This is a genomic window from Rhodanobacter hydrolyticus, assembly GCF_044904645.1.
In genome coordinates, this window is record NZ_JADIKK010000008.1 from 859045 (window position 1) to 1089730 (window position 230686).

202 protein-coding genes, 3 tRNA genes and 3 pseudogenes (1 of these 208 cut by a window edge) are annotated in these 230686 nt (G+C 65.5%); 108 read left to right on the forward strand and 100 right to left on the reverse strand.

The window, feature by feature from the left end:
• The 4 genes from ISP25_RS06315 to ISP25_RS06330 form a co-directional block, all read right to left on the reverse strand.
• A protein-coding gene (locus ISP25_RS06315; protein WP_404612517.1) for a hypothetical protein crosses the window boundary here: on the reverse strand, window positions 1-409 show its start. It extends 746 nt beyond the left edge of the window; the window shows 409 of its 1155 coding nt (coding positions 1-409); the start codon lies at window positions 407-409; the stop codon falls past the left edge of the window.
• A complete protein-coding gene (locus ISP25_RS06320) occupies window positions 406-1680 on the reverse strand; it encodes a hypothetical protein (protein WP_404612519.1) in 1275 nt (424 codons plus the stop codon). Before ISP25_RS06320 ends, ISP25_RS06315 begins: the two co-directional genes overlap by 4 nt.
• A 116-nt stretch (window positions 1681-1796) precedes the next feature.
• Entirely contained in the window at window positions 1797-3467 is a 1671-nt protein-coding gene (hutU, locus tag ISP25_RS06325; RefSeq protein ID WP_404612521.1) for a urocanate hydratase, read from the reverse strand.
• 124 nt (window positions 3468-3591) lie between these two features.
• A complete protein-coding gene (locus tag ISP25_RS06330; protein ID WP_404612523.1) occupies window positions 3592-5244 on the reverse strand; it encodes a tetratricopeptide repeat protein in 1653 nt (550 codons plus the stop codon).
• Window positions 5245-5462: 218 nt separating this feature from the next.
• Between ISP25_RS06330 and ISP25_RS06335 the strand changes: the two genes are divergently transcribed.
• Together ISP25_RS06335 and ISP25_RS06340 are read left to right on the forward strand one after the other, a co-directional pair.
• On the forward strand, window positions 5463-6557 hold the full coding sequence (locus ISP25_RS06335) for a catalase family peroxidase (protein WP_404612525.1): 1095 nt from the start codon (window positions 5463-5465) through the stop codon (window positions 6555-6557).
• Complete coding sequence (locus tag ISP25_RS06340; protein WP_404612527.1) at window positions 6554-7099, forward strand: cytochrome b; 546 nt, start codon at window positions 6554-6556, stop codon at window positions 7097-7099. Before ISP25_RS06335 ends, ISP25_RS06340 begins: the two co-directional genes overlap by 4 nt.
• A gap of 37 nt (window positions 7100-7136) precedes the next feature.
• On the opposite strand, the gene ISP25_RS06345 is transcribed toward ISP25_RS06340, so the two are convergent.
• The 3 genes from ISP25_RS06345 to ISP25_RS06355 all read right to left on the reverse strand — a co-directional run bounded on the left by ISP25_RS06345 (window position 7137) and on the right by ISP25_RS06355 (window position 11321).
• Complete coding sequence (locus ISP25_RS06345) at window positions 7137-8540, reverse strand: S41 family peptidase (protein ID WP_404612529.1); 1404 nt, start codon at window positions 8538-8540, stop codon at window positions 7137-7139.
• 292 nt (window positions 8541-8832) lie between these two features.
• Window positions 8833-9690, reverse strand: coding sequence for a PA4780 family RIO1-like protein kinase (locus tag ISP25_RS06350; protein ID WP_404612531.1), 858 nt, complete (start codon window positions 9688-9690; stop codon window positions 8833-8835).
• Window positions 9691-9914: 224 nt separating this feature from the next.
• The gene (locus tag ISP25_RS06355; RefSeq protein WP_404612533.1) at window positions 9915-11321 is read right to left on the reverse strand and encodes a GDSL-type esterase/lipase family protein; all 1407 of its coding nucleotides are present in this window, start codon (window positions 11319-11321) and stop codon (window positions 9915-9917) included.
• A 234-nt stretch (window positions 11322-11555) separates the two neighbouring features.
• On the opposite strand from ISP25_RS06355, the gene ISP25_RS06360 reads away from it, so the two are divergent.
• The 5 genes from ISP25_RS06360 to ISP25_RS06380 all read left to right on the forward strand — a co-directional run bounded on the left by ISP25_RS06360 (window position 11556) and on the right by ISP25_RS06380 (window position 16684).
• A complete protein-coding gene (locus tag ISP25_RS06360; RefSeq protein WP_404612535.1) occupies window positions 11556-12119 on the forward strand; it encodes a hypothetical protein in 564 nt (187 codons plus the stop codon).
• Between the two features lie 82 nt (window positions 12120-12201).
• Window positions 12202-13713, forward strand: a complete 1512-nt coding sequence (locus tag ISP25_RS06365; protein ID WP_404612537.1) for a DNA-3-methyladenine glycosylase 2 family protein — start codon at window positions 12202-12204, stop codon at window positions 13711-13713.
• Window positions 13710-14225 (forward strand): methylated-DNA--[protein]-cysteine S-methyltransferase, encoded by a 516-nt coding sequence (locus ISP25_RS06370; protein WP_404612539.1) that lies wholly within the window; start codon window positions 13710-13712, stop codon window positions 14223-14225. The genes ISP25_RS06365 and ISP25_RS06370 overlap by 4 nt, the downstream gene beginning before the upstream one ends.
• A 472-nt stretch (window positions 14226-14697) precedes the next feature.
• Window positions 14698-15279 (forward strand): TetR/AcrR family transcriptional regulator, encoded by a 582-nt coding sequence (locus ISP25_RS06375; protein ID WP_404612541.1) that lies wholly within the window; start codon window positions 14698-14700, stop codon window positions 15277-15279.
• On the forward strand, window positions 15263-16684 hold the full coding sequence (locus ISP25_RS06380; RefSeq protein WP_404612543.1) for a nitrilase-related carbon-nitrogen hydrolase: 1422 nt from the start codon (window positions 15263-15265) through the stop codon (window positions 16682-16684). Before ISP25_RS06375 ends, ISP25_RS06380 begins: the two co-directional genes overlap by 17 nt.
• Window positions 16685-16742: 58 nt before the next feature.
• On the opposite strand, the gene ISP25_RS06385 is transcribed toward ISP25_RS06380, so the two are convergent.
• Window positions 16743-17081, reverse strand: coding sequence for a hypothetical protein (locus tag ISP25_RS06385; RefSeq protein ID WP_404612545.1), 339 nt, complete (start codon window positions 17079-17081; stop codon window positions 16743-16745).
• 49 nt (window positions 17082-17130) lie between these two features.
• Here ISP25_RS06385 and ISP25_RS06390 point away from each other — a divergent pair, with 49 nt between their 5' ends.
• Complete coding sequence (locus tag ISP25_RS06390) at window positions 17131-18402, forward strand: alkaline phosphatase family protein (RefSeq protein WP_404612546.1); 1272 nt, start codon at window positions 17131-17133, stop codon at window positions 18400-18402.
• 150 nt (window positions 18403-18552) lie between these two features.
• Here the strand turns inward: ISP25_RS06390 and ISP25_RS06395 are convergent, their stop codons facing one another.
• The 3 genes from ISP25_RS06395 to ISP25_RS06405 all read right to left on the reverse strand — a co-directional run bounded on the left by ISP25_RS06395 (window position 18553) and on the right by ISP25_RS06405 (window position 24161).
• The gene (locus ISP25_RS06395) at window positions 18553-19827 is read right to left on the reverse strand and encodes an MFS transporter (protein ID WP_404612548.1); all 1275 of its coding nucleotides are present in this window, start codon (window positions 19825-19827) and stop codon (window positions 18553-18555) included.
• 93 nt (window positions 19828-19920) lie between these two features.
• Window positions 19921-20913: a TolB-like translocation protein gene (locus tag ISP25_RS06400; RefSeq protein WP_404612550.1), complete on the reverse strand. Its 993-nt coding sequence runs from the start codon at window positions 20911-20913 to the stop codon at window positions 19921-19923.
• 137 nt (window positions 20914-21050) lie between these two features.
• Entirely contained in the window at window positions 21051-24161 is a 3111-nt protein-coding gene (locus ISP25_RS06405; protein WP_404612552.1) for a glycoside hydrolase domain-containing protein, read from the reverse strand.
• A 204-nt stretch (window positions 24162-24365) separates the two neighbouring features.
• On the opposite strand from ISP25_RS06405, the gene ISP25_RS06410 reads away from it, so the two are divergent.
• Window positions 24366-25556 carry an alginate export family protein gene (locus ISP25_RS06410; protein WP_404612554.1) on the forward strand — a complete coding sequence of 397 codons (1191 nt, stop codon included), beginning with the start codon at window positions 24366-24368 and terminating at the stop codon, window positions 25554-25556.
• 115 nt (window positions 25557-25671) lie between these two features.
• Here ISP25_RS06410 and ISP25_RS06415 read toward each other — a convergent pair whose 3' ends face one another.
• Genes ISP25_RS06415 through ISP25_RS06430 form a run of 4 tightly spaced genes read right to left on the reverse strand, consistent with a single transcriptional unit; the run spans window position 25672 to window position 29637 of the window.
• Complete coding sequence (locus ISP25_RS06415; protein WP_404612556.1) at window positions 25672-26679, reverse strand: multidrug resistance efflux transporter family protein; 1008 nt, start codon at window positions 26677-26679, stop codon at window positions 25672-25674.
• Window positions 26680-26684: 5 nt separating this feature from the next.
• Window positions 26685-27572, reverse strand: coding sequence for an alpha/beta hydrolase family protein (locus tag ISP25_RS06420; protein WP_404612558.1), 888 nt, complete (start codon window positions 27570-27572; stop codon window positions 26685-26687).
• Between the two features lie 8 nt (window positions 27573-27580).
• Window positions 27581-28948, reverse strand: coding sequence for a HAMP domain-containing sensor histidine kinase (locus ISP25_RS06425; RefSeq protein WP_404612560.1), 1368 nt, complete (start codon window positions 28946-28948; stop codon window positions 27581-27583).
• Window positions 28945-29637 (reverse strand): response regulator transcription factor, encoded by a 693-nt coding sequence (locus tag ISP25_RS06430; RefSeq protein ID WP_192154865.1) that lies wholly within the window; start codon window positions 29635-29637, stop codon window positions 28945-28947. Before ISP25_RS06430 ends, ISP25_RS06425 begins: the two co-directional genes overlap by 4 nt.
• A 135-nt stretch (window positions 29638-29772) precedes the next feature.
• On the opposite strand from ISP25_RS06430, the gene ISP25_RS06435 reads away from it, so the two are divergent.
• The gene (locus tag ISP25_RS06435) at window positions 29773-30282 is read left to right on the forward strand and encodes a Spy/CpxP family protein refolding chaperone (RefSeq protein WP_192154863.1); all 510 of its coding nucleotides are present in this window, start codon (window positions 29773-29775) and stop codon (window positions 30280-30282) included.
• A gap of 400 nt (window positions 30283-30682) precedes the next feature.
• Here the strand turns inward: ISP25_RS06435 and ISP25_RS06440 are convergent, their stop codons facing one another.
• Window positions 30683-31597 carry an alpha/beta fold hydrolase gene (locus tag ISP25_RS06440; protein WP_404612562.1) on the reverse strand — a complete coding sequence of 305 codons (915 nt, stop codon included), beginning with the start codon at window positions 31595-31597 and terminating at the stop codon, window positions 30683-30685.
• Between the two features lie 10 nt (window positions 31598-31607).
• Complete coding sequence (locus ISP25_RS06445) at window positions 31608-32750, reverse strand: aldo/keto reductase (protein WP_404612564.1); 1143 nt, start codon at window positions 32748-32750, stop codon at window positions 31608-31610.
• Window positions 32751-32863: 113 nt separating this feature from the next.
• Here ISP25_RS06445 and ISP25_RS06450 point away from each other — a divergent pair, with 113 nt between their 5' ends.
• Window positions 32864-33820, forward strand: coding sequence for a LysR family transcriptional regulator (locus tag ISP25_RS06450; RefSeq protein WP_192154857.1), 957 nt, complete (start codon window positions 32864-32866; stop codon window positions 33818-33820).
• On the opposite strand, the gene ISP25_RS06455 is transcribed toward ISP25_RS06450, so the two are convergent.
• Window positions 33817-33975 carry a hypothetical protein gene (locus ISP25_RS06455; protein ID WP_192154856.1) on the reverse strand — a complete coding sequence of 53 codons (159 nt, stop codon included), beginning with the start codon at window positions 33973-33975 and terminating at the stop codon, window positions 33817-33819. The two genes, ISP25_RS06450 and ISP25_RS06455, sit on opposite strands and share 4 nt — an antisense overlap.
• A 167-nt stretch (window positions 33976-34142) precedes the next feature.
• Window positions 34143-35096 (reverse strand): formimidoylglutamase, encoded by a 954-nt coding sequence (gene hutG, locus ISP25_RS06460; RefSeq protein ID WP_404612566.1) that lies wholly within the window; start codon window positions 35094-35096, stop codon window positions 34143-34145.
• Between the two features lie 118 nt (window positions 35097-35214).
• Between hutG and ISP25_RS06465 the strand changes: the two genes are divergently transcribed.
• From ISP25_RS06465 to hutI, 3 genes are read left to right on the forward strand one after another with little or no spacing between them, the layout of a single operon-like run.
• Window positions 35215-36780, forward strand: coding sequence for a GNAT family N-acetyltransferase (locus ISP25_RS06465; RefSeq protein WP_404612568.1), 1566 nt, complete (start codon window positions 35215-35217; stop codon window positions 36778-36780).
• A gap of 36 nt (window positions 36781-36816) precedes the next feature.
• Complete coding sequence (locus ISP25_RS06470; protein WP_404612570.1) at window positions 36817-38268, forward strand: chloride channel protein; 1452 nt, start codon at window positions 36817-36819, stop codon at window positions 38266-38268.
• Window positions 38265-39482, forward strand: coding sequence for an imidazolonepropionase (hutI, locus tag ISP25_RS06475; protein WP_404612571.1), 1218 nt, complete (start codon window positions 38265-38267; stop codon window positions 39480-39482). The genes ISP25_RS06470 and hutI overlap by 4 nt, the downstream gene beginning before the upstream one ends.
• Window positions 39483-39557: 75 nt before the next feature.
• Here hutI and lpxK read toward each other — a convergent pair whose 3' ends face one another.
• The 6 genes from lpxK to ISP25_RS06505 all read right to left on the reverse strand — a co-directional run bounded on the left by lpxK (window position 39558) and on the right by ISP25_RS06505 (window position 45829).
• Window positions 39558-40535, reverse strand: a complete 978-nt coding sequence (gene lpxK / locus ISP25_RS06480) for a tetraacyldisaccharide 4'-kinase (protein ID WP_404612573.1) — start codon at window positions 40533-40535, stop codon at window positions 39558-39560.
• Window positions 40536-40545: 10 nt separating this feature from the next.
• Entirely contained in the window at window positions 40546-42321 is a 1776-nt protein-coding gene (msbA, locus tag ISP25_RS06485) for a lipid A export permease/ATP-binding protein MsbA (protein ID WP_404612575.1), read from the reverse strand.
• Complete coding sequence (locus ISP25_RS06490; protein WP_192154842.1) at window positions 42318-42749, reverse strand: ExbD/TolR family protein; 432 nt, start codon at window positions 42747-42749, stop codon at window positions 42318-42320. The genes msbA and ISP25_RS06490 overlap by 4 nt, the downstream gene beginning before the upstream one ends.
• 4 nt (window positions 42750-42753) lie before the next feature.
• Window positions 42754-43416 (reverse strand): MotA/TolQ/ExbB proton channel family protein, encoded by a 663-nt coding sequence (locus ISP25_RS06495; RefSeq protein WP_404612577.1) that lies wholly within the window; start codon window positions 43414-43416, stop codon window positions 42754-42756.
• A 92-nt stretch (window positions 43417-43508) separates the two neighbouring features.
• Entirely contained in the window at window positions 43509-45656 is a 2148-nt protein-coding gene (locus ISP25_RS06500; protein ID WP_404612578.1) for a DNA internalization-related competence protein ComEC/Rec2, read from the reverse strand.
• The gene (locus ISP25_RS06505; RefSeq protein WP_404612580.1) at window positions 45560-45829 is read right to left on the reverse strand and encodes a hypothetical protein; all 270 of its coding nucleotides are present in this window, start codon (window positions 45827-45829) and stop codon (window positions 45560-45562) included. Before ISP25_RS06505 ends, ISP25_RS06500 begins: the two co-directional genes overlap by 97 nt.
• A 213-nt stretch (window positions 45830-46042) precedes the next feature.
• On the opposite strand from ISP25_RS06505, the gene ISP25_RS06510 reads away from it, so the two are divergent.
• The 4 genes from ISP25_RS06510 to ISP25_RS06525 all read left to right on the forward strand — a co-directional run bounded on the left by ISP25_RS06510 (window position 46043) and on the right by ISP25_RS06525 (window position 49888).
• The gene (locus ISP25_RS06510; protein WP_192154839.1) at window positions 46043-46549 is read left to right on the forward strand and encodes a hypothetical protein; all 507 of its coding nucleotides are present in this window, start codon (window positions 46043-46045) and stop codon (window positions 46547-46549) included.
• Window positions 46550-46601: 52 nt separating this feature from the next.
• Window positions 46602-47906, forward strand: coding sequence for an XVIPCD domain-containing protein (locus ISP25_RS06515; RefSeq protein WP_404612582.1), 1305 nt, complete (start codon window positions 46602-46604; stop codon window positions 47904-47906).
• Window positions 47907-47970: 64 nt separating this feature from the next.
• Window positions 47971-48717 carry a hypothetical protein gene (locus tag ISP25_RS06520; RefSeq protein ID WP_404612584.1) on the forward strand — a complete coding sequence of 249 codons (747 nt, stop codon included), beginning with the start codon at window positions 47971-47973 and terminating at the stop codon, window positions 48715-48717.
• A 13-nt stretch (window positions 48718-48730) separates the two neighbouring features.
• Complete coding sequence (locus ISP25_RS06525; protein WP_404612586.1) at window positions 48731-49888, forward strand: glucosaminidase domain-containing protein; 1158 nt, start codon at window positions 48731-48733, stop codon at window positions 49886-49888.
• 33 nt (window positions 49889-49921) lie between these two features.
• Here the strand turns inward: ISP25_RS06525 and lolD are convergent, their stop codons facing one another.
• The 9 genes from lolD to ISP25_RS06570 form a co-directional block, all read right to left on the reverse strand.
• The gene (lolD, locus tag ISP25_RS06530; RefSeq protein ID WP_192154835.1) at window positions 49922-50635 is read right to left on the reverse strand and encodes a lipoprotein-releasing ABC transporter ATP-binding protein LolD; all 714 of its coding nucleotides are present in this window, start codon (window positions 50633-50635) and stop codon (window positions 49922-49924) included.
• Complete coding sequence (locus tag ISP25_RS06535; protein WP_192154834.1) at window positions 50628-51869, reverse strand: lipoprotein-releasing ABC transporter permease subunit; 1242 nt, start codon at window positions 51867-51869, stop codon at window positions 50628-50630. The genes lolD and ISP25_RS06535 overlap by 8 nt, the downstream gene beginning before the upstream one ends.
• A gap of 105 nt (window positions 51870-51974) precedes the next feature.
• Window positions 51975-52412, reverse strand: coding sequence for a hypothetical protein (locus tag ISP25_RS06540; protein ID WP_404612589.1), 438 nt, complete (start codon window positions 52410-52412; stop codon window positions 51975-51977).
• Complete coding sequence (locus ISP25_RS06545) at window positions 52384-52632, reverse strand: FAD assembly factor SdhE (protein ID WP_192154830.1); 249 nt, start codon at window positions 52630-52632, stop codon at window positions 52384-52386. Before ISP25_RS06545 ends, ISP25_RS06540 begins: the two co-directional genes overlap by 29 nt.
• Window positions 52633-52836: 204 nt before the next feature.
• A complete protein-coding gene (locus tag ISP25_RS06550) occupies window positions 52837-53616 on the reverse strand; it encodes a succinate dehydrogenase iron-sulfur subunit (protein ID WP_404612591.1) in 780 nt (259 codons plus the stop codon).
• A gap of 90 nt (window positions 53617-53706) precedes the next feature.
• Window positions 53707-55494, reverse strand: a complete 1788-nt coding sequence (gene sdhA, locus ISP25_RS06555) for a succinate dehydrogenase flavoprotein subunit (RefSeq protein ID WP_192154823.1) — start codon at window positions 55492-55494, stop codon at window positions 53707-53709.
• Between the two features lie 4 nt (window positions 55495-55498).
• On the reverse strand, window positions 55499-55894 hold the full coding sequence (gene sdhD / locus ISP25_RS06560; RefSeq protein WP_192154822.1) for a succinate dehydrogenase, hydrophobic membrane anchor protein: 396 nt from the start codon (window positions 55892-55894) through the stop codon (window positions 55499-55501).
• Window positions 55891-56286 (reverse strand): succinate dehydrogenase, cytochrome b556 subunit, encoded by a 396-nt coding sequence (gene sdhC, locus ISP25_RS06565; protein ID WP_404612594.1) that lies wholly within the window; start codon window positions 56284-56286, stop codon window positions 55891-55893. Before sdhC ends, sdhD begins: the two co-directional genes overlap by 4 nt.
• Window positions 56287-56371: 85 nt before the next feature.
• On the reverse strand, window positions 56372-56539 hold the full coding sequence (locus tag ISP25_RS06570) for a DUF1674 domain-containing protein (RefSeq protein WP_192104295.1): 168 nt from the start codon (window positions 56537-56539) through the stop codon (window positions 56372-56374).
• A 108-nt stretch (window positions 56540-56647) separates the two neighbouring features.
• Here ISP25_RS06570 and ygfZ point away from each other — a divergent pair, with 108 nt between their 5' ends.
• Window positions 56648-57451, forward strand: a complete 804-nt coding sequence (gene ygfZ / locus ISP25_RS06575) for a CAF17-like 4Fe-4S cluster assembly/insertion protein YgfZ (RefSeq protein ID WP_404612596.1) — start codon at window positions 56648-56650, stop codon at window positions 57449-57451.
• Window positions 57452-57913: 462 nt separating this feature from the next.
• Complete coding sequence (locus ISP25_RS06580) at window positions 57914-58348, forward strand: cell wall hydrolase (protein ID WP_225578121.1); 435 nt, start codon at window positions 57914-57916, stop codon at window positions 58346-58348.
• Window positions 58349-58523: 175 nt separating this feature from the next.
• Here ISP25_RS06580 and ISP25_RS06585 read toward each other — a convergent pair whose 3' ends face one another.
• Both ISP25_RS06585 and ISP25_RS06590 read right to left on the reverse strand, forming a co-directional pair.
• A complete protein-coding gene (locus ISP25_RS06585) occupies window positions 58524-59015 on the reverse strand; it encodes an outer membrane lipoprotein (protein ID WP_404612598.1) in 492 nt (163 codons plus the stop codon).
• Window positions 59016-59042: 27 nt separating this feature from the next.
• The gene (locus ISP25_RS06590) at window positions 59043-59630 is read right to left on the reverse strand and encodes a glycine zipper 2TM domain-containing protein (RefSeq protein WP_404612600.1); all 588 of its coding nucleotides are present in this window, start codon (window positions 59628-59630) and stop codon (window positions 59043-59045) included.
• A gap of 178 nt (window positions 59631-59808) precedes the next feature.
• On the opposite strand from ISP25_RS06590, the gene ISP25_RS06595 reads away from it, so the two are divergent.
• The 20 genes from ISP25_RS06595 to ISP25_RS06690 all read left to right on the forward strand — a co-directional run bounded on the left by ISP25_RS06595 (window position 59809) and on the right by ISP25_RS06690 (window position 78462).
• Window positions 59809-60588, forward strand: coding sequence for a TatD family hydrolase (locus tag ISP25_RS06595; protein WP_192154814.1), 780 nt, complete (start codon window positions 59809-59811; stop codon window positions 60586-60588).
• Window positions 60589-60663: 75 nt separating this feature from the next.
• Window positions 60664-61188 (forward strand): MarR family winged helix-turn-helix transcriptional regulator, encoded by a 525-nt coding sequence (locus tag ISP25_RS06600; RefSeq protein ID WP_404612602.1) that lies wholly within the window; start codon window positions 60664-60666, stop codon window positions 61186-61188.
• Between the two features lie 11 nt (window positions 61189-61199).
• On the forward strand, window positions 61200-62714 hold the full coding sequence (locus tag ISP25_RS06605; protein ID WP_404612604.1) for an efflux transporter outer membrane subunit: 1515 nt from the start codon (window positions 61200-61202) through the stop codon (window positions 62712-62714).
• Window positions 62711-63904: an HlyD family secretion protein gene (locus ISP25_RS06610; protein WP_192154808.1), complete on the forward strand. Its 1194-nt coding sequence runs from the start codon at window positions 62711-62713 to the stop codon at window positions 63902-63904. Before ISP25_RS06605 ends, ISP25_RS06610 begins: the two co-directional genes overlap by 4 nt.
• 34 nt (window positions 63905-63938) lie before the next feature.
• Window positions 63939-65492: a DHA2 family efflux MFS transporter permease subunit gene (locus tag ISP25_RS06615; protein WP_404612606.1), complete on the forward strand. Its 1554-nt coding sequence runs from the start codon at window positions 63939-63941 to the stop codon at window positions 65490-65492.
• 132 nt (window positions 65493-65624) lie between these two features.
• Window positions 65625-66113, forward strand: a complete 489-nt coding sequence (phaR, locus tag ISP25_RS06620; protein ID WP_192154804.1) for a polyhydroxyalkanoate synthesis repressor PhaR — start codon at window positions 65625-65627, stop codon at window positions 66111-66113.
• Between the two features lie 193 nt (window positions 66114-66306).
• Complete coding sequence (gene phbB, locus ISP25_RS06625; RefSeq protein ID WP_404612609.1) at window positions 66307-67065, forward strand: acetoacetyl-CoA reductase; 759 nt, start codon at window positions 66307-66309, stop codon at window positions 67063-67065.
• A 288-nt stretch (window positions 67066-67353) separates the two neighbouring features.
• A complete protein-coding gene (locus ISP25_RS06630) occupies window positions 67354-68763 on the forward strand; it encodes an FAD-dependent oxidoreductase (protein ID WP_404612611.1) in 1410 nt (469 codons plus the stop codon).
• Entirely contained in the window at window positions 68756-69163 is a 408-nt protein-coding gene (locus ISP25_RS06635) for a DUF3293 domain-containing protein (RefSeq protein WP_192154798.1), read from the forward strand. The genes ISP25_RS06630 and ISP25_RS06635 overlap by 8 nt, the downstream gene beginning before the upstream one ends.
• A gap of 64 nt (window positions 69164-69227) precedes the next feature.
• Entirely contained in the window at window positions 69228-69863 is a 636-nt protein-coding gene (gene ccmA, locus ISP25_RS06640) for a cytochrome c biogenesis heme-transporting ATPase CcmA (protein WP_404612613.1), read from the forward strand.
• A gap of 477 nt (window positions 69864-70340) precedes the next feature.
• Entirely contained in the window at window positions 70341-71024 is a 684-nt protein-coding gene (ccmB, locus tag ISP25_RS06645; RefSeq protein WP_404612615.1) for a heme exporter protein CcmB, read from the forward strand.
• A 1-nt stretch (window position 71025) separates the two neighbouring features.
• A complete protein-coding gene (locus tag ISP25_RS06650) occupies window positions 71026-71784 on the forward strand; it encodes a heme ABC transporter permease (RefSeq protein ID WP_404612617.1) in 759 nt (252 codons plus the stop codon).
• Window positions 71781-72014 carry a heme exporter protein CcmD gene (gene ccmD / locus ISP25_RS06655; RefSeq protein WP_404612619.1) on the forward strand — a complete coding sequence of 78 codons (234 nt, stop codon included), beginning with the start codon at window positions 71781-71783 and terminating at the stop codon, window positions 72012-72014. Before ISP25_RS06650 ends, ccmD begins: the two co-directional genes overlap by 4 nt.
• A 23-nt stretch (window positions 72015-72037) precedes the next feature.
• Window positions 72038-72505 (forward strand): cytochrome c maturation protein CcmE, encoded by a 468-nt coding sequence (gene ccmE / locus ISP25_RS06660; protein ID WP_192155436.1) that lies wholly within the window; start codon window positions 72038-72040, stop codon window positions 72503-72505.
• The gene (locus tag ISP25_RS06665) at window positions 72502-74481 is read left to right on the forward strand and encodes a heme lyase CcmF/NrfE family subunit (RefSeq protein WP_404612621.1); all 1980 of its coding nucleotides are present in this window, start codon (window positions 72502-72504) and stop codon (window positions 74479-74481) included. The genes ccmE and ISP25_RS06665 overlap by 4 nt, the downstream gene beginning before the upstream one ends.
• Window positions 74478-75020, forward strand: a complete 543-nt coding sequence (locus ISP25_RS06670; RefSeq protein ID WP_192154785.1) for a DsbE family thiol:disulfide interchange protein — start codon at window positions 74478-74480, stop codon at window positions 75018-75020. Before ISP25_RS06665 ends, ISP25_RS06670 begins: the two co-directional genes overlap by 4 nt.
• Window positions 75017-75592, forward strand: coding sequence for a cytochrome c-type biogenesis protein (locus tag ISP25_RS06675; protein WP_404612623.1), 576 nt, complete (start codon window positions 75017-75019; stop codon window positions 75590-75592). The genes ISP25_RS06670 and ISP25_RS06675 overlap by 4 nt, the downstream gene beginning before the upstream one ends.
• Window positions 75589-76629 (forward strand): tetratricopeptide repeat protein, encoded by a 1041-nt coding sequence (locus tag ISP25_RS06680; protein ID WP_404612625.1) that lies wholly within the window; start codon window positions 75589-75591, stop codon window positions 76627-76629. The genes ISP25_RS06675 and ISP25_RS06680 overlap by 4 nt, the downstream gene beginning before the upstream one ends.
• A 1-nt stretch (window position 76630) precedes the next feature.
• Entirely contained in the window at window positions 76631-77746 is a 1116-nt protein-coding gene (gene metX, locus ISP25_RS06685; RefSeq protein WP_404612627.1) for a homoserine O-acetyltransferase MetX, read from the forward strand.
• 263 nt (window positions 77747-78009) lie between these two features.
• Complete coding sequence (locus ISP25_RS06690; RefSeq protein ID WP_404612629.1) at window positions 78010-78462, forward strand: hypothetical protein; 453 nt, start codon at window positions 78010-78012, stop codon at window positions 78460-78462.
• Between the two features lie 300 nt (window positions 78463-78762).
• Here ISP25_RS06690 and ISP25_RS06695 read toward each other — a convergent pair whose 3' ends face one another.
• Both ISP25_RS06695 and ISP25_RS06700 read right to left on the reverse strand, forming a co-directional pair.
• Entirely contained in the window at window positions 78763-79389 is a 627-nt protein-coding gene (locus ISP25_RS06695; RefSeq protein WP_404612631.1) for a peroxiredoxin, read from the reverse strand.
• A 358-nt stretch (window positions 79390-79747) separates the two neighbouring features.
• Window positions 79748-81166 carry an alkaline phosphatase family protein gene (locus ISP25_RS06700; protein WP_404612633.1) on the reverse strand — a complete coding sequence of 473 codons (1419 nt, stop codon included), beginning with the start codon at window positions 81164-81166 and terminating at the stop codon, window positions 79748-79750.
• A gap of 259 nt (window positions 81167-81425) precedes the next feature.
• Here ISP25_RS06700 and ISP25_RS06705 point away from each other — a divergent pair, with 259 nt between their 5' ends.
• The 10 genes from ISP25_RS06705 to ISP25_RS06750 all read left to right on the forward strand — a co-directional run bounded on the left by ISP25_RS06705 (window position 81426) and on the right by ISP25_RS06750 (window position 96148).
• Window positions 81426-82007, forward strand: coding sequence for a cysteine dioxygenase family protein (locus ISP25_RS06705; protein WP_192155430.1), 582 nt, complete (start codon window positions 81426-81428; stop codon window positions 82005-82007).
• 25 nt (window positions 82008-82032) lie between these two features.
• Window positions 82033-82118: transfer RNA gene (locus ISP25_RS06710), tRNA-Leu, on the forward strand.
• Between the two features lie 355 nt (window positions 82119-82473).
• The gene (locus tag ISP25_RS06715) at window positions 82474-83517 is read left to right on the forward strand and encodes a glucokinase (protein ID WP_404612635.1); all 1044 of its coding nucleotides are present in this window, start codon (window positions 82474-82476) and stop codon (window positions 83515-83517) included.
• 38 nt (window positions 83518-83555) lie between these two features.
• Window positions 83556-85841 carry a beta-N-acetylhexosaminidase gene (locus tag ISP25_RS06720; RefSeq protein ID WP_404612637.1) on the forward strand — a complete coding sequence of 762 codons (2286 nt, stop codon included), beginning with the start codon at window positions 83556-83558 and terminating at the stop codon, window positions 85839-85841.
• A gap of 194 nt (window positions 85842-86035) precedes the next feature.
• Entirely contained in the window at window positions 86036-89242 is a 3207-nt protein-coding gene (locus tag ISP25_RS06725) for a TonB-dependent receptor (protein WP_404612639.1), read from the forward strand.
• A gap of 314 nt (window positions 89243-89556) precedes the next feature.
• The gene (locus ISP25_RS06730; protein ID WP_404612641.1) at window positions 89557-90945 is read left to right on the forward strand and encodes an APC family permease; all 1389 of its coding nucleotides are present in this window, start codon (window positions 89557-89559) and stop codon (window positions 90943-90945) included.
• A gap of 4 nt (window positions 90946-90949) precedes the next feature.
• The gene (locus ISP25_RS06735; protein WP_404612643.1) at window positions 90950-93655 is read left to right on the forward strand and encodes a glycoside hydrolase family 2 protein; all 2706 of its coding nucleotides are present in this window, start codon (window positions 90950-90952) and stop codon (window positions 93653-93655) included.
• A gap of 16 nt (window positions 93656-93671) precedes the next feature.
• Complete coding sequence (locus ISP25_RS06740; protein ID WP_404612645.1) at window positions 93672-94679, forward strand: LacI family DNA-binding transcriptional regulator; 1008 nt, start codon at window positions 93672-93674, stop codon at window positions 94677-94679.
• A gap of 90 nt (window positions 94680-94769) precedes the next feature.
• The gene (locus ISP25_RS06745; protein WP_404612647.1) at window positions 94770-95234 is read left to right on the forward strand and encodes a GNAT family N-acetyltransferase; all 465 of its coding nucleotides are present in this window, start codon (window positions 94770-94772) and stop codon (window positions 95232-95234) included.
• Between the two features lie 68 nt (window positions 95235-95302).
• Complete coding sequence (locus ISP25_RS06750) at window positions 95303-96148, forward strand: sulfotransferase family protein (RefSeq protein ID WP_404612649.1); 846 nt, start codon at window positions 95303-95305, stop codon at window positions 96146-96148.
• Window positions 96149-96744: 596 nt separating this feature from the next.
• Here the strand turns inward: ISP25_RS06750 and ISP25_RS06755 are convergent.
• Both ISP25_RS06755 and ISP25_RS06760 read right to left on the reverse strand, forming a co-directional pair.
• Window positions 96745-97134, reverse strand: a complete 390-nt coding sequence (locus tag ISP25_RS06755; RefSeq protein ID WP_404612651.1) for an HU family DNA-binding protein — start codon at window positions 97132-97134, stop codon at window positions 96745-96747.
• A gap of 376 nt (window positions 97135-97510) precedes the next feature.
• Window positions 97511-99439: an SUMF1/EgtB/PvdO family nonheme iron enzyme gene (locus ISP25_RS06760; protein WP_404612653.1), complete on the reverse strand. Its 1929-nt coding sequence runs from the start codon at window positions 99437-99439 to the stop codon at window positions 97511-97513.
• Between the two features lie 97 nt (window positions 99440-99536).
• On the opposite strand from ISP25_RS06760, the gene ISP25_RS06765 reads away from it, so the two are divergent.
• Together ISP25_RS06765 and ISP25_RS06770 are read left to right on the forward strand one after the other, a co-directional pair.
• Entirely contained in the window at window positions 99537-100649 is a 1113-nt protein-coding gene (locus tag ISP25_RS06765) for a ribonuclease D (RefSeq protein WP_404612655.1), read from the forward strand.
• Between the two features lie 57 nt (window positions 100650-100706).
• Window positions 100707-100782, forward strand: a tRNA-Ala gene (locus ISP25_RS06770).
• Window positions 100783-100835: 53 nt separating this feature from the next.
• Here the strand turns inward: ISP25_RS06770 and ISP25_RS06775 are convergent.
• From ISP25_RS06775 to ISP25_RS06805, 7 genes are all read right to left on the reverse strand, one after another.
• Window positions 100836-101798, reverse strand: coding sequence for a Dyp-type peroxidase (locus ISP25_RS06775; RefSeq protein ID WP_343227529.1), 963 nt, complete (start codon window positions 101796-101798; stop codon window positions 100836-100838).
• A 411-nt stretch (window positions 101799-102209) separates the two neighbouring features.
• Complete coding sequence (locus ISP25_RS06780) at window positions 102210-102908, reverse strand: pseudouridine synthase (RefSeq protein WP_404612657.1); 699 nt, start codon at window positions 102906-102908, stop codon at window positions 102210-102212.
• Window positions 102905-103975: a class I SAM-dependent methyltransferase gene (locus ISP25_RS06785; RefSeq protein WP_404612659.1), complete on the reverse strand. Its 1071-nt coding sequence runs from the start codon at window positions 103973-103975 to the stop codon at window positions 102905-102907. Before ISP25_RS06785 ends, ISP25_RS06780 begins: the two co-directional genes overlap by 4 nt.
• Before the next feature lie 52 nt (window positions 103976-104027).
• Window positions 104028-104369, reverse strand: coding sequence for a carboxymuconolactone decarboxylase family protein (locus ISP25_RS06790; RefSeq protein WP_192154749.1), 342 nt, complete (start codon window positions 104367-104369; stop codon window positions 104028-104030).
• 54 nt (window positions 104370-104423) lie between these two features.
• Complete coding sequence (locus ISP25_RS06795; RefSeq protein WP_404612661.1) at window positions 104424-105209, reverse strand: AcvB/VirJ family lysyl-phosphatidylglycerol hydrolase; 786 nt, start codon at window positions 105207-105209, stop codon at window positions 104424-104426.
• 26 nt (window positions 105210-105235) lie between these two features.
• The gene (mprF, locus tag ISP25_RS06800; protein WP_404612663.1) at window positions 105236-107815 is read right to left on the reverse strand and encodes a bifunctional lysylphosphatidylglycerol flippase/synthetase MprF; all 2580 of its coding nucleotides are present in this window, start codon (window positions 107813-107815) and stop codon (window positions 105236-105238) included.
• A 123-nt stretch (window positions 107816-107938) separates the two neighbouring features.
• Complete coding sequence (locus ISP25_RS06805) at window positions 107939-109939, reverse strand: OPT family oligopeptide transporter (RefSeq protein ID WP_404616280.1); 2001 nt, start codon at window positions 109937-109939, stop codon at window positions 107939-107941.
• Between the two features lie 177 nt (window positions 109940-110116).
• On the opposite strand from ISP25_RS06805, the gene ISP25_RS06810 reads away from it, so the two are divergent.
• The 4 genes from ISP25_RS06810 (at window position 110117) to ISP25_RS06825 (ending at window position 113650) form a co-directional block, all read left to right on the forward strand.
• A complete protein-coding gene (locus tag ISP25_RS06810; protein WP_404612665.1) occupies window positions 110117-111526 on the forward strand; it encodes an NfeD family protein in 1410 nt (469 codons plus the stop codon).
• Entirely contained in the window at window positions 111523-112293 is a 771-nt protein-coding gene (locus tag ISP25_RS06815; protein WP_404612667.1) for a slipin family protein, read from the forward strand. Before ISP25_RS06810 ends, ISP25_RS06815 begins: the two co-directional genes overlap by 4 nt.
• A gap of 75 nt (window positions 112294-112368) precedes the next feature.
• On the forward strand, window positions 112369-113097 hold the full coding sequence (locus ISP25_RS06820; RefSeq protein WP_404612668.1) for a glutathione S-transferase family protein: 729 nt from the start codon (window positions 112369-112371) through the stop codon (window positions 113095-113097).
• Between the two features lie 103 nt (window positions 113098-113200).
• Window positions 113201-113650 (forward strand): FKBP-type peptidyl-prolyl cis-trans isomerase, encoded by a 450-nt coding sequence (locus ISP25_RS06825; protein ID WP_404612670.1) that lies wholly within the window; start codon window positions 113201-113203, stop codon window positions 113648-113650.
• A gap of 687 nt (window positions 113651-114337) precedes the next feature.
• Here ISP25_RS06825 and ISP25_RS06830 read toward each other — a convergent pair.
• Both ISP25_RS06830 and ISP25_RS06835 read right to left on the reverse strand, forming a co-directional pair.
• Window positions 114338-115318: an LLM class flavin-dependent oxidoreductase gene (locus ISP25_RS06830; protein ID WP_404612672.1), complete on the reverse strand. Its 981-nt coding sequence runs from the start codon at window positions 115316-115318 to the stop codon at window positions 114338-114340.
• 507 nt (window positions 115319-115825) lie between these two features.
• Window positions 115826-115999 carry an oxidoreductase-like domain-containing protein gene (locus ISP25_RS06835; protein WP_404612674.1) on the reverse strand — a complete coding sequence of 58 codons (174 nt, stop codon included), beginning with the start codon at window positions 115997-115999 and terminating at the stop codon, window positions 115826-115828.
• 100 nt (window positions 116000-116099) lie between these two features.
• On the opposite strand from ISP25_RS06835, the gene ISP25_RS06840 reads away from it, so the two are divergent.
• The 3 genes from ISP25_RS06840 to ISP25_RS06850 all read left to right on the forward strand — a co-directional run bounded on the left by ISP25_RS06840 (window position 116100) and on the right by ISP25_RS06850 (window position 120765).
• Window positions 116100-117200 carry a glycoside hydrolase family 18 protein gene (locus ISP25_RS06840; protein ID WP_404612676.1) on the forward strand — a complete coding sequence of 367 codons (1101 nt, stop codon included), beginning with the start codon at window positions 116100-116102 and terminating at the stop codon, window positions 117198-117200.
• A 303-nt stretch (window positions 117201-117503) separates the two neighbouring features.
• A complete protein-coding gene (locus ISP25_RS06845) occupies window positions 117504-119816 on the forward strand; it encodes a transferrin receptor-like dimerization domain-containing protein (protein ID WP_404612678.1) in 2313 nt (770 codons plus the stop codon).
• A gap of 289 nt (window positions 119817-120105) precedes the next feature.
• A complete protein-coding gene (locus ISP25_RS06850; RefSeq protein WP_404612680.1) occupies window positions 120106-120765 on the forward strand; it encodes a glutathione S-transferase family protein in 660 nt (219 codons plus the stop codon).
• 722 nt (window positions 120766-121487) lie between these two features.
• On the opposite strand, the gene ISP25_RS06855 is transcribed toward ISP25_RS06850, so the two are convergent.
• Window positions 121488-121564, reverse strand: a tRNA-Arg gene (locus tag ISP25_RS06855).
• Between the two features lie 115 nt (window positions 121565-121679).
• On the opposite strand from ISP25_RS06855, the gene amaB reads away from it, so the two are divergent.
• From amaB to poxB, 7 genes are all read left to right on the forward strand, one after another.
• Entirely contained in the window at window positions 121680-123212 is a 1533-nt protein-coding gene (gene amaB, locus ISP25_RS06860) for an L-piperidine-6-carboxylate dehydrogenase (protein ID WP_404612682.1), read from the forward strand.
• Window positions 123213-123441: 229 nt separating this feature from the next.
• The gene (locus tag ISP25_RS06865; protein ID WP_192154729.1) at window positions 123442-123738 is read left to right on the forward strand and encodes a DUF4190 domain-containing protein; all 297 of its coding nucleotides are present in this window, start codon (window positions 123442-123444) and stop codon (window positions 123736-123738) included.
• An 8-nt stretch (window positions 123739-123746) separates the two neighbouring features.
• The gene (locus tag ISP25_RS06870; protein ID WP_404612684.1) at window positions 123747-124523 is read left to right on the forward strand and encodes an SDR family NAD(P)-dependent oxidoreductase; all 777 of its coding nucleotides are present in this window, start codon (window positions 123747-123749) and stop codon (window positions 124521-124523) included.
• A gap of 4 nt (window positions 124524-124527) precedes the next feature.
• Window positions 124528-125298 carry a class I SAM-dependent methyltransferase gene (locus ISP25_RS06875; protein ID WP_404612685.1) on the forward strand — a complete coding sequence of 257 codons (771 nt, stop codon included), beginning with the start codon at window positions 124528-124530 and terminating at the stop codon, window positions 125296-125298.
• Window positions 125299-125431: 133 nt separating this feature from the next.
• Window positions 125432-126469: a quinone-dependent dihydroorotate dehydrogenase gene (locus tag ISP25_RS06880; RefSeq protein WP_404612687.1), complete on the forward strand. Its 1038-nt coding sequence runs from the start codon at window positions 125432-125434 to the stop codon at window positions 126467-126469.
• Between the two features lie 10 nt (window positions 126470-126479).
• The gene (gene murB, locus ISP25_RS06885) at window positions 126480-127508 is read left to right on the forward strand and encodes a UDP-N-acetylmuramate dehydrogenase (protein ID WP_404616281.1); all 1029 of its coding nucleotides are present in this window, start codon (window positions 126480-126482) and stop codon (window positions 127506-127508) included.
• Between the two features lie 466 nt (window positions 127509-127974).
• Window positions 127975-129705, forward strand: a complete 1731-nt coding sequence (gene poxB / locus ISP25_RS06890; RefSeq protein WP_404612689.1) for a ubiquinone-dependent pyruvate dehydrogenase — start codon at window positions 127975-127977, stop codon at window positions 129703-129705.
• A 103-nt stretch (window positions 129706-129808) separates the two neighbouring features.
• On the opposite strand, the gene ISP25_RS06895 is transcribed toward poxB, so the two are convergent.
• The gene (locus tag ISP25_RS06895) at window positions 129809-131041 is read right to left on the reverse strand and encodes an MFS transporter (RefSeq protein ID WP_404616282.1); all 1233 of its coding nucleotides are present in this window, start codon (window positions 131039-131041) and stop codon (window positions 129809-129811) included.
• 144 nt (window positions 131042-131185) lie between these two features.
• Between ISP25_RS06895 and ISP25_RS06900 the strand changes: the two genes are divergently transcribed.
• Window positions 131186-131983, forward strand: a complete 798-nt coding sequence (locus ISP25_RS06900; protein ID WP_192154720.1) for an AraC family transcriptional regulator — start codon at window positions 131186-131188, stop codon at window positions 131981-131983.
• A 219-nt stretch (window positions 131984-132202) separates the two neighbouring features.
• Window positions 132203-134353 (forward strand): polyphosphate kinase 1, encoded by a 2151-nt coding sequence (gene ppk1, locus ISP25_RS06905; protein WP_404612691.1) that lies wholly within the window; start codon window positions 132203-132205, stop codon window positions 134351-134353.
• A 70-nt stretch (window positions 134354-134423) separates the two neighbouring features.
• Here the strand turns inward: ppk1 and ypfJ are convergent.
• Window positions 134424-135298 (reverse strand): annotated as a pseudogene (gene ypfJ, locus ISP25_RS06910) (KPN_02809 family neutral zinc metallopeptidase).
• A 98-nt stretch (window positions 135299-135396) separates the two neighbouring features.
• On the opposite strand from ypfJ, the gene ISP25_RS06915 reads away from it, so the two are divergent.
• A complete protein-coding gene (locus ISP25_RS06915; protein WP_192154714.1) occupies window positions 135397-135792 on the forward strand; it encodes an MAPEG family protein in 396 nt (131 codons plus the stop codon).
• Between the two features lie 417 nt (window positions 135793-136209).
• Here the strand turns inward: ISP25_RS06915 and ISP25_RS06920 are convergent, their stop codons facing one another.
• The gene (locus ISP25_RS06920; RefSeq protein ID WP_404612693.1) at window positions 136210-137748 is read right to left on the reverse strand and encodes a TerC family protein; all 1539 of its coding nucleotides are present in this window, start codon (window positions 137746-137748) and stop codon (window positions 136210-136212) included.
• Between the two features lie 170 nt (window positions 137749-137918).
• On the opposite strand from ISP25_RS06920, the gene ISP25_RS06925 reads away from it, so the two are divergent.
• Window positions 137919-138716, forward strand: coding sequence for a CPBP family intramembrane glutamic endopeptidase (locus ISP25_RS06925; protein WP_404612695.1), 798 nt, complete (start codon window positions 137919-137921; stop codon window positions 138714-138716).
• Here the strand turns inward: ISP25_RS06925 and ISP25_RS06930 are convergent.
• The 9 genes from ISP25_RS06930 to ISP25_RS06970 form a co-directional block, all read right to left on the reverse strand.
• Window positions 138704-139276, reverse strand: a complete 573-nt coding sequence (locus tag ISP25_RS06930; protein WP_404612697.1) for a Maf family protein — start codon at window positions 139274-139276, stop codon at window positions 138704-138706. The two genes, ISP25_RS06925 and ISP25_RS06930, sit on opposite strands and share 13 nt — an antisense overlap.
• Window positions 139277-139287: 11 nt before the next feature.
• Window positions 139288-139737, reverse strand: a complete 450-nt coding sequence (locus tag ISP25_RS06935) for a GNAT family N-acetyltransferase (RefSeq protein WP_404612699.1) — start codon at window positions 139735-139737, stop codon at window positions 139288-139290.
• Between the two features lie 31 nt (window positions 139738-139768).
• Window positions 139769-140287: an HXXEE domain-containing protein gene (locus tag ISP25_RS06940; RefSeq protein WP_404612701.1), complete on the reverse strand. Its 519-nt coding sequence runs from the start codon at window positions 140285-140287 to the stop codon at window positions 139769-139771.
• 7 nt (window positions 140288-140294) lie between these two features.
• Window positions 140295-140765 carry a 23S rRNA (pseudouridine(1915)-N(3))-methyltransferase RlmH gene (gene rlmH / locus ISP25_RS06945; RefSeq protein WP_192154700.1) on the reverse strand — a complete coding sequence of 157 codons (471 nt, stop codon included), beginning with the start codon at window positions 140763-140765 and terminating at the stop codon, window positions 140295-140297.
• Window positions 140766-141063: 298 nt separating this feature from the next.
• Window positions 141064-141450 carry a ribosome silencing factor gene (gene rsfS / locus ISP25_RS06950; protein WP_192154699.1) on the reverse strand — a complete coding sequence of 129 codons (387 nt, stop codon included), beginning with the start codon at window positions 141448-141450 and terminating at the stop codon, window positions 141064-141066.
• 105 nt (window positions 141451-141555) lie between these two features.
• The gene (locus tag ISP25_RS06955; RefSeq protein WP_404612703.1) at window positions 141556-142638 is read right to left on the reverse strand and encodes an NAD(P)H-dependent flavin oxidoreductase; all 1083 of its coding nucleotides are present in this window, start codon (window positions 142636-142638) and stop codon (window positions 141556-141558) included.
• Between the two features lie 103 nt (window positions 142639-142741).
• A complete protein-coding gene (locus tag ISP25_RS06960) occupies window positions 142742-143041 on the reverse strand; it encodes a pentapeptide MXKDX repeat protein (protein WP_404612705.1) in 300 nt (99 codons plus the stop codon).
• A 354-nt stretch (window positions 143042-143395) separates the two neighbouring features.
• Window positions 143396-144046 (reverse strand): NrsF family protein, encoded by a 651-nt coding sequence (locus ISP25_RS06965; protein ID WP_404612707.1) that lies wholly within the window; start codon window positions 144044-144046, stop codon window positions 143396-143398.
• A 5-nt stretch (window positions 144047-144051) separates the two neighbouring features.
• Entirely contained in the window at window positions 144052-144576 is a 525-nt protein-coding gene (locus ISP25_RS06970) for an RNA polymerase sigma factor (RefSeq protein WP_404616283.1), read from the reverse strand.
• 256 nt (window positions 144577-144832) lie between these two features.
• Here ISP25_RS06970 and ISP25_RS06975 point away from each other — a divergent pair, with 256 nt between their 5' ends.
• The 4 genes from ISP25_RS06975 (at window position 144833) to ISP25_RS06990 (ending at window position 148974) form a co-directional block, all read left to right on the forward strand.
• Window positions 144833-146560 (forward strand): cytochrome c biogenesis protein DipZ, encoded by a 1728-nt coding sequence (locus ISP25_RS06975; RefSeq protein WP_404612709.1) that lies wholly within the window; start codon window positions 144833-144835, stop codon window positions 146558-146560.
• 126 nt (window positions 146561-146686) lie between these two features.
• Window positions 146687-147304, forward strand: a complete 618-nt coding sequence (msrB, locus tag ISP25_RS06980) for a peptide-methionine (R)-S-oxide reductase MsrB (protein WP_404612711.1) — start codon at window positions 146687-146689, stop codon at window positions 147302-147304.
• A 110-nt stretch (window positions 147305-147414) separates the two neighbouring features.
• Window positions 147415-148677, forward strand: a complete 1263-nt coding sequence (locus tag ISP25_RS06985; protein WP_404612713.1) for an FAD-dependent monooxygenase — start codon at window positions 147415-147417, stop codon at window positions 148675-148677.
• A gap of 27 nt (window positions 148678-148704) precedes the next feature.
• Window positions 148705-148974, forward strand: a complete 270-nt coding sequence (locus ISP25_RS06990) for a hypothetical protein (RefSeq protein WP_404612715.1) — start codon at window positions 148705-148707, stop codon at window positions 148972-148974.
• A gap of 15 nt (window positions 148975-148989) precedes the next feature.
• Here the strand turns inward: ISP25_RS06990 and nadD are convergent, their stop codons facing one another.
• From nadD to ISP25_RS07030, 8 genes are all read right to left on the reverse strand, one after another.
• Window positions 148990-149628 carry a nicotinate-nucleotide adenylyltransferase gene (gene nadD, locus ISP25_RS06995; RefSeq protein ID WP_404612717.1) on the reverse strand — a complete coding sequence of 213 codons (639 nt, stop codon included), beginning with the start codon at window positions 149626-149628 and terminating at the stop codon, window positions 148990-148992.
• 112 nt (window positions 149629-149740) lie between these two features.
• Window positions 149741-150757 (reverse strand): DNA polymerase III subunit delta, encoded by a 1017-nt coding sequence (holA, locus tag ISP25_RS07000; RefSeq protein WP_404612719.1) that lies wholly within the window; start codon window positions 150755-150757, stop codon window positions 149741-149743.
• Window positions 150757-151296: an LPS-assembly lipoprotein LptE gene (locus tag ISP25_RS07005; protein WP_404612721.1), complete on the reverse strand. Its 540-nt coding sequence runs from the start codon at window positions 151294-151296 to the stop codon at window positions 150757-150759. Before ISP25_RS07005 ends, holA begins: the two co-directional genes overlap by 1 nt.
• Window positions 151297-151301: 5 nt before the next feature.
• Window positions 151302-153947, reverse strand: coding sequence for a leucine--tRNA ligase (gene leuS / locus ISP25_RS07010; protein ID WP_404612723.1), 2646 nt, complete (start codon window positions 153945-153947; stop codon window positions 151302-151304).
• Between the two features lie 73 nt (window positions 153948-154020).
• Window positions 154021-154632 (reverse strand): PqiC family protein, encoded by a 612-nt coding sequence (locus ISP25_RS07015; RefSeq protein WP_404612725.1) that lies wholly within the window; start codon window positions 154630-154632, stop codon window positions 154021-154023.
• On the reverse strand, window positions 154629-156290 hold the full coding sequence (locus tag ISP25_RS07020; protein WP_404612727.1) for a PqiB family protein: 1662 nt from the start codon (window positions 156288-156290) through the stop codon (window positions 154629-154631). Before ISP25_RS07020 ends, ISP25_RS07015 begins: the two co-directional genes overlap by 4 nt.
• Entirely contained in the window at window positions 156283-156915 is a 633-nt protein-coding gene (locus ISP25_RS07025) for a paraquat-inducible protein A (RefSeq protein ID WP_404612729.1), read from the reverse strand. Before ISP25_RS07025 ends, ISP25_RS07020 begins: the two co-directional genes overlap by 8 nt.
• Window positions 156912-157556, reverse strand: coding sequence for a paraquat-inducible protein A (locus ISP25_RS07030; protein WP_192154675.1), 645 nt, complete (start codon window positions 157554-157556; stop codon window positions 156912-156914). The genes ISP25_RS07025 and ISP25_RS07030 overlap by 4 nt, the downstream gene beginning before the upstream one ends.
• Before the next feature lie 112 nt (window positions 157557-157668).
• Between ISP25_RS07030 and trxA the strand changes: the two genes are divergently transcribed.
• Both trxA and ISP25_RS07040 read left to right on the forward strand, forming a co-directional pair.
• A complete protein-coding gene (trxA, locus tag ISP25_RS07035) occupies window positions 157669-158526 on the forward strand; it encodes a thioredoxin (RefSeq protein ID WP_404612731.1) in 858 nt (285 codons plus the stop codon).
• Window positions 158527-158600: 74 nt separating this feature from the next.
• A complete protein-coding gene (locus tag ISP25_RS07040; RefSeq protein WP_404612733.1) occupies window positions 158601-159053 on the forward strand; it encodes a DUF4442 domain-containing protein in 453 nt (150 codons plus the stop codon).
• 133 nt (window positions 159054-159186) lie between these two features.
• Here ISP25_RS07040 and ISP25_RS07045 read toward each other — a convergent pair whose 3' ends face one another.
• Window positions 159187-159693: a hypothetical protein gene (locus ISP25_RS07045; protein WP_404612735.1), complete on the reverse strand. Its 507-nt coding sequence runs from the start codon at window positions 159691-159693 to the stop codon at window positions 159187-159189.
• A 372-nt stretch (window positions 159694-160065) separates the two neighbouring features.
• Between ISP25_RS07045 and ISP25_RS07050 the strand changes: the two genes are divergently transcribed.
• A complete protein-coding gene (locus tag ISP25_RS07050; RefSeq protein ID WP_404612737.1) occupies window positions 160066-161100 on the forward strand; it encodes a GlxA family transcriptional regulator in 1035 nt (344 codons plus the stop codon).
• A gap of 315 nt (window positions 161101-161415) precedes the next feature.
• Here the strand turns inward: ISP25_RS07050 and ISP25_RS07055 are convergent, their stop codons facing one another.
• Together ISP25_RS07055 and ISP25_RS07060 are read right to left on the reverse strand one after the other, a co-directional pair.
• Complete coding sequence (locus ISP25_RS07055; RefSeq protein ID WP_404612739.1) at window positions 161416-162084, reverse strand: hypothetical protein; 669 nt, start codon at window positions 162082-162084, stop codon at window positions 161416-161418.
• 2 nt (window positions 162085-162086) lie between these two features.
• On the reverse strand, window positions 162087-162608 hold the full coding sequence (locus ISP25_RS07060) for an RNA polymerase sigma factor (protein ID WP_192154664.1): 522 nt from the start codon (window positions 162606-162608) through the stop codon (window positions 162087-162089).
• Window positions 162609-162799: 191 nt separating this feature from the next.
• Here ISP25_RS07060 and ISP25_RS07065 point away from each other — a divergent pair.
• The 5 genes and pseudogenes from ISP25_RS07065 to ISP25_RS07085 form a co-directional block, all read left to right on the forward strand.
• Window positions 162800-163285 (forward strand): annotated as a pseudogene (locus ISP25_RS07065) (SLAC1 family transporter); the annotation flags it as partial.
• Window positions 163286-163379: 94 nt separating this feature from the next.
• Window positions 163380-163664 (forward strand): annotated as a pseudogene (locus ISP25_RS07070) (SLAC1 family transporter); the annotation flags it as partial.
• A 165-nt stretch (window positions 163665-163829) separates the two neighbouring features.
• A complete protein-coding gene (locus tag ISP25_RS07075; RefSeq protein ID WP_192154661.1) occupies window positions 163830-164492 on the forward strand; it encodes a DUF502 domain-containing protein in 663 nt (220 codons plus the stop codon).
• A gap of 108 nt (window positions 164493-164600) precedes the next feature.
• Window positions 164601-166400 carry a M14 family metallopeptidase gene (locus tag ISP25_RS07080; RefSeq protein WP_404612741.1) on the forward strand — a complete coding sequence of 600 codons (1800 nt, stop codon included), beginning with the start codon at window positions 164601-164603 and terminating at the stop codon, window positions 166398-166400.
• 126 nt (window positions 166401-166526) lie between these two features.
• Window positions 166527-168659, forward strand: a complete 2133-nt coding sequence (locus tag ISP25_RS07085; protein ID WP_192154659.1) for a M13 family metallopeptidase — start codon at window positions 166527-166529, stop codon at window positions 168657-168659.
• 118 nt (window positions 168660-168777) lie between these two features.
• On the opposite strand, the gene panE is transcribed toward ISP25_RS07085, so the two are convergent.
• Complete coding sequence (gene panE / locus ISP25_RS07090) at window positions 168778-169704, reverse strand: 2-dehydropantoate 2-reductase (protein ID WP_404612743.1); 927 nt, start codon at window positions 169702-169704, stop codon at window positions 168778-168780.
• Between the two features lie 230 nt (window positions 169705-169934).
• Here panE and ISP25_RS07095 point away from each other — a divergent pair, with 230 nt between their 5' ends.
• Window positions 169935-172277 carry a catecholate siderophore receptor Fiu gene (locus ISP25_RS07095; protein ID WP_404612745.1) on the forward strand — a complete coding sequence of 781 codons (2343 nt, stop codon included), beginning with the start codon at window positions 169935-169937 and terminating at the stop codon, window positions 172275-172277.
• Window positions 172278-172488: 211 nt separating this feature from the next.
• On the forward strand, window positions 172489-173166 hold the full coding sequence (locus ISP25_RS07100; RefSeq protein ID WP_404612747.1) for a Fe2+-dependent dioxygenase: 678 nt from the start codon (window positions 172489-172491) through the stop codon (window positions 173164-173166).
• A gap of 102 nt (window positions 173167-173268) precedes the next feature.
• Here ISP25_RS07100 and ISP25_RS07105 read toward each other — a convergent pair whose 3' ends face one another.
• From ISP25_RS07105 to ISP25_RS07135, 7 genes are all read right to left on the reverse strand, one after another.
• The gene (locus tag ISP25_RS07105; protein ID WP_404612749.1) at window positions 173269-173799 is read right to left on the reverse strand and encodes a type IV pilin protein; all 531 of its coding nucleotides are present in this window, start codon (window positions 173797-173799) and stop codon (window positions 173269-173271) included.
• 10 nt (window positions 173800-173809) lie between these two features.
• The gene (locus ISP25_RS07110) at window positions 173810-177691 is read right to left on the reverse strand and encodes a pilus assembly protein (protein ID WP_404612751.1); all 3882 of its coding nucleotides are present in this window, start codon (window positions 177689-177691) and stop codon (window positions 173810-173812) included.
• 68 nt (window positions 177692-177759) lie between these two features.
• On the reverse strand, window positions 177760-178362 hold the full coding sequence (locus ISP25_RS07115; protein WP_404612753.1) for a pilus assembly PilX family protein: 603 nt from the start codon (window positions 178360-178362) through the stop codon (window positions 177760-177762).
• 1 nt (window position 178363) lies between these two features.
• On the reverse strand, window positions 178364-179356 hold the full coding sequence (locus tag ISP25_RS07120) for a PilW family protein (protein WP_404612755.1): 993 nt from the start codon (window positions 179354-179356) through the stop codon (window positions 178364-178366).
• Window positions 179353-179847, reverse strand: coding sequence for a type IV pilus modification protein PilV (pilV, locus tag ISP25_RS07125; protein ID WP_404612757.1), 495 nt, complete (start codon window positions 179845-179847; stop codon window positions 179353-179355). Before pilV ends, ISP25_RS07120 begins: the two co-directional genes overlap by 4 nt.
• 11 nt (window positions 179848-179858) lie before the next feature.
• Window positions 179859-180476, reverse strand: a complete 618-nt coding sequence (locus tag ISP25_RS07130; RefSeq protein WP_404612759.1) for a GspH/FimT family pseudopilin — start codon at window positions 180474-180476, stop codon at window positions 179859-179861.
• A gap of 143 nt (window positions 180477-180619) precedes the next feature.
• Window positions 180620-181609 (reverse strand): sensor histidine kinase, encoded by a 990-nt coding sequence (locus ISP25_RS07135; protein WP_404612761.1) that lies wholly within the window; start codon window positions 181607-181609, stop codon window positions 180620-180622.
• Between the two features lie 527 nt (window positions 181610-182136).
• Between ISP25_RS07135 and ISP25_RS07140 the strand changes: the two genes are divergently transcribed.
• The 7 genes from ISP25_RS07140 to rapA all read left to right on the forward strand — a co-directional run bounded on the left by ISP25_RS07140 (window position 182137) and on the right by rapA (window position 192748).
• Window positions 182137-182607 (forward strand): type IV pilin protein, encoded by a 471-nt coding sequence (locus ISP25_RS07140; protein ID WP_404612763.1) that lies wholly within the window; start codon window positions 182137-182139, stop codon window positions 182605-182607.
• Window positions 182604-183215: a pilus assembly FimT family protein gene (locus ISP25_RS07145; protein WP_404612765.1), complete on the forward strand. Its 612-nt coding sequence runs from the start codon at window positions 182604-182606 to the stop codon at window positions 183213-183215. Before ISP25_RS07140 ends, ISP25_RS07145 begins: the two co-directional genes overlap by 4 nt.
• Window positions 183212-183709, forward strand: coding sequence for a hypothetical protein (locus tag ISP25_RS07150; RefSeq protein WP_404612766.1), 498 nt, complete (start codon window positions 183212-183214; stop codon window positions 183707-183709). The genes ISP25_RS07145 and ISP25_RS07150 overlap by 4 nt, the downstream gene beginning before the upstream one ends.
• Window positions 183681-184853, forward strand: a complete 1173-nt coding sequence (locus tag ISP25_RS07155; RefSeq protein ID WP_404612768.1) for a PilW family protein — start codon at window positions 183681-183683, stop codon at window positions 184851-184853. The genes ISP25_RS07150 and ISP25_RS07155 overlap by 29 nt, the downstream gene beginning before the upstream one ends.
• Before the next feature lie 9 nt (window positions 184854-184862).
• On the forward strand, window positions 184863-185486 hold the full coding sequence (locus ISP25_RS07160; protein WP_404612770.1) for a pilus assembly PilX family protein: 624 nt from the start codon (window positions 184863-184865) through the stop codon (window positions 185484-185486).
• Between the two features lie 87 nt (window positions 185487-185573).
• The gene (locus ISP25_RS07165; protein ID WP_404612772.1) at window positions 185574-189752 is read left to right on the forward strand and encodes a pilus assembly protein; all 4179 of its coding nucleotides are present in this window, start codon (window positions 185574-185576) and stop codon (window positions 189750-189752) included.
• Window positions 189753-189898: 146 nt separating this feature from the next.
• Window positions 189899-192748 carry an RNA polymerase-associated protein RapA gene (gene rapA, locus ISP25_RS07170; protein ID WP_404612774.1) on the forward strand — a complete coding sequence of 950 codons (2850 nt, stop codon included), beginning with the start codon at window positions 189899-189901 and terminating at the stop codon, window positions 192746-192748.
• Window positions 192749-192887: 139 nt separating this feature from the next.
• Here rapA and fghA read toward each other — a convergent pair whose 3' ends face one another.
• From fghA to ISP25_RS07210, 8 genes are all read right to left on the reverse strand, one after another.
• Window positions 192888-193724 (reverse strand): S-formylglutathione hydrolase, encoded by an 837-nt coding sequence (fghA, locus tag ISP25_RS07175; RefSeq protein WP_404612776.1) that lies wholly within the window; start codon window positions 193722-193724, stop codon window positions 192888-192890.
• A gap of 368 nt (window positions 193725-194092) precedes the next feature.
• Window positions 194093-195202, reverse strand: a complete 1110-nt coding sequence (locus tag ISP25_RS07180) for an S-(hydroxymethyl)glutathione dehydrogenase/class III alcohol dehydrogenase (RefSeq protein ID WP_192154637.1) — start codon at window positions 195200-195202, stop codon at window positions 194093-194095.
• Window positions 195203-195250: 48 nt separating this feature from the next.
• Complete coding sequence (locus ISP25_RS07185) at window positions 195251-195541, reverse strand: metal-sensing transcriptional repressor (protein ID WP_404612778.1); 291 nt, start codon at window positions 195539-195541, stop codon at window positions 195251-195253.
• Between the two features lie 149 nt (window positions 195542-195690).
• Entirely contained in the window at window positions 195691-197058 is a 1368-nt protein-coding gene (locus ISP25_RS07190) for an amino acid permease (protein ID WP_404612780.1), read from the reverse strand.
• 14 nt (window positions 197059-197072) lie between these two features.
• Entirely contained in the window at window positions 197073-197735 is a 663-nt protein-coding gene (locus ISP25_RS07195; RefSeq protein WP_192154631.1) for a rhomboid family intramembrane serine protease, read from the reverse strand.
• A gap of 195 nt (window positions 197736-197930) precedes the next feature.
• On the reverse strand, window positions 197931-198740 hold the full coding sequence (locus tag ISP25_RS07200; RefSeq protein ID WP_404612782.1) for a C40 family peptidase: 810 nt from the start codon (window positions 198738-198740) through the stop codon (window positions 197931-197933).
• Window positions 198741-198981: 241 nt separating this feature from the next.
• Window positions 198982-199674 carry a YggS family pyridoxal phosphate-dependent enzyme gene (locus ISP25_RS07205; RefSeq protein ID WP_404612784.1) on the reverse strand — a complete coding sequence of 231 codons (693 nt, stop codon included), beginning with the start codon at window positions 199672-199674 and terminating at the stop codon, window positions 198982-198984.
• A gap of 44 nt (window positions 199675-199718) precedes the next feature.
• Window positions 199719-201149, reverse strand: a complete 1431-nt coding sequence (locus tag ISP25_RS07210; protein ID WP_192154628.1) for a M20 family metallopeptidase — start codon at window positions 201147-201149, stop codon at window positions 199719-199721.
• A 93-nt stretch (window positions 201150-201242) separates the two neighbouring features.
• Here ISP25_RS07210 and ISP25_RS07215 point away from each other — a divergent pair, with 93 nt between their 5' ends.
• A complete protein-coding gene (locus ISP25_RS07215; RefSeq protein WP_192154626.1) occupies window positions 201243-201707 on the forward strand; it encodes an SET domain-containing protein in 465 nt (154 codons plus the stop codon).
• A gap of 18 nt (window positions 201708-201725) precedes the next feature.
• Window positions 201726-202268, forward strand: a complete 543-nt coding sequence (locus ISP25_RS07220; protein WP_192154624.1) for a GNAT family N-acetyltransferase — start codon at window positions 201726-201728, stop codon at window positions 202266-202268.
• 158 nt (window positions 202269-202426) lie between these two features.
• Here the strand turns inward: ISP25_RS07220 and ISP25_RS07225 are convergent, their stop codons facing one another.
• Together ISP25_RS07225 and ISP25_RS07230 are read right to left on the reverse strand one after the other, a co-directional pair.
• Window positions 202427-203302: a hypothetical protein gene (locus ISP25_RS07225; RefSeq protein WP_404612786.1), complete on the reverse strand. Its 876-nt coding sequence runs from the start codon at window positions 203300-203302 to the stop codon at window positions 202427-202429.
• A gap of 2 nt (window positions 203303-203304) precedes the next feature.
• Window positions 203305-205575 carry a M1 family metallopeptidase gene (locus tag ISP25_RS07230; RefSeq protein ID WP_404612788.1) on the reverse strand — a complete coding sequence of 757 codons (2271 nt, stop codon included), beginning with the start codon at window positions 205573-205575 and terminating at the stop codon, window positions 203305-203307.
• A 294-nt stretch (window positions 205576-205869) separates the two neighbouring features.
• Between ISP25_RS07230 and ISP25_RS07235 the strand changes: the two genes are divergently transcribed.
• From ISP25_RS07235 to ISP25_RS07260, 6 genes are all read left to right on the forward strand, one after another.
• Window positions 205870-206556, forward strand: coding sequence for a response regulator (locus ISP25_RS07235; protein WP_404612790.1), 687 nt, complete (start codon window positions 205870-205872; stop codon window positions 206554-206556).
• Window positions 206553-207986, forward strand: coding sequence for a sensor histidine kinase N-terminal domain-containing protein (locus ISP25_RS07240; RefSeq protein WP_192154619.1), 1434 nt, complete (start codon window positions 206553-206555; stop codon window positions 207984-207986). Before ISP25_RS07235 ends, ISP25_RS07240 begins: the two co-directional genes overlap by 4 nt.
• Before the next feature lie 85 nt (window positions 207987-208071).
• Window positions 208072-209511: an efflux transporter outer membrane subunit gene (locus ISP25_RS07245; protein ID WP_404612792.1), complete on the forward strand. Its 1440-nt coding sequence runs from the start codon at window positions 208072-208074 to the stop codon at window positions 209509-209511.
• Window positions 209511-210641, forward strand: coding sequence for an ABC transporter permease (locus ISP25_RS07250; protein WP_192154617.1), 1131 nt, complete (start codon window positions 209511-209513; stop codon window positions 210639-210641). The genes ISP25_RS07245 and ISP25_RS07250 overlap by 1 nt, the downstream gene beginning before the upstream one ends.
• A gap of 5 nt (window positions 210642-210646) precedes the next feature.
• Window positions 210647-211387 carry an ABC transporter ATP-binding protein gene (locus tag ISP25_RS07255; RefSeq protein ID WP_192155407.1) on the forward strand — a complete coding sequence of 247 codons (741 nt, stop codon included), beginning with the start codon at window positions 210647-210649 and terminating at the stop codon, window positions 211385-211387.
• Entirely contained in the window at window positions 211384-212307 is a 924-nt protein-coding gene (locus ISP25_RS07260) for an efflux RND transporter periplasmic adaptor subunit (RefSeq protein ID WP_192154614.1), read from the forward strand. The genes ISP25_RS07255 and ISP25_RS07260 overlap by 4 nt, the downstream gene beginning before the upstream one ends.
• 285 nt (window positions 212308-212592) lie before the next feature.
• On the opposite strand, the gene arsH is transcribed toward ISP25_RS07260, so the two are convergent.
• Entirely contained in the window at window positions 212593-213381 is a 789-nt protein-coding gene (gene arsH, locus ISP25_RS07265; protein WP_404612795.1) for an arsenical resistance protein ArsH, read from the reverse strand.
• A gap of 141 nt (window positions 213382-213522) precedes the next feature.
• On the opposite strand from arsH, the gene ISP25_RS07270 reads away from it, so the two are divergent.
• From ISP25_RS07270 to ISP25_RS07280, 3 genes are all read left to right on the forward strand, one after another.
• A complete protein-coding gene (locus ISP25_RS07270) occupies window positions 213523-214032 on the forward strand; it encodes an arsenate reductase ArsC (protein WP_404612797.1) in 510 nt (169 codons plus the stop codon).
• A complete protein-coding gene (gene arsB, locus ISP25_RS07275; RefSeq protein ID WP_404612798.1) occupies window positions 214029-215117 on the forward strand; it encodes an ACR3 family arsenite efflux transporter in 1089 nt (362 codons plus the stop codon). Before ISP25_RS07270 ends, arsB begins: the two co-directional genes overlap by 4 nt.
• A gap of 195 nt (window positions 215118-215312) precedes the next feature.
• Complete coding sequence (locus tag ISP25_RS07280; protein WP_404612800.1) at window positions 215313-215672, forward strand: ArsR/SmtB family transcription factor; 360 nt, start codon at window positions 215313-215315, stop codon at window positions 215670-215672.
• Window positions 215673-215857: 185 nt separating this feature from the next.
• Here ISP25_RS07280 and asnB read toward each other — a convergent pair whose 3' ends face one another.
• The 8 genes from asnB to ISP25_RS07320 all read right to left on the reverse strand — a co-directional run bounded on the left by asnB (window position 215858) and on the right by ISP25_RS07320 (window position 224454).
• Window positions 215858-217768 carry an asparagine synthase (glutamine-hydrolyzing) gene (gene asnB, locus ISP25_RS07285; RefSeq protein ID WP_404612802.1) on the reverse strand — a complete coding sequence of 637 codons (1911 nt, stop codon included), beginning with the start codon at window positions 217766-217768 and terminating at the stop codon, window positions 215858-215860.
• 42 nt (window positions 217769-217810) lie between these two features.
• Window positions 217811-219334, reverse strand: a complete 1524-nt coding sequence (locus ISP25_RS07290) for an ArnT family glycosyltransferase (protein ID WP_404612804.1) — start codon at window positions 219332-219334, stop codon at window positions 217811-217813.
• Window positions 219331-219639: a lipid-A-disaccharide synthase N-terminal domain-containing protein gene (locus ISP25_RS07295; RefSeq protein ID WP_192154596.1), complete on the reverse strand. Its 309-nt coding sequence runs from the start codon at window positions 219637-219639 to the stop codon at window positions 219331-219333. Before ISP25_RS07295 ends, ISP25_RS07290 begins: the two co-directional genes overlap by 4 nt.
• 5 nt (window positions 219640-219644) lie before the next feature.
• Window positions 219645-219935 (reverse strand): lipid-A-disaccharide synthase N-terminal domain-containing protein, encoded by a 291-nt coding sequence (locus tag ISP25_RS07300; protein ID WP_404612806.1) that lies wholly within the window; start codon window positions 219933-219935, stop codon window positions 219645-219647.
• On the reverse strand, window positions 219932-221464 hold the full coding sequence (locus ISP25_RS07305) for an ArnT family glycosyltransferase (protein ID WP_404612808.1): 1533 nt from the start codon (window positions 221462-221464) through the stop codon (window positions 219932-219934). Before ISP25_RS07305 ends, ISP25_RS07300 begins: the two co-directional genes overlap by 4 nt.
• Window positions 221465-221583: 119 nt before the next feature.
• Window positions 221584-222672, reverse strand: a complete 1089-nt coding sequence (locus tag ISP25_RS07310; RefSeq protein WP_404612810.1) for a glycosyltransferase family 9 protein — start codon at window positions 222670-222672, stop codon at window positions 221584-221586.
• A 171-nt stretch (window positions 222673-222843) separates the two neighbouring features.
• Window positions 222844-223344, reverse strand: a complete 501-nt coding sequence (locus ISP25_RS07315) for a type 2 periplasmic-binding domain-containing protein (protein WP_404612812.1) — start codon at window positions 223342-223344, stop codon at window positions 222844-222846.
• A 6-nt stretch (window positions 223345-223350) separates the two neighbouring features.
• Window positions 223351-224454 carry a porin gene (locus tag ISP25_RS07320; protein WP_404612814.1) on the reverse strand — a complete coding sequence of 368 codons (1104 nt, stop codon included), beginning with the start codon at window positions 224452-224454 and terminating at the stop codon, window positions 223351-223353.
• Between the two features lie 261 nt (window positions 224455-224715).
• Between ISP25_RS07320 and ISP25_RS07325 the strand changes: the two genes are divergently transcribed.
• From ISP25_RS07325 to ISP25_RS07350, 6 genes are all read left to right on the forward strand, one after another.
• Entirely contained in the window at window positions 224716-226419 is a 1704-nt protein-coding gene (locus tag ISP25_RS07325) for a sensor histidine kinase (protein WP_404612816.1), read from the forward strand.
• The gene (locus ISP25_RS07330) at window positions 226416-227789 is read left to right on the forward strand and encodes a sigma-54-dependent transcriptional regulator (RefSeq protein WP_404612818.1); all 1374 of its coding nucleotides are present in this window, start codon (window positions 226416-226418) and stop codon (window positions 227787-227789) included. The genes ISP25_RS07325 and ISP25_RS07330 overlap by 4 nt, the downstream gene beginning before the upstream one ends.
• Window positions 227790-228442: 653 nt before the next feature.
• Window positions 228443-229699 (forward strand): tyrosine-type recombinase/integrase, encoded by a 1257-nt coding sequence (locus ISP25_RS07335; RefSeq protein WP_404612820.1) that lies wholly within the window; start codon window positions 228443-228445, stop codon window positions 229697-229699.
• A 66-nt stretch (window positions 229700-229765) separates the two neighbouring features.
• Window positions 229766-230086: a hypothetical protein gene (locus ISP25_RS07340; RefSeq protein WP_404612822.1), complete on the forward strand. Its 321-nt coding sequence runs from the start codon at window positions 229766-229768 to the stop codon at window positions 230084-230086.
• A complete protein-coding gene (locus ISP25_RS07345) occupies window positions 230083-230373 on the forward strand; it encodes a hypothetical protein (RefSeq protein ID WP_404612824.1) in 291 nt (96 codons plus the stop codon). The genes ISP25_RS07340 and ISP25_RS07345 overlap by 4 nt, the downstream gene beginning before the upstream one ends.
• Entirely contained in the window at window positions 230370-230681 is a 312-nt protein-coding gene (locus ISP25_RS07350) for a hypothetical protein (protein WP_404612826.1), read from the forward strand. Before ISP25_RS07345 ends, ISP25_RS07350 begins: the two co-directional genes overlap by 4 nt.
• The last annotated feature ends 5 nt before the right edge of the window (window positions 230682-230686 follow it).

Sequence of the window (230686 nt, forward strand, 5' to 3'; positions counted from 1 at the left end):
CGTCGTCTATCCGACTGGGAAAAATAATGGACTGACTGCTCTGAATTCTCTGGATATCAGATCCATCAATAAGCTGAAGATTAAGCTTATTAGCAACAGAGCGCAGATTCTTTCTCTTGTCCGTAGTCGCTACGTAAGCACCATCCACACCCAATGCGTCAGCAAGTCCACGGGTCCAAAAGATACGCTCAATAGCTTTCGGACGCTGCTTATACTTTGCGTCACAGATCTGAACTCGACGAGTCGTTCCAGTTGGCCGCTCATAAAGCCAAAGATCCACATCTGTAAGATCTTCGTTAGAAAATCTAAATGGAACTCCGCGAATCACGAAGAATCCCGCACGCAAAAAATACGCCCTGAGGATCTCCTCAAGGACGGCCCCCTTGGGCAATTTATCTATGCCACTCATCGGAATGACCGCCCGCCTCGAACAGCTTCCAAAATGTCGCGCGTTGTTCTTTTACTCATGACTGACTGCTTCTTTCGTACCGATGTACGACTCTCCTCTGGACCGATGTAGCCGGACATCGGCGCGCTCGGCAAGTCAGTCAACGATTGCGCATACGCATTCCCTTGCGTAAGAACGTGCAATGCGAGCTCACCCACTTCCTTTTTTATGAGCGTCATATAGTACCGCTCAGGAAAACGAATATCCGGACGAAGCTTTACTACTCGATTTATCTCGAGCACGCGATAATCCTGACCAATAGCAGTCGCGGGACCAATCTCTCTTCCAGTGATCAGTTTTCCCAACAATACTGGAAGCATATCAATTCTACCCTGCGAAGATGGCCTTGATGTCATGCCATAACTGAGAGCCGCGACAAGCGACTTAGCCATATCGAAGCAATCGTCTATCATTGGATCGACAAACTTGTGAAAAGCAGATGGAGATGTCACATATACATGACTCCCCATTTCGTTAGTTACCTGATTCAGATCGAATACGCCAGCGGCGATTAATTTTTCAAATAACACCTTAGAAAGGACTTGCTCGACGCGAGTTGCCGTGAGACACCCGCTTTTCGAAAGTTCCTGACCTATTTGCACGACAAGGGCCTGCTCTGGCTGGCTCAGAGACGAAAGAACTTTTTGACTCTTGACCACGGAATCACGCCTAAACAAGTTTCCGTTGAAAAGTAGACGATCCTCCCCCTCTCCTTCCTTATCGATAAAGCCTATCTCCTCGGCACGATTCAAGAAATCATGAACTTGGCCGGATGATAGTTGATGTTCATCACCTATCTTTTCCAAGATATCAACACGGCGTACAGGCGCAGCTGAAGCAATCTCGGCCAACGAGATCGAGGCTTTTTCATAAGGCGTTGGATCTGCGTCGTAATACATATCCGCCGCATTTCCTAACGAGCCTCGCGTTGTAACACCTAGGACAGCCACCTCCTTTTCCGATAGCTCCACAACACGCTTTTTCTCCAGAACTTGAAGAAGACCATTGAGTTCATGGCGCGGATTGAGGCCAGATGCAACCGCGATAGCGCGAACTTCCGCTAACGGAATGACGACTTGATTGGACTGCCCAAGCTTCGTAAGTAATGTAGCAGCCTTTGCGGCCTCATCTATTGCTGGAAATTCGGCAGGCCCGTTCGAGTCTAAGACAAGCTTCCTTCCATGATGAATTACCCAAGCCCCAGTTATTTCCTTATCGCTCACCTCAGACATTGCAACCCCCTTTGTCAGACAAAGCTCGACATTTTCTTATCCGCAGGCACTCGTTTTTTAAAGGATTGCCACTCAATCTAACAATGAAATCGCTTAATGGAAAACGCAAAAACCAATTACACCATCGGCAACTTCAACCCCTGCTCTTTGGCGCACTCCACCGCAATCTCATACCCCGCATCCGCATGCCGCATCACCCCGGTACCCGGATCGTTCCACAACACCCGCGCAATCCGCTTGTCCGCCTCGGCGCTGCCGTCGCACACGATCACCACACCGGAGTGCTGGCTGTAGCCCATGCCCACGCCGCCGCCATGGTGCAGCGACACCCAGGTGGCGCCGCCCGCGGTATTGAGCAGCGCGTTGAGCAACGGCCAGTCGGACACGGCGTCGCTGCCGTCCTTCATCGCCTCGGTCTCGCGGTTCGGCGAAGCCACGGAGCCGGAGTCGAGATGGTCGCGGCCGATCACCACCGGCGCCTTCAGCTCGCCGTTGCGCACCATCTCGTTGAACGCTAGGCCGAGTTTGTGGCGTTGGCCCAGGCCGACCCAGCAGATGCGCGCGGGCAGGCCCTGGAAGTTGATGCGCTCCTTGGCCATGTCCAACCAGTTATGCAGGTGCTCGTCGTCCGGGATCAGCTCCTTCACCTTCTGGTCGGTCTTGTAGATGTCTTCCGGGTCGCCGGACAGCGCCACCCAGCGGAACGGGCCGACGCCGCGGCAGAACAGCGGGCGTACGTAGGCGGGCACGAAGCCGGGGAAGTCGAACGCGTTGGCGAGGCCTTCGTCCTTGGCCATCTGGCGGATGTTGTTGCCGTAGTCGAAGGTGGGGATGCCCTGCGCGTGGAAGGCGAGCATGGCTTCCACGTGCTTCTTCATGGATTGCTTGGCGGCGTCGCGGGTGCCGTGGGGGTCGCTCTTGCGACGCTCGAACCACTGCTCCACGGTCCAGCCGCTGGGCAGGTAGCCGTTGACCGGGTCGTGCGCGCTGGTCTGGTCGGTGACGGCGTCGGGCTTCACGCCGCGACGCACGAGTTCGGGCAGCACGTCGGCGGCGTTGCCAAGCAGCGCGATGGATTTCGCTTCACCGGCGGCGGTGTACTTGGCGATGCGCGCCAGCGCGTCGTCGAGGTCGCTGGCCTGCTCGTCCACGTAGCGGGTCTTGAGGCGGAAGTCGATGCGGCTCTGCTGGCATTCGATGTTGAGGCTGCAGGCGCCGGCGAGGCTGGCCGCCAGCGGCTGCGCGCCGCCCATGCCGCCGAGGCCGGCGGTGAGGATCCATCGCCCTTTCAGACTACCGCCGTAGCTCTGGCGGCCCATCTCCACGAAGGTTTCGTAGGTGCCTTGCACGATGCCCTGCGAGCCGATGTAGATCCACGAGCCGGCCGTCATCTGGCCGTACATCATCAGGCCTTTCTTATCGAGCTCGTTGAAGTGCTCCCAGTTGGCCCAGGCCGGCACCAGGTTGGAGTTGGCGATGAGCACGCGCGGCGCGTCCTTGTGGGTGGGGAACACGCCCACCGGCTTGCCGGACTGCACCAGCAGGGTCTCGTCATCGTTGAGTTCACGCAGGCTGCGCAGGATGGCGTCGAAGCATTCCCAGTTGCGCGCGGCGCGGCCGATGCCGCCGTACACCACCAGTTCCGCCGGGTTCTCCGCCACCTCGGGGTCGAGGTTGTTCTGCAGCATGCGGAACGGCGCCTCGGTGAGCCAGCTCTTGCAGCTCAGCTCGGTGCCGCGCTGCGCGCGGATGGTGCGGGTGGTGTCGATGCGGGTGGGAGCGTTCATGGCGATCTCGGGGAACGAGGGAAAACCCGATTGTGGCGAGCCATCCGGCGCGTGAAAAGGCGCGCTGCGGCATGGCGGCGGAAAAACCTGCGGGGAAGGTGTGTTGTACCCGCGGGCAACCCGGTTAGTGGCTTTTCGGCGCCGGCCCCGCCGCCGCGTTTGGCGGCGCCTTGGCGAGAAGTTCACGCATGTGGCTGATTTGCCATTGCATGCCCGGATTCGGATCGTTGGCAAAATGGTCGAGAAAATACCGATAGGTGCTGTCCAGGCCGGCACGCGGCTGCGTTTCCTGGATGCTTGCCCGCATGACCCACCCCGCCGGGCTGCCGGGGTATTTGCGGATGATGCGGTCGGTGATGTCCCAGGCCTTGTCCCACTCGTGCGTCTGGTTGGTGTAGAGATTCCCCAGCACCATGAGCACACCGATGTCGTCGGAGTTCATCGCCAGTGCGCGCTCGAGATCCTTTTCGGCGTTCTGGCTGTCCCCGCGCGACAGGTAGACGGTGCCGCGCAGCTGGTAGTTGTCGGGGTTCATGGGATTCCCGGCGATGAGGCGATTGGCGTCATCGAGCGCCATCTTGGATTCGCCCACACTGGCAAGGTTGCTGTCCCGCCGCCGGCGCGTGCTCTGCGCATCTGGAAGAAAGCGCAGTCTCTCCGACAGATAGACCACTGCGAGTTCCGCGTGTCCGTGCTCGCTGGCGACGTTGCCGGCGTTGCCCAGCAGGGTCGTGCTGCCGACGTTGTCGAATACCTTGGGATACGCCGACCAATCGACCGACGAGCGGCAATTGCACACGTCATATTCGTAGGCCGGCTCGGCGGAGAGCAGGATCGCGAGCAGCGGGTTTTCCTTTACGAGCACCTGCGCCTGCTGGGCCACGCGATCCATGGCCGCCAGCGAACCGCCCCAGCGGGGCTCCGCCGCGCTGCTCAGCGTGCCGTAAATGGCGTAGTTGTCGGGCGCCACCGCGAGGCCACTCCGCGCGGCGCGATCGACGTAGGCGGCCCCAAAGCTCATCGAACCGACATGGATCATCGCGACGTAGGTCGGCGTGACCTTGGGATCCAAGGCCATGGCGCGCTGCAGATCGGTATCCGCCCGCGCCAGCAGGCGATCCATGGCGTCGATGTTGCTTTGCGGCGTCTCGCTTATGTAGGCGCCGCCGCGCGCTTTCGAGGCCATGGCCACATACGCCCAACCGCTTGCGGCAAAGGCAAACGCGCTGTTGGGCGACGCACGCTTCCATGCATCCAGGGTTTCGCGGACACCGAGCGAACCCTCACCGAACGCCTTGAAGTACGTGTAATCCAGCAGGCCATGCGACTCGGGATAGGCCAGCTGCGCCTGAAGCGCCTGCGCAAGCCGGCGATCGAGCTCGGCGGCGCGCCCGTTCTGGATGAGTGCCTGCGCTTCGTCAAACGAGATCGTCTTTTGCAAGTAATAACGGCAATAGGCCTCTACCGTCGCCGGCGACCAGTGACTGCGCGGCGGATCGGGATAGCTCATGCAGCGTTGCAACGGATCGGCGATGGCCTCGGCGCTCCGAACCTTGGCGAGAAAGGCATGCACTTCGTCGGGAGTGAAGACGGGTCCGGCATGCCTGCGCAGCATGGCGGGGGGCTGTATGCGGGAGCCGGTGGGTTGCGCTTCCCTGGCGGCCGTCGTCAGGAATAGCGGCATCTCGCTGCTGACAAACCAGCCGAATGCGCCGAGGCCTGCGATGCCCGCCAAGGCCAGTGCAACGATCAGCGCAATGCGTCCATGCGTCGACATGATTCGCCTCTCCTCCTAAGGCACGAAAGGCGCGACAGTAGCACCGCGATGCGAGGGTTGTCAGTGCTGTGCGTCGACTGCGCAGCCTGCGTAGCCACATATTTCGATCATGCGGGTAACCCCGGACGAAGGCCGGGCGAATATCCCGGAAGCAGCCGTCGTTGGCGCGCCCTGTGCCAGCGACGCCCACCGCTATTTCGATTGTTTCGGAGCACCCGATGCCAGAGTCACGGACACCCAAAAAACGACCGCGCCACCTGGGGGCCTGGGTACTGATCGCCGCCGTTCCCGCGGCTTGTGCACTGGCCTTTGCCTACGTCGGCGGCTGGCTCGCGCCGCAACGGCTCACGCCGAAGCGCCTTGTCGACCAGTTCGAGGCCAACGCCGGCGTGCATCCCGGCTACCGGCGCAACCATGCCAAGGGCGTGTGCGTGGCCGGATACTTCGAAAGCAGCGGACAGGCCGCACCGTATTCGATGGCACAGGTGTTCGCGTCGGGGCAGCGCACGCCGGTGGTGGGCCGCTTCGCGATCCCGGGCAGCAATCCGTATGCGCCGGACAGCAGCGTGCCGATCCGCAGCATGGCGCTTCGCTTCACCCAGGCAAACGGGCAGCAATGGCGCACGGGCATGAACAGCATGCCGGTGTTCCCGGTGGCGACGCCGCAGGCGTTCTACGCGCAGTTGCAGGCGCAGCAGCCCGACCCGGCCACCGGCAAGCCCGATCCGAAGAAAGTGGCGGCGTTCTTCGCCGCGCATCCGGAGACGGCCGCGTTCCGCGCCTGGGCGAAGACCGCGAAGCCCTCGGCGAGCTTCGCCACCGAGAGCTACTGGAGCCTCGATGCCTTTGTGTTCACGGGATCGGATGGTCTGCGCCACGCGGTGCGCTGGCGCATGGTGCCGCAGTCCGCGGATGACGATAGTGCCGCGCCTGCGGACGATGCCGATTACCTGGCTGCCGATCTGCGCCAGCGTCTTTCCCATGGCCCGCTGCGCTGGAAGCTGGTGGTGACGCTGGCCAACCCGGGCGATCCCACCGACGACGCCACCAGGGCATGGCCGACCGATCGCCCGACCGTCGACGCCGGCACGTTGGTGGTCGACAGCGAGCAGGCGCAGGACAGCGGCCCCTGCCGCGACATCAACTACGACCCGACCGTGCTGCCGAGCGGCATCCAGCCGTCCGACGATCCGCTGCTGCCTGCACGCTCGGCCGCCTATGCCGATTCCTACCTGCGCCGCACCAGCGAGGAGGCGCATCTGCCGGGCACCGCATCCCTGCCTGCGAAAGCACAGCCGGAGGCCCGGCCATGAAGAACACGACCGGACTGTTTGCCCTGCCCGCCCGCGTGCTGCATTGGCTGATGGCGGCGATGATCCTGGCGATGCTGTTCATCGGCGTCGGCATGGTGGCCTCGGTGTCCGAACGCCACGCGTGGCTGCTGCGCATCCACAAGCCGCTGGGCATCGCGATCCTGCTGCTGGCGGTGGTTCGTCTCGCCGTGCGCCTGCGCTATCCGCCACCACCGCTGCCGGCGGATCTCCCCATGCTGCAGAAGCTGGCCGCGCACGCCTCGCACTGGCTGCTCTATGCGCTGATGATCGCGATGCCGCTGGTGGGCTGGGCGATGCTCTCGGCCGGCGGCTATCCGGTGATGCTCAGCGACTCGTTGCGCCTGCCGGCGATTTTCCCCACCGATCCGATCGCCTTCGCCGTCCTGCGCCACCTGCACAGCTGGCTGGCGATGCTGCTGTTCCTCACCTTCCTCGCGCATATGGCGGCGGCGCTGTACCACGGGCTGATCCGGCGCGACGGGGTGCTGGCGAGCATGGTGGGGAGAAAACGCGGCGCGTGACGCGGCACGCGAAGTGGACCATGGGCCCCATACAGGCTCAGGGATGACAATCCGGCTTTTGTTCCAGCCATGCCTGCGCCACCGCAAGTGCCGCATCGCCCTCGGCGTCGGAGGCGGTTGTCAGGACATCTGGCTGCAGCTTGTCGCCATAGGCTTGCCCGGTGCGATCCACATCGACGGCCGTCGTCAGGAAAAGCCTGCTGCCATCGGGAAGGTCGAAGCCGGTATTCGCCGTGCTGAGCCCGGCCGTGGGCCGGCCGAACGAACGCGTACCGGGTCGTCCGCGGAAGGCCACGGCCACCACCTCGCCTGAGCTGGCCGTGTGGGGTCCGTACAGCACGGCCACCGGGGCATGTTCCAGCGCCGGTCCTGCGGGTGCCGCCGGATCGAACGGGCTGGATGCCGCGAAGGTGCCCATGCGCCCGTCGGCATCGCGGAAGCCGCCGAGCTTCCCGTCGCCAAGCAGGGGGCGCAGCCCTGCCAGCATCGGATACATGTTGCCGCCGGTATCACCGCGGAGGTCGACGATCCAGCCGCAACGCACCTGTGGTGCCAGCTTGCCGATGGCATCCACCATATTGCCCACGAAAGCGCGTTGCGCGTCCGCATTCATGCCGCTGTAACCCGGCATCTCGATGTAGCCGATCCTCGCCCGCTGCAGTTCGACGGTGGAAGGCGACGTCGCTCCGCCCTGGGTTCGGTCCTGGTGAACGTCCCCGGGCACCATCAGGAAGCTGTGATGGTCGCCCAGCTTCGCCAACAGGAAACGGATGGTCGGATAGACATCAGCCGTGGACTTCGCATCCTTGCCCATTGCATGCAACGCAGGGATCAACTCTTGCCAGTCGACGTCTCGTGCATGCAGCCCGCGTGTGCGCACGATCTGGATGGCGGCATCGAGCACGGCTTCCGGCGCCACCGCCACCGCATTGGATTTCCCCGCGACCATGAGCCGGAGATGCCTGGCGACGACTTCGCCGTTGCCCTGGAGGATCGTGCCGAACAGCACGCGCGTGGCGGTCGCCGGCACGTCGATCCGCACTTCGCGATGCACACCTGACGCCGTACCCAGCACGGGCATACGCTGGGAGTTGGCAAAAGCCACCATCTTTCCGGCAGCGTCGTCCGCACGCAGCCATATCTCTGCGCCTCGCTCCGCATTGCCCGTATCGAGATCGGCGGAAAGCGCGAGCGTGTCGCCGCGATACGTCGCAGCGTCCAACACGCTCAGCGAGCCGCCAAACTTCGCGGGATCGGCGTCGCGCCTCGTCACTGTCACCGTCGCGCCGGAGTCGCCGGTCGCGTCGCCCGAGCCATCCACTGCGTAGTGCTGGCGGTCACTGCCGATCACCTTCCACGCCTCCGGCGCGCGCGTGGCGCCATAGGCGGCAAATGCCAGGGTGCAACACAAAACACATGCGGTGGCGAATGAACGGTTCATGGCATCCCTGCAGTCATCCGGAGTGCACGGAAGCTACGCCACCCGAGTGCAGGCAGGCAATGGGCTGATCCGTCGCGATGGAGTGCTGGCAAGCATGATTACGCGGCAACCCGAATAGATCCCCGCCGCCCGTCCGGAAATTGCCGTCATCACAAGCATCTCGATGCAGCGGGCGGGGCTGCGCCGGACGCCTTGTCGGCCGGTGTGGCGAAACACGCTTGCGCAAGGCCTGCATCCCGTAGCGACGGTTGCGCCCCTGCGTGGTCTACCCGGCGTGTCCGCCAGCGCCGGATTAATCCTCGGCCTGCGCCGCCTCGCGTCCCTGCTGCCGGATGACCGCTTCCTCGCGCGCATCGATGATCGATTGCATCACGCTGTCGATGTCCACCGCGCCCTCGTCGAAGACGAAGTGGCCGGTCAGCTCGCTGTCCGGTCGCAGTTCGCCCTGCGCGAACAGTGCCCACATTTCCTCGGCGTAGTGGGTATCGAGCAGCTCTGGCGCAAAGCGCGACAGGCTGATCGTGATGTTGCCCACGTCCCGCCGCAGCATGGTGCGCGCGGCATTGTTGCCGGCGGCGCTGACTGCCTGCGGCAGGTCGATGATGACCGGGCCATCGGCCGCCACGAGCACGTTGTATTCGGACAGGTCGCCGTGGATCAGTCCCTCGCACAACATGCATGCGATCTGGCGGATCAGAAAGCGGTGGTAGTCGCGTGCCGTCTGCGCCGACAGCTCCACTTCGCCCAATCGCGGCGCCGAGCAACCGTCGGCATCGGTGACCAGCTCCATCACCAGCACGCCGCCGAAATAGCCATATGGCTGCGGCACCCGCACGCCCGCGCGCGCCAGTTGATACAGCGCATCTACTTCGGCGCTTTTCCACGCGGCCTCGGCTTCCTTGCGCCCGTACTTGCTGGCCTTGCCCATCGCGCGCGCCTGGCGGCTGCCGCTCACCTTGCGGCCCTCCTGGTACTGCACGCGCTGCTGGAAGCTGCGCTGGGCCATGTCCTTGTAGACCTTGGCGCAACGCACCTCGTTGCCGGAACGCACCACGTAGACCGACGCCTCCTTGCCGCTTTTCAGCGGACGCAGAACTTCGTCGATCACGCCATCGTCTATCAGCGCCTGCAGGCCAGCAGGGGTTTTCATGCGCGGGAAAGCTCGTCAATGGGAAATAACCCGCCATTATGACTGACAAGCCTCTTTCGGCCGAATATGCACCCGTTGGCCCGTTCGAACGCGCGCAGCTGCGGCGCGGACCGGCCCCCTGGTGGTGAGGGGTCAGCTCGCCAAATGCGTATGGCACGATGCCGGCGGTACGGCTCGTCCACGCGATGCGGAAACCAAAGCCGGAAGCTGGAAGCAGCGGAACCTCAATGACAACCCTGGGGCGGCTGCAACTCCGCGTGGAACAGCACGTCGTAGGCCAGCGTGCCCATCACGGCGTAGCCGCGATCGTTCGGATGCAGGCCCGCGTCGCCCGCGCAGACAGCCGCCATGCCGACCGGCAACGGCGATTGCTTCGCGACCAGCGGCGGTGGCGCATAGGTGCCCGCCACGGCATCGGCAAAATCGACCACGCCGTCGAAGGTCGCCGAGCTGCGTATCCACTGGTTGAACTGCAGCCGGACGGCCTCCCGCCGCGGGGTGTACCAGCCCGGGAATCCCGCGAACGGCGTGACCGTGCCGGCATAGATGCGCAGGTGGTGCTGGTGCGCCACGTCGGCCAGCATGCGCATGGACGCGACGAGATCGCCGGTGGTCGCGCCGTCGGGATAACCGGCGGCATCGATGCCGCGATTGATGTCGTTGGCGCCGAACAGCACGACCACGTCGGTGACGCCGGGGCGGTCGACTACGTCGCGCAGGAAGCGCTTCAGGCCGGAGGTGCCGGCGTCGGGCGCGCCGATCTGGTCGACGGTGAGTTCGTCGGCGCTGATGCCGGCATTCACCACCGCCGTCGCGTCGCCGTTGCGCTGCGCGACGCGGGCCAGCACCGCCGGCCAAGATGCGGTGGGCGCGCTGGCGAGGTAGCCGTCGGTGATCGAGTCGCCGAACGCGACGATGCCGCGGGTGCCGGCCGGCGCCTCGACCTCGACGCCGGCCAACAGGTAGATGTGATCGTCCCGCGTGGTCGGCAATGCCTTCGCGGGCGGCAGTTGCGCCAGCGATGCCCGTTGCATGGCATCGCCATCCACCGCGTACGTGGTGTGCGCCCGTTCCAGCGGGTGGAAATCGGCCAGTTGCGCCGGGCCGTCGAAGTACAGGCTGACGACCACGTTAGACAGCGGCGGCACGCGCAGCTCGACCGGATCGCTGACCGCTTCACTGCCGGGCGCGATGGTGATCGAGGTTTTGCCGCCGTCGAAGCTCATCGGCCGATCGCTGCCGGGATCGATCGCCGACAGGTCGCCGGCATGGCCGGCACCGAGTGCTATGCGCGCGGCGCTCACGGTGAGCGGCTCGCGGCCGTAGTAGTTCGACAGCCGGATGCGCACACGCTCGCCGCCGGCGCTGAGATTCACGCTCTGGCGCAGGGTCAGGTGATCGACCGTGGGCACGCGCTCGAGCGGTTGCCCGTAGGCATCCATCACCAGCTTGCCGTCACTGCCGGCGGCGTGCACGTATTGCGAGGTCATCGCCTGGCCCCAACTGGCGACCCATTTTTGCGTCGAGGGTCGCGTGCCGACGGCGCAGCTCTGGAGCAGCACGCAGGCTGATAGCAACGCCGCCAGCATCGCGGCGCGCGGAAAACGGACAATGCGATAGGCGCGTGTCATGCATGCCTTCCCCGGGAAATGGCAGGGTCGCCAACCTGGATCGTTCGGCAGCGTGCGGCCAACTGTCAATGCGACGGATAGGCCCACCGCGGGCCGCCGCCCGGCGACTCCAGGGCACGTCGGCACACCGGCCGGCTACTCCGTGCGCGAATTGACGGGCCCTGGGCAGCGGCGGAGACTGATGGGCCGGGGATCCGGGAGTGGCCATCGCGCGTCATAGCGGGGGAGGCTGCCATGCGTACAACCGAGTCGTTCTGCCGATTCACGATTGCCACCGCGATGCTGCTCGTCGCGGGCGGGTTGCAGGCTGCGGACAAGAAGATGCCGACGGATGCCGAGCTGATCGCGAGCGCGATGAGTGCGGCGCCGACGGGCATCGCGAAGCACGCCACGATTGTCGTGCCGGGCGCAGACGGCACGATGCGCACGCTGCGCAAGGGAACGAACGATTTCACCTGCATGCCGGACAACCCGGCCACGCCAGGACCGGACCCGATGTGCGCGGACAAGAACGCGTGGGCATGGCTCGGAGCGTACATGGCGCACAAGCCGCCGCCGCCCGGCGTCGGCCTGGCATACATGCTGGAAGGCGGTGTCGACGCCAGCAACACCGATCCGTTTGCCACGAAGCCCGCCACGGGCCAGCACTGGATACGCACCGGCCCGCACCTGATGATCTTCGGCGCGGATGCGGCGTTCTACGACCTGTATCCGAAGGACACCACGCCGGATACGGCGGTGCCCTACGTGATGTGGCCCGGGACGCCGTACCAGCACTTGATGACGCCCGTGCACTGAGCCGGCGTGGTTCCGGCGGGGCGCCCGCATTGATGTCCGAAAACGGCGAGTCGCACCGACTCGCCGGTGCTAGCCTGACGGCATGAACGAACTCCATGCCGGCACCTTGCCCGACCCGCGCAGCTGCGAACAGGCGCGCCTGAGCCGCGATGCGCGCTTCGACGGGTTGTTCTTCACCGCCGTCAGCAGCACCGGCATCTATTGCCGGCCGGTGTGCCCCGCGCCCGCGCCGAAGCGGGAGAACGTGCGCTATTACGCCACCGCGGCGGCGGCGGAAGCAGCCGGCTTCCGGCCTTGCCTGCGCTGCCGGCCGGAGCTGTCGCCGGGCAACGACGTGTGGCAGCGGGGTGACCATGTGGTGGCGCGGGCGTTGAAGCTGATCGAGCACGGCGCGCTGGACGAGGGCTCGCTGGAACAGCTTGCCGCGCGCGTCAACGTGGGTGCACGGCAATTGCGCCGTCTGTTCACGGAGCGGCTGGGTGCGGCGCCGCTGAGCGTGCACACCACGCGTCGGCTGCTGTTCGCGAAGCAGCTGCTGACCGAGACGGCGATGCCGGTGACGGAAGTCGCGCTCGCCTCCGGCTTCCGCAGCCTGCGCCGCTTCAATGCCGCGTTCGCGCAGGCGAACCATATTGCGCCGCGCGAATTGCGCCGCCAGCCGCGCGCGGCGAAAAGCGATGCGCTGACGTTGCGCCTCGCCTATCGGCCGCCGTTCGACTTCGCCTCGCTGCTCGACTTTCTGCGCGGCCGTGCGCTGCCCGGCATCGAGCAGGTGGACGACATCGCCTACGCGCGCGTCTTCGGCCCTGCCGATGCACCGGGCTGGCTGCGCGTTTCCGCGTGGTCTGGCGGCGAGCATGCGTTGAAGCTGGAACTGCATTGCCCGCAGCCGGCGCAGATGCAGGGCGTGGTGTCGCGCGTGCGCCGGCTGTTCGACCTGGATGCCGACCCGCGTGCAATCGCTGACGCACTGCGCGGCGAGGCCACGTTGCGCCCGCTGCTGCGCAAGCGCCCAGGGCTGCGCCTGCCGGGCAGTTGGGACGGTTTCGAGGTTGCAGTGCGCGCGATCCTCGGCCAGCAGGTGAGCGTGGCCGCGGCGCGCACGTTGGCGTCGCGACTGGTGCAACGCCACGGTGTCGTGCTGGAGCAAGCGCCGCTGCCCGGGCTGGACCGCCTTTTCCCCACGTCCGAAGCGCTGGCGGATGCCGACCTGCGCGCACTCGGCGTGACCACGGCGCGCGCCGAAACGATACGCGGCGTGGCGCGTGCCCTGCTGGACGGCCGCGTGGATTTCCGTGCGGAGCAGCCGCTGGACGAATTCGTGGCGCGCTGGGTCGCCTTGCCCGGCATCGGCGAGTGGACGGCGCATTACATGGCGATGCGCGCGCTGAGCCATCCCGACGCCTTCCCTGCCGCCGACCTGATCCTGCGTCGCGCTGCCGCAAGCGGTGGCGACGCGCTCAGCACCAAGGCACTGACCGCGCTCGCCGAAGCATGGCGGCCGTGGCGCGCCTATGCCGTGATCCACCTGTGGCGCGCCAGCACGGATTCCGCGGCGCAACCACGCACGAAACGCAAAGGAGCCAACGCATGAAAACCCAGGAAACCATCTGGTACGACGAACTGCCCACGCCCATCGGCCAATTGTGCTTGGTGGCCGATGCCAAGGGCCTGCGCGAAGTGTGGTTCGAGAGCGGGAAGCATCCGAAGTCGCTCGACCCGCAGTGGATACACGATGCAGGCAAGCTCGCCTTCGCCCGCGTGCAACTGGAGGAATATTTCGCCGGCGGACGCCAGACATTCGCGCTGCCGCTGCACCCGGTGGGCACACCGTTTCAACTCTCAGTGTGGCACGAGCTGGCGCATATCCCCTACGGCACTACGATCAGCTACGGCGAAATGGCACGACGCATCCGCCAACCGAAGGCGATGCGCGCGGTAGGCGCCGCGAACGGCCGCAATCCGCTGCCCATCGTGTTGCCTTGCCATCGCGTGATCGGCGCGGACGGCAGCCTCACCGGCTTCGGCGGCGGCCTGCCGGTGAAGCAATTCCTGCTGTCGATGGAAGCACGAGTCGCCGACGGCGACCTGTTCGCCTCGGCGTAATTCGCCAGTGAGCTGCTGATTTTCCGGTCATCCCGGCGTGCCGCTTTTCAACAACCGGCGACTGGTCAAGCCTGGAACCGGTGCCTGCCATCCTTGAATGCGAAAGCGCTGGACTCCGGCTTTCGCACACTGCCGTCCGGAATATTTCGCAAGCGATCCTCTCTCCTCTATCGCCGGATGCGGAGAGCGGCCGTGGATGGCTGCGCTTTGAGGAGCGAGCAAGAGGGCCCGGGATGAGGGTTCGGGCTCGCGTCGACATTTCGCTGCGCCCGAACCCTCTCCCGCCTGCCGGCACCCTCTCCCGAAGGGAAAGGGACTCACCTTTTGTGTTCAGTGAATTCAAATTACCTGGCTTCGTTGTTCGAGACGAGAGCATGCGCTGCCTGGAGTCCGTGAACCGGGACATCGGATATTCCCAAGTCTCCACCAAGGTGCATTGACGCGGCCCGCGCTTCATGTATACAGTGTATACATGAAGCGCCTGACCACTGCCGAAAAGATCCTGCGCGCCGCGCACACGCTGTTCGACCGCGAAGGCGTCGATGCAGTAACGATGCGTCGCGTGGCCGAGCTGGTCGGCATCACGCCGATGGCGATCTATCGCCACTTTCCGAACCGCGAAGCGTTGCTGAAACGCATCTCCGACGACGGCTTCCAGTCCGTGGCGGATTCGTGGCAGGAGCACGCCGGCCGGGGCGACATCATCAAGCGCCTGCACGCCACCCAGATGCTCTATCTGGATTACGCGCTGGCCCATCCGCACCTGTTCGACCACGCGTTCTCGGTGCGCCGCGACGACGCCCGGCGCTTTCCGGAGGACTTCCGCGCACGGCGCTCGCCCACGCTCAACGTGGTGGCCGACACGCTGGCCGAAGGCATGCGCGAAGGCGTGCTGCGCAAGGACGACCCGTGGGACGTGGCGATGACGTTCTGGGCGCACACGCACGGGCTGATCGCGCTGTATCGCGCCGGACGCTTCAGTTACGACGAAGAAAAATTCCGCGCGTTCTACCGCGCATCGATAGGGAGGCTGCTCGATGGCATCAGGGCTTGATCGTCGCGCGTTGCCGGCTTGGCTGGCGGCGACTGCATTGTCCGCGCTGGGCTGGTGGTTCGGCAGCGGCCTGCACCCGTTGTGGTGGCTGACCTGGATCGCGCCGCTGCCGGTGCTGTGGCTGGCACCCCGTGTGCGTGCACACTGGGCGGCGCTCGCCGCGCTCGTGGCCTACACCATAGGCGGACTCGACCTGTGGACCTATGCGCGCGTCGATCTCGGCCTGCCTCTTGTGGTCATCCTGTGCCTGCTCTTCGAACCGGCCCTGGTCCTGGCCCTGTGCGCGCTGCTGTTCCGCAGGTTGCTCCTGCGCGGAAAGCCGATGGCCGCAGTGCTGTCGGTGCCGGCGCTGTGGGTGTCCGCCGAATATCTCTACAACCTCGTTTCGCCGCACGGCACCTGGGGCAATATCGCCTACACCCAGATGGATGTGCTGCCAGTGATCCAGGTTGCCGCCATCACCGGATTGTGGGGCGTCGGCTTCCTCGTATTGCTGTTGCCGGCGGCCATCGCAGCGCAGGCGATGCCGCGAGGAACGTGGCCTGTGCGCGTGACGACGACCGCGGTTGCGCTGTCGCTGGTTGCGGTAGCGCTGATCTATGGCGTCTTCCGCCTGCAAGCACCCGCGACGAGCGTTCTGCGCATCGGCCTGGCATCGCTGGAAAAGCCGGTTCAACCGTCGCTGTCGGGCGCCGCCGGCCAGGCACTGGAAGTCCGTTACGCATCGGCGATCCAGCGCCTGGCGAGCGAGGGCGCTCGCATCGTGGTGATTCCGGAAACCTCTTTCTCGACCGCATCCCCTACTGTGCCGGCATTCGCGCAGTTGGCCCGGCAGCAAGACCTGATTCTCGATACGGGCATCGACTTCAAGGGCGACCCGCAGGCCCGGCGCAACATGTCGATGGCGTTCCAGCCCGGCCTTGCGATGCCTGCCACCTACAACAAGCATCACCTGCTTCCCGGCCTCGACCCTTACACGCCCGGGCAGACTTACCGCATGCTGGACGGCACGCCGCGGATCGGCCTGGCGATCTGCAAGGACATGGATTTCCACGACATCGGCCACGCCTACGCTTCGCGCGGCGCGCAACTCCTGCTGGTGCCGGCCGACGATTTCACGGTGGATGGCTGGCTGCACAGCCGCATGTCGATCATGCGCGGCGTGGAAAGCGGCTTCGCCATTGCCCGCGCGGCACGCAAGGGGCGCCTCACGCTAAGCGACGACCGCGGCCGCGTGCTGGCCGAAGCATCCAGCGAAGGACGCGATGCCGAGCTGGTGGGCGATCTGCCGCTGCGCGCGACACGCACGCTTTATGCGCGCTGGGGCGACTGGTTCGTCTGGTTGAATCTGGCGCTGCTTGCCACGCTGCTGCTGGTGGCGTTGCCTGGCCGACGCACGGACTGAAACGCGCTCAAAGCCTGTTCAAAGTCTTCCCGCGGTTCGCGGCAATGTGAGCGGGCTTTCAGAGGTGACCCTGCGGCGCCGTCGTCGTCGACGTGGAGGTGTCGCGATACTGGTTGACGAGATCCTGCTGCCGCGCGTTGTCGCGCTGCTGCTGCGCCTGGTCGGCCTGCCGGATCTGGTTGCGCGCATCCGAGCTTTGCGCCAGGGGCTGCTGCGCCATGCTCGACACGTTCTGGCGTTGCTGCGCCTGCTGCTGGCTCTTCTGCGCCTGGTCGCTCACCTGCTGCTGTTGCGTGGTCTGCTGGAAGCGTGCGTTGGCCGGCGTGGTCTGGGCCGAGGCCGTGCCGGCCACGACGAGCAAGCCAGCCAGCGAGCAAAGGATGCGTGCGGTTGTCATGGCTTCTGGGCGATCATGGGGGGAGACATCCGTATCGTATGGCATCCGCATGAAACTACTGTCCCGCCTGTTGCTGGCCACCCTGGTCGCGTTCAGCACCGGTTGCGCCACGCAACCCAAGGCACCTGCCGCAGCGCCGCCGACCGCCGCGGCAACCCGGCCCGCGCCGTTGCTGCTGATCTCCATCGATGCGTTCCGCGCGGACTACTTCGATCGCGGCCTCACCCCCACCCTGGCCATGCTGGCGCAGGGCGGCGTGCATGCCGATGCGATGCGGCCTTCGTTTCCCTCGCTGACCTTCCCGAACCACTACACCCTGGTCACCGGGCTCTATCCGGACCATCACGGCATCGTCAACAACACCATGGTCGACCCGGTGCTTGGCAAGTTCACGCTGGACAACCGCAAGGCCGTGGGCGACGGCCTCTGGTGGGACAGCGGCACGCCGATCTGGGAGGACGCCGACGCGCACGGCCTGCGTACCGCCACCATGTTCTGGCCCGGCACCGAGGCCGGCATCCACGGCAGGCATCCGGACTACTGGATGCCCTACGACGGCAAGGTGACGCCGGACCAGCGCGTGGACCAGGTACTGGCCTGGTTCGATCTGCCAGCCGACCAGCGGCCGGCCTTCGTCACCCTGTATTTCGACCAGGTGGACCATGCCGGCCACGACCACGGCCCGCATTCGCCCGAGGTGAACCAGGCGCTGCGCGACACCGACGCCGCGCTGGCGCGCCTGGTGGCCGGACTGCAGCAACGCGGCCTGTTCGACCGGACCAATATCATCGTGCTTGCCGACCACGGCATGGCCAGCGTGCCGCTCGCCAACACCATCCTGATCGAGAAGCTCATCCCGCTGGATGAAGTGCAGACCGTCAACCTCGACATCGTCGCCGGCTTCAACCCGAAGCCGGGTTACGATTTCGCCGCAATCGAACGCACGCTGGAAGAGCCGCAGCAGCACATGCGCTGCTGGGACAAGACACGCATCCCGGCACGCCTGCACTACGGCAGCAACCCGCGCGTACCGCAGCTGGTGTGCCTGGCCGACACCGGCTGGCGCATCGCCACCGCCGAGGAACTGGCCAAGCATGCCGGCCACATCAGCGTCGGCGAACACGGTTACGACAACGCCGATCCGCGCATGGGCGCGCTGTTCATCGCGCACGGTCCGGCGTTCCAGGTCGGCCTGCGCTATCCGGAATTCCCCAATGTGGACGTCTACCCGCTGATGACCCATCTGCTCGGCATTCCTGCCGGCAAGAACGATGGCGACTACGACCAGGTGAAGGGCATGCTGAAACCGGCGGACCGCTGACCGTTATCCGCCGTCATTCCGGCGCAGGCCGGAATCCAGTGAAATGTGCGCGCGCAGCACACGAGACAGTTTCTGTGTGCTGAGCACGAGTTGCCTGACCGGATTCCGGCCTGCGCCGGAATGACGGGTGCGCCGGATCGAGCTGACAGCTCACCCCATCGCGCCCTTGCTCATCGGCGTGGGCGGCGTGGCCACGTTCACCAGCGGCTTGAGCCGGACCAGGCCCAGCGCGATCAGCAGCCCTACCAGCACCAAAGTGCCGGTGAACGCAGCCACGCCGTTCCAGCCGTGCGCGGCGTAGAACAGGCCGCCGCTGGCGCCGGCCACGCTGGAGCCCATGTAGTAGCAGAACAGGTACATCGACGAGGCCTGCGCCTTGGCCGCGCCCGCGCGCCGGCCCACCCAGCTGCTGACGATGGAGTGGCCGCCGAAGAAGCCGAAGGTGATCGCCACGATGCCCAACGCGATCAGCCACAACGACGCGGCAAGGGTCAGCAGCACGCCCGCCAGCATCAGCGCGAGCGCCGTCCACAGCACCTTGCGCCGCCCCAGCTTGCCGGCGAGGTAGCCCATCCACGCCGAGCTGAAGGTGCCGATCAGGTAGATGCCGAAGATCAGCCCCACCACCGCCTGGCTGAGGTTGTAAGGCGGCGCCAGCAGGCGGTAGCCGAGGTAGTTGTAGACGGTGACGAAGGCGCCCAGCAGCAGGAAGCCTTCGACGAACAACCACGGCAGGCCGCGGTCGCGGAACATGCCGGCGAAGCGCGACGCCAGGGCGCGTGCGTTCCACGGCTGGCGCACGAAATTCCTCGACGGCGGCAACGCGCGCCAGAACGCCAGCGCACACGCGAAGCCGATCACGCCCACCACGGCCACGCCCGTGCGCCAGCCGAAGAAGTCGTCGAGCACGCCGGCCACCAGCCGGCCGCCCATGCCGCCCACCGCGCTGCCGCTGATGTAGAGACCCATGCCCAGGCCGATCGACTCGGCATGCATTTCTTCGCTGAGATAGGTCATCGCCACCGCGGGCAGGCCGCTCAGCGTGAGCCCGAGCAGGGTGCGCACCGCCAGCAGCGAATCCCAGTCCGGCATCGCCGCGCTGGCCAGCACCAGCACCGCCGAGGACAGCAGCGAGGCCACCATCACCGGCTTGCGTCCCCACGCATCTGACAGACCGCCGGCAAACAACATCGCGAACGCCAGCACGCCGGTGGTGAGCGACAGCGCCATCGCCGCACCGGCCTCGCTCACGCCGTAGTCGCGGCTGAACTCCGGCATCAGCGGCTGCACGCAGTACAGCAGGCCGAACGTGGCGAGGCCCGCAGCGAACAGCGCGAGGTTGGTGCGGCGAAACGCCGGCGTGCCGTGACGGATCCAGTCCTGCGAATCCGCAGCCGGCGCATCAGGGATAGGGAGATCGTGCATCGCCACCGCATCCTTCCGAACGTGATGCAGCGAGGATAGAACCTCCGCGTGGAACGATCGACGATGCGCAGCGGCACATCGCCGGCACGTGGATCAGCCTGCGTTTCTGTGCGCTTCCAGCAGGGGCGTCAGCGACACCGACCATGCGTTGAGGTTGCCGTTGTCCCACTGCTCGATGCGCTGCAGGTATTCGGCCGCCTGCGCCGGCGTGTGCGGATAGTGCGCCACCGGCATGCTGCGGTCGCTGGTGAAATACAGCGTGCGCTGGTCCGGCCCGAGGTGCGGCAGGTAGTCGGTGCTGAAGCCGGGCGCATCGTCGCCCTCGTAACGGATGGCCTGCGGCGTGCCCCAGCCATCGCCCTGGCGGAACACGATGAACAGGTGGTCCTTGCTGTCGCCCGGCAGGCGGTGATCGCTGGCGAACACCATGTACGAACCGTCGGGCGCGATCTCCGGATCCACGTCGTTGTCGCCGTAGTGGCTGAACGGCAACGGCTGTGCTGGCTGGTAGGCGCCGTGCGCATAGTGCGACACGTACAGGCGCTTGCCTTTGCCAGGGTCGATCGACAGGAAGTAGATGCTGCCATCGCGCGTCATGCTGGCCTTCCACACGGCGTCGCTGATGTTGACCGCGTCCGGCAGGCGCCGGGGCTTGCTCCAGCCGTCGTTGCCTTCGCGGTCCACGCGCCACAGGCCTACCTGGTTGTGCGCCGGCGTGCTGTCGATGCGATGGATCGACACATAGATCACGTACCTGCCATCCGGCGAAAACTCCGGCGCAAGATCCGGCCAGGCGCCGGAGAACGATGCCATGACCGGGGCGGACCAATGTCCGTCCACGCGATGCGATTCCATGATGGTGCCGCCGCCGGCGCCGCTGCGGGTGAAGAGCAGCGTGTTGCCGTCGGGGCTGAAGGTCGGCGCCTCGTCGTTGGCAGGACCGGAGACGATGCCCGGCGCGAAGACCTGCGGTGCGGCCAGCGCCGGCGGTGCGGCGGTAGCGGTAGCGGTAGCGGCGGTGGCGGTGTTGAGACCCAGGGCAACCACCAGGGCCAGACAGAGCATGCAGCAGCGTGAACCGGACACGTCGTAACTCCTTATGCGGCAAGTCGAGAACAAGCGATCGGACATCCCACCCACGCGATGCCGCGACCATCGACCGGACGCGGCGCAGCGTGGGCGTCACGCTAGTTGCACGATCGCCCTGCCGCAGGTGCCGGACGTCACTCCTGGCCGTCGGTGCCGTGCGCCGGCGGCGCCTCCAGCTCCAGCAGCCAGCCCTTGCCGGGCTCCACGGTGATTTCATCGCCCGGCTTGAACGTGGCGGCCGGCTGGAAGCCCTCCACCGCGGGGGCGACCAGGCGGACGCGTGCAGGATTCAGGCCCAGCGCCTTCCAGTTGATTGTGAGCTTCACCTTCGCGGTGGCGGGGGCCCACGAGGCGATGGACACCAGCGTCTTGTCGCCCTTGCGCACGTAGCTGGTGGCGAGCACGTCCGGATTGCTGGTCTTCACCGGCGTGTCGTGCACCCACCAGCCGACCATGTCGGCCTGCTCGATGCCGAACGCATCCCACAGCTGCCACAGGCGGCGCGGGTCGCCGCCGGTCCACGGCAGGCGGTTGGTCATGCCGAACACCATGCCGCGCCACGGATTGCCGCCGTTCTGCAGCATCTCGCCCATCAGGCCGTAGGGAATGCCGGAGATCTCGGTGAGCCAGTACTGGGGCGAGGTGTGCTCGTAGTCGAACTCCTCGCCGAACCACAGGCGGTTGATGTACGGGAACAGCTCCATGTAGAGCAGCGCGCTGTTGATGTAGCCGTCGCGCGCGTCGTACTGGCTGGCGGAATGCAGGTCGATCAGCGCATGCGGACGATGCGCATCCAGCACCTTGCGCACGCGCAGCATGGTGGTGCGGTCGTAGGCCACGTCGTCAAGGTAAAGGCCGTCGATGCCGATGTTGCGCGCCAGCCAGTCCAGCCCCTCGATGTAGAAATTGTGCCAGCGGCTCTGGCCGGCGTCGACCACCGCCGCGTCGCGGTTCTCCGGCACGTGCCAGGCGGCGATGTAGTTGCCGTCCAGATGTTCCTGCAACCAGGAGAAGCCGCCGCCCTTGCCGGGGCTGACGATCTCGCTGCACGGTCCGGGTGCGGCGTTGCCGTCGTCGCCGAGGCGGCAGCCGGTGAGGCTTTCCAGCATCGGCAGTTCGGGCGCGCGGTCGGTGAGCTCGCGGATGGTGTCGTAGATCTTCACCTCCATGCCGCGTGCATGGGCCGCATCGATGTACGCCTTCATCTTGGCGGGTTCGAGGAACGGATAGTTGATCCACGGATTGATCGGCGTGGCGTGATGGATGTTCACCACGTTGGCACCCTCGGCCTTGATCTGGTCGAGGTCGGCGTACTTGTGGAAGTAGCGCTCGGCGAAGTGCTGCGCCGGGTCGATGGTCTTGAACGGCGTGACGCGGAGCACGAGGTCGTAGTGCAGCGTCTGCCCTGCCGCCATCGTGCGTGCGCCGCTGAATGCCTTGACCACGTAGCGCGCACCGTCGTGCGCGAAGGTGATGCCGCCCTGCCCCGCGTTGTCCCACGAAGCCGGCATCAGCAGCGGCTGCTGGTGATAGAAGTTGGTGTTGAGCGGACGGCGGTAATTTTCGTCGCGCAGGTGGAATTCCAGGCCCGCATTCACCGCGCCGATCCACGCGCCGTCCTGGTTGTTCTCGACGTTCCACTTCCACGCGAAGCTGTCCGGCGCGGCGGAACCGGTGCGGCCCAGGCCCAGTTCGTACTGCGCCACGTCGTTCCTCAGCGGAATCTCCAGGCGGATGTCGGCCAGCTTCACCGCCTGCGTGGCGGTGAGCGCGATGGCATAGCTGAGCGTGCCATCCATCTCCAGGCTGGCGGTCACTTCACCCTTCAGCGCGCCGGCCTGACCCGTCACCTGCCAGTGCACCTTGCCGGGGCCATCGACCGTCACGTTCGGCGAGGCAGCGGCGCGCAGGGCGTGCGCACCGCTGGCGTCCTGCACCAGCAATTGCATCGGCGCGGCCAACAGCGCGCGCGGCGTCTTGGCAAGGCCGGTCATGCGCTCGTCGAAGAAGCTGTCGATCTGTGCCGGCAGGCCGCTGGGGGCCAGCGTCACCGTGCGACCGAAGATGCCGAGCTTCGCGCCATGCACCGTCACCGCGGTGAACGGCTTCACCAGGTCGTCGTTCTGCGCCAGCGTGGAGTTGAGCCAGTGCAGGCGCGTGAGCTTGAACGGATCGTCGTCGCCATGCGCCACCGCTTCCTTCGCATGCACGGTGATCGCCAGCGGAACCTGCCGGGGCGCAACGCCGTCCGCGCTGATCGTCAGCGTGCCGCGGTAGGTGCCGGGGCTGGCGTCGGTCGGCACATCCAGCCCCATCCACAGCGGTTGCACGCGACCCCGCGCCACGTCGAGGCGATTGGCGAAGGTCTTGCCGGCGTAATCGGTACCGCCGAGATTGAAGCAGGTGAGCCGCGCCGCCGGAATCGTCGCGCCATCCGGCCCGTGCATATCGTCGAAGCTAACACGCACGTTCTGCGCCGCGCCGCGCGCCGCCCACAAGCCCACCTGGAAACTCAGATACTCGCCGCGCAGGGCATCGTCCGTCAGCGGGCCGCCTTCGCCACGTTGAGCCCAGCGTTCGGGGACCTGGGTGAACATGCGGATGGGGTGTTCGCGCGTTTCCGGGAACAGCAGCCAGGACCGGTCTGGATTCGCCGCCAGCAGATGCTGCAGTTCCTCCGGCGAGGCGGTGCGCTCCATGTCGGTATAGGCGTCGAAATCGTCCAACGCCTCGTAGCCGATCACGCGCGCCTGCGGCAGCTTCGCCACGCGGCGCGGATCGTCGAGGCCGTTCTGCTTCACCCATGTGACGTCGGCGGTATCCGTCGGCGTGCGGTAGGTCACCGTGGGGTAGTTCGAACGACCGCTGCCGATATAGGGCAGGTAATAGATCGCATACGTGCCGGTCTGTTTGGCTTCGAACGCCAGCACACCTTCGGCCTGGCCGATGCGCTCGCGCACCACGTTGCCCACCGCCTGCCCGTCCGGACCGACGACGATGGTGGCGACGCTCTCGGGATGGTGATCGCGCCGATGCCAGGGGATCGTCGCCAGCACCGCTGCCGCCGGCTTGTCCACGGCGACGGCGTAGCGATGGTTGCCGTACTGGTCGGCGTTCCAGTGCAGTTGCACGCCGTCCTCAAGTGTCTGCGTCTGCGCCATGCCGGCGGTGATGCTGCCGGCGAGCAGGCTGCAGGCCAGCAGGCCGAGTGCCGCCGGATGATGCGGGGCTCGTGAGTGGCGCATGGGGGTTCCCCTCGGTCGATGGTCGAAACCTGATATGTAACCCGTCGCTCAGCATTACGCAAGAAAACGACTTAAAACGAAATAACATGAAACCACAAACCCGGCATGCGTCATTCGTCATATCCACATGCCAAGGCTTCATTTTTTTGGACGTCCATTCGTGAACAGACTCGGCTCGACCCCCCGAGGAAACCGAGGCTCCGAATGCGAAGACGTTCCCTGCTGCTGCTCGCCGGCCTGCTGCTGGCTCCGCTCGCTCGCGCCGACGACGGCGTGCCGTATATCGAATTGCGCTACCGCGACAGCACGCTGCACCAGGCCAACCTGGCCGACACCGGCCACGCACACACCCTGCGCCTGCAACTGGGTTACCTGTGGACGCCGCTGCCCGACTTCTCCGCCTACGCGGAAGGCACCAAGGTGCTTTCGCTGTTCGGCCGCCAGTACAACGACACCACCGGCAAGCGCACGCCCTACCCCGCCGAGCCCGATCCGCCGTCGACCGAAGTGAGCAACGCCTGGGTGGGTTATGCGAACGACATCGTCGGCATCCGCGCGGGCAGGCAGTACCTCAACCTCGACGACCGGCGCTTCTTCAGCGCCAACCTGTGGCGCCAGAACCCGCAGAGCTTCGACGGCATCACCGGCTACGTGAAGCCGGACAGCAGCACCACGATCGGCTGGGGTTGGATCGATCAGGTCAACCGCACCGTGGGCGCGGACTTCCCCGATATCGAGCAGCGCCGCTGGAAGCTCGACGGCAAGCTGCTGCACGTGGACCAGGCGCTGCCGCTGGGCAGCCTGACCGCCTATGCCTACTTCGTGAAAAACCTCACCCTGGCGGCCGACTCCGTGCGCACCGAAGGCTTGCGCTGGATCGGCAACGCGCCCATCGGGCAAACACGGTTGAGCTGGACACTGGAGGGCGCGCACCAGCAGGACTACGCCAACAACCCTGCGCATTTCAGCCTGCCCTACCACCTGGTCGAACTCAGCTACGGCCTGCCGGCAATTTCGGCGCGCGCGGGCGAGGAACTGCTGGGCGGCAACGGTCGCAACGCCTTCAATACCGCCTACGGTTCGGGACACAGCTTCGACGGCTGGGTCGGCGTGTTCTCCATTCCGCCGCACGGCTTGCGCGATCGCTATGGCGGCCTGCTCGGCCAACTGCCGTGGCAGGGGCTGAGCTGGCAAGTCACCCAGCATGACTTCCAACCCGCGAGCGGCGACGGCAGGCGCTACGGCAGCGAGACCGATGTCGGCCTGCTCGCCAACCTCGATGCGCACCTGAATCTGGAGTTGCAATACGGCGACTACCGCGCCGACAGCTTCACCGTGAACCAGCGCAAGCTGTGGCTGATGGTGGAATACCGCTACGGCAAGCAGCCAAGTTGAGCCTTGGATTCGTCATTCGGGCGGGGGCCGGAATCCAGCGGCGATGACGCCGATCCGCACCATGCTGCCACTGGATCCCGGCCTGCGCCTGGATGACGAGCGAAAGCGGCATGTTTCACGCGCTGCGGTCGCCACGCAGCGCGCGCACGGCCGCCTCATCGCCAGCTGCATCGCGTCCGCTCACCCAGCCGAACAGTGCGATGCCCACGACAATGGCCAATGCGCCCAGCAGCGCCCAGCCGTGCGGCCATGCCTCGCCAAGCAGGGCCGCGCCCAGCGCCGTGGTGAACAACAGCTCCGCCGCCTGCATCGCCTCCACCGCGGCCAGCGCGGTGGGCTGCGTGCGCACGCGGTCGGTGGCGGCGAAGAACAGCACGGTGGCGATCACACCCGAGGACAGGGCCACGCCGCCCGCCAGCAACACTTCGCGCCAACCCGGCAAACCCACCGTGTACAGCGTGATCGCTGCGATCACCAGCCACAGCGGCCAGCTGCACAGCGTCATGCCGAACACGCGCTGCAGAGCATTCACCCGGTGCGCGCTGGTTTCCAGGTGCAACAGCAGCATGCGGTTGCCCAACGGATAGGCGAACGCAGAAAGCACCACCGCGGCCGCCGCCAGCCAGTCGCCAGCGCTCAAGTTGCCGTGCGCATGGCCCCATTGCAGCGCGAACACGCCGGCCACGATCAGCACGCCGATCGCCAGCGTGGGCCACGCCAGGCGACGGCGCGCGTCCCGATAAATCAGCGGCGCCAGCAGCGGTCCCGCCAACACCGTGGTCTGGAAGCTGCCCGCCACCAGCCACGCCGGTCCGCTGCCGGCCGCCCAGGTCAGCGGTATGCCGAACAGCACGAAGCCCACGCTGCTCCACACCAACCAGATGCGCGGATGCACGCGCAACTCGCGCGGCAACTCGCCCAGGCCGCTACGCCAGGGCAGCGCCAACGCCAGCAAGGGCAAGGTGATGAGATAGCGCAGGATCACCGCCCACGCCCAATGGCCGCCGCCGGTCACCAGGCTGCGGTTGAGCACGTAGGTCATCGTGAAGAACAGCGCCGCGCACAGCGCCAGTCCCACGGCGACGAAGGCATTGCGGCGCATCGGCAAATCAGTGGCGTCCAACAGAATCATCTACTCCGCGAAGTATTCCCGGCCAGCAAGGAACGCAGGCTTTCGACATACGCATTCCCGGCAAGCATGTACGTATCTTGGTGCGTACCGCCAGCCACCGTCGTGAATGCCACATTCGAGTGCCCCAGCGTCGCATCCCGCGCAAGCGCATAGGGTGTCACCGTATCGGCGGTTCCCTGGAACACCGCTACGGGCACGGCTGGAATCTGCCCGAAAAGCAGCGTGGCGTCATAGTCCGGACGTCCCGACAACGCACGCACGGGGAGCATCTGCCAGCCGACCAGCGCCGGATGCCGACTGATCCATGCCCGGACGACGCTGGACAGATCAGCCCCCAGCCCGTCGACGAGCACGCCCTTGGGCCTGAATGTCGATGCCTCCACCAGCGCCACGGTTGCGCCGAGCGACCGGCCGACGAAAACGCTGCGCCCCATGTCGCAACGAGTCGCCCTGCTCACCTGCGCTATCGCCGACGCAACCTGGCCGGGCAGGAGATCCCTGCGCGCACGCCCTTTCGTCCCATCCTGCCCCGGGTAGGAAATGGCGTAGACGTCGGCGCCAGCTTCTCGAATCAACGGGAAAAGCGTCCCTTCGTAGGTACCGATGCCGCCATGCTGGCCCGGAAAGAAAAACGCGCACGCCTGCCCAGCGCCGCCATACCTACGCACCACGACAGTAGTCTCGGGCGATACGGCAACGTCGAACCGCTGGTCCTCGTGCGTCGGGGCGTTGGACTGGGCACTGAATATCAGGCGGTCGAGATCCCAGTGCAGGAACGCGACCGGCAGGGCGAAATACAGAACGACGGCAGTTGCGACGACGACCCGCAGGATATTTTTGAACCGCGGGAAAGTGCTTCGCCCGTTCCCGTCGGAATGACGCATGAAACCCTTCACCCGCTGGCTACCGGCAACCTCAAGCGCACTTCCAACCCGCCGCCGTCGCCGTTGCGCGCAAGGATTTCGCCGCCGTGCGCCTTGGCCACGCGTTGCGCGATGGCAAGGCCCAAGCCATGGCCTTCGGCGCGTGCAGCGTTGCTGCCGCGGAAGAACGGCCGGAACAGCGACGCCAGCTCGGCTTCGGGTACGCCGGGACCGTGGTCGCGCACCAGGCATTCCGCTTCTCCATCGACGGCATGCGCCGAGATTTCCACGCTGCTGCCTTCGGGGCTGTACTTGATGGCGTTCGAGATCAGGTTGCCCAGCGCACGTTCCAGGAGCACGGGACTGCCGATCACTTCGAGCGGCGCGTCATCGGCCTGCCATTGCAGTTGGATGTGGCGCGCGTCCGCTTCCAGCGACGCCTGCTGCAGGCCTTCGTGCGCAAGCTCGGCAAAGTCCAGCCGCTCGCGTTCCATGCCCGGCAGGCCTCCCTCCATGCGCGACAGCGCCAGCATGTCGCCGGTCATGCGGTCGAGCCGGGCGATCTCCTGTTCGGCCTGGCGGAAGTAGCGCTCCGCCGCCGCGGGGTCGTCGCTGCGCTGGGCCAGGTCGAGGATCAGCTGCAGGCGCGCCAGCGGCGAGCGGAGTTCGTGCGAAAGATCCTGCAGCACGCGGCGGTCGTGCGCGACCAGTGCTTCGATGCGTTCGGCCATGGCGTCGAAATCGCCGGCAAGCTGGACCAGTTCGTCGCGCGCGGCACCGCCGGGGTGATCCACGCGCGCGGACAGCTCACCGGCAGCCATCCTTTGCGTCGCATTGCGCAGTGCCTGCACCGGCTTGGCCACGCTGCGCGCCACCCACCAGCCCACCAGGCCGATGAACAGCAGCGACAGCGCGCATTGCACGGCGAGCAGGATCTGTTCGCGTGCCTGTGGCGGCAGCCGCGTGTGCGAGCGGCTGATCGCTACCAGTTGCCGCTGCCTGCCGTCCGCACCGACCACGGGCTCCACCGCCACGTACATGGACAGCCTGCGCCAGGGCCGCAGCACCAGGCTGCGGTCGGCCGCCAGCATGTCGGGCAACGACTCGCGGATCGGCGGTGGCAGGTGGATAGGCTGCAGCGGCTGCCCATCCTGGAACAGCGTGGCTTCCACGCCCTCACGATGCTGTTTGTCGATCCAGTCCGCCAATGCGGACGGGCCGCCCTGGTCGTAAGCCTGCTCGGCCGACTGCGCCAGCGCGCTCCAGTCGATCTCCACCTCGGTGCTGTATTCCACGAAACGGCGGGTGAGGAAGCCACCCAGCACCAGCACCAGCAGGTTCGCCGCGCAGAACCACAGCAGCAACCGCCAGTACAGCGAACTCTTGAACGGATTCATGGCGCGGCCACCACCAGCACGTACCCGGCCCCGCGCACGGAATCGATGCGCGGCGATTGCGGGGAGGCCTCGGCCAGCTTGTGGCGCAGACGGCTCACATGCACGTCGATGCTGCGGTCGTAGCGCTCCAGCTCGCGGCCCAGCGCGAGGCGCGTGAGCGCGGACTTGTCCACCAGCTCGCCCGCGCGTTGCGCCAGCGCCAACAGCAACTGGAACTCGGCCCCGGTAAGCGACAGCTCCTGATCCTCGATCAGCACTCGACGCTCGCCGGGCAGCAACTTCAGCGCGCCCACCTGCAGCTCGCCCGCGGCAGCCGCGCCCGGTGCATGGCGGCGCAGTTGCGCACGCACGCGGGCCAGCAGTTCGCGCGGCAGGCAGGGTTTGGAGAGGTAGTCGTCCGCGCCCAGCTCCAGCCCCACCACGCGGTCCACCGGCTCGCCGCGTGCGGACAGCATGATCACCGGGAGGCGGTATTTCATGCGCAGTTCGCGCAGCGTTTCCAGGCCGTCGCGCCCCGGCATCATCACGTCGAGGATCAACAGGTCGGGCCGCTGCGCCGCGTTGTGCAGCCGCGCCAGCGCCTCCTCGCCGTCGTGGGCCAGGTCCACGGCAAAGCCTTCGCGTTGCAGGTACTCGGAAAGCAGGCCGCAGAGTTCACGGTCGTCGTCGGCTATCAGGATGCGGGTCATGGGTGGTTATTTAGCGGTGCACGGTGGCCGGCGGCAATGGCTTTACCCATCTTTACGCTCCCGCAAAGAACATACACGCCGGGATGTCGTCCAATAACCACACGTTCCACTACCCCAACGCAAGAGGCGACAACCATGCGCAAGAACCTCATTCTCGGCCTGGCCCTCAGCTCGGCACTGGCTATCGGCAGCTTCGCTGTCATGGCCCAAGGCGCCCCCGGCCCGGGCGGCCCCGGCGGCTGGGGTCACCATGGCGGCCATCACGGCATGATGGACCTGCACAAGCTCAACCTGACCGATGCCCAGAAGGCCAGCATCAAGCAGATCATGAAGAGCAGCTTTGAGCAGAACAAGAGCCAGCGCCAGGCGCTGCGCCAGCAGCACGAAGCGTTCGAGGCGATGAGCCCGACCGACGCCGGCTACCAGTCCGCTGCCGCGTCGCTGGCCCAGGCCGAAGGCGCCGCCACCACGGCTCGCGTGCAGCAGATGGCCAGCATCCGCGCGCAGATCTACAACGTGCTGACCCCGGCGCAGCAGTCGCAGCTGGCCGCGCAGAAGGCGCAGGCGCAGGCTCGCCGTCAGCAGTGGCAGCAGTTCAAGGCACAGCAGAAGGCCGCCGCCGGCTCCTCCAGCAACGGCCAGTAAGAACGTCCGCGCAGGATTCCTCCCCCTGCGCAACGTGAAGCCGCGTCGGTCTTGGCCGACGCGGCTTTTTTATGGCTGGCATCCTTGGCGGCCTGCTCTCTACACAATTGGGGGACGTCCAGATGGTCGCGAGGGACAAAGCGATTCCGGACACCTGCCGGCGCCTGAGCTCCTTCTCCTTGCCGGCCCGCGCCTCCGTTGAAGCGACGGCGAACGGCGAAGCCGGCCCGAAGAGCAGAGAAGGGACGCCCGGCCTCTGGAGAAGGAACCAGAGAAACGGCCTGGTTCGGTACGCCGGATCACAAGCAGGCCGCGTCGAGGATTCGGGAACGACTCCTGCCCACGCGTAGGCGGCTTGGCTACGCCACGCCGTATCTGGGTACTGAGGATCTCAGGCTTGTCACTCCGACGCACCCTGGAATCCGGTACCGGTACGGGAAGCCCGATTGAGCTCACTACGAAACGTGTCCGGTATTGCTTGAGCGCTTGCATTTCCTGCCGCGTATTTCGCCAGCCAGCGGCGGGTTTCGGCCAGCACTGCGTCGGGCGCCTCCATGTTGGCGTGGTGACCGGCGCCCTGCAGTAGCAGGAATTGCGCAACGGGGATGCCGGCGGCCATGCGTTCGGACAGCGCGACCGCCTCGGGTTGATCCTCGGTGCCGGAAATCAGCAGGGTCGGCGCGGCGATCTCGTGCAGGCGTTCCAGCGCCGAAGGTTGCGGCTCACGCTGGTCAAGCGCGGCACGCCGCCAGTAGTTCGAGGCACGCTGGAAGTTGTGCGCCGTCATTTCGCGCGTGCGACGGCGCACGACTGCGTCGACGTCTTCCGGCCGGCGGCGCGGACCATCGGTGAAGGCGCGCAACGAGCTGTCGATCATGCCTGCCGCGTCGTAGCTGCCGAGCGCCTGCAGGAAGGCCCGTGCGGCCGGTGTGGTGCTGGCGAACTGCCCCCAATAGCCGGCACCGACGAACACCATCGCGCTTACCCGCTCCGGATGCGCCAGCGCGAAATCCAGCGCGGTCGCTGCGCCGCCCGAACAGGCCAGCAACGCCGCGCGCCTTACCCCGCAGGCATCAAGCACGGCGGCGAGGTCCTCATGGTGCGCATAGGCTCCCGGCTCGACGGTCGAACGGCCGAAGCCGCGTGCGTCGTAGCGCACCACGCGACGGTCGCGCGACAACGCGGCGAACTCGTGGTCCCACTGGCCGCTGTCGACCAGGAAGCCATGCAGCATGGCAACTGCCTCGCCGGCGCCGGCCTGCTCGACGTGCAGGCGGGCATGGGCAACATCGACCTGCAGTGTCTGAATGGACATATGCATCTCCTTAGCGTGCATTCGTGACGGTCAGGCTCTGCGCGGCGCTGGCGGCCGCTACGCGCACCGGCGCGCGGTAGCCATCCGGCTTGTCGCCCACCGCGACGCCGCCATGGATGCGCTCCTGCTGTGCCTGGTCGAAAAAGCTGTAGGGAAACTGCTGCGGCAGCGCGGAGACTTCGTCCAGCCTGCGCAAAGCCTCGTCAGGCAATGGCCGGTCCAGCGCGGCGAGGTTGTCCTCGAACTGTTCCAGCGTGCGTGCACCGAGGATCACGGCACCGATGGCTGGACGGCGCACGGCCCACTGGATTGCCGCCTGCGCCATCGACAAGCCATGCTCCCGCGCCACCTGCTCGACAGCACCCACGATGGCCCAGTTGCGCGGCGTGAACTTGTCCAGCAGCGACACCAGTCCGCTGCCCTTGAGTGCCTGGATGCGGCCGTCCCCGGCGCCATCGTCGCCGGTTTCGCTGGGCTTGTACTTGCCCGAGAGCAGACCCATGCCCAACGGGCTCCATGCCGTGATGCCGTAGCCCAGCTCCTGCGCCAGCGGCGCATATTCCCGCTCGATGTTGCGCTCGACCAGCGAATACTGCAGTTGCAGGTTCACCAGCGGCTGCAGGTGATGCGCCAATGCCAGCGTCTGGATTTGCGCCGCGTACCAGGCCGGCACGTCCGACAGGCCGGCGTAGCGGATCTTGCCCGCGCGTACCAGGTCGTCCAGCGTGCGCAGCACTTCCTCGGCCGGCGTCACGCGATCCCAGGTATGCAGCAGGTAGAGGTCGATGTAGTCGGTGCCGAGGCGCCGCAGCGAACCGTCGACCGCACGCAGGATGTTCTTGCGCCCGTTGCCGCCGGCATTGGGATTGCCCGGCTCCGCCGCGTAGCTGAACTTGGTGGTCAGCACCACCCGGTCGCGGCTGCCGCTTTCGGCGATGAACTTGCCGAGCAGACGCTCGCTCTCGCCTTCGGTGTAGAGGTCGGCGGTATCGATGAAGTTGCCGCCCGCGGCGAGGTAGCGATCGAACATGGCGCGGGCGACACCGCCATCGGCGCCCCAGCCCCAGCTCTCGCCGAACGTCATGGCGCCCAGGGCAAGGCGGCTGACGCGGAGGCCGGAACGGCCGAGGGTGTAGTAGGCATCGAGCGACATGGCGAACTCCCGTAGTGGTTGACGGGAGCCAGTCTGCACCTTGTGATTGCTACGAAAAACCACCAACACCTTTATGCTATTTGAAGTACGGCTAATCAATCAGGAACCCGCTCATGCGCGACGACTATGCCCTGCGCGCCTTCCGCGCCATCGCCGAACAAGGCAGCTTCACCCGCGCCGCCGCAGCGCTGGACGTCACCGCTTCCGCGCTGAGCCAGACCCTGCGCCAGTTGGAAACACAGCTGGGCACGCGTCTGCTCCACCGCACCACCCGGCGGGTGGGGCTCAGCGAAGCGGGCCACGCGCTGCTGCAGCGGATCGCACCCGCATTGAACGAGCTGGATGCAGCCATGGACGCGCTACGCCAGCACGGCGACCGCCCCGCCGGCCTGCTGCGCATCACGGTGCCCGACGTGGTGGCCACCGCCCTGCTCGACCCCTTGCTGGGCGAATTCATGGCGCGCTGGCCCGACGTGCGACTGGACATCCACGTGGACAACGGATTCAGCGACCTGATCGCCGACGGCTTCGACGCCGGCATCCGCCTGGGGGAAAGCCTGCAGCGCGACATGGTGGCCGTGCCGGTGGACGGCCCGATGCGCTCGGTGGTGGTGGGTTCGCCCGCATATTTCGCGCGGCATGGACGGCCGATGCAACCGCGCGAGCTGGGAGCGCACGATTGCGTCAATTTCCGCAAGATCAGCAATCGCGCGATCTATCGCTGGGAGTTCGCCCACAAGAGCGGGCCGCGCAAAGGCCAGTGGTTCGACGTTTCAGTAGAGGGCCGGCTGACCGTCAACAGCATCCCGCTGGGTGTACGCGCCGCCATCGAAGGAGCCGGCCTGGCCAACGTGCTGGAACCCTTCGCGCGCGAGGCGCTGGACGACGGCAGGCTGGAAAGCGTGCTGGACGATTGGTTGCCGCCCTACGAAGGCTTCCATCTCTACTATCCCAGCCGCTTCCAGGTACCGCCGAAGCTGCGCGTGTTCATCGACTTCCTGCGCCAGCGCCAGGCAGCGGCCGGGACAACGCAGCGTCCCGGCCACGACCCGCGCAAGGCGCGGCATTAACGCCAGTGGCCACCGACCCAGACGTGGCCATAACCCCAGTAACCCGGCACCCACACGCGCGCGGGCCGCGGCGCAACCATCACGCAGCCGGTAAGCGTGGTGCCGACGCCAAGCAGGGCAACGGCAAGCAGACAGACGGACATGAGACGACGCATGGCAACACTCCTCCTCTTGGATATGTGTTGCTGGAAACGTCCCGCGCGAAACCGGGCTGACGGTGGTTGAGGACCGGGTTCAGCCAGGCCTTATCGACCTGACTGCAGGCAAAATCACCGGAGACGGGCATGTCATCGTGGGGCGCGGGACGCGCCCACCGTCGGTGTCATCGAGCCTTTGCGGCTCGTCCGGCGGCGTGCGTGACGCGATGGATCAACCGCGCGGCGACACGCGCCGTGACGTTGTCGCGATCAAGCGGGGGCGAGAGCTCCGCCACGTCCATCACCTTCAGCTTGCCGGTGGCCGCGATCGCATCCAGCAACGGCTCGACCACGTCCATGGCCACGCCACGCGCACTGGGTGCGCTGACGCCGGGCGCCATGGCGTGCGGCAATGCATCCAGGCAGAACGTGAGATAGATGGCATCGACATCCGCCAGCTTCTCCTGCAGTTGCGTGATGCGCGCAGGCAGATCGAGCGGGCCGAGTTCGTCGTCACGCACGTAGTACACGCCGAGCTGATCGGCGGTGTCGAACAGCACCCGCGTGTTCGCCGAGGCGCTGATGCCGAGCACGCAGTAATCCAGCGGCAAGCCATGGGCTGCGGCGTGTTCGATGGCCTGCAGGAACGGCGTGCCGGAACTGGCGCGGTCCTGCCTGCGCAGATCGAAGTGTGCGTCGAAGTTGACGATGGCCACGCGCGGGCGGCGCTCGCCCAGGTGCAAGGCCAAACCCTGGTAAGTGGCGAACGCGATCTCGTGCCCTCCCCCCAGGCCCACCGGCAGGTGGTCGGCATCGAGCAAGGCGGCGAGCTTCGCGGCATAGCGCGACTGTGCACCTTCCAGATCACCGTCGATCACATCGACATCACCCGCGTCGTATAGCGGCGTGTCGTCGAGCTGCGGCAGGTTCGAAAGCATCTTGCGCAACGCGGCCGGGCCTTCGGCCGCCCCCACGCGGCCGCCGTTGCGGCGCACGCCCTCGTCGCTGGCGAAGCCCAGCACCGCCACGCCAGGCGTGGCACCGGGCATCGGTGTGCGCACCCACTGGTGCCAGCGTCGCGTGGCCCGGCTTTCCGGCAGATCGACGCGGCCGCTCCAGCCGCTCACCACGGCGCTCATGGAAACGCCCGCCACAGGCAGCACACAACCTGGTTCATGAATGACTCCCGTAGGTGAGGCGTGCATTGTAATCGTCACGCTCGCATCCGCTTCACCCGCGTCACCGCAGCATGCCCCCATGGCAAAGAAAAACGGCGAACGCACTCCCAAGCTGCGCCTGCGGCTGGCCGCGCCCGACGATGTACCGGCGCTGGTCGAGCTCACCGCGCGCATCTACACGCCGGAAAACGGCTATTCGGCGGAAATGCTGCGCTCCCAGCAGACGCACTTCCCACAGGGCCAGTTCGTCGTGGAATACGAAGGCAAGGTGGTGGGCTACTGCGCGACCTTCCGCATCGACGAGGCCGCCGCGCTGGCGCCGCACACCTGGGTGCAGATCACCGCCGGCGGCATGGCCTCGCGCCACAAGCCGGACGGCAACTGGCTGTACGGCATCGAGGTCGTGGTGCATCCCGACTACCGCCGCATGCGCATCGGCCAGCGCCTGTACCAGGCGCGCAAGCGGTTGTGCATGGACCTGAAGCTGCGCGGCATCGTGTTCGGCGGACGCATCCCTGGGCTGGCGCGCAACATCCAGCGCTACGGCAGCGCGGAGGGCTACGTGCAGGCCGTGCAGGAAGGCCGCCGCCGCGATCTCACGTTGAGCTTCCAGCTGGCCAACGATTTCGAAGTTGTCGGCCTGCTGCGCAATTACGTGCCATCGGATCACGATTCGCTGGGCTATGCGGTGCACCTGATGTGGCGCAACCCGATGCTGCTCGACCAGCCCGACATTCCCTCGACCTCTTCTGCGCGCCAGTTGCCCACCACGGTGCGCGTGGCCTCGGTGCAATACCTGCAGCGGCGCATCGCCTCATTCGAGGAGTTCGCCACCCAGGTCGAGTACTTCACCGACATCGCCGCCGACTACAACGCGGATTTCGTGGTGTTCCCCGAACTGATCACGCTGCAGCTGCTGTCGATCGAGAACACCGAGCTGCCGCCCACCGAAACGATCCGCAAGCTCAGCCAGTACACGCCGCAGGTGAAGGAACTGTTCGGTCGGTTGGCCGTGCACTTCAACATCAACATCATCGCCGGCACCCATCCCACCGAGCAGGCCAATGGCGACATCCACAACGTCTGTTACGTATGCCTGCGCGACGGCTCGATCCACGAGCGCGAAAAACTGCATCCCACGCCCAGCGAGCGCATTACCTGGAATATCTCGGGCGGGGACGGCGCCGCCACGGTGCAGACCGACTGCGGTCCGATCGGCGTGATGATCTGCTACGACAGCGAATTCCCCGAGGTGGCCCGGCACCTGGTGGACCAGGGTGCGCTGATCCTGTTCGTGCCGTTCTGTACCGACGTCCGCGAAGGTTACCTGCGCGTGCGCTACTGCGCGCAGGCCCGCGCGGTGGAGAACCAGTGCTACGTCGTGCTCTCTGGCAATGTGGGCAACCTGCCTGGCGTCAACAATTTCGACATCCAGTACGGCCAGAGCTGCATCCTCACCCCCAGCGACTTCCCGTTCGCGCGCGACGGCATCGCCGCCGACTCCACCCCGAACAGCGAAACCGTGCTGTTCGCCGACCTGCACCTGGAAAGCCTGGCCAGCGCCCGCAACGCCGGCGCCGTGCAGAATCTCAAGGATCGTCGTTTCGACCTGTACGAGACGCGCTGGCTGCCGAAAACGAAGTGATGACGGTACTGCGGCGCGCTCTGCGATAATTGCCGGATGCCGGAACCATCCCTGCCGCCAAAATCATCCAACCCGCGTCTGCAGGCCGTGCTGGGGCACGAATTCTTCGCGCCGCACCAGTGGAAACGCCGCATCGCGTTGTGGAGCGGAGCCGTGCTGGTGGCGCTGGCGGCGATCCTGTTCGCCAAGGCCAGCAGCTGGTCGTACGCGTTGTTCCTGCGCCTACTGGCGCACGGCACCTGGATACCGCTGATCCTCACCCCGCTGGCATTTGGCCTGTTGTCCTGGGTCACCGAAGGCCGGCTGCGCGCGGCGCGCGGCAGCGGCATCCCGCAGGCGATCGCCACCCTGCATGTGGAGGATGAGGGTTTCCGGGCGCGGATGCTGGCCCTGCCGATTGCGGCGAGCAAGATGGCGCTGACCCTGATCGCCCTGGCGGTGGGCGCCTCGATCGGCCGCGAAGGCCCCACCGTGCACGTGGGTGCGGGGCTGTTCTACTCGCTGGGCCGACGCTTCGGCTTCACCGATGCCAAGGCGATCTCGCGCTTCATCCTCGCCGGCGGCGCCTGCGGCATCGCGGCGGCCTTCAACACGCCGCTGGCCGGCGTGATCTTCGCGATCGAGGAACTGGCCGGCACCTTCGAGCACCGTTTCAGCGGCCTGCTGCTCACCGCGGTGTTCGTAGGCGGCGTGGTGTCGCTGGGCATCATGGGCAACTACGCGTACTTCGGCACCGTGCAGACCGATCTGCCGCTGGGTCATGCCTGGCTGGCGGTGCTGCTGTGCGGGGTGATCTGCGGATTGCTGGGCGGCCTGTTCGCGCGCCTGATCCTGCTCAGCCGCCATGGCCCGCTGGCGATGGTCGGCCGCCTGCGCACGCGCTGGCCGGTGCCGTTCGCCGCCCTTTGCGGGCTCGTGCTGGCGCTGATCGGCATGCTCTCGCACGGCAACGTCTACGGCACCGGCTACGATCAGGCCCGCGCCATCGTGCAAGGGGCCGCACAGATGCCCGGCGAAAGCTTCGGCATCGCCAAGCTGCTGGCGAACGTGGTGTCCTACTGGGCAGGCATTCCGGGCGGCATCTTCTCGCCGGCGCTGGCCGTGGGCGCCGGCCTCGGCCACAACATCGCCCATTTCCTGCCGAATGCGCCCGCTGCCGCCGTGGTGCTGCTGGGCATGAGCGCCTACCTGTCCGGCGTCACCGGCGCGCCGCTCACCTCCGCGGTGATCGCGATGGAGCTGACCGACAACCAGGCCATGGTGATACCCATCATGGCTGCCTGCCTGCTCGCCCGCGCGGCGGCATCGATCTTTTCCCCCACGCCGGTGTACAAGGATTTCGCCGAGCGCCTGGTGCGCGATTTCGAACAACACCAGGCGGCACACGCCGCCCGGCAGTCTGCTGCCGGTGATACCAGCGCCTACGCGGAACCGGCTGCCGAGGCCGACGCCGGCGACGATTCCGACAACAGGCACTCCGAAGCATGACCACGAACCGTTGGGATCTATTGTTCGTCCACGCCAACCTGGCGAGCTTCGCCGGCGATGCACCGTTCGGCCTGATCGAGGATGGCGCACTGGCGTGTGCCGACGGCCGCATCGCGTGGATCGGCCCCATGCACGAACTTCCGCCAGGCGCCGACGCCGCGCATGTCGAAGACCTCGGCGGTGCCCTGCTCACGCCCGGGCTGGTCGATTGCCACACCCATCTGGTGTTCGGCGATAACCGCGCCAACGAATTCGACATGCGCCTCAACGGCGCCAGCTACGAAGAGATTGCCCGCGCCGGTGGTGGCATCGTGTCCAGCGTGCGCAGCACGCGCGCCGCAACCGAGGACGAACTGTTTGCCCAATCGTTGCCGCGTGCCCGCGCCCTGCTCGCCGACGGCGTCACCACGCTGGAGATCAAGTCCGGTTACGGGCTTGATCCGGAGGCCGAACGACGCATGTTGCGCGTGGCGCGGCGCATCGGCGAAACGCTCGGCATCACGGTGCGCACCAGCTTCCTCGGCCTGCACGCGTTGCCGCCTGAATACAAGGAGCGCCGCGACGACTACGTGGCGCTGGTCTGCGACGACATGCTGCCCGCGCTGGCCGCCGAACGGCTGGTCGACGCCGTGGATGCGTTCTGCGAGAAGATCGCCTTCACGCCCGCCGAAACGCGCCGGCTGTTCGAGCGCGCCACGCAGCTCGGCCTGCCGGTGAAGCTGCATGCGGAGCAACTCTCCGACCAGGGTGGCGCGGCCCTGGTGGCGAGCTACCACGGCCTCTCCGCCGATCATCTGGAACACCTCGGCGAAACCGGCATCGCAGCGATGGCGAAGGCGGGTACCGTAGCCGTGCTACTGCCCGGCGCATTCTATGCGCTGCGCGAGACGCATCTGCCGCCAGTGGCCGCGTTGCGCGAACACGGCGTACCCATTGCCGTTGCCACCGACTGCAACCCCGGCACCTCGCCCCTGCTCTCGCTGCGCCTAGCTGCGAACATGGCCTGCACGCTGTTCCGCCTCACGCCCGAGGAGGCGCTGCGCGGCGTCACCGCGAATGCGGCCCGCGCGCTCGGCGTCGCCGACCGTGGCACGCTGGCCGTGGGCCAGCGCGCCGACCTGGTGGCGTGGCACGCAAGACAAGCCGCCGAGCTGTGCTACTGGATCGGCGGCCAGCTCGTACGGCAAGTCTGGATCGGCGGCCGCCCTGTGTAGGAGCGCACCCTGTGCGCGATTGCTCTGGCGCTGGTCGAAGTCGAAGCGCAAGGCAATCGCGCACAGGGTGCGCTCCTACACGCGCCCAGGCAGCCTCGCCAGCACCGCTTCGAAAAACTCCACCGGAAGCTCGGCGTGCACCGGCACGCGCCACCAATGCGCCTGCGCGAAGCCGCGGCACTTCACCGCGTCCTTGTCGGTCATCAGCACCGGCAGTTCGTCGCCGAAGGCAAGCTCGGTGGCGACGAAGGCATGATGGTCGGGGAACGCATGCTCGACCACCTCGATGCCCGCATCGCGCAAGCCGGCGAAGAAACGCGCGGGATTGCCGATGGCGGCCAGCGCATGCACCCGCATGCCCGCGAAATCCGCAAGCAACCGCCGATGCACGCCATCCAGCGTCACGGCCTCGCCGCCGGCAAGCCGCATGCTGTACTCGCCTTCCTGCGGCGTACCGCCGTTGCACACGCGTAAATCCACTTGCGCCAACCGGTGCAACGGCTCGCGCAACGGGCCGGCCGGGAGCAGGCGGCCGTTGCCGAAACGCCGCACGCCGTCGATCACGCAGATCTCCACGTCGCGGACGAGGCGGTAGTGCTGCAAGCCATCGTCCGCGATGACCACGTTGCATCCATCCGCCACCAGCAGCCGCGCCGCTGCCGGACGATCGCGCCCCACTGCCACCGGCACGCCGCTGGCATGGATCAGACAAGGCTCGTCGCCCACCTCGGCCGGATCGGGCATGCCACCCAGCAAAGCGGCCCCGCGCTGCTTGCCGCCGTAGCCGCGACTTGCCACGCCGGGACGAAAGCCGCGTGCGCGCAGCGCGTTCGCCAGTGCGATGGTGAGCGGCGTCTTGCCCGTGCCACCGGCGGTGAGATTGCCGATCACGACCACCGGCACACCCAGGCGCACGCTGCGCAATACACCGATGCGGTACAGCGCTCGACGCAAGACGGTGATCGCGCCATACAAGCCGGCCAGCGGCTGCGTCCACCACGGGCAGCGGCGGTTGCCATACCAGGCCTCGACGAGTTCGTCCGCGAGCGCCATGCGCAGGTTCTCAGTCGCTGCCGAGGTTCGCGTCGTGGAACTGCATGCGATGCAGCGCGGCATAGTGGCCGCCCATCGCCAGCAACTCGGCATGGCTGCCGCGCTCCACGATGCGCCCCTGCTCCATCACTGCGATCTGGTCGGCACCTTCGATGGTGGAAAGGCGATGCGCGATCACCAGCGTGGTGCGGTCGCGCATCAACTTCTGCAGCGCCTGCTGGATCAGGCGTTCGGATTCGGTGTCCAGCGCGCTGGTGGCCTCGTCCAGCACCAGGATCGGCGCGTTCTTGAGGATGGCGCGGGCGATCGCGATGCGCTGGCGCTGGCCACCGGACAGACTGTTGCCGCGTTCGCCGATCTGGCTGTGGATGCCCTTGGGCAGGCGCGCGATGAACTCCATCGCGTTGGCCGCTTCCGCCGCGGCCACGATCTCGGCCTCGCTGGCGCCGGCCAGTTCGCCGTAGGCGATGTTGTTGGCCACGGTGGCGTCGAACAGCACCACGCTTTGCCCCACCCAGGCGATCTGCCGGCGCAACGAAGCCAGCGTGTAATCCTCGTAGTTCTCGCCGTCCAGCACGATGCGTCCGCCGCTGGGTTCGTTGAAGCGCGGCAGTAGGCTCACCAAACTGCTCTTGCCGCTGCCTGACCGCCCTACCAGCGCGGTGACCGTGCCTGGCGCGCAATGCAGATCCACGCCCCGCAGCGCCTCGAACTCGTTGCGTGCGTAGGTGAGCCGCACGTCCTCGAAGTGCAGGTCCCCGCGAGTTCGCACGAGTTCGCGCGTACCACGGTCGGCCTCCGGCGGCCTGTCCATCACTTCAAAAAGGTCTTCCGCCGCGGAGAGGCCGCGCTGGACGTTCGCCTGTACGTTGGCAAGCCGCTTCAGCGACGGCATCAATGCGCCCATCGCGGTAAGCACGGTGACGAACACGCCGGGCGAAATACTGTTGATCACGCTCGGCCGCGTCGCCAGGTACACCAGCACCGCCAGTGCAAAGGCCGCCACCGTCTGGATCGCGGTGCTGGAGAATGCGTTGGTAGCAGCGATCTTGAGGTTGAGTCGCCGCGCGCGGTGCGTGACTTCGTCGAAACGCTCCGCTTCGTGCGGCTGGCCGCCGTAGATGCGTACCTCCCGGTGCGCGCCGACCGACTCCTCCACCGTGCCGGTGACCGATCCCATCGAGTTCTGGATGCGCCGGCTAATCTGACGGTAGCGACGGCTGACTGCCGTGGCGATTAGCGCGATGGCCGGCACCATCACCAGCAGAGCCAGCGAAAGGTAGGCGCTGTTGTGCAGCATCACGTACAGCATGCCGACCACGGTGACGCCTTCGGTCACCACGACTTTCACCGCATCGGTGGAAGCGGCTGCCACCTGCTCGCTGGTATAGGTGATGCGCGAGATCTGCTGGCCCGAGGGCTCGCCGCCGAAGAAGGTGGCCGGCAGGCGCAGGTAGGCAGCGAACACGTCGGCCTGCATTGCCTGCACCACGTTCCGGCCGATATAGGAGATGCCGTAGCTGCTGATGTAGGTGCCGACGCCGCGCAAAGCGAAGATGCCCACGATCCAGATCGGCATCCAGAAGATCAGGTACGGATCCTTTTTCGCGAACAGATCGTCAATCATCGGCCGCAGCTTCTGGGTAAAAGCTGCCAGGCTGCCGCCGTCCAGCGCCATGCCGATCACGGTGACGACGCCGATCATCCAATAGCGTTTCGTGTACCCCAGCAATCGCTTGTAGATGCGCCAGGATTCCGCGTCCCACACCGGGGTTTTGCCGCTCATTGCGCCTTGTCCGGCTGCGTCGGCGTGGTGGCGATGGACAGGTGCGTGAAGCCGAGCTGGCCCAGCGCGTCCATCGCGGTCACCACGCTCTGGTGCGAGGACAGCGCGTCGGCGCGTATCGCCACCGGACGGTCGTGGTCGCCGTTCGCGTTGCGCTCGATCACCTGCTTGAGGATGTCGATGCCTTCGCCCGGCACCGCGTCGCTGCCCACCCAGTAGCGGCCCTCGCGGTCCACCGTGATGGTGAGCGCGGGCGCGTTCATGTCGCGATCCTGCGCGCTGGCATTGGGCAGGGTGACCTGCATCCGCGCGTGCTGGACGAAGGTGCTGGTGAGCACAAAGAACATCAGCAGGGTGAGCAGCACGTCGATCAACGGCACCACGTTGATCTCGAACTCGTCCCGGCGGTGGTCGTTGCCGATGCGCATGGAATCAGCCTGCGTTCGGCGCGACGGGCGTGGCGGTGCGGCGCACGCGCGGCGCGGTGGCCGGCGCGGGCAGGGTCAATTCGTCCAGCAGCGCGGTGGCCTGCTTTTCCATCTGCACGCAATAGCCCAGGATGCGCGAGCGCAGCCAGCGGTGCAGCACGTAGGCGGGAATCGCCACGGTAAGGCCGGAAGCCGTGCAGATCAGCGCCTCGCCGATGCCGCCGGCCATCTTCGCCGGATCGCCGATGCCGCCCGCCATCACCTGCATGAACATGCGGATCAGGCCGATCACCGTGCCGAACAGGCCCAGCAGCGGACCAATCAGCGCGATGGTGCCCAGCGTGCTGAGGTAACGCTCCATCGAATGCACCACGTGGCGACCGGTGTCCTCGATGCGCTCCTTGATGATGTCGCGCGACTGGCCACGCACCGCCAGCGCCGACGCCAGCAGCTCGCCCAGCGGCGAGCTGCTGGACAGCGCCTGCAGATGGCTCGGGTCAAGCTGGCCGGCATGCGCCCACTGACGCACCTCCTCGCCCAGTCCCGGCGGCAGCACGGCATTGCGCCGCAACGTCCAGCAACGCTCCAGCACGATCGCCAGCGCCACCAGCGAACACACCAGAATGGGCAGCATCGCCCAACCGCCAGCCATCAGGATATCGAGCACGTTCGTTCCACCGGGCATCCAAAACGAGAGGCCGCATCATAGCAGCCGGCCCATGCCGTTCCGTGGCGGCCGTGGCAGTCCGGAACCTGCGCTCAAGGGCGTTCGCGCCAATAGCGCGGATCGCGCAACCGCCAGCGCACCGCCACCCGGGCCGGCCCGTCGCGGGGAAAGTCCAGCGCGATCGCGCCGCTGTCGGCGGTATTCAGTACCGGCACGCCCGACTCCGCGTAGCGTGCGAGCACTTCCGGCTTGGGATGGCCGAAGCGATTGCGCCAGCCGGCGGAGACAACGGCGAACGGCGGGGCCACCGCATCGATGAAATCCACGCCGGACGACGCCTTGCTGCCGTGGTGCGGCACCAGCAGCACCGGCGACGGGCCATCGCCCAACGCGTTGGCCACGGCCGGTTCGACTTTGGAACTGATGTCCCCGGTGAGCAGGAGTGAACCACCGGCACCCGCCACCAGCAGCACGCAGGAGCGGTCATTGCCCTTGCCAGCCGTCTGAGGCGTGGGGCTCAGCACGCGGAAATGCACGCCGTCCCACACCCACGACTGCCCAGCGGTACAAGCCCGCATCGGCACGTGCATGCGCTCGGGTTCGCCTGCATAGCGCCATGCCTCGGGGAATGCGGCCACCACCGCATCGGCACCGCCGGCATGGTCGTTGTCCGCATGGCTCACCATCAGCGCGTCCAGCCGTGCGATGCCCAAGGCCCGGACCGAAGGCAGCACCGCCGCCTCGCCCAGGTCATAGCCGGAGGGATAGCGCGCGCCGGTGTCGTACAGCAGCGCATGCCCGCGTGTGCGCAGCAATACCGACAGTCCCTGCCCCACATCCAGCACCCACGCCTCGAACGCACCTGCAGCCGGCTCCGGCAACGACGGCCACAACAGCGGCAGGAACAGCATGAGGCCCAGTGTGCGCAACGGCATGCCGCGCGGCATGAACAGCCACAACGCACCCAGCGTGGCCAGCAGCAATGACCACGGTCGTACCTCGGGCAGATACCAATGCGCACCCGGCCACGCCGCCATGCGTTCCAGCAGCCACCACTGTGCGTGCGCGAGCGCTGCCGCCAGCTCCAGCACAGGCGCGGCCAAGGGCGGACACAGGCCCAGCAGCACGGTACCCAGCAAGACGCATGGCACGATGACGAAACTCACGAACGGCACCGCGACGAGATTGGAAAGCGCTCCCACCAGCGAGGCCTCGCCGAAGAACCACAGCGTCAGCGGCAGCAGCGACACCGTCATCAGCAGCTGGGCCGCCGTGAGCTCGTGCAGGAAGGCGCGCAAACCGCGGCCACGCGCCTGCAGGCACAGCATCAACAAGGCCACGCCGGTGAACGACAACCAGAAACCCGCCGCCAGTACCGACAAGGGATCGAACACGAGGATCGCGATCATGGCCAACGCCAGCGAATGCGCACCATGGCCGCCGCGCCTCGAACAGCGCGCCAGCGCGACCACTGCGATCATCAGCAGCGTGCGCACGGTGGGCAGGCCAAAGCCGGCCAGCGCACCGTATGCCACGGCCGCCAGCAAGGCAGCAGCGGCCTGTGCCTGCACGCGCGGCATGCGCAAGGCCAGCCTCGGCCACAACAGGTACAGCGATCCGGCCAGCCATGCACCGATCACCGCCACCACGCTCACGTGGAATCCGGAAATCGCGATCAGGTGCGGGATGCCGTTGGCACGCGCGACCTCCCAGTCCTCCTGGCTCAAGCCGCGCGTGTCGCCCACCGAGAATGCCTGCAGCAGCGCGGCGTCATGCGGATCACCCACGCGCACAGCGATGCCGCGCGAGACCGCATTTCGCACACCATCCACGCACCACGTCGCGCGGCCCATCGGTGCGTTGGCGGAATCCTGGCGCACGTAGCCGGTAGCCACGATGCGTCGCTGCAAAGCCATGCGCTCGCCATCCGAAGCGCCGGGGTCCAGCAGGCCGCGCGGTCGCTTCAGCCGCAACAACAGGCGCCAGCGTTCGCAGGGAGCGAGCAGCGGCGCATCGTCGTACCACGACACCATCGTGCGTCCGCGCAAAGGCACGGGTTTGCCGTCCAGCGTCGCGCCATCGACGGACAGCACGAAGCGCGTGGCGTCCTCGCGCACCAGCGGCAATTCCGCGACGCGCCCGGTCACCACGAAATCACGCCCTCCAGATCGCGCGGCAGCCGCGCATCCATCGCCCCCGCACCGCACAGCATCGCCCACAGCACGCCCACGCAACCACACGACGGCAACCGCCAGCGCGGCCAGCACCAGAAGCTCACGGCAACAGGCAGCAGCAACAGCATCGACAGCCAGCGTGGCGGCAACGCCGGCAGCCATTGCACCAGCAGCACGCCAATCAGCAGCACAGGCGCCGCCAACGTCGCGGTGAAAGGTTTGTCGAACGCCAGCGCCATGCCCCGCCCGATGCCGGATGGATTGATCGAGGCTAACGCGGCAACGTCATGACATCGGATGAAAGGTTTGTAGGACTTTGCCTCATCGCGAGCGCGAATCAGCTTTACTTCACCATCGTCTGGACACCATGCCCGAACTCGTCAAGCATCGCCCTTGCATGAGGTTGCAACCGAGCTGTCTGATTACTCCATCCGACCAAGGACTAAAGAATCGTGAAATCCATATCAACTTTCATCATGCTGATGATTCTTGGCTTTCTATGCATAGACACGGCCCCGGCAGCAACCGCCCAAACTCAAAACCTCCAGGTGTCTTGCGGCCATTCGGCAATGATCCTGCGCTGCACGACAGAACAATGCCACGCTACCTCGCTGCAACTGATTTCCCACGACCACGGTACCTTCAAGGCGTTGGACATCCATTCACCGCAAGGGCTGGAACAATACACAGCCGTAGGCCTGACCTGCTCCAAAGCCACCGATGGGACGCCTTATTTCGTTGTTCAGTACGGACAGTTGCCAGAAGGATGCGAGTTCTGTGAGTGGTTCCATATCTACAACACGCAAGGGAATCTTCTTACGCATAGCACTCCTGCCATCCTGACCGACAACAGCCTTCCTGATGGGCGGCAGCAATTTCCAAACAACAGAGAGTTCAACGCGATGAATCGCAAGCTGGGACTGGGCCGTCCACGAGTTCAATACATTCAATCGCACTGAACGAAAGCCGACAGCCCCGCACCCATGATCGTCACAGACAAGGAGAACGTCTATGAGCAAAGGAAACATCTACCCGTCAATAATTCAATCTCGAGGACAGCCTTACCGGGATGATCAAGTGGTCACGTGGAGCCATTACGATGACCCGATCGATCGCTCAGCCGGCCGGCCTGCGGGAAATTCGCGTATCTGGGGCGATGCCTCTCCCGAAGCGCAATCACAAGTGATCGATGCCCTGATCGCATCTTCCGAGCGCGCTGGCTTGAACCCTCGCGAGACTGCCTACGTGTTGGCTATCGCCCGCGTCGAATCCGGCTTCAATCTCGACGCCGCCGCAGGCACGACTTCCGCCACCGGTCTCGGACAGTTCATCGACAAAACGGGCACGAGCTATGGCATCAACGATGACAACCGTAGCGACCTACGAATGCAAGCCGACGCCCTGGTGGCGCACTACCAAGAAAACGCGGCATTGGCCCGATCGCGTGATCGAGGCGAAGCATATATCTACAAATACCACCATGATGGCCCGACCGAGGAACATGGCGGCCTCGCACTCTCCGAAAGAGAGGTCATACCTTACGTCAATCGTTACGAAACCTTCGTTCGCGAGCATGAAAAGAATTACGGTGTGACTCCCCGTGGCCCTTCATTAGCCAAACATGAGTCTGGTGTAGCTACTCATCATTCCCATCACGGGAACTCACATCCCAACACCCTCGCCAGTACAAGCCTTGAACAAGGCTCGCACGGCTCAGCCGTCACCACCCTGCAAACCGACCTTGCAAATTTGGGCTACGGCCAAGATCAAGGCCAGCCCCTCAAAGCCGACGGCGACTTCGGCATCCGGACTCGCCATGCCGTGGAACGTTTCCAGCACGAACATCATCTCGCCGTGGATGGCAAAGCGGGTCCGCTGACGCAGCAGGCCATGCACTCGGCGCTACAGTCGCAAGTTCGACAGGACGCTCTCCATCCTCTGGATGATCCCCGCAATCCCGATCACACCCTGTACGAGCAGGCGCTGGCAGGCGTGAGCAAGCTCGATGCACAGCATGGCCGCAAGGTTGACGGGCTAAGCCACAACATAGCCGCCGCGCTCGTCGTCGAAGCCAAGCGGGAAGGCATGACGCGCATCGACCAAGTGGCTCTAGGCGACGACAACAGCAAGATTTTCATCGCTCAGAGAGCCGGCTCGCCCTTTGAAGCGGACAAGTACGGCGCCAGCGACACGATCAAGGCTGCACAAACACCCGTGGCACAAAGCTCCGATCTCGCAGCCACGATACAGCCACCCATCGCGTCGCCGGCACCCTGCATTCAGCCATCCGCGCCATCTCAGGCTATGGTTTTCTGATGCTCCTAACCACGAAGGGAGAAGGGCAAATATTGCCGCGCATCTGCTCCCGCAACACCCCTGCATGCAACACCAGCGTACGATCCGTCCGCGCCGCCAGCCGCGTGTCATCCGAGACCAGGATGAAACTGACACTCACTTCGCCAGGATGGGATCGAGCTTATTTCACTCTTTGTTGGGGCAACATGACCGACCTTACTTCGACTTCTACCTGCACGCACTCCATTGGCCCGACATGAAAACCACTCGCCCCTTGACCTCCGTGCTTGCTTGCCTCTTGGGTACAGGCGTGTGTGCCGCGGGCACCAACGTCGCCCTCCCCGCCAACGTCAGCCTCTATGCAAAGCCAAGCATCGGCGCCGGGCAGAACTGCCTGGCCGGCGCGCAGACCGACGACGACGGCATGAACGAAAAGCCCGTGGTCTATCTCGAAAATTCGTCCGGCACGGCGACATGGCATGTCACCTTGCCTTTACCCACCCACACCTACCAAGCCAGGGCAACGCATTGCGTCGGCACGCCGTCCACGCTCTATGTGCTGGTGCAGGGCGACACGCAACCCGAACAGACCATGTCGCAGACGCTGCTTGAAATCGTCGCGCTCAACCGTTCCACCGGTGCTGTCGTGACTTCAATACCAATCGATGCACCAAACGTCAGCGCAGCCCACACGACATGGGTTGATGGCGGCGACCAGCACTTCGTCTTGCAGGACAACCGTCTGATCGTCACAGGAAAATACGCACTGCTTTCCGACCGGGACAGCTCGGTGGACTTCTCTCTGAAGGCGCCGATGAACCTGCATCCTTGAAGGAAAGCGCAGCATGAACGAGAAGGAAAGCTTCATTGCCGGGTTGTATCCAGCCGCTGTTGAAGTCTCCAATGAAACCGGCATGGCTTGGCAAACCATTTTGGCCCAAGCCGCACAGGAAACCGGCTGGGGACAACACCAGCTTCCGGGCACCCACAATATCTTCAACATCAAGGCCGATCCCAGCTGGCACGGACCGAGCAAGACATTCAATGTCTGGGAGATCGAAAGCGGCCAGAAGGTCTGGAAGGATCAGTCCTTCCGTGTGTATGGCTCCTACGAGGAAGCATTACGGGATCGTGTCGAGTTTCTGCGCGGCAACCCGCGCTATGCCAAAGCCGGCCTGTTTGACGAAGGCACCAGGGGCAACCTTGAAAAAGAAGCGATCGCCTTGCAACAGGCTGGTTATGCCACCGATCCACATTACGCCGAAGGCTTGGTGCGCGTGTTCAATAGCCCAACCATGCAGAACGCCATCAAGGAAGCGCAAACACTGGAAGCAACCGGATACCGCTCGCCGGGTAGTCAGCCACATCAACAAGTGATCTTGGAGCAAGGCACCCACGCCCCGGCTGTCGCCATCCTGCAAGCTGATCTCGCAAAGTTGGGCTACGGCCAAGATCAAGGCCAGCCCCTCAAAGCCGACGGCGACTTCGGCATCCAGACTCGTCATGCCGTGGAACGTTTCCAGCACGACCAGCATCTCGCCGTGGATGGCAAAGCGGGTCCGCTGACACAGCAGGCCATGCACTCGGCGCTACAGTCGCAAGTTCGACAGGACGCTCTCCATCCTCTGGATGATCCCCGCAATCCCGATCACACCCTGTACGAGCAGGCGCTGGCAGGCGTGAGCAAGCTCGATGCACAGCATGGCCGCAAGGTTGACGGGCTAAGCCACAACATAGCCGCCGCGCTCGTCCTCGAAGCCAAGCGGGAAGGCATGACGCGCATCGACCAAGTGGCTCTAGGCGACGACAACAGCAAGATTTTCATCGCTCAGAGAGCCGGTTCGCCCTTTGAAGCGGACAAGTACGGCGCCAGCGACACGATCAAGGCTGCACAAACACCCGTGGCACAAAGCTCCGATCTCGCAGCCACGATACAGCCACCCATCGCGTCGCCGGCACCCTGCATTCAGCCATCCGCGCCATCTCAGGCTATGGCCATCTGACGCGCTCTCACCAAGAGGGTGAGACAGCAAACCTCACCCGCGCGCCTGCTCCCGCAGCACCCCTTCATGCAACACCAGCGTACGATCCATCCGCGCTGCCAACCGCGTGTCATGCGTGACCAGGATGAAGCTGGTACCCACCTCGCGGTTGAGCTCCAGCATCAGCTCGTAGACCTGCGCCGCATTGCCTTCGTCGAGGTTGCCCGTGGGCTCGTCGCCCAGCACGCAGGCCGGCTTGGTCACCAGCGCGCGTGCCACCGCGCAACGCTGGCGTTCGCCGCCGGAGAGTTCGGCTGGCTTGTGGCCCATGCGCGCGCCAAGCCCTACCCGCTCCAGCAGTGCCGACGCCTGCTTGCTCGCGTCGGCGACCGCTGTGCCGCGGATCAGCAGCGGCATGCACACGTTTTCCAGCGCGGTGAACTCTGGCAACAAGTGGTGGAACTGGTAGACGAAGCCCAGCGAACGGTTGCGCACGCGGCCACGCTCGGCGTCGGACAGTACGGAGAGCTGGCGGCCATCCACCTCCACCTCGCCAGCACTCAGCGTGTCCAGCCCTCCCAGGATGTGCAGCAGGGTGCTCTTGCCGGTGCCGGAAGCGCCCACGATGGCCATGGTCTCGCCGCGCTTCAGCTCGAAGCTGACGTCGGTGAGCACCTCGGTGCGCAGGCCGCCTTCGGCGTAGGTCTTGGCCACGCGGGTGGCGCGCAGCACGGGCGTGTTCGGTACCATCGGATGTTTCTCACTCATAGCGCAATGCCTGCGCCGGCTGCGTGCGCGAGGCTCGCCACGCGGGATACAGGGTCGCCAGCAGCGAGAACGCGAAGGTGATCAACGCCACCCAACCCACGTCGCTCCAGTCCAGCCGGCTGGGCACCTCGCTGATGTAGTACACGTCTGGCGAGAGGAACTGCACGTGGAATACGTGCTCGATCACTTTCACGATGCCCGGCAGCTTCCACGACAGCAGCGAACCCAAACCCACGCCAAAACCGATCCCGACCAGCCCCACCAACACACCCTGCACCATGAACATGCCCATGATGCTGCGCGGCGTTGCGCCCAAGGTACGCAGGATGGCGATGTCGGCCTGCTTGTCGGTAACCAGCATCATCAACATCGAGATCAGGTTGATCACCGCCACCAGGATGATCAGCGAGAGGATGATGAACATCACCAGCTTCTCCATCGACAACGCGGAGAACAGATTGGCGTTGTCCTGGTCCCAGGTCCGCACCTGATAGATCTGGCCCAGCTGCTCGGCCAGTTCGCGCGCCACCGGACGGGCATTGAAGAGATCGTCTAGTTTCAGGCGGATGCCACTGGGGCCGTCCTGGCTATTGAGTTTCTCGGCGTCCTTGATGTTGACCAATACGAGGCCGGAATCGAACTGCTCCATGCCCATGCTGAAGGTACCCACCACATGGAAGCCACGCATGCGCGGCACACCGCCGAACGGGGTGGCGCGCATTTCCGACACCGCCATCACCACCTGGTCGCCCACGCCCACTCCGAGCTGGGTGGCGAGGTCCTGACCCAGCACAATGTTCCAGCTGCCCGGCGTGAGTGCATCGAGTTTGCCGTGCACCATGTGCTGGCCGATATCGACCACCTTGGGTTCCAGCGCAGGATCGATGCCACGCACCATCGCGCCGGCCGTCGCACGGCCTTGCAGCAGCGCCTGGATTTCCACGTAGGGTGCGGCGCCCTTCACGTGCGGATTGGCCTGAGCGATTTTCAGTGCTCGCGGCCAGTCCTCCATGCTCTGGCCGATGCCTGAGATGGTGGCATGCGAGATCGCACCAAGGATGCGCGTCTTCATCTGATAGCCGAAGCCGTTCATTACCGACATCACCGTAATCAGCGCGATCACGCTGATCGAGATGCAGACGATGGAGACGGCCGAAATGAAGGAGATGAACTGGTTGCGACGCTTGGCGCGGGTATAGCGCAGGCCGATGAAAAGCTCTAGCGGTCGGAACATGGACGGGTCGCTGTGTGGGTGGGCGGCTCGCCCGGTGGATCCGGCATTATCCGGCATTCGCTGAGACAGCGCAGGCACCGCAAAGTGCCGACAGGAACCTGCGATTCAGATGCGGGCCGCACCTTTGCCGGCCTGCACCGTGGCCAGGCGCATACGCAGGCGGCGACGGATGTCCGCGTCGCTGTTGTCGGGTGCCAACAGCAGCACCTGCTCGCCGAGCGGGGCCGACCGCAGGCGCAACAGGAGGCATTCGCCCAGCACGCGAAACGAAGCAAGGCGAGCCGGCGTGTCGCTGCGATCGGCCAGGTGCAGGCTCCAGCCGCCTTCGCTGCTCCAGCCGGCCGCCTTCACCGGCGAAGCGCGATGGCGGCGCACGGCACGGAACACCAACAAGACCGTCAGCACCGCCAACGGCAGTTTCAGCCACCAAGGCAGGCCACACGAAGCGATCGCAAGCAGGACCAACGCTGCCAGCGACCACAACAGGCGCGGCAGCCAGCGCGAAGGGAGGTATTCAAAGCCGATGGCGGGCGCGGATGTCATCGATGATCGCCTGCCAGTCTTCGCGCGGCGCGCGGGCATGACCCATCACCCAGTCCCACAGGTCCGGGTCCTGCACGTCGAGCAGTTCGTCGAAGGCCTGCTGTTGCGCCTCGTCGGCATGCGGAAAGGCTTCGTCCAGCCAGCCGCCGAACAGCGCATCGAGTTCGCGGGTACCGCGGCGGGTGCGCCAGCGGAGGCGTTTGATGCGGGCTGCGTCCATGGGATCAATGCGCGCGAAGCGCCTCCTTTGCACCCTCTCCCCGCCGGGGAGAGGGTTGGGGTGAGGGGCCGATCTTGCGACATGGCCACGTCGGGCGTAAAGCTTCGATCGATGTTCCCGCGAGCACCCGCCCCTCGTCCGCCCTGCGGGTACCTTCTCCCCAGTGGGGAGAAGGAAAACGCCGCCGCTTCGCAGCGGCGCTTCTTATGCCCGGCGCTCCACCATCAGCTTCTTGATCTCCGCGATCGCCTTGGCCGGGTTGAGGCCCTTCGGGCAGGTGCGCGCGCAGTTCATGATGGTGTGGCAGCGGTACAGCTTGAACGGATCTTCCAGGTCGTCCAGGCGGCCGCCGGTGTCTTCGTCGCGGCTGTCCACGATCCAGCGGTAGGCCTGTAGCAGGACGGCCGGGCCGAGGTAGCGATCGCCGTTCCACCAGTAGCTGGGGCAGCTGGTGGAGCAGCAGGCGCACAGGATGCACTCGTACAGGCCGTCCAGCTTCTTGCGGTCTTCCGGCGACTGCAGGCGTTCGCGGTCCGGCGTGGCGCTCTGCGTGCGCAGCCAGGGCTTGATCGAGGCGAACTGGGCGTAGAAGTGCGTGAGGTCCGGCACCAGGTCCTTGACCACCGGCATGTGCGGCAGCGGGTAGATCTTCACGTCGCCCTTGGCCACGCTGTCGACGGCGCAGATGCACGCCAGCGTGTTGGTGCCGTCGATGTTCATCGCGCACGAACCGCAGATGCCCTCGCGGCACGAGCGACGCAGCGTAAGCGTTGGGTCGATCTCGTTCTTGATCTTCAGCAGCGCGTCCAGAACCATCGGGCCGCACGCGGCCATGTCCACCTCGTAGGTGTCGATGCGCGGGTTCTGGCCGTCGTCCGGGCTCCAGCGGTAGATGCGGAAGGTACGCGGCTTCTTCGCGTCTTTCGCCGGGAAGTGCTTGCCGGGCTGGATCTTGGAATTCTTGGGTAGCGAAAACTCTGCCACGTTTGCCTCACTCTGCTCGTGCTAGCGGCAACAGCTCGTCTGGCGAGCGCCGGTACAACGTTGAAAGAACCCGATGGTTCCTGCCATTCGTCAGTAAACGCGCTTCTTCGGCGGCACCACCTCGACCTCGTCGGTCAGGGTGTACATGTGCACCGGGCGGAAGTCGAAGTCGGCCTTGCCGTTCTCGTCCACCTTGACCATGGTGTGCTTCTGCCAGTTGTGGTCGTCGCGGTCGGGGAAATCCTCGCGCGCATGGGCGCCACGGCTTTCCGTACGCTGCTCGGCAGAGTGCATGGTGCCCACCGCCTGGTCGAGCAGGTTGGCCAGCTCCAGCGTCTCGATCAGGTCGGAATTCCACACCAGCGAACGGTCGCTGGTGCGCACGTGCTTGAACGAGGCGTGCACCGCGTCGATCTTGGCGCAACCTTCCTTCAGCGTCTCGCCGGTGCGGAACACCGCGGCGTCGGACTGCATGGTGCGCTGCATGTCGAGGCGGATCTTCGCGGTCGGCAGTTCGCCGTTCGCATTGCGCAGGCCGTCGAAGCGGGCCAGCGCCTTGTCCAGGGCGCTGGCCGGCAGGTCCTTGTGCGCCGCACCCGGTTTAATGATCTCGGAGCAGCGGTGCGATACCGCGCGGCCGAACACCACCAGATCGAGCAGCGAGTTGGAACCCAGGCGGTTGGCGCCGTGCACGGACACGCAGGCCGCCTCGCCGATGGCGAACAGGCCAGGCACCACGGCGTCCACGTCGTCGCCCTTCTTCTGCACCACTTCGCCGTGGTAGTTGGTCGGGATGCCGCCCATGTTGTAGTGCACGGTGGGCAGGATCGGAATCGGCTCCTTGGTCACGTCGACGCCGGCGAAGATGCGCGCCGATTCGGCGATGCCCGGCAGGCGCTCATGGATCACTTCGGGGCCGAGGTGCATCAGGTTGAGGAAGGCGTGGTCCTTGTGCTCGCCCACGCCGCGGCCCTCGCGCACCTCGATGGTGATGGCGCGGCTGACCACGTCGCGCGAGGCCAGGTCCTTCGCGCTCGGCGCGTAACGCTCCATGAAGCGCTCGCCGTTGGAATTGGTGAGGTAACCGCCCTCGCCGCGCACGCCCTCGGTGATCAGGCAGCCCGCGCCGTAGATGCCGGTGGGATGGAACTGCACGAACTCCAGGTCCTGCAGCGCCAGGCCTGCGCGCAGCACCATGCCGCCGCCGTCGCCGGTGCAGGTGTGTGCCGAAGTGGCGCTGAAATAGGCGCGGCCATAGCCGCCGGTGGCCAGCACCACGGCCTGGCCGCGGAACAGGTGCAACGTGCCCTCGTTCATGTCCAGCGCGAGCACGCCGCGGCAGACGCCCTCGTCGTCGAAAATGAGGTCGATGGCGAAGTATTCGATGAAGAAGGTGGCGTCATGCGCCAGCGCCTGCTGGTACAGCGTGTGCAGGATGGCGTGGCCGGTGCGGTCGGCGGCGGCGCAGGTACGCTGCGCGGTGCCCTTGCCGTAGTGCGTGGTCATGCCGCCGAACGGGCGCTGGTAGATGCGGCCTTCGTCCGTGCGCGAGAACGGCACGCCGTAGTGCTCCAGTTCGTAGATCGACGGGATGGCCTCGCGGCACATGTACTCGATCGCGTCCTGGTCGCCCAGCCAGTCCGAACCCTTGATGGTGTCGTAGAAATGGAAACGCCAGTCGTCCTCGCCCATGTTGCCGAGCGCGGCGGCGATGCCGCCCTGCGCCGCCACGGTGTGCGAGCGCGTCGGGAACACCTTGGTGATGCACGCGGTCTTCAGGCCCTTCTCGGCCAGGCCGAAAGTGGCACGCAGGCCCGCGCCACCGGCGCCGACCACGATCACGTCGAACTTGTGCTGCTGGATCTTGTAGCTTTCCACGGTCTCAAACTCCCAATGCGATGCGCAGCACGGCCAGCACGCCCGCGAGCGCGCCCAGCACCGCGAGGAACTTGATCGCCACCAGCAGGACCACTTCCTTCCAGCGGGTGTGTACGTAGTCTTCGATCACCACCTGCAAACCGAGCACGGCGTGCCAGAACATGGTGACCACGAACAGGATCAGCAGCAGCGCGTTCCACGGCTTCGCTACCGCGGCCCTGGCCGTGGCGTAGTCGGCATGCAACAGCGACAGCACGGTGAACACGAACCACAGGCCGAGCAGGATCAGCGCGACGGCGGTGACGCGTTGCGTCCACCAGTGCCCCACGCCCGACTGCGCGGAACCGAAACCGCGTGCACGCTTCAGCGGGTTGCGCAGGTCTTTTGCGTTCGCGCTCATGCGGCACCTCCACAGGTCAGCACGCAGGCCCAGACGATGACGACCAGTACCAGGCTGACGATCACCGACAGCCAGCTCGAACGCACGAACTGCGGAATCGCATAACCCGCGCCGGTGTCCTGCAACAGATGACGGATGCCGTTGCACAAGTGGTAGAACAGCGCCCAGCTCCAGCCCACCAGCAGGATCAGGCCCAACGGACTGCCCATGCAGACCTTGAACTGGTCGAAAGCGGCTTCGCCGGCAGCCAGCGAGAGCAGGCCCCACACCACCACGAGCGTGCCTACGGCCAACGCGATGCCGGTGGCGCGATGCAGGATGGAGGTCACCATCTGCACTTGCCACTTATAGATCTGTATATGCGGAGAGAGCGGTCGTCGCGTGTCTGCCATGGCGGCTATCCTGAAGTGGAATCGCTGAAGCTGCCTGCCAAGCCAAACCGCCTTCGCGCGACGGCAGATGCCGCCGCGAAACGCATCAGAAATCGATGCAGCGCCCGTTCTTCTCCCAATCGCCGTAGCGGGTGGGATCGAGCGCCGGCCGCTCCGTCGCCGCCTTCTCCCCCGCCGGACGCGCGGGCACGGCCACGGTTTCCGCGGGAGCGGAAGCGGGACTGGATTCGGTTGGGCGGGAAGTGTCGGACATGGTCATCGCAAGCGGCGGGAGATTAATACTTGCCGCAATGCCGCACAACCTTGACGAAGGTCGCGATGACTTGCGCTCGGCTGCTGGCGACCTCATCTTGGACCGTCTATGCCGATTCCCTACCCCGCCGAAACCCTATTGATCGAAGGTCCGGATGCACTCGCCTTCGCGCATGCGCAATTCAGCAGCGATGTCCAGGCGCTTGCCGTCGGCAGATGGCAGTTCAGTGCATGGCTGAGCGCACAGGGCCGTGTGCGTGCGCTGTTCCATCTCGCGCGACTGGATGAACAACGCCTGTTGTTGCTGCTGCGCGGAGGCGAAGCGGGCGCATTGTGCGAAGCGCTGCGTCGATACGTGTTCCGCTCTCGGCTCACCATTACGATTTCGTCTTGGCATACGCTGTCCATCGATGCCGCATTGCCGTTGCACGAGGCACGCACCGCATCCGACAACATCGTGCTCGGCTGCGGCTCGCACAGCATGCGCATCGCCGCGGATGGCGAAAGCGATGCGCGGTGGCGATTGCCACAACTGCAACTCGGCTGGCCGTGGCTGCCGACTTCCACGTTCGATGACTTGCTGCCACCCGCGCTGTCGCTGCATCGCCTGCATGCCGTCGCCATCGACAAAGGCTGCTACCCGGGCCAGGAGATCGTGGCGCGACTGCACTGGCGAGGCGGACACAAACGCCACCTGTGCAAGGTGCGGCTGGCACGCGATGCGATGCCAGGCATCGTGTTGCATCGCGAAGGCCACGACGTAGGCGTGCTGCTTGATGTCGTTGCGCACGACAAACACGCCGATGCACTCGCCGTGTTGAACGACGACATCACATCGACGCATGCAAACGATGCTGCGCTTCAACTCGATGGCGATCTCGCGTTGCGTGTAGAGCATCGATGGGAGAATTGATGTGCATCGTCGCGCCCACGTGAACAATCGTTCACTTTCGCGTTCAATTTGAGTGAGTTTGCAATGAATCGACGTGACCAGGCACTTGCCGCGGAAAAAATCCGCCGCTAGGCTCCGTCGAACCTTTCACTAGGCACCCCTCATTTCGGTGCCGCAGAAACACGCGACGAACCGGAAGATTCCGAATCGGCGCGACCCGGCGAAGACCGTCGGATGGAACAACCGCCTGAGTGCGGAAAACGTCGCAGGCTACACGGCTATCGGCACCGCGCAACGCCGCGACAACATTCTTCGATCGGCACAGAGATACCGCCATTCGAGCGCCACAATCCCGTGGCACTTCGCCCAGCCACAAGTTTCGGTTGTGCGATTCAATCCAGGTGGAACGGCCTGCCCGCCCGTCCATCGCAACGGCGCAAAGGACAACGCATCGTCCGCGCGTACAGCACGCTGGAGGCAGAAATGAAACTTTCCATGTTGTTGTGGCTGACTACCCTGATGCCACAACCCGTCGCAAACCAGGCCTGCCTGGCGACGACGGTGTACCTGGAGGCGCGTAGCCAACCCATCGACGGCCAGATGGCCGTTGCCGAAGTGGCGATGCGCCGCCGCGAACGCGGCCAATGGGGCGGCACGGTGTGCGAGGTCGTGATGGCGCCGCACCAGTTCGCCACCACCACCACACCCGGCTCGTTCCAGATCAACAGCCTCGAGTCATTCCACAAGGCGTGGGAAATCGCGGGCCAAACGATCCACGACTGGCAGCTGCCCGCAAACAAGCGCCGGATGCTGGTGCCGCACGCCGACCATTTCGCCACGGCCGCAGTGGCGCCGGCATGGTCGCGCAACAAGACCGGCATCACCATCGGCGACCACACGTTCTACGCGGTGAACTGAGTGGAATGCTTTTGCGATCATCCGTGATCGCAAAAATCAAACGGACGGCCATCCTTGGCTGCACTTTTCGCCCAAAGCAGCGCCACGCTGATTTTGCACCAAGGATAAAAAAGGCCCTCTTGCGAGGGCCTTTTCATTTGGACGTCCAGACGTCTATTTAACGAACAGCGATCCGTCACATCGGATAGACCTGTCCGTTGGCTATCTGCACGTAATCGCCGTTACGCACGCGCGGATCGTCGCGCTGCGTCACCGTGGCGTACTGGCCGTTGTCCAGCCGGATCACGATGCGCCAGGCATTGCTGCCGCCACCGGCGTTCTGTCCGATCTGGTTGCCCACGACGCCACCGGCCACGGCACCGACCACCGTGGCGGCCGTACGGCCGTCACCCTTGCCGATGGTGCTGCCGAGCACGCCGCCGGCTACCGCGCCGATCACCGCGCCCAGTGTGCCGCCATTCGGATTTCCGCTGTTGATGTACACAGGCCGTACGTCCTGCACTACGCCGCAGCCCTGCTGGCAGCGACCGTAGCCGCCGCCAGGACCCTGGCCATATCCCGGGTGGTAGCCGCCATTGCCGTAGCCGGGGCCGGTGACGCAGGCGGACAACAGCAGACCAGCCGCAAGCACCGCCGCCGGAACGATGCCACGCATGAATGCACTCATCGCGCTGCTCCTTCGAGACTCACGGAATCAACGGGCGTCCGAAACGGCCGTCACGCCTTCCTGCACCTGCACGCGATCGCCCGGATCGTGATCCATGCGCGTGGTGCGGGTTACGCCGTTGAACACGTACTGCACGTCGTAGCCGATGATCTTGTCGCTGCCGGCGACCGTGTTGCACTGGCGCTGGACCGACTGCGTCACCTGCGGCTGGTGGTGCGCGTTCTCGATGCGGTTGCCGGCGTAACCACCCGCCGCCGCACCGGCCACCGTGGTCAGGGTATTGCCCCTGCCGCCGCCAACCATATGGCCAAGCAGGCCACCGGCCACGGCGCCGATCGCGGTGCCGGCGATGTTGTGCTGATCCTTCGGCGGCGCAGTCTGGTTGACCACCACGTCATGGCAAACCTGCTGCGACGCGCTCGTCGAGCGCACCGGCGTCACGCTGACCACCTGGGCGTACTGCGGGCCAGCCGGTACGGGTGCTGCCGGAGCCGGCGCGGAAGCTGCTTGCGCCACCTGTGTGCCGGCATCTGCGCTGCGGTTGCAGGCCGACAGGCCGACGGCCAGCGCGGCCACGATACCGATACTGAGTGCATTGACCATCAGTTTTTTCATGATTCTTTTCCTCTGTTTGTGTTCCGGTCGCGCCGCCACGCGCATGCAACTTCTTGCGGCGCTCGATGACATTGAACCTTCACAAGTCTGAATAGCGTCAGACCGCAACGTTACACTAGCCTCACGTTGATTTAGTGCCAGCCGTGGCACACATCGCATGGAAAACCGGACGCGCGTCATGCTTGCCGACAGCCACGCCCACCTCGACCACCATGCGTTCGACCCCGATCGCGCACAGGTGCTGCAACGGGCGCGGGGCGCAGGCGTCCTGCAACTGGTGATACCCGCCGTGGACGCGGCGAGCTGGCCGCGCATCCGCGACCTCTGTGCGACCCAACCACTTGCGCTGTTCCCCGCCTACGGCCTGCACCCTCTGTATCTCCACCAGCATGCGCTCAGCGACGTCGACGCATTGTCGTCGTGGTGCACGTCGAACGCCGCCATCGCCATCGGCGAGATCGGCCTGGATTTCCACCTCGCCGAGCTCGACCCCGTGCTGCAGCGCCACTACTTTGACCGGCAACTGGCGCTGGCCCGGGAGCTCGACCTGCCCGTGATCGTGCATGCACGACAGGCACTCGAGGAGGTCATCCTGACCTTGCGCCGCCATCCCGGCGTCCGCGGCGTGGTGCACAGCTTCTCCGGCAGCGAGGAACAGGCGCGAAGACTCTGGCAGCTCGGCTTCCTGGTCGGCATCGGCGGCCCGGTGACCTACGACCGCGCGCAACGCCTGCGTCGCATCGTCGCCGACATGCCCAGCGAATTCCTGCTGCTGGAAAGCGATGCCCCGGATCAGCCCGATGCGGGCCATCGGGGCCAGCGCAACGAGCCGGCACGCGTGGCGGATGTATTGCGATGCGTGGCCGCACTGCGTGGCGAAGCGGAGTGCGACTTGGCCGCTGTCACCGCTGCGAATACCCGCCGCCTGTTCCGCCTGCCCGATCCGGATCGTGCCTGAGGCGTGACGCGACGCTTGCGCGACGTTCCCGCATGCGTCACAATTTATTTCATCAGTGAAATATGATCCAATGAAATGGCGCACCTGAGTAAATGCATCGCGATGATGGACGAAGGCATCGAGCGAATGCTCGAGGCCATTCCTGGCCTTCCTGTGGAACAGGCCCGTCTGTGCCGGCTGATGCTGATGGTGGGTGGGCGCATGGACGAGGCGTTGGACGAGAAGCTCAAGTCGCAACAGCTCATCGACAGCGAATTCCTCACGCTGATGATCCTGTACAGCAGCCCTGACGGCAGCTCCACTCCGGGCGAGTTGTGCGAATTCACCTCGCAAGGCAGCACCAACATGACCCGCATCGGCAATGCGCTGGTGAAACGCGGCCTGATCTCGCGCGGCGCCAGCGCTGAAGATCGCCGCCGCGTGGTGATCCGCATCACCGCCGCGGGCCGGCGCTTCGTGCAGAAAATGTTGCCGCCGATGTTCCCGCGCGTGGAGGCGATGTTCGCCGGTTTCAGCGCCACCGAACGGAGCCAGCTCAGCCGCCTTCTGCGCAAGCTCGCCAAGAACCTCGACCAGCTCGACGCCGAGAGCGCGTCATGAAGGAGTCCAAGATGACCTTCGCCCCGCCCTTCCCGCGCGCGGCACTGACACTCGCCGTCGCGCTGACGCTCGGTGGCTGCGCATTCGCGCCGCCGAAACTGCAGCATCCCGCGCTGCGCGACGACGTGCCGCTGGCCGGCCTGCAAGGCGCTCCCGTCGCCGGTTGGCCGGCCACCGACTGGTGGCGCGGCTACGACGATCCGCAACTTGACGACCTGATGGCCACCGCGCTGAGCCAGTCGCCCGACCTCAGGCAGGCGCAAAGCCGCGTACACACCGCCGAGCAATCGGTGAAGCTTGCCGCTGCACAGGCGGGACTGAGCATCAACGGCAACGCGCAGGTCGCCCGCCAGCGTCTGAGCGAACATGGCTTGATGCCGCCGCAACTGCTCGGCTTTACCTGGTACAACCAGGCCGACCTCGGCGTGCAGTTCGAGTACGACTTCGACTGGTGGGGCAAGAAGCGCGCCGCCATCGAAAGCGCCCTGGACCAGGCGCACGCCGCCGAAGCACAGCGCAGCGAAGCCGCACTGACACTGCAGAACGCGGTTGCCGGCACCTATTTCGGGTGGCTGGCCGACGAGGCACGGCTGGCGTTGGCCAGGCAGTCGCTGGCCGTGCAGCAGCGTCTGCTGCAAATCGCCGAACTGCGCGTGCGGCAGGGCGTGGATCTACCCGACAGCGTGCAGGAGGCGCGCGCGCGCATTGCTGGCGCGGAGCAGGCGCAAACGGCGCTGGAAAGCTCGGCGAAGATCCGCAAGGTGGCGCTGGCCGCCCTGCTTGGCGTCTCGCCCGAACAATTGCCTGCGCTGTCGCCGCGTCCACTCCCGGCGGTTCGCAGCGGCCTGCCCGCCGATGCGAAGCTCGACCTGATCGCGCGCCGTCCCGACATCGCAGCCAGCCGCTGGCAGGTGGAGTCGGCGCTGAAACAGACCGACGAAGCACGCGCGCAGTTCTTCCCCGACATCAGCATCACCGCGATGGTCGGGTTGTCCAGCACCAACCAGGCCACGCCGGCGCTGTTCGGCGGCGGCGGTTCGGGCAACCTCGGCAACGTGTTCAGCGCAGGCAGCCGCGTCTTCGGCCTCACGCCTGCGCTGCATCTGCCGATCTTCGAGGGCGGTCGCCTCAAAGCCGCTTACGGCATCAGCCGCGCCCAGCTCGACGACGCGGTGGCGCAGTACGACGCCAGCGTGTTCCACGCCGTCCGCGAAGTCGCCAGTCAGGCGCTGGCCGCCGAGCAGTTGGCCACGACCCGCCAACAGCAGCAACAGCAGGTCGACACCACCGAACAACTTGGCAACACAGCGCGGTCGCGCCTGCAGCGTGGCGTGACTGATGCCCGCGAAAGCCTTGCCGCGCAGGCTCAGTGGCTGCAGCAGCGGGATCAGGCCATCGCCCTGCATGCACAGGCGCTGGGCACCGATCTCGACCTCATCAAGGCGCTCGGCGGTGGCTATCGCCTGCCCGCCGACGTCGGCACGAATCCCTCTTCCACGAACAGCCACCGGAGCCCAAGCCCATGAGCGCCACCGAGTCCGCCCAGCAAAACGACAGCGGCCTTGCCGCCAAGGATCCACCCAAGCGTCGCCGCGCATTGCTGATCGTGACGGTGGTTTTCGTGCTCGCCGCGCTGGCTTGGTTCCTGCTCTGGGAATTCGTGTTTTCTACCCGCGAGAACACCGACAACGCCTATGTGGGCGGCAACCAGGTGGGCATCTCCGCACAGGTGCCCGGCACGGTGGTCGCGGTGCTCACTGACGACACGCAGCACGTCGATGCCGGCCAGGTGCTGGTGAAGCTCGATGCCACCGACGCCGACGTGCGCCTGCGGCAGGCGCGCAGCGCGCTCGCGCTCGCCGTGCGCCAGGTGCGCGGCCAGACCGACAGCGCCAGCGGCGCCGACGCCGCGGTTGCCGCGCGCAAGATCGACCTGAGCAAGGCCGAGGCCGACCTCAAGCGCCATCTGCCGCTGGTCGCAGCGCAAGCGGAATCGCCCGAGATCGTGCAGCACCTGCGCGATGCCGTGGCCGCCGCGCAGGCGGCGCTGGATGCGGCGCAGGCGCAGGCGCAGTCAGCGCATGCGGCCATCGCCGGCACCGACACCGCCAACAACCCGGCGGTGCAGCAGGCGCGCGCCAACTTCCGCGCCGCCTGGGTGGCCGCGCAACGCAACACCATCGTGGCGCCTGTCTCCGGCTACGTGGCCCAGCGCAGCGTGCAGCTCGGCAACAGCGTCACGCCCGGCCAGCCGTTGATGAGCGTGATCCCGCTGCACAACCTGTGGGTGGACGCCAACTTCAAGGAAAACCAGTTGGGCCACATCCGCATCGGCCAGCCGGCGACCATCACCACCGACCTCTACGGCGGCAAGGTGGAATACCACGGCAAGGTGATCGGCCTGGGCGCCGGTACCGGCAGCGTGTTCTCGCTGCTGCCCGCGCAGAACGCTACCGGCAACTGGATCAAGGTGGTGCAGCGCGTGCCCGTGCGCATCGCACTGGACGACAAGGAGCTCGACCAGCATCCGCTGCGCGTGGGCCTGTCCGCCGATGTCACCGTGGACATCAGTCAGGACCAGGGCAAGGTGCTGGCCGCCGGTCCGGCGCAGCCTGCCGCCGAGACCAGCGTGTACGACAACATCGCCAGCCAGGCCGATGCCGAGGCCGACAAGGTGATCGCGGCCAACCTCGGCGCCAGCGGCACGTCGCGCTGATCCCCTTCGCACCCGACACCAGCGCGAGCCCCGCATGGCCACCACGCCCGAAAACGACGCACCGCTGAAGCCGCTGCACGGCGGCCCGCTGGCGCTGCTCACCATCGCCGTCGCCTTCAGCACCTTCATGGAGGTGCTGGACATGACCATCGTCAACGTGGCCGTGCCGCACATCTCCGGCAGCCTCGGCGTAAGCCCCAACGAAGGCACCTGGACGATCAGCTCCTACGCGCTGGCCAGCGCGATCATGCAGCCGCTCACCGGCTGGGTGGCGCGACGCTTCGGCGAGGTGCGCACCTTCGTGGTGTCGGTGCTGCTGTTCGTGGTGTTCTCGATGCTGTGCGGCCTGGCCACCAGCATGCCGATGCTAGTGGTCTGCCGCCTGATGCAGGGTGCGGGCTCCGGCCCGATGGTGGCGCTGTCGCTGACCCTGTTGCTGACCAGCTACCCGAAGGAAAAGCAAGGCGTCGCGCTGGCGCTGTGGGCCATGACCGTGGTGGTGGCGCCGATCTTCGGCCCGATCCTGGGCGGCTGGATCACCGACAATTTCTCGTGGCCGTGGATTTTCTACATCAACTTGCCGGTAGGCCTGGCCGCGGCGGTGATCACCTGGTCGATCCTGCACAAACGCGAGACCAAGACCTTCAAGGCGCCGATCGACGCGGTGGGTCTGGTACTGCTGGTGGTGGGCGTGGGCTGCCTGCAGTTCATGCTGGACAACGGCAACGACCACGACTGGTTCGCCTCGCCGTTGATCCTTACGCTGGGCCTGGTCGCCCTGGTCTGCCTTATCTTCCTCGTGGTGTGGGAGATCCACGCCAAGCACCCGGTGATCGACCTCTCGCTGTTCAAGCAGCGCAATTTCACCGTCGGCGTGGTGGCGCTGACGCTGGGCATGTTCGCGTTCTTCGGCATCAATGTGGTGTTTCCGCTGTGGCTGCAGCTCGACCTGGGCTACACCGCGACCTGGGCGGGGCTGGCCACCGCACCGGTGGGCGTGCTGGCCTTCCTGCTGTCGCCGATCCTGGGCAAGAACATGCACCGACTGGACCTGCGCGCGGTGGTGACCTTCGCCTTCATCGTCTTCGCGTTCACCTCGTACTGGTTCGCCGGCTTCGACAGCAACGCGTCGTTCGGCACGCTGGTGGTGCCGCGCTTCGTGATGGGCATGGCCATTCCCTGCTTCTTCATTCCGCTGAACCAGATCTACTTGTCCGGCCTGCCCGCCTCGGAGATCGCCAGTGCCTCGGGCCTGTCCAACTTCTGCCGCACCATGGGTTCGAGCATGTCCACCGCGATCACGGTGACGCTGTGGCAGCACCGCGGCGAGCTGCACCATGCCAACCTTACCGAGGACGTCAGTAACGCCAACCCCGCGGCGACGCAGTTCCTGCAAGGTCTCGCGCAGCACGGCATGCCGCACACACAGAGCCTGGGCCTGATCGACCAGTTGGTGAACCGCGAGGCGCTCACCCTGGCGGTGAACGACGTGTTCTGGGGCTGCGCGGTGCTGTTCCTGCTGCTGATCCCCATCCTGTGGTTCGCCAAGCCCCCGTTCGGCAGCGCCGGCGGGGCGGTCGGCCACTGATCCGCCGCCGTCTGCTGCAGACCACCGTGGCGCACATCGCGGCGCCACGGCCATCGCAGAGCAGACCAATTTTCGAACATGCATGCCAGTGGTCTACTGGTGCGGCGCAATATCTTCTGCTAGTTTCGCCGCATGGCACAAAACAAACGCACCATCAAGAAGTATCCGAACCGTCGGCTCTACGACACCGAGATCTCCAGCTACATCACGCTGGAAGAGGTGCGTCAGCTGGTGCTGGACAACGAGGACTTCGAAGTCCGCGATGCGAAGACCGGCGAGGACCTCACCCGCTCCGTGCTATTGCAGATCATCTCCGAGCATGAAGAGAAGGGGCAGCCGATGCTGTCGCCCCAACTGCTCAGCCAGATCATCCGCTTCTACGGCGATTCGCTGCAGGGCTTCATGGGTCCCTACCTGGAGCGCAGCCTGCAGGTCTTCCTCGACCAGCAGCAGCAGTTCCGCACCCAGCTCAACAGCCTGATGGGGCAGACCCCCTGGGCCATGGTGAACGAACTGACCGAGCGCAACATGGACGCGTGGAAGACCATGCAGCGCGGCCTGCTCGACGCCGCCGCGCAGATCACCCCGCAGGGCGCCGGTCGCGGCAAGAAATCCGGCTGATCCCCGCCCTTCCGTCCCGTGAGCGCGCCGCCCAAAGCGGCGCGTTTTCATTTGAAAAGTGCAGCCATGGATGGCTGCCCGTGTGACTCACGCGATCAGGGATGATCGCAAAAACACCTCAAAGCGCGGCCATGGATGGGCTGCCCGTTCGATTCCGGCGATCACGGATGATCGCAAAAGCAACGGAACCTCCATGAGCGCATCTTCTGCCACTCGTCTGGCCCTCGTCACCGGCGGACTCGGTGGCCTGGGAACCGAGATCTGCCGCCAGCTGGCACAGGCCGGCCGCCGCGTGATCGCGGCAGACCTGCCCGCCAGCGAGGCACGCCTCGCGGCCTTCGGCGAGGCCACCGCCGCGTTCGGCGACGCCATCCGCTACGAGGCACTGGACGTCAGCGACCACGAGGCCTGTGTGGCGATGATCGGCCACCACGAGCGCGAGCACAGCGGCGTGGACATCCTGGTCAACGCCGCCGGTATCACCCGCGACGCCAGCCTGCGCAAGATGACGCCCGCGCAATGGCACGACCTGATGCGCGTGAACCTCGACGGCGTGTTCAACACCAGCCACGCCGTGGTGGAAGGCATGACCGCGCGCGGCTTCGGCCGCATCGTCAACATCAGTTCGGTGAACGGCCAGACCGGCCAGTTCGGCCAGGTCAACTACTCGGCCGCCAAGGCCGGCGTGCACGGCTTCAGCATGGCGCTGGCGCGGGAAACCGCGCGCAAGGGCGTCACCGTCAACACCGTCTCGCCCGGCTACTGCGACACGCCGATGGTGGCTGCCGTGCCCGCAGAGATCCGCGCCCAGATCATCGCCGGCATCCCGGTGGGCCGACTGGGCCAGCCGGCCGACATCGCCCGTGCCGTGACCTTCCTCACCGCCGACGACGCCGGCTACCTCACCGGCGTCAACCTGCCGGTGAACGGCGGGTACTTCATGAGCTTTTAGGCGCCTGCTCAAAGCTTCTGCGTGGCCCGCGCCGGGAGCTCTGTGCCTGCGGGCCGAGGAAGAACGAAGGCATGCGGGGAGAGTCCATGGATGGATTCTTGAGGAATCGAGGAGTGGACGTCCGTCCACGTCCAAGTGCTGACGCAGGCACGCGGGCAAACAGCCCGGCCCTTCGGTCGCTTTGCCGCGGCCGCAGCGCGGAGGCTTCGAGCAGGCGCTGAGGCGCCGCGTATTGCAGTCCCCCGCCGCTTGCGGAACAGTGTCGCGATCCTTCATCCGGAACGCGACATGACGCAACGTCCTCGCATCACCCTGATCGGCGGCGGCCTGGTGGGCGCGCTGCAGGCTCGGCAACTAGCAAAGCACGGCTTTGCGGTGGAGGTGTTCGAGAAGCGGCCTGATCCGCGTCTCGCAGGGTTTCTTGGCGGTCGTTCGATCAACCTCGCCCTGGCCGAGCGCGGCCTGCAGGCGTTGCGTACGGCGGGGCTGGCCGACACGGTGCTGGAGCGCGCGGTGATGATGCGCGGACGCATGGTGCATGCACATGATGGGGCGAGCGGACTGCAGCGCTACGGTGTGGACGACAGCGAGGTGATCTGGTCGGTGTCGCGCGGCGCGCTGAACATGCTGCTGCTGGATGCCGCCGAAGCGTCCGGCGTGCACTTCCACTTCGGCCAGTCGCTGGTGGACACGGATTTCGACGGCCGCCGCATCCGGCTCGCCGACGAGGCGGGTATCAAACGCGAGCACGGTGTCGACCTGCTGATCGGGGCCGATGGCGCAGGCTCCGCGCTGCGCACGGCGATGAACACCTATGCACCTCTGGGTGAGCTCATCGAGCCCCTCGGCCACGGCTACAAGGAACTGGAAATTCCCGCCGCCGACACCTTGCCCGCCGCGTTGGTACAGCAAGCCGGCGGCGCAGGGCGCTTCGCGATCGAACCGCACGCGCTGCACATCTGGCCGCGAGGCGGCTACATGTGCATCGCGCTGCCGAACGCCGAAGGCAGTTTCACCGTAACGCTGTTCCTGCCGGCACACGGCGCGCACCCAAGCTTTGCCACCCTGCCCGATGCCACCGCGGCGCGCGCGTTCTTCGCCACGGACTTCCCCGACCTGCTGCCGCTGATTCCCCGCTTCGACGCGGATTACGCGGAACACCCGGTGGGCACGCTCTCCACGCTGCACCTCGACCGCTGGCACCTGGACGGACGCGCCCTGCTCATCGGCGACGCCGCACATGCCATCGTGCCGTTCCACGGCCAGGGCATGAACTGCGGCTTCGAGGACACGGTGACGCTGACCGAACTGCTCGCCGCCACGCCTGGCGACAGCGCCGGCGTGTTCGCCGAGTTCCAGCGCATCCGCCAACCCAACGCCAACGCGATCGCCGCGATGGCGCTGGAAAACTACGTGGAGATGCGCGACTCGGTGGCCGATCCGCATTACCTAGCCAGGCGCGCACTGGGCGCGAAGCTGGCCGAACGCGCGCCGCAGCACTTCATGGCGCGCTATCGCATGGTCACCTTTACGCACCTGCCTTACAGCTACGCGCTGGAACGCGGCCGCATGCAGGATGCGCTGCTGGAGGAAATCCTGCGCGAGGCACCGGATGCGAACGCCGTCGACCTCGACGCGGCGGCGCGCATGCTGCAAGCTCGGCTTACGCCCCTGCCCGCGCAACTACGCCATGAATGAGTTCCTGCTCGAAGACTTCCGCAACACCACCTACCACGTGGTGCTCGACACGGTGCGCTGGGCGGCGATCCGTATCGACCTGCCGCTGCCGGCCGAACTGGCGGCCGTCGTCGGCGGCCAGCCGTGGGGTTTCATCACGGCATGGAATCCGCAGGCGCGCCGCCGCCCGCAGGCGGAAAACCTCGCCGCGCAGCAGGCGCTGGTCGATGCCCTGGACAAGCTGCCGCAGGTCGCCGTCTACCCCGCCATCGGCGTGGGCCAGACCGGCTGGAGCGAGCCCAGCCTGTTCGTGATCGGTGCGGATCTGCGCACGCTGGACGCGTTGATGCGCGAACACGCGCAACTGTCCTACGTGCACGGCGAGGCCGACGGTCCCGCCGAATTGCGCATGCTGGGTTGAACGGCTTTACGGCGGCAGTCCGCCGCATGGACAAGCTCGCCAGCCATTGCGGAGAATGCGGCAGATGACCGCAGCCTCCGCCGCCACGCCCCTGCTCGAAGCGCATCGCCTGAGCTTCCACCGCCAGGACGAGCCGGTGTTCGCGCCGCTGGATTTCCGCCTGCACGCGGGCGAGCTGGCGCTGGTCGAGGGCGACAACGGCAGCGGCAAGACCACCTTGCTGCGCCTGCTGGCCGGCCTGCTGCACGTCAGCGAAGGGGAATTGCGCTGGCGCGGCGCACCGCTGCAACGCGACGCCTGCGCGAACGAGATCCTTTTCCTGGGCCACCAGCTGGGTCAGAAGCACGAGTTGAGCCCGCGCGAGAACCTGGCCTTCGCCGCCGGCTTGCACGGTTGCCGCGCCGGCGTCACGCCGGACGCGGCGCTGGGTGAAGTGGGCCTGCGCGGTTACGAGGACGAGCCGGTGCGGCGTCTTTCCGCGGGGCAGAAGAAGCGTGCCGCGCTGGCGCGCCTGCTGCTGCAACCAGCGGCGCTGTGGCTGCTTGACGAGCCTTACGCGAATCTCGACCGGCAGGGCATTGCATTGGTCAATCGGCTGCTGGAACGGCACGTTGCCGAGGGAGGCGCGGCATTGGCGAGCAGCCATGGGGTGGCGGGGTTTCATGGCGGGGAGCCGCAGCGGATACGCATGCATGGGTAAGCGTGTTCGTGGAACATCGCATGTAGTCGCTCGCGGAGGCGCTTGCGACGAACGTTCAATTGTCTGCCGCAAGCAGGTGCGCAACCTCGGTCGCGCGAGCAAATCCCCTCTCCCCTTTGGGGGGATGGCTAGGGTGAGGGGCGGGTGCCCGCGGCGACCTTTCGCTTTCGCATCTTGGCTCGCCTGCGGCGGGCTTTCGGCCGCCTGCCGGCGCCCGAGCTACTTCTCTTTGCTGGCCCACGCCACCGCTGGGCGCGGTGGCGAACAGCGAAGCCGGCCCGAAGGGCGACGGGCAGGATGCCCGGAGTCAAGAGAAGTAGCCAAGAGAAATGGACTGGTTCAATACGCCGGAACTACAAGCAGGCGGTGCCGAGGAGATGGGAACTACGCCCGACGAGACGTCCTGCACACCAGCCACGCCGCGCCGTATCTGGGAACTGAGGTGGTAGAGGCTGCGATGTCGATGGTGGTTGCGCCATGAATGCCCCGCTTCCTCGCGCTTGCGCCGCCATGCTTCGCCGCGACCTCATGCTGGCCTGGCGGCGGCGCGGGGATCTGGCGATGCCGGTGCTGTACGCGGTGATCGTGGTGGTGCTGTTTCCGTTTGCGCTGGGGCCGGACTTGGCGTTGCTGCAGCGGATCGCTGGCGGCGTGGTGCTGGTGACGGTGCTGCTGGCGATGCTGCTGGCGCTGGACGCGATGTTCGCCAGCGACATCGAGGACGGCTCGCTGGAGCAGCTGGTGCTGGCGCCACAGCCGCTGCCGCTGATGCTGGGGATGAAGATCCTCGCGCACTGGATCACCACGGCGTTGCCGCTGATCGTGATCGCACCCTTGCTGGCCGGCATGCTGCACCTGCCCGCGGCGGCGATGCCGGCGCTGCTGCTGGCGCTGCTGCTGGCGACGCCGCTGCTCAGCCTGCTCGGCGCGGTGCTGGTGGCGCTGACGGCCGGCACGCGGCGCTCTGGTATGCTGCTGGCACTGATGTTGCTGCCGCTGTGCGTGCCGGTGGTGATCTTCGCTGCCGGCGCGGTGACAGCCGCCCAAGAGGGGCTTCCGTGGTTCGCTCCGGTCGCGTGGCTGACCGCCGCACTCATCCTCGCCGTGGTGCTGGCGCCGCTGGCGTGCGCGGCGGCCTTACGCATTGCGCTGGACTCGTGACATGGCGAAGTGGATTCCACTCTGGTTGCACAAGCTCGGCTCGCCGCCGACGTTCTACCGCTTCGCCGGCGCGGTGCGGCCGTGGGCGATGGGGCTGGCGCTGCTGTTCGGCGTGATAGGGCTCTACGGCGGCCTGGTGCTGGCGCCGCCGGACTACCAGCAGGGCGACGCCTACCGGATCATCTTCATCCACGTGCCCAGCGCGTGGATGAGCATGTTCGTCTACGCCGTGATGGGCGTATCCGGTTTCATCGCCCTGGTATGGCGATTGAAGCTGGCCGAGGTGGTGGCGATGGAATCGGCGCCGATCGGCGCGGCCTTCGCCTTCATCACCCTGGCCACCGGTTCGCTGTGGGGCAAGCCGATGTGGGGCACGTGGTGGACCTGGGACGCGCGGCTCACCTCGGAACTGGTGCTGCTGTTCCTCTACCTCGGCGTGATCGGGCTGTACCACGCGTTCGAGGATCGCCGCCAGGGCGCGCGCGCCGCGAGCTTCCTCGCCATCGTCGGCATCATCAACGTGCCCATCGTGCACTACTCGGTGGTGTGGTGGAACACCCTGCACCAGGGCAGCACGGTGAATATCTTCGGCCACTCCAAGATGCCGTGGGAAATGCTGTGGCCGCTGCTGGCGATGACGCTGGCCACCAAGTGCTATTACGCCGCCAGCCTGTGCCGGCGCGCGCGCACCGACATCCTTGCGCTGGAGTCCGGCAAGGACTGGGTGCGCGAGATCGCGCAAGCGGAGGCAGCCCGATGAGCACGCTCTCGCACTTCTTCGCCCTGAGCGGCGAAGCCGCCGCTTTCTTCAGGATGGGTGGTTACGCAGGCTATGTATGGCCTGCCTACGCCGTGTTCTTCGTCGTGCTGATCGCCGACAACGTGACGCCGCGGCTGCGCCGCCGCCGCATCCTGCGCGAACTGCGCGGCCGGCTGGCGCGGCAGGTCGCGCGCGAACGCCGCTCTCCTTCTTCCACGCCTGCGCCCTGACCCCGCCGGACCACTGCATGCCGATGAACCCCACCCGCAAGCGCAGGCTCACCCTCGTGATCGTGATCGCGGTTGCCGCCATGCTGGCGGTCAGCCTGGTGGTGTACGCCTTGCAGCAGAACATGAACTACCTGTTCACGCCCAGCCAGGTGCAGTCGGGGCAGGCTACGCAGTACAAGACCTTCCGCCTCGGCGGCATGGTCAAGGCCGGCTCGATCCAGCGCAGCAAGGACTCGCTGCAGGTCACTTTCACCGTGGTCGATGCCGGCGGCGCCATGCCGGTGGAATACACCGGCATCCTCCCCGACCTGTTCCGCGACAACCAGTCGGTGATCGCCACCGGGCACATGGACGGCGCGCGCTTCGTCGCCACCGAAGTGCTGGCCAAGCACGACGAAACCTACATGCCGAAGGAACTGAAGGAGGCGATGGCCAAGGCGCATGCAGACGCGAAGGTGAAGGAAGCCGCCGCGCAGGACAAGAGCCCATGACGCCCGAACTCGGTCAGCTCGCACTGGTGCTCGCTTTCCTGCTCGCCATCGCGCAGGGCGTGTTGCCGCTGGTCGGTGCATGGCGCGACAACCGCGCGCTGATGGCAGTGGCGCGCCCGGCCGCGGCCGGCCAGGCGGTGTTCGTGGCGATGGCGTTCGGCATCCTCGTGTACGCCTTCCTGCATTTCGATTTCTCGGTGCAGTACGTGGCCGACAACTCCAACCTCGCGCTGCCCTGGTACTACCGCATCGCCGCGGTCTGGGGCGCGCACGAAGGCTCGTTGCTGCTGTGGATCCTGATCCTCAACCTGTGGACGGTGGCGCTGGCCGCGCTCAGCCATCGCCTGCCCGAAGCGTTCGCCGCGCGCGTGATCGGCGTGATGGGTCTGATCGCGATCGGCTTCCTCGCCTTCATCCTGTTCACCTCCGATCCGTTCATGCGCTTGCTGCCGATGCCGGCCGATGGCGGCGACCTCAATCCGGTGCTGCAGGACCCTGGCATGACCTTCCACCCGCCCGTGCTCTACATGGGCTACGTGGGTTTCTCGGTGGCGTTCGCGTTCTCCATCGCGGCCCTGCTCGGTGGCGAAGTGGAGCAGGCGTGGGTGCGCTGGGCGCGGCCGTGGACGAACGCGGCGTGGGGCTTCCTCACCCTCGGCATCGTGGCCGGCAGCTGGTGGGCCTATGCCGAGCTGGGCTGGGGCGGCTGGTGGTTCTGGGATCCGGTGGAGAACGCCAGCTTCATGCCGTGGCTGGTGGGCGCGGCACTGATCCATGCGCAGGCGATCACCGAGAAGCGCGGCGGCCTGCGCGCGTGGACCCTGCTGCTGTCGATCTTCGCGTTCTCGCTGTCACTGCTGGGCACCTTCCTGGTGCGTTCGGGCGTGCTCACCTCGGTGCATGCGTTCGCTTCCGATCCGCGCCGTGGCGTGTTCATCCTGGCCTTCCTCACCATCGTGGTGGGTGGCTCACTGCTGCTCTATGCGCTGCGTGCGCCCAAGGTGGCCGGCGGCAAGCCGTTCAATGTCGTTTCGCGCGAAACGGCGCTGCTGATCGGCAACCTGCTGCTGGCCACGGCGTCGGCGATGGTGCTGCTGGGCACGCTGTTCCCGCTGATCGGCGATGCGCTGCATCTCGGCCGCATCTCGGTGGGGCCGCCCTACTTCGGCTTGCTGTTCCCACTGCTGATGGCGCCGGTGGTGGCGCTGCTGCCATTCGGGCCGTTCCTGCACTGGGGCAAGGCCGATGGCGGCGTGCTGAAGCAGGTGATGTTGCGCGCCGGCATCGCCGCGGTGGCTTGCGCCATCGTGGCGGCGTTCTTCGTGCAGGGGCAACTGAAAGCCATCGTGGGCGTGGCATCGGCGGTGTGGATCGCCGTGGGCGTGCTGCTGTACGCGCTGAAGCGCTGGCGTGAAATGCCGCGCGGTCGTCGCTATCCCGCCGAGATGGCCGGCATGTTGCTGGCGCACCTCGGCGTGGGCGTGTTCGTGATCGGTGTGCTGCTGTCCGAGTCGCTCAGCGTCACCCACGACGTGCGCCTCACGCCGGGCCAGAGCGAGAGCGTGGCCGGCTACGACTTCCGCTTCGACGGCGTGCACCGCACCGTCGGCCCGAACTGGCACGCCGACCAGGGCGTGGTCACCGTGCTGCGCGACGGCGCCACCGTGGCGACGATGCACCCGCAGAAGCGTACCTATTCGCACGAGCAAGTGCAGACCGAATCGGCGGTGGACGCCGGCGTGTTCCGCGACCTGTACGTGGCGCTGGGCGAGCCGATGGACGCGAACGACATCGAGGGCGCGTGGGCGCTGCGGCTGTACTACAAGCCCTTCGTGCGCTGGATCTGGGGCGGCGGCCTGCTGATGATGCTGGGCGGCTTCGTCTGCGCCGGCGACCGCCGCTTCCGCATCAAGCGCATCGCCGCCGAGGCTGCTTCTCCCATCGCGGCGACTTCGCCACAGGAATCGCCGGCATGAAGCGCTTTGTGCCGTTCATCGTGTTCATGGCGCTGGTGGGCCTGTTCGGCTTCGGCATCTGGTGGAACACCTGGCACGACGCGCGCTACGTGCCGTCGCCGCTGATCGACAAACCCGCGCCCGATTTCGCGTTGCCCAAGCTGGATGCGCCGGAGCAGAACGTCACCAAGGCCAGCCTGCTCGGCAAGCCCTACCTGCTCAACGTGTTCGGCAGCTGGTGCGTGGCCTGCGCCGAGGAGCACCCGGTGCTGATGAGCGACGGCCGCCGGCTCGGCATCGTGCTGGTGGGCTACGATTACAAGGACGCGCCCGACGACGCCAAGGCCTGGCTGCGCGACCGCGGCAATCCTTACGACCTGGTGATCGCCGACCAGCCCGGCCGCACCGCCATCGACTTCGGCGTGTACGGTGCGCCGGAGAGTTTCCTGATCGATGCCAAGGGCGTGATCCGCTACAAGCACATCGGCCCGCTCACGCCCGAGGTGATCGCGCAGGAACTGCAACCGGCGATCGATGCCGTGAAGCGGGAGGCGCCATGAAGCCGCGTCTACCCGGACTCGCCTCGCGCAGGAGCGCACCCTGTGCGCGATGGTTCTTTGGTGCGGCCGAAGCCAAAAGCCTTCGCGCACAGGGTGCGCTCCTACATTTCGTGCTGCTGGCACTGCTGGTCTTCGCCGGCCACGCCTTCGCCGCCACCGGCGCCATCGAGCCGCTGCCGTTCAAGGACCATGCGCAGGAAGTGCGCTTCCAGAACCTGACGAAGCAGCTGCGCTGCATGGTCTGCCAGAACGAAGATCTGGCCGACTCCAACGCCGACCTCGCGCGCGACCTGCGGCTGGAAGTGTTCCAGCTGATGCAGCAGGGCAAGACCGACGCGCAGATCAAGCAGTACCTGGTGGATCGCTATTCCGACTTCGTGCTGTACGACCCGCCGCTGCAACCCGGCACGTGGCTGCTGTGGTTCGGTCCGCTGGCGATCCTGCTGGCCGGTGGTCTGGTGGTGGCGGTGACGGTACGCAGACGCCGCATTGCCGCCGGCGCGAACGACGGCAACATGGCCAACACGGAACGGGCCGGCACGGACCCGGCCGATGCGGGGGATGACTGGTGAAGCTTGCGTTCTATCTGGTCGCCGCCGCGATGCTCGCGACGGCGCTGGCCCTGCTGCTGGTGCCCCTGCTGCGCGAAGGCCGTCGCAACGGTCGTCCGCGCGGCGTGTTCGCGCTGGCGCTGGGCATCGCCCTGCTGCTCCCTCTAGTCACACTCGGGCTGTACCTGCATGTCGGCGCGCCTGCGACCCTCAACGGGGTGGCCGCCGCGCCGAAGCCGATGGACTTCGAGCAGGCACTGACCGAACTGCACGAGCATCTCCGGCAGCAGCCGAACGATGCGCAAGGCTGGGCATTGCTGGCCGAAGCCACTACCGCACTCAAGCAGCCCGCCGACGCGCGCGACGCCTGGGACCACGTGCTGAAGCTCACTCCGGACGACGTGGCCGCGATGGTGGGCTGGGCCGAAACCGATTCGATGGCGCGCGACGATCATCAGATCGACGGTCGCGCCCTCGACCTGCTGCATCGCGCGCTGGAACTGCAGCCGGACAGCCAGCGCGCACTGTGGCTGCTCGGCATCAGTCAGTTCCAGCACGCGCAATACGCGGACGCCTCCGCCACGTGGCGCAAGCTGCAGCCCTTGCTGGAACCTGGCTCGACCGTGGCCAAGGCCGTGGCGGAACAGATCGCGAACGCCGATGCCCGCGCCGGCATCAAACCTTCCACCGAGCCCGCGGCCGCCGCCAGCACCGGCGCCATGCTGACGGTACAGGTGAGCCTTGCTCCCGCGCTCAAGGACAAGCTGCAGGCCGGCGACCAACTCTACGTGTTCGCCCGCGCCGTGAGCGGTCCGCCGATGCCGCTGGCCGTGGCCAAGCTCGCCGCCGGCACGTTGCCCACCACCGTCACGCTCAGCGACACGATGGCGATGACGCCGGAACTGAAACTTTCCTCGGTGGCGCGCGTGATCGTGGCGGCGCGCATCAGCCACGACGGCCAGCCCATCGCCCAGCCGGGTGACCTCGAAGGCAGCGCCGGCGTCGTGGACACCGACCGCAGGACGCCCATCGCCATCACCATCGACAAGGTCCACTGAGATGGCCGACGCACGCCGCTACTGCAAGCTGCCCTCACCTTTCGCCATGAAGCGCGGCGGCGTACTACACGACGCACGCGTGGCCTATGAGACCTGGGGCACGCTCAACTCCGCGTGCGACAACGCCGTCCTGGTACTCACCGGCCTCTCGCCCAGCGCGCACATGACGTCCAGCGCGGAGGATCCCGCCGCGGGCTGGTGGGAAGACATGGCCGGTCCCGGCAAGGCCATCGACACCGACCGCTGGTTCGTGATCTGCGTGAACTCGCTGGGCAGCGACAAGGGCTCCACCTGCCCCGCTTCGATCAATCCCTCCACTGGCGAGGCCTACCGGCTGGACTTCCCCGAGCTGTCGCTGGAAGACGTGGCCAACGCGGCGCACGAAGTGGTGCGCACGCTCGGCATCGAACGCCTCGCCTGCCTGGTCGGCTGCTCGATGGGCGGCATGGCTGCACTGGCCTACATGCTGCTGCATCCAGGCGCGGTTCGCGCCCATGTCAGCGTGGATACCGCGCCGCAGGCGCAGCCCTTCGCCATCGCCATCCGCTCGCTGCAGCGCGAAGCGATCAGGCTCGACCCCAATTGGGCTAACGGCGGATACGACATCCATGGCGACGGCGAACGCTATCCCGACATGGGCATGAGCATCGCACGCAAGCTCGGCGTCATCACCTATCGCTCGGCGATGGAATGGAACGGCCGCTTCGCGCGCATCCGCCTCGATGCCGAGCAACGCGAGGAGCAACAACCCTTCGGCTTCGAGTTCCAGGTGGAGTCCTATCTGGAAGGCCACGCCCGCCGCTTCGTGCGCAGCTTCGATCCCAACAGCTACCTCTACCTGTCACGCGCCAGCGACTGGTTCGACATCGCCGAATACGGCGACGGCAACGTGATGGAAGGCCTCAGGCGCATCCATGTCGAACGCGCACTGGTGATCGGCGTCAGCACCGACATCCTGTTCCCGCTGGAGCAGCAGGAACAGATCGCCGAAGGCCTCGCCGCCGCCGGCGCCGCGGTGGATTTCGTGGCGCTGGATTCGCCGCAGGGCCACGACGCCTTCCTGGTCGACATCGAGAACTACAGCCGCGCGATCGGCGGCTTCCTGGCGAAGCCTTGAGTCTCGTGAGATTGCGGCAGTGACCTGAACAACACGCTGGTGTCCTTCACCCTGCTGCTATTGTCCAATCCAGGCTATCCGAAAGGTTAGCTACGGGGTGAAATCGGGCGCTGCCATCACGTCGTTTTGAAGGCGACTGTCTTCACCAAGCCCTCTTCGGTCTGGAGGAGCGTCCACGCAGTAATGTTGAGTCGTTGGAGCTCTTTCATCACCCTTTGCCTGGCATCGGCCGTTCCAACCAAGCATTCACGCAGGGGAAAACCATGAAGATGTTCGCCACTCGATACGTCGTCGCGCTCTATGCAGTTGCCAGTGGTCTACTGGCCGGCTGCATGCCGCCGCCGTCGAATTCGACAGCCCCGGACCCCTCTTCCGTGAACAAAATTCGCGCTGACGATGCCGCCATCATGCAGTCCGTCAGCAAGGGGCGCGAAGACTACGTCCGCGCGCACCCCGATAGCGCGTACAACATCGATGTAGAGCACGGCCTGATCGTCGTCGGCATGTCCCGCGACGAAGTCGCTGCCGCCGGCTACCGCTGTGAGGTCAAGGAAGGCTCGGCCATTGGAAATACCCAGACCTGCACGAATCAAATGCTGCAGGCAAAAATCGATGCCACCTGGGCAGGTGCCACCTCAACGGACTTCGAGCGCAAGGCTCCAACACACTACGTAAGCTTCAACCCTGACGGGAAGGTCGAATCGGTTTCGTATTGACGCGCGGCATCCGCGGCGACTGGGCTCATTTCGACGATTTTTTCGTGTCCTGCTGCACCGCATGGACAACCCGAGCACACGTCGAAACAAGTACAACCACAGAAATGCGGATGATACGGCTGGTCATTGCGCTTCCTCCGACATTTCTTGCCTCCGAAAATGCCGATGTCCGCTTTGGGGAAGCGGACATCAGTTTCACGTCGGCAGCGCCAGACAGGTATCCCGGGCAAGCTCGCGTTTCACATCGCGAAACCCACCCAGAACACCTGCCACCTGCTCCGATTCAGCGGACTGGCCAGTTCAGTGTCCGCCCGTCATGGGCATCTTGCCTGACCGCATGCCCTGCACGATGGCCAGCGACCGAGCCACGTGCTGATCGGGGCGCAGGTGGTCCGCCTCCGACGACAGCGTGGCGACGATCCGTCCGTCGCTGGCAATCACGAATGTGGTGCGCGAGATGAAACCATGATCGATGGCCACCCCACGCACGTCGTTGATGCCGGCCTGCGCCGCCGTCATCTTGAGGTCGTACAAAGCCGCCACCTTGCCACTGGGGTCGGAGGCTACCGGGAACTTGCCGGCGCAGTACTGCGGATCCGACGAGAAGGCATTCAGCCGCTCGATGCTGTCGGCGGACACACCGATGATGGTGGCGCCGGCGGCGTCGAACTTGGCCTTCTCGGTGGCGAAGCTATGCGCTTCCAGATCGCAGCCGCCGGTGTACGCCGATGGGTAGAAATACACCACCACCGGCCCCTTCTTGAGAGCCCCTTCAAGCGAGAAGCTGAAATCCTTGCCGGCAAGACTCGCCTCGGCAGTGAAGTCCGGTGCCATCGCACCGGGCTTGAGCGCGGCGAGCGCCGGCAGTGCCGTCAGCGACGCCAGCAAGGCGACCGCGGCCATCGATCCCGTAATACGCGTCTTCATTTGCGATCCTCTCGTGTGTGCAAGAACTTTGCGCGGATTGCCCCGCGCAAAGTTCTTGCGGGTTGAACTACTTCAGTGGTTCGTCGGACTCGACCCTAAAGTTACTCTCCCATCGACATGGACAGTCGTATCCGTCACGGGTGGCAAAGGCAGTCAGGCCCTCATCCGCCTGGATGTCGACAGGGACTACCTGGGCCGTTTCATTGAAGTGACACCTCGGGTCGCGGATTCAGCCGGTCGAAAGCGGACATTTCCAGGATAGCTGCAGGCACCTCTGGCACCCACGGTCCGCACCAACAGGGTACCCGGCGCTTGCCTTGCTCGATGCCCGATCCACCCGGAATCCCTGTCCGGGTTCTCAACGCTCTCTCTGCGCCTTCCATGCGGCCACGCGCCGGCGGATGTACGTCCTGTAGTCGTCCTCGGTGTGCAGTGCCGTGCGATCCGGCCCGGTAGCAGCAACCGGCAAGGTTGCCGCAAGATCGGCATACACCTCCTGCAAATGCGAAGGTTTCCCGGCGGCGGGGTTCGTTCCCGTCGACACGGGCACCACGACCCCGGAGAGTGGATCGTCCGTGCGCGCCGCGGCGAGCGTGAGCACACCGCCGACGTCCGACGCCGCCGCGTCGCGCGCGGTCAGCGCCGGCAGACCCCAGCGCTGCTCGACCGTTTTGAGAATGGAAGTGTGGTCGAACGGCATCGCACCCATTGACACCCTGAACACCGTGCCCGCTGCGATCCAGGGCGAGACCAGCAACGTGGGCACGCGCGGTCCGAAGCGCTTGAAGTCGAAACCGAATTCGCCGGCCGTGGCATCGGGCGGCACAGCGTTGGTCGGCGGCGGCACATGGTCGTAGCAGCCACCATGCTCGTCATAGGTGACGATCAGCAGCGTTTCGTTCCAGGCCGGCCCGTTGCGCAGTGCGTAGTAGACGTCGTGGATCAGCTGTTCGCCGAGCGCGACATCGTAGTTGGGATGCTGGCTGTTTCCGCTCGATCCCCAGCTGGGCTCGAGGAAGGTATACGCGGCCAGTTGGCCTTGCTTGGCCGCGGCCTGGAAATCGGCGAACAAGCCGAAGTGCGTATCCGCCGCGCTCGCGGTGTCGCTGAAGGTCAGTCGGGTCAGCGGGTCGGCGTCGTAGCCGTAGATCATCCAGTCGATGGCGTGTTGCGAAAGCAGGCCGTAGATCGTCGGCGCGGTGAACGACTTGGTCTTGTCGTCCATGTGGCCCTGCGAAGTCGCCGCATGCACGAAGGCGCGGTTGGGCAAGGTCTCGGTGGGCGCCGAACCGAACCACTGGTCGCACACCGCGAAGCCGCGGGCGAGCGTCGACAGCACGGGCAGGCTGGCAGGCGTATGCATCGCCATGATGTCGGTGGCGACGGTGCCCGCGAGAATCGACTGCTTTTCCGCAGCCTCCCAGGTCAGTGTGGCGGCGAAGTTGTTGATGAAACCTGCATTGGTCGCCACCGGAGGCGCCGGTGGCGCATTGCTGCCGAACAATTGCGCGTTCGTCGCCACGTAACCTTCGCCGGGATCGGCACCGGGCAGGAAGTAGGCGTTCGCCGCCCCCGGCTGGATCTGCGATACCGTGACGTTCGTGCCGTTTGCGCCGTCGGGATTTGATTCCTTGCCGGTAAGGCCTTCAAACGCGTTGCCGGCAGGCGAGACATTGTTCGCATCGGCGTAGAGAAATCCGAGCATGTGGTCGAACGAACGGTTCTCCAGCATCAACACGACGATGTGATTGATCGCACCGAGGCCGCTCGCAGCCACACCCTGCGCGCCTGATGGCTGTTTCCCGGTCGGCTTTTTGCCGCCTCCGCGTTTCGCATGCGTGCCCATGGCGCCACCTCGAAGCCGTGTTCCCGTCGAGCATAGGCATGCTCTGATTAACCACGGTACAAGCGCATTGCGACATTCCCGCGTCCGTTCCTGAACACCCCGATGCAGTTGGGCCGCTCATGACCATTCGTCATTACCGACCATCGAATCTATAATGACCGAACCGTTTCACGCCACGCGTGGAGTCACCATGCTCACCACCGAATTTCCCGGCTGTCGCCAGCTGATCGACGCTATCGATACGGCTGTCATCCAGGCCAGCACACCCGCGATCACCGACAGCCTGCGCAACAGCCTGTGCAAACTGATCCGCGGCAACGAAATCCAGCTGCCCGAATGCGTGCTGGAAACCGCCGAAGGCCGCTATGCGCGCCGCGAGCTGTACCGCAGCGACGACCACGGCTACTGCGTGGTGGCGATGACCTGGGGCCCGGGCCAGGGCACACCGATCCACGATCACGCCGGCATGTGGTGCGTGGAAGGCGTGTGGCGCGGCGCACTGGACGTGGTGCAGTACGAGCGGATGGACGATGCCGAGGGCCATTGTCGCTTCCAGCCCGTCGGTTCCGTGCAGGCCGGCCCCGGCTCCGCCGGCAGCCTGATCCCGCCGCACGAGTACCACACCATTCGCAACCCCAGCGACCACGACATCGCTGTCAGCCTGCACATCTACTCGGGCAACATGACCCACTGCGCCGTATTCCAGCCGCTGTCCGGCAACAATGGCTACGAACGCTGCGAACGCCAGCTGGGCCTCGACCCGGTGCACTGATCCCGGCATAATGCGCTGCTCACATGCCGGTGTGGCGGAATGGTAGACGCGGCGGACTCAAAATCCGCTACTGGCGACAGTGTGTAGGTTCGAGTCCTATCACCGGTACCATGTGAGAAATTGGATAGTTGCACCCACGAAAGCCGCCATTGAGCGGCTTTTGCTTTGTTCCGCGAACCTCTTCTCCGACAGCGCCCTAGAGGCATCCGGGCAGCGAGGCACGGCAGCACTGCGTCGCCGTCGTCGATGGATTTCCTTCATTGACCACTGGGCGGAAAGTCCAAAAACCCGCGTATTTGCGGATTTTTCTGCATCGATAGCTGCTTCCGGCAGACCTTGTGCACGCCTCTGATCCATGCAGCAGCCCTTTTCCGGGGCAATTCCGGCATGTTGCGCCACCACTTGACACCGGTGTCAATAACGTTTCAAGCTGATGGCGAATCCATTGCGGGGGAGCGCGCTGGACGTGGCAATCGACCATCCGGATCGACTGGCGGGAATACCGACGACGCCGTTTCTGGCCGCCGACATCGGCGGCACGCATGCACGTGTTGCGCTGATGCGCGCCGCGCGCGGCGAAAGCCACGGGGCCGAGACGCTCGCCTATCGGAAGTTCGTGTGCGCGGACTACCCGAAGCTGTCGGAACTGCTGCGCGCCTTCATCGATGCCGAGGTGCAAGCCCCGGTGAAGCACTGCGTACTGGCTTGCGCGGGACAACCCATGGGCGACGAGGTCGCGAACGACAACCTCGCCTGGCCTATCCGCCTGTCGGAATTGCGCCAGGTGCTGGCCCTGGAAGATGTCGCCGTACTCAACGATTTCGAGGCACTGGGCTACGCCCTCGACGGCGGCCTGGCCCGCGGCGGCCGCCATCTCTGCGGGCCGGGCACGCATGGGCATGGCCCCAGCCTGGTGATCGGCCCTGGCACGGGCCTTGGCGCCGCGGCGCGCATACCCGGTCCCAATGGTGGCTTGGTGGTGACCACCGAAGCCGGGCAGATGGATTTCGCGCCGAACTCGGTTCGCGAGCGCGAAATCCTCGCGCACCTCGCCCCGAACGGCGGTTATGTGGAGTTCGAACGTATCGTCTCGGGCCCCGGCCTGCTGACCACTTACGAGACCCTGTGCGCCTTGTGCGGGGAATCCCCGAAACACACCACGCCCGAAGCCGTCACCGCCGCAGCGTCCGCCTGCAGCGATGCGCGTGCCGCGGAAGCCGTGGAAATCTTCTGTGCTTCGCTGGGGAGTCTTGCCGGGAACCTTGCACTGGCCTTCATGGCCACCGGCGGCGTGTACCTGGCCGGCGGCTTCCTTTCCTCCATGTTCGAGCTGCTCGCGCACAGTGCCTTTGAAGAACGCTTCCTGCATGGACGCAGCGCACATGCGTTGCTCTCGCAGGTGCCGGTATGGGTGACGGAGCACGGTCGCCACGGCGTGCTGGGTGCGGCGCGCTGGTATCTGCGGCGCAATGCCTTGGGCAACGCCATGGCAAGCGAGCGGGTCGCATGAACCACATCGCGCCATCCAGGCTTTTCCGGTACATGGCCATGACCTGGCTGGCGACCACCGGCGTCGCCGTTGCCGTGCCCGCCACGCCCGCGTGGTCGCTGATGCCGCAGCCGGCCCGGATGCAGCCGGCAGCGGCCGGCTCGTTCAAAATCGCTGACGGCGCCGAGGTCGCAGTACACGGCGCCGATCTGCAACCCATCGCAGATCGCTTCATGCGGCTGGTCGCCAATACCCGCGGGTTACGTCTGCGCATGGCGACGACGGCCGGTGCGCATCCAGCAATCACCTTCGTGGTGGATCCGCATGCCGATGCCGCGGGCGATGCCGGTTATCGCATCGCGGTGAACGATCAAGGCATCCGAGTCATCGCGCGCACGCCACGCGGCATCTTTTACGGCAGCGTCACCCTGTGGCAATTGCTGACACCACCCGGCTGGACGCGCGGCGCGCCGGCCGACGTCGCGGATGGGATCATCGACGACTGGCCGCGTTTCGCCTGGCGCGCCTTGCTGCTCGACTCGGGACGGCATTATCAGGGCACCGCCGACATCAAGAAGCTGATCGACTGGATGTCGCTCAGCAAGCTCAACGTGCTGCTCTGGCACGTGACCGAAGATCAGGGCTGGCGCCTCGAGATTCCCAAGTATCCCGAGCTCACGAAAGTCGGCGCCTGCCGCAAGGCGGTTGGACTCGATGCCGAACTGACGGGCTCCGCCGACAAACCCTATTGCGGCTACTACACCGAAGCCGAGGTGCGCGACATCGTGCGTTATGCCGGCGAGCGCTTCGTGGACGTGGTGCCGGAAATCGACCTCCCCGGGCATTCGCAGGCAGCCATCGCCGCCTACCCCTGGCTGGGCGTCACCGGCCAGCGTCCGGCCGTATGGACTGAATGGGGCGTCAGCCCGTGGCTGCTCAATCCCAACGAAAAAACCTTGCGCTTCGTCGACGACGTGCTCGACGAAGTGATGCGGCTGTTCCCGTCGAAGTACATCTCGCTCGGCGGCGACGAGGCCGACAAGCAGCAATGGAACGCGTCGTCCGAAGTGCGCGCGCAGATGCACAGGCTGGGGCTGTCGAACATGGACCAGCTGCAAGGCTGGTTCATCGGCCAGCTCGCCGACCATCTCGTGAAGAACGGCCGCACACCGGTCGGCTGGGACGACGAACTGGTCGCCGGCGCGACGCTGCCGGCCTCGCAAGTGGTGATGTCGTGGCACGGCGACGACGACGAACGCGTGGCGCTGCAAGCGATCAGGCAAGGCCACGACGTGGTGATGACGCCGCAGGAGTCGCTGTACTTCGACCACTACCAGTCCGACCTGCCCGATGAATGGGCGGGTCCGCCTCCTGCGGCAACGCTGCGCCAGGCCTATGACACAGCGGTCATCCCGCACGGTGCGGGCGCAGGCGAAGCCCAGCGCATCATCGGTGTGCAGGCCGGTCTGTGGACCGAGCAGATGGCGACCTTCGCGCATGACCAGCATGCGGTGTTCCCGCGCATTACGGCGCTCTCGGAACTCGGCTGGTCGCCTGCGGGCGCGCACGACTGGAACGGCTTCCTGCAACGCATACCGGCCGAACTCGCACGCTACCGCGCACTGGGCATCGACTACGCGGACAGTGCGTTCGCCCCGGCCTTCCATGTGGCCGCCGCGACCAGCGGCACGTTCCAGGTCGAACTGTCCAACCAGACTGGTTTCGGCACGATTCGTTACACCACGGATGGCTCCGCACCCACCAACCGCTCCGCACCGTATGTCCGACCGCTGACGCTGCCCGGCAAGACCAGCCTGAAGGCGGCGACGTTCGCGCCGGACGGCTTCGAGCTCGCCGCACCGCGCACACAGGCGCTGGACGAAACGACCCTGCTGGCCCGCGATGGCAGCGCGCTCGCGACCTGTTCCGGGCAGCCGGCTTCGCGCCTGGATGGGCGCCGCCCCACGCAGGGGCCGCGACCGGTCTACGCGGTGGATATCGGCAACGCGTGCTGGCTGTGGCCGCAGGCTTCGCTGGATGGCATCGGGCACGTCGTCTTGACCGTCGAGCGCATGGCATGGCGCTTCGGCGACGAGGCCAAGGATGCAGTCGTGCGCCACAAGGCCAGCACCGCCGGCGAGTTCGAAATCCACGCCGGCAGCTGCTCGGGACCGCTGCTTGCCAGCCTGCCGTTGGCACATGCGGCAGGGACCGCGGGGCAGATCCATCTCGATGCAGACGTAGCGTTGCCAATGGGCACCGGCGTCCGCGACTTGTGCATCTTCGCTACGGGCGATCCGCGGGATGGCCAGTGGGCGTTGGCGCGAATGGCGTTTTCGAAATAGGTGGAACGCGGGGCGCATGCCCCGCGCAGTGACACCGGAGGGAACGGCCATGGCCCGCGAAGCCATGGCCAGGGAGATCGAGAGGCTGCATCACGACGACACACGGAATCGCTGACGCCGCCGGATTACACGCGTATCGGAATACCGCGGAGCACCTGAGGTTCGACAGGCATCAACAACTGAGGTTAAGGCCCATGTCCACCGTACATCACAAGCATCCCCTGTCATTTGCCATCACCATGTCGCTGTTCGCCGTCGTGTCGACGTCGGCCGCCGCGACACCGTTCGCCGATGTCCAGACGGATGGCCAGGCAACGCAGACCACCGCAGCGCAAACTGCACCAGCGACGTCAGCGGCTTCATCGGCCAACGCCAAGAAAGCCAATACCAAGGACAAGGCCACGACCGCGGAAAAGAATGCGGTCACGCTGGCCACCGTGAACGTCTCCGGCGTGCGCGCCTCGCAGGAACGCGCGATCGATGTGAAGCGCGAAGCGCCGAACATCCAGGACAGCATCACGGCGGAGAACATCGGCGCCCTGCCCGACACCACCATCACCGACTCCCTGCAACGCGTCACCGGCGTGCAGATCGACCGCGATGCCGGCGTGGGCACGTCAGTCTCTGTACGCGGCTTGCCGCAGGTCGGCACGATGTTGAACGGCGAGGTGTTCATCACGGCGGACCAGATCGACTCGCAGCAGCCCGACTTCACCATGCTGCCTTCCACGCTGTTCCACGGCGTGGACGTGGTCAAGTCCACCACGGCCAACGAGACCGACGGCGGCATCAGCGGCGCGGTCGACCTGCACACCTACCGCCCCTGGGACCTGCCCAGCGGCTTCACCTACAGCTACTCCGCCAACGGCGAGCGCGGCAGTACCACTGACCGCTGGGGCCCCGAGGCCAACGGTCTGATCTCGTACAACGACGACGGCAAGTGGGGCCTGCTGGTCTCCGCCGACTTCTCCAACACCACGCGCGAAAACTCCACCGAAGGCCTCGACCAGTACGGCGTGGTGCTGAACGGCGAGAACGCCACCAGTGCGGGCGGCTACGGCGGCTTCCTGACATCGTGGAACGGCGCGCCCATTCCCTCGCAGATACACCAGAACGCCGACGGCAGCGTGGACGTCAACGGCGACGGCAAGTCCAACGGCGTGTTCATGGGCAGCCAGAACATCGGCCTCTACGACACCATCACCCAGCGCAAGCGCAAGTCTGGCAACGTGTCGTTCCAGGCGGACCTCGGCAACGGCTTCAGCCTGACCAGCGATTTCTTCTATTCGCAGCAGCGCGAGTGGGATACCAACGCCGGCATCCAGTTCAACTCCACCGACTGGCAGGGCGCGACCTACGTGCCGCTGCAGTCGCGCAATACCGGCAGTCCCGCGCTCGGCGCCTACGGCACGCCGCAACCGGGCTGGCAGGGCTCGCAGCTGTACACCACGCAGGTGTACGAGAAGTGGCCGGGCGACGTGGAGTCGTTCTCGCAGATCACGCAGAAAAGCTCGAACGCGAAGAACTTCAACCTGCAGCTGGACTACGACAACGGCGGCTCGTTCACCTTCGGCCTGCGCGGCGTGCACGACACGGCGTTCCAGTCGAACGTGGAAACCGATCTCAACATTTCCGATTCCGACGGCGGCCTGTGGCCCAACGTGCTGAGCGACGGCAGCACCACGCCGGGCACCACGATGATCTATCCGTCGCAACTCGGCGGCGACCGCGTGTTCAACGCCAACGGCATACCGCAGAACACCATTCCGATCATCGCCAACTTCGGCGGGCGCTACCTCACCATCAGCATGCCGCAGACGATGGTCAACGATTTCGCCAATCCGGCCGGCTGGACGATGAAGACGATTGAGTCCTCCGGCGACTACGACCGCCAGGTGAGCCTCAACGCGCTGCGCTTCGACGGCAAGTACGATTTCCAGGACGGCATCCAGCTCGAGTTCGGCCTGCGCGACAGCGTCCGCAGCGCCAACAACCTCGGCTGGACACTGGAGACGCCGGTATATGCCGGCATGGGCGCCAGCGACCCGAACGGCTGCCTGGTGCGCTACGTCGGTGCCGACGTGGTGATGAACACCGGCTCGTGCACCGCTGGCAACGCCGAGGGTTACTACCGCGCGGGACCGCTGTCCGCGATCTCGATGCCGAACACGGCCGCGCCGCTGTCGAGCAACTGGAAGGAATACACCAACCTGCTCGGCTCCGGCATCAACTACTGGGCGGTCAATCCCAATGCGCTGATCAACCCCATTTCATACTGGAAGTCGCTCTACCCAGACACCGTCATCGCGGACGATCCCAGCACCACATGGGGCGTGGGCCTGCGCGAGTTGACCGGCTACATGCAAGGCGATTTCAGCGGAACCATCGGCGACATGCCGTACAGCGGCAACGTCGGCGTGCGCATGATCCACACCGACCTCAACGTGACGCAGCACCTCGTCGGCGATCCCGGCGCCTATGGCGACGTGTCTGCCCCCAACGGCACGTCCATCACCGACCGCAGCTACCAGGACGTGCTGCCCTCGGCCAATTTCTCGCTGGATATCACCGACACCCTGAAGTTCCGCCTCGCCTACTCCAAGAACATGATGCCGCTGGATCTGAGCCAGTGGTCCGGCGGCCTGCAGTTGAACTACTCGCTGATGGAAACGCCGCAGGGGCCGCTCTACCGCGTCTCCAGCGGACAGTCTGCGGGCAACCCGAATCTCAACCCGTGGCGCTCCACCAACTACGGCGCGTCGCTGGAGTGGTACATGAACCCCTCCAGCATGATGAGCCTCGCGCTGTTCCGCATCAACATGGAGAGCTTCATCGTCAACGGCAACGTGACCAACTGCGGCTACCCGGACGAGGACGGCGTGGTGCGCGACCACTGCATCACGATCCAGGAACCCGTGCAAGGCAGCGGCAACAGCATCCAGGGCGCGGAGTACGACTACCGCCAGGGCTTCACCTTCCTGCCCGGCATCCTGTCCAAGACGGGTATCGAGGTGAACGCCACCTACGCGCCCAGCAACACGGGCCTGCGGGATTTGTCCGGCGCGAAAATTCCGTTCCAGGACAACTCCACCAAGTCCGGCAACTTCATCGTGTGGTATCAGGACAACCGCTTCGAAGCGCGCCTTGCCTACAACTATCGCTCGCGCCGTGCGGTGGAGGAGGACGTGGGCAACATCACCGGCCTGGAAATGTACGAAGCGCCGCAAAAGTATCTGGACGCATCGGTGTCGTACAAGCTCAACAAGTACGCCACGATCTTCCTCGACGGCACCAACCTCACCAACGAGTACCAGAAGTATTACCTCGTATGGCCCGATCAGGCCTCGCACTCCCAGTACTCCGAACGCATGGTCATGCTGGGCATACGCGGGCAGTGGTGATTTGAGTGGTTCTCCCGAGCAGTTCCCCCTCGCTGCTCGTGGTCTTCCTCCCCTCTCCCGCTTGCGGGAGAGGGGCTGGGAGAGAGGGTTCGGACTTGCCCAAACATTCGGATTCTTGTTCGTCATTCCTGCGCAAGCAGGACAAAAGCCCGCCTTGCGGGCGTTGAACAGCCGAAGGCTGGCCCCGAAGGGGTGAGCGAAGCGAATCATCCAGCGCCTTTGCATTCAAGCAATCATAGACACTGGATCCCAGCTTTCACTGGGATGACGAGCAAAAAGCAGAACAACTCATCGCGCAAAACACCAAGGCCACCATGCAAGATTCCAGCGCGCCACAGCCCGTTCGCGACAACGGCTTCCATCGCTCCATCGGCCTGTTCTCGGGCACCGCGATCAACATGACCCAGATGTGCGGCATCGGGCCGTTCATCACCATCCCCATCATGGTCGCCGCGATGGGCGGCCCGCAGGCGGTGATCGGCTGGATCGCCGGCGCCATCCTGGCCATGGCCGACGGTCTGGTCTGGGCCGAGCTCGGCGCGGCGATGCCGGGTTCCGGCGGCACCTATGTCTACCTGCGCGAAGCGTTCCAGTACCGCACCGGCAAACTGATGCCCTTCCTGTTCATCTGGACGATGCTGCTGGCGATTCCCCTGCTGATGTCCACCGGCATCATCGGGATGGTGGAGTACCTCGAATTCTTCTTCCCCGGTCTTGGCTGGTGGCCGGTGCACCTCATCGGCCTGGTGGCGACCGGCCTTGTCACCTGGATGCTGTACCGGCGCATCGAATCGGTGCGCGCGATCACCATCGCGCTGTGGGTCATCATGCTGGTGTCCGTTATCGGCGTGGCGGCAGCGGGCTTTTCGCACTTCAACGCGAGCTACGCCTTCACCTATCCGGCCGGCATGTTCGGCGGCAAGTTCTTCATGGGGCTGGGCGCGGGACTGGTCATCGGCATCTACGACTACCTCGGCTACAACACCACCGCCTACATCGGCGACGAGCTGCGCAACCCGGGACGCACCATGCCCGGCTCCATCATCGTCTCGGTGATCGCGATGATGGTCGTCTACCTCGCCCTCAACATCAGCGTGCTCGGCGTGGCGCCATGGCAGGAAATCGCCCAGTCCAAGTCCGTGGCTTCGCTGGTAGTGGAGCGCAGCTGGGGACACCTGGCCGCAGCCGTGATGACCTTGCTCATCATCGTGACCGCATTCGCCTCGGTGTTCACCGGCCTGCTGGGCGGCTCGCGCGTGCCGTTCCAGGCCGCGCAGGACAAGGTTTTCCTGTCCGTGTTCAGCCGCCTGCATGCCAGGCACGGCTTCCCGCACGTGGCATTGCTGACGATGGGCGTGGCGACGGCCATCGGCACGTTCTTCGACCTCACCGAAGTCATCAACATGCTGCTGGCCGCGACCGTCATCGTGCAGTCGGTGGCGCAGATCGCTGCGCTGGTGGTGTTGCGCAAGCGCCAGCCGACGCTCGAGCGCCCGTACAAGCAGTGGCTTTATCCCGTGCCCTGCGCGATCGCGCTGCTGGGCTGGATCTACGTGTACGTGTCAGCGTCCACCTTGTCGCTGATCCTGTCCGGCGTGTGGATATTCGCCGGACTCGTGGTGTTCGCGATCTGGGCCAGGGCCAACCGGTCGTGGCCGTTCGCGCCTGTCGAAGTACACGAAGCCTATCTCGGGAAACCCTGACGCCATGCGAACCCCATTCAAGCACGCACTCTGCACGGTGATTGCATTGGCAATAACGGCATCCGCCGCGCCCGCCCATGCCCAGGCGACCTATGCCGCCGCACAACTGGCCGGCGGCGCCGGCACCAGCACCGCCATCGGCCACTGGCTGATCCAGGACAGCGCGAAGGCGCAGCAAGGGGGCGCCGAAATCTCCTCGAGCGGTTTCCCCACCAAGGGCTGGTACCCGGTCAGCGGGCGCGCCACCGTCATGGCCGGGCTGCTGGAAAACGGCACGTACAAAGACGTGTTCCACAGCGACAACCTGGGTACGGTGCAGGTGCCCGACTCCAGCGGCACCCTGTTCGTGACTCCATGGTGGTATCGCGGCGAATTCGTGCTGCCGGCAAGCGCAAAAGGCTTGCACACCCTGCTGCGCAGCAGCGGCATCATCGCCAGTGCCGATATGTGGTTGAACGGGCACCAGGTTGCCGACCATGCCGCCGTCGCCGGCGCCTACCCCGTCCACGAAATCGACGTGACGCAGTGGACGCATGCAGGCGCCAACACCGTCGCCCTCGACGTGCATCCGGCCGACCCGAGAATGGCGCTGACGACGAGCTGGGTGGACTGGAACCCCACGCCGCCGGACAACAACATGGGCCCGTGGCGCGGCGTGGACATCGTGCAGACCGGCCCGGTCGAGCTGCGCTGGCCGCAGGTGATCCCGTCGCTGCTGCCCGATCTCTCGCATGCCGACCTGACCGTGAAGGTGGAAGCGAGGAACCTCGACACGGCGGCGCACGACGCGACGATCACCGGCACCGTGGCCGGCATTACGCTGCAGCGGACCATCCATCTCGCCCCCGGGCAGATGCAGGTGGTTTCGTTCTCGCCCAAGACGAATGCCGGTCTTGCACTGGACCATCCAAGGATCTGGTGGCCGGTCGGCATGGGCGGACACCCGCTGTACCGGCTCGACATGACTGCAGCAGTCGATGGTGCAACCTCCGACAAGGCCGACGCAACGTTCGGCATACGCAGCGTGCGCTCCAGCCTCACCAAACAGGGCTACCGCCAGTTCTTCGTCAACGGCAAACCGCTGCTGATCCGCGGCGCGGGCTGGGCGCCGGACATGTTCCTGCGCAGCGATCCGGCGCGCATGGAAGCCGAGTTCCGCTACGTGCTCGATCTGGGCCTCAACACCATCCGCAGCGAAGGCAAGCTGGAGGACCAGCATTTCTACGACCTCGCCGACCGCGACGGCATCCTGATACTCGCGGGCTGGGAGTGCTGCGACAAATGGGAGTCCGCCGCCAAGACCGGCGGCGCGCCCTGGGACGCCGCCGACGAAAAGGTGGCCGAGGACTCGATGGCCAGCGAAGCGCGCCTGCTGCGCAACCATCCCTCGGTGATCGGCTTCCTGATCGGCAGCGACAACGCACCGCCGCCGGCCATCGCGAAGATGTACGTCGATACCCTGCGCGCTGCAGACTGGGCGTTGCCGATCGTCGCTGCCGCCTCCGATCAGGGGACTGCCGAAACCGGCCCTTCCGGCATGAAGATGGCCGGTCCCTACGACTGGATTCCGCCCGCCTATTGGTACGCTGACAAGCTGGGCGGCGCGTTCGGCTTCGCCTCCGAGGTCAGTGCCGGCGCCACCATTCCGCGGCTGGAAGACTTGCAACGCATGTTGTCGCCGCAGGAACAGGAAGCGCTGTGGAAATACCCGGAGCTGCGGCAATACCACGCCTCCGCCGCGTGGTCGCCGTTCGCGGTGCTGACGCCGTTCGACAATGCCCTCGCACACCGTTACGGCGCGCCGACCGATCTCGCCGACTACGTCGCCAAGGCCCAGCTCGACAACTACGACAATGTGCGTGCGCAGTTCGAGGCGTTCAACGCGCACATGGATGCGGCCAATCCGTCCACCGGCGTGATCTACTGGATGCTCAACAACGCCTGGCCCTCGCTGCACTGGCACCTGTACGACTACTACATGAATCCGGCAGGCGCATACTTCGGCGCGAAGAAGGCCAACGAGCCACTGCATATCCAGTATTCCTACGACTCGAACGCCATCGTGCTGGTGAACCATGCACTGGACGATGTGCCCGGTTTGCAGGCGGACATCCGCGTGCGCAACCTGGACGGCAGCGTGCGTTACCAGAAGCACCTGCAGGGCATCGACCTTGCCGGCAACCACACGCGGCAACTGGCGACTCTGCCGGCGATGGCAGGTCTGTCGCGCACCTACTTCGTCGAGCTCGGGCTCGCATCGGGCGACGGCAAGCCCGTCAGCCGCAACGTCTATTGGCTTTCCACCCAGGCGGACAAGCTCGACTGGGACCATTCGAACTGGTACCTCACACCGTTGACGCAGTACGCGGATCTCAACGCGCTGAAGTCCCTGCCGGCCGCAACGAGCGAAGTTCGCGCAACGACGCGGCATGACGGCGACGAAGAGGTCACCACGGTCACGCTGTCGGTGCCCGCGTCTTCCGCGGCCGTGGCGCTGTTCCAGCACGTGTCTATCCGACGCGGCGCGCACGGCGCTCTCGCGCTGCCGGTCGTGTGGAACGACAATGACGTTACGCTGTGGCCCGGCGAATCCATCGTGCTGACCGCACGCTACGCAGCACAGGGGACCGCAGGCCCGGTCGTCGAAGTGAGCGGCTGGAACGTTCCAACCCGAAGCATCCCGGCTGCTGCGCAGGAAACCACGCATTGAATACGGACAGCACCCCATGTCGCGCGTGACCATCAACGATGTCGCCCGGGCTTCAGGTACCTCGAAGAAAACCGTGTCGCGGGTGCTCAACAACGAGCCGAACGTGCGCGACGCCGTGCGCGACCGCGTGTTGGCCGCCATGGCGGAGCTCAACTACCGTCCGCTCACTTCGGCGCGCAGCCTGGCGACCAACCGCTCTTTCATGATCGGCCTGCTGTACGACAACCTCTCGCCCAGCTACATCATGGAAGTGCAGGCCGGCGTGCTGGAGGCCTGCGAGGCGCAGCACTACAGCATGATGGTGCAGCCGCTGGTCTCGACGTCGCCGGACCTGGTGGAGCGCGTCGAGGACATCCTGTCGCGGCACCGGCCCGACGGGCTGATCCTCACGCCGCCCATCACGGACCATCCGCAACTGCTGGACCACCTGCGCAGGCACGACCTGCCGTTTGCCTCGATCGCCCCGCTCCACCCCAAGGACTGCATCGGCGTGATGCTGCGCGAGCGCGAGGCCGCCGCGGCGATGGTGGCGCACCTGGTGGCGCTGGGCCATCGCCGCATCGCGCACATCATCGGCGACCCCAAGCACGGCGGCGGCGTCTGGCGCCTCGCCGGCTTCCGCGACGGCATGCAGCGCGCCGGCCTGAAAGAAAACCCGAAGTACATGGTGCAGGGCGAGTTCTCCTTCGAATCGGGCGTGGCGGCCGCGCGTCAACTGCTGGCGCTGAAGCAGCGCCCCACCGCCATCTTCGCGGCTGACGACGACATGGCTACCGGCGCGATCTGGGCCGCCGCCGAAGCCGGCGTTTCCGTGCCCGGCGAAATCTCCATCTGCGGCTTCGACGACACCAACATCGCCACCCAGGTATGGCCGCCGCTGACCACCATCCACCAGCCCGTGCGCGAAATGGGCAGACGCGCCACCGAGGAACTGCTGTTGCGCGTGCAGGGCAAGGGCGACGCCACGATGGTCGAGGTCGGCTACGAAATGCGCATCCGCGCCTCGACGGCGCCCGCGCCTTGAACGGCCCGCGTAGCATCCACCGGGTCACTCAAGCCAGGCACCTTGCTGCGGCCGACCGCTTCAGTCAGGCATGGTCAAGCGGAGCATGACGTGAAAATCGTCGTAGATGATTTGACCCATCCGGAGGTTCATGCCCTTCTTCGGGAACACGTGGCCGGCATGCATGCCCATTCCCCTCCCGAAAACGTGTTTGCGCTGGATCTGTCCAGACTGAAGGTGCCGGAGGTTATGTTCTGGACCGCCTGGGACGAAGCGGAACTTCTGGGTTGCGGTGCCATGAAAGAACTCGATGCCACGCATGGCGAAGTGAAATCCATGCGCACCGCCGCAGGACATTTGCGCAAAGGCGTGGCCCGGAAAATCCTTGATGCCATCCTGGCCGAGGCCGGACGCAGAGGCTATTCAAGGGTGAGCCTGGAAACAGGCTCCACGGCCGCCTTCGTCCCGGCGCATACGCTGTACGCGCAGGCCGGCTTTGTACGCAGCGGGCCATTTGGTGATTATTCTCCCAACGACTTCAGCGTGTTTTTCACAAGAACGATTGGACAGGCCTGACCCTTCCTTCCACCCGGACGGGCCGACACCTATCGGTCGATTCAAGCCATCAAGAGGAAGCCACCGGCATGTCCACCGCACCTGACGCCAGCAAGCCGCCACGGAAGTTCCACTTCATCTCCGGCCTGCCGCGTTCCGGCACCACGCTGCTGGCCGCCATCCTCAACCAGAACCCGCGCTTCCGCGCCGGCATGACCAGCCCGCTGGCTGACATCATGGGCGTGGTGATCGCCGAGGCGAGCAGCAAGAACGATTTCTCGTTCGACGTTTCCGACGAGCAGCGCGTGGCGCTGCTGCGCGGGCTGGTGGAGAACTTCTATTCCGTGCAGGCGGACGCCGGCGTGGTGTTCGACACCAGTCGTCTGTGGTGCAGCCGCATGCAGTTGCTCGATACCTTGTTCCCCGGCGTGAAGGTGATCGCCTGCGTGCGCCAGCTGGCATGGGTGCTGGACAGCATGGAACGGCTGGTGCGCAGGCAGCCGGTCAGCGTCAGCAAGGTGTTCCGCTTCGACACCAACACCACCGTCTATTCGCGCATCGAGGCGCTGACCGACCCGCGCGGCATGGTGGGCTTCGCCTACCAGGCCACCAAGGACGCCTTCTACGGCCAGCACGCGCAGGATCATCTGCTGCTGCTGACCTACGAAAACCTTGTACGCGACCCGGCCACGGCGATGCGCGCGATCTACCGCTTCCTCGACGAACCCTGGTTCGAACACGATTTCGACAACGTCGAATACCACGCGGACGAGTTCGATGCCCGCGTGGGCATGCCCGGCCTGCACACCGTGCGCCGCAAAGTGGAGGCGGTCGAACACCAGCCCATCCTGCCGCGCGAAATCTTCGGCCGCTTCGCGAACGAGGCGTTCTGGATGGATCCGAAGAACAACGTCAACCAGGTGCCCATCGTGTAGGGGGCTGTTCGCGGCTTTGAATCCGCCTGCTTCCATTTGCGGGGAGATGTTTTGCGTTGTCGCAAGTGGCAGAGCGGTTTCGGTCGCCTGCCGGCGCCCGGGCTACTTCTCTTTGCTGGCCCACGCCACCGCAGGAGCGGTGGCGAACAGCGGAGCCGGCCCGAAGGGCGGAGGGCAGGATGCCCGGAGTCAAGAGAAGTAGCCCAGAGAAACGGCCTGGTTCAATCCGCCGGAATTACAAGCAGGCTGTATCGAGGAGTTGGGAACTACCCCAGCCTACGCGATTGGCGGGACGGCCACACCGCGTCGTATCTGGAAACCGAGGGCGGGAACCTGCGGCACTTCGCTCTGCATTTCTTGCTCGTCATTCCGGCGCAGGCCGGAGGAGCTCTACAACAGCGAAGCTGGTCGTCCAGCGACCAGGAGCCAGATCTGCTGTCTTGGCCTGCACGCAAACAGCTATCGGTGCCGGTTATGCGGGGCATGTGAACAGGCTCCATGGCATGCCATTGCCACGAAAAACAAAGGCCGCTTGCGCGGCCTTTGTCGTATCCGGAACCGCACCACCCGCATCGCGGGCGGCGTGGTGGCAGCGCTTAGAGCGCAGCGTCCTTCAGCTTCTTCAGCGGGCGCACCTTCACCTTCACGGTGGCCGGCTTGGCGGCGAACACCTGTTCCTGCTTGGTGAAGGGGTTGATGCCGGTGCGCTTCGGCTTGGCCGGCACCTTCACCGCGTTGACCTTGAACAGGCCCGGCAGGGTGAACTGGCCGACGCCCTTCTTGTGCAGCGAGCCGAGCACGACGTGCTCCAGCGAGGCGAGCACGGCCTTGACGTGCTTGGCTTCGACGCCAGCGTGCTGGGCGATGTGGGCGATCAGGCCGGACTTGCTCAGCGAATCGCTGATCGGCTTGACGGCGGCGGGAGCCTTCGGCGCCGGCTTGGCGGCCTTGGCGGGGGCTTTCTTGGCAGTGGTCTTGGTAGCCATGGGCATCCATCTATGGTGATTGGGGCACCGCCTCCAACGAGGCGACGGCCATTCGGCCTGCACAATCTACGCGAAATTTAGGTGTTTGGTGTAGTTGCGGCGCATCAGAGTTTGTTTGCCGCCTCTGCATGACCCGCGCCGGCAGCTGTTTGCGCGCAGGACAAGGAAGAACGAAGGAGTGGACGTCCGTCCACGATTGAGTGATGACGCCGGCATGCGGGCAAACAGCCCCGGCCCTTCGGGTTGCCTTGCCGTGGCCGCCATGCGGCAGCGCGCGGCTTGGCCTGCCAGCCAGTCAGGCGCTGGCCACGCACCACCACCTGACGGCCACGGCAAGGCAACGCAGGCCATGCAGAGACGGTAAGCAGGCTCTTGTTTACAGGTCGCGCACTATGCGGAAACCGATGCGCCCGCTGCGCAGGCCGGCGTCGGCAGCTTGCCGCCATTCCGAGCGCGCCTGGTCGGGCGAGCTTCCCCACGATCCGCCACGAAGCACGCGCACGCTGCAGCCGGGGTTGAGCCATGCGCCGCCATCGAGGGGCGCGCGGATGTAGTTGTCGTGCCAGCAGTCGGCCGTCCATTCGGAAACGTTGCCGCCCATGTCGTACAGGCCGAACGGATTGGGCGCGAAACTCATCACCGGCGCCGGCCCCCAGTAGCCGTCGCCGTAGTCGCGGAACGCGTTGTTCCAGCGCCGGCCGCTGGGCGAGCGGTCGCGCGAACCGGTGAGGTTCTCCAGCTTGCCCTTGGGCGTGCCATCGCCCCACCAGTAGCGCGTGGTGGTGCCGCCGCGCAGCGCATAGGCGAATTCGGCTTCGCTGGGCAGGTGGTAGGTCTTGCCGGTGCGCTTGCTCAGCCAGTCGGCGTAGGCCTTGGCATCGCCCCAGGAGATGTTGACCACCGGCAGGTTGTCGGCCGCCTTGTTGCCAGCGTAGTCGTCCTGCCAGTTGGCGTTGCTGTCGTCGTGCATGGTGCCGCTGCGTTCGTCGTACACGCTGGCGCCACCGCGCTTCACCGAGTCCGGCACGTAACCGCTCAACCTGACGAATTCGCGGTACTGGCCTACGGTGATCGCGCTGCGCGACATCGCGAAGCCCTGGGCGATGTTGACCTTGTGCTGCGGCTGTTCCGCCGCGCCGCCATCGCTGGTCGCCCCCATCAGGAAGCTGCCGGTGGGGACCACCACCATCGCCGGCGACTGCCCCGTCACGTCCACGTAGCGGTCGCTGAACACCTGGCCCGGTTTGTGGTTGTCGTAGAGCTGCGCGTTGAGCAGTTGCTGGTCGAACGCGGCAAGGTCGGCCAGTTGCGGGCTCACTGCACGCGCTTGTGCGGCAAGCTGCGCCGCCATCGGGAGGTTGCCGGCATCCAGCGCGGAGCGCGCCTGGTCCAGTACGGCACGCGCACGCGACGTGCGCATGTCGTCCACGCGCTGGCGCACGTCGTGCAGTTGCTGCGAACCGGGATGGATCAGCTGTGCCTCGGCCAGCACCTTGTCGGCGCTGGTGAAGTCGTTCTGCGCCACCGCGGCCAGCGCGCGATCCAGCACGGCGTGCTGCACGTCGAGGACGCCCTGCTCCGCCACCGCATTCTGCGGATCGAGCCGCTGCACCTGCCGGTAGATGTCCAGCGCGCTGCGACCGACCGGCTGGTCCGCCTTGCCCTGTTGCAGCAAGCCCGCCGCCTTCGCCAGCAGCGGACGCACTTCGGTGAGCGTCTTGAGCGCAGCCGCGAGACGCGACGCGTCGTCCATGCTGTCGGGCAATTGCTGCAGCGTCGCCAATCCGTCGCCCGCATCCTCGGCATTGCCCAGCGCGATGTCGCGCTCGATCTGCGCCACCAGCCGCGAGCGCACGTCGATCACGCCCTGCGCGGCGCGGCGACTGTCGGGCTTGTCCTTCGCCGCCTGCAGGAAGAGCGCGGCAGCGCTGTCCGGGTCGCCCATCAGATGGCCGGCGGCAAGCGCCTTGTCGGCGCGATTCAGCAATGCGCGCACCTGCGGCGTATCGGCCGTCAACTGCTTTGGCAACTTCGTGTGCTCGTGCTTCAGCCGCGCAGCGATCACCTCGGTAGGCGCGAGAGTGATCGGCGGTCCGGCGTTCAACTGGTCGTCGGCCAGCTCGTCCACCGCCGCGGTGTGCCCGGGCGGCACCGGCAACATCGGCACGACCTTTCGCACGACCTCGACCGGCTCGGCGTGGAACAGACCCGGAAAGAAGTGGTACCCCAGCCCGAAAGCCAACACGAATATGCCGAACACGCCGCCCAGCGTACGTTGGCGTTGCAGCATGCTGTTGCTCGGCATGTTTAGGCGTTCCCGGATCGGCCTGCTATCGTCGTCCGCCCACCTTATGCCACGACCGATGGCGGGGCAATCCGCGCCCTGCGATTTCGAGGAAAACATGTCCCTGCCCAATGCCACCGCCGACTGGATCGCCGACCGCGCCACGCTGCAAGCCTGGCTGGACGACGTGCCGACGGAGGCGGTGGTCGGCCTGGACACCGAATTCATGCGTCGCGACAGCTTCCATCCGCAGCTGGCCCTGTTGCAGTTGGGTTGCCGTGGTCGCCACGCCCTGGTCGATCCACTGGCCTTCGCGATCGACGATGCGCTGCGGCCCAGGCTGGGCAACGGCGACGCCGTGACCGTGATGCACAGCGCCGGCGAGGACCTGGAGACGCTGGCGCCCATGCTGCCCGACGGTCCGCGCATGCTGTTTGACACCCAGATCGCCGCCGCCTTCGTCGGCATGGGGCTGGGCATCAGCTACCGCGCGCTGGTCGCGGAACTCTGCGGCGACGAACTGGACAAGGGCGAGACGCGCTCGGACTGGATGCAACGCCCGCTCACCGCATCGCAGCGCAGCTATGCCACGCTGGACGTGGTGTACCTCGAATCCATCCATGCCCAGCTCGCCGAACGACTGCGCCAGCGCGAGCGCAGCGATTGGTTCGCCGAAGACTGCGAACGCCTGAAGCGCCGCGCCAGCCACCGTGACGGCGACCCGCAACCGCAGCGGGCATTGCGCGGCGCGGCCGAGTGGTCACCGGAACAGCAGACCCTGTTGCGCCGGGTCCTGCTGTGGCGCGACCGCAGCGCACGCACGCTGGACCGCCCGCGACCGTGGCTGCTCGACGACGCGCTTGCCATGAGCTTCGCCCAGCAACCACCCGCCAGCCTCGCCGAACTCGAACAGCGCGGACGCGGCCAGCGCGCCCTGCGCAGCGCCCAGCGCAGCGAACTGTTCGCCTTGCTCCGCGAACCGCTCGAAGCGGAAGAAGTCGCCACCACCCAGCCGATACCCGCCCATCCGCAAGGCGAAGCGAAGAAGGCGCTGGGTGCGATGAAGACCCTGGTCGACGAACGCGCCGCCGAACTCGAGCTGCCTGCAGGCCTGCTCTGCCCGCGCAAGGTGCTGGAGGAATACGTGGTCACCGCCGAATGGCCGGACTTCCTCGACGGCTGGCGCGGCCAGGTACTGCGCGAACGCCTGCCCGCCCTGCTGCCCGGCTGAGCGGGCGGCGAGGCTTGCCCGCCCCAATCCGAGTGGCTATTATTCGCCTTCCCTTTCGGGGCCATAGCTCAGCTGGGAGAGCGCGTCGTTCGCAATGACGAGGTCGGGAGTTCGATCCTCCCTGGCTCCACCAAGAAACAAAAATGCCGCCTCCGGGCGGCATTTTTTTATGACGCTTGACCCAGCCTAGTTCGCACCGCCTGCCGCACCGGCCGGCGCGTCGTCGGACACATCGTCCAGGAAGGCCGCGGCCGGGATGAAGAACAGCGAGCCGGTCACCGCCCTGCTCACGTCGAGCAACCGGTCGTAATTGCCGGGAGGAAGGCCCACGAACATGTTCTCGAGCATGCGCTCGATGCGAGTCGGCGAGCGCGCGTAGCCGATGAAATACGTGCCGAACTCGCCCTTGCCGATCTCGCCGAACGGCATGTTCGCCCGCACGATCTGCAGCTGCTGTCCGTTCTCTTCGATGTTGGTCAGCACATTGTGCGCATAGCGCTGCTTGGCATGCTCCGGCAGCTCGATGTCGGACAGCTTCTTGCGGCCTATCACGCCCTCCTGGTACTCGACCGGCAATGCGTTCCAGGCTTGCATGTCGTGCAGGTACTTCTGCGTGATCACGTAGCAGCCGCCTGCAAAGCCCGGATCCTCGTCGCCGATGATTGTTGCGTCCACGGCCGCCTGGTCGACCGGATTCTCCGTGCCGTCGACAAAGCCCAGCAGGTCGCGTTCGTCGAAATACTTGAAGCCGTGCACCTCGTCGACCACGGTCGCGGCGCCGCCGATCCGATCCATGATGGCGCTGGCCATCTCGAAGCACTGATCCATCCGGTTGGCGCGGATATGGAACAGCAGGTCGCCCGGCGTGGAAACGGCGTGGTGGACCCCGCGGATCTCGCGGAACGGATGCAGTTCCGCAGGCCTGGGCTTTCCGAACAGCCGATCCCAGGCCTCCGAGCCGAACCCCATGATGCACGACAGGCACCCTTCCTGGGCGCGAAACCCGACAGCACGCAACAGCGAGGACAGGTCGGCGCAGAGTCCTTTGACCGCCGCGTCATGCTCAGCCCCCGCCTTCAGGGTCATCACCAGGAAAATGGCGGACTGCGTGAGCTTGCCGGTCACGGGCTGGGAATTGGCGTAGCGCACGTCGATGGTCCTTGGGGTGTTTGGAAACGAGGCCGCGAACCGGCCATGAGATCCGGTGCCGTTCAATGCATCTTGCCAGGAAGCCCCGATTCTGCCCGCCATCCCGGCGCATGCCGGACTTCGCGAGTACACCCGGAAGGTGGTCTAGCGAGCAGCAGGCGCATGAATCATGCAGCACCGTCAAACGGTTGAACACAGCGACCCTGGAAGGCCCCGTTTCGCCGCCGCAGACGCCTCCTGCTTGCGCAACCGTGACGGACTGCAGGCAGGTTGTTCAGGGCAACCCAGGCGCACTTTCCCCCTCACCTTCTCCGACAGAGCCTCACTCGCGGCGAAGGTCGATGAACCGCCTCTCCTCCAGGATGCGAATTCGCACCCGAGAGGCCTTCGTTTGCCTGTCCGGAGTCCCTGCTACGCAAAGATGCATGCAACGTCATCCGCATCAAGCGCGCGCCACCCACCCGGAGCCAGTTCACCCAACGCGAGCGCTCCGACGGCCACGCGCTGGAGGGTTTCGACATGGTTGCCGGTGGCGGCGAACATGCGGCGCACCTGATGGTAGCGACCTTCGGTGACGGTAAGACGGGCGTGGCGCGGGCTGAGCGTTTCCAGCCTGGCAGGCGCAAGCGGCGTGGTTTCGGATTCCAGCAGCAATGTGCCGCTGGCGAACAGCGCCGCTTCGTCACCGCGCAGATCCTGCGCCAACGTGGCTTCGTAGACCTTGGTCACCTCGGCCTTGGGCGAGATGATCCGATGCAGCAGCGCACCGTCGTCAGTGAACAGCAGCAGGCCCGAGGTATCGCGGTCGAGGCGGCCCACGGTGGAGAGCGCAGGTTCGCGGATGCGGTAACGCGGCGGCAACAGGTCGTAGACCACCCGGCCGGGATCCTTGCGCGAGCAGGTGACGCCCAGCGGCTTGTGCATCATCAGCACCAGGCCGGGCGGCGGATCGAGCGGCTCGCCGTCGATGTGGATCTGCGCGTGCTCCACCTTGTCGTCGGCGTACAGCACCTCGCCAGCGGCGTCGGTGATGCGGCCCTCGCGGAACATCCACGCCACGTCCTTGCGGCTGCCGTAACCGAGATTGGCGATCAGCTTGACCAGTTTCATGCGCGCAGGCTCCTCGCCTCGATCACCTTGAAGCCGTCCTGCAGCGCGAGCTGCCGCACATCGGCGAAGCGTGCGGCGAGCAAGGCCTCGTAAGGCAGGTGGCGGTTCGCCACGATCAGCAGGCGCCCCGACTCCACCAGCGCGTCGGCGGCGCTGGTGATGAAGGCGCGGCCGAGTTCCGGCAGGTCGGCGCGGCCGAGATGGAACGGCGGATTGCTGACGATGGCGTCGTAGCGGCGCGGCAGGCCGCGCGTGACGTCGTGCCCGTGCACGTTCACCGGCAGCTCGCGACCGGCCATGCGCAACGCGTTTGTCACGTTGCGGCGGGCGGGTTCCAGCGCGCGCGCTTCCGCTTCGTACAAGTCCAGTGCGGTGATGCGCGGGCAACGCGCGATCAGCTGCGTGGCGAGGTAACCGTAGCCCGCGCCGAGGTCGGCCACGCGGCCGTGCAGGTCGCCGGGGAAATGCGCGGCGAGCAAGGCGGAAGCGCGATCCACGCGATCCCATGCGAACAGGCCGGGGCGGCTCCACCAGCCGTCGGCGGTTTCACGCGGCGCGTCCAGCGCGCGCCATTCGTCCTGCAGGAGGCGGTCGACGGCATGCGGCTCCGGCGTGCTCCAGAACACGCGGCAATGATGCTTGGACAGGTTGCCCACCGCGCCCACGAGCTTGGTCAGGTCCGCCTCGCCGGACTTCGCGCCTTCGGCCTTGGCCATGCTGGCCACCAGCGTCCCGCCAGGCGCGAGATGGTCCAGCGCACGGGCGAACAGGGCGCGCGCCTCGTCGCGCTGGCGCGGCGGCAGCAGCAGCACGAGCGGGAAGATTTCGCCCTCGGCCGGCTCGCCCACGCGCAGGCTGCAACGCGCCAGTTCGTCGGCAAACGGCAGGAAGCTCTGTTCGCACAGCCAGCCGGGCTGCGCCAGTTCGCGCAGTTGCACGCCCGCACGGGCGCGCAGGAACAGCGCTTGGCCATCGGTCGGCAACCGCAGCACGCCGGTGTCGAAGGGCACGCACAGGGCGGCCAGCGCCGCTTCGGGCGCGGCCGCGGAAAAACCGCCAGCACTCACAGCAGATCCGGATCGGGGAGTCGCTGCGTATTGTAGGCGGTGAGCGCGACTCTCAGGCAGCGCCGTGCTGACTCACCGCATCCATCACGCGTGCCGAGTACACCAGCGCGGCGCCGGCGTTCATCGCCACGGCTACGCCCAATGCTTCGGCGATCTCCTCGCGCGAAGCGCCGTGCTTCAGCGCCTCGCCGGTATGCACGGTGATGCAGCCGTCGCAACGGGTGGTGACGGCCACCGCCAGCGAGATCAGTTCGCGCGTCTTGGCGTCCAGATGGCCGGTTTCGGCGCCCGCCCTGGACAAGGTCTGGTAGCCGGCGAGCGTGCCGGGGCTCAGTTTGCCGATCTCGCCGATGCGCCCCAGCAGTTCTTTGCGGTATGCGAGCCAATCAAGCATGACGTGCCTCCTCTCCCGAGCCATGGAACGGGCGACAGTGTCGCCGAGGAAGCGTTAATGACCCGTGCTGGTACCCGCCGCCTGCGCCGGCATTTCCTCGACCATCTGTGCCGCCAGCGGCTGGTAGCCGCCCTCGAAATGGTGGTCGCCGTTCTTGGCGTGCACCGTCACCCAGGCGGGCAGGCCGGGATCGGTGCACAGGGCGTCGTCGGCCTCGTCCTTGCCGTAGTAGCAGACCACCGGGAACTGGTCCTTGAGCGCGACCAGCGGCGGCAGCGCATCGTAGTGCTCCACCTTGTTGAATTTCTCCAGCACGGTCTTCACGAAGGCCTTGAAGCGCCCCTGCGTGATCATGTAGCCCTCGAACTGGATCTCGAAGCTGGTGTCGTGGCTGGGCGAGAGCAGCACCAGCTGGGTGATGCGCGCGCGATTGGCCGGGCTGAGCTTGTCGATGAGGGTGGGCAGCACGTCGGCGCCGAAGGAGAAGCCCACCAGCCACACGCGGCGCTTGTGCCACTGGGTCAGGTACTTGGTCATCAGCGCGTCGAGCTCGGCGGCAGCCTGGTCCGGATCGCGGTTGCGCCAGAAATACTTGAACCCGTTGATGCCCAGCACCGGGATGCCATCCGCCACGAAAGCGCCGCCGAGCTGCTTGTCGAGATCGGCCCAGCCGCCGTCGCCGGAATACAGGATGGTGAGCACATCGCCCTTGCCCGCCGGCGCCTGCACGCCGGCCGCCGGCGTGAGCACGATGGTGGAATCCTCCAGGCTGGGCTTGGAGAACGGTGTCCACACCAGCAGCGCCAGTCCCAGCACACACGCACCCACGCCTGACCACATGATCCACTTGCCTCTCTTCGACTTGCTCATCGACGCACGACCCCGGTGATGCCGCCGGAAATGAGGCTGGCCACGTTGGTAAGGATCACCGGCAGCGCGATGCCGCCGGGCACGGCCATGTAGCGCGGCTCCCACTCGGGGTCGAACTTGTCCTTGTAGCGCTGCAGGCCCTGGAAATTGTAGAAGCGTTCGCCACGCCCGAACACCAGCGCGCCGAAACGGTTCCACAGCGGCGCCTGGCGACGGCTGGTGAGACCGGCCAGCGGCGCCATGCCGAGGTTGAACCAGCGGTAGCCGTGCTGCTTCGCCCACTGCATCAGTTCGATGAACAGGAAATCCATGATGCCGGACGGGCCTTCGGGCACGAAGCGCATCAGGTCCAGCGAGGCCTCCTCGCGCGTCTCGGTGAGGAACAGGTTGGCGAAGGCCAGCAAGGTTTCGCCCTGCCATATCAGCGCCATCGGCGTGCGCACCAGATAGCGCGGATCGAACGAACCCAGCGAGAAGCGCTTTTCGCGCGCGTTCTTGTCGCCCAGCCAGGCGTCGGAAATCTGCTTCAGCCGCGGCAGCAGCGGCGCCACCGCTTCCGCCGGCACAATCTCCAGCCGCAGGCCGTCGCGGCTGAGCTTGTTGACCGTGCCGCGCAGGGTCTTCTTCGACTTGCCGTCGAGGTTGAAGTCCTCCAGCCGCACGCGCGCTTCCTCGCCGATCTTCAGCAGGTTCATGCCCACTTCGAGATACATGTCCAGGTCGGCCGGGCTGACCTGGTAGAACACCGGCCAGCCGCCCGCGCGCTCGCATTGCTCCATGAAACTCCACACCAGCTCGCGCCGCGCATCCTCGTCCTCGCCCACCGGATCGCCCATGGTCACCCAGCTGCGCCCACCGGTGTCGTACATCAGGAAGGCCTTGCCGTCGGCGTCGAACAGCAGGTGCTTGTCGCCCATCAACGCCAGGTGCGCCTGGGCGGAATGGAAGTTGCGGATCAGCGGCAGCGCGCGCTCCAGCTCCGCCTCGCTGGGTGGATCGCAGCGCAGGCGTTGCGGCTTGATGAGCGTCGCCAGCGCGAACAGCAGGCCCGCCGCCGCCGCACCCACCAGCGCACGCAGTGCGCGCGACGCTCCCTGGTGAAAGCTGAATTCCCACCACAGGCTATTGCTGTACTCCACGTGCTTGTAGCTGAACATCACCAGCCAAGTCGCGCAGCCGAACACCGCGAGGATCGCCACGATCCAGCCCACCGAGAAGCTGGCACTGAGCAGGGACGCGCGCCGGTAGAACAGACGGTGCGCCGGCCCCAACGCCATCGCCAGCAGGGCCAGCAGTGAGGCTTCCTCGTAGTCGATGCCCTTGAGCAGCGAGAACACCGCGCCCACCACCAGCAGCACCAAGGTCGCCCAGTAGGCCACGTCCAGCCGCCGCTGCAGGCCGCGTGCGAGGATCAGCAACAGCATGCCGATCACGCTGGCCATGAAGTGCGAAACCTCCAGCACCGACAGCGGCAGTACGTCGCGCAGGACTTCCATGCGCTCCGGCAACGCCCGCGTGGCACCGGAGAACAGCAACACCGCGCCCGACACCAGGGTCAGCCCGGCGAAGAACGAAGGCAGCAGACCGGTGAACCACGGCGACCACAGCGACTGCCGCCGAAGACCGCGCGCCTCGCGCTGCAGCACCAGCATGGTCGCCGCGCACAGCGGCATCAGGTAGTAGACGACGCGGAACATCACCAGCGCGCCGAGAATGGGTGCGGCCAGGTGCTTGTCGTTGGTGACATGGAAGCAGGCCAGCATCATCGTCTCGAACACGCCGAGGCCGCCCGGCACGTGGCTGATCAGGCCCGCGATCTGCGCGATCACGAAGATCGCCAGGAAATGCCCGAAGCTGGCGTGCAGGCTGTCCGGCATCAGCACGTACATCACCGCCGCCGCCAGCCACCAGTCCAGCGCACCCACCAGTACCTGGCGCAGGGCCGACAGCGGCCGCGGCAACAGCACGCGCCAGCGCCACAGCTTGATCGGCTTGCGGATGAAGCCGCCGAAGATCCATGCCAGCGGTACCGCGGCAAGCGCGACGGCCAGCGGGATCCGCCAGCGGCTCATGTGGATCTGCCACTCGCCGATCTGCACCAGCGCGGGCAGCGGCTCGACCAGCAGGGTCACGCCGGTCAACGCCAGCAGGCCCAGCCAGAAGCTCAGCGTGCAATACAGCACCAGCTTGGCGATCTCGGCGGTGGAAAGGCCGTTCTGCAGGTAGAAGCGGTAGCGGATCGAACCCGACACCAGGAACGACATGCCCACCGCATTGCTGAAGGCATAGCTGATGAAGGAGATCAGGGTGACCCGCTGCCACGGCATCGACCGGCCGATCGACTTGAGGCCGAAGCGGTCGTACAGCGACATCACGCCGAAACCCAGCATGGTCAGCACGATCGCCAGCAGCAGCCGCGTACGCGACACGCTGGCGACGTACTCGCGGATTTCCTGGTAGGTGACGTGGCGTGCGAACTGGCGCAGCCCCCACAGCGCCAGCACCAGCAGGCCTACCGACATCAACGGCCCGGCCACGCGGCGCAGCACCGCCACCCGCGGGCTGATCGGGTTCAAGGCATCATCCGCGCGCGGCACCTGCTCGACTTTTTCCTGCTGCTCCACGCGACGCTCGTTTTCCCTGGGGACACCCGATTTTAAGGCACGCCGTGTTGCAGGCGGTGAACAGCGTCGCCGCGGTCAGCGCGCGGACGTGCCCTGGCCCATGCGCGCGATCCAGCGGTACATCACCGCCACCAGGACCACGAACGCGATGCCGCCGATCCACTGCGCCGCGTCACCGAAACTCTCGCCCACCAGCGCCAGCGGCGCCGCCTTGCCGGAGAAGCCGACGATGAACGCGATGACCACGCCCATCACGCTCTCGCCCACGATCAGGCCCGAAGCAAGCAGGACGCCGAGCTGCTTGGTGGCCTCCGGCTTCTTCGAACGACGATCCGCGCGGCGATCGAAGAGCCAGCCCACCACCGAACCCACCACCACCATCAAGGTGCTGACGGTCGGCAGGTAGATGCCCAGGCCCACCGCCAGCGGCGGCACGCGCATGTTCCGGGTCGTGCGCGCAAGGATTTCGTCGATCACGATGATGCCGACGCCGATCCCGATGCCCGTGATGATCAGGCTCCAGTCGATGTTGTTGGTGATCACGCCCTGCGCCAGCGCGGAAATCAGGCCCGCCTGCGGCGCCGGCAACGCATGCGCGCCGACGCCGGCCACGCCCACGAAGCCGTAGGCCTTGTTGAGCAGGTTCAACACCGGCGGAATCACCGCGGCGCCGGCGATCACGCCAATGACCAGCGCCACCTGCTGGCGCCACGGCGTGGCATCGACGAGCTGACCGGTCTTGAGATCCTGCAGATTGTTGTTGGCGATGGCCGCCACCGTGAACACCACCGAGGTGATGAACAGCGCGAACGCCACGAGTGCCTTGCCTTCTTCCGGACTGACATGCGGCTTCACGAACGCCACCAGCAGCAGCGCGGCGGCGATCACCACGAGAATGCCCACGCCCGACAGCGGGCTGTTGGACGAACCGATCAGTCCGGCCATGTAGCCGCACACGGTGGAAACGAAGAAGCCCATCAGCACCACGAAGGCCACACCGCCGATGGCGAGCACGGCGACCTGGTCGCCCAGGCCGCTGATCGAACCGAAGTAGCCGAGCAGCCAGGCGATCGGCACGAAACACGCCAGCGTGATCAGGCCCACGATGCCGATCGGGATGTCGCGCTCGGTGCGCGGCAGCGAATCGGCGTTGCCGGCCTTGCGCACGCGCGAAGCCGCCATCGCCGAAGTCAGGCCGGTGATCACCGGCTTCACCAGCTTGGCCAGGGTCCAGATGGCCGATACGCCGATGGCGCCGGCACCGACGAAACGCACCTTGTGGCTCCAGGTGCCGTTGGCGAGGTCTGCCACGGACTGGCTCATGTCGCCCAGCACCGAGTAATGCGGCACGCCCCAGCCCCAGCCGATGACGGCGCCGATGAGCATCGCGATACCCACCGACAGGCCCACCAGATGGCCAATGGCGAACAGCGCGAAGGAAAGATTGAAATCGAAACCGCTGACCGCACCCTTGTCGTTCACGCGGAAATTGCGCACGAAATCCGACGCGAACACCTGCGTGGCGACCACCACGGCGAACACGGCCGAGACGATGGAGCCCCACAGCACGGCGAGCAGGCCGGCGCGGCTCTCTTCCGCGCTGCCGGCATCCGCGTCGTCGCCAGTGCCCACCTTGAGCACTTCGGCGCAGGCCAGGCCTTCCGGATACGGCAGATCGGTATCGGTCACCAGCGCGCGACGCAGCGGGATGGAATACATCACGCCCAGGATGCCGCCCAGCGCGCAGATGGCGAACGAGGTCCAGAACGGGAAGTCGGCCCACCAGCCGATCATGATCATGCCCGGCAGCACGAAGATGATCGAGGACAGCGTGCCGGCGGCCGAGGCCACCGTCTGCACGATGTTGTTCTCCTGGATCGTGGAGTTCTTCATCGCCCGCAGGATCGCCATCGAGATCACCGCCGCCGGGATCGAGGTGGCGAAGGTCAGGCCGGCCTTGAGACCGAAGAACACGTTGGCCGCGGTGAACACCACCGTGATGACGATGCCGATGACCAGGCCACGCAGGGTCAGTTCAGCGCGCGAGGATGCGCTGGGTGCGGATGGCTTCACGATGGGACTCCCCGGATGGACACTGCCGCGCACGATAGCGTGGATCGGGCGTACCGTGAATATTTCGACCGGCAAGCCGGCGCCTGGCGCGATCGGCAGGCTCCGCCGGGGAACGGCCTAAACACTGCCGCAACAGGCGCTGGCGCACTGTGGCGGCACTGGCATCCGGGAGGCGCATACGTGTCGCGCAGGCCATGGCTCAGCTTCGGCGTCGCCACTGCCCTTGCACTGGCGCTGGCCGCGCTCGCGGCCGGATCGCCACCGCCTGCGCGCGGCAACGCCGGTTTCGTGGCGCGGATCGACCTGGACGGCCCGATCGGCCCCGCCGCGGCGGAATACGTGGATGCTGCAATGCGACAGGCGGGCGCCGACGGCGCCACCGCCATCGTGCTGCAGATGGATACGCCGGGTGGCCTCGCCGAATCGATGCGGCAGATCGTCAGCGCGATCCTGGCGTCGCGGCTGCCGGTGCTCGGTTACGTGGCGCCTGCCGGCGCGCGCGCCGCCTCGGCCGGCACCTACATTCTTTACGCCTGCCCGATCGCGGCGATGGCACCGGCCACCCACCTCGGGGCGGCGACCCCGGTCAGTCTCGGCGGCGGCACGCCGCTGCCGATCGGCGGCACCCAGCCGGCGCCATCCAAAAGCAGCGGCACACCCGAAACCGGCGGCCCCGCCACCGACGCCGAAACCCGCAAGGTGCTCAACGACGCGATTGCCTACATCCGCTCGCTGGCGCAACTGCGCGGGCGCAACGCGGCGTGGGCCGAGCAGGCGGTGCGCGGCGCGTCCACGCTGACCGCCGACGAAGCGGCCAGCCAGCACGTGATCGACTTCGTCGCCGCCGATGATGCAGCGCTGCTGGCGCAAGCCGATGGCCGCACGCTGAAGCTCGGCGATCAGACGGTGACGCTGGAACTGCGCGGCCTGCCTGTGCGCGACTACCCGCCGGACTGGCGGGCGCGCTTCCTCGGCATCATCACGAATCCCACCATCGCCTACTTGTTGTTGCTGGCCGGCATCTACGGGCTGATCCTGGAAGCCTTCCACCCCGGCACCTGGCTGCCCGGCGTCACCGGCGGCATCTGCCTGCTGGTGAGCTTGTACGCACTGCAGCTGCTGCCGGTGAACTACGCGGGCCTGGCCCTGATGGCGCTGGGCATCGGCCTGCTGCTGGCGGAGGCCTTCGCGCCCACCGCGGGCGTGGTCGGCATCGGCGGCGTGATCGCGTTCGTGATCGGCTCGATCATGCTGTTCCATCGCGGCGTACCGGGCTACACGGTGAACCTGGGGGTGATCGCCGGCCTCGCTGTCTGCGCCGTCGCCTTGCTGGCCATGCTGCTGCGGCTGGTGTCGCGTGCACGCCGCGCCAGGCGCTTCCTCGGCGACGAATCGATGCTGCTGGCCGGCGGCGAGCTGCTGCAGGCGGTACCGGCCGGCGGCGAAAGCTGGGCGCTCATCGCTGGCGAACGCTGGCAGGTGCATTGCGAAGCCGCCCTGCCTGCCGGCGCGCGCGTGCGCGTCACCGCCCGGCGCGGCTTGCTGCTTCAAGTCACGCCCCTGCAGTCGAACGAAGGAGAACTCCCATGATCGGGTTCGGTGGTGTCGTCGTCATCGTGGTGGCCCTGCTGCTGTTCCTGTCGGTCAAGGTGCTGCCGGAGTACCAGCGCGGCGTGGTGCTCACGCTGGGCCGCTACACCGGCATCAAGGGGCCGGGTCTGGTGATCCTGGTGCCCATCGTGCAGCGCATGACGCGGGTGGACCTGCGCGTGACCGTGATGGATGTGCCGCCGCAGGACGTGATCTCGCGCGACAACGTGTCGGTGCGGGTCAACGCGGTGGTGTATTTCCGCGTGGTGGAACCGGACAAGTCGGTGCTGCAGGTGGAAAACTTCCTGCAGGCCACCAGCCAGCTGTCGCAGACGCGGCTGCGCTCGGTGCTCGGCCAGCACGAGCTGGACGAGATCCTGTCGCAGCGCGACTCGATCAACCACAGCCTGCAGCGGATCCTCGACGAGGCCACCGACCCCTGGGGCATCAAGGTCACCAACGTCGAGCTCAAGGATGTCGACCTCAACGAGACCATGGTGCGCGCGATCGCCCGCCAGGCCGAGGCCGAACGCGAGCGGCGCGCCAAGGTGATCCATGCCGATGGCGAACTGCAGGCCGCGGAAAAACTGCGCGACGCCGCCGCGCTGCTGTCGCAGCAACCGCAGGCGCTGCAGCTGCGCTACCTGCAGACGATGGCCGACATGTCCAACAACGGCAAGGCTTCCACCATCGTGTTCCCGCTGCCGCTCGAACTGGTCCGGCCGCTGCTCGAAACGCTCAAGCCTGCGCCGCCGCCAGCCGCGTGAACACGCCTCTGCTGACAACAGGCTGTCAGCAGCCCCCCGGCAGGCTGCCCCTCGTCCAAACCGAGGAGACACGCCATGAGCATCACCCTGTACGGCTGCGCCCCCGCCTTCGACCTGCCCGACCCCAGCCCCTTCGTCACCAAGACCGAAGTGCAGCTGCAGATGGCCGGCCTGTCCTATCGCAAGGTGTTCGCGATCCCGCCGGAATCCCCCAAGGGCAAGCTGCCGTACATCGACGACGCTGGCGAGATCGTGTGCGACTCCAGCTTCATCCGCGCCCACCTGGAGCGCAAATACGCACTGGACCTGGATGCTGGCCTCGATACGCGCCAGCGCGCCGAGGCCTGGGCGGTCGAGCGCCTGCTGGAAGACCACCTGTACTGGGCAATGGTGTGGTTCCGCTGGGTCGACGCGGAGAACTTCGCCAAGGGTCCGGCGCATTTCGTCGACCGCGCACCAGAGGCGATGCGCCAGCGATTGCGCGAGGACATGCAGGCCGCGAAGCAGAACGAACTGCATGCGCACGGGCTGGGCCGGCATTCGCGCGAGCAGATCGCTGAACTGGGCACGCGCTCCATCGACGCCTTGGCCGTACTGCTTGGCGAGCAGGACTACCTGTTCGGCGACCGGCCGCATGCCGTGGACGCCATCGGCTTCGGCGTGCTCGCCGCCGTGCTCACGCCGTTCTTCGACACACCGCTGCGCACGGCTGCCGAGCGCCATCCGAACCTGGTCGCGTACGTGGCGCGCATGATGCGCTTCTACTACCCGGCACACGCGTGGCGGCAGCCGCTGGCGGCCTGAGCGCCTGATCATGGTCTCCCCAGGGTCCATGGGAGGTCGCGATCAAGCTCCAGAGCAGAGACGATCTGCGATGATGCGCCGTCATCATCGCGGATACCTGTCCATGCGCCATCGCCTCGCCCTGCTCGCCATCGCTGCCGTCGCTCTCGCCGCCTGCAACCGCATCCCGCCACCGCCCCCGCTGGCCAGCCACGGCCAGGTGGACAAGCTCGCCACGATCGATACCAAGACAGGCACCGGCCCCGAGGCGAAGCCAGGCATGACGGTGCAGGTGCTCTACACCGGTTGGCTGTACGACGACCGCGCCAAGGACAAACACGGCACCAAGTTCGACAGCACCGACGACCACGGCGGCCAGCCGTTCTCCTTCCCGCTGGGCCAGGGCCAGGTCATCAAAGGTTGGGACCAGGGCGTCGCCGGCATGCACGTCGGCGGCGAACGCACCCTGCTGATCCCCGCCGAACTCGGCTACGGCGCCCGCGGCGCCGCCGAAGTGATTCCGCCCAATGCATCGCTGGTGTTCGACGTGAAGCTGGTGGGCGTGGGGCAGTAGTAGGCGGCTGCCCTGCAGATCTCCGCGGACGCTCCCGCACAATGCTTTCTTTCGCAGGCGCCGAAACGACCGTGATCGCATGCCGCAAGAAACAGAGCGATTTCGGTCGCCTGCCGGCGCCCGAGTCACTTCTCTTTGCTGGCCCAAAGAGAAGTAACCAAGAGAAATGGCCTGGTTCAATCCGCCGGAATTACAAGCAGGGTGTTTCGAGGATGCTGGAATTACATCCCGCGACACGTCCACTGCCGCCGCCATTCCGCGCCGTATCTGGAAGCTGAGGCACAAAGGCCTACGATGCCTGTACCGTTTTGCTCTGGCCGTTGCTTCTGGCGCGCACGATGCGCGCCTGCTCTACCCGGGGCCCCTCGGCGGCGGTGAGGCGTGGACGATCAGGCCGCGCAGCGGGCATCGCCATGGAGGGCGATGCCTTTTCGACCGGGCAGGAAGCCCGGCCGAAAAGCCCGGCCACGCCTCACGGACTCGGAGGGCAGGACGCCCGGAGAGCGCCGCCGCGGGGTGGCCTTCTCTTTTGGTTACTTTTCTCTTGGCCACGCAAGAGAAAAGTAACTCGGGCGCCGACAGGCGCACGAAACCGCTTCGTCGCTTGCGACAACCGAACAAAAGAAAAGCGCCCTCTCCCCCAACCCCCTCCCACAAGTGGGAGAGGGGAGGCCGGCTTCGAGCGAGCTACCCGCGCGCAGCAGCCACCAGCTCATACGACCGCCGCCGCAACCCATGATCAAACACATTGCTGGTGATCATCAGCTCATCCGGCTTGTGCCGCGCAATGAACTCCGCAAGCCCCTGCTTTACAGTCGAGGCATCCCCCACCACGGCACACGCCAGCGCCCGCTCCACCATCAACTTTTCCGTCGACGTCCAATACGACTCGATGTCGTCGATCGGCGGCGGAATCAATCCAGGCTGGCCGCGGCGCAGATTGATGAAGCTCTGCTGCTGCGTGGTGAACAGGCGCCGCGCCTCAGCATCGCTGCCAGCCGCCACCACGTTGATGCCCAGCATGGCGTAAGGCTGCGCCAGCCGCGTCGAAGGCTTGAAGTTGCGGCGGTACAACGCCAGCGCCTCGTCCATCGCGTCGGGCGCGAAGTGCGAGGCGAACGCATACGGCAAACCAAGCTGCGCGGCCAGCCGCGCGCCGAACAGGCTGGAGCCGAGTATCCATACCGGCACCTCGCTACCCGCGCCGGGCACGGCGCGCACCGTCTGCCCCGACGTGGCGGGTTCGAAATAGCCGAGCAGCTCCACCACGTCCTGCGGAAATTCGTCGGCGCTTTCGTAATAGCGGCGCAGCGCCCGTGCGGTGGCCTGGTCGGTGCCGGGCGCGCGCCCGAGACCGAGGTCGATCCGCCCCGGATGCAGCGCGGCCAGCGTGCCGAACGCCTCGGCCACCTGAAGCGGCGCATGGTTCGGCAGCATGATGCCGCCCGCGCCCACGCGGATGGTCGAGGTACCGGCGGCCACGTGGCCGATCAGCACCGCCGTCGCCGCGCTGGCGATACCCGGCATGTTGTGGTGCTCGGCCAGCCAGTAGCGCGTGTAGCCCAGCCGCTCGGTGAGCTGCGCCAGGTCCAGCGTGTTGCGGAACGCCTGCGTGGCATCGCTGCCCACGGTGATCGGCGCAAGGTCGAGTACGGAAAACGGAATCATGGCGGCATCCAATAACACGATGGCTGCCGATCTGGGGGCGGCAAGCGCGCTTGCCAATGCGCCCCGGACGTCTGCTTTGCTCCCTACCTTTGATCCCGCTTGCCGCGGATCTTCAGTACAAAGATTCCGTTCACGCTGAACGCAGGGATGCTCTGACTTTGCTCGTCATTCCTCCGGAGGCAGGACAAAAGCGAGCTATGCGAGCGTTGAACAGCCAAAGGCTGGCCCCAAAGGGGCGAGCGTAGCGAGTCATCCAGTGACTTTGTGTTCAATGGCCTGCAGGCACTGGATCCCAGCCTTCGCTGGGATCACGAGCAAGAGCCCGGTTGATCAAACCTTCCCTAGCTTGCGACAGCCAGCGAAGCGCCTCCACGGGCCCTTCGACTTCCTCGCCCCTCAGAGCGCGATCATCCTTGGACGCTCCCCCCGCGTCGGCCCATCAGGCCTACGCTCAGGGCGAACGGTCAGAAATACCAGACAGCCCCTTGAAGGGGAGTGTTGCAAAGCTCACGCGTCGGGATGCCGCGCCAGCCACGCCGCCAGCGCGGTGCGGTAGTACGTCAGTTGATCGTTGTACAAGTCGTAGATGCAAGGGTCGCAACCGTTGCCGCAGCACTCGCCGGGATCGGGTTCGGGCGGCGGCTTGGGACGCGGGTCGTCGGGGCTGTCGGTTGGGATCACGCGTGGCACTCGGGCAAATCCGGAGCGCAGTGTAATTCGCACTGGCCGTGCCGCCGAAGCGCTGCGATGATCGGAGTTCCCCCGTTGCGGAACTCCCACGATGCCATCGCGCTTTCGCCTCCCCCTGCTCTCCCTGCTGGCGATGTTCGCCTGCCCACTGATCGCACACGCCGGCCCCGAACACTATCGCGTGGTGGCCTACGACACCGCGCACCATCCGATTCCCGCGGCCGACGTGGACCGCATCGACACCCTGATCTTCGCGTTCGCGCACCCGGCCGATGGCCGCGTGACGCTCAATCCCGCAGCCCGCGCCCTGCTGCAGCAACGCATCGCGCTGAAGGCCGCACACCCGAACCTCACCGTGATGGTGTCGGTGGGTGGCTGGAGCGTGGGCGGCTTCTCCGAGGCCGCGATGACCGCGGAAAGCCGCCAGCGCTTCGCCGACAGCGCCGCCGCGCTGCTCGTGGACACGCATGCCGATGGCCTCGACGTGGACTGGGAATACCCCGGCCACCACGAATCCGGCATCGCCTCCAACCCGCAGGACCGCGAACATTTCACCGCGCTGATGAAGGCGCTGCGCGCCGCGCTGGACAAAGCCGGCCACGGCAAGCACTACCTGTTGACCATCGCCGCCGCCGACGGCCCGTTCGTGGACGGCATCGACCTCGCCGCCGTCGCGCCGTCGCTGGACTGGTTCAACATGATGACCTACGACTTCTGCAACGTGATGACGCCGACCACCTGCAACCACACCGGCCTGCACGCGTCGGCGCTGGCGCCGGCCGATGCACGCACGCTGTCGCGCGCGGTGCGGCAGTTCCTCGCCGCCGGCGTGCCGGCCGCCAAGCTGGTGCCCGGCGTGGCGTTCTACGGCCGCGAGTTTGCCGATGTCGATCCCGCCCATCACGGCATGTTCCAGAAATACGGCCACTACCAGGGCGGCCACGACTGGCCGGAACTCAAGGCCGACTTCATCAACCACAACGGCTACGTGCGCTACTGGGACTCGAAGGCCGATGCGCCGTTCCTGTGGAACGAAAAGACGCACCGCTTTATCACCTACGACGACCCGCAATCCATCGCCGCCAAGGGCGCGTACGTGAAGGCGCAGCACCTCGGCGGGCTGATGTACTGGGAACAGAGCAGCGATCCCACCGACGAATTGCTGCATGCGGTGTGGCAGGGACTGCAGTAACTCGCCACATCGGTACATGCCCGTTCCGCTCGTCATCCCAGCGAAAGCTGGGATCCAGTGACTTCAAACCACCCGCCATCCAGTCACTGGATTCCTGCTCTCGCAGGAATGACGAACAAAAAGCCGGTTGCTCCGACATTTCGCAGGAAACCCCACCGTTCGCCCTGAGCGTAGGCCCGTAGGGCCGAAGTCGAAGGGAACTCGCGACGACGCTTCGACTTCGCTTGCTTCCGCAAGCTACGCTCAGCGCGAACGGTGCCCTTGAACGGTGCCTTTGGTTGTTTGGTTGAAGGGGAGTTGTCCATGCCACACACGAACATCCGCCCGGCCTGCGCCCTGGCCTGCCTGCTCGCCACTTTCGCCACGGCAGCCGCCACACCCGCCAGCGATCAGGCCGGCACTAGCATGCTCGGCTTCACCAGCACTGGCGCCACGCAGGAACAAACCCTCGAGCAACGCTTCGACGCCCTGCTCAATCCCGCCGACCAGCGCGAGTGGCTGAAGCAGATGGCCTCGCAGCCCAACCAGGTCGGCTCCCCGCACGACAAGGCGAACGCCGACTTCATGCTGGCGAAGTTCCGCGCGTGGGGCTGGGACGCGCACATCGAAACCTTCGACGTGCTCTACCCCACGCCGAAGAAGGAATCGCTGCAACTGCTGGGGCCGAAGCCCTTCACCGCCAAGCTCAACGAGCCGCCGTTGCCCGGCGACGCCACCTCGGCCATCCAGCAAGGCGCGCTGCCGCCGTACAACGTCTACGGCGCCGACGGCGACGTCACCGCGCCGCTGGTCTACGTCAACTACGGCATGCCCGACGACTACACGGCGCTGGCCCGGCGCGGCATCGACGTGAAGGGCAAGATCGTGATCGTGCGCTACGGCGGCGGCTGGCGCGGCCTCAAGCCCAAGCTCGCGCAGGAACACGGCGCGCTGGGCTGCCTGATCTACTCCGACCCGCGCGACGACGGCTATTACCAGGGCGACACCTACCCCGAGGGCGGCTGGCGTCCCGCCGACGGCGTGCAGCGCGGCTCGGTGGCGGACATGCAGGTGTACCCCGGCGACCCCACCACACCCGGCTACGGCTCGGTGCCCGGCGCCAAGCACCTGGCGCTGAAAGACGCCAAGACACTGATGAAGATCCCGGTGCTGCCGATCTCCTACGCCGACGCCACGCCACTGCTGCAATCGCTGGGCGGCCCGGTGGCGCCCGCCGACTGGCGCGGCGCGCTGCCCTTCACCTACCACATCGGCCCCGGCACCGCGAAAGCGCATCTCGTGGTCGAATCGAACTGGGGCCGCCAGCCCGTCTACGACGTGATCGCCACGCTCAAGGGCGCCAGCGAACCCGACCAATGGATCGTCCGCGGCAACCACCACGACGGCTGGGTGTTCGGCGCCTTCGATCCGCTCGCCGGCAACGTGGCGCTGCTGGCCGAGGCCAAGGCCATCGGCACCCTGGTCAAGCAGGGCTGGCGGCCGCAGCGCACCCTCGTCTACGCCAGCTGGGACGGCGAGGAACCCGGCCTGCTCGGCTCCACCGAATGGGTCGAGACGCACGCGCAGGAGCTGCAGGCCAAGGCCGTGCTCTACGTCAACTCCGACACCAACGGCCGCGGCTTCCTCGGCGCGGGCGGCAGCCACTCGCTGCAGCACCTGGTGAACCAGGTCGCCGCCGGCGTCACCGATCCGGAAACCCACGTGAGCGTGCAGCAACGCCTGCGCGCGCGCATGCAGGTGCAAGGCGCGGCCAAGGGCGCAAGCGCACGCGCGAAGGACGACGCCAAACTCGCCGCCGGCGGCGGCGACCTGCCGATCGAGGCGCTGGGCTCCGGCTCCGACTACAGCGCCTTCCTCGAACACCTGGGCATCGCCTCGCTCGACCTCGGCTTCGGCGGCGAGGACGAAAACGGACCCGTCTACCATTCGGCCTACGACTCCTTCGACCACTACGCGCGCTTCGGCGACCCCACGTTCGAATACGGCGTAGCACTGTCCAAGGTCGCCGGCCACATCGTGCTGCGCACTGCCGACGCCAGCGTGCTGCCGCTGCGCTTCGGCGACTTCAGCGACACGCTGGACCGCTACGTGAAGCAACTGCACGAACTGGTCGACACCACGCGCAAGGCCACCGACGAACAACACCGCCTGCTCGACCAGCACGCCTTCGCCCTCGCCGACGACCCCAGCCACCCGCTGGCGCCGCCCGCGCGCGACTCCGACGTGCCGGCCATCGACCTCGCGCCACTGGACCAGGCCGCGCAAAAGCTGAAGCAGAGCGCGCAGGCCTACGAGGCCGCCTACCATGCACGCGCCGCCAGCGGACTCGACCTCACCGACGCCCAGCGCAACGCGCTGAACGTGCTGATGGGCCGCATGGAACAGTCCCTCACCAGCCCCGACGGCCTGCCCGGCCGCACCTGGTTCCGGCACATGATCTATGCGCCCGGGATGCTCACGGGTTATGGCGTGAAGACCGTGCCTGGTGTGCGCGAGGCGCTGGAGGCGCGGCGGTGGGATGAGGCGGATCGGTATGCCGTGGTCACGGCCAAGGTGCTGGATGGGTATCGTGCGCAGCTTGATCGGCTTACTGGGATGCTGAAACAGCCGCGTTGAGCGCAGCTGTGAAGGTGCCAGGGACAGAGCCAATCTGCCCTGCCCCGACTTACTTGCCGGCACCGGTTTCCAATGAAAGGATTGCTACGTGGTCGCCATCTTCGGGAAAGGCTGCAGGATTAGACGACAGGAATAGGCGGCGCGATCGGGGGGGGGGGAAGTCTTTGATTTGTGTGGAAAGCGTGCGATGACTAGAGCCCATATCGCTGGCTTAGGCTGCGGGATTAGGCTTCATTCAACAACCGAATTTAAGTTAGATGTGCATAGTCCATCTCGGTGATTCATATCCATGAGCCGTATCCTTTACTCTGGCACAAAGAATGCCTCTAGCTGGGCTTTCCGGGCTTGGTTGGCTCTTAAGGAGCAAGGCATTGAGTTTGAGGAATGCGTTGTTGACATTCGGGAACCCCAGCGCTTCGGTAACCTCGCCCGGATAGCTGAATTTTCACCGCCAGGGGCTGTGCCTGTATTCGTAGATGGCAACGCCATCATCTACGACTCGCTTGCCATCATGGAGTACGCCAACGACATTGGAGACGGCTCCCTTCTTCCGAAGGATATGAAGTTGCGAGCTCAAACGCGTTCCTTGATTGCTTGGCAACATTCAGGTCTTTCCAATATTTGTCCGCGACTCTCATTTGAAAGTTCGTTCTATCCTGATCGGCGTGCCATGACCTCTGATGAGGTAGCAGATGCAAAGCGGCTATTTGACGTTTTCGAGAGCGCACTCCAACGCAACGGCGGCCCCTTCCTTTTTGGCGCTTTATCACTCGCTGATTTGACGCTTGTTCCCACCTTGATTCGCATCATGTCGCATCGGCCAGACTCGGACGCGTGGCCGTTGACCCAGACCTGGCACAGCCTGCTACTGTCCAGGAATACTGTGCAAGAGTGGATGCAGGAGGCAATGAGCCTTCCACCCGTCTTGCTCGACGGCTACAGGGGTTAGTTCGATGCCTTGCGCGTCTAACAATTCATTCAAGCCGACGCTGCTTCGCGGCGCGGCTTAATTCAGGCGCCAGGTTAAAAAATGTGTCAGGTTAAAAAATGTGTCAGGGACATTTTCGCATGAGTTGTCCCGACACCTTTTGTGGATGTCATCGGCGCCACTTAATAACTCCAAAGCTGAACCACATGACTAGAATTTTCGCAGCGTCATTGCTAATCATCGCTAGCGGCGCAGTCAATGCGAGCCGCCCGGATCGCCCCATCATTTCTTGTGACAAGGCCCCGCTTTTGGCCGTCTTTCAAAAGCAACTTCCGGATCACATCCTGGCCACGACCGCCGACAAGCAGCCAAAGATCCTCTCGACGCTTCCGGTAACAGTTGCCGGGTCGCTCCACCGTCAAGCAATGACAAGCCTCGTATGTGTTGTCGTCGCACTCGACGCTACGGGAAAAGCGGAGGCCACGGAGGTCTCCTATCCCACCGGGATAAAGCTGAATCCTCAAGAACGTCAGCAGATACTTGAGACGGAATGGTCTCCTGCGGAACAGGAGGGGCAGGCTCGCCCATCGCTCGTAAGCATGACTTTCCAGTACGAGACGAGATAGCAGGTGAGCGGACAATTCGTTCGAGGTGGACGGCTTCGCCACCAATTGGCTCAAGCATCGCTGGCAGCTTCGCCCTCCAAAACGACAAGGCCGGCTTTCGCCGGCCTTCATCGCATCTGGTGACCCCGGCGCGATTCGAACGCGCGACCTTCCCCTTAGGAGGGGGATGCTCTATCCAGCTGAGCTACGGGGCCGAGGCGCGGATTCTGGCATGGAACGCGCCCCCTCCGGAACCGGCCGCGGGGCAGCCCCTGCTAGAATCCTCCTTTTGAAACGGGGCGCACGCACGCGTCCGGCACTGGAGTCCGCATGTCCCACAGCATCCTCTCCGCGCTCGGCCTGACCGAGACGAATTCCGGCACCTATCTCGGCAACGGCGAGTGGTCGAAGACCACGGGCGCCGGCGTGCTGGAGCCGGTGAACCCGACCACCGGCGAGGTGCTGGGCCGCGTGAACGCTTCCTCGCAGGCCGACTACGACGCCATCGTCGAGCGCGCCCAGGCCGCCTTCAAGGTGTGGCGCACCACGCCGGCGCCGCGCCGCGGCGAGGCGATCCGCCTGTGCGCCGACGCGCTGCGCGCGCACAAGGATGCGCTGGGCTCGCTGGTGGCGCTGGAGATGGGCAAGTCCAAGCCGGAAGGCGACGGCGAAGTGCAGGAGATGATCGACATCGGCGATTTCGCCGTGGGCCTGTCGCGCCAGCTGTACGGCCTGACCATGCACAGCGAGCGCCCCGGCCACCGCATGTACGAGCAGTGGCACCCGATCGGCCTGGTGGGCATCATCAGCGCGTTCAACTTCCCGGTGGCGGTGTGGGCGTGGAACAGCTTCATCGCGGCGATCTGCGGCGACATCAGCATCTGGAAGCCCTCGCCCAAGACCCCGCTGTCCGCCATCGCCTCGATGAAGATCTGCAACGAGGCGCTGAACAAGGCCGGCTTCCCCGACCTGTTCTTCCTGTTCAACGACGCCGGTAGCGCGCTGGCGCAGCAGTTCGTGGACGACAAGCGCGTGGGGCTGATCTCGTTCACCGGCAGCACCAAGGTCGGCCGCCAGGTCGGCGAGCGCGTGGCGCAGCGCATGGGCCGTTCGCTGCTGGAGCTGGGCGGCAACAACTGCATCATCGTGGACGAAACCGCCGATCTTAAGCTGGCGATCCCGGCCATCGTGTTCGGCGCGGTCGGCACCGCCGGCCAGCGCTGCACCACCACGCGCCGCCTGATCGTGCAGGAGTCGGTGTACGACGAGGTGCTGGCCAAGCTGATCACCGCGTACAAGCAGGTGGAAGGCAAGATCGGCGATCCCACCGACCCGGCCAACCTGATGGGCCCGCTCAACAGCAAGGAAGGCGTGGCCGCCTACCTCGACGCCATCGCCAAGGCCAAGGCTGCGGGCGGCAAGGTGGAAACCGGCGGCGCCGCGATCGAGCGCCCCGGCAACTTCGTGCTGCCGGCCATCGTCACCGGCCTGACCAATGACGCGGAGATCGTGCAACACGAGACCTTCGCGCCGATCCTGTACGTGATGAAGTACCGCGACATCGCGGACGCCATCGAGATGCAGAACGCGGTGCCGCAGGGCCTGTCGTCCTCGATCTTCACCACCAACCTGAAACGCGCGGAAGCCTTCCTCTCCGCCGCCGGCAGCGACTGCGGCATCGCCAACGTCAATATCGGCACCAGCGGCGCGGAGATCGGCGGCGCGTTCGGCGGCGAGAAGGAAACCGGTGGCGGCCGCGAGTCGGGTTCGACGGCGTGGCAGGCCTACATGCGCCGCCAGACCAACACCATCAACTACTCCGATTCGCTGCCGCTGGCGCAGGGCATCAAGTTCGATCTGTAAGCAATCGCACCTCTCTCAAGGCGGGCTGTCGCACATGGCCCATCCGAACGCACCCAGCTCGTCATCCCGGCACAGGCCGGGATCCGATGGCTTCAACGCCTGATCAGGCCACGATGTCACTGGATTCCGGCCTTCGCCGGAATGACGAGCAGAAATGCGAAGGCCTTCGGAGTCATGTGCGCTGTCCTGCCCTTGCAGGGAAGGGCCTCACCTTTCAAGGATCGCCGCCGTGAGCTACCAGCCGCCCCAACGCAGCACCACCAGCTCCATGGCCATCGTGAGCCTGGTGTTCGGCATCCTTGCCTGGGTGATGCTGCCCTTCGTCGGCGCGTTGATCGCGGTGATCTGCGGCCACCTGGCGCGTGGCGAAATCCGCCGTGCGCCCATCGACCAGCGCATGGAGGGCGATGGCATGGCCGTCGCCGGGTTGGTGCTGGGCTACGTGCAACTGACCGTCAGCGTGCTGGTGGTGATCTTCATCATCGCGATGCTGATCTTCGGCCTGGGCTTCGCGCATTGGCACTGACGTCACCGATGCCTGACGCACACGCCACCCCGCTTTTCGACTTCCACGGCTGGCGCATCGCCGTCGCCGGCGGCAGCAAGGGCATCGGCCGCAGCATCGCGCTGGCCTTCGCGGAAGCCGGCGCGGACGTATCCATCTGCGCACGCGGCGCGGAGGCACTCAAGACCACGCACGACGAACTCGCCGGCTTCGGCCACGCGACGCACGCGGCCAGTTGCGACCTTGGCGATGCAAACGCCATCGCCGCCTGGATCGATTCCACCGCGGACGCGCTGGGCGGCATCGACGTGCTGGTGAACAACGCCTCGGGCTACGGCTTCAGCGAGGACGACGAGGCGTGGCTGGCGAATTTCAACGTCGACTTGATGGCCGCGGTGCGCGCCTCGCGCTGCGCATTGCCGTACCTGCAGCGCTCGCCGCACGCCAGCATCCTGCACACCAGTTCCATCGCCGCCTTCCATCCGCGCCGTAACGGTTCCGCCTATGCCGCGATGAAGGCCGCGCTCAGCCACTACACCACCTCGCAGGCGATGCAGCTGGCCGGGCAGCGCATCCGCGTCAACGCCATCGCGCCGGGCTCCATCGAATTCGCCGATGGCCTGTGGGACAGGCGCAAGCGCGAAGAGCCCGAGTTGTACGCCGCCACGCTCGCCAAGATTCCTTTCGGCCGCTACGGCAAGCCGGAGGAAATCGCCCACGCTGCCCTGTTCCTCGCCTCGCCCTGGGCCAGATGGATCACTGGCCAGACTTTGTGCGTGGACGGCGGCCAGAACCTCTCAGGTTGATGCCATGAGCCAACTGCACAGCACCGAGCGCTTCAGCGACCGCGTCGCCGACTACGTGCGCTATCGCCCCGACTACCCCACCGCGATGCTCGACTGGCTGCATCGCGAACAAGGCGTCACGCCCGCGTGGAAGGTGGCCGACGTGGGCGCGGGCACCGGCATCTCCTGCAAGCTGTTCCTCGACGGCGGCCACGACGTGACCGCGGTGGAGCCGAACGCGGCGATGCGCGACGCGGCGCTCGCCTGGCTGGGCGGTAACCTGCGCTTCCGCGCCGTCGACGGCACGTCCGACGCCACTCACCTGCCCGATGGCAGCATCGACCTGGTGACGGTGGCGCAGGCCTTCCATTGGTTCGACCCCGCCTCCACGCGCCGCGAGTTCGCACGCATCCTGCGTCCGGGCGGCCTCGCCGCGATCTTCTGGAACTCGCGCCGCCTCACCGGCACACCCTTCCTCGAAGGCTACGAAGCACTGCTTCAACGCTACGGCACCGACTACACCAGCGTGGCGGAACGCTATGCCGACGACGACAGCATGCGTGCATGGTTCGGCGCTGGCTGGCGCGGCACCGTGCGCTTCGAACACAAACAGTCGCTGGATTTCGATGCGCTGCGCGGGCGCCTGATGTCGTCTTCCTATGCACCGAAGGAAGGCCATCCGCAGCACGTGCCGATGATCGCCGCGCTGCGCGAGCTGTTCGAGCACTGCCAGCAGGACGGCCGCATCAGCTTCGACTACGACACGCGCATCATCGTCGGTACGCTTCAGCCTTAGCTCGTTATCCCAGCGAAAGCTGGAATCCAGCGACTGTAATTTCCTGAAAACCATAGTCACTGGATTCCTGCTTTCGCAGGAATGACGAGCAAAAAAACCGGTCAGCCGGACCTTTATTCTACCGAGACACTTCATGTACGACCTGCTCCGCCCGCTGCTGTTCGCGTTGGAAGCCGAGACCGCACACGGCCTCACCCTCTATGGCCTGGACGTGGCCCATCGCAGCGAGCTGATGCGCTTCGTCGCCAGGCCTGCCGACGAACTGCCGGTGGAAGCCTTCGGTATCCGGTTCCCGAACCCCGTCGGCCTTGCTGCCGGCCTGGACAAGAACGCCGACCACCTCGACGCGCTGGGCGCGCTGGGCTTCGGTTTTGTCGAAGTGGGCACGGTGACGCCGCGACCGCAGCTGGGCAACCCGAAGCCGCGCCTGTTCCGTCTGCCGCAGCACGAGGCCATCATCAATCGCATGGGCTTCAACAACGCGGGCGTCGACGCGCTGGTGCGCAACGTGGACAAGTCCGGCTACCGCGGTGTGCTCGGCATCAACATCGGCAAGAACAAGGACACACCGAACGAGCACGCGGTGGACGACTACCTGCTGTGCCTCGACCGCGTGTACGACCGTGCCACCTACATCACGGTGAACATCTCCTCGCCAAACACGCAGGGCCTGCGCGACCTGCAGGAAGAAGCCACGCTGCGGCGCTTCGTCGCCACGCTGCGCGAGCGGCAGGAACAGCTTGGCTCGCAAAGCGGCAAGCGCAAACCGATGCTGCTGAAGATCGCGCCCGATCTTTCCGAACACGAACAGGACGGCATCGCCGAAACCCTGCTCGCCACCGGTATCGACGGCGTGATCTGCACCAACACCACCATCGACCGCGCGCTGGTGGCCGACGATCCGCGCGGCAGCGAAACCGGTGGCCTGTCCGGCAAACCGCTGTTCGCGCTTTCCACCGACGTGCTGCGCGGTATGCGCCGCCGCCTGGGCGAACGCATGCCCGTCATTGGCGTAGGCGGCATCCTCGACGGCAGCGACGCGGCGGAAAAACTCGACGCAGGCGCCAACCTGGTGCAGATCTACTCCGGCCTGATCTACCGCGGCCCGCGCCTGATCGCCGAATGTGTGGATGAGATCCGCCGTCAACAGGAAACCTCGCATGCCGCCTGAAAAGACCGACATGGGCGGCTACACGCTCACCGAAAACGCATCGCTCGCCAACCGCAACACGCTGCGCGTGAACGCCCGCGCGAAGTTGCTGGCCGAGTTGCGCGACGCCAGCAAGCTGCCCGAGCTGCTGGGCTTTCCTGCCGTGCGCCACGCGCCGCTGCTGGTGCTGGGGGAAGGCAGCAACCTGCTGCTCGCCGGCGATTTCGACGGCACCGTGCTGGCGATGGAAACCCGCGGCGTGCAGGTGGAGCACGACGGCGACGTCGCACGCATGGCGGTGGCCGCCGGCGAACGCTGGGACGACTTCGTGCGCTGGTCGCTGGGCCAGGGCTACGCAGGATTGGAAAACCTGATCCAGATCCCCGGCACAGTGGGCGCCGCGCCCATCCAGAACATCGGCGCGTACGGCACCGAGGTCGCCGAGTTCATCGAGAGCGTGGAGGCCTGGGACACCCGCGAGCATCGCGTCGCCCAGCTCGACCGCGCCACGTGCGCGTTCGGCTACCGCGACTCGCTGTTCAAGCGCGAGCCCGGCCGCTACATCGTCACCGCCGTGCGCTTTGCCCTGCCCCGCTCGCGCGAACTCAGGCTCGACTACGCCGGAATCCGCGAGGAACTGGCGCGCATGGGCGTGGCCAAGCCCGCGCCGTTCCACGTCGCCGAAGCCGTGGTGCACCTGCGCACGCGCAAGCTGCCCGACCCCGCGGTGATCGGCAACGCCGGCAGCTTCTTCAAGAACCCCGTGGTCGATGCCGCGCAAGCCGCTGTGCTCAAGCAGGAGCACCCCGAACTGCCCGCATGGCCGCAGCCCGACGGCCGCAGCAAGCTCTCCGCCGCATGGCTGATCGAAGCCGCCGGCCTCAAGGGCCAACGCGAAGGCGACGCCGGCATCTCCAACCGCCATGCGTTGGTGCTGGTGAACCACGGCCACGCCAGCGGCGGCGAACTGTGGGCCTTCGCGCAACACGTGATCGCCACCGTGGCAGCGAAGTTTGGCGTGCGGCTGGAGCCGGAACCGGTGGTAGTCGGCGCGCGCTGAGGGCTCGATCAAGATCTCTGCGTTGCTCGCGCAGCACAGCCTGATGGCGAGCCGGAAAGCTTTCGGTTTCCCTCAACCCCAGATGTTTCCCTCAGTTCCCAGATACCGCGTGGTATGGCCGCTGTGCAGGACGTGTCGCCATGAGTGGTTCCAACTTCCTCTACGCTGCCTGCTTGTAGTTCAGGCGGATTGAATCAGGCCGTTTCCCTGGGTTACTTCTCTTGACTCCGGGCATCCTGCCCTCCGCCCTTCGGGTCGGCTTCGCCGTTCGCCACTGCTCCTGCAGTGGCGCGGGCCTGCAAAGAAAAGGGACTCGAGCGCCGGCAGGCGACCGAGACCGCCTTGTTCCTTGCAACAGCACAGAACTTCTCTCCCGCAAAAATTAAGAAAGCGCGTCGGGCGCCCCTTCACGCTGCCCGAAGAACCCCCATGCCAGCATGACCGCTCCCCACCCCAGGAGCGCCTCATGGCCATCCGCAACGTCGCCGACGTGCTGGTCGAGACCCTCGCCAACGCCGGCGTACGCCGCATCCACGGCGTGGTCGGCGACAGCCTCAACGGGATTACCGAATCGCTGCGCCAGCGCAAGGAGATGAGCTGGATCCATTACCGGCACGAGGAAGCCGCCGCCTTCGCCGCGGGCGCCGAATCGCAGCTCACCGGCCAGCTGGCGGTATGCGCAGGCTCCTGCGGCCCCGGCAACCTGCACCTGATCAACGGCCTCTACGACGCGCAACGCTCACGCACGCCGGTGCTGGCGATCGCCGCGCACATCCCCTCGGTGGAGATCGGCAGCGGCTACTTCCAGGAAACCCATCCGCAGAACCTGTTCCAGGAATGCAGCCACTACTGCGAACTGGTGAGCAGCCCCAGCCAGATCCATCGCGCCGTCGAGATCGCGGTGCGCACTGCCGTCGTCCAGCGCGGCGTGTCCGTGCTGGTGATACCAGGCGACGTCGCGCTGGCCGAATCCTCCGGACCGGTCGCCGATGCAGCCAGCCTGTTGCCCGTGCCCGCCACGGTGGTGCCTTCGCACGACCAGCTCGACAAGCTGGCCGCACTGTTGTCCGGTGGCCGCAAGATCACCCTGTTCTGCGGGCGTGGCTGTGCCGGCGCGCACGACGCGGTGATGGAACTTGCCGAAACACTTAAGGCGCCAGTGGTGCACGCGCTGGGCGGCAAGGAACACATCGAGTGGGACAACCCCAACGACGTCGGCATGACCGGCCTGATCGGCTTCAGCTCCGGCTACCAGGCGATGATGGATTGCGACACTCTGCTGCTGCTCGGCACCGACTTTCCCTATCGGCAATTCTTCCCCAGCGATGCGAAGATCTGCCAGATCGACTTGCGCGGGGAGAACCTGGGCCGCCGCTGCAAGCTCGATCTGGGCCTGGTCGGCGACGTCGGTGCCACCGTCCGGGTACTGCTGCCGCGCCTCAAGCCCGTGCGCGACGACAGCCACCTCAAGGCCAGCCTCGCCAACTACCGCAAGGCACGCGAAGGGCTGGACGAACTCGCCACCGGCAAGCCGGGCCAGAAACCCATCCACCCGCAATACGTGGCGAAGGTGGTCGACCAGGTCGCCAGCGAGGACGCGGTGTTCGCCTGCGACGTCGGCACGCCCACGATCTGGGCCGCGCGCTACCTGCGCATGAACGGCAAGCGCCGACTGCTCGGCTCCTTCGTGCACGGCTCGATGGCCAACGCGATGCCGCAGGCGATCGGCGCGCAGACCGCGTATCCGCAGCGCCAGGTGGTCAGCCTCTCCGGCGACGGCGGCTTCGCGATGCTGATGGGCGACCTGCTCACCCTGATCCAGCACAAGCTGCCGGTGAAGATCGTGGTGTTCAACAACGGCACGCTGGGCTTCGTGGAGCTGGAGATGAAGGCTGCCGGCTTCCTGCCCACCGGCGTCTCATTGGACAACCCCGACTTCGCCGCCATGGCGCGCGCCATAGGCATCCACGGCGTGCGCGTGGATGATCCTGGCGACCTGGAAGCTGCAGTGCGCGAAGCCTTCGCACACGACGGCCCTGCCCTGGTCGACGTGGTCACCAACCGGCAGGAACTGTCGATGCCGCCGAAGATCCAACTGGAACAGATCAAGGGCTTCAGCCTGTGGGCCCTGCGTACCGTGATGAACGGCCGCGGCGACGAACTGATCGAACTGGCGCGCAGCAACCTGCGGCTATGAAGACGCAAGGCCCACTCGCCAGATTTAGCGAGGACTCTCATTTCGCTCGTCATCCCGGCCTACGCTGGAATGACGGAGAGAGGGCCCGGTTACGGAAACAACCTCACCGCCTGGCCGGCTTCTCGATATCCGGCAACAAAATCGCGCACACGCCGATCAACGGCAGCCACGCGCACAACTGATAGACATAGCCGATGCCCTGCAAATCGGCCAGCTTGCCCAGCAACGCAGCCCCCAAACCGCCCATGCCGAAGGCCAACCCATAGAACACGCCGGAAATCATGCCAAGCTGCCCCGGCACCAGCTCCTGCGCAAACACGATGATGGTGGTGAAAGCCGAAGCCAGCACCAGACCGATCACCACGCTGAGCACGCTGGTCCAGAACAGGTTGGCATGCGGCAGCATCAGCGCGAACGGCGCCACGCCGAGGATGGAGCCAAGGATCACCCACTTGCGCCCTACCTTGTCGCCCAGCGGGCCGCCGATCAGCACGCCCGCCGCCACCGCCGCGAGGAACACGAACAGGTGCACCTGCGCATCCTGCACCGACACGCCGAAGGTGTGCATCAGGTAGAACGTGTAATAGCTGCTGATGCTCGCGATGTAGAAATACTTGGAGAAGATCAGCACGGTGAGGATGAACAGCGAGAACAGCACCATGCCGCGCGACAGCTCGCGCACCGGCGCACGGCGCGCGCGCGCCTTCACGCGCCCCGCATGCCGCGCATACCAGTGGCCGATCTGCACCAGCACCACGATGGCCAGCAGCGCCGCCAGTGCGAACCACGCCACGCTGCCGCGCCCGTGCGGCACGATGATCCACGCCGCCAGCAGCGGCCCCAGCGACGCGCCGAAGTTGCCACCCACCACGAACACCGACTGCGCCAGGCCCGGGCGCCCGCCCGACGCCATGCGCGCCACGCGCGAGGATTCCGGATGGAAGATCGAGGAACCCGTGCCGACCAGCCCCGCCGCGAACAGCAGCACCGGGAAATTCGGCGCATAGGCCAGCAGCAACAGGCCGCACAGGGTGAAGCCCATGCCGGCGGCGAGCGAATACGGCATCGAGCGACGGTCGGCCGCCATGCCCACCAGCGGCTGCAGCAGCGAGGCGGTGACCTGGTAGGTCAGCGTGATCAGGCCGACCTGGGCGAAGCTGAGATGGAAGCCGCTCTTCAGCAGCGGGTAGATCGCCAGGATCAGCGACTGGATCATGTCGTTGAGCAGGTGCGAAAAGCTGATCGCACCCAGCACGGTGAATTGGGTGCGTTCCTCCGTGGCCGCGGGCGGGTTGGCGGCAGGGTTCAGGGGAATGGCGTCGACGCGGGTCTGCATGGGGAAACCGTCTGGGATCTTGGGGAAAGATCGCGATGGCATGCCTTGCATCCATCGCTGCGCGCACGATAAACCGCCCTTGGGCGGCCCGCATGCGCCGTCGGGTCACAATCTGTAGAATTCGGGCCATTGGAGCGGGCTCTTATGAGACACACCCCCGTCGATGCCTACGAAAACGCGCCGCGCGACGTAGTCGCCGCCGGCAACGACTACGCCGCCGGCTACGTGCTGCCCGCCCACGCGCACCGCCGTGGCCAGCTGCTGTACGCGGCCACCGGCGTAATGAGCGCGGTGACCGACCGCGGCAGCTGGGTGGTGCCGCCGCGACGCGCGCTGTGGATACCGCCGGGCGTGCCGCACGAGGTGCGCATGAGCGGCGAGGTCTCCACGCGCAGCATCTATGTGCGGCGCGAGGCCGCCGATGCCGCGGGCCTGCCCGCGTACTGCCAGGTGATCGAGGTGTCCCCGCTGCTGCACGCCTTGCTGCTGGAGGCCGTGGACCTGCCGCTGGAATACGCGCTGGACGGCCGCGACGGCCGCGTGATGGCGCTGCTGCTGGACGAGATCCGCATGATGCCCGTGCTGCCGCTGAACACGCCGCTGCCCGACGAGCCGCGCCTGCGCAGGCTGTGCCGTGCCCTGCTCGCCGCGCCCGCACTGGAGATCGACGTGGACGCGATGGCGCACAAGGCCGGCATGAGCCGGCGCCACTTCACCCGACTGTTCCGCCGACAGACCGGCATGAGCTTCGCCGCATGGCGCCAGCAGGCCTGCCTGCTGACCGCGCTGAGCCGGCTCGGCGGCGGCGAACCGGTCACCACCGTCGCGATCGACCTGGGCTACGCCAGCGCCAGCGCCTTCAGCGCCGCATTCCGCCGCGCCCTGGGGGCACCGCCCAGCCAGTATCTGGCGAAGCAGGGGCACGAAGGTCGTGCACATTGATCGACCGCAGGAGCGCACCCTGTGCGCGATGGCTCTGATGCTTGATCGGAGCAGAAGGACTCGCCTACGGGGTGCGTTCCTGCCGAAGGCAAAGACACGTCATCCCTCCGTCATGAACCTTGGTCAAAGTCGCCACACCCGTGCCTGAAGCGCATGAGCCGCCGAGGGTTACCATGCCCGCAGCATCAGGCGCCGCAGGCGCCCCACGGACACGACCCCATGAGCTCACGCGCTCCCCGCAAGCCCACGCCAGTCGCCATCGATGCACCGGCGGCCAATGACGCAACCGAAGCAACCACGCCTGACCTCGGCGAGCGCCGGCTGTACATCAACCGCGAGCTGTCGCTGCTCGCGTTCAACACGCGTGTCCTCGACCAAGCGCTGGACGAACGCACGCCGCTGCTGGAACGGCTGAAGTTCCTGCTGATCTTCTCGCGCAACATGGACGAGTTCTTCGAGATCCGCGTGGCGGGGCTGAAGGGCCAGATCGCGCTGGAGCGCGAACTCCCCGGCGTCGATGGCATGGCGCCGCGCCAGGTGCTGGCAGAGATTGGCGTGATCGCCCACCGGCAGATCGAGCGGCAGTACTCGATCCTCAACGAGCGCATCCTGCCGGAACTGGCCACGCACGGCATCCGCATCACGCGACGCGACGAGTGGACGCAGAAGCAGAAGCAATGGGTGCGCCACTATTTCCGCGCGGAGGTGGCGCCGCTGGTGACGCCGATCGGGCTGGATCCCACCCACCCGTTCCCGCTGCTGGTCAACAAGAGCCTCAACTTCATCGTGCAGCTGGACGGCGTGGACGCGTTCGGCCGCGACTCCGGACTCGCCGTGGTACCGGCACCGCGCGTGCTGCCCCGCCTGATCCAGATGCCCCCCGATGTCGCCGGGCACGGCGACTGCTACGTGCTGCTGTCCTCGATCATCCACGCGCACGCCGAAGAGCTGTTCCCCGGCATGAACGTACTGGGCTGCTACCAGTTCCGGCTCACCCGCAACGCCGACCTCGCACTCGATCCGGAGGACGTGGAAGACCTGGCGCTGGCGCTGCGCGGCGAACTGTATTCGCGCCGCTTCGGCGACGCGGTGCGGCTGGAAGTGGCGGACAACTGCCCGAAAAACCTCAGCACCTACCTGCTGAAACAGTTCGGCCTTGCCGAATCGGAACTGTACGAGGTGAACGGCCCGGTGAACCTGGCGCGGCTGTTCAGCATCGCCAGCAAGGTGAATTACCCCGCGCTGCAGTACCCGTCCTTCGTGCCCGCGTTGCCCAAGCTGCTGAAGCACGCCGAGGATCTGTTCGCGGTGATCGCGAAACGGGACGTGCTGCTGCTGCACCCCTACGAGTCGTTCACGCCGGTGGTGGAACTGCTGCGGCAGGCGGCCAAGGACCCGCAGGTGCTGGCGATCAAGCAGACGCTGTACCGCACCGGCGCGGATTCGGAAATCGTCGACGCCATGGTGGACGCGGCGCGCGCGGGCAAGGAAGTGACCGCGGTGGTGGAACTGCGCGCACGCTTCGACGAGGAATCCAACCTCTCGCTCGCCTCGCGCCTGCAGCAGGCCGGCGCGATGGTGATCTACGGCGTGGTGGGCATCAAGACCCACGCCAAGCTGATGTTGATCCAGCGCCGCGAGGGCAGCGAGCTGGTGCGCTACGCGCACATGGGCACCGGCAACTACCACACCGGCAATGCGCGGCTCTACACCGATTACAGCCTGCTCACCTCTGACGAAGCGCTGTGCGAGGACGTGCACAAGCTCTTCAGCCAGCTCACCGGCATGGGCAAGGCGCTGCGCATGAAGAAGCTGCTGCAGGCACCGTTCACCCTGAAGAAAACCCTGCTGGAACTGATCGGTCGCGAGACCGAACATGCCGCGGCGGGCAAGCCGGCGCAGATCATCATCAAGGTCAATGCGCTGACCGAGCCCAAGGTCATCCGCGCGCTGTACAAGGCCAGCATCGCCGGCGTACGCATCGACCTCATCGTGCGCGGCATGTGCTGCCTGCGACCCGGCGTACCCGGCGTGTCGGAACACATCCGCGTGCGCTCGGTGATCGGCCGCTTCCTCGAACACAGCCGCGCCTACTGGTTCGCCAATGCCGGTGACCCGACGCTCTATCTGTCCAGTGCGGACCTGATGGAGCGCAACCTGGATCGCCGCGTGGAATGCGCCTTCCCCATCGAAGGCCGCAAGCTGCAGCAGCGCATCCACGCGGCGTTGCAGCTTTACCTGGAAGACAACATCGGCGCGGCCGACCTGCAGGCCGACGGAAGCTATCGCCCCGCCACATGCGGCCCCGGCGAAGCGTTGCACGACGCCCAGCAGCAGTTGCTGATGAAGCTCTGCGACGTGCACGCGTGAGCAACGACAGCGCCTCCGCTGGCTGCCGCGGGGTTACAGCAAGGAATACCTGATCACCCTTGGCGTGTCCTCACGGCTCGCCCGCGAATGTGTTGCAGCTCCTGATGTCGCCGCTCTGCATGCCGGCCTTGAACCACTTCACGCGCTGCGCCGAGGTGCCGTGGGTGAAGGTGTCGGGCATCACGCGGCCCTCGGTTTCCTTCTGCAGGGTGTCGTCGCCAACCGCACTGGCCGCATTGAGCGCGGATTCCACGTCGCCCGCCTGCAGCCAGTCGAGCCGCTGCTGCGTACGGTTGGCCCACACGCCGGCGAAACAGTCGGCCTGCAGCTCCTGCCGCACCGAGAGGCCGTCGGCGCCGTCCATCGGATAACCCTGCTGCTGCAGTTGCCGCACCTTGTCGAACACGCCGAGCAGGTTCTGCACGTGATGGCCGACTTCGTGCGCAATCACGTAGGCCCGCGCGAAATCGCCGGAAGCGTGGAAGCGGTCCTGCAGTTCCTGGAAGAAGCCGAGGTCGAGGTAGACCTTCCGATCGCCCGGGCAATAGAACGGCCCCACCGCGGTGGAAGCGGCACCGCACGCCGTAGCCACCTCGCCCTGGAACAGGTGCAGCTTGGGATCGACATAGGTCTTGCCCATCGCGGCGAAGTAGTCCCCCAGGTCTTCTCGGTGGAACCCATGATGTGGCAGGCGAACGCGATCTGCCCGTCGCCCGGATTCTGGCAACTGACGGCCTGCGTGGGCTGCGTCTGTCCGGATGTCTGCTGCACTCCCACGCCACCACCCAGAAAAGGCGTGATCAGGTCGCGCTTGAAGATCAGGCTGAGCACCAGGAGGATCAGCAAGCCGCCCAGGCCGAGATGGACCCCGCCCGGCTGGAAACCGCTGCCGCCACCGCTGCCTTCCTCGACGTTGTCGCTGTTCTCGCCCTTCTGCCAGTCCATGTCGCCCCTCCCGCATGGATGCCCGCAACGACGATAGCGCCTCGCGCGCCCCCGCGCCAAACCGCTACAGTGGTACACCTTTCCCGAAGAGACGCGCCATGCTCCAGCAACTGCCCGCCCTGGTTGTCCTGCTTGCCGTGCTGCTGCAGTTCGGCACGATGTTCGCGGTAGGCCGCGCGCGTGGCAAATACGGCATCAAGGCGCCCGCCATCAGCGGCCACCCCGATTTCGAGCGCGCCTATCGCGTGCAGATGAACACCCTGGAAGCCGTACTGCTGTTCCTGCCCACATTGTGGGTGGCCGTGCACTACGGCTACGGCGGCTGGGCCGGCGTGGCGGGACTGGTATGGATCGTCGGCCGCGTCTGGTACGCGCTGGCCTACCTGCAGGATGCCGCCCGTCGTGGCGGCGGCTTCGCGCTGGGCATGGTGGGCTGGGCAGCAACGCTGCTGATGGCGCTGGCGGGTCTGGTCCGCGCCTTGCTTGTCGGCTAAAAGCCGATAGGCCACATAGGAAGCTCTTCGCATTGAACACAGAAACCATCGGCTTCTTTGTTGGTGCGGCTCCTGGGATAGCTATCGTCCTCAGGAACATGTGGCTGGACCTCTACTTCGCTCATCACCATCTCGCCACCATCGACATGCGCGAGGGCGAATAGACTGTTACCTATGTCCTGGCACGACTGTTACCTATCGCTACAGTCCATACAGCATGGCCAAGAGAAAAGTAACTCGCGCCGCGGCAGCGGCACGAAACCGCTCTGAAACTCGCATGAGCCTGGGGGCAAAAGCCTCTCTCCCAATCCCTCTCCCGCAAGCTTGGAAACCGCTTCCGCGGACGCCAATGCACACCACAACATGCGGGAGACCCCAGCAAGCGCAGCACAAAACATCAGCAGACTTGAGTGCCCGCTAAGCAGTCGCGACACGCAAGCGCTCGATACGCGCTCCATCCATCGCCACCACCTCAAACCTCAACCCTTCACTGGCAAACCGCTCCCCCACTGCGGGCAATCGCCCCAGCTGTTGCAACGCATATCCTGCGAGGCTGGAAAAACTGTCATCCCCGCCCAGCCGATGACCCAGCAACTGCTCCACCCGGCGCAAATCGAGGCTGGCATCCAGCAACCACGAACCATCGGCCTCGCGCACCGCTGCCGAATCCCCGTCGCCCGCTTCGGAAAACTCACCGGCAATACTCGCCAGCACATCCGCTGGCGTGACCAGGCCGAGCACGCTGCCGTACTCGTCCACCACCAGCGCCACCTGCAGCGGCGAACGGCGGAATTCGTCGATCAGGCGCAGCACGCTCAGCGATGCCGGCACGGTCATCGGTTTGCGCACCACACGCTCGGCGTCGATGTGGCCGTGTTCCTGCAGGCTGGCCAGCAGGTCGTGCGAAGTGGCTACGCCGACCAGCTGGTCGAGGTCGTCGGCCGCCAGCGGTATCCAGTGATGGCCGCAGGCAGCGACTTCGGCGCGCAGCTTGGCGGCGTCCTCGCGCGGGTCGATCCAGCTGATTTCCGGGCGCGGCGTCATGATGGAACGCACCGGGCGGTGCGCCAGGTCGAGTACGCCCTGCACCATCGCCAGCTCGTCCTTGCCGAACACCGCGCCGTTTCCGGCGGCGGCAGCCGGGACCGCCTCTTCCTCCATGCTGCCGGTACCCAGCAGGCGCAGCACCGCCTGCGCCGTGCGCTCGCGCAACGTGCGCGCGCTGGCCAGCAGGCTGCGCCGGCGATTGCGGCGCATGGTCTGGTTGAGCGCCTCGATCACGATGGAGAAGCCGATCGCGGCGTACAGATAACCCTTCGGGATGTGGAAGCCTAGGCCTTCGGCGACCAGGCTGAAGCCGATCATCAGGAGGAAGGACAGGCACAGGATCACCACCGTCGGCCGCGCGTTGATGAACGCGGTGAGCGGCTTGCTCGCCAGGATCATCAGCAGCACCGCGATCACTACCGCGATCATCATCACCGAAAGGTGGTTGGCCATGCCTACCGCAGTGATCACCGAATCCAGCGAGAACACCAGGTCCAGCGCCACGATCTGCACCACCACCGGCCAGAAGCGTGCCTGCGCACGGCTTTCGGAACGATGCTCGTCGCCACCTTCCAGGCGTTCGTGCAGTTCCAGCGTGGCCTTGAACAGCAGGAAGCCGCCGCCCGCGAGCAGGATGATGTCTCGCCACGACAGCGACAGGCCGTGCCACTCCACGATGGGCGCGGTGAGCCGGACCAGCCACGACATCGCCGCCAGCAGCGCAAGGCGCATCACCAGGGCGAGTCCGAGGCCAAGCAGGCGCGCGTGGTCGCGCCGTTGCGACGGCAGCCTGTCGGAGAGGATCGCGACGAATACCAGGTTGTCGATGCCCAGCACGATTTCCAGCACCACCAGGGTGAGGAGACCGGCCCAGGCGGTGGGATCGATCAACCAGTCGAATTCGAACATGCGGACGTACGCCGGCGCCATCGTGGCGGGAAATGCAGCCCACTATACAAGCGGCACCGTGCCGGACGGCGCATTGCCAATGCCCGCGCGCAGCCGCCAAGATGGCTGCACGGAATGCGGCGCCGCGCGCTCCGGCGTTTCGTCCACCAGGCGCAAGGATTCACCGCCCGATGGATGCACCGCGCTTCAGCCCTTCGCCCATGCCGCCTGCAAGCACGCGCCTGCCGGAGATAGGCCACGCGCTGGGCATGATCGTGCTGTATTTCGCGCTGCAGGTGGCCATCGGCATGCTGGTGGTCCTGCTGCTGGGCATGGCCATCGGCCTGGCTCATCACCATGCCGCGATAAGCGATGTGCATGCCGCGATGGCGGACGCGGACGTCAAGAGCTCCCTGGTGATGACCGTGCTGCTTGCCGATGCCGCCGCCACGCTGTGGCTGGCGCGGCGCTTCTGGCCGCCGCTGTGGTCGCGGGCGCAACCGCCGGGCTTCGGCTTTACCATGCCCACCGCGGCCTGGTGTGCCGTTGCCGTGGTGGTGGGGTTGGCGATGCCCTGGGTCGGCGGCAAGCTCACCGAACTGATCGCACACGGCCATGCCGTACCGCAGGACGTGAAGCAACTGGGCGGCGACACCAGCCTCGGCTTCGGCATCGCGCTGACGCTGGTGGTGGCGAGCGCCGGCCCATTGGTGGAGGAACTGCTGTTCCGTGGCGTGCTGCTCTCCGCCCTGCTGCGCCGCTTGCGCACCGCCTGGGCCGTGCTGGTCAGCGCCGTGCTGTTCGCGCTGGTGCACCTGCCGGACCTGCACTGGCTGTGGTACGCACTGCCCAATCTCGCGCTGCTGGGCGTGGCGCTCGCGTGGCTGCGGCTGCGCTCGGGTTCGCTGTGGCCCGCGGTGATTGCCCACGGCTGCAACAACCTGCTGGCGATGGCGGCGCTGTTCGCGTCGCTGCATCAACCCGGATAGATCGCCGCCGCGCGCAGCAATTGCGCGGTCTCGAACAGCGGCAGGCCCATCACGCCGGAATAGCTGCCTTCCAGATGCTCGACCAGGGTCGCACCGCGTCCCTGGATGGCATAGGCGCCAGCCTTGCCGAGGGATTCGCCGGTAGCGACATAGGCGGTTATGGCGGCATCGTCCAGTTCCGCGAAACGCACGCGCGACACGCAGCAGGCGCTGCGCTCGCCACGCGCATCGAGCAGCCACACGGCCGAAATCACCGCGTGCGTGCAACCGGAAAGGCGACGCAGCATGGTTGCAGCGTCCTGCGCGTCGCGCGGTTTGCCGAACACTTCGTCGTCCAGCACCACCTCGGTATCCGCACCCAGCACCATGGCACCGGCCGCTCCTGCGAGCGCAGCCAACCCGGCACGCGCCTTGTCACGGGCGACACGGTTCACGTACTCGCGCGGCGACTCCTGCGCAGCACGCAATTCGGGCACCTCCACGTCGATCACGCGGAAATCAATCCCGAGCTGTGTCAGCAATTCGCGACGACGTGGCGATTGCGAGGCGAGATAGAGCATCCTGCGATCCTTCAAAGCACGAGACTGTATTCGCGGAACTGCAGGTCGCGCTGCCAGCCCAGCGATTCGTACAAGGTCTGCGCCGGCAGGTTGTCGTGCGCGGTGGACAGCGACAGGCTGGCCGCGCCCAGCTTCTTCGCATGCGTTGCCGCCGCTTCGAGCAGCGCCTTCGCCACGCCCTGCCGGCGCGCGTGCGCGGCCACGAACAGATCGTTGAGCAGCCAGGTGCGCACCATGCGTACCGAGGAGAACAGCGGATAGAGCTGGGTGAAACCCTGCGCGACGCCGTGCCCATCGCGCGCCAGCAGGATCAGCGATTCGTTCAGGCGCAAGCGCGCCGTGAGGAATTCGCGCGCGCCCTGTTCGTCGGACGGCTTGCCGTAGAACTGGCGATAGCCGTCGAACAGCAGCACCAATGCATCGAGGTCGTGGAGGGTAGCCGGGCGGATGAGGGAGGTCATGGCAACTCCGCAATGGAAACGACTGCCGAGCCTAACGCATGCCGTCCTGCGATGAACGCCTGCCTGCTGCAGCCACGTGCCGGTTGCCCAGCCAAAGCAGCGCCGCGCCAAGGGCGGCAATGCCGAGCACCGTCAACGGGCCGGACACGGCGAATGCGGATGGTTCGATCCAGTGCTCGGCCAGCGATCGATACACGAGCCAGCCACCGAGCGGCAGGTTGAACACCAAGGCGGTGGCCGTGCCCGGCGCGTAGGCACGCAAGGCCACCGTCGCGGCGACATGCGGCAGGAACACGTTCAGCACCATGGCCATGGCGTAACCTGCGATGAGATATGCGCCCACGCTGTGCGGGCCGCCGACATCTGCGAGCCACGCGGCCAGCAGCGCAACCAGCGACAGGACCGCAGCGGCGAAGCAGAACGAAGCGGCCTCCACGTTCGCCCGGCGGAACCGCGGACGCCCTGGCCACGACGGAAGCAACCATGCTTCCTCGGTGTTGTGGGCCACCACCCCGAACGCGAACAGCCAGCCGAGCAGCGGCAGCGACATGGGCGGACTAGGCCCGATGGTAGGGATGCCCCGCCACGATGGTCGTGGCGCGGTACAGCTGTTCGGCCAGCACCAGCCGCACCAGCATGTGCGGCAGGGTGAGCGGACCCAGCGACCAACGCTGGTCGGCGCGCGACAGCACCGCGGGCGCGTGGCCATCGGGGCCGCCGATCAGGAAGGCCAGTTCGCGCCCCGACATGCGCCATGCCGTGAGTTGCGCGGCCAGGTCTTCGCTGGACCAGGTCTTGCCGCGGCCGTCCAGTGCGACGACGTGGCAGTCGCGCGGCAGCGTGGCGAGTATCGCGGTGCCCTCGTCGAGGATCGCCTTCGCATCGTCACGTCCCTTGCCGCGCACACCGGGCTTCAGCTCGACCAGCTCCAGCGGCAATTCGTGCGAGAGGCGCTTGCGGTACTCGGCGAAGCCTTCCGCCACCCAGGCGGGCATGCGCTCGCCGACAGCAATCAGGCGCGCGCGCATGATTGCTGTCCAACGATAAAAGCCGGCGCGCAGCGCCCATATTCGCCTCCTCTCCACTTCGGAGCATGCGGGAAGCGGCCATGGATGGCCGCAGTTTTGAAGAGCGAGGAGAGGGGGTGGGGCTGACGGGAAAAACCATCGAAGCGCTTGTCCGCTTCGTGGGAGAGGCGTCGCAGGATGCGCCCCTCGTCCCGGCCCTCTCCCTGGAAGGGAGAGGGAGAAAAGTTGCGCCAGTTCCGCCAATGGAAGGGAGAAAAGCTGCATCCCCTCCGCAAGGGAGAGGAGGAAAAGCGGGTGTTCACCCCGCGCTCGCCGCATCGACATCCGGCTCGCGGTCGCCCACCGTCCACAGCCGTTCCAGGCCGTAGAACTCGCGGATGCGCGGCAGCATCACATGGACGATCACGTCGCCCAGGTCCACCAGCACCCATTCGGCTTCCTGCTCGCCTTCCACGCCCAGCGGCATTACGCCCGCCTTCTTGGCGAACTTCACCACTTCGTCGGCGATGGATTTGACGTGGCGCGCGGAAGTGCCGGAGGCGATCACCAGCAGGTCGGCAATGGAGGTCTTGCCGCGCACGTCGATTTCGCGGACGTCCTTGGCCTTCAGTTCTTCCAGCGCGGCGATGACGGTCTTGCGCAGTTCGGCCGTGGTGTCGGCCTTGGTCTTGCGGCTAGTGCTCAAGGTGGGGATGCCTCGGTACGGAGTCACGCGCCTGAGCGGCGCGGCGGCAGTATAACGCCCGCCGTGTCGGCGCAGGTCAAGGCGGCATGCGCAATGTCTGAGCCATCAATGCGCCAGCGCCCGCCGCGCCAGCCGGTATTCGTGCATCAGTCGCGCCACCAGTTCGGCGGCAGGCTGTGGGTGCGCCAGCGCAGCAGCCTGGCCGCACCATTCGGAAACGAGATCGGCGCGACCGGCCGCGGCCGCCGCGCGCCGCAGGGGCGCCGTGAGCGCGTTGAGCACGGGATAGGCCGGCAGTTCGTCCGCCATGCTTTCCATCGCCTCGACGTAGCGGTTGCGCAGGCCGCGTGCGGCGCGGCCGGAGAAGCTGCGGATGGTGGCTATGCGATGGTCTTCCGCTGTCGCCAGATCGCGCTTCCACGCTTCCGCCGCGGACGACTCCGGGCAGGCGAGGAAGGCCGTGCCGAGCTGGCTGGCCGCGGCGCCCAGCACTTCGGCAGCGAGCATGCCCGCGCCGTCCATGATGCCACCGGCGGCGATCACCGGGATTTCCCTACCGCTCGCCGCGACCGCGCGCACTGCCAGCGGAATCAGCGCGAACAGGCCGATCAGCGGCGTCTCGCCCGCATGCAGGAATCCGCCGCGATGCCCGCCCGCCTCGACCCCCTGCACGCATACCGCGTCGGCGCCGCGCTCGGCCCAGGCGCGCGCCTCCGCTGCCGTGGTGGCGGTGCCGATCACGTAGATGTCGCGACGCTTGATTTCCTGCATCTGCGCCGGCGTCAGCAGATCGAACGCGAAGCTGGCCACGGCGGGCCGCGTCTCGCACAGCGCGGCGAACTGTTCGGAGAAGCGGGGTGTCCAGCGCATTGGCAGGCTGGTGCGCACCTCGAGTCCCTCGCGCTCCATCAGCGCGTCCAGCCGCGCGCGGGCGCGCGCCACGGCCGCCATGTCCGGCTCGAAGTCGTCGGGCAACACGAACAGGTTCAGCGCGAACGGTCGACCGGTAAGCGCGCGCACCTGCGCGGCTTGGTCGAGGATCGCCTGCGGCTCGATATAGCCCACGCCCAGCGAGCCCAGGCCACCGGCCTCCGAGACTGCCGCGGCCAGCGCCGGCGTGCTCGCGCCGGCCATCGGCGCCTGGATCAGCGGGTGTTCGATGCCGAGCTGCTGTGCGAAAGAGGCCATGCGCGTGATCCGTTGTGGAGAATCACGCGATTATCCGCCCGCCTCGCCCGCGTGGCGTGAAACGCGGCATGGCGGGTGGCTTGCCCGCCATGCCGCCCGTGCATCAGCCACCGCTGCTCATGGCATTGCCGGTACTCGGCTTCATCTTCATCGCGTCGTCCTTTTTCATCGTGGCATCGGACTTCATCGCCTTGGACTTCATCGCGCCGGACTTCATCGCGTCCTTCTTCATCATGTCGTCCTTGTGCATGGAACCCTTCATCGCATCCTTGGATTGCATCGCGTCGTGCGACATCGCCGTGCCGGCACTGGCGGGCATGGCATCCTGCGCGAAGGCGGGCGCGACGGCGAAGGCAGCGACCGCAACGGAAAGCGCAAGGGCGGCAAGCGTGCGTGTGTTCATGGGTGGATCCTTGAGTGAGGAAAGGGACGGAAGCGGTCACGCCACCTCCACCCTCCCCTTCGCCACGGACGCGCCGCCGGTTACATCAGAGCCTGTTCACGATCTCCAAGCGCCCCGCGCCGAGAGCTGTTTGCGCGCAGGCCAAGGAAGAAGGAGGGAATGGACGTCCGTCCACGACTGAGTGATGACGCCGGCATGCGGGCAAACAGACCTGGCCCTATGGGTTGCCATCGAGTGGCCGCCATGCGGCAGCGCGCGGCTTGACCTGACGGCCAGTCAGGCGCTGCGCCACGCGCCACCACCTGACGACCACTCGATGGCAACGCGGGGCACTTGGAGATCGTGAACAGGCTCTCACTGCCGCGACAGCAGCCGGCCGCCCATCGCCGTGTTCGCTGCGACCACGATGCCCACCGCCAGCGCATGCGTGAGCAGGTCGGTGGCGGCCGCATCGTAGGCGTGGCAGATCTCCAGCAGGCAGGCCGAGGCGGCGGCACTGGCCAGGCCCACCAGCAACGCGGCCAGCAGCGGGCGCAACGGGCAGGCGCGGCGCAACAGCCACACCAGCAACGCCGACAACGGAATCGAGAAGCCGATGATGAAGACCAGACAGTCCGCGGACTGATGCAACGTGGCGATGCTGGTGCCCGGTGCCAGCCAGGTGCGCAGGCAGCCCAGGCCGCTGGCGCCGATCCACAACAGCGCGGGCGGCAACGGCAGCCAGGCCCAGGCGCGCGAACGCCCCGGCACGGCCAGCGTGAACGCCGCCCAGGCCGCCGTGGTCGCGGTGAGCACCGCGCCGAACGCGGCCCAGGCGAGGTCTGGCGCGCCGGCCCAACGGCGCAGCATGGGTGCATCGCCATAATGCGCAAACAGCAGCGCCGCGAACGCCGCAACCAGCGCCAGCCAGCCCACGGTGCGCAGCCACGGCGGCAGCAGGCGCCGCACCGGCACCAGCTCGGCACCGAGCGCGTCGATCAGGGCTTGGTGGCGTGGCTCGGACATGGTACTCAGGAATCTCCGTTCAGGCGGTCGCGCAAGGCTTTCAAGGCGCGGTGCAGGTTCACTTTCAGCGCACCGGTGTTGCGGCCGGTGTGCGCAGCCGCCTCGGCCAGCGACTGCTCGCGCAGGCCGAGCTGCTCCACCGCCTCGCGCTGGCCGGGGGGCAATTGTGCGATGGCCTCGCGCAGGTGCCGCGCCTGCTGGTTGCGTTCGGCGTCCATGCTCGCGTCGTCACGGTCAGGGTGCTGGTCCAGCGCGATGTCGTCGTGCAGTTCGCGCCGGCCGCGCCGGCCCTGGCCACGCAGCGCATCGATGGCGCGGCGCCCGGCAATGGCGCCGAGCCAGGCGTCGTAGGAACGCGTTGGATCGTAGGTGTGGCGCACGCGGTGCACGGTGAGCAGGGTCTCCTGCACCACGTCGTCCAGCCCATCCACGCCCATGCCTTGGCGGCGCGCCACTGCCCGGATCAGCGCCACCGAATCGGCCAGCACGCGCTCGTAGGCACGGCGGTCTCCCGCCTGCGCGGCGGCCATCCAGGCGGCGCGCTGGCGCTCGGCCTGTTCGTTGGCGCTGGCTGGCTCGGCAGACACGGAGGCGCGGTAATCCGATGACGGGGCGAAGCCGCCATCCCATACCAAGGTGCCATCGGCGGTCAAGGGTTGTTCGTCCCATAAGGTGATTCCATCCGGCAATTCGCTACGCCGGGCGTCACGGTTACCTTGCATGCGGGATGTAACCATCCGCGACGTGGCAGCGAATCACCGGCACACACCTCAACGGACCACCACCATGCTCCTGCTGATCCTTGCCTACCTCGGCGGCGCGCTGACCATCCTCAGCCCCTGCATCCTGCCGGTGCTGCCCTTCGTGTTCGCGCGCGCCGACCGTCCGTTCCTGAAGAGCGGCCTGCCGATGCTGATCGGCATGGCGCTTACGTTTGCGCTGGTAGCCACGCTGGCTGCCGTGGGTGGCGGCTGGGCGGTGCACGCCAACCAGTACGGCCGCGCGGTGGCCCTGGTGGTGCTGGCCCTGCTTGGCCTGACCCTGCTTTCCACGCATGTCGCGGAGTGGTTGACGCGGCCATTCGTGGCTCTGGGCAACAAGCTCTCTCAACGCACTGACGATGACAACGGATCGATCTGGGGTTCCGTAGGCCTGGGCATCGCCACCGGCCTGCTGTGGGCGCCCTGCGCAGGGCCCATCCTCGGCCTGCTGCTGACCGGCGCGGCGCTCAAGGGCGCCAGCGTCACCACCACCTTGTTGCTGCTCACCTACGCGCTGGGCGCCGCCACTTCGCTGGCCCTGGCCCTGGCCGTGGGCGGCCGGGTGTTCGCGCTGATGAAGCGCTCGCTGGGTGCGGGCGAGTGGGTACGCCGTGCGCTGGGCGCACTGGTGCTGGCCGGTGTGGGTGCCATCGCGATGGGCGCGGACACGGGCCTGCTCACCCGCGTTTCCCTGGCCAGCACGAATGGCCTCGAGCAGAAACTGATCGCCGCCGTGCAGCCGATGCCCGCCGCCGCAGCCTCGCCTGCGACCAAGCCCGGCGAGGCATTGCCGGTGGAAGGCAGCTTGCCCTCGCTCACCGGCGCCACCGGGTGGATCAACAGCAAGCGGCTCACGCCCGCCGCACTGCACGGCAAGGTGGTGCTGGTGGATTTCTGGACCTATTCCTGCATCAACTGCCTGCGCTCGCTGCCCTACGTCGAAGCCTGGTACGACAAGTACAAGGATCACGGCCTGGTGGTGATCGGCGTGCACTCGCCCGAATTCGCCTTCGAGAAGGACCCGGCCAACGTGCAGGCCGCCGTGCAACGGCTTGGCGTCCGCTACCCGGTGGCGCTGGATTCCGACTACGCGATCTGGCAGGGCTTCAACAACGAATACTGGCCGGCGGAATACTTCATCGATACGCGGGGTCGCATCCGCCACCACAGCTTCGGCGAAGGCGGTTACGCCGAAGACGAGGACGTGATCCGCCAACTGCTCGCCGAAGCCGGCAACACCAATCTGCCCGCCGGCTACGTGCAGCCCGGTGCGAAAGGTGCGGAAGCGGCCATCTCGAACGACGACGACCGCTCGCCGGAAACCTACGTGGGCTACGCGCGCTCCGAGAACTTCGCCAGCGGCCAGGTCGCGCACGACGAGGCCTACGATTACCGCACGCCCGCGCAACTCGCCGCCAACCAGTGGGCGCTCGCCGGCCGCTGGATCGTGCAGCCGCAGAGCGCCACATCGGACATGACGGGCGGCTCCATCACCTACCGCTTCCGCGGCCGCGACCTGCACCTCGTGCTCGGCCCCGGCAAGGACGGCAGGCCGGTGCGTTTCCGCATCACGCTCGACGGCCAGGCACCCGGCGCCGACCACGGCATGGACACCGATGCGCAAGGCAACGGCACCGTCACCGAACAGCGCCTGTACCAGTTGGTGCGCCAGGCGCACGGCAACGGCGAACGCACGTTCACCATCACCTTCCTCGACCCCGGCGTACACGCCTACGCCTTCACCTTCGGCTGAACCACATCCGGTAGGAGCGCACCTTGTGCGCGATTGCCTTGTGCTTTGATCAAGGCAGAAGCATTCGCGCACAAGGTGCGCTCCTACCGGGATCTTCCATCCGCATTCGCGTCATCGGAGGTCGCCATGTCCCGCATCGATGAAACCATTGCAATGGATCGCCGCCGTTTCCTGCGCGCCGCGCTGGGCGGCGGTGCCCTGCTCGCCGTCGGCGGCAGCATCGCCCTGCCCCGCCTGCTTGCGGCCGGTGCCGGGGGCGGTCTGCCGGCGCTGGTCCACGACCAGCCCGGCGAGGTGGCCCTGGAGTGCTTTTCCGACGATGGCCGCGATCTCGGTGTCCGGCAGGTACAGCGACTGGTGCTCACCGACGCGCAATGGCGATCGCGCCTGTCGCCGCTGGCATTCGACGTGATGCGGCGCGCCGGCACCGAACGCGCCTTCAGCGGCCCGCACGAACGCCCCGCGCAACCCGGCCTCTTCCGCTGCGTCGCCTGCGCTACCGCGCTCTACAACGCCGCCACCGAATTCGACTCCGGCACCGGCTGGCCCAGCTTCTGGCGCCCCATCGCGAAACGCAACGTGATCGAAACCCGCGACGACAGCTTCGGCATAGAGCGCATCGCCGTCAGCTGCGCCGGCTGCGACAGCCACCTCGGCCACGTGTTCGACGACGGGCCGCAGCCGACGGGGTTGCGCTATTGCATGAACTCGGTGGCGTTGCGGTTTATCCCGAGGACGGCATGAGCTGACGCACGCCGCCGGCTGGAAGGATAGACGCGTGCCCGATACTGGTCGCTCGCTGCGGTTCGCTATGGCATGCTCGATATCTCGCGATCATCGACCGGGCCTGCGCCATGCAAGCTGCACGATCCGATGCCCATGACACCCAAGTGCTGATCGTCGGCGCCGGTCCTACCGGCCTCGTGCTGGCGCTGTGGCTGACCCGGCTCGGCATTGCCGTACGGATCATCGACAAGACCACCGAAGCAGGAAGCACCTCGCGTGCCTTGGCGGTGCAATCGCGCACGCTGGAGTTTTACCGGCAGGTCGGCGTGGCCGATGCGGTTGTCAGCCGCGGCGTCCAGATTGCCGGCGTCAATCTGTGGGTCAGGAGCAGCAAGGCCGCACGGGTGCCTTTCGGGCAGATCGGCAACGGCCTGAGCCCGTTTCCGTTCGGACTGGTCTTTCCGCAGGATGCCCACGAACGACTGCTGATCGAACGGCTGGAGGCGCTGGGAGTGACGGTGGAGCGTCAGACCGAGCTGCTCGCTTTTGACCAGTCGCGTGACGGCGTGCGCGCCACGCTCAGGCAGTCCGATGGTGCGGAGGCGACCTGTCACGCGACCTACCTTGCCGGTTGCGACGGCGCGCGCTCGGCGGTCAGGAATGGGTTGGGGTTCACCTTTCCCGGGGGAACTTACACACAGCGGTTCTACGTCGCCGACATACAAGCCCATGGCCCGACCACCGACCATGAGCTGCATATCGATCTCGACGACGCCGACTTTCTCGCGGTCTTCCCGCTCAAGGAACAGGGCTGCGTACGCCTGGTCGGCACCGTGCGCGAACCCACCGATGAAAACGGCGAGCTGACGTTCGACGACATCAGTCCACGTGCGATCGCACATCTCGGACTCGACGTCGTGAAGGTGAACTGGTTCTCGACCTACCGCGTGCATCACCGGGTGGCGCCGTCGTTCCGACAGGGGCGTGTGTTTCTGCTGGGCGACGCCGCGCATATCCACAGTCCGGCCGGCGGCCAGGGCATGAATACCGGCATCGGCGATGCAGTGAACCTGGCATGGAAACTTGCCGCCGTGTCGAACCAACACGCCACCGAGAGCCTGCTCGATACCTACGAGGTTGAACGAATCAGGTTTGCCCGTCGGCTGGTTGCCACGACGGATCGTGGCTTTACCCTGGCCACCAACGAAGGCCGGCTCGCACGGCTTGTCCGCACGCAGCTGATTCCAGTGATTGCACCTTTGTTGTTCCGATGGTCGCCAATGCGGCGACTTCTGTTCCGCACGATGTCGCAAATCGGCATCGAGTATCGGCACAGCAGGCTGAGCGCAGGCAAGGCCGGTGCCGTGCATGGAGGCGATCGCTTGCCATAGGTCCGCGTCCCAACGGTACGGGACAATGTGCAGCACGACAATTTCGGCCCGCTCGAATCGTTGGCGTGGCAGGTGCATGTCTACGGTGCATTACACGCGGATCTGAGTGCGACATGTGCCGAGCACCAGCTTTCGATCCATGTATTCGCGTGGAACGCCGACATGAAACGCGCCGGCTTCAAACGCGATGGGTTCTACCTGATTCGCCCCGATGGTTACGTTGCGCTTTCCGCTCCTGACCAAGATCCGCGGCGTTTGCACGACTACATGCATGCACACGGCATGCAAAAACAATGAGCGAACCACGGACGACTAGTCGCGATAAGGCGCCAGCAATGCGGGGGTGTCGAACAGACCTACCGGCAGCAGGTAACGGGGATCGCGCCCAGCGGCAAGCAACTCACGGATGCGCGTCGCGGAGATTTCCAGCGGCGTGACCGTCAGCTCGATCACCATGCCGGCGGGCTGATGGCGTAGAGCATCGACATCATAGCTACGGCGCGGCACCACCTCATGCAGCAACTCGTCGGAAAGCGCCGCCGGAACACCCGGCCGGCTCAGCACGCCGATATGTGCGACGTCGAACAATTCGCGCCAACAGTGCCATGTCGGCAATCCCGCAAACGCATCGGCGCCAAGCAACAGCACCAGTGAGCGGTCATCTTGCTCTGCGCGTAGCTCGATCAACGTATCGATGGTGTACGAAGGTCCGTCGCGCTCCAGCTCGCGTGCATCCAGCACCAACCGCGACTGCCCGGCCAGCGCCGCGCGCAGCATCGCCACCCGCTCCGCGGCAGAAGCCAACGGCGCCGCCCGGTGCGGCGGCACGTTGGCCGGCATCAACCTTACCTCCGCATCCAGCAGCTCGGCAGCCTCCCACGCGACGGTGAGATGGCCGATGTGCACGGGGTCGAAGGTGCCGCCGAAGACCGCAAGCGGGCGAGCGCTCATCGCGCGACCTCCGCTGCAACTGGCGCAAGCCGAAGTGCGATCATGAAGGATTGTCGCGAGCACCCACCACTCACCCCGGCGTGGAGAGGGAGCGAAGCAGACGGCATGGCGATCATGCGAGCGCCCGTGCCACCCGCGGTTCGGCCATCGCCGCGATCAGGCGCTCGGCCTCGCGCCAAGGTTCGCCCTGTTCCCGTCCCTTGGCGATGCGGTCAATCCGCGAAGCCCGGGCCAGGCAGGCCAACCAGTGTTCGCGCGGCGCGCGCCGCAACGCCTTGCGGAACAGCTGCTCGCGCGCCGGCCACAAGCGCTCGGCGCGCGCCTGCGCGGCAAGATCCGGCGCGTTGGCGAGGCGCAGGGCAAGCTGCAGCTGGTTCACCACCCAACCCATCATGGCGATCAACTCGTCGCCCTCGGCGCGCAGGCCAGCGAGAATGCGCAACGCACGCGCGCCCTCTCCCGCCAGCGCGGCATCGGTGAGCTTGAACACGTCGTAGCGGGCGCTGTCGGCAACCAGGCTTTCCATCGCGTCGGCATCGATGCGGCTGCTGTCGCCCGCACGCAGCACGGCAAGCTTGTCCACTTCCTGTGCGGCAGCCAGCAGATTGCCTTCCACGCGCTCGGCCAGCAATGCCGCGGCGTCAGGCGTGGCGCCGAGGCCGCGCGAGGCGAGTCGCGCGCCTATCCACGCCGCCCATTCGTTGGGCTTGGGTGCGTTGAACACCACCATGGTGCCGGCGGCATCGAGCTTCTTGCTCCATGCGCCATCGTGCTTGCTGCTCCATTCCATCGCGGTGACCAGCAAGGTGACGTCGGGCGGCGGGTTGGCGCAGAACTCCGTGATCGCCTTGGCGCCATCCACGCCTGGACGGCCGGTAGGCAGGCGCAGGTCGAGCAGCCGGCGGGTGGCGAACAAGGACATGCCTGCGGCGGCACGCGCCAGGTCGTCCCAGTCGAAATGCGGCCCGGCTTCGAGCACTTCGCGCTCGGTGTAACCCAGCTGACGCGCACGCACGCGCAGTGCGTCGGCGGCCTCCAGCACCAGCAGTTCTTCGCCCGCCAGCAGGTAGACCGGCGCCAGTTGATCGCTGGCCAGCGCCCTCTGCCATTGCGCCGGGGCGAGTGGCATCAGGGTTTGCCGGTGGTGGACGCCGGCGCCGGCACAACCTGCGGGTGCCGCCCCGCGGCTTCGAGGCGGAACATGATGGCTTGCACCGTGTCTTCCACCAGGCTGCTCTGGAGCTGCTGCACTTCCGAGGCGTTGCCCACGGTGTCGGTGGAGTCGTAGCTGTATTCGTGCTGCATGTCGATGCTCTGGTGCGGCACCAGAATCGTGCCGTCCCCAGCGGTGAGATTGAACTCGGTATGCATGCGCACCGCGTATTCGGTGATGCGCACATAGCCGCCCTGGGTGAGCGACTGGGTACCGAACGAAGCCACCGGCACGTGCAGTTCCGCAATGCCAGGACCGGGTTCGTCCTCGACATCGACCTTGGCGTTCTCCAGCGCGCGGCTCAGCTTGCGCTGCAACTCGCTGCTGCCGGTGACGACGAGATGCACGCGACTCATCGCCGGCGGCAACGCGGCGTTGCGGCGCAGATGGAAGCCGCAGGCGGAAAGCGCGATGGCGATGGCGAGCAGCGGCGCGACACGAAGCATGCGGTTCATGGATTTCATCCTGCGACGATGTTGACGATCTTGCCGGGCACCACGATCACCTTGCGCACGGTGAGTTCCTTGAGGAAGGCAGCCACGTGCGGTTGCGCCAGCGCCAGCGCTTCGGCCTCTTCCTTGCCGGCGTTGGCGGGCACCTCGATGGTGCCACGCAGCTTGCCGTTGACCTGCACGGCGAGGGTGAGACTGTCGCGCACCAGCGCGGCTTCGTCCACGCCCGGCCAGGGCTGGTCCTCCAGCACGGCCTCGGCATGGCCGAGCACCTGCCACAGGTGATGGCTGACGTGCGGCACCACCGGGTTCAGCAGCAGCACCATGGTTTCCAGCACCTCGTGGCGCACGGCGCGCCCCTGCTCGCTCATGTCAGCGAACTTGTTCACCGCATTGAGCAGCTCCATCAGCGCGGCGATGGCGGTATTGAAGGAATGGCGGCGGCCGAAGTCGTCGCTCACCTTCTGGATGGCTTCGTGCAACTGGCGGCGCAGGGTCTTCTGTTCGGCATTGAGTTGCGCCGGGTCGACCACCGGGTGGTCCGGCTGTGCCGCATGCGTGGTGACCTCGCGCCAGAAGCGGCGCAGGAAACGCGCCATGCCTTCCACGCCGGCCTCGTTCCATTCCAGCGACTGCTCGGGCGGCGCCGCGAACATGGAGAACAGGCGCACCGTGTCGGCACCGTACTTGCCCACCATAACTTGCGGATCGACGCCGTTGTTCTTGGACTTCGACATCTTCTCCGTGCCGCCGATCTTCACCGGCTGGCCATCGGTCTTGAGCAACGCGCCAACTACACGCGCCTTGTCGTCGCGCTGGATTTCCACGTCGGCGGGATTGATCCAATCCTTCGAACCGTCGGCGTTGTCGCGGTAGAACGTCTCGGCAATCACCATGCCCTGGCACAGCAAGTTGCGGGCAGGCTCGTCCGACTTCACCAGGCCCACGTCGCGCATGAGCTTGTGATAGAAGCGGAAGTACAGCAGATGCAGGATGGCGTGCTCGATGCCGCCGATGTACTGGTCGACCGGCAGCCAGTAGTTGGCGCGTTCGTCCACCTGCGCGTCCGCACCCGGCGAGGTATAGCGCGCGTAGTACCAGCTCGACTCCATGAAGGTGTCGAAGGTGTCGGTCTCGCGCTCGGCGGCGCCGCCACATTGCGGGCACGTCGTCTTGCGCCACTCGGGGTCGGCCTTGATCGGCGACTGCACGCCGCCGGCCTTCGCAAACGCGTCCGCCACGTCCTCGGGCAGCACCACCGGCAACTGGTCCTCCGGCACCGGCACCGCGTCGCACTTCGGGCAGTAGATGACGGGGATCGGGCAGCCCCAGTAGCGCTGGCGGCTGACGCCCCAGTCGCGCAGACGCCAGTTGACGCGACGCTGGCCCTTGCCGGCCGCTTCAAGCACGCCGGCGATGTAGTCGAAGGCGGCGCGGTAATCCTTGCCGTCCATTGCGCCGGAATTGATCACGCGCATGTCGGCGCGGATCTTGTCGCCGTACCACTCCTGCCAATGCGCGGCGTCGTAGGTTTCGTCGCCGGCGGCGATCACCTGCCGGATCGGCAGGCCGTACTTGTGGGCGAACTCGAAATCGCGCGCGTCGTGGCCGGGCACCGCCATCACCGCGCCGGTGCCGTAACCCATCAGCACGAAGTTGGCGACCCACACCGGCACCTTGTCGCCGCTGACCGGATGGATAGCGAACAGGCCGGTGGCCATGCCGCGCTTTTCCTGCGTTTCCAGCTCGGCTTCGGAGACGCCGCCCTGTTTCAGCTCGGCAAGGAAGGCAGCGAGCTGCGGATTGTGCTGCGCGGCCTTCAGCGCCAGCGGATGCTCGCCCGCGATGGAGACGAAGGTGACGCCCATCAGGGTGTCGGGGCGCGTGGTGAACACGGTGAGCGGCTCGGCGCCGCCTTCCACCGCGAAATGGATGTCCAGGCCCTCGCTGCGGCCGATCCAGTTGCGCTGCATGGTCTTTACCGCGTCGGGCCAGCCGGGCAGCGTGTCCAGGCCGTCGAGCAGTTCCTGCGCGTAATCGGTGATGCGCAGGAACCACTGCGGGATCTCGCGCTTCTCCACCACCGCGCCCGAGCGCCAGCCGCGGCCGTCCACCACCTGTTCGTTGGCAAGCACGGTCTGGTCGATGGGATCCCAGTTCACCACCGAATTCTTGCGGTAGGCCATGCCCTTCTTCATCAACCGGGTGAACATCAACTGTTCCCAGCGGTAGTAGTCGGGACGGCAGGTGGCGAACTCGCGGCTCCAGTCGATCGCATAGCCCAGCGACTGGAGCTGGCCGCGCATGTGCTCGATGTTGGCGTAGGTCCACTTGGCCGGCGCGGTCCGGTTCTTGATCGCCGCGTTCTCGGCCGGCAGGCCGAATGCGTCCCAGCCCATCGGCTGCAGCACGTTCTTGCCCTGCATGCGCTGGTAGCGGCTGATGACGTCGCCGATGGTGTAGTTGCGCACGTGGCCCATGTGCAGCGCGCCCGACGGATACGGCAGCATCGAGAGGCAGTAGAACTTCGGCCGCGCCGGGTCTTCCTTCACCTCGAACGCGCGTTGCGCGCTCCAATACTGCTGGGCGGCGGCTTCCACCGCCTGCGGCTGGTATTCGGTTTCGTTCTTGCTGGCTTCTTGGACGTCTTGCATTGGGTCTGGAGCGGGCTGCCGGGAGAACGGGGCAGATTAGCAGAATGGCCGCCGTTCCCCGCCGGCAGCGGTCTCAATCGGCAGGGCAGCCAGGCCGGTTGCCGGCCTCGTAGGCCCGTGCGGCAGCGGCGATGCGGTTGGCCAACGATGCCAGCGCCTGCTGGTGGCCTGCCACCAGCGCATCGTAGCCAGCCCCCACCTGTTCGTTGACGAGGCTGGTGCAGGACAGTGCGTCCTGGCCGCCGGAGGTGCCTGCCAGGTGCAGGCTCCATGCGGCCTCGATCAATGCGTGGTCGCCAGGCACCGACTCGAAGCGGCGCACATCGAGGGTGATGCGCAGGCGCGGCTGGCCGTTGCCGGGCAGGCCGCCCATGTCCGCCACACCCAACGCGCTGGCCAGGTCGGCGGACAACGCGCTGTGGATCTCGTCGCCCAGCGGGGCGATCCAGCGCTGGTCATTCAATGGCTGCATGCCCTGCCCGCCCGTGCGCACCACCAGTTGCGGCACATCCACCTGGGCGGGCACGTTCACGGGCGAAAGTTCGAACGGATACGGCACAGGAGCGATGCGCACCGCAGGGGCGCCCTGCGTCGTCAACGTGTAGTAATGCATCGGCGCGGAAGCGCAACCGGCAACAGCCAGCGCCAGGGCGCCGGCGAATATCCAAGCATGCCGGCGGCTCATGGCTGGCTCCTGTTCGGTTGGGCGGCGGGTTGCTTCTGCACGGCAGGCGCGGGATCGGCCTGGCGGCCGCGCAACAGCGATTCGGGATGCACGCCGAGGTAATCGGTGAGCACGCGCAGCGAACGCATCGTGCGCTGCAGTTCCTGCATCGTGCTGCCCAGGTTCTGCTGCAGCGGCGAGTCGGTGGAGAACGTGTCGTTCGCCGCGCCCAGCGTCTTGCGGGCGTCGTGCAAGGTGTCGTTGAGCGCCGGCAGGGTCTGGCCGTTCACCTGCTTGAGGGTGGCGTCGAGGTTGGCCAGCGAGTCGTTGAGGTGGTTGCCGATCTGGTCGAACGGAATCTTGTCCAGCTTGCCCACGATATCGGCCATCTGCTCCTGCAGCTTGTCGAAGCTACCGGGTGCGGTGGGAATTTCCAGCGGTCGCGCATCGGGGTCGTAGCTTGCCTTCGGCGCATTCGGCAGGAAGTCCATCGCGATGTAGAGCTGGCCGGTAAGCAGGTTGCCGGTGCGCGCCTGCGCCCGCAGGCCGTGGCCGACCAGGGTGCCGACCATGTGCGAGAGGTCGGCGTTGTCGCCGTGCTGCTTCGCCAGCGCCACCAGCTTGTCGTGCGCCTGGCCCAGCCGCTCGGGGTAGATCACGGCACCGACGATGAACGGGAAACGATGGGCCTTCTCGTCGTAGTCCATGCGGATCGACACCACCCTGCCGAAGTTCATCCCGAGGAACTCCACTGGCGCGCCCACCGCCAGCCCGCGCAGCGACTGGTCGAAGCGCATGCGGATGTAATGCGGCTCGCCGTCCGGCGGCGCCATCGCGGAAGCCTGGTCGGCGAACAATTGGAAACCGGTGCCATCGCCCGCCGGCGTATCGTCGTGCGGGCCACCCGGATCCTGGAAGGCCACGCCACCGGCCAGCACGGCGGCGATCGACTGCGTGTTGAGCTTGAGGCCGTCCGCACCCAGCGAGACATCCACGCCGCTGGCGTTCCAGAAGCGGGTTCCGCTGTCCACGTAGCGGTCGTTCGGGCTGTCGATGAATACCGCGAAGGTCACGCCCTTGCCGTCCTTGTCCAACTGGTAGGACACCACGCGCCCCACCTGCATGCGGCGGAAGTACACGGGCGAACCGATGTCCAGCGAGCCGAGGTCGTCGGCATGCAAGACGAAGCTCTTGCCCGGTTCGCCATGGGTCACCGCGGGCGGGATTTCCAGGCCCTTGAACTCCTCCTGCGGCGTTTGCGAATCGCCGGTATCGGCGCCGATATAGGCGCCCGAGAACAGCGTATCCACGCCGGAGACGCCACCCAGCCCGATGCGCGGGCGCACCACCCAATAGCGCGTGCCTTCGGTGGCGAACGATCCCGCGCTCTTCTCCAGCGCCACCTTCACCAGCACGTGGCTGCGGTCGCTGCTGAGGCGGATCTTGTCCACCTTGCCGATCACCACCTCCTTGTACTTCACCGGTGTCTTGCCCTCGGCCAGCCCCTGCGCGGTCTGGAAGCTGATGGTGATCACCGGACCGGCCTGCAGCCAGGCGTTCACCACCAGCGACAGCCCCACGATCGCGGCCAGCGCCGGCACCAGCCAGATCAGCCAGGGGGTGCTGCGCCGCTTGCGCAGCACGGGACGCGGCAAGGCGCCGGCTTGCTCGTCAGTCATCGGAATCTTCCTTGCCATCCCAGATCAGCCGGGGATCGAAGCACATCGAGGCGAACATGGTCAGCACCACGGTAAGGCCGAAAAACACCACACCCGGCAACGGCTCCACCAGGCTGAAGTAGCCGAAGCGTACCAGCGCGGTGAGCAGCGCCACCACGAACACGTCCAGCATCGACCAGTAGCCGATCAGCTCCACCAACCGGTACAGCTGCGCGCGCTGCCGCCGCGCCCAGTTGCTGCCGCGGCGGCAGGTGATGAGCAGCGTGCTCAATGCAAGGAACTTCAGCATCGGCACCATGATGCTGGCGCAGAACACGATCACCGCCAGGCCAGGCGAACCCTTCACCCACAACTCCACCACACCGCTGAGGATGGTGTTGTCGTCGATGTCGCCCAGGCTCGCGGTGCGCATGATCGGCAGCACGTTGGCGGGAACGTACATCAGGAACGCGGCGATCAGCAGCGCCCAGCAGCGGGCATAGACCGCCGGCTTGCGCCGGTGCAAGGACGAGCCGCAACGAGGGCAGGCCGGGACGCCGTCGCTCTCGTCTACCGCACGGCACACCTGGCCGCAGACATGACAGCCGATCAGGCCCAGTTCGGTGGCGCGCGGCAAGGTGCTCATGGCGACTCCTCGCGCGTCTCGTCCCACAGTCGGCTCAGGTCCACCCCTGCAAACACCGTGATCAACAGCATCAATCCCGCATACGCATAGATGCCCGGATCGGGCAGCACGTCGAAATACAGGTGCGCCTTGACGATGGAAACCAGTGCGCCCAGCACGAACACCTCGCTCATCGTCCATGGGCCGAGGTGGTGCATCGCCACCATCAGTGGGCGAAAGCCCGGCGCGCGACGGCCGCTGCGTGCGTACAGCAGCAGCCAGCCGAGCGCGAAGATCTTGCACAGCGGGAACACGAACAGCGTAAGCGCCGCCAGCACCGCCACCACCTGCGATTGGTCCAGCCACATGGTGTGGATCACGTCCCAAAGCGTGGCATCCACGTATTGGCCGTTGAGACCCAGCGTCACGATGGGCCATAGCGTGGCCTGCGCGAACACCACCAGCGCGGTCAGGATCAGCGCCAGCAGGCCGTTCGCACGCATGCCGCGGCAACGCTCCAGCACCGCTCCGCAACGCGCGCACTCGGCCCCCTCGCCTTTCGCCAGCGGGCGTCGGTGATACACGGTGTCGCAGTGCTCGCAGATCAGCAGCGCCTGCGCCGCCGTCGCGTCGTCGGGTGCATCCGTTGGGGACAGATCCATCGGGCGATTCTCGCAAATCCGGCTGCATCACGGGCGACATCGCAGGGGCTTGATATGCTGGCTCGCGCACTCCATTTCACCAATCTTCATTCATCCACGAACGGAATCCGCCGTGACCGACGCCACTCTCGACCACGTCTTCGACGTTACCGAACAGAATTTCGAGGCCGACGTGCTCAACGCCTCGCTGGATACGCCGGTTCTGGTGGATTTCTGGGCCACGTGGTGCGGCCCCTGCAAGACGCTGGGCCCGTTGCTGGAGCAGCTCGCCGCCGAATACAAGGGCGCGTTCCGCCTCGGCAAGGTGGACGTAGACAAGAACCAGCAGCTCGCCACGATGTTCGGCATCCGCAGCGTGCCCACCGTGGTGCTGGTGAAAGACGGCCAGATCGCCGACGGCTTTGCCGGCGCGCTGCCGCTGGGCCAGTTGCGTGAATTCCTCGAACGCCATGTGCAAGCGCTGGAAGGCGAAACAGAAGAAGTCGAGCTGCCCGCCGAAACGCCTGAAGCGGCGATCAATCGCCTGCAGCAGGCGATCGCTGCCGAACCCGACCGTGCCGAGCTCAAACTCGATCTCGCCACGGCGCTGGCGCAGGCCGGCCACAGCGACGCCGCTGCCAGCGAGCTCGACGCCCTGCCCGCCAATCTCGCCACCGACGCCCGCGCCGTGCGTCTGCGCCATCAGCTGGAATTGGCGCGCTCGCTGAAAGACGCCCCCGCGCAAGCCGAACTCGAGCAGCGCATCGCCGCCAACCCAGCCGACTGGGAAGCCCGCGACCTGCTTGGCGTACGCCTGCTGCTGGGCAACGATCCGGGCACCGGTCTGGAACAGTTCCTCGCCATCCTCGAAAAAGCACGCGACTGGAACGACGGCGCTGCCAAAAAGCGCCTGATCGCCGCCTTCGCCACGTTGGACGATGCCGAACTGGTAAGCCGGTACCGCCGGCGCATGACATCTTTGCTGTTCTGATGAGGGCGGCCCGTCTGGCCGCCACCCATTCCATACGCTAAAGTACGGAACACTTCCCGCTGTTCCGTGCCTTCATGCGTGCATCCACTTTCCGTCGGCTGATGAATCTCTGGCCGCCGTTCCTGTTCAACAGCATCCGCGTACAGTCGCTCAGCGAGGACTACAGCCAGGCGACGATCGTGCTGCGCCTGCGTCCGTGGAACCGCAACTACGTCAAGAGCCAGTTCGGCGGCAACCTGTTCGCGATGGTCGACCCGTTCTGGATGCTGCTGGCGATGCATCGCCTCGGCCCCGACTACTACGTCTGGGATCAAGCCGCCGCCATCGATTTCGTGGCGCCCGGCCGCGAGGACGTCTACGCCCAGTTCCAGCTCGACGACACCACTCTCGATGAACTGCGCGCCGCCGCGGCCAAGGGCGAAAAGGTGCTGCGCTGGTTCGAGAACGAGATCACCACCGCCTCCGGTGAGGTAATCGCACGCGTGCGCAAACAGGTCTACGTGCGATTGAAGCCGCGGGCGCGCTGACACCTGCAGCGAACCTGTCTGCTGCGGGAGTCATGTCTCGGCAAGGTTCCAGCCCTCGTAGAACAGAATGACGCCTTCCCTGATGGCCAAAGACGGCGTGACGAAAACGCCGTCAGCGAGGATGCGCGGCGTTTCAACCGGCCTGCGGCAGTTCGCCGAAAGAGCCCACGCGACCGGTTCCCAGCAACGAATTGCGCGTCATCCAGGCCAGCGGCAGACCGACCAGCACGACATGGCTGAAAATCTGCTCGGCGAACGAGACGACGGTGACGTGCGGAAACAGTGCAGGCCAGCGCAGCGGCAGCACGATGAGGTTCATCACCGCCCACAGCGTCATGCCGTACAGCGTGCCGGAAATTGCCGGCCTCGCGGCGAGCTGCGGCAACCGACGCGCCACCATCACGTACGCGGCGACCATCGCCAACATGATGGCGAAATGCAACAGCACGCCGACCACCAGCGCCGGCGCGCCCGCTTTCAATGCCCCTGGCCATACGGCCGAGGCAATGCCGACAGGCACCGCCAGCGGATTCCTGCCATCGATCAGCACATAGGCCATGGCTGACAGCAAATCGAGCGTGCCTGCGAACAATGTCGCGCGCAGCAACAGGCGTGCGGGCTTCTCGCCAAGGTTTTCCATGATGTTTCTCCACTGAAAAAGGAAGCGGCCGTAGCGAGCCGCAGGGCAACCGGCGCCGACTGACCAGCGGGCGCTTGCCAGGCAGCGCGAAACAGGCCGCAAAGCTGCGTTGCGTCCGTGCCGGCACCGTCGGCCATGCGGGCATCTACGTCCGCAGGTGCCTCGCGAAGCATTCACAGATCGCGAAGACAACCAAGCCGGTCGCCGTGAAGCTGCCGCCGAGCCCCGCATCGTCGCCATCGGCGAGGAATCGGCGATGGAACGAACTGCGCCAGCAGCGTAGGTGGCCGGCACGATGGCGTCATGGGGCAATGGCGACATATCGACAGGCGATCTCGCCATCCGCATCGAATCGCGCACAGGGCGCTTGACGTGCCGAACGAAAGCGCCACGCTTGGCCCACCATCACCACTGGAAGCCGCCGTGCGTGTCGCCATTCTTGCCTATGACGGATGCATGGGCGCCGAAGTGCTTGGCCTGTCGGATGTCTTGCTGGTTGCCAATCGCATCAGTGCGATGCGCAGGCCGGACGCACCAGCGCCCTTCTCTGTGGCCATCATCGGCACGCATGCCGGCACGGTGCGCCTCGCCGGTGGTGCGCAATTGTCCGTCGTCGCGCCCGCGCCATTCGATCTGCTGGTGGTGCCGGCCTTCGACTTCAGCGGCAGCGAGGAAATCACCGCGGCATTGGCCGCCCTCGATGCGGAGAAAGCCCTCATCCGCCGCGCGGCCGAGCAACGCAAGGTCGCCTCCATCTGCGGCGGCAGTCTGCTGCTTGCCGATGCCGGCCTGCTTGATGGGCGGCAAGCCACCACCGCCTGGGCGCTGGCGGGCGAAATGGCGCGGCGTTATCCCCGCGTCGAAGTGCTACCCGACGCCGTACTGGTGCGCGCGGGCGAAATCGTCACGTCGGGCGCCTTCACGGCGTATGGCGACCTTGCCCTGCAGCTGATCCGCGACTGCGCCGGCAGCAGCCTGGCTCGCGCCGTCGGCCGTTTCAGCCTGATCGACCAGGGACCGCGCAGCCAGGCGCCTTACCTCGACCGCCGACTGGGCCACAAGCGCAAGGAGTCCTTCGCGCGCGCGGTCGGTGCATGGTTCGAGCAGCGTCTCGCCGAACGCTACAGGCTGAGTGCGCTGGCTGCCTCATTCAACCTCTCCAGCCGCACGCTGCTGCGAAGATTCCGCGCAGAAGCGGGGTGTTCGCCGCTGGACCTGCTGCACGACCTGCGCATCGAGAAAGCCAAGCTGCTGCTGGAAACGACGACGTTGGGCGTGGCGCAGGTGGCCGCCGAAGTGGGCTATCTCGACGTCGCGACTTTCTCCCGTCTGTTCGCGCGTCACACGCAACTGACGCCGGCCACTTTCCGCAAGCGCTTCCAGGCTGTCGATGTCGCGGTGTTCTGAGGCAACGGCATATGGCGGCTTCGACCGTCCATTTGTCCATCGCGCCCGATTACCTCGTCGGTTGCGAGAGCTAACGTCCATCGTCGTCAACATCACCTCGACGAAGCCCATGGACATCACGAACTCGCCTATCGCCCCCGCTGCTTCCACGAAGCGTCCCGAGACTTCTGTCGACATCGCGCGCAGCCATGGTGAACACATCGGTTACCTTCCCCGCGATTCGCGGGCGGAACTGGACGCCGCCTACGAGGCGCTCGTTTCGTGCGAGTCGGCCTGTCGATTGCGCAGGCGATGACGCGTCACGGGTCGCACGCCTCACTCCCGCTCGAATCGCGCGATCTCCTGCAACGCTGATTCGGCCTTCACGATGGCGCTGCCGGCGAAGTTGTTCTCCAGCCAGCGGCGGTGGCCCAGTTTGCGCAACACCACGTAAGCCAGCGCGACCACGCCCAGCGAAACGATCACGCTCGACACCAGCCATACCACCGTGCCGGGCCGCAGGTGCTGCCAGAGGGCAAAGCCGCCGACGCGATCCGCTTCATACTGCGCCAGCATCATCAATGCTGGAATCCAGATGATGCTGCCCAGCACGGCGAACACCGGCGCCTCCACCTTCACCCGCCACGCGCGCATCTGCGCCAGTCGGCGCTGGATCTCCAACACCGGCGCGGCGTAATCGATGCCTTGCTGCATCGAGAGCAGCCGCGCCGGAAAGATCAGCGCCAGCGTGCCGAATGCCTGCATGGCGATGCCGCAGGCCATCGCCTGCCACAGGCCCACATGCGTCGACCAGAAACTGATGCCCCACAGCATCAGCACGATACCCAGCGCGATCTGCAGCGACTGCCCCCACACCAGCGGCCGCAGGTGGCGGCGCAGGCGATCGGCCTGTCCCTGGCGGAACAACTGTTCGTTCAACGCGTTCTGCCGTTCCAGTTGCCGGCCCAGCGTCTGCCACGCAAGCTTCATCTCGTCGAGTTCCATGGTCATGCTCCGGTGGTGGCCGCGGCGGTCATCCGGCCGCGCAGCCGGGTCTTGATGCGATTGATCTTGGTGGCCACGTTGGTGGCGCTGATGCCGAGCACTTCGGCGATTTCGGCGTAACTCCGGTCTTCCAGGTACAGCAGGATCAGCGCGCGGTTGAGCGCGTCCAGCTCGCCGATGAAGGCGTACAGCGCGTCGAGACGTTCGTCCGGCTCCACGGCCGGTTCGCCCGCGATGGTTTCCAGATGCGCATCGTCCAACGGCTCGAAGCGCACAGCCTCGCCGCCGGCGCGGCGCAGGTGCGAGATCGCCACGTTCAGTGCGATGCGGTATAGCCAGGTGCTGAACTTCGCGCGCCGCTCGTCGAAAGCCGCGAAGGATCGCCACAGCTGCGCGCCGATCTCCTGCGCCAGGTCGAGCCGCTCTTCGGCACCCCGTGCGTAGACGCCGGCCACCTTGAACACGATGCCCCGGTGTTCGCGCCACAGTGCCTCGAAACGTTGCTGGTCTGCCTTGCCGCCCATGTCCGTCCACGCATCCCCGTCGTTGCCAGCATGATTCGCACGGGCGCGGGAAAAATCACAGTGCGTCACCCGGCGATGACGCCGGCGGCTCGCATAATCGCCGCAATGGGCTTGCGGAGAACCGCATGGCACTGGCTGAAAACCTGTTGATCCGCGTGCGCCGGCTCGACCCGGGCTGCTTTGCGCTGGTGATGGCCACCGGGATCGTGTCGGTGGACGCCAGCCAGCACGGCCTGCCGCGGCTGGCGCAGGCGCTGTTCGTGCTCAACCTGCTGACCTATGCGTGGCTGCTGGCGCTGAGCCTGCTGCGGCTGGCGCGCTTCCGCCACGAAGTGGTGGCAGACTTCACCGATCCTTCGCGCGGAGCCGGCTTCCTCACCTTGGCCGCAGCCACCTGCGTGCTGGGCAGCCAGTGCGTGCTGGTCCGTCCGCTGCCCATGCTGGCGGCAGTACTGTCGGTGGCCGGCGCGGCGCTGTGGCTCGTGCTGATCTATCTATTCTTCGCCGCCACCATCACCGCGCGCTTCAAGCCCAGCTTCACCCGCAGCATCAATGGCGGCTGGCTGGTGGCGGTGGTGTCCACCCAGGCGTTGTCGGCACTCTTGACCCTGGTCGCGGCCAACCGAGCCGACCCTGATCGCCTCCAGTTCATGGCGCTGAGCCTGTACATGCTGGGCGCGGCACTGTATCTGCTGATCATCACCCTGGTGGTGTACCGCATGGTGTTCTTCCCGCTGCGCGCGCGAGTTCACCCCGCCGTACTGGATCGACATGGGCGCGCTGGCCGTCACCACGCTCGCCGGCAGCCTGATCGTGATCCACGCGCCAGCGCGCGGCGTGCTGACCGAGCTGCTGCCGTTCGTGAAGGGTTTCACGCTGTTCTTCTGGGCCACCGCCACCTGGTGGATTCCGCTGCTGGTGATCCTGGAGGTGTGGCGGCACGTGTGGCGCCACGTTCCGCTGCGCTACGAGACGGATGATTGGGACATCGTGTTCCCGATCGGCATGTACACCGTGGGTACGTTCGAACTGGCACAGGCACTGCACGCCGACTTCCTGCTGGCGATCCCCGCCGTCGGCGTGTACGCGAGCCTCGCGTTGTGGCTGCTGGTGGCTGATCGGCCTGCGCCGGCTGTACCGCAAGGGACTGCGGCATGGCACGCACGCGCAACACTGAGTCGTTCCCTACAATGGGCCCTCCCTCTTCACCTGTGCATCGCCATGCCCCCGCTTCGAGTCAAACGCTACCTGATCACTGGCCTGCTCACCTTCCTGCCGTTGTGGGTCACGGTGCTGGTGTTCAAGTTCGTGCTGGGACTGTTGGCTGGCATCGGCGCCCCCATGGTGGCAGCGCTGACGGAAACGCTGAGGCTGGTCGCTCCACACGCCGCCGATACGCTCAACAAGAGCGGCCTGGTGTTCGTGCTCGCCCTGCTGCTGACGCTGGGCGGCCTGTACACCGTGGGTTGGCTGGCGAACCGCGTGATCGGCCGGCGCCTCCTCGATGCCTTCGACGCCCTGCTGCAGCGCATACCGCTGGTGCAGACGATCTACGGCGGCACCAAGAAGCTGACCGCGGTACTGCAGAACAAACCCGGCGGCACGCAGCGCGTGGTGCTGGTGGATTTCCCGCGGCCGGGCATGAAGGTGGTGGGCTTCGTCACCCGCACACTGATCGAGGAAGGCACCGGCCGCGAGATGGCGGCGGTGTACATCCCCACCACGCCCAATCCCACCGGCGGCTACCTGGAACTGGTGCCGATGAGCGAACTCACGCCCACCGATTGGACGATGGACCAGGCGATGGCCTTCATCATCTCCGGCGGCGCAGTGGCACCGGACAGCCTGCCGGCGCCACAGCGCCTGCCCGACCACGCACCCTGACTGCAGGAGCGCACCCTGTGCGCGATTGCCTTTCGCTTCGATCGGAGCACAAAGCAATCGCGCACAGGGTGCGCTCCTGCGCAAACCACCCGACTGGGGAAAATCCACATGCATAAATGGTCGTTGCTCGCCCTGCTCGCCTTCGCCGCCACCGGCGCGCACGCCACCGACTGGACCACGCCCGCCGAAGCCGCGCACTTCCGCACCACGCCGAGCTACGCCGACACGCTGGCGTACCTCGAACGGCTGCAACACGCGGCGCCCGGCAAGATCAGACTGGAAACCTTCGGCACCACGCCGGAAGGCCGGCCGATGACGGTGGTGATCGCCAGCGGCGACGGCACGTTCACGCCAGAGGCCGCGCGTGCGGCGCACAGGCCCGTCGTGCTGGTGCAGGCCGGCATCCATCCCGGCGAGATCGAGGGCAAGGACGCCGGACTGATGCTGCTGCGCGACTTCGCCGTCACCGGCAAGTACCCGCACCTGCTCGACCACTCGGTGTTGGTCTATATACCGGTGTTCAGCGTGGACGGCCACGAACACAGCTCACCGTACAACCGCATCAACCAGAACGGCCCGCAGAGCATGGGCTTCCGCGGCCAGTCGCAATACCTCAACCTCAACCGCGACTACATAAAGGCCGACGCGCCGGAAATGCGCGCATGGCTGAAGCTGTGGCAGGCATGGCTGCCGGACTTCTTAGTGGATGTGCACACCACCGACGGTGCGGACTACCAGTACGACCTCACCTGGTACACCGAGGATCCGCACAAGCTGGCTCCCGTGCTCGCGGACTGGCAGAAGCACCTTACCGACACCGTGATGCCTGCGTACGACAGGCGCGGCCATCTCGCCTCGATCTACCTGGAGTTCAAGGACGGCGCCGATCCCACCAAGGGCATCGAGAATTTCGGCTCCGGTCCGCGCTTCTCCACCGGCTATGCGGCGCTGCAAAACCGGCCCGCGCTGCTGATCGAAACGCACATGCTCAAACCCTACGCAGTACGCGTGCAGGCGGCATACGACCTGATCGAACTGATGCTGGCCGATATCGACGCGCATCCTGCTGCGCTGCTTGAGGCCACCACCAAGGCCGATGCCGACACCATCGCCCGCGCACACGATGCGCATGCCAGCGTGCCGCTCACCTTCAAGCCCGACCCGATTTCGACGCCCTACGAGCTGAAAGGCTACGCATATACGTTGACCCGCAGCGACATCTCCGGCGGCACCTGGATCCAATACGACCCGCACACACCGAAAACCTACGACATACCGAACTGGAACGGGCTGCTGCCCGACCTTTCCGTCACGCCATCTGCCGCCTACGTGGTGCCCGCGCAGTGGACGACGATCATCGACAGGCTCGATGCGCACGGCATCCGCTATCGGCGCCTCGACCACGCCATGACGATCACCGCCGAGGGCTACCAGTTGGAGGATCCGAAATGGGCGACGAAGCCTTTCGAGGGCCACCTGATGCTGCGCGACTTCAAGCTCGCCAGCGTGCAGCGCACCGTCACCCTGCCGCCCGGCTCGGTGGTCGTCCCCATGGATCAACGGGCCGCCAACGTGGCCATCGAACTGCTGGAACCGCAAGCCCCCGACTCCCTGCTGCAGTGGGGCTATCTCGACGCCATCTTCGAAGCCAAGGAATACGGCGAACCGCGGGTGCTGGAAAGGCTGGCGCGCGACATGCTGGCGAAGGACCCGGCACTGAAAGCCGCGTTCGACAAGAAGCTGCACGACGACCCGGCTTTCGCCGCCAACAGTTACGCGCGGCTGGATTTCTTCTTCCGCCATTCGCCGTGGTATGCGGTGCAGGACGTGGGGGCTTATCCGGTGCTGCGGCTGGACGCGGCCGGGCTCCGGCAGCTGCCCATTGCCAGCCCCACCCCTGACCTTTGACACTGTGCCGACCATGACGAACGACCTAGCGTGGGCGGTCATGGTCGGAGGGGGTAACCACCGAGGCCCGGCCAGCACACGCAGACGCCGCCACGGCGGCACCACACACGAAAGAGAGGGAAGTCCATGACCCAGCAATTCCTGAAGCCCCTGGCGCTGGCCGCCGCTGTCGCGTTGGCGCTGACCGGCTGCGGCAAGAGCGAGCAGGCCGCCGCACCGGCACCGGCCAAGGCGGCCACCGCCCCTGCCCCTGCCGCCACCACCGCTGCAGCCGCCGCACCGACCAGCGTGTTCGACGTCAGCGAACTGGGCGCGAGCACCGAGGCCTGTACGGACTTCAACAGCTTCGTCAACGCGAAGTGGGTCGCCGCCAACCCGATCCCGTCGGACTACCCCATGTGGGGATCCTTTGTCCAACTGTACGCCAAGAGCCTGGACGACCAGCACCAGCTGGTCGAGGACGCCGCCAAGGGCGCCGACAGCGCCAAGGCCGGCTCGGTCGAGCAGAAGATCGGCTGGCTGTACAAGTCGGGCATGGACGACGCCGCGATCGAAAAGGCCGGCTTCGACCCGGTCAAGCCCAAGCTCGCCGCCATCGACGGCCTGAAGAACACCGCCGACATCGTGAACTTCCTCAACCAGGACGCCGCCGATGGCGACGGCCAGGTGTTCAGCTTCGGCTCCGGCGCCGACTTCAAGGACGCCACCCAGCAGATAGGCTTCGCGAACCAGGGCGGCCTGGGCCTGCCCACCAAGGACTACTACTTCAAGCCCGAATACAAGGATCTGCGCACTGCGTACGTCGCCTATATCGCCAAGACGCTGGAACTGGCCGGCGTGGCCGAGGCCGATGCCAAGCAGCAGGCCGACGCGGTGATGAAGTTCGAGACGGCGCTGGCCGGCGCCTCGCTGGCGCCCACCGAGATGCGCGACCTCGACAACCAATACCACTTCGTCAGCGTCAAGGACGCCGACAAGGTCACCCCGCACTTCAGCTGGGAACAGTTCTTCAAGGCCCAGGGCGTGACCATCGACAACGGCTTCTCGCTGTCCCAGCCGAAGTTCTTCGCCGAGTTCGACAAGCTGCTGACCGGCGCGCCGGTGTCCGAGTGGCAGGCCTACCTGCGCTTCCACACCATCGACGACGCCTCCAATGCGCTGTCCAAGACCTTCCGCGACAACAAGTTCGACTTCTACGGCAAGACCCTGTCCGGCACGCCCGAGCAGAAAGCGCGCTGGAAGCAGGTGCTGGGCGACGTCAACGGCGCGATGGGCATGGGTCTGGGCGAGCTGTACGTGGCCAAGTACTTCACGCCGGAAGCCAAGCAGCGTGCCGAGGAACTCGTCACCAACGTGCGCGACGCGCTGAAGAACCGCATCGAGCACCTGGACTGGATGAGCGACACCACCAAGGCCAAGGCCGTCGACAAGTGGAACAAGTTCCTGCCCAAGATCGGCTATCCCGATCAGGGCGAGTGGCGCGACTGGTCCGGCCTCACCATCAGCCAGGATAACTGGTACGCCAACCTGCAGGCGGCGCAGAAGTACAACTACCAGTACGACCTCTCGCACATCGGCAAGAAGACCGACCGCAAGGAATGGGGCATGACCCCGCAGACGGTCAACGCCTACTACGACCCCAGCACCAACACCATCAACTTCCCGGCCGCGATCCTGCAGGCGCCGTTCTTCTATGCGAAGGGCGACGACGCGATCAACTACGGCGGCATCGGCGCGGTGATCGGCCACGAATCCAGCCACGGCTTCGACGACCAGGGCAGCCAGTTCGACGGCGACGGCAACAAGAAGGACTGGTGGACGCCGCAGGACAAGAAGCAGTTCGACGAGCGCACCAAGGCGCTGGTGGACCAGTACGACGGCTACGCGCCGATCAAGGACAAGCCGGACCTGCACGTCAACGGCAAGCTGACCCTGGGCGAGAACATCGCCGACCTGGGCGGCCTCAACATCGCCTACGAGGCGCTGCAGACCGCGCTGAAGAAGGACCCGTCCGAGGCCGACCAGAAGATCGACGGCTACACCCAGGACCAGCGCTTCTTCCTCAACTGGGCGCGCGTGTGGCGCGGCAGCATGCGCGAGAAGGCGGCCGAGCTGCGCCTCAACACCGACCCACACTCGCCGATCGCGATCCGCGCGATCGCTTCGCCGTCGGACATGACCGCCTTCGCCACTGCCTTCCAGTGCAAGCCAGGCGATGCGATGGTGCGTTCGGGCGACAAACAGGTGAAGATCTGGTGACACCCTCCGAACCGCGACGCTTGTCGTCGCGGTTCGTGCACTTTCAAGCGCCGCGCACAAGCGCGGCGCTTTTTTATGCGCGCTGCATGCACTCCTCAACCATGCAACGGCAGCCGCCTCAACTGCGCACCCTACGCGCTTCGTAAGCCTTCAAATGTGCGTACGCGAGGCGCAATAGCGGCGTGGCCACGCCATGTGCTTCGCCACGCGCCAGCAGATCGCCGAGCACGTGGTCTGCTTCGACGCGACTGCCGTGCTCGAGGTCGCGCAGCATCGAGGCGCTGAACGTGGAACCGGCCTCGGTCAACAGGCCGTGGGCGCGCTCGATCACCGCCGCGCCTGGCTCGTGGCCACAGGCGACGGCGATGCGGCGGCAGTCGTCGAGCAGGGCCAGCGTGGCCTCGCGACCGCCTGGCGCGGCCACGATGTCGCCAACCGGCGCGCGCATCAGGCAGGTGATGCCGGCAAGGGCGGCGAGGAACACCCATTTGTCCCACATGTCCTGCACGGCATGACGGCTGGCGCGCGCGTCGAAGTTCGCGCCTGCCATCGCCTGCGCGATGCGTCGCACGCGCTCCGAATCGCTGCCGTCGCGCTCGCCGAAGCCGAGGCTGTGGGTGCGGTTGAGATGGCGCACGGTGCCGTCGTCGTCCAGCGTGGCGGCAATGGCGCATTGCCCACCCAGCACGCGGGCGGCGCCGAAGCGCGCATCGAGCAGATCGAGCTGACGCATGCCGTTGAGCACGGGCAGCACTGTGCTCTGTTCGCCCATGGCGGGCACGATGTCCTCCATGGCCTGCGGCAAATCCCAGGCTTTGCAGCTCAACAGGACGAGGTCGAATGGCGCGCGCAGCGTGGCCACGGTGACCGTGGGCGGCGCTGCCATGTCCGCATCGCCCGTCGCGCTGCGGATGCGCAGGCCATGCTGCGCGAGCATCGCCGCTCGCCGCTCGCGCACCAGAAAGGTCACGTCCTGCCCTGCCTGCAGCAAGCGGCCGCCGAAATAGCCGCCGGTGGCGCCGGCGCCCACGATCAGGATGCGCATTGCTCTGGTTTCCTTGTGACTAAGTCCGTTCAAGCGTAGCGCCACGATTCGCCGCTGCCGAGCCGCCCGAGATCCGCTGCGCGCCTGAATCGCGCACGCATTTATTGCGAATCATTCTTGTTTGAATTAACCTCGCCGCCGATCCGCACGGGGCAACCGCGCCATCGCGACATGCGAAGGCAGCACCACCCTGCGCCCCCTGTTCCGAACTGCCGTGGAGCGTTTCACCGATGGATTTCGTCAAGAGCCGCAAGCATCCCGTGGCGCGCCGCGTTGCCGCCTCTCCGCTCACCGCCGCCACGCTGGCGACCGGCCTTGCGCTGGCGTTGCCCGCCATGGCGACCGACGCCTCGTCGCCCACCACCGATGCGCAAACTTCCCAGGCCAAACACCTGCAAGGCGTCACGGTGGAAGGCACCACCACCACCGCGCAACTCTCCTCGCCCAAGTTCACCCAGCCGCTGGTGGACACGCCGCAAACCATCCAGGTCATCAGCAAGGACCTGATCCAGCAACAAGGCGCCACCACGCTCACCGAAGCGCTGCGCAACACGCCTGGCGTGGGCACGTTCTTCCTGGGCGAGAACGGCTCCACCAATACCGGCGACGCCGTCTACATGCGTGGCTTCAACACCACCAGCAGCATCTTCGTGGATGGCGTGCGCGACCTGAACACCATCTCCCGCGACGTGTTCAACATCGAACAGATCGAGGTGACCAAGGGCCCGGACAGCACGGAATACGGCCGTACCGCGCCTTCCGGCGCCATCAACATGGTGACCAAGCAGCCTACGCTGAAAGACGCCGCGTCCGGTTCGGTGTCCTACGGCAGCTATGACCAGAAACGCGCCACCGCCGACTGGAACCAGCAGATCGGCAACGGCGCCGCCTTCCGCCTCAACGTGCTCGACCAGAACAGCGGCGTGCCCGGCCGCCACGACGTGGAGAACGATCGCTGGGGCGTGGCGCCCTCGCTGGCCCTGGGGCTGAACACGTCCACGCGCGTGTACCTCGATTTCTTGCACGTGAAGCAGGACAACGTGCCCGATGGCGGCGTGCCTACCATCGGCCTGCCCGGCTACTCCTCGCCCGATCCCACGCGCCCGTTCATCGCCAATGCGCCGGCGGTCGATCCCAGCAACTTCTACGGCACCGACCAGGATCATGATCATGTCGTCGAGAACATGTTCACCGCGATCCTGCAGCACGACTTCTCGGACAACGTGACGCTGCACGACACCCTGCGCTGGGGCCGCACGCAGGAGAACTATCTGCTCACCTCGTTCACGGCCACCGCCGCCAATCTGTTGACGCCAAACCCGGCCGATCCGTCCACCTGGACGCTGGCGCGCAGCAATCCGAATTTCGAGGACCAGATCAACCGCATCGTCGCCAACCAGCTCAACCTCGCCGCCAACTTCGATACGGGCGCGATCAGCCACAGCCTCAGCACCGGCATCGAACTGAGCCAGGAGAAGCTCAACACCACCACGCTCGCCGCGCTCAACGGCAGCACCTGGCCCGCGGCCAATCTGTACGATCCGGATCCCGATGTCGGCACCGCGCTGCTCTATGGCCCCAACGGCGGCTGGACCAGCGGCAGGACCAACACGGCAGCCGCCTACCTGTTCGACACGCTGAAGTTCGGCGAGCAATGGCAGGTCAATGCCGGCGCGCGTCTCGACCACTACGACACCGACTTCGACAGCACCATCGCCTGCGGCGGCAAAAACGCGCCAGTCTGCGGCAAGCTGGCTACCGGCACCATCGTGCCAGGCCTCGCTGCCGATACGTCCGGCAACCTCACCAGCTGGCAGCTCGCGCTGATCTACAAGCCGGCGACAAACGGCAGCGTCTACGCAGCACTATCCACCTCCGCACAACCGCCCGGCGGCGACAGCCTCTCCCTGAGCAGCTCCGTCAACAGCGCGGACAACCCCATGCTCGAACCGGAACGGGCGCGCACCGCCGAAGTGGGCACCAAGTGGAACCTGTTCGACGAACGCCTGCTGCTGACCACCGCGCTCTATCGCACCACCGTCAGCAATGACCTGGAGCAGGACCCCACCACCCTGCTGTACTACCAGATCGGCCAGAAGCGCGTGCAGGGCGTGGAAATCACCGCGGTCGGCCAGATCACCACGAACTGGGCAGTCAATGCCGGCTTCACCAGCATGCACACCAGCCTCAGCAATGGAGGCGTCAGCAGCGCCACCAGCACCTCGGCGCCCGCCGCCGATGGCAGCAACGCGCTGGCCTACACGCCCAGGAGCGCCTTCACCAGCTGGACCACCTACCGCCTGCCGTTCGGCCTCACCATCGGCGGCGGTGCGCGCTACTCCGGCGAGATGCAGCGCGGCGCCGACAGCGCCATCGGCACGCCGCAGTACGCCAAGTCGTACTGGGTGTTCGACGCCATGGCCACCTACACCATCAACCGGCACTTCGACCTGCAGCTCAATCTCTACAACCTGTTCGACAAGACCTATGTGGCGGCAATCAACAAGAGCGGCTACCGCTATATCCCGGGCACGCCGCGTTCAGGCATGCTGACGGCGAACTTCCACTTCTGATGAAGAAGCGGCTTAACCGCTGCAACCGTTTGCCCTGGGCGTAGCGCCGAGGGCGCGGCGCAGAGAGTAGCCACGGATGGCCGCGCTCTGATCAGCGAGGAAGTCGAAGGATCGTGGTACGCGAGGCACTTCGACTTTGCCTGCCAGCGCAAGCTACGCTCGGCACGAACGAATCCTGGCCATCCGGCAGCCTACGTCGAGAAACATCCCCATGCTGCTGCACATCCCCGACATCCTCGACCGCGAACAGCTCAAACAGCTGCGCACTGCGCTGGATACTGCCGAATGGACCGACGGCCGTGAAACCGTAGGAGCGCAGGGCGCGCAGGTGAAACACAACGTGCAATTGCCCGACGCCTCGCCGCTGCGCAGGCAACTGGGCGAAACGGTGCTCACCGCGCTGGCGAAGCATCCGCTCTACCACGCCGCCACCCTGCCCCTGCGCACGCTGTCGCCACGCTTCAACCGCTACGAGGGCGGCGGCGAATACGGCATGCACGTCGACGGCTCGGTAATGGCGCTGCCCAACGGCGAGCAGTTGCGCAGCGACATCTCCTGCACGCTGTTCCTCAGCGAACCGGACGAGTACGACGGCGGCGAACTGATCGTCAGCGATACCTACGGCGAGCACGAGGTGAAGCTTCCCGCCGGCGACGCCATCATCTACCCCGCGAGCAGTCTGCACCGCGTGCAACCGGTGACACGCGGCGCACGCATCGCCGCATTCTTCTGGGTGCAAAGCCTGGTGCGCGACGACGGTCGCCGTCGTCTGCTGTTCGAGCTGGATGCTTCGATCCAGCGCCTCGTCGCCACCGGCGCGGACCGCGACGCCGTGCTGCAGCTCACTGGTACCTATCACAACCTGCTACGGCAATGGGCAGAGAACTGAAGCGTTTCCTGAATCCATTGGAGGGTGCCCATACATGTACGCCTCGGCCTCGATCAGCGCCGAAGCATTAGCCTGCAAGCACTTCGCCACTCCGCTCGTTTCTCAACCACTCCAGCATTGCGCTGTGGTATTCGTGCCGCCCACGACGTTGCGCGCGCCGGTCTGATCGAGCGTCAGGGTGCCGCATTGCGTATCGCGTGTCTGCTGCGCATTGATCGGCGCGGCACGCAGGGTGTAACCGGTCGCTGAAGCGGCCGGCGCGGTGTATTGGTAGTTGTTGCCGGTCTGCGATGCCGCAGCGCAACCCAGCACCAGCGACGGTGCCGTACCGACGATCGGGTTCGCCGCTGCAGCCGCTGTTCCGGACGCTGCGGGGGCCTTGTCGTAACGCAAATTGGTTGTGTAGTAGCGCTCCATGTAATTCGCGTATTCGGACAAGCAGGCCGTCGCCGCCGCGCGATTGGTCTTGACCACGTAGCGCGAATACGAAGGAAGCGCGACGACCGCGAGAATCGCGATGATCGCCACCACGATCATCAGCTCGAGCAAAGTGAAACCCGCATCACGACGGTCACTGACCTGACGGGAGCGGCGTTCCGCCGTGCGATTGCTGTTAAAGGGAAGCCATTCCATCTTTCGCTCCTCAATGGGCAATCAGTTCACGCCAGGACACACGCTGAAGCGCGCCGACCGAACTCGACGTCTTGGCGCTGGACGTGGTGCCGTTGTCGAAGCTGATCAGCATGGAACTGCCGACGAAGATAGGGTTGTTCGGCAACGAACTGAAACCGAGTCCCGCCGCCGGCTTGCCGTCGATAAGGTCGTTCGAATCGATCTTGCCGTCGCCGTTGACGTCGAAGAACGACTGCGACGGATTGGTGCCGGTGAACGGGTCGAGCGCCATGATCCAACCCCTGCCGGACGGATTGCAGGGATCGCTGGCCTTGGGAATGCGCGTGGTACCGAGCAACAGGTTGCCTTGGAACTGGTTGGGCGTGACCATGCGCTCGCCCTGGGCGCCGGCTACCGGGGACACCAGATCGATGTACCAGCCCGACTTGCCGTCGATGGATACCTTGTCCGTGACCGCCTCGGCCAGCGTGGTCACGGCACGCGCATTACCCGCTTCTGCCGTGACGGAACGTTTCGCCAGATTGGCGCTGCGCGTCATGCTGGATCTGATGGCCAGCCCGCTGGTGCCGGATTGCACCACCAACCCATACCAGCTCTGCACACTGGCATCGGACAAATCGGTCGCATTCAGGTAGCGACCCGTGCCGAAGAATACCCACGTGTTCCCGGTTTTCGGATCCTTGCCAACCAACAGTCCGGCCGTGATCGGCTGCGCCTTGTTGCCGCCATCCAGGGCGATGAAGATCTTCGCGCCCGCGCTGCTCGGCGTGGCCGTGTCGCTCGTGCCCGTGCTGGTGTTGAGCGCGAACGACCACACGTTGCCATCCGCGTCGCCGGCATAGGCTGTGGTGCTCACGCCATTGCCGGAGGGGTCCATCCATACGGCGGGCGCGGCCAGGCCGCTGTTGTCGGTGGTGTCGTGTATGTTCAAGCTGCCATCGGCCAATGCGAACTGCAGCAATGCCGACTTGCCGACCGTGCTGTTGTAGCCGTTGCCGACCAGCACCGACCACGTGCCGTCTGCGGTCTGGGCAACCACCGGCTTGCCGACCATCTGCCCGATATAGTTGCTGTTCGTCAGCCCATCGGTCGCCGAACGCTCCCACAGGAACGCCACGTTGGCCGGATCGGTGACATCCAGCGCATATACGGCCCTGGCCAGGCCACGGCCGGTGGTTCCGATCAGGACCGTCCGCCAACTCGCCGGATTGCCGATGTATACGTCGGCAACGGTCAACTCGCCGTCGTTGAAGAAACCGTGCGCCACCGCGCCACCGTAATCCGGGCTGGCCAGCGCACTCAGCCCTGACATGATGACGGCACCGGGCAGATAGGCGAAGTTCTCCACACCGGAAGCGGCATCGATACCGTGCAGCATGCCGTCGTTGGCAGCCACGTAAACCGTACCGGCACGCCTGCTCCTGTCGCTCGCATACTGCGCAAAGGCCGACGAACCGATGAACGATTCGGTATAGAACTGGTTCGCGTTCGGCGCACCCACGTACACCGGCTGCGAATTGACGACATCGCCTATTGGCGTATCGCGGTTGCGGAACATGCCGCCGTTGGAAAGCTCCTGTGAGCCGTCGCCGCGCAGGTAATTGACCAGGGCGGCGCCGCTGAACACCGTACCTGTCGGCAGCGATACGGCAAGCAATGCGTCTTGTTGCGTCTTCGACAATTTGTCCCAGGCAAAATCCACGTATCTGCTGCCTGCGGCGGCACCGGAGTTGTAGGTCTTGATGCTACGGTTGGCAGCCATCGGCAAATTGCCCGAGGCCGTCCAACTGGGACTGTTGGCAATCGTGCCGGTGGTGGAATCCACTGCTAGCGACTTGAGATCGCCCTTCCATTTGGCCGTCCAGTAGTTGGCCTGATAGGCCACCGTACCGGTCTGCAACTGCGTGGAATTGGCGGCGAGGCTGGCACCGGTGCCCACGCGCTCGGCAGCACGCTTCAGCGCCTCCTTCAGACCATCGGAAAAATCCTTGGGACTCTTTGCCGAGAAAAAGCCGCCGTGGCCGTTGACCGCGGCATGGGCGAGGTCGGCAATGTTGTTGATGCTGTCGCCTTGCGGCTTGGGCCAGCTGAAGTTGCCGATCGCTTTGCCGCTGTTGCCATCGGCCCAGGCAAATATCTGCTCCATGCGGTCCTTGTCGAGCACGGCACCGGTACCGTCCTTCGCATCGAAGCCCATTCCCAGCGTGAACGTGGTCATGTGCTGCCAGAACGCCGGATCTTCCGTATTGGTCGGTACCTCGTTGTCGATACCCGGCTGCAGATCGGTTCGCCAGTACTTCATCGCCACATCGGCCAGCGTGTCGCTGTAGCTTGTGCCGGTAGTTGTTGTCTTGCTACAGGTACCTTTGTCCACACTGAGGGCGTAGCCGCTACCGCTGCACGTGGGCGCCTGCGTGCTGCCGTTGGAGCTTCGATAGCAGTAATAGGCCGAATGCGTGGCGTCGGGCGACTTCAACGTGTAGTTGCTGGAGCAGGACGCGGCCTTGGTGTCTGTCGTGGATGTGACCGAACCATCGGCGTACGGCACGGCCGGCGAATAGGCGTAACTCTGTTCGTTGTTCCCCGTAATGGTCGGGCCGCTGCTGCCGTCCACGTCGCCCACGCCGGAGAAGCTCTCGTTCCAGAAGCCGTCCGTCGTCAGGATGGTGTAGGACTGGCGGCATGCCAATTGGGTGCTGGCCGCCGCCGTGTTGTAGTCGGGATCGGAACTCATCCCGTTCCAGGGCTGTGCCGTCGAATAATAGGAACCGACCGCATCCAGCGCCTGTCGCAACGGCGTACCGCCATTGGCCGTGGCGTTGGCCACCCATTTCCAGAACTGGGTCTTCTGGTCGTTCGCGTCTGTTCCGTCGCCGAAAGGCTGCACCGCCGCGATGTAATTCGTGCCGCCGTTGTAGGCGTCCGAATAGCTGACGCGACTGGCAGGAAGGTTCTTGTAGTTGTTGTTGCCGCTGCCGCCGCCATCGATGGAACCGAAGCCGACGCGGAAGGTGGCGTCCAGCGTCGAGAACGCATTCATCAGACCGCTCTTGGCCAGCAGGATGCGCGTGCGGTAATACGAAAACCAGTTGGCCACGTTCTGCTGGGTTGCAGGTTTGTCGTCGCAAACTGCCTGCTGGGCTGCGGCAAGCAAGGCGCAGCTTCCCGCGATGCCGACATAGTGCTGAATGTTGCTGGCGCCAGTCGTATAGGTGAAGAAATACTTGTTGGCCGTGGTGCTTTTTGTGCACTGGGTGCCGTTCAGCACGTCACCGCTGCTGCAAGTCGGCACGTTGGGCGCGTAATAGGTGTAGGTAGGGTTCTTGCCGCCGCTGCTGCGCTGGCACTGGCCTTTGTTGGCACCGGCTGCCTGCAAGGAATCCCCCGCGGCACACGTCATCGTCGCGTCATAGGCACTCGTTGTGACGATCGGGAATGCCGTGTAGTACGGGAACGTCTTCGCGTAACTGCTGTTCCCGCCCGTGAACTGGGTGATGTCGGTTGCACCGGAGGCCGCGAACCCGTTCGTATAAGCATTCGTCAAGCCGGCGGGCGACGAATACTGGCTACCGTCTGCCCTCGGCGGTGGCGTGTAGGTCACCTCGGGGTTGTAGTAAGCGCCATTGATCGAGGCATTGCGCACGGCATCGTTGCTGGTGCTGCTCAGATAGCTCCAGTCCGGCATGTAGTCCCACGCCATCGACCCCGAGTCGTCCAACATCAGCACGATGTTGGGCGGCAACGAACGCTGGATGATCAGCGGCGACTGGTCGACGGTGACGACACCAGCCATCGCAGGGGTGATGCCGGTGGCACAAACCAGCACACTGGTGGCGAACAGGTAGCCCAGGAAGCCAGCAGCTTTGCCGCGCGGGTGGCACACGGGATTCATGGCGTCGTCGCTCCATGGATGTTGCAGCGTGGAATGCCCGTGCGCCACGCGCACGGGAAGCGCGTGGATCAGCCCTGCTTGACCATGGCTTGCAGCACCACCACGGCACGATCCCCCACCACGGCGGGATCGCCGCTGCGTGCGGTGATGCGGTAATACACGGCCGTCGTGGAAGTACCTTGCGCGCCATAGTTGTGGGAATTGGCGCTCTGGCCGAAACCGGTGCTGGTATTCGGGTTGTACCAATTGCCCATGTTTTCGATGACGTACTGCGGCTTGCTGGCCGCCAACCCGCCTGCATCGAACTGGCCGGTGCCGGTGCCTGGACTCACAGTGATGATCTTGCTGGTATCCAGCTTCGGATCGTCGAACGGGTTGCCCTGGCAGAACACGCCGCCGGCCTGGCAGTTGCGCGCAATGTCTCCGGGATTGCCCGTGATCCGCGCAGTGGCCGCGCGCACCGCCGCTTCGGCACTCTGGAAAGCGACCTGCCGATCAAACAGGTTGGCTGCCATCCGCTGCTGCATGATCGTGCCGCGCACGGCGGCCAGGCCCACCAGCGTAATCACCACCAGCAGCAGCAAGGCCACTACCAGCGCGACGCCATGCTGCGCGGCGGGTGACGGAAAGGATCGTCGGCAGAGCGACAGGTTTGAACGGGAGTAGCGCATGTCAGTTCACCCGGTTGCGCACAGTGGTGGTGGCGATGAAGTCGCGCCGTAGCGCCTTGTCGTCGGTGCCGGCCCGCTGGTCGGCGCTCTCCAGCCACAGGTGTACCTGCACGGCATCGACCAGCGCCCAGTTGCCCACGTCGCTGGCTGGCACGAAACCGGTGTTGCCCGACTGGTGATAGGCGATGCCCATGCTGGTCACGCCACGCACCATTTCCTCTGCCTTGGATGCGGGTTCGCCATTGGTGTTGACCAGGCCTACGCGATACAGCGAACGACCGTTGTCGGAGTTGTTGCCCACGTACCAGTGGGCCACGCGCAGCCGAGTAACCAGCGCATTCGCGGCAAACACGTAGCTGGATGAACTGCTACATACCGTGGGGTAGTTGAGATCGGTGGTGCAGTTGCCTGGCGCGCCACCGGTTCCCGCATGGCTGATGGCGCCCGATACCAAACCGGTGATCTGCACCAGCGCGGCATGATCGGGGTCGCACACGAGCATCACGTCGCCCACCTTGAAGTCGGAACCGGCTTCGTTGAGGGTGAACGAAGCCGCCGGCTCGGCATTCGCCTTCACGCTCGCCCCCAGCCCTTCACCGCCCAGCAGCATCAGCGCATCGGTACCGGCCACCCGCTGGCCCGTGCCCCTGCCGGTGCTGGCGGCCGGATCGGTCTGGCTGCCGCCGTACCCGATCAATGTGTTGCTCCAGTTCGCCCACCACGCACTGCCGCCTGCGGCTGGACCGTTGTTGAGCACATTGGCCACCCGTCCTTCGTTGCTGCAGCCGGTGAGGCCGGCGTCACGGATGTCGCGCGCCATCATCTCGAAGGCCATGCGCGTGTTGTCCTGTACATCGCCCAGTGCCTGGCTGGTGCGGTAGGCACGCTGGTTGGCGAGGAAAACGCTGCTCACGCCCGCGATGACGACCAGGCCGAGCAACATGGCCACCATCAACTCGATCAGGGTGAAGCCCGCAAGCGCACGGCACTTCACAACATCGCCCTCGTGGCGATGGTCTGAACCCGGCTGCCACCCACGCCGGCGCGGCTGTCGTCGAAGGTGATGGTGATGGTGCAGTCGGCGGTGGCCCCCGTGTCCGCACAGGCCACCTGCCCCGTGGTGGTTTCCACCGCACCCAGGCCTTGACCCAGCTGTGCGCACCACAGGCCCAGCTGGGTCTCCGCCATCGTGCCGGAGGCATCCGGGCAGGCGTTGGCAATGATCTTCGAACTGCCCGTGCGGTCGTAACTGCCTGCCCGAGCGCCATCCATATCCGCGCGCATGGCATCGAGGATCGAATAACTCGCAATGGTTGCAAGGCTGCGCGCCATCGCACTGTTGTTGGTGGACAACGAACGCCCTTGCAACGCGGCGATGCCGAGAAAGGCGATGGAAAGCAGCAGTACCGCAACCAGTACTTCAATGAGGCCGACACCAGACTGGCGATGTCTGGACAGCACGCGCACCGCGCGTCGCGGGGACACGATCATTCCGTTCATGGCGAGGGACACGCTCCGCTGCTGGTCGTGGTAGCAAGAATCGAGCCGGCCCGCATGGTGATGATGCGGTGGTTGTCCTGGCTCATCTGGCTAGTGCAGATGTCGGCCACCTGGTCGCCGAAGGGCGTGCTGGTACCCGCCTGTTGCGCCTGCCCCTGCGCGGTGAAACGCAGCGCCGCCGCGTTGCCGTTGAGCTGCAGGGGTTGCACGAGGTTGGCCGGTCCTGCAAGCACCTGGCTGGCCTCGCCGCCGCTCAGGACCCACACCGCTCCGGTCTCGACGCCACAGGCGTCGCCAAGCGTGTCGCTGCTGTTGGCGCCAGTCGAGTTGCTGCAGAACTGCGTGCTGGAATTGCGCTTGACCGCTTCCATGCGCGCAGCATTGATCGCGCCGACGAGGCCGTTGGCGGCTGTATTGAGCCGGTTGGCGAGTGTGATATTGCGGAAGCTCGGCACGGCGATCGCCAGCAGGATCGCCGCAACCGCCAGCGTGATCATCAGTTCGACGATGGTGAAGCCGCATTGCTGGCGACATGCCAGCCTTCGGCTGACGACACCCTCCCAGCCTCGCATTCCGCCAGTGGATACGCTTCGCCATTGCGACTGAGCTTGCATGGCCACTCCTAGGTTCGGTGGCTATGCAGGCTAGCTTCGTATTTTATTACGTCAAGTATTTGCGACGACAGGCGGTAAGGAATCGCCGACGAATGGCATGATGATGCTCGATGAAGCGCTCTCCGTGCGTGAAGGGTGTTGGCTCACCTAGAGTAAGCGCTGGACGTGGGGCCGTTTGGTAATCGCAGTAGCACAACGAAGCGGTCCCCTCGTTTCCCGGCCTCTACTTTTGCGAGCGTTCCGTATCGATAAGCAACGCGTTGCCGCACATTATCCAAGCCATGGCCATTACCAGGCTCAGGTGGATTAGTCGACAGCGGATTGCCAATTTCGATACACAAGCCTTTGCTGTCGCGCCGACCGCGCAAAGTTACCTCTCCCCCTTCGCGCAAGGGCTGAATACCATGACGCACCGCATTCTCCACCAGCGGCTGCAGCAGCAGCCGAGGCAACGGAAAATCGACGGGCAAATCACCCAGGTCGCATTGCACGCGGAGGCGTTCGCCGAGGCGTAGTTGCTCGATCGCAAGATAGCGCTCAATTAGCGTCAACTCGTCGCCCAAGGTGCCATCACTTGAATCGTATTGACCCAGCGCAGCACGAAACAGTTCGGACAGGTTCTCCACTGTACGCTCAGCGGCGACTGGATCGAGCCGAATGAGGGCCGCCACCGTATTCATGCTGTTGAACAGGAAGTGCGGGCGAATGCGGGCCTGCAGCGCGTCCACTTGCGCCCGGGTAGCGGCCGCCAACCGTGTCCGCCATTGCACTAATACGTAAAAATAGCGAAGCATCGCCGCCGCGAGCAAAGCAGTGATCGCGACGTTGTCACGCACGAAAGTACCCAAGTTGCTACGCACAAGCTGCAACTGTAAGGCGTCATTGAACTCGTACGCCAACACACTGGCACCAGCCACAATCGGCATGATCACCAGCCACGCGGCCACATAAGGCATCTGCCGCGGCAAGCACTGCAGCAGCGAACGCAACATGCATAGCGACAGCCCGATCATCATGGCCATCCATGTCACAAACAGGATGCTGATGCTGTAACTGCTCCAATCCCGTCGATTATCCGAAGCCAGCCAGACGATAGTTGCGGTAAGCGCTGCAATCACGAGCAACGCAAACATTATTGGGAGGCTGCAAAAGTCAGGCAAAGAGCCGCGTTCGGGAGGGCGGCGCAAACCGCTGATAGAGTGGGGACCACGCATGCCGCAAGTGTGCCACAAGCAACCGTCACATCATCCTGAGCCACCGCGCCGCTACACGGTTGCATCGCGGAATGACAGAAGTCGCCTCCTACTTTTCGGCTGCCCCTATCGCCCCCTGTGCCGCGATGGCACACAACGAACGACGTCGGTTGATGCTCATGACTACATCATCTGGACATGCGGAACGACGCTTTTCGTTGACTTGTACAAGTAGCATTTCACATCGCTTAATCCGGGCTCGCAAAAACATGCGAAAACTTAGAGGTATCCGTCAAACTTTCCCTAGTAAACGGCTATTTTTCCCCGACAAACGGTAGTTCAAATCGTCACGCCTGGAGGAGAGAATGAATCGAAAATCTACGCATGCAGGATCTGCCGAAGCAGCATGGATGCGGACGTCATGCAACGAAAAGTCACTCGGCATCGATACCAGACAGGGGCAATCCATGAATACGATGCATGTGCATCGCAAACCGATCGGCGGCTTTACGCTGCTCGAACTGATGATCGTGGTGGCGATCATCGCGGTACTCCTCGCCATCGCCATTCCCAGTTATACGGACTACCTGACTCGCGGCAAACTTACCGAGGCGCAGAATAATCTCGCCGCCTATCGGGTGAGCATGGAGCAGTACTTTCAGGACAATCGCAACTATGGCACCACCACTACGTGCGGCGTGCCGGTACCCACGAGCCCCACCGTCAAATATTTCACGTTTTCCTGCCTCCCCAGCGGAACTGGGTCGACAGCCACAGCGTACACGGCCTCTGCCACCGGCATCACTGGCACCCCCGTGGCAAATTTCACGTTTACTATCGACTACAACAACAACCAGCAGACCACGAGTGAGCCGACGGGCTGGGGCTCCGGCACGATCAATTGCTGGGTGGTCCGAAAGGGCGGAAGCTGCCAATGATTCCGTCGTCGTCACGCGGCTTCAGCCTGATCGAACTGATGACGACCATCACGGTCCTCGCGATCCTGCTTGTGCTCGGCATCCCAAGCTACCAGCAGTGGATGCTGAATACGCGCATCCGCAGCGCGACGGAATCGATCCAGAACGGTCTGCGCCTGGCACGCAACGAGGCGGCACAGCGCGCCACTTTCGTCAGGTTTCAGTTGACCTCAGCCACCGACGGCACTTGGGCGGTCTGTCAACTCCCTGCAACGGCGGCTAGCGCCGCCACCGTGACCACTTGCACCGGCACCGGCCTTACGATGATCCAGCAGGTTCCCGCAGACAACACGAGTGGCGTACAGATAGGCGCAGCGACAGCCGTGGCTGATCTCGCAGCCACCAGTTACGGCACTACCGTCACTGGTGGCGTGCCGTCTGGTATCACGTTCACCGCACTGGGGCGCCCAATGAGCTATGGCGGCAGCTCCATCCTTCGCATCGATGTCAGTGCCGCCCAAGCCGGCAGCAGGCGTTTGGTCACCACGATCTCTGCCGGTGGCATGGTGAATATGTGCGACCCGGCCATCACCTTCAATGCCACCGGCAGCACGCAGGGGTGCCCGTGAAAACCACGCGCATGATCAAGCTTGGCCAAGCTACGCAGCCATCGTTCCAGCGTGGGTTTGTCCTGCTGGACGCAATGATCGCCGTAGCAATCTTCTCGATCGGTATCCTGGGGCTCGTGGCGCTGCAAAGTTCGGCCATCAAACTCGCTGGCGATGCCAAATATCGCACGGACGCCGCCATGCTCGCCGATCAGGTGATTGCGGAGATGTGGACCAACAATGCCGCCAATCGGGCCGCCTTCATCGCCCAATATTCCGGCGGCAGCGGTACGAATGGCGCAGGGTACACGGCATGGGCGAACACCCTGCAATGCACGACTGCCAATGCCCCTACCAGATGTCTACCGGGAGTGACAGCCAATCCTCCCGTCATCACGATCACTCCCGTCTCCACCGATACCAATGATTCGCTGGTTACGGTCACCGTCAAATGGCAGGCCCCGAACGACACCGGTCCCCACAGCTATGTCTCGATCACACAAATCGGTATCTGAACATTGCCTGCGCGGTCATGAGGCACGCAAATTTCCCTGCGCGCATCCGGCAGCCAGCGAGGGATTCTCGCTGGTCGAACTGATGGTGGGCATCCTGGTAAGTCTCATCGGGATTCTCGCCATCATGGCGGCCTTTTCCGTGTACGAAGGCAAGAAGCGCACCACGACCAGCGGTGACGATGCCCAGCAAAATGGCAGCTTCGCGCTCTATGACCTGGAACGACAAGTGCGCTCCGCCGGCTCCGGACTGGTGCAAGGCAAGAACTATAGCGTCTGGGGCTGCCCGATCACGGCACTGACGTTCGCAGCTATGCCTGCCCCGTTCAACAACACAGCTCTCAAGTTGCCAGCCACCACGCAAGCCGTGCCGGTGTTGATCGCCGCAGGAGGCACCAGTCCGGATGTGATCAGCGTGGTCGGCGGCAATCCTTCCCAGCAGGTGTTCAAGATAGGAGTCACGTCGGCCCCCACCGGTGGCGCAGTGGTGGTAGGCAATTCCTTTGGCATCCTACCGAACGACTATTTGCTTGGGACCTTAGCCAATGGCACCTGCCAGTTGGGGCAAGCTGTCACCGTGACGACAGCGAGCAACAGTTTCACCGTGGCTGCTGCCACCACCACTGTCACCGGCTTGGCCAATTCGGTCAATCTGTTCGATCTTGGCCCCGGCCCGGTGTTCACCCTGTTTGGGGTCGATCCCACCAGTAATTCGTTGGTCTCGTTCGATCAATTGCAGCGAACCGCCAACGGAGGCATCGGCACCCTGCCAATCGCCGACGGCATCGTGCAGATGAAGGCCCTGTATGGCATTCATGACGGAACCGGACCTACCGGGGAGTCGGTGTACGCAGTCGACAAGTGGGTACAACCGGTCGGCACCACTTGGGGCATCGGCGCTCTTACGGCAAGTGCTACTGCTGCTGCTGCTGCTGCGACCCAGATCGTGGCCATCCGCGTGGCGGTGGTGGCACAAAGTCGCCTGCCGGAACGGGCAAGCGATTATACGGGGCCAGCCACGCTGACGCTGTTCCCGGACCTTCCGACAGCGGATCAATACAACATCGCTGTCCAGACGCAATATCGCTACAAGATCTACGACACCACCATCCCAATTCGCAACGCGATGATCGTCCAATATTACTGAGCGACCGACATGAGCATGAAGAGCGTTGGCATGGGATATCGAAGCGGCCCGTCCCGCCAGAAAGGCATGATTTCGGTCCTGATCGCGATCATCGTGCTGGTGGTGTCGCTGCTCGCAGCGATGGCGTTGATGCACTCCATAGATACCAGCAACACGATCGCCGGCAGCCTCTCCTTCCGGCAGGGTGTCGTGCAAGAGGCTGAGCGCGCCTACAGCGCCGCCAAAGACAGCGCCACCCTGTATCCCGAACCATCCAGCGACAGCAATCAACCTACCCTCGGCTACTACGCCACGCCGCAGGCGGCGACCATCCGGCCGGACAAAGACATACCTGACATCCTTGTGAATGCGACGGTAGCCTCATGTCCATCCGCTGTGGCCGTTTGCCTGTCTGATTTGTCCACCGGCAATACGGTGATATATGTGATCGAGCGACTCTGCCCGGCTGTCGGCCCTGCCAATCCTGGTACTTGCATCGTGCCAGGTGCATCGATCCAGGGCGGTTCCGTTTCAAACCAGACCAAGGACAATGGCCCACCCTTTTCATCGGGCGCCTATGCTGCATTCCGATTGAGCGCGAAGGTGATTGGCCCGAGAGGCGCCATTGGCTATGTACAAACCGTAATGCGTTAAAGGGCGGCGGCAACTGCCGAGAATCGTACAGCACTCGCCTGCACACGACGCGAAGTATTTGCGCAGTTGTGGGCTCAGGGGCAATCGATGCATCAGAACCAGCAATCTCCTTCCAACCACGGGCACCCTGCTCGCACCCCTGCCTTCAGTTTCATCATTCGCAAGTCGGAAACGGCCATGTCCAAGTCTCCTCGCTCGCTCCGCTCCGCCGGCCTGGGGGGCGTACTGCTGACCTGCATGCTGACCCTACTGGGCGGGGGAACCGCACAAGCGCAAACCGTGCTTTCAGACACTCCGGTATACAGCGCCTCCAATGTACCGGCTAACCTGATGATGGCGCTGTCGGTGGAGTTTCCGACCGGCACTGTGGCAGCCTACGGAACCGCCAAGGGATATTCGGCGAGCACTACGTTCCTTGGCTACTTCGACCCTGCCAAGTGTTATACCTACAGCACCTCATCTCCGCCTGGGACGCAGACAGGCGGGTATTTCGTACCCAACGGGGCTGTGAACTCCAGCGGTGGCTGCAACATAACAACCACGACCAAATCCGGTTCGACTACCACGTCCTACTGGAGCGGCAACATGCTGAACTGGGCCCTGATGACGGCCCTTGACGAGTTCCGCCAGGCCCTTACCGGCGGCACGCGAATTGTCGACACCACCTCAAGCACCGTGCTGATCCGCTCGAACCTCAATTCGCAAAGCAGCACAGGCAACGATCCCAACCGACAGATTGATGCCACCGACAACGTCTCACCATCCACGGTTATCGGTGACTCAAATTACTCCTCGGCAACAAACGTTTACATCGAGGTGGCCGCACAGGGCACGCAATTCGTGGTTTCAAATAATAGTTCGTTCTCCAATACAGGAACGACTGGCAGTGGCAGTTCACAAATCACCAATAAAGCGACGACCTACAACGCCGAAGTTCAAGTTTGCGTAACAGGCATGCTTGAGAGCGACTGCAATTCCGCACACGCAACCACCGATTATGTAGGCGCCGGGCAATACAACAAACCTGAAGGCCTGATTCAGCAGAACTACACCAAAATCCGCGTCGGCGCGTCGGCCTATGCTTTCCAGCAAGGCAACGGCCCTGCCAATGGCGTGGTGCGTGCTTTGCTGCGCGACAACGGACCGACCACCTACAACGGTTACGGTACACGCCAGACCAACCCCTATAGCGAGTGGAACGCGACAACCGGCATCTTTGCCACCAACCCGGATACTGATGAGGACACCGGAACGGCTCCTGGGAGCGTCAATGCCACCTCCACGGGCGCCATCAATTATCTGAACAACTTCGGCTACGCCAACGGCTACGAGACGTACGACACGATCGCCGATCTCTACTGGGCGACACTGGCTTACTACATGCAGGTGCCGCTCGATTCTTCCTATACCAGCGGGCTGAGCGCAAGCAACAGTCTTGACACAAGTTACCCGGCATTTACTGGCACGATCGGCACGGGAACAGGGCAACTCAATGATCCTATCCAATATACCTGCCAATCCAACGCGATTGTCACCATCGGTGACGCGCATACCTGGTATGACACCCGCGTGCCCAGCTCAGGAGGCCCCACTCCGAACGCGACCAATCAGGCAGCGTTGCCCGTCGTCAACGGGGCCGATGCGGGAGGCTATGCGACCAAGCTCGGTAATCTCCCGTTAATCGAAGCCAAAGGCACCACACCGGCATCGATCACCATGGCTCAGCTCAGATATAAGGGCTCGAGTGCAACGACGACTACGACTGTCCCTGCAGCCAACCAATTGGGTCTCACCACTGAGCCGGATGGCACGACCAGTCCGACCTACAACATGGCGGGTCTGGCATATTTCGCCCATACCCAAGATATCCGACCCGACTTGGCCAACAAACAGACGGTGACGACCTATACGCTCGACGTATTGGAACCAGGCTCGTACGACGGCATTAACCCCGACTACACCTACGATCCGGCCAATTTCAGCACGAGTAGTGGCGAGGCAGGTCCGGACATGTATTGGCTTGCCGCCAAGTACGGTGGTTTCAATGACATCAATAGCAATGGCATTCCTGCCAATATTCTGACTTGGCACACCAATACAACCACCGCGGCAGCTTTTAATCTACGCCCTGACAATTACTTCCCTGGCAACCAGCCAAGCTTGATCCAGTCCGGGCTGCAGCAGATTTTCAATAATGTTGCCTCGACCGCTTCGCAAAATGCGTCAGCACCGAGCGTGTCGCCAACCCGGGCACTCAGTAACGTCACCGCGAGCACCGCTCCCTACTATTCACCGGTCGCCGGCTTTCCGATCTATACCACCTCCTACACACCTGTCAGCTGGACGGGCGACGTTGAAGGCTATGTGGGCGCGGACACAGCCGGTGCCGCCGTCACGGCCGTGTCAGGAAGTACCCCATGGCATGCCCAATACCAGTTGGATACTCTGACCCAGAGCGTATCTGGAACGACCATCGTGGGCTGGAACACTGGCCGCCGTGTCGTTACCTGGAATGGCTCGAAAGGGGTGCCCTTCCGCTACACCAACCTGTCCACAGCTGAGCAGACTGCGCTCAACAGTGTGACTACCGGGGGTACCGGCACGAACCTGGTCAATTACCTGCGTGGCGACCAGAGCAACGAAGGAACCGACTACCGCACACGCACGCATATCCTTGGCGATATCGTGAATTCCACTCCGGTACTGGTACAGGGTCCGGCTTCGCCGTCCTATACCGAATCGGCGAATCCCGGCTACACAGCTTTTTCGACGACCGTGGCGAACCGCCAACCTGTGGTCTATGTGGGTGCGAACGACGGCATGTTGCATGCGTTCGAGGCCGATTTCCTGAACCCGACAACCGCAAATCCCGTCACGGGCGGGGGTAGCGAATTGTTTGCCTATGTGCCCAGCCTTCTCTTCAACGGCCCTACCAACACGCCTTTGGTCAACGGCTTGCCGGCGTTGGCCAATCTCAATGGTGTGTCCACGAACAACTATGCACACCACTTCTACGTGGATCGCACGCCCCAAGTTGCGGATGTCGACTTCACCTTTACCGGCAATGGCACGGTGGCGCCCGCGACCACAGCTGCCACGTCCAACTGGCACACCGTGCTGGTGGGCGGACTCGGCAAAGGCGGCATGGGCATCTACGCTCTCGACGTCACGGCTGTTCCGGCCGCAGTCGATACCACCAGCAGCGCCACCGTAGAAACGGCCGAGGCCGCAAAGGTGATGTGGGAGTTCACCGACGCCGACATGGGATACAGCTTTGGCGCGCCGTTGATCGTGAAGACCCGCAAGTACGGGTGGGTCGTGGTGATGACCTCCGGCTACGACAATACTGGCACCGGACAAGACGGCCACGGTGTGCTGTATGTCCTGAACATACAGACCGGAGCGCTCATACAGAAGATCGATACAGGCGTGGGCACGACCGCCAATCCCGCAGGCCTGGCCCAGGCCACCGCCTACACCCAAAACGTTGCCGACGGCACCATCGACCAGGTCTATGCCGGCGACCTGTTGGGGAATGTCTGGCGCTTCGATCTCTCAGGCACCGTAGCGAACGGCTCTTATCCGGCACCTACCTTGTTGGCCAAGCTGACCGATCCCTCCGGCAATGCCCAGCCCATTACCACTGCACCACGCATCGAGGAAAGCATCGATTCCACCGGTCTCGGCACGCTGCGCTGGGTCTTTGTTGGCACGGGCAAATTCCTTGATATCAGTGACCTGACCAACACTCAGCAGCAGACAATGTATGCCTTGCGCGACGGTACCGGCTCAACGCCCGCGACTACTGGACTGCCGCTGACGCGTAGCACGTTGACAGCCAACACCAACCTGCTGACGGGCTTGAACCTGAGCGACACATCCAGCGGCTGGTACTACGACCTGACGGGCACGGCAGGATCGAATGGCGGCACCGAACGAATCGTGGTCAACCCTGACGCTGCAGCCGGTGTCTCCATCATCACGTGGACGACGTTGACACCCTCTTCCGATCCATGTGATCTCCTGGGCAGCGTCTATGCGACCAACTTCAGTGGCCAGTCGCAGCTCTTAAACAGCTCGAATACCCTGATGACTTCCATTACCACCAATACGGCCACTACTGGCATCCAGATCGTCCAGTTGCCAAACGGTGTCTATGCCCTGTTGTACGGCCAAACCGGCGGCGCGCCGCAAACGTCCACCATCCAGCAGCCTGGTGGCGGCAACACGCTCCAGCGCACGAACTGGCGAGAGATACTCGATTGAGTTGCACACCATAGCCGATCCATCGACTCTCTCAAGGAACTAAAACAGCGCTCCCTGACAGTAACGACGACCCGAACAGCATTTTCCCTAGGCAGCAACAACCGCTCGGCGGATAATCGACGCCCCTTACGCCAAGCGGCTGTGCAATGTTCGTACCTGGTCAACGCTGGATCTCCACCGCCGAGCCCGAGCTCGGCCTCGGCACCGTGCTGCGCGTGGAAGGGCGCGGCGTGCAGGTGCTGTTCGCCAGGGCAGGCGTGCTGCGGCCCTATGCGGTGGATTCCGCCCCGCTGGTGCGCGCGGAGTTCCGTGCCGGGCAGCGCGTGGCCGGCAAGGGCATCGCGTTCCTGGTCGAGCAGGTGGAGATCCGCGAGGAGCTGCTGATCTATCGCGGCGAGGGCCGCGAATTGCACGAGGGGCAGCTCGACGACGAGCAAAGCGTGAGCCAGGCCGACGACCGCCTGATCGGCGGCCGCACCGATGCCGTGGCGCAGTTCGAGTTGCGCGTGGAAGGCCTGCGCCGCCGCGCCGAGGCGCGCCGCTCGCCTGCATGGGGTCTTGGCGCCGCACGCATCGGCCTGGTTCCGCATCAGTTGCGCGTGGCAGGCATCGCCGCCGCGCGTCGGCCGCCCCGCGTACTGCTGGCCGACGAGGTTGGCCTGGGCAAGACGATCGAGGCCGGCATGATCGTGGCGCGCCAGCTCGCCACCGGCCGCGCTTCGCGCGTACTGCTGTTGTTGCCCGACACGCTGGTCTACCAGTGGTTCGTGGAGCTGCTGCGCCGTTTCAACCTCAGCTTCGCCATCTACGACGAGGAGCGCTGCGAAGCGCTCACGTCGGCCGGCGAAGATGCGTCCGCCGACAACCCGTTCGAAGACGAGCAACTGGTGATCGCGGACTTCACCTTTCTCGAGGCGAATCCGAAGCGCGCGCAGCAATTGCTGGACGCGCCATGGGATCTGCTGGTGGTGGACGAGGCGCATCACCTCGCATGGGCGCCGGAAGCCGCCAGCCCACGCTACACGCTGGTGGAACAGCTGGCTGCGAGGACACCCGGCGTGATCCTGCTCACCGCCACGCCGGAGCAGTTGGGCCGCAGCGGCCATTTCGCCCGCCTGCGCCTGCTCGATCCGCAGCGCTACCGCGACCTCGACGGCTATCTCGCCGAAGCCGAACGCTTCCAGCCGCTGTCGCAGGTGGCCGACAAGCTGCTTGACGGCGAGGCGCTGGACGAAGCCGAGCGCACCATGCTGCGCACCGCCTTCGCAGCCGACGCAACGCTTGAGGCGCGCCTGGCCGACACCACCAGGCCCGAGCACGCGCGCGAAATCCTCGCCGCGCTGATCGATCGCCACGGCACCGGCCGTGCGATGTTCCGCAACCGCCGCGCCGGCATCGGCGGCTTCCCGCAACGCGTGCCGCAATGGCAGGTGCTGGACGCCGGCAATCTGGACGAAGCCACGCGCCAGTCGCTGCTCGCCGAGTTCCACGCCGACATCCAGCAACCGTCACCGGCACTGGAACACGACTACACGAACGATCCACGCCTAAACGCGCTGGTCGAATTGCTCGATGCACATCCGCAAGACAAGTTCCTGCTGATCTGCCGCAGCCAGGCCAAGGTGCTGGCCCTGGAAGAAGCCCTGCGCACGCGCACCGGCGCCGGCATCGCGCGCTTCCATGAGGGGCTGGGCATCGTGCAGCGCGACCGCAACGCGGCCTACTTCGCCCAACCCGACGGTGCACGCCTGCTGCTGTGTTCCGAGATCGGTTCGGAGGGCCGCAACTTCCAGTTCGCCCACCGCCTTGTGTTGTGGGACTTGCCGCTGGACCCCGACCTGCTCGAACAACGTATCGGCCGCCTCGATCGCATCGGCCAGAGCCACGACATCAGCATCCACATCCTCGCCGTGGCCGACAGCGCGCAGCACGTGCTGGCGCGCTGGTACGACGAAGGCGTGGACGCGTTCCGGCAGAGCCCCGCCGACGGCCGCGAACTGCTGCGCCGTTTTGGCGACACTCTGGCGCAGCTCGCCGGCCAGCACGCACGCGGCGACGATGACCGCGACCAGGAACTAGATGTGCTGCTCGCCGAAACCCGCGCCGCGCACGAGCAGATGGCCGAGCTGATCCGTGCCGGCCGCGACCACCTGCTGGAACTGGCGGCCAGCCGCGACCCGCACGCGGACGAGCTGGAGCGCGCGTTCCGCCGCGAGGACGACGACCCCGCGCGCGATGCCTTCGTGCAACGCCTGCTGGAAGGCTATGGCATCCATGCCGAGGAACTGGGCGGCAAGGTGCTGCTGCTCGACCCGCAATACCTCTCCACCGACGCCCTGCCCGGTTTCGCCGAAGGCCCGCAGTCGGCCACCTTCAGTCGCGCCGTGGCGCTGGCGCGCGAGGAATTGCCGTTGCTGCGGCTCGACCACCCGATGGTCGCCGGCGCGCTCGACCTCGCGCTCTCCGGCGAACAGGGCAACGCCGCCTTCATGGTGGACGATGCGCTGCCGCCGCGCAGCGCACTGCTGCAGACGGTATTCGTACTGGAGTGCGTGGCCGACCGCCGGCTCGACGCGGAGCGCTTCCTGCCCGCGCTGCCGATCACGGTCACCATCGACACCCGGCTCGCCGAGCGAACGGATTTCCAGCCCAGCGACATCGCGCTGCGCAAGGCCGCCGACCGCAACATCGAAGTACCGCGCTACCGCAAGTTCCTCGCCAAGCTGGTGCCGCCGATGCTCGAGAAAGCCGAGGCCGCCGCGCGCGCGCGCGCGCAGGCCACGATAGACGAGGCCACGGCCGAAGCAGCCGCAGCGTTGGATGCGGAACTGGCACGCCTGCATGCACTGCTTGCGGTGAACCCTTCGATCAGTGCCGCGGAGATCGCCACGGTGGCCGCCGAACGCGACGCCCTGCTGACCGCGTTGCCGCAATCGCGCCTGCGACTGGACGCGGTGCGCTTCGTGGTCAGCGCGGATTTCCTCGCGCTGCGCTGATCGCGGAACACCATCGGCTCCGCACTCCCTGTTCGTCATCCCGGTGCAGGCCGGGATCCAGTGGCGATCAAACTCACTCAAGCGACACTGCTGCTGGATCCTGGCCTGCGCCGGGATGACGAGCGAAATCAGAGCTCCATCAAGCTTTCATCGCCCGCGCATGCCAGGCGATGTGCTCGCCGATGAAGCTGGCCACGAAGTAGTAGCTGTGGTCGTAGCCTGGATGCAGGCGCAGGGTCAGCGGATGGTTCGCCTTCGCGCAGGCTTCGCGCAGCAATTCCGGCTTGAGCTGCGTGGCGAGGAATTCATCGGCCTCACCCTGGTCTACCAGCAGCGGCAACCGCTCGCTGGCCGTCTTCAGCAGCCCGGTGGCGTCATGGCGTGCCCATTGCGCACGGTCCGGACCGAGATAAGCCGAGAAGGCCTTCTCGCCCCAGGGCACCTGTGCGGGTGCAACGATGGGTGAAAACGCCGACACGCTGCGGTAACGCCCCGGATTGCCCAGGGCGATCGTCAGCGCGCCATGCCCACCCATCGAATGTCCGCTGATGCCACGCGCATCGTTGACGGGGAAATTGGCCTCCACCAGCGCAGGCAGCTCGTCCACCACGTAGTCGCGCATGCGGTAATGCGCCTTCCATGGCTGCTCGGTGGCGTTGAGATAGAAGCCCGCACCCTGGCCCAGGTCATACGCCGGATCATCCGCCACGCCCTCGCCGCGCGGACTGGTGTCCGGCGCCACCACGACCACGCCATGTTCGGCCGCGTAGCGCTGCGCGCCGGCCTTGGCGATGAAGTTCTGTTCAGTGCAGGTGAGGCCCGACAGCCAGTACAGCACCGGCAGCCGCTCCTGCCCCGCCTGCGGCGGCAGGTAGACGGCGAAGTTCATCGTGCAGCCCAGGACAGCCGAGTCGTGGCGGTACACGTCCTGCCAGCCGCCGAAGCAGGCGCGGTGTTCGATGCGCTCAAGGTTCATAGGATTCTCCCTATCAAGAAAGCTTTGATTTTGCTCGTCATCCCTGGAGGCGCTTCTCAACTGCCGAATGGCTGATCAAGCAAGAATCCAGCGGCTTTGCATTTGAGGCGTTACAGACGCTGGATCCCAGCTTTCGCTGGGATGACAAGCAAGAAGCCGCTTAATCCGAGCTGCCTCGACTACTCCTTCTCCCTTCGGGAGACAAATCGGCAGGGAAACCGATTTGCCCGGCGAAAACCGCCCGAAGGATGAGGTACATGGATGTGCCGCATGACGGCGCCCAGCAGTAGATGAGCTTACGGTCGAAGCGCGGCGCCCCATCCATATCCTCACTCCCATCTCGCTCCTGAGAGGAGATGGGCTTGCCGTCAGTAATGAATGACCGAACGGATCGACTTGCCTTCGTGCATCAGCTCGAAGGCGTGATTGATTCCGTCCAGCGCCATGGTGTGGGTGACGAACGGCGCCAGCTCGATCTCGCCCTTCATCGCGTCCTCCACCATGCCGGGCAACTGGCTGCGGCCCTTCACTCCGCCGAACGCGGTGCCCATCCACTTGCGGCCGGTGACCAGTTGGAACGGGCGTGTGGCGATTTCCTGGCCTGCGCCGGCCACGCCGATGATGATGCTCTGGCCCCAGCCGCGATGCGCGCATTCCAGTGCCGCGCGCATCACGTTGACGTTGCCGATGCACTCGAAGCTGTGGTCCACGCCCCAGCCGGTCATCTCCACGATCACCTGCTGGACCGGCTTGTCGTGATCCTTCGGGTTGACGCAATCGGTGGCGCCCATCGAACGCGCCAGCTCGAACTTGGCCGGGTTGGTGTCGACCGCAATGATGCGGGCCGCCTTCGCCTGGCGCGCGCCCTGCACCACGGCCAGGCCGATGCCGCCGAGGCCGAACACCGCCACGCTGTCGCCCTCCTGCACCTTGGCGGTGTTGTGCACCGCGCCGATGCCGGTGGTGACGCCGCAGCCCAGCAGGCAGACCTGCTCGTGATCCGCCTGCGGATTGATCTTCGCCAGCGACACTTCCGCGACGACGGTGTACTCGCTGAAGGTGGAGCAGCCCATGTAGTGGTAGATCGGCTGGCCGTTGTAGGAGAAACGCGTGGTGCCGTCCGGCATCACGCCCTTGCCCTGGGTGGCGCGCACAGCCACGCACAGGTTGGTCTTGCCGCTCTTGCAGAACAGGCATTCGCCGCATTCGGCCGTGTACAGCGGAATCACATGGTCGCCCGGCTTCACTGAAGTGACGCCCTCGCCCACTTCCATCACCACGCCCGCTCCCTCGTGGCCGAGCACGCAGGGGAACAGGCCTTCCGGATCGTCGCCGGACAGCGTGAACGCATCGGTGTGGCAGACGCCGGTGTGGCTGATCTTCACCAGCACCTCGCCCTTCTTCGGCGGGGCCACGTCGATCTCGACGATCTCCAGCGGCTTGCCCGGGGCAAAGGCGACGGCGGCACGGGATTTCATGGCGGTACTCCTGCAGGGAATCGATGGTTCAGCCGACGCAACCGCCGGCTACTTGAGATAAGTGCGCAGCAAGGCGATGGTCTGCTCCATTGCCGCCGCGTCTTCTGTTCTTGTCGCGCGGCGCCTAGGCCCTGCACGGGGTACGAAGCTGGCGCGCAGATGGCTCTCCAGCACCTCGCCCAATAACCCGTTCACCGCGCCGCGGATCGCCGCGATCTGCTGCAGCACGGCGCCACAGTCCGCCTCCTGCTCCAGCGCTTGCGCCAGCGCGTCCAGCTGACCGTCAATACGGCGCACGCGCACCAGTGCCCGCTTCTTTTCCTGAGTCGAGTACGGCATGGACGTTCGCCTCTGATACTCAGGGGGAGTATAGGCCATCTAGTCGTCACAGCCAGGGCATAGGCGCGGACGAACGACGCGCATGAAAAAAGCGCACGGCCCGCGCCGCGCGCTTTTGAATGGGACACCGAAGCGAACCTATGCCGGAGTCAGGCTGCGCCCGATGCAGTGACCTGCCGCATGCGCCGCTCGATACCGAACGCGTAATAGGCCACGGTGAGCAGCGCGATCCACGCCACGCCCACGTAGAGCGCCACGCGGGTATCGGGACTGTAGCCCAGCATCACCCACACGAAAGCGAGGAAGGCCAGGCACACCACGCTGGACAGCGGCCACACGCGCAGGCGGAAACCCAGCGGCTGCGCCTGGCGGCGACGGAAGCTCCAGTGCGCCACCAGCACCATGCCCCAGGTCCACACGGTGTTGAACGCGAGGATGGACATCATCATGCCGAAGATGCGCCCAGGCACCAGGTAGTTCATCAGCACGCCGAACAGGAGGAACGCCATCGTCACCAGCACGCCGCGCACCGGCACGCCTTGCGTGCTGGTGCGGCCCATTGCTGCTGGCGCCTGTCCCTTGGTGGCGAGGCTGTGCAGCATGCGGCTGCCACTGAAGGTGGTGGAGTTGAAGCTGGACAGCGCCGCGGTAATCACCACGAAGTTGATCAGCCCCGCCGCACTGGGAATGCCCAGCCGCGCGAAGGTGGTGACGAACGGGCTGCTGTTCGCATCCAGCTCGTTCCACGGATAGATCGCCATGATCACGAACAGCGAGCCGATGTAGAAGATCAGGATGCGCCAGATCACCGAGTTCACCGCGCGCGGGATCGTGCGTTCCGGCTGTGCGGCCTCGGCTGCCGCCATGCCGATGGTCTCGATGCCGCCGAAAGAAAACACCAGCACCGGCAACGCCAGCACCATGCCGGTGACGCCGTGCGGGAACCAGCCGCCGTGCGTCCACAGGTTGGACAGGCCCACCGGCGTGCCGTGGTTGCCCCAGCCCAGCCAGATCATCGCGAAACCGCCGGCGATCATCAGCACCACGGTCAGCACCTTGATCAGCGAGAACCAGAACTCCAGCTCGCCGTACACCTTCACTGCCAGCAGGTTCAGTCCGCCGATCATCGCCACGCTGGCGAAAGCCCAGATCCACTGCGGCGAAGCGGGAAACCAGGTCTTCATGTAGATGCCCACCGCCGTGCTCTCGACGATGCCTACGCCCATCATCAGGATCCAGTAGTTCCAACCGGTGAGGTAACCGGCGAACGGCCCGAGGTATTTGTGCGCATAGGCGCTGAAGGAGCCGGCAATGGGCTCGTGCGCCGCCATCTCGCCCAACGCGCGCATGATGATGAAGATCATCGCGCCGCAGATCAGGTAGGCGAACAGCACCGACGGCCCGGCCAGCTTGATCGTGCTGCCCGAACCGAGGAACAGCCCGGCGCCTATGCACATGCCCAGCGCCATGAAAGTGATGTGGCGCGGCGTGAGGCGGCGCTGCAGGTCTTGGCTCATGCGTTTCCCTGTAATCAGCGCAGCAATTGGCGCTTCGGTTTCAGCGGCAGGCGGCCGCGCCAGTACTGGATCATGACATAGCCGCCGACCATGCCGCCGAGGTGCGCGAAATGCGCCACGCCGGCCTGCGTGCCGGTGACGCCCAGCACCAGTTCCACTGCCGCGTAGCCGATCACGAAAAGCCAGGCCGGCATCGGGATCGGCAGGAAGATCAGGAACACCTTCTCCTTCGGGTACAGCATGCCGAAGGCCAGCAGCAGGCCGAAGATCGCGCCCGAAGCGCCAATGGTCGGATAGACGCCGTGGGTGAAGAACTTCACCACCAGCAGCTGTGCTACCGCTGCGATGACCGCGCAGACGAAGTAGTACACGGTGAAGTTGCGTGCGCCGAAGGTACGCTCGATCACCCCGCCGAACATGTACAGCGCCATCATGTTGAACAGAATGTGGGTGTAGCCGCCGTGCATAAACGCGTAGGTGACCACCTGCCAGAACCGGAAGCCCACCGTGATGACCTGGCCGCCCGCCACCGCACCGGTCACGTCCGGCCCCAGCGGCCACAAAGCGAAGTACCGGCTCAGCGCCAGGGTATCCACGTCGTGCAGGAACAATTGCAGTGCGAACACCAGCACATTGGCGATCAGCAGATTGCGGGTAACCGGCGGAAGATTGGGCATGCAGAAGTGCAATAGAGGCAATGCGCTAGCGTAACGTCTGCGTCGGTCGCTCGCCATGCTCGGACAGCCCCAAGACAAAACGACAGGATTGCCGTTTTGCGCGCCCGCAACGTGTCCACAGACTGGCGCACGTGGATGCGCGCCATGAAAAAGCCGCCACGCGGGCGGCTTCAACGAATGGCGATGCGGCCAGGATCAACCGTTGCCGCCACCGGTCAGCGCCAGCATGCCGTCTGGGCGCTTGGCGCCGACAAAGCGCTTGGCCCAGTAGGCCTCATCGAGGCTGGAGATCTGCACCCGCTTGCCGTAGGTCGGCGCATGGATGAACTGGCCGTTGGAAATGTAGATGCCCACGTGGCTGATGCCACCGTGACGACGACCGCCGGTATGGAAGAACACGAGGTCGCCCGGCTTCATGTCCGCGCGATTCACCTTGAGACCGTCGAGGAATTGCGAGGCGGAATTGGCCGGCAACTGCACGCCGATCGCGTGAGCGAACACGTAGCGCACAAAACCGCTGCAATCGAAGCCGGTGGACGGGCTCTTGCCGCCGCGCACGTAACGCACGTTGCGCAGGTTCATCGCCAGGTCGATCAGGGACTTGCGCAGGTCACTGATGTTGTCGACCTGCATGTCGGCATCACCCTCCGCCTGACCTTCGGTCGCCTTCGCGACTTCGGCCACGACCGGAGCAGCGGCTACCGGTGCGAGCACGCTGTGCTCGACGCCGAAGGCCGGCGCCGCATTGCCGCCAAAACCTGCCAGGTTGGGCGAGGCCAGGGCCGGCATCGGGCTGAGGGCAAACCACGGATTCAGCGACAGCGGGGAAGCGAGAACGCCGGGAACCTGCGAGTAATGATTGTCGACCGAGGCTTTGGCAACGACATGGGAACGGCGGGACTGGGTGTGGTGCTTCAGGACGCGATGGGTCGTCGCATGCGAAGGAGTGGCCAGCAGCAGCATCGGAACGAGCGCGGCAACACCGGTCAATCGCTGGATTGGCATGAGGCGGTAACCCCTACGGTTCTCGGAGGCGCCACCTGACGTGCGGGTGACGTGACGAAGGGGTGAACTTACCAAGACGGTTCCGTGAAGTTGTTGGATCGAGGTTAACTGAACTCTGTCGTTCGCAAACAACCGATACACCCGTCACATCCGAAAAACGGCAGATTCTTCCGAAAATTGTCCAATCCGACCCGAAACCGGGGGTTTCGGGTCGGATTTCCGATTTGTTTCAAAGATCGGCCTACACCGGGCGGCGTCCGAAGATCGCACTGCCGATGCGCACTTCGGTGGCGCCTTCGGCGATCGCCAACGGGAAATCGCCGCTCATGCCCATGGAAAGCCTCGGCAGGTCATGGCCTTGCGCCTGGGCTGTATCGCGCAGCTCCCGCAGTTCGCGGAAGCAGGCGCGCACCTCGGCCGGGTCGTCGCTATGGGTGGCGAGAGTCATCAGGCCACGCATGCACAAGGTCTCGTAGTGCGCGAGGCTGTCCAGGAAGGCCGGCAATGCATCGGGCGACAGGCCATGCTTGCTTTCCTCGGAGGAGGTTTTCACCTGCACCAGCACGTCCAGACGGCGCCCTTCGGCCTGCAGGCGGCGGTGCAATGCATCGGCGAGTTCGATACGGTCCAGCGACTGCACCTCGCTGGCCAGCCGCGCCACTTCCTTGGCCTTGTTGGTCTGCAGGTGACCGATCACCACCCAGGCAATGCCGCAGTCGGCCAGCGGGCCGGATTTGTCGCGGATCTCCTGCACCTTGTTCTCGCCGAAACGGCGCAGACCCAACGCCACCGCCGCACGCACCACGTCGGCGTCGAAGGTCTTGCTGACAGGCAGGATGGAGACTTCGGCGGGATCGCGCCCGGCAGCGCGGCAGGCCTCGTCCACGCGATGGCGGACGTCGGCCCAGTTGGCGGCGAGGTGGGAATGATCCATGAGCCTTTACCTCCTCTCCCAGCGGGAAGAGGGAGAAAACCGCATCAGTCCTTCGCGCCCTGCGCATAGTGCTTGGCCACCACCTCGGCCACCACCGCCGACACCTTCTTGCCGGTGGGAATATGCAGGAATTCGTTGGGGCCATGCGCGTTGGAGTGCGGACCCAGCACGCCGGTGATCAGGAACTGCGCCTGGGGGAACTTCTCGCCCAGCATGCCCATGAACGGGATGGAACCGCCCTCGCCCATGTAGGTGGCCGGTGCGCCGAACTGGTTCATCGACGCCTCGTCCACCGCCTGGGCGAGCCACGGCGACAGCGCCGGCGCATTCCAGCCGCTGCCGTCCTTCTCCAGGTCGAAGCTGACCTTGGCACCGTAGGGCGGGTCCTTTTCCAGCAACTGCTTGAGGAGCTGGCCGGCCTTCTTCGCGTCCAGCGTAGGCGGCACGCGCAGGCTCAGCTTCACCGCGGTGAACGGGCGCAGCACGTTGCCGGCGCTGTCCAGCGGCGGGATGCCGCCGATGCCGGTGACCGCCAGCTGCGGGCGCCAGGTGCGGTTGAGCACCAGCTCCGGTAGCTCGTGCGTGACCGGCTGCATGCCTTCAGCCCAGGGAAACTTGCTGTAGATGTCGCTACCCAGCACGGTGGCCGCGTGCTTCGCCTGCTCCACGCGCTGGGCGGGAATCTCGACGTAGAGCTCCTTCGGCTTGATCGTGCCGGTTTCCGGATCCTCCAGCCGCGACAGGATCTCGCGCAGGATGCGGAAGCTGGATGGCACCACGCCCGAGGCGTCGCCCGAATGCACACCCTCTTCCAGCACCTGCACAGTGAGGTTGCCGCCGGTCATGCCGCGCAGCGAGGTGGTGAGCCAGAGCTGCTCATAGTTGCCGCAGCCCGAGTCCAGGCACACCACCAGCGACGGGTTGCCGATGCGCGCGGCAAGGTGGTCGACGTAATACGGCAGGTCGTAACTGCCCGATTCCTCGCAGGCCTCGATCAGGATCACGCAGCGCGCATGCGGCACGCCCTGCTCGCGCAGCGCCAGCAATGCCGCCAGCGAGCCGAAGATGGCGTAGCCGTCGTCCGCGCCACCGCGTCCGTAAAGCTTGTCGCCCTTCAGCACCGGCGTCCATGGACCCAGGCCCTCGGCCCAGCCGGTCATCTCCGGCTGCTTGTCCAGATGGCCGTACAGCACCGCGGTGTCGTTGCTGGCGCCTGTAGCCGGCACCTCGATGTAGATGAGCGGCGTGCGCCCTTCCAGCTGCACCACCTCCAGCGTGGCACCCGGCAACGCGGCTAGCTTGGACTGCGCCCAGTCGCTCATCAGCTTCACCGCCGCGTCCATATGACCGTGCGCCTTCCAGTCCTTGTCGAACATCGGCGACTTGTTGGGAATGCGGATGTATTCCACCAGCCTGGGCACGATCTCCTCGTCCCACAGGCCGCTGACGAAGCGGGAAAGGCGGGCGGTATCCATGGGCACTCCGGAAACGTGGGGAAGACGGACATTCTAGCAAGCCGCCAATGCAAGCCTGCCCTACACTGGCGCCCCGCTCCGACCGGTCCCGCCATGATCCTGCCGCGCTACCACATCGCCGCCTCACGCATCCCCGGTGCAGGCAAGGGCCTCTTTCTCGACGAGACGGTGCGCGCCGGCAGCATCCTCACCGCGCCCGACGCCATCAACCAGACCTTCCGGCACGCCGAATTCGACCTGCCGGAACTGGCCAAGCTGAAGTACGCCAGCGCGCGCTGGTTCGAGGACCGCTACACCGTGTCGCCGGACTGGCCCGACGAGTGCTACATCAACCATAGTTTCCAGCCCAACGGGCTATGGCATCTCGGCTTCGTGTTCGCCTTGGCCGACCTGCCCGTGGACAGCGAGATCACCGTGGACTACCGCCACCTGCTCCCCCCCGGCGAGACCGAGGATTTTGCGGATGCAGCAACTGGTGAGACAATCGTCGGCTTGTCCTGGACGGAAAGCCTCGCTTCGAGCACCCGCGCATTAGCGGCGTTGCTCGAAGGCACGTGATTTGCTTCTGAATTTGACATGATCAACATTCCCACCATCGAGACGGCGCGCCTGCGCCTGACTGCGCTCACCGAGCGCCATTTCGACGACTACGCCACGATGCTGGCCGACCCGGCCAGCACCCGCTACATCGGCGATGGCCAGCCGCTGGACCGCACCAACGCCTGGCGTTCGCTGGCGATGCTGCTGGGCCACTGGCAATTGCGCGGCTATGGCATGTGGGCGTTGGAACTGAAGGCCACCGGCGAGTTCATCGGCCGCGCCGGCCTGTTCCAGCCCGAAGGCTGGCCCGACCTGGAGCTGGGCTGGATGCTCAAGCCCGAACACCGCCACCATGGCTACGCCACCGAAGCTGGCACCGCGGTGCTGGACTTCGCCTGGAACCAGTTGCGCGCACAGCGCGTGATCAGCCTGGTGCGGGTGGGCAACGAAGCCTCCGACCGCGTGGCGGAACGCCTTGGCGGCGAACACATCGAGGACCGGGATTTCTACGGGTGCGATACGCATGTGTTCGCGTATTACCCACCGCATCGGGAGATCCGTCGCGTCGCTTGCGGTTGAGGGGCCTCCGCCTTCCGTGAGCAGGTGCTCTGCGACAGCTTTGCTTCAGTGGCCCGATTCGCTTGCGGTGCCTGCCGTGAGCGACAGAGCGGCCTCGAGCGCCTGCCGGCGCCCGAGTTTCACTCTCAGCAGGTGGAAACAGTGGAAAACAGACGACGTCAACGCGCCGGCGCCAGCCGCGCCAGCGCGAACAGCCGCGCGATGCGCATCCACCCCAGCACCACCACGGTCAACTGGCTGAGCAAAAGTCCCAACCAGAAGCCGCCATCCGCCGCCGTGGTGTGGATACGCGCGATGCCCAACACACCGGCAATCACCAGGCCAACCAGGCTCACTACCAGATAGAACAGCAGTGTCTTCAACGGCCGGCGCAGCAGTTGCCGGATGCCGCGGCCAAAGGCGCGGGTGGCGGAGCGCAAACCGGAATCGGCGATGAAGGCTGCGCGGGTGGATTCCACGATGGCGTGCATCAGCACGAACACCACCAGCAGCACCCATTGCGCACCGTGCTGCCAGGCATCGGCCTGCGACTCCAGCACCGCCTGATCGGCATGCTTGTCGGCCATGTGCATGGCGACGCCAGCCGCCAGGACCACCACCGCATAGGGCAAAAGCGACCACAACATCACGCGGAACATGCGACCGTATTCGATCCAGCCGCTCAACAGCAACGCGCCGAAATCGAGGCTGCGCCCGGCGCGTCCGCTGCCCACCGCCATGCCGTTGAGGAAGGGCGACAGCAGCAGGGCAAACACCAGACCCAGCAAGGAAGCACCGCTCAGCCACGCGACGTGCCCACCCATCGCGAACATCGCATCGCCGAACATCATGGGATCGAAGTGCCGTGCCCATGCATCGGCATGCACGGAGTGGTCGAGCAGGTTCGCGAGCGAGCGCCACAGCGGCAGCGCCACCATCGTGGCCGGCAGCAACATCAGCAGCAGCCACAGCAGCAGCAAACGCCATTGCACGGCCTCAGCCATCGCGGAGAACAGGGCGCCGAAGCCGGCGCGCGGGGCAGTCGTCCTGGCCATCATCACAGCGTCACCAGCATCGAGTAGAGGGTTTGCAGCAACGCGGCCGCGTCGGCCGTCCAGCGCCTGGAAGCAGCGCCGTTCGGCTTGGTCGAAAGGCTGTCGTTGAGTTTGTTGGCGTCGAGGTAAACCTGCTGGGCGGGATCAAGCTCGGCGGACACCACCTTGCTGGCCTTCTCGAATTCGAAGCGCGCCCAACGGCGATCGTCATCCCAGCGCACATCCTCGTGGCTGCCGTCGGCAAAGATGACATGCAAGGTCTCGGGCACGCGTGCGCCGTCGCGCAACACGGTCACCGTGCTGTGCCAGGGGAACGGCCCGCTGTCGCCAGGCCTGGCGTCGGGATGGGCCTTTTTCCAATCCTCGCGCTGTTTGGCGACCTGCTTGTCCAACGCAGCCTGGTCGGCCATCGGCTTGCCGTCCTTCCACATCACGCCGGACGGCGGCAGCACCTCGTTCGTGTCGATGTCGATCACGCGGTCATCGATGTGTGCCGTGCCATACACCACCTCGTCGAAGATCTCGTTGACATCCTTGGCATCGCCCGAGCCGTCGACGAGTGCCTGGCGCAGGTCGGCCACCGAGGGATGGCGGAAACTCCAGCGCTGGTAGTACAGGCGGATGGCCTTCTGCATCACCGGCTCGCCGATGCGCTGTTCGAGATCATGCATCGCCGTGGCGGTGCGCGTGTACACCGTGCCGTAGCTGGAACCGGAAAGCCTGTCCCAGCTGTTCTGCGCCAGCGGATCCTCGGGGCGCTGCAATTGCGCGCCCAGGCGCTCCATCTGGAATCCGCTCATTGCCGGCGCGACACCCAGCCACTTCATGAATGGCGTGGCGAGCACGAGGTCCTGCTTGCGCTCGCGCATCATGCGGTCGTCCCAGTACTCGTTCATGCCCTCGTCGAGCATCGGCTCCTCGAACTCGTTGGAGGCGAGGATGCCGTAGAAATACCCATGGCCGAATTCGTGGATGTTTACGAAGTCGCTGCCGTACTGGCTGAGGGTGCCCGGCGTGACCTCCTTGTAGCCCTCGGAGGTGAAGAAGGTCGGGTATTCCATGCCACCCGCCTCGTCCGCGTTGTACGGCGGTATCACCGCGGTGACCGTGTGGTAGGGGTACGGCGCGATGGTCTGCGAGAAATAGCCCAGCGCGTCGATGGTGGACTTCAGGGTGGGCGCGGCGCTGGCCGCGTATTCGGTCGGATAGATCACGCGCACGGCCACCGGCGGGCTGCCCGCGCCGGTATAGGTGCCGTCCATCGTCTTGTAGCCCTTGGCGGCCACCCAGGCGAAATCGTGCACATCGCCCTGCATGAAATGGTAGGTGGTGCGGCCGTTCGCCGCCTGCGGCTCGCCCCGCAGCTGGCCCACCGCGCCCACGGTGTAGTCGCTGGGCACGTCGAGATGCACGTCGTAGCTGCCGAAGTCGGCGTAGAACTCGCTGTTGAAGTGGAACTCGTGCACGTTCCAGCGCGGCGCGGTGGCACCGCGTTCGCCCGCCAGTTCCAGCACGCCGATCTTGGGAAACCACTGGCCGACCAGGTTGAAGTCGCCCCACCAGCCGGTGCGCTCCACCACCCGCGGCAGCTGGCTGAGGAAATCGATGTCCAGCGCCAGCGTGGCACCTGCGGGCACCGGCTGGGCAAGATCGATGCGCACCACGGTGTGGTCGCTGTCGGGGCCGCCATCGGGATGCACGAAACTCCACTTCAGCGCCGCACCTGCCTGCACCGCGTCCTTCAGCTCCGCATCGCCCTGCGTCACGCGCTGCAGGCGGATCCAGCCCCACTGTCCGTCCTTCAGCTCCGCATTGCCCCGTGAGCGGCCATGCGCGGTGAGCACCTTGCGCTCGGTGAACCAGGTGCTGCCATCACTCTCGAACGCATTGAGGTAGAGATGGAAATAGACATGACTGACCGGGCGGTCGCTGCGGTTGCGCCAGGTCATGTGTTCCTTGCCGGCCACCTGGTGCTTGGCCGCATCGAGGCTGGCATTGATGGTGTAGCTCACCACGCGGTCGGACAGTGTTGCCTCCTGGCCGGTGCGTGCGCCGCCCCAGGCGGTCGGCGCGCTTGGCGTGGTGATGATGGTCTGATGCGCCGGCGCAAACGGGATTGGCTCCAACGCAGCCGTCGCCGTACTTGCCGCGGGCGACGCCACCATGCTTCCCGCTGCTACGGGTGCCTGCTGCGCAAAGCCAGCACCGGTCGCGCACCAGCCCATGGCCACTGCGGCAAGCCACAGCCCGCCCCTGCCCCTGATCGACACCATTGCGCTCTCCCCGCGAGTGATTCGCCAGCGTGCACGCAGCGTGGCATCGCCGTCATAGGCCAAAGGTCATGCCTTGACGACGGAAAGATCCTGCCCGGCTCCTGCATAAGCCTGCACGGGAAGCCGTTTGCGAACGGGCTCATTGAAGAACGAGAGCACGCCGGTAGACGGGCAGCCGTCCGCGCCGCCTCGCCGAGGCCCCATGCGGAATCGCGTACAGGCTCTAAGCTACTGGACAGGTGGCGCATGGCAAGCTGTGCACCCCTTCATGCCGACGAACGGAACCCGAACCGCATGCGCATCCTGCTGGCCGAAGACGACCCCTCCATCGCCGAAGGTATCTGCGCGTCGTTGCGCCACAGCAACCACGCCGTGGATCATGTCGCCGGCGGCCAGCTGGCGGACGCCGCGCTGCGCGAGCACGACTACGACCTGCTGGTGCTGGACCTGGGTCTGCCGCAACTGGACGGCAGCGAAGTGCTGCGCCGGCTGCGCAGCCGTGGCGGCAGCGCGCCGGTACTGGTGGTAACGGCGCGCGACGGCCTGGACGAACGCATCCGCGTACTCGACCTCGGTGCCGACGACTACCTGGTCAAACCCTTCGAGCTCAGCGAGTTCGAGGCACGCGTGCGCGCCCTGCTCCGCCGCAGCAGCAGCCAGGGCGTGCCCGAGCTGAAGATCGGCCGGCTGCGGCTGGATCTGCCCGGCCATCGCGCGTGGCTGGACGACGAGCCGCTGGAACTCACCGCCCGCGAGTTCGGCCTGCTCGAGGCACTGGCCATGCGCGCCGACCGCGTCACCAGCCGCGCGCAACTGATCGAAGCCTTATGCAGCTGGGACGAGGAGCTCACCGACAACGGGCTGGACATCGCCATCCATCGTCTGCGCCGCAAGCTCGAAGGCAGCGGCACCGGTGTGCGCACCATCCGCGGCCTGGGCTACCTGCTGGAAGAAAGTCCGGCCGACGGTGACCGCCCATGAGCCAGGCTCCCGCCCGCCGCCCCAGCCTGCGCCGCCGTTTGCTGGGTTTTCTGCTGATCCCGGTGACCATCCTGCTGGTGCTGGACATCCTGTTCACCTACGGCGTGGCGCTGGGCTATGCGAACCACGTGCACGACCGTGACCTCGGCAACGACGCGCTGACGCTGGCCAAGATGATGGGTAGCGAGCAGCTGAGCGGTGAGCTGAGTCCGCAAGCGCGCTTCCTGCTGCAGTACGACCCCAACGGCGATGGTTACTTCAGTGTGGTCAGTCGCCAACGTGGCCTCGTCGCCGGCAATGGCCAACTGCCACAGGCACAGCGGATTCCGGCGATGGGCGCCAAACCCGAGCTGTTCGACACCCGCATGGAGAATCATCCGCTGCGCGCGGTCACGCTGACCGCACCATGGAACGGCCACCCCGGCGACGTCCTCGTCATCACCGTGGCCGAGACCCTCAGCGATCGCCACGCGCAGGCGCGCAGCATCCTGTACCTGGCGATCCTCACCCAGTCGCTGTTGATCGTGTGCGTGCTGTCGCTGGTTTGGTTCGGCGTCAACCACGGCCTGCGCGTGCTCGACCCGCTGACCCGGCGGCTTGCGCGCCGCAACCACGAACTCACGCCCATCGGCGGCCCGGACGTACCACAGGAAATCCTCCCCCTCACCCGCACCATCGACGCATTGTTCGCACGCCTGCGCGGCATGCTGGCGCTGCACGACCGCTTCATTGCCGACGCCGCGCACCAGTTGCGCACGCCGCTCACCGGCCTCGGCCTGCACGTGGAACGCGCGCTCGCCGATCCCGATCCGGCCAACGTGCGCGAAGCGCTTACCCACATCCGTCGCCTCAACCAGCGCGCCGCGCGCACCACCGCGCAGCTGCTGGCGCTGACCCGCGCACAGGCGCCTTCCACCGAAACCGTGGAACACGTGCCGCTGGATCTCGCACGCTGGGTTCCCGAGGCGGTGACGCAACGCGTGCACGATGCGCTGGCCGCCGGTATCGACCTCGGCTACCAGGGCCCTGAGCAAGCGCTAAGCATCCATGGGCATGCTGCAAGCTTGCACGACCTCCTGGACAACCTCATCGACAACTGCATCCGCTACGCCGGCCGCGGCAGCACCGTCACGGTGAGCCTGCAGGCGCGCACCGACGGCGGTGCCAACCTCATGGTGGAGGACAATGGCCCAGGTGTGCCACCCGAATTGGTACCCCGCCTGAGCGAACGCTTCTTCCGTGCGCCGGGCACCAGCGAGGAAGGCAGCGGACTGGGGCTGGCCATCGTGCAGCGCATCGCCGAACGCCATCGCGCCGAGGTGATCTACCGCCTGGCGGAGGAACACGGACTATGCGTGGAAGTGCGATTCCCCGCGCCGCGCCGGGGTCACGTCGCTGCTACGCAGGCCGAAGCGCCGGCGACGCGCTGACAGCTTCGGCGCCCGCCCTGTATCCTTGGCAGCTCCGCACGGTCGTTATCCGTTCCCCATCCCTCCACTGTTGTGTGACCTGACCGTGGCTCTGATCCGATCCGACATCGCAACGCGCCAGGGCTGGCGCACAAGCTTGCTGGCTGCGGTCATCGCGCTGGCCGGCTGCTCGGTGTCGATGCCGAAGCTCGAGCCGCCGATTCCGGCGCAATGGCAGCATGCGGCGGCGACGCAGGCGCCGGCTCCCACCAATCTGCGCAGCTGGTGGCGCGCCTTCGACGATCCCGCCCTGAACGCCCTGGTCGACCAGGCGCTTGCGCACAATCTCGACGTGGCCCAGGCAGTCGAACGGGTGCGCGCCGCGCGGGTGCTGCAGCAGCATTCCGGTGCTCCCTACCTGCCTTACCTCAAAGCCAGCACCGACCAGGTGATCGACCCCGATGCCAGTGCCTCGTATCTGGTGGCCGGCTTCGACGCCAGTTGGGAGTTCGGCCTGTTCGGACGTGCGCAAGGCAGCCGGCGCGAAGCGCAGGGCCAGCTCGATGCCGACATGGCCGACCTGCAGGCGGCGCGCGTGACCCTGGTGGCGGAGGTCGTGCGCAACTGGATCGAACTGCGCGCCGCGCAGCAGCAGGAGACCCTGCTGCAACAGGCCAGCGACCTGCATGCCCATCAGCTCGACCTGCTGAAGATCCGCCAGCAGCTGCAGCTGGCGCCCACCGACGCGGTGGATCAGGCCGTCGCAACCGTCGCGCAGGCACAGGCCGCACTGGCCGCGCCGCGCCAGGCCATCAACGAAGCCGCGCAGCGGCTGGCCGTGTTGGCGGGCCAGAACCACCCCGATCCGGCTTGGCTGCAGGCTGGCCTGCAGCCGCAACTCGGCACATGGGAACTGCCCGGCACACCGGCCAACCTGCTGCGCACGCGCCCCGAAATCGCGCGTGCCGAGGCCGATGTGCTGCGCGCCGCCGGCGAGCTGGGCGTGGCGCATGCCGACCGCTTTCCCAAGCTCGGCCTCGATGCCTCGATGGTCTGGGCCAGCGACCTCAACAACAACCGCAAGCACACCTCGGACAACGGCCTGGTCACGATGGGGCCGATGTTCGACATGCCGTTGTTCGACTGGGGCCTGCGCAAGGCCAACGAACACGCCAAGTCGCACGAGCTGAAAGCCAGCGTGCTGGCCTACCGCCAGGCCGTGCTGCAAGGCGTGGCCGAAGTGGAGACCGCGCTGGGCACGCTGCAACAGCAACAGCAGCGCGAGCAGCACAGCCTGGAAGCCTGGCAGGCGTTGCAGCGTGCAGGCGACGCGCTGCAGACCCGCGTGAAGCTGCAACTTGACAGTCCGCTGGCGCTGGCCGACAGCCAACTTGCCACCACGCAGGCCGCCATCGAACTGGCCGATGCCCGCGCCAGCCACAGCCTCGCCTACGTGGCGTTGTTCAAGGCCCTGGGCGGCGCACCGCTGCCGGCGGACGAGGCGCCCGACGCGAAGTCCGCCGATGCCGCGGGAGCAACACACTGATGGTGGCCCTGGCGCGCAAGACGCTGGTGTACGAATGGCGGCGCTTCTTGCCCGCCATCCTCGCCGTCGGCTTCGCCGGGCTGCTGCAACTGCTGCAGCTGGCGCTGGTGCTGGGCATCTTCGGCGCCACCAGCGTGTACATCACCGGCTCGTCGGCCGACGTATGGATCGGGTTCCCCGGGACGCAGAGCGTGGGCTCGGGGCGCTCGATCGACGCCAACGTGGAATCGCGCATCCTGCTGGATCCGGCGGTGGCGCGCGTGGAACCTTACGAGTGGATCGACGGCGACTGGCGCGGCACGGGCGACACCGGCGGCGTGTCGGTGTTCGTCTCCGGCATCGACCCCGCCGCCGCCGGCCTGATGTTCTCCAGGGTGTTGCCGCCCGACCTGCGCGCCCGGCTGGCCGAACCTGATGCGGTGATCGTGGATCGCGCGGACCTCGACAAGCTCGGTGTGGCGCTGGGCCGCACCGCCACCATCAACGGCCAGCGCGTGCGCGTGGTCGGCGTGAGCAGTGGCCTGCGCGGACTGGGCGGCATCAACGTGATCGCCTCGCTGGACACCGCGCGCCGGCTCGACACCGACGCCGCCGACAATGGCCCCACCTATCTGGTCGCCAAACTGCGCGACCCCACGCAAGCCGACGCCGTGGCAGTTCGTCTGCGCGGCAGCACCGCGTTCGGTCCCTATACCACGTGGAGCTCCGCCGATTTCGCGCGGCGTTCGGTGCGCTACTGGTTGTTCGACACCGGCGCCGGCGCCGGTGTGCTGTTCCTGGCCGGCATCGTGTTCCTGGTCGGCGCGGTCATCACCAGCCAGACCCTGGTCGGCGCGGTGCAAGGCTCGGTGCGCGAGTACGCCACGCTCAATGCGCTGGGCGTGGGCGTGGGCGCGCTGCGCAAGGTAGTGCTGGAACAGGCATTCTGGGTAGGCGCGCTGGGCCTCGTCGGCGCTACCGTGCTCGGGGTGGTGCTGTTGCTCGCGGCACGGGCCGAAGATGTGCCGGTGACGCTCGGCCCGCTGGCCGCACTCGCTTGCATCGCTCTGGTGATGGGCCAGGCGGCGGTCTCGGGCATGGCGGCGATGCGCAGCATGCGTCGCATCGATCCGGCGACCCTGCTGCGATGAATGCCATGATCCAGGTCAACGCCACGCCAGGCGCCCCGGTGCTGCAAGCCGACAGCGTGTGCAAGGCCTTCGTGTCCGGCAAGCTGCACACGCAGGTGCTGAACGGCTTGTCGCTCAGCATCGATCCGGGCGAACTCACCCTGATCTCCGGCCCGTCCGGTTGCGGCAAGAGCACTTTGCTGGCCATCCTCAGCGGCCTGCAGAAGGTGGACAGCGGCCGCGTGCATGCCCTGGGCAGCGAACTGGGCCAGCTCGACCTGCGCGCGCTGGAGCATTTCCGCCTGCAGCACACCGGCTTCGTGTTTCAGGGCTTCAACCTGTTCCCCGCGCTCACCGCGCAAGAGCAGGTGGAGCTGCCGCTCAACCACATGGGTCTTTCGAAGCGTGAGGCTCGCGAACGGGCACTCCGCTCGCTGGAGGAAGTGGGATTGACCCATCGAATCAAGCTGCGGCCTTCCGAACTTTCCGGCGGCGAAAAGCAGCGCGTGGCGATCGCGCGCGCGCTGGCCAAGGAGCCGGAGCTGCTGTTCGCCGACGAACCCACCAGCGCACTGGACGCCGCAAACGGCCAGACCATCATCGACATCCTGCACACCATCGCCCGCATCCATGGCACCACCGTGCTGTGCGTTAGCCACGACCCGCGCCTGGTCGCGCACGCCGACCGCGTGCTGGCGATGGAGGATGGCCGCATCCTCAGCGACAGCCGCCGCGATGCGGTCGCCCTCAAGGAAAACCCGCCATGACGCCAACCGCCCTTCGCCTGCCGTCGCCCTTGCGCCTCGCCGGATGCGCGCTGGCCGCCACGCTCGCGCTCGCCGCCTGCTCGAAGAGCGCAGAGCCGCCCGCGAACAACACCGCCAGCCAGTACGCCGCAGTGGCGCGCGGCCGCGTGGATATCGAGGGCGGCCTGCTCACGCTCAGCATGCCGCGCGAAGGCGTGCTGGCCAACGTGGCCGTGCACGAGGGAGACGTCGTGAAGCAAGGCCAGTTGCTGGCTGCACTGGATACCCGTCCTGCCCAGCTCGCGGTGGATTCCGCACAGGCGCAACTCGAACAGGCCCAGGCCCAGCTCAAGCTGCTGGCCGTCAAGCAGGCCGCCGCCAAGCTGCGTGCGCAACGCCTCGGTGCCGCCGCCACTGCCGGCGCCGGCGATGGCCAGAGCGCGGACGACGCGCGCGAAGCCAGCAACCAGCTCGACGCCGAACAGGACGCCGACCAGGCCGCTGCGGACATGGCCGCGCAGAAACTCGCCGAGATGAAATACGAATTGGCCCAACGCAGCCTTCGCGCGCCCTTCGATGCGACCGTGGTGCACGTCACCGCCCAGCCCGGCGCCAGCGTGTCGCCCTCTGACGCGCTGTTCACCCTGTTGCCCGACAAGCCGCGCATCGTGCGCGCCGAACTCAACGAAAGCTTCGTGGGCGTCGTGCATCCGGGCATGGCCGCCGAGGTGTCGGACAACGACGACACCGAGAGCGGCCACTGGAACGCCCACGTGTTGCGCATTGGTCAGGTCTATGGGCCGTCCACGCTGGAAAACGACCCGCAGACCCGCGCCAACGCGCGCACGGTGGAATGCGTGCTTGCCTTCGACCAGCCCGAGCAGCAATTGCGGATCGGGCAACGGGTAATCGTGCGATTCATTGCTGCAGACAAGCACTGAGCAGCGCACTCCAAGCATGAGCGTCGGCACGGATGCCGCCGTGCGCCATGCACCTGGCCAGCATAAAACCACACCTGGCACAGCTTCATGCTGGCGGAAAAAGGTGGCGCTCCATCGTGGCGTACACAGCGATGAGCATCATGGGGACGCGATGCGACCCGACCGGAACAGATGGATCAAGCAAAGAGCCCGGGACAAGCGATGGAACCGGTAGCTTGAAGTTGATTTACCCGGTCAGCGCATGAACATCGATCGAGCTAACCTGAACTCCGCACATCGTCGGGGTCAACACGCTCCACCGGCGCAACAGGCACGACGAGGCAAGTTAACCTCCTCGATGGGAGCGGCTGTCGCAGTAACCTCGGTGACCGCCGCTGCGATCGAGAGTGCGCGGGCATGGGCGGCTCCCTTGCGCTCGCTGTAGCGGCTTACCAGATAGTCGCTGCGATCGCGCACCAGCAAGGTGAACTTGAACAGCTCCTCCATCACATCGACCACGCGGTCGTAGAACGGTGAGGGTTTCATGCGGCCGTCCTCATCGAACTCTTGCCATGCCTTGGCGACCGATGACTGGTTCGGAATCGTCACCATGCGCATCCAACGGCCCAGCACACGCAACGCGTTCACCACGTTGAACGACTGCGAGCCGCCGCAGACCTGCATGACCGCCAACGTGCGTCCCTGCGTCGGGCGCACGCTGCCGTCTTCGAGTGGCAGCCAGTCGATCTGGTTCTTGAACACGCCGGTGAGGTTGCCGTGCCGCTCGGGGCTGACCCAGACCTGACCCTCGGACCACAGCGACAGGGCACGCAGCTCCTGCACCTTGGGATGGCTGCCTGGCACGCTGTCCAGGATCGGCAGCTCGTGCGGATCGAACACGCGGGTCTCGGCGCCAAAACGGCGGAGGATACGCTCCGCTTCCAGGGCAAGCTTCCGGCTGAACGATTGCGGTCGCAGCGAGCCGTACAGGATGAGAATGCGCGGCGGATGATCGGCGCCCGTCGGCAATGCCAGTTTCGCGAGGTCGGGGGTGTCCAGCAGCGCGGAATCGATGTGCGGGAGTTCGTCGGTCATGGCAGGTCCTGCATTGCATTGAAGAAACGATTCTATGAATATAGAAATGTCGAATCAATGCGCCCGCACGAAGGTGATGAACGCCTGCAGCGCAGGCATTTCTCCTTGCCCTGCGATCCATGTACTTGCACGAGAGCCGTCATGAACCCCTGCCGCGTCCTGTTCATCTGCACGGGCAACTCCGCCCGCAGCATCCTGTCCGAAGCCACGCTCAATCACCTGGGCGAGGGCCGCTTCGAGGCGTTCAGCGCCGGCAGCCAGCCCACGGGGCGGGTCAATTCCTACGCGTTGGATGAACTCCAGGCCGCGGGCATTTCGACCGCCGGCCTGAGCAGCAAGTCGTGGGATCGCTTTACGGAAGAAGGAGCGCCGCCGCTCGATATCGTCATCACCGTGTGCGACAACGCGGCCAACGAGGCCTGCCCGGTGCTCTTCGGCGATTTCGTCAAAAGTCACTGGGGCCTGCCCGATCCGGCGGCTGCGCACGGCCACGGCGCCCTGCTCGAAGCGTTCCGCCGCGCACACACGCTGATCCTCTACCGGATCGCAGCCCTGGTCGACCTGCCGGTGGAGACGATGGATCGCGCGGCCCTGAAGCAGGCGCTGGATCATATCGGCAACATCACCGACGAAGACGAGGACGCCGCATGAGCGCGACACCCCTGCCTGCAGGCGAAGCCTCGGCCGTCGCTCATGCGAAAAACTCCATTGGCTTCTTCGAGCGCTACCTCACCGTCTGGGTACTGCTGTGCATCGTCGCAGGCACCCTGCTGGGACACCGGCTGCCCGATACGTTTGCGCGACTGGGCGACATGCAGCTGGCGCAGGTCAATCTGCCTGTCGCCGTGCTGATCTGGCTGATGATCATCCCCATGTTGCTGAAGATCGACTTCGGCGCCCTGGGAGGCGTGCGCCGCCAGTGGAAAGGCATCGGCGTCACGCTCTTCATCAACTGGGCCGTGAAGCCTTTCTCGATGGCGCTGCTGGGCTGGATCTTCATCCGCCACGTGTTTGCGCCGTGGCTGCCGGCCGACCAGTTGGACTCCTACGTCGCGGGCCTGATCCTGCTGGCGGCCGCACCCTGCACGGCGATGGTCTTCGTGTGGAGCAACCTGTGCAACGGCGAGCCCAACTTCACGTTGAGCCAGGTGGCCTTGAACGACGCGATCATGGTGGTGGCCTTCGCGCCCATCGTCGGGCTGTTGCTCGGCATCTCGGCGATCACCGTGCCGTGGAACACCCTGATCCTCTCGGTGGTGCTCTACATCGTCGTGCCGGTGCTGATCAGCGTCGTGCTGCGTCGTGTCGTATTGGCTCACGGTGGTCCGAACGCGCTCCAGCGCCTGCTGGCTCGGCTGGGACCGATCTCGCTTGGCGCGTTGCTACTGACCCTGGTGCTGCTGTTCGGCTTCCAGGGGCAGCAGATCCTCGCCCAGCCGCTGGTGATCGCCATGCTGGCCGTGCCAATCCTGATCCAGGTCTACGGCAATTCGGCGCTGGCCTACGTCCTCAATCGCGCGTTCCGCGTCCCGCACTGCGTGGCGGCACCGTCGGCCCTGATCGGCGCCAGCAACTTCTTCGAGCTGGCAGTCGCCACGGCGGTGGGCCTGTTCGGCGTGCACTCGGGCGCGGCACTCGCCACCGTGGTGGGCGTGCTGATCGAGGTACCCGTGATGCTGTCCGTGGTCCGCCTCGTCACCACCAGCAGGCGCTGGTACGAAGCCCAGACCGTCTGACCGGAGAGCGCCATGCAAGGTCATTACAGCGTCCTGTTCGTGTGCACCGGGAACTCCGCCCGCGGCATCCTCGCCAAGGCCATCACGAACCCGCGGTGAAGGGCTGGATTCCGAAGCCCGTTCGCAGGCCGCCTGAGTCAGCCGACAGCGTGTCCCCATACACTGGCCAAGCCCCAGAGGAACACCCGCACCACCATGCAGACCAAGCAAGCCATCACGGTTCTTTCCGCCCTGGCCCAGGAATCCCGCCTGGCCATCTATCGCCTGCTGGTCGAGCATGCGCCGGATGGCCTGATCGTGAGCGCGATTGCCGAGCGTCTGAGCGTTGCAAACACCACGCTTTCCTTTCACCTGAAGGAACTGGTGCATGCCGGCCTGATCACCAGCCGACAGGAAGGCCGTTTCATCTACTACGCGGCCTCGATGGCAACCATGGACGATTTGATCGGCTATCTCACCGAGAACTGCTGCTGCGCCACCGGAAAGACCTGCGCGCCATCCAAGAGTGCGGCCCAGGTAACAAGCGCGCGCAAGCGGGGCGTCAAGCCAGCCTGAAGAACGCCATTGCGGAAAGCCGAGAGTGACCTAAGGGCTTTTTCAAAATGTCCGCTATAGAAGGCGCTGGATTCACGCTTGCACCGGGATAGCTGGCACGAAACCCATCGATTTCCGGATCACAATAAGCACCCGGGCGACGTATCGGACAACGCCGGCGCGCCGGAAGAGTCAGGTTTCTGTTGTCAGAACGAAGACGCGCACAAGGGTGCCGCCTGTGTCGGCAGTTCGTGCACTGGAGTGACTTCTCCCTGAGCTTCCTTGGCCCATTCCAGCCATTCGGAAAGCACGATGAGGTTCCATAGGCCGCGCGCATGATCTCCCCTTCGCTGCATGTGTTCCTCCATCAGCGCCAGGGCCGCGTCCGTCCGGATGCCAACGTTGCAGAGAGCCTCGCTCAGCAACCTTCCCGTTGCCCAGCCGTGAAGAGGTCCGCGCAACCATTGGCCAAGCGGCACAGAGAGGCCGCGCTTTCGGCGCTCGATGATTTCCGGCGGCAGATAGCGACGCGCATAGTTCTTCAGGAAAACCTTGGTGCGAAGCCGCTTGATCCTGGCGTTTATCGGCAACGTGCTCGCGTATTCGATTACCGCCCGGTCGAGAAACGGCGCCCGGATCTCCAGGCCATGACACATCCCGCCGCGGTCGGCCTTAGCCATCAGGGCATCAGGCAGTGAATGCTCGAAATCGTAGCTTTGAACCAGGTCGAGCAGAGCCAGCCCATGGTGCTCGGCCTGATCCATCGGGCAGTCCATGCCCAGCCGCCGGATCCACTCCGGCGACAGATTCGCGTTCCAGAGCAGATGTCGTGTCAGGCCATCGTGTGCTTGTCCGTCGACGAACTCCTTGAGCAGGAAGGACAAGGCGACTTTCTTGTCGCTTACGGGAAGCCCATCGACAACGCGCCGGACCACCCTGCGAAGGGTTGCCGGCAGCCTGCCGTATTGCGACGACCACAACGCACCAAGATACGTCGGATACCCGCCGAACAATTCGTCCGCGCCTTCACCGGCAAGCAGCATCTTGACATCGCGGGATGCGTGCCCGGTTACCGAAAACAGCGGCAACCATGCCGGATCGGCCAATGGCTCCCCCGTCGTGCGGACGAGATGCCTGAGCATCTGCGGCACCTCGGCTGCGCCGAGCGTAACCGTAGTCAGCGGACAGCCGTGCATGCGGGCGACGACTTGCGCGCCGCTTCCTTCGTCGAAGGAGCTTTCCTCGAAGCGGACGCAGTAAGCCCTGAGCCGGTGCGCCGGCCGCACCCGGCGCGTCACGGCCGTGATGAGCGACGAATCCAGTCCACCGCTGAGCAGCACGCCGTAATCCACGTCGACATCGGTCTGTCGCTCGACCGCATTGCGGAAGATGGCGTCAAATGCGGAGGCGCTGGGCGGAGAAGTCTGTCTCCTGCCGATGGGAGGCGCCCAGTAGCGGGTGTAGCGCGTCCTGTTTCTTTCCCGCACGATCATCTCGCCGGGACAAACCTTGAACTGCTGGGAAAGCAGTGTCCTCGGTGACGGGCAATAACCCGACCGCAGGTAGTGTCCCAGCGCTTGCCGGTCCATCGCCGCATGCGCCGGTACAGCGACCTGCAATGCAGCGAACTCCGATGCAAAACAAATGCCTTGCGCGGACACGGCGTAGTACAGGTGCCTTTCCCCGGTGCGGTCCCTGGCAAGGATGAGGCGCCCTTTCCGGGGATCCCACAACGCCATCGCGAACACGCCATCGAGGTGTTCGAGAAAACCAAGGTCTTTCTCAAGGTAGAGCGGTGCGATGACGGCGATGTCGCTGCTCGAACCGATCACGTGTCCTTGCGCGGCGAGCGAGGTACGTAGGGCGCGGTGGTTGTCGATCTCGCCGTTGCAAGCCACGACCACGCCGGACTCGTGGACGAACAGCGGGGGTTGCACCTGATCGACACCGCGTATCGCCAACCGATTGGCGCCCAGGCCGACGCTCTCGTCGACGTATTCGGCTTGCCCGTCGGGACCGCGATGCCGCATCGCCGAGAGCATGGCCTGCACCTGGCGCAGGATCGCCTCATGGGAGCCATCGTGGTGATTCATCAAGACACCGCCAATGCCGCACATGTTCGCCAGTTCCTGGTGGATTGCGGGTGAAGGCCGGGCGCGTCAGATGCCCGCGACGAACAGCAGGTCCTTGCGCCACGCGCCGACCGGCGTGATCGACGCGCGGCAGCGACCCAATGCATCGTCGAGATCCCGCCGGGGGATGGTGTGATCGACCAGCAGCAACGACTGGCCCTGCGCCTTGATGGCGCCGCATATCTGCATGGCTGCGTCCGCATCCATCCAACGAACGCCGTAGACGGGCTTGTCGAGGTACAAGCGCATGCCCCATGGCGTCTGCTCTTCGATGGCATAGCCGTCGGTGGCTCTCTCCACGAACACGAGTGCGCGGTAACCGATGCCGGCGGTGGTCGCCGCCACTTCCCGCGAGCCAACGCCATCGTCGATGTCCGCGCCGTAGCCATGGGCGGGCAAGGCCTTGATCACCAGCAGAACCACCAGCCACGCGGCCAGCAGAAGCGTGTTGCGGCGGAGCGCAAGATCGAACGTCGGCGCCATGCGCGACGCCACGAGCAAGGCCAACGGCAGGAACAGCGGAAGCAGGTACAACGGAAGCCGGGATTTCGCCAGGCAAAAAATCACGAAGGGAATGGCAACCCACAAGAGCAGGAACAGGTGGATCGAATGCGTCGCCCGCCACATCCTCCACGACGATGGGCTTGCCGCTGCCCTGACCGCACCCGCTGCACCGCCCCACCACGGCAAACTGCCGAATATCAGCACGGGGGCGTAAACCAGGATCCAGCCGAAGGCTCCCGAGTGCCGCACGTACATATGCGTGAAGATCCGTCCATAAACCTCGTCATGGATGAAGTAATGGAATAGCCACGGATATCGGGAAATCGCCAGGGCATACCAGGTGAAACCGACCACCAGGAACACCAACAGGCCGGCGGGCGCAAACAGGCGGCCCACGGCGCGCCAGCCCTCACACAGCACGGTGAAGGCAATGATCGCCAGCAATGGGAGCAGGCCAGGCGGCCCCTTGGTGAGAAACGCGAGGCCAAACCCAAGCCACATCAACCAGCGGCCATGCCGCGACTCTGACGCGGAACCGGGCCACGCAAACATCATGTATCCGAGAGCGGCGAGGCCCTCGGCAAAGGTCAGCAACACATCCGTGCTGATGATGTTCGACGTCAGGAAGGTGAAGATGGAGGTGGCGTATACCAGCGGAGGCAACCACGGCTTGTACGGACAAACCTTGCGCCCCATCGCGAACAGGACGAGCAGCGTGGCGAGGTAGGCCAGCGCATAAGGCAGTCGGGCCGCCCAGGTGTTTCGCCCGAACAACTGCATGGATCCGGCGATGACCCAATACGTCAGTGGCGGCTTGGAAAAGTTGAGTTCGGCCGGACTGTAGGAGGGCACCATGTAGTTGCCCGAGTCCAGCATTTGCAGTGCGGCATCCACGTAGCGCCCTTCGTCCGGCCCCCACAATCCGCGCGAGCCCTGGAAGGCGAAGCCGAGAAGAAGACCCAAGGCAACGATCCACAGCAGTGCCTGCGACGGTCGCAATGCAGCGGCACTTCTGCTGACGACGCGTACGTCGACGCTTCCGGTCATGGCGCACTCCGGGGAACGGGGTGGCGCTCCGTCGCAGCCTTGGTCGACGTACTGCGGCCGATCAGCTGCAGGTTTCGGCAGAAGATCGCCAGCGTCATCGCCTCCCCGGCAATGAAAACCGGATCGCGCCGATGGATGGCATAGGCAAGAATCAGCATGCCGGCGGCGACACTGATCTGCCAGAACGCTCGTGGGAAACGACTCTTGCCGAGCATCTCGCTGTGCAACCACTGCACGACGAAGCGTGCGCCGAACAACGCCTGACCCAGCAGGCCGACTGCCAACCAGACGGATCGAGCATCCATGTGGTTCATCGCGAAGCCTCCGCGATATCCGCGCGCGCTTCGCGCCGGCGCAACTGGATGTTGCGGCAATACACACACAGCCCCGTGGCCTGCCCGACGATGAACACCGGGTCGCGCCGCTCGATGGCGTAAGCAAGGAGACCGATGCTCCCCGCGGCGCTCGCATACCAGAACGACATGGGAATGCTGCTTTCGCGTCGCCACTCGCTGTAGATCCATTGCATGAGGAAACGCGACGAGAAAACCAATTGGCTGCCCATGCCAACGACCAGCCAGAGGGCGCCGTTTCCAGTCACAGATCCTCCTGCGGCAAAGCTTTTGCCAGGGCCTGCGCCGGCCAAACGGCCAGCGATATGCCGCGGAACGGCTGGACGTAGATCGCCTGCGAGTGATCCGCCTCGCTCAGCCGTTTCGGATAGACGATGACGAGTCCATTGGCATGCTCGCCCGACCACTGCTGCAGCGCATTCGTGCTGTGCAGCTGTTCGACCGGTCGGGTAAGGCGGCCAAGGAAGGTGTATTGGCCATCGTTCGATTCGAAGCTGGCTACGGGGCGATTTTCCCGTTGCGCCTCGGCCACCAGATGACTGACGGGTGCGAAGTCGTAGGCCGGCCACAAGGTCAGGCTGAAGAGGCCGTTCGCCGCTACGGCTGCCACGAGCCCCACGCCCGCCACGCGATAGAGCTCACCCTTGCGAGGCACGGCCAGAACCAGGGCCAACAGCAGATACAACACGCCGAATGGCGGGCTGTGGGAGGCCATGACGGGATACAACGGATCGGACAGTGCATGGCGGGCAACTAGCCTATCCAGCCCGAGCAGGGCCACTCCTGTTGCCGCAAGCAACAGGGCAAGCGGCCAGGGCGACAGCCAGCGACTGTGCACCGCCCCCGATGCCTCGGCACGGGCGAGCGCGACCGCCATCACCATCGCCATGCCGGCGAACTCGGGCAGCAAGTAGTACGCCTGCTTGCCGCTGATGACCGAGAAGCCAAGCAGTACCGGGATCAGCCACGCAAGGAGAAAGCGCGCACCGGGATCCAGCGGAAGACGCCAGCGCAGCAACGCAACCCACACGCGAGGCCAGAGCGTAAACGGAAATGCCAGCACAGGGAGCAACGGCAGATACCACCAGAACGGATGTGCGTGGGCGAAGGCGTCGACCACGCGGCCCGCGGTCTGGTGCACCAGCAGCATGCGCTGGTACGACTTGCCGCCGATCCATGCCGCCGGGAGCGCCCACGCCATAAGCACGGCGCAAGCAGCTACGCAGCAAATGCCGCCATGGAGATACCACTTGCGGCGGTTCTGTCGCGCCCATTCGCTCCACAGCGGGCCAAGCAACCAGGGCACGCCGGCATGCAACAGCACCACGGGTCCCTTGGTCAGCAAGCCGAGGCCGAGGGCTAGCAGGAATCCACCGAAATGCGGGGCCCTGCCGTGCACGGCTGGTGCCAGGCACAGCAGAGCAGCCAGGACACAATCGGCCATCAACACTTCGTACATGACTTGCAGGCCGAACAGGAACCCGTACGTGAAGGCCAGCAGGATCCACGCGGTGGCGTGCGCGATGCGCGTGTCCTGCGGAAACAGATTGCGTGCCAGGCGCCATGCAAGCAGCAGCTCGATGGCGCCCAGCAGCACCTCCAGCAGGCGTGGCCAGACATCATTGACGCCGGCCACGGCCCAGCCCAGCTGAATCAGCCATAGCAGCAACGGCGGTTTGTCGCTGTAGGGGAGGCCGTTGAGGTACGGCACGAGGATGCTGTGGTGAAGCCACATCTCCCACGCCACGGAAAGCGTCCGTGTCGAATACATGGGCATGGGGCCATGCTGGAAGATGGCAACCAGCGCCACGCCGCCCCAGAGCGGCAACCAAACATAGGGCAGCAGTCGCGCTATGGATTCACGCGAAAGAACGTGGCCTGGCGGCCGCGACGGGATCATGGCGCCAGCGCTTGCCGCAAGGACACGTCGTCATGGCGCGAGGACGCAGGCATGCTTGCGTCGCGCCCCAGCAGTTGAGAGTAGTTCTCCACCACCCGGCAAGCCACCTGGCGCGCCGTCAGGCCGGGGGTCTGGAGCGGGCAGTTGCCTTGTCCGTAAGGTGCGTACACGGACGCATCGGTGACGCAGAACATGCCTATGGTTGCCGTCCGCGACGCCACGGCGAGATGCATGACGCCGCAGTCGGCGGTGATCATGAGATCCACGCCTGCCATCACCGCGCCCATGCGGCGTATGTCGGACGAGTAATAGGCTGGCCACTCCGCGCCCAGCATCGAACGCCCATGCATGGGAATCAGCTCGATGATGCTGGCCGTCGGGCAAAGCAGCTTGAAGGTGTCGATGAACTCGCGCCACCACGACATGGGATACCGCTTTTCGCCCGTGGCATTGGCGAACACGCCGACCACCGGAGGGGACGTGGTTTGCCGGGATTCGGACAGCAGTTGGTTGATTGCGCGGCGGCCGCTATCCATCTCCGGGTCGGTCAATCGAATGTCGAGCGTGGGCACGCTGTCCTGACGGGTGGTTTCAAGTTCCAGGGCCCAGCGCAACAAATTCACCGGCCGCTTGGCCATGTGTTGCCCCGCGACGTCGGTCGGCGCCGCATGGGTCAAGCCATCGCGTTTCGGGTTGTCGCTGAAGCCGAGCTTGTACGTGCCCCGAAGCAGACGCGTCAGCGTCCTGCTGAAGCCGGAGCCGACGCAGGGATCGATGATGAGGTCGTAATGCGTTCCGCGCACGCGTCGAATCAGCCGCAGGAACGGAAGCGGATGCTTGAAGCCACGTTTTGGCAAGCAATACACGTTCTGCACGCTGAAGAAGCTGGCGAACACTTCCTTGGCGATGTCGCCCTCCGAAATGACATCGATTTCCGCCCCCTTGTAGTGCCGTTCGAGCTCGCTGATCAGTGGCGTCAGCAGAACGGTGTTGCCAAGGCGATGGTTGGGCCGGCAGATCAGGATGCGGAAGACTCCCTTGCGTGGAAGCGGGGTATCGCAGCGGCGAGTCAGAATCTGATTCAAGCGGCACCAACGTAGAAGTGGATGGGACGGACTCTGTTGCTACGTGCACAGCGAATTCCGTGCCATTGGCACAACTATTTGATGCACATGGAAAAGACGCCCTCCTTTCGAGACGGGCCGGCATGCAGTCTGCAAAATTTGTCTGCACGAATTGGCGTGCCGACGCGTGCTTCAGGGTGACGCGTGACGCTCCGGGCACGCCGGCAGTTCATTGCCCGGCTTGGATGGAAGCGTGATGGTCATCACCACACGTACCGACGCGTCCACCTGGCATGCCGCCACGTAGCCAATCGCACCTGGCGTCTTCGCCACGAACTGGACAACGGCATCGGGCGACGCAAGCACGTAGGGTGGACTCACACCCTGGAAGTACTGCTTGTTCCAGTAATCCTGGAGTTGCACACCGTCCATGTGCAGGATCGCGTGCGCAAACGCGTCACGCAGGGAATCTCCGCTCGGGAGGTTGACCGGGGTAAGCCTCCGACCATGGTCGTCCACGAAGATCCTCTTCAGGTAGACGTTGCGCAGCGTGTCCTGATTGAAGGTCAATTGAGGCGCATCGGGCGCGGTAATGATGGCCATCTGCGACGATGCAGCCCAGGACGCCGGGGCGAACGCCAGCAGGCCCCCCATGGCCAGTCGTTCCAACCATTGCCGGATGCGTCCGCGCATGGCTCGTCAGAACAGGATCGCGGCGGAAGCCAGCCAGCCGGTGGGCGCCAGCAGCAGGTTGTGGTTGCCGTCACGGTATTCGATCTTCAGGACGATGCCTTCGATCGGCTTGAAGTTGATGGCCGTGGTGCGGATGGTGCTGGTCTGCTCCGGTGTCGAGGAGCGGTAGCGCTCGTAGCGCTCGATCAGGTAGAACCGGCGCCACAGCGGTATTTCTGTCTGCACGAATCCGCCGCGTTCGTCGGGTCGACGGTCGGTGCTGCTGCGATAGATGGCCTCGCCGGTGAAATCGATGTAATGCGTGGTCCAGCTGAAATCGAGGCCGCTCAGAAAGTACTTGTCGCGAGGCGATTCCAGCTCGTAGCTGAGGGCAGAAGCGCCGACGCTCAGCGAATCCCCGAACAGGTGGTACAGCACCCGGCCACCGACTGCCTGGCGAAAATTGTTTTGCAGCGTCTCCGTCGTACCGAAATTGGTGTACGCATTGTCCTGGTCGTCGCCGATCCTTAGGTTCTTCGTGTCGTCGGCAAACACCCAGTAATCGAGGTCGTTCCCATGCACGGGAAGCGTGCCGAACATCATGGCGCCCGTAGCATGGAGTGCGAAGGCCGCCGACGTCGAAAGCGGTCGCGATATCGTCCAGGTCAGCGGGTCGGCATGCACCAGATTCCACTCGCCGACGGGGGTGAGGAACTTGCCGAAGCGGAAGTTGACGTACGGGTTTGCGTGGTAGTCGACGTACAGGCGCTCGACATCCAGCTCGGCGTCGTCGACATCGGTGCGTCCCCGGCTGGTCACCGGGTTGGCAGCGTCGATCTCGGTGAACAACTGCCACTGTGCCCCGATGTCCTGGGTCAGGAACAGGCTGAAGTCGTGGACGTTGTAACTGGTCTTGGTGCCCTGGACGTCATAGAAGTTGAAGTCCGCGTAACCGCCTATCCGCAGCCCCGTGCTGGGGAAGTACAGGCCTTGGCCCAGCGTGTAAGGGGCCGGTTGCCAAACGCTGCTTGCGTTGCCACTGTCGGCAGCCACGGCTACCGATGCGTGCGCAAGCCCGAACAGCAAGGCGGCCACGCCATAGCGCAAAAAGCGGCACAGGTACCTGTTCATGGAGTTGTTACCGGCAAGTGCATGGAGCGGAGCCGACACGTATGGGCCATGTCGTCGAGTATGCGAAACCTCAAGGAAGGCGCACTCCCCATGTCGGATCGGCGCCGCACGAATTCTGCGACACTGGGATAGGAGACCGCAAAACAGCACCCCTGACCATGGGCGCCCCCAGTACCACCCTCACGCGACGGCATTCAATTGACAATACGAGCCGCCCTTTTTCGCCTGCTGTTCTGGACTCTGCTGGGCACGGTGCTGGTCGTGGGCGCGTTGTCGTTTTACCAGTTCCGCACCGCGCTCAGAACGGAGATCGCGGCGAACCTCCGGTTCGGCGCCAGCACGGTCATGCAGCGCATCGATACCTTGCTGTTCTCCCATATCGAGAACATGCGCGTGTGGAGCGGGCTGGAGGTCATGCAGGACATCCGCATCCACGACGTGGACAAGCGCTTGTCGCACTTTCTTTCGGACCTGCATGCAGGACAGGGAAGTGCCTACACTGCCCTGCTGTGCACGGACGAATATGGCCGGGTGGTCGCGGCCAGCCAAGCGGCCTATATCGGCACGATGGCGCCGGTCGCCAGGTCCTGGCGCGTCATTCCCGGCGACAGGCTCGGCGGCGTGAGCCTGGCACGGGTTCCCGATGCCGATGGCGGAACGACCCTTTTGCGCACGGCGATCCCCAATGCATTCGGTGAAGGCAGCCTTGGCTATCTCTATGCCGTGCTCGACCGGCATGTCGCACAGCAACTGCTGGACGATGCCGTTGACCACGGGCCGCGGAGCCTGTTGTTGCTTGATGAAAATGGCCACGTGATCGCGGCGTCTGCCGCGCTGCGCGCACGCATCGATGTGGGTCGACTGACGCTGAACTGGCGTCTGCCTGATCAGGGAGCCGTGTCTTACGTGCGCGATGGCGGCGTGCTGGGCTACGGCACGGTTCTGGTAGGCGTGGCCAGATCCGAGGGCTATCAGCAATTCCAGGGCCTGGGTTGGCACATCGTGATGGTGGAGCCCACCCTTGTGTCCTTCGGGCCGATATGGCGCTTGTTGTGGGCGATGCTGGTGGTTCTCGTGCTGACCCTGATCGCCGGTCTGTGGATCTCTTCGCATCTGGCCCATCGCATCGCCTTGCCGATCATGACCCTCACCGATTTCACGCGCAGCTTCCGTCAACGCGACGTAGCCCTGGTGCCATTGCCAGCCACCAACATCCTCGAGCTCAAGGAGCTGCATCACGCCTACGCGGAGATGATCGATGATTTGGCGAAGTCGCGCGAGCAGGTCGTACGCGCAGGCAAGCTCGCGGTGGTGGGGGAAATGGCGGCGATCATGGCGCACGAAGTACGCACGCCTCTCGGCATACTGCGCAATTCAGCGCAGCTGTTGCAGCGGCAACCCGAACTGGGGGAGCGGGAGCGCGAGCTCATCGGCTTCATCTTCAGCGAAACCGAGCGGCTCAATCGCCTGGTGACCCTGTTGCTCGAATGCGCGCGCCCGACGCAACCGGATTTCAGACCGCACGATCTGCATGCCATCATCGACAGTGTGCTGAGCATTCTGGCGTCGCGGGCCGAGAAGGCAGATGTTTCGCTCTCCTGCAGCTTCGCCGAGCCAGAACTGATCTTCCTGTGCGACCGGGAGCAGATCATGCAGGTACTGCTCAACCTGGTACTGAACGCACTCGCGTTTGTCGGCGACCATGGACACGTGCAGATCGCCACGCGACTCGACGGTCCGGTATTGCAGATTTCCGTGAGGGACGACGGACCCGGCGTACCCCTCGCACTTCGGCAAGCCATCTTCGATCCCTTTTTCAGCCGCCGCGAAGGTGGCATCGGCCTCGGGCTGACCATCGTGCAACAGATCGTGCATGTGCATGGTGGCGAGATCGCCGTGGGCGAAAGCCCGTGGGCCGGGGCATCCTTCAATCTCACCTTTGCAATGAACAGGCAGGATCGATGAGCGCCAAGCGCATCCTCATAGTCGACAACGAAGCCAAGATGCGGCGCATCCTGGAGCTGTCGCTCAAGGCAATGGGGCATATCGTGTCCGAAGCCGCGGACGGGGCCGCGGCGCTGTCCATTGTCGAAAAACAAGCTGTCGACCTGGTCCTGACCGACTTGCGTATGCCGGGCATGGACGGCATTGCCCTGCTCGCCGTGTTGCGCGAGCGGGGCATGGACGTTCCCGTCATCGTGATGACGGCCTATGGCACCATCGAAACTGCCGTAGAGGCCATGAAGCTCGGCGCGGTCGATTACATCATTCGCCCATTCGAAATGGAGACCGTCGAAATGGCGGTCACCCGGGCGCTGGCCATGCAGGCTGTGCAGCGCGAAAACAGCTTCCTGCGCGAGGAGGTTTCGCGCGGCTGGGGTGCCTTCGTCGGAACAAGCGCCGCCATGCAATCGCTCTACGAGCTGATCCGCCAGGTGGCGTCAACACGCAGCAATGCCTTCATTGTCGGAGATACCGGCACAGGCAAGGAGCTGGTGGCACGCGCCATCCACGAAGCCTCTGGTCGGACGGGCTTGTTCGTGCCGATCAACTGCGCAGCCATCCCGGCAGAGTTGCTGGAGAGCGAGCTTTTCGGACATGTCAAAGGTGCGTTTACCGGCGCCGTGCGCGATCGCGTCGGGAAATGCGAGCTGGCCAGCACGGGCACGATCTTTCTCGACGAAATCACCGAGATGCCCGCCAACCTGCAAGTCAAGTTGCTGCGCGTGCTGCAGGAAGGGTGCATTGAAAGGCTGGGAGCCAACGGAACGGTTCCGGTGGACCTGCGGGTCGTGTCGGCCACCAACCGGGATCTGCAGCAAGCGGTGGAAAGCGGCGCGTTGAGGCGGGATTTGTATTTTCGCCTCAACGTCGTGCGCATCGATGTGCCAGGACTTCGTGATCGCCGAGGTGACATCGCCTTGCTGGCCAATCACTTTCTACGCAAACATGCGCTGGAGCTGGGTCGTGCCGTGCCCAGCCTGGATTCGCATGTTCTGCAGCGTCTCGAAGCTTATGAATGGCCCGGCAATGTGCGCGAACTCGAGAACATCATGGAGCGCGCGGTTGTTCTGTGCCGTGGCGAAGAGATCACCCTGGCGCATCTGCCGGTGGAGCTGGTCCATCAGCCGCCCAGCCGCTCCGCACCACCCGTCACGCTTGTCGACAATGAAGGTTCCCTCAACCTGAAGGCTCAAGTCGAAGAACTCGAATGTCGACTCATCAAGTCAGCGCTGGCGCGTAGCGCCAATAACAAGGCGGCAGCAGCCCGCCTGCTTGGCATCAGCGAACGGACCCTCTGGTACAAGCTCAAGACATACAAGGTGGAGAGCTAGACCGGATTGCCCGGCACCCGCCAATGGCCGCGAACAAATTGACCAAGTTCTGGCGGAAGTTCTAGCCAAGATCCTCCGCTGGCTTGGTCCGGGAATGCATGACGACCGGTGCCCAGGTGCAGCCAGGAAGCCGAGAGGCGTAGCGGACTCCCTGGGTCCTCAGGGCCTTGTCATTGAAAGCAGAACGCAACGGGGCGGCGCTGATCGAAGCATCGAGGTCAACCCGGGCTAGGTCTAACGCATGCTGATGCGCCGTCAGCAATTCCAGTGGGCGAAGGCTGCGAGTCACTTCACGCCTGCCTGTCTCACGTTCTTGATGCGAAGACAAATCTCTGTCGAAAGTGCCAGATGCCTAAGGGTGCCAACCGGAGATAACTTGGGTACGCATATCAGCTCACTGCGGAGCGACAAAATCCAACCTCGAAAAAGCAAAAACCCCTGTAAAACAGGGGCTTCGCAATACTGGCGGAGAGAGAGACTGTCCGTCAAACTTCCCACTGAATCCCATGTCGTCCCTACTCGTCACTAAGCCGAGTAAACCGCTTCAAAATGGCACTTATCTCCTGCCCCATACCATCCCTTGACATCCCACAACATCCCGGCGCAATGTATGGGGCACAGACAGGGGCGTTCGAGTTTGGCGGAGAGTTTCCATGGCACTGCACGTGAACCGACTGACGGCGACGGGCGTGAAGACCGCCAAGCCCGGCATGCACGCCGATGGCGGCCTCCTGTACCTGCTGGTCAAGCCAGACGCCAGCGGCACCGAGTACCGGAAGTCGTGGATCTTCCGCTACCGCGATCGCATCACCGGCAAGCTGCGCGACATGGGGCTGGGTCCGGCTTGGGACGTGAGCCTCGCTGAGGCGCGCGAAAGGGCTGCTGAGCTCCGGCGCATGCTTCGCGACGGCAAAGACCCGATGGAAGAGAAGCAGACGAAGAAGACCGATGCGCGCCTGAAGCAGGAGCGTCGCCTACCATTCGGCAGGTGCTGCGAGCTCTACATCGAAGCGCAGCGCAGCGGCTGGAAGAACCCGAAGCACGCCGCACAGTGGGACAGCACCCTGCGCACCTACTGCGAGTCGGTGTGGAAGTTGCCGGTCGACCAGATCGACACCGCGCTGGTGATGAAGTGCCTGGACGGGATCTGGACGGACAAGACCGAGACCGCGAGCCGCCTGCGTGGGCGCATGGAAAGCGTGCTGGCCTGGGCGACCGTCCGCGGGCTCCGCGCCGGCGACAACCCGGCGCGCTGGCGCAACCACCTGGACCAGCTGCTGCCGGCGCGCAACAAGGTGCAGAAGGTGCAGCACCGCGCAGCCCTGCCCTACGCCGACATGGGGGCGTTCATGGTCGAACTGCGCCAGCGTGACGGGCTCGCTGCGCGCGTCCTGGAACTGCAGATACTCACCAACACCCGACCGGGCGAGGCCGCCGGGGCGCAGTGGCCAGAGATCGACCTGGACGGCGCTGTGTGGACGATCCCGGGCGCGCGGATGAAGGCCGGCAAGGAGCATCGGATTCCCCTCGCGCCGGCCGCCGTGAAGCTCCTGCGCGGCCTGGTGCACGTCAACGACAACGTGTTCCCCGGCGTGCGCAACAAGCCCATCACCACCGAGGCCGCCATGAAGCTGCTGAAGGAGCTGCGCCCCGGCCTGACCGCGCATGGCTTCCGCTCCACGTTCCGCGATTGGGGCGCCGAGACCACCAACCACCCGCGCGAGGTGATCGAGCAGGCGATGGCTCACCGCCTCAAGGATGCCGCCGAGGCGGCCTACCAGCGCGGCGACATGCTGCAGCGGCGCACGCGACTGATGAAGGACTGGGCCGCCTACTGCGGCACGACCACGAAGGGCGACAACGTCGTCACGCTGCACAGCGCAGCGAAGAAGAATCGGGCGAAAGCCTGATAAGCGGCTCACGGCGTGCGACAACACGCCGGGAGCCTTCCACAACCGTTCGATAGGAGAACGATCATGGCAACTACGATTGTACCGCTTCGATCCATCTACCCCCGCTGGCATCGTTTCTGCGATCACTGCAGTAACGAGTTCGAGGGTCAACAACTGTTCTTCAACCACCGCGAGAACGCGGCCGGCGGGTTCACTTGGGCGCTGTGCCGCGATTGCATTAGCGCGCTGAATAGCAAGCGCAAGTCTGTCCGCGAGAACGCATACAAGCGCGCGATGGTTCGCCACGCTGCGCGGTACTCCGAGGAGTTCTGTCAATTCGTCGCGCAGTGGTATGGCGTGCGTCGCGTACATGCGCACAAAGAAGCCAAGGGGGCGCACGCATGAACGCCCGCGCAGACACAGCCGTCGAAAGGCCCGCACCACTCCTTGGCGACTATTACCGCAGCACCGAATGCGAGAACGCCGTGGATGTGGCCGACCGCAAGCTGGCCCAAGCTGAGGCTTTGTCCCAGATGATGTATGGCGAAGAGGGGAAGGCTTTCCGAGGACTCGGCGACGACATTCAGGACAACATCCACTGGTTGCTCTCTGACCTGCTCGGCGAATGTCGCTTGTATCGGCGCAAGGCCAGGCAGGAGGCGGCTAACGCACGCATGGAGGCCCAGTCATGAGCGACCACCCCATCAGCAGAAAGGCGCACAAGCTTCCTCCGCCCCGGATGACCATTCCCAGCGAGATGCGTTGCCGACCTCGTTGTGCCAAACCGCGCCCCTATCGGCGCAGTGTCGAAAATGCAACCTTGCACCGGGCGCGATACGAGGCCGTGGTAGATGTACAGCTAACCGACGGGACGGTGTTTATCGGTTACCCGTTGAACCCTGCCGCGCCCATGACACGCTTCCAGGCTAGGAAGCTGCTGAAACGGTACAGGCGAGATTTCCCCAACGCCTATTGCATGGTGACGAAAAGCTTCGACTGAAACAC

Excerpts from the sequence above, each read along its gene's own strand:
- ISP25_RS07270 (WP_404612797.1), top strand. The coding sequence starts at position 213,523 with ATGAACCCCTGCCGCGTCCTGTTCATCTGCACGGGCAACTCCGCCCGC.
- ISP25_RS06535 (WP_192154834.1), bottom strand. The coding sequence starts at position 51,869 with ATGTTCCGACCGCTAGAGCTTTTCATCGGCCTGCGCTATACCCGCGCC.
- ISP25_RS06330 (WP_404612523.1), bottom strand. The coding sequence starts at position 5,244 with ATGTCGACGCATGGACGCATTGCGCTGATCGTTGCACTGGCCTTGGCG.
- ISP25_RS06765 (WP_404612655.1), top strand. The coding sequence starts at position 99,537 with ATGTCCCTGCCCAATGCCACCGCCGACTGGATCGCCGACCGCGCCACG.
- msrB (WP_404612711.1), top strand. The coding sequence starts at position 146,687 with ATGTCCCGCATCGATGAAACCATTGCAATGGATCGCCGCCGTTTCCTG.
- ISP25_RS06545 (WP_192154830.1), bottom strand. The coding sequence starts at position 52,632 with ATGGACGCAGCCCGCATCAAACGCCTCCGCTGGCGCACCCGCCGCGGT.
- panE (WP_404612743.1), bottom strand. The coding sequence starts at position 169,704 with ATGCGCATCCTGATCGTGGGCGCCGGCGCCACCGGCGGCTATTTCGGC.
- ISP25_RS06895 (WP_404616282.1), bottom strand. The coding sequence starts at position 131,041 with ATGCAGACCCGCGTCGACGCCATTCCCCTGAACCCTGCCGCCAACCCG.
- ISP25_RS07210 (WP_192154628.1), bottom strand. The coding sequence starts at position 201,149 with ATGGATACCGCCCGCCTTTCCCGCTTCGTCAGCGGCCTGTGGGACGAG.
- ISP25_RS07315 (WP_404612812.1), bottom strand. The coding sequence starts at position 223,344 with ATGCGCGGACGCATCCGGCAATGGTTGGAACGACTGGCCATGGGGGGC.
- phbB (WP_404612609.1), top strand. The coding sequence starts at position 66,307 with ATGAGCGCATCTTCTGCCACTCGTCTGGCCCTCGTCACCGGCGGACTC.
- ISP25_RS07230 (WP_404612788.1), bottom strand. The coding sequence starts at position 205,575 with ATGGTGTCGATCAGGGGCAGGGGCGGGCTGTGGCTTGCCGCAGTGGCC.
- ISP25_RS07115 (WP_404612753.1), bottom strand. The coding sequence starts at position 178,362 with ATGCGCTACTCCCGTTCAAACCTGTCGCTCTGCCGACGATCCTTTCCG.
- ISP25_RS06850 (WP_404612680.1), top strand. The coding sequence starts at position 120,106 with ATGAGCCGTATCCTTTACTCTGGCACAAAGAATGCCTCTAGCTGGGCT.
- ISP25_RS07145 (WP_404612765.1), top strand. The coding sequence starts at position 182,604 with ATGATTCCGTCGTCGTCACGCGGCTTCAGCCTGATCGAACTGATGACG.
- ISP25_RS06390 (WP_404612546.1), top strand. The coding sequence starts at position 17,131 with ATGAAACTACTGTCCCGCCTGTTGCTGGCCACCCTGGTCGCGTTCAGC.
- ISP25_RS07130 (WP_404612759.1), bottom strand. The coding sequence starts at position 180,476 with ATGCAAGCTCAGTCGCAATGGCGAAGCGTATCCACTGGCGGAATGCGA.
- ISP25_RS06840 (WP_404612676.1), top strand. The coding sequence starts at position 116,100 with ATGCCATCGCGCTTTCGCCTCCCCCTGCTCTCCCTGCTGGCGATGTTC.
- ISP25_RS06360 (WP_404612535.1), top strand. The coding sequence starts at position 11,556 with ATGCGTACAACCGAGTCGTTCTGCCGATTCACGATTGCCACCGCGATG.
- poxB (WP_404612689.1), top strand. The coding sequence starts at position 127,975 with ATGGCCATCCGCAACGTCGCCGACGTGCTGGTCGAGACCCTCGCCAAC.
- ISP25_RS06595 (WP_192154814.1), top strand. The coding sequence starts at position 59,809 with ATGCTTGCCGACAGCCACGCCCACCTCGACCACCATGCGTTCGACCCC.
- ISP25_RS07055 (WP_404612739.1), bottom strand. The coding sequence starts at position 162,084 with ATGGAACTCGACGAGATGAAGCTTGCGTGGCAGACGCTGGGCCGGCAA.
- ISP25_RS06975 (WP_404612709.1), top strand. The coding sequence starts at position 144,833 with ATGCTCCTGCTGATCCTTGCCTACCTCGGCGGCGCGCTGACCATCCTC.
- hutI (WP_404612571.1), top strand. The coding sequence starts at position 38,265 with ATGACCACGAACCGTTGGGATCTATTGTTCGTCCACGCCAACCTGGCG.
- ISP25_RS06340 (WP_404612527.1), top strand. The coding sequence starts at position 6,554 with ATGAAGAACACGACCGGACTGTTTGCCCTGCCCGCCCGCGTGCTGCAT.
- ISP25_RS07025 (WP_404612729.1), bottom strand. The coding sequence starts at position 156,915 with ATGAGCACCTTGCCGCGCGCCACCGAACTGGGCCTGATCGGCTGTCAT.
- ISP25_RS07290 (WP_404612804.1), bottom strand. The coding sequence starts at position 219,334 with ATGACCGGAAGCGTCGACGTACGCGTCGTCAGCAGAAGTGCCGCTGCA.
- ISP25_RS07005 (WP_404612721.1), bottom strand. The coding sequence starts at position 151,296 with ATGAACCGCATGCTTCGTGTCGCGCCGCTGCTCGCCATCGCCATCGCG.
- msbA (WP_404612575.1), bottom strand. The coding sequence starts at position 42,321 with ATGAGCGGCAAAACCCCGGTGTGGGACGCGGAATCCTGGCGCATCTAC.
- ISP25_RS06585 (WP_404612598.1), bottom strand. The coding sequence starts at position 59,015 with ATGAGTGCATTCATGCGTGGCATCGTTCCGGCGGCGGTGCTTGCGGCT.
- ISP25_RS06365 (WP_404612537.1), top strand. The coding sequence starts at position 12,202 with ATGAACGAACTCCATGCCGGCACCTTGCCCGACCCGCGCAGCTGCGAA.
- ISP25_RS06815 (WP_404612667.1), top strand. The coding sequence starts at position 111,523 with ATGATCGGGTTCGGTGGTGTCGTCGTCATCGTGGTGGCCCTGCTGCTG.
- ISP25_RS06420 (WP_404612558.1), bottom strand. The coding sequence starts at position 27,572 with ATGCGTCATTCCGACGGGAACGGGCGAAGCACTTTCCCGCGGTTCAAA.
- ISP25_RS06670 (WP_192154785.1), top strand. The coding sequence starts at position 74,478 with ATGAAGCGCTTTGTGCCGTTCATCGTGTTCATGGCGCTGGTGGGCCTG.
- ISP25_RS06410 (WP_404612554.1), top strand. The coding sequence starts at position 24,366 with ATGCGAAGACGTTCCCTGCTGCTGCTCGCCGGCCTGCTGCTGGCTCCG.
- ISP25_RS06430 (WP_192154865.1), bottom strand. The coding sequence starts at position 29,637 with ATGACCCGCATCCTGATAGCCGACGACGACCGTGAACTCTGCGGCCTG.
- ISP25_RS07250 (WP_192154617.1), top strand. The coding sequence starts at position 209,511 with ATGGTGGCCCTGGCGCGCAAGACGCTGGTGTACGAATGGCGGCGCTTC.
- ISP25_RS06705 (WP_192155430.1), top strand. The coding sequence starts at position 81,426 with ATGCTCACCACCGAATTTCCCGGCTGTCGCCAGCTGATCGACGCTATC.
- ISP25_RS07020 (WP_404612727.1), bottom strand. The coding sequence starts at position 156,290 with ATGACTGACGAGCAAGCCGGCGCCTTGCCGCGTCCCGTGCTGCGCAAG.
- ISP25_RS06320 (WP_404612519.1), bottom strand. The coding sequence starts at position 1,680 with ATGTCTGAGGTGAGCGATAAGGAAATAACTGGGGCTTGGGTAATTCAT.
- ppk1 (WP_404612691.1), top strand. The coding sequence starts at position 132,203 with ATGAGCTCACGCGCTCCCCGCAAGCCCACGCCAGTCGCCATCGATGCA.
- ISP25_RS07240 (WP_192154619.1), top strand. The coding sequence starts at position 206,553 with ATGAGCCAGGCTCCCGCCCGCCGCCCCAGCCTGCGCCGCCGTTTGCTG.
- ISP25_RS07040 (WP_404612733.1), top strand. The coding sequence starts at position 158,601 with ATGCGTGCATCCACTTTCCGTCGGCTGATGAATCTCTGGCCGCCGTTC.
- ISP25_RS07340 (WP_404612822.1), top strand. The coding sequence starts at position 229,766 with ATGGCAACTACGATTGTACCGCTTCGATCCATCTACCCCCGCTGGCAT.
- ISP25_RS06385 (WP_404612545.1), bottom strand. The coding sequence starts at position 17,081 with ATGACAACCGCACGCATCCTTTGCTCGCTGGCTGGCTTGCTCGTCGTG.
- ISP25_RS06375 (WP_404612541.1), top strand. The coding sequence starts at position 14,698 with ATGAAGCGCCTGACCACTGCCGAAAAGATCCTGCGCGCCGCGCACACG.
- ccmE (WP_192155436.1), top strand. The coding sequence starts at position 72,038 with ATGAACCCCACCCGCAAGCGCAGGCTCACCCTCGTGATCGTGATCGCG.
- phaR (WP_192154804.1), top strand. The coding sequence starts at position 65,625 with ATGGCACAAAACAAACGCACCATCAAGAAGTATCCGAACCGTCGGCTC.
- holA (WP_404612719.1), bottom strand. The coding sequence starts at position 150,757 with ATGCCACTCGCCCCGGCGCAATGGCAGAGGGCGCTGGCCAGCGATCAA.
- ISP25_RS06825 (WP_404612670.1), top strand. The coding sequence starts at position 113,201 with ATGCGCCATCGCCTCGCCCTGCTCGCCATCGCTGCCGTCGCTCTCGCC.
- ISP25_RS06740 (WP_404612645.1), top strand. The coding sequence starts at position 93,672 with ATGTCGCGCGTGACCATCAACGATGTCGCCCGGGCTTCAGGTACCTCG.
- rlmH (WP_192154700.1), bottom strand. The coding sequence starts at position 140,765 with ATGCGCGCGCGCCTGATTGCTGTCGGCGAGCGCATGCCCGCCTGGGTG.
- ISP25_RS06345 (WP_404612529.1), bottom strand. The coding sequence starts at position 8,540 with ATGAACCGTTCATTCGCCACCGCATGTGTTTTGTGTTGCACCCTGGCA.
- ISP25_RS06440 (WP_404612562.1), bottom strand. The coding sequence starts at position 31,597 with ATGTCCATTCAGACACTGCAGGTCGATGTTGCCCATGCCCGCCTGCAC.
- lpxK (WP_404612573.1), bottom strand. The coding sequence starts at position 40,535 with ATGGCGCTCGCGGACGAACTCGTCGAGGCCTGGTATGGCAACCGCCGC.
- ISP25_RS06650 (WP_404612617.1), top strand. The coding sequence starts at position 71,026 with ATGGCGAAGTGGATTCCACTCTGGTTGCACAAGCTCGGCTCGCCGCCG.
- ISP25_RS06590 (WP_404612600.1), bottom strand. The coding sequence starts at position 59,630 with ATGAAAAAACTGATGGTCAATGCACTCAGTATCGGTATCGTGGCCGCG.
- ISP25_RS07140 (WP_404612763.1), top strand. The coding sequence starts at position 182,137 with ATGAATACGATGCATGTGCATCGCAAACCGATCGGCGGCTTTACGCTG.
- ISP25_RS06930 (WP_404612697.1), bottom strand. The coding sequence starts at position 139,276 with ATGCTCTATCTCGCCTCGCAATCGCCACGTCGTCGCGAATTGCTGACA.
- ISP25_RS07350 (WP_404612826.1), top strand. The coding sequence starts at position 230,370 with ATGAGCGACCACCCCATCAGCAGAAAGGCGCACAAGCTTCCTCCGCCC.
- ISP25_RS07135 (WP_404612761.1), bottom strand. The coding sequence starts at position 181,609 with ATGTTTGCGTTGCTCGTGATTGCAGCGCTTACCGCAACTATCGTCTGG.
- ISP25_RS07075 (WP_192154661.1), top strand. The coding sequence starts at position 163,830 with ATGCCCCCGCTTCGAGTCAAACGCTACCTGATCACTGGCCTGCTCACC.
- ISP25_RS06630 (WP_404612611.1), top strand. The coding sequence starts at position 67,354 with ATGACGCAACGTCCTCGCATCACCCTGATCGGCGGCGGCCTGGTGGGC.
- ccmB (WP_404612615.1), top strand. The coding sequence starts at position 70,341 with ATGAATGCCCCGCTTCCTCGCGCTTGCGCCGCCATGCTTCGCCGCGAC.
- sdhC (WP_404612594.1), bottom strand. The coding sequence starts at position 56,286 with ATGGCAGACACGCGACGACCGCTCTCTCCGCATATACAGATCTATAAG.
- rapA (WP_404612774.1), top strand. The coding sequence starts at position 189,899 with ATGTTCGTACCTGGTCAACGCTGGATCTCCACCGCCGAGCCCGAGCTC.
- ISP25_RS07180 (WP_192154637.1), bottom strand. The coding sequence starts at position 195,202 with ATGAAATCCCGTGCCGCCGTCGCCTTTGCCCCGGGCAAGCCGCTGGAG.
- ISP25_RS07215 (WP_192154626.1), top strand. The coding sequence starts at position 201,243 with ATGATCCTGCCGCGCTACCACATCGCCGCCTCACGCATCCCCGGTGCA.
- ISP25_RS07200 (WP_404612782.1), bottom strand. The coding sequence starts at position 198,740 with ATGCCAATCCAGCGATTGACCGGTGTTGCCGCGCTCGTTCCGATGCTG.
- ISP25_RS06820 (WP_404612668.1), top strand. The coding sequence starts at position 112,369 with ATGAGCATCACCCTGTACGGCTGCGCCCCCGCCTTCGACCTGCCCGAC.
- ISP25_RS06435 (WP_192154863.1), top strand. The coding sequence starts at position 29,773 with ATGCGCAAGAACCTCATTCTCGGCCTGGCCCTCAGCTCGGCACTGGCT.
- ISP25_RS06870 (WP_404612684.1), top strand. The coding sequence starts at position 123,747 with ATGCCTGACGCACACGCCACCCCGCTTTTCGACTTCCACGGCTGGCGC.
- ISP25_RS07330 (WP_404612818.1), top strand. The coding sequence starts at position 226,416 with ATGAGCGCCAAGCGCATCCTCATAGTCGACAACGAAGCCAAGATGCGG.
- ISP25_RS06350 (WP_404612531.1), bottom strand. The coding sequence starts at position 9,690 with ATGAAAACCCCTGCTGGCCTGCAGGCGCTGATAGACGATGGCGTGATC.
- ISP25_RS07220 (WP_192154624.1), top strand. The coding sequence starts at position 201,726 with ATGATCAACATTCCCACCATCGAGACGGCGCGCCTGCGCCTGACTGCG.
- ISP25_RS06750 (WP_404612649.1), top strand. The coding sequence starts at position 95,303 with ATGTCCACCGCACCTGACGCCAGCAAGCCGCCACGGAAGTTCCACTTC.
- ISP25_RS06665 (WP_404612621.1), top strand. The coding sequence starts at position 72,502 with ATGACGCCCGAACTCGGTCAGCTCGCACTGGTGCTCGCTTTCCTGCTC.
- ISP25_RS07305 (WP_404612808.1), bottom strand. The coding sequence starts at position 221,464 with ATGCCCATGTATTCGACACGGACGCTTTCCGTGGCGTGGGAGATGTGG.
- ISP25_RS07280 (WP_404612800.1), top strand. The coding sequence starts at position 215,313 with ATGCAGACCAAGCAAGCCATCACGGTTCTTTCCGCCCTGGCCCAGGAA.
- murB (WP_404616281.1), top strand. The coding sequence starts at position 126,480 with ATGGGCGGCTACACGCTCACCGAAAACGCATCGCTCGCCAACCGCAAC.
- ISP25_RS06635 (WP_192154798.1), top strand. The coding sequence starts at position 68,756 with ATGAATGAGTTCCTGCTCGAAGACTTCCGCAACACCACCTACCACGTG.
- ISP25_RS07190 (WP_404612780.1), bottom strand. The coding sequence starts at position 197,058 with ATGAGCCAAGACCTGCAGCGCCGCCTCACGCCGCGCCACATCACTTTC.
- ISP25_RS07155 (WP_404612768.1), top strand. The coding sequence starts at position 183,681 with ATGTCTCGATCACACAAATCGGTATCTGAACATTGCCTGCGCGGTCAT.
- ccmD (WP_404612619.1), top strand. The coding sequence starts at position 71,781 with ATGAGCACGCTCTCGCACTTCTTCGCCCTGAGCGGCGAAGCCGCCGCT.
- ISP25_RS06470 (WP_404612570.1), top strand. The coding sequence starts at position 36,817 with ATGCCGGAACCATCCCTGCCGCCAAAATCATCCAACCCGCGTCTGCAG.
- ISP25_RS06970 (WP_404616283.1), bottom strand. The coding sequence starts at position 144,576 with ATGGCCGCCGCGCAGGCGGGAGACCGCCGTGCCTACGAGCGCGTGCTG.
- ISP25_RS06830 (WP_404612672.1), bottom strand. The coding sequence starts at position 115,318 with ATGATTCCGTTTTCCGTACTCGACCTTGCGCCGATCACCGTGGGCAGC.
- ISP25_RS06845 (WP_404612678.1), top strand. The coding sequence starts at position 117,504 with ATGCCACACACGAACATCCGCCCGGCCTGCGCCCTGGCCTGCCTGCTC.
- ISP25_RS06520 (WP_404612584.1), top strand. The coding sequence starts at position 47,971 with ATGCAACACCAGCGTACGATCCGTCCGCGCCGCCAGCCGCGTGTCATC.
- ISP25_RS06450 (WP_192154857.1), top strand. The coding sequence starts at position 32,864 with ATGCGCGACGACTATGCCCTGCGCGCCTTCCGCGCCATCGCCGAACAA.
- ISP25_RS07080 (WP_404612741.1), top strand. The coding sequence starts at position 164,601 with ATGCATAAATGGTCGTTGCTCGCCCTGCTCGCCTTCGCCGCCACCGGC.
- ISP25_RS06405 (WP_404612552.1), bottom strand. The coding sequence starts at position 24,161 with ATGCGCCACTCACGAGCCCCGCATCATCCGGCGGCACTCGGCCTGCTG.
- ISP25_RS06960 (WP_404612705.1), bottom strand. The coding sequence starts at position 143,041 with ATGAACACACGCACGCTTGCCGCCCTTGCGCTTTCCGTTGCGGTCGCT.
- ISP25_RS06730 (WP_404612641.1), top strand. The coding sequence starts at position 89,557 with ATGCAAGATTCCAGCGCGCCACAGCCCGTTCGCGACAACGGCTTCCAT.
- ISP25_RS06675 (WP_404612623.1), top strand. The coding sequence starts at position 75,017 with ATGAAGCCGCGTCTACCCGGACTCGCCTCGCGCAGGAGCGCACCCTGT.
- ISP25_RS06755 (WP_404612651.1), bottom strand. The coding sequence starts at position 97,134 with ATGGCTACCAAGACCACTGCCAAGAAAGCCCCCGCCAAGGCCGCCAAG.
- ISP25_RS06610 (WP_192154808.1), top strand. The coding sequence starts at position 62,711 with ATGAGCGCCACCGAGTCCGCCCAGCAAAACGACAGCGGCCTTGCCGCC.
- ISP25_RS07205 (WP_404612784.1), bottom strand. The coding sequence starts at position 199,674 with ATGGATCATTCCCACCTCGCCGCCAACTGGGCCGACGTCCGCCATCGC.
- ISP25_RS06790 (WP_192154749.1), bottom strand. The coding sequence starts at position 104,369 with ATGCTTGATTGGCTCGCATACCGCAAAGAACTGCTGGGGCGCATCGGC.
- ISP25_RS06490 (WP_192154842.1), bottom strand. The coding sequence starts at position 42,749 with ATGCGCATCGGCAACGACCACCGCCGGGACGAGTTCGAGATCAACGTG.
- arsB (WP_404612798.1), top strand. The coding sequence starts at position 214,029 with ATGAGCGCGACACCCCTGCCTGCAGGCGAAGCCTCGGCCGTCGCTCAT.
- asnB (WP_404612802.1), bottom strand. The coding sequence starts at position 217,768 with ATGTGCGGCATTGGCGGTGTCTTGATGAATCACCACGATGGCTCCCAT.
- ISP25_RS06965 (WP_404612707.1), bottom strand. The coding sequence starts at position 144,046 with ATGTCCGAGCCACGCCACCAAGCCCTGATCGACGCGCTCGGTGCCGAG.
- ISP25_RS06380 (WP_404612543.1), top strand. The coding sequence starts at position 15,263 with ATGGCATCAGGGCTTGATCGTCGCGCGTTGCCGGCTTGGCTGGCGGCG.
- ISP25_RS06600 (WP_404612602.1), top strand. The coding sequence starts at position 60,664 with ATGGCGCACCTGAGTAAATGCATCGCGATGATGGACGAAGGCATCGAG.
- ISP25_RS06525 (WP_404612586.1), top strand. The coding sequence starts at position 48,731 with ATGAACGAGAAGGAAAGCTTCATTGCCGGGTTGTATCCAGCCGCTGTT.
- ISP25_RS06465 (WP_404612568.1), top strand. The coding sequence starts at position 35,215 with ATGGCAAAGAAAAACGGCGAACGCACTCCCAAGCTGCGCCTGCGGCTG.
- ISP25_RS06580 (WP_225578121.1), top strand. The coding sequence starts at position 57,914 with ATGAAACTTTCCATGTTGTTGTGGCTGACTACCCTGATGCCACAACCC.
- ISP25_RS06940 (WP_404612701.1), bottom strand. The coding sequence starts at position 140,287 with ATGTCGCTGCCGCTGCTCGGCTGGCTGTTCGCGTTCGGGGTGGTGGCC.
- leuS (WP_404612723.1), bottom strand. The coding sequence starts at position 153,947 with ATGCAAGACGTCCAAGAAGCCAGCAAGAACGAAACCGAATACCAGCCG.
- lolD (WP_192154835.1), bottom strand. The coding sequence starts at position 50,635 with ATGAGTGAGAAACATCCGATGGTACCGAACACGCCCGTGCTGCGCGCC.
- nadD (WP_404612717.1), bottom strand. The coding sequence starts at position 149,628 with ATGAGCGCTCGCCCGCTTGCGGTCTTCGGCGGCACCTTCGACCCCGTG.
- ISP25_RS07030 (WP_192154675.1), bottom strand. The coding sequence starts at position 157,556 with ATGGATCTGTCCCCAACGGATGCACCCGACGACGCGACGGCGGCGCAG.
- ISP25_RS07195 (WP_192154631.1), bottom strand. The coding sequence starts at position 197,735 with ATGCCCAATCTTCCGCCGGTTACCCGCAATCTGCTGATCGCCAATGTG.
- ISP25_RS06515 (WP_404612582.1), top strand. The coding sequence starts at position 46,602 with ATGAGCAAAGGAAACATCTACCCGTCAATAATTCAATCTCGAGGACAG.
- ISP25_RS07320 (WP_404612814.1), bottom strand. The coding sequence starts at position 224,454 with ATGAACAGGTACCTGTGCCGCTTTTTGCGCTATGGCGTGGCCGCCTTG.
- ISP25_RS06395 (WP_404612548.1), bottom strand. The coding sequence starts at position 19,827 with ATGCACGATCTCCCTATCCCTGATGCGCCGGCTGCGGATTCGCAGGAC.
- ISP25_RS06445 (WP_404612564.1), bottom strand. The coding sequence starts at position 32,750 with ATGTCGCTCGATGCCTACTACACCCTCGGCCGTTCCGGCCTCCGCGTC.
- arsH (WP_404612795.1), bottom strand. The coding sequence starts at position 213,381 with ATGACCGACGAACTCCCGCACATCGATTCCGCGCTGCTGGACACCCCC.
- ISP25_RS07015 (WP_404612725.1), bottom strand. The coding sequence starts at position 154,632 with ATGAGCCGCCGGCATGCTTGGATATTCGCCGGCGCCCTGGCGCTGGCT.
- ISP25_RS06615 (WP_404612606.1), top strand. The coding sequence starts at position 63,939 with ATGGCCACCACGCCCGAAAACGACGCACCGCTGAAGCCGCTGCACGGC.
- ISP25_RS07225 (WP_404612786.1), bottom strand. The coding sequence starts at position 203,302 with ATGGCCAGGACGACTGCCCCGCGCGCCGGCTTCGGCGCCCTGTTCTCC.
- ISP25_RS07345 (WP_404612824.1), top strand. The coding sequence starts at position 230,083 with ATGAACGCCCGCGCAGACACAGCCGTCGAAAGGCCCGCACCACTCCTT.
- ISP25_RS07185 (WP_404612778.1), bottom strand. The coding sequence starts at position 195,541 with ATGCCGTACTCGACTCAGGAAAAGAAGCGGGCACTGGTGCGCGTGCGC.
- ISP25_RS06875 (WP_404612685.1), top strand. The coding sequence starts at position 124,528 with ATGAGCCAACTGCACAGCACCGAGCGCTTCAGCGACCGCGTCGCCGAC.
- metX (WP_404612627.1), top strand. The coding sequence starts at position 76,631 with ATGGCCGACGCACGCCGCTACTGCAAGCTGCCCTCACCTTTCGCCATG.
- ISP25_RS07255 (WP_192155407.1), top strand. The coding sequence starts at position 210,647 with ATGATCCAGGTCAACGCCACGCCAGGCGCCCCGGTGCTGCAAGCCGAC.
- ISP25_RS06355 (WP_404612533.1), bottom strand. The coding sequence starts at position 11,321 with ATGACACGCGCCTATCGCATTGTCCGTTTTCCGCGCGCCGCGATGCTG.
- ISP25_RS06900 (WP_192154720.1), top strand. The coding sequence starts at position 131,186 with ATGAGACACACCCCCGTCGATGCCTACGAAAACGCGCCGCGCGACGTA.
- ISP25_RS06880 (WP_404612687.1), top strand. The coding sequence starts at position 125,432 with ATGTACGACCTGCTCCGCCCGCTGCTGTTCGCGTTGGAAGCCGAGACC.
- sdhD (WP_192154822.1), bottom strand. The coding sequence starts at position 55,894 with ATGAGCGCGAACGCAAAAGACCTGCGCAACCCGCTGAAGCGTGCACGC.
- ISP25_RS06935 (WP_404612699.1), bottom strand. The coding sequence starts at position 139,737 with ATGACCTCCCTCATCCGCCCGGCTACCCTCCACGACCTCGATGCATTG.
- ISP25_RS06795 (WP_404612661.1), bottom strand. The coding sequence starts at position 105,209 with ATGTGGTCAGGCGTGGGTGCGTGTGTGCTGGGACTGGCGCTGCTGGTG.
- ISP25_RS06780 (WP_404612657.1), bottom strand. The coding sequence starts at position 102,908 with ATGAAACTGGTCAAGCTGATCGCCAATCTCGGTTACGGCAGCCGCAAG.
- ISP25_RS06570 (WP_192104295.1), bottom strand. The coding sequence starts at position 56,539 with ATGTCCGACACTTCCCGCCCAACCGAATCCAGTCCCGCTTCCGCTCCC.
- ISP25_RS07260 (WP_192154614.1), top strand. The coding sequence starts at position 211,384 with ATGACGCCAACCGCCCTTCGCCTGCCGTCGCCCTTGCGCCTCGCCGGA.
- ISP25_RS07110 (WP_404612751.1), bottom strand. The coding sequence starts at position 177,691 with ATGAATCCCGTGTGCCACCCGCGCGGCAAAGCTGCTGGCTTCCTGGGC.
- ISP25_RS06915 (WP_192154714.1), top strand. The coding sequence starts at position 135,397 with ATGCTCCAGCAACTGCCCGCCCTGGTTGTCCTGCTTGCCGTGCTGCTG.
- ISP25_RS06760 (WP_404612653.1), bottom strand. The coding sequence starts at position 99,439 with ATGCCGAGCAACAGCATGCTGCAACGCCAACGTACGCTGGGCGGCGTG.
- ISP25_RS06370 (WP_404612539.1), top strand. The coding sequence starts at position 13,710 with ATGAAAACCCAGGAAACCATCTGGTACGACGAACTGCCCACGCCCATC.
- ISP25_RS07100 (WP_404612747.1), top strand. The coding sequence starts at position 172,489 with ATGCTGCTGCACATCCCCGACATCCTCGACCGCGAACAGCTCAAACAG.
- amaB (WP_404612682.1), top strand. The coding sequence starts at position 121,680 with ATGTCCCACAGCATCCTCTCCGCGCTCGGCCTGACCGAGACGAATTCC.
- ISP25_RS06720 (WP_404612637.1), top strand. The coding sequence starts at position 83,556 with ATGACCTGGCTGGCGACCACCGGCGTCGCCGTTGCCGTGCCCGCCACG.
- ISP25_RS07160 (WP_404612770.1), top strand. The coding sequence starts at position 184,863 with ATGAGCATGAAGAGCGTTGGCATGGGATATCGAAGCGGCCCGTCCCGC.
- ISP25_RS07085 (WP_192154659.1), top strand. The coding sequence starts at position 166,527 with ATGACCCAGCAATTCCTGAAGCCCCTGGCGCTGGCCGCCGCTGTCGCG.
- ISP25_RS07095 (WP_404612745.1), top strand. The coding sequence starts at position 169,935 with ATGGATTTCGTCAAGAGCCGCAAGCATCCCGTGGCGCGCCGCGTTGCC.
- fghA (WP_404612776.1), bottom strand. The coding sequence starts at position 193,724 with ATGAACCTTGAGCGCATCGAACACCGCGCCTGCTTCGGCGGCTGGCAG.
- ISP25_RS06985 (WP_404612713.1), top strand. The coding sequence starts at position 147,415 with ATGCAAGCTGCACGATCCGATGCCCATGACACCCAAGTGCTGATCGTC.
- hutG (WP_404612566.1), bottom strand. The coding sequence starts at position 35,096 with ATGAGCGCCGTGGTGAGCGGCTGGAGCGGCCGCGTCGATCTGCCGGAA.
- ISP25_RS06540 (WP_404612589.1), bottom strand. The coding sequence starts at position 52,412 with ATGACATCCGCGCCCGCCATCGGCTTTGAATACCTCCCTTCGCGCTGG.
- ISP25_RS06505 (WP_404612580.1), bottom strand. The coding sequence starts at position 45,829 with ATGGCGCTGGCGTTCGACAAACCTTTCACCGCGACGTTGGCGGCGCCT.
- ISP25_RS06690 (WP_404612629.1), top strand. The coding sequence starts at position 78,010 with ATGAAGATGTTCGCCACTCGATACGTCGTCGCGCTCTATGCAGTTGCC.
- ISP25_RS06605 (WP_404612604.1), top strand. The coding sequence starts at position 61,200 with ATGACCTTCGCCCCGCCCTTCCCGCGCGCGGCACTGACACTCGCCGTC.
- ISP25_RS06425 (WP_404612560.1), bottom strand. The coding sequence starts at position 28,948 with ATGAATCCGTTCAAGAGTTCGCTGTACTGGCGGTTGCTGCTGTGGTTC.
- ISP25_RS06920 (WP_404612693.1), bottom strand. The coding sequence starts at position 137,748 with ATGTTCGAATTCGACTGGTTGATCGATCCCACCGCCTGGGCCGGTCTC.
- ISP25_RS07165 (WP_404612772.1), top strand. The coding sequence starts at position 185,574 with ATGCATCAGAACCAGCAATCTCCTTCCAACCACGGGCACCCTGCTCGC.
- ISP25_RS06925 (WP_404612695.1), top strand. The coding sequence starts at position 137,919 with ATGGATGCACCGCGCTTCAGCCCTTCGCCCATGCCGCCTGCAAGCACG.
- ISP25_RS06335 (WP_404612525.1), top strand. The coding sequence starts at position 5,463 with ATGCCAGAGTCACGGACACCCAAAAAACGACCGCGCCACCTGGGGGCC.
- ccmA (WP_404612613.1), top strand. The coding sequence starts at position 69,228 with ATGACCGCAGCCTCCGCCGCCACGCCCCTGCTCGAAGCGCATCGCCTG.
- ISP25_RS06725 (WP_404612639.1), top strand. The coding sequence starts at position 86,036 with ATGTCCACCGTACATCACAAGCATCCCCTGTCATTTGCCATCACCATG.
- ISP25_RS07235 (WP_404612790.1), top strand. The coding sequence starts at position 205,870 with ATGCGCATCCTGCTGGCCGAAGACGACCCCTCCATCGCCGAAGGTATC.
- ISP25_RS06455 (WP_192154856.1), bottom strand. The coding sequence starts at position 33,975 with ATGCGTCGTCTCATGTCCGTCTGTCTGCTTGCCGTTGCCCTGCTTGGC.
- ISP25_RS07045 (WP_404612735.1), bottom strand. The coding sequence starts at position 159,693 with ATGGAAAACCTTGGCGAGAAGCCCGCACGCCTGTTGCTGCGCGCGACA.
- ISP25_RS07105 (WP_404612749.1), bottom strand. The coding sequence starts at position 173,799 with ATGGAATGGCTTCCCTTTAACAGCAATCGCACGGCGGAACGCCGCTCC.
- ygfZ (WP_404612596.1), top strand. The coding sequence starts at position 56,648 with ATGCCGATTCCCTACCCCGCCGAAACCCTATTGATCGAAGGTCCGGAT.
- ISP25_RS06695 (WP_404612631.1), bottom strand. The coding sequence starts at position 79,389 with ATGAAGACGCGTATTACGGGATCGATGGCCGCGGTCGCCTTGCTGGCG.
- hutU (WP_404612521.1), bottom strand. The coding sequence starts at position 3,467 with ATGAACGCTCCCACCCGCATCGACACCACCCGCACCATCCGCGCGCAG.
- ISP25_RS07335 (WP_404612820.1), top strand. The coding sequence starts at position 228,443 with ATGGCACTGCACGTGAACCGACTGACGGCGACGGGCGTGAAGACCGCC.
- ISP25_RS06735 (WP_404612643.1), top strand. The coding sequence starts at position 90,950 with ATGCGAACCCCATTCAAGCACGCACTCTGCACGGTGATTGCATTGGCA.
- ISP25_RS07060 (WP_192154664.1), bottom strand. The coding sequence starts at position 162,608 with ATGGGCGGCAAGGCAGACCAGCAACGTTTCGAGGCACTGTGGCGCGAA.
- ISP25_RS07295 (WP_192154596.1), bottom strand. The coding sequence starts at position 219,639 with ATGGATGCTCGATCCGTCTGGTTGGCAGTCGGCCTGCTGGGTCAGGCG.
- ISP25_RS06955 (WP_404612703.1), bottom strand. The coding sequence starts at position 142,638 with ATGGCCTCTTTCGCACAGCAGCTCGGCATCGAACACCCGCTGATCCAG.